We start from the raw sequence: 227,897 nt of genomic DNA, 5'->3' as shown, positions 1-227,897 counted from the left end.
GGCCCAGCGGTGCGGGAAGGGCTTGGCGTCCTTGCCGTGGCGGTTGGCCCCGAGCTGCATGAAGGCCCAGGCCTCCACGGTGAGGAAGGTCAGCGGGATGACCTCGGCGGCGGAGAAGAAGGCTCCCAGCGCCATGTGCTCCACGGGGGTGCCTGAGAAGTACAGGTGGTGCATCGTCCCGATGACCCCGCCCGCGGAGTAGAGGATGATGTCCATGAAGATGATGCCCAGGGCGATCCGCTCGCGCACGACGCCCAGGAGCACGAAGACGTAGGCGACCATGACGGTGGTGAACAGCTCGAGGAAGTCCTCGACCCACAAGTGGACCACCCAGAAGCGCCAGAACTCGGCGACGGTGACATGGGTGCCGGTGCGGGCCATCATGCCGACGGCGTAGAAGGCGGGGATGGCCAGGGCCGCGAACATGAACAGCCAGGGCATGTTCGACACGTGCTCGTTGCGCAGCCGGCCCCGCATCGAGCGCCAGATGATGGCCACCCAGATGAAGAGGGCCGCGGTGAGCAGCGCCTGGAAGACGAAGGGCAGATCGAGGTACTCCCACTGCTGGGCGAACAGCGGTCCCTTGGCCCAGCTCACCCCGTGCTGGCTGGCGGCCTCGGCCAGGCAGGACAGGACGACGACGGCCGCGGCGGCCACGAGCAGCACCCAGACGAGCGCGTGCTGCCCCTTGGGCTCCCGGCGGGCGATGAAGGGGGCGAGGAAGAGCCCCGCGCCGAGCAGCCCGAGGGCCGTCCAGAACAGGGAGAGCTGGACGTGCCAGGTGCGGGCCAGGGAGAAGGGGATGTAGCGGCCCATGTCGAATCCGAAGAAGCTGAGCGCGTCCGCCCGGTAGTGCTCGGCCAGGGCCCCCACGAGGGTCTGGACGAGGAAGAGGACCGCGATGGTGAGGATGAACCAGGCGACGACTCTCTGCGATCCGGTCAGGCCCACCTCGCCGGGCTGGCGGAAGGACAGGGCGGGCGCCTCCTCGGAGTGCCAGCCGATCTTCCGGCTCCAGCGCCCGTAGATGGCGAACATGACGCCGGTTCCGCCGATGAGGACGATGAGGGAGAGCACCGACCAGATCATGAGGTCGCCCGTGGGCGAGTTGCCCACGCGCGACTCAGCGGGCCAGTTGTTCGTGTAGGAGTAGTCGTGCCCGGGGCGTTCGGCCGCCGAGGCCCAGGCCGTCCAACCGACGAAGGCAGTCACCTGGCGCACCTGGGCGGGGTCGGTGATGAGGTCGGGCTTGAGGCCGTTCGCGGCGGCCTCGGGGCCGAGCATGGCGGTGTAGTGCTCCACCGCCTGCTCGTAGGCGGTCACCTGCTCGGGGGTCCACACGAGGTCACCGCTGGCGGCGTCGTAGCGGTTGGCACGCAGCATGTCCTTGGTTGCGGTCGCGGGATCCCCGTTCCCCTCGGCGGCCAGCTGGGCGCTCACCGAGTCGGCCTCCATGCGCAGGTACTCGGCGGTGAAGTCCGGGCCGAGGTAGCCGCCGTGCCCGACGATGGAGCCGTATTCCATGAGCCCGCGCGATTGGAAGAGCCGCTGGCCAGCGGTGATGTCCTCAGTGGTGAAGACGACGGAGCCGTCCTCCGCAACGACCCTGCTGGGCTGGGGCATGGAGTCGGCGTACGTGCGGTAGGCCAGCAGGCCCATGACGGTGAAGCCGAAGAGCATGACCAGGGCGACGGCCTGGATCCATCCCTTCCCGATGATCCGGGCGCGGCGCGCACCCGTGCCCTCGCTGCTCATGAGAGACGGCATGGCGGACCTCCAGAGATATGTGACAGGCGGGGCGGCATGACAGGCCGTCACCTCGACTGCTCCAGAATGTCACGGCGGAGGGCGTGACAATACCGTCTCCGGGCAAGAGCGCTCAATCAGCGCTACATACCCCTCCCAGGATCGGGAAGAGCGGGGCGGACGGGATCGCGGTGGTCAGCGCCGGGCCGTCATGCTCAGGACGGTCTTGCCGCGCGAGTGGCCGTTGGCCACTTTGCCCAGAGCGGCGCCGACCTCATCGAAGGGGAACACCTCGTCAACGGACGGGGCGATCCGCCGAGTCGAGAGGAGGTCGGCGACCTCCTGGAGCTGCGCCCCGTTGGATTCCACGAAGATGAAGTCGTAGCGGACCCCGCACCCGCGGGCGGCGCGGTCCAGGCGCCATCCGGCAGCCGTGAAGAGCGCCCGCTTCCAGGCCGGCATCCCCATCCGTGAGGCGAAGGCGCCGTTGGGCAGGCCGCGCAGGGAGACGAGGCGCCCACCGCGCCTCATGACGCTCATCTGCCGACGGGTCTCCTCGCCCCCGAGGGTGTCCAGGACGTAGTCGATGCCGCTGAGGATCCGCGTGTAGTCCTCGGCGCGGTAGTCGAGGAAGCGGTCCGCGCCCAGGGAGAGGACCCGCTCCCGGTTGGCGGCGCTGCCGTTGGTCACGACGGTCAGGCCCCTGGACTTGGCGATCGGGATCGCCATCGCGCCCACCGAGCCGGTACCGCCCGAGATGAAGATCGTCCCCCCGGCGGTGGCGCCCATGAGATCGAGCGCCTGGACGGCCGTGAGGGCCGTCAGGGGCACGGCGGCGGCCTCCTCGTCACTGAGGTGCTCGGGGACCACCGCCAGCGCGTCGGCGTCGACGGCGACGTACTCGGCGAAGGCGCCGATGGAGCCCAGGGGAAGGCGCGAGAAGACGCGCTGCCCCAGTTCCAGGGAGCGCACGCTCGAGCCGACCTGCTCGACGACCCCGACCACCTCGTTGCCGATGACCAGCGGCAGGGCATAGGGAGTGATGAGGCGGACCTCGCCTCGGGCGATCATGATGTCGAGCGGGTTGACCCCGGCGGCGGCGACCTTGACCAGGGCCTGGCGCGGGCCGATCTCAGGTCGGCGGACTCGCATGAGCTCCACGTGGGGGTTCTTCGCGTCGTAGGAGGTCTGAACGGCGGCTCTCATCATGGTGCGCCTCTCGTCTGGGGCCGTGCGCGCGAAGCGCTCTGCCATCGGATGCTGCGTGGATATGACGGTGGTCGACGGCGAGGCCGGCCCCGGGATCGAGGGCGAGCGCGTCCGCGCCCCGCATGGGCCGTCTCGCCGTTCCTCCCGGCGGCGGCGGCCGGCCACCACGGAGGTGACCGGCCGCCGCCGCTGAGGGACGCTCAGGAGCGAGGCTTCTCGCGCAGCTCCCAGGTCTCGATGACGTCGCCCTCGGCGATGTCCTTGAAGCCCAGGTTGATACCGCACTCGTAGCCCTCGCGGACCTCGGTGACGTCGTCCTTCTCACGGCGCAGGGTCTCGACGGCGAGATCGCCGCCCACGACCACGCCGTCGCGCACCAGGCGGGCCTTGGCCCCGCGCTTGATGGTGCCCGAGCGGACGATCGAGCCCGCGATGGAGCCGAACTTCGAGGAGTGGAAGACCTGGCGGATCTCGGCGGTGCCGAGCTCGACCTCCTCGTAGATGGGCTTGAGCATGCCCTTCATGGCGGCCTCGACGTCCTCGATCGCGTTGTAGATGACCGAGTAGAACTTCATGTCGACGCCCTCGCGGTCGGCCAGCTCCGCCACGCGCTCGGCGGGGCGGACGTTGAAGCCGATGATGACGGCCGAGTCGACCGTTGCGAGGTTGACATCGTTCTGCGTGATGGCGCCGACGCCGCGGTGGATGACGCGCAGGGCGACCTCCTCGCCGACGTCGATCTTGAGCAGCGAGTCCTCCAGGGCCTCGACGGCGCCCGAGCTGTCACCCTTGAGGATGAGGTTGAGGGTGTCGACCTTCCCGGCCTTCAGGACGTCGGAGAGGTTCTCCAGGGACACGCGCTTGCGGCGCTTGGCCAGGAGGGCGGCGCGCTCGGCGGCCTCGCGCTTGTCGGCGATCTGCCGGGCGGTGCGGTCGTCCGGGGCGACGATGAAGGAGTCTCCGGCGCTGGGAACGCTCGTCAGGCCCAGGATGAGGGCCGGGCGGGCGGGCCCGGCCTCGTCGAGGTTGTCCCCGTGCTCATCGAACATGGCGCGCACGCGCCCGTAGGACGAGCCGGCCACGATCGGGTCCCCCACGCGCAGGGTCCCCTGCTGGACGAGCACCGTGGTCACGGCGCCGCGGCCCTTGTCGAGCTTGGCCTCGACCGTCACGCCGCGCGCGTCCGCGCTCGGGTTGGCGCGCAGGTCCAGGGCCGCGTCGGCGGTGAGGACCACGGCCTCGAGGAGCTCGTCGATGTGGAGGCGCTGCTTGGCGGAGATGTCGACGAACATGGTGTCGCCGCCGTACTCCTCGGGCACGAGGCCGTACTCGGTGAGCTGGCCGCGGACCTTGTCCGGGTTCGCGCCCTCCTTGTCGATCTTGTTGACGGCCACCACGATCGGCACATTCGCGGCCTGGGCGTGGTTGAGGGCCTCAACGGTCTGCGGCATGACGCCGTCATCCGCGGCGACGACGAGGATCGCGATGTCCGTGACCTCGGCACCGCGGGCGCGCATGGCCGTGAAGGCCTCGTGACCGGGGGTGTCGATGAAGGTGATCGGACGGGTCTCGTCGCCCACGGGGACGTGCACCTGGTAGGCGCCGATGGACTGCGTGATGCCGCCGGCCTCGTCCGCCACGACATCCGTGGAGCGGATGGCGTCCAGCAGCTTGGTCTTGCCGTGGTCGACGTGGCCCATGACGGTGACCACGGGCGGCCTGGGGGCCATGTCCTCGTCGTCCCAGGCGGCCTCCTCGGCCTCCAGGTCGATGTCGAAGGAGCCCAGGAGCTCGCGGTCCTCGTCCTCCGGGGAGACGATCTGGACGTCGTAGCCGAGCTCGGCGCCCAGCAGGCCGAAGGTGTCCTCATCAAGGGACTGGGTGGCCGTGGCCATCTCCCCCAGGTGGAACAGGACGGTGACCAGGGCCGCCGGGTTGGCGTTGATCTTCTCGGCGAGGTCGGTCAGCGTGGCGCCCTGGCGCACGCGCACCACGGTGGAGCCGTCACCGCGCGGGACGATGACTCCGCCGAGCGACGGCGCGCTCTGCTGCTCGAACTCCTGGCGCTTGGCCCGCTTGGACTTGCGCCCGCGAGGGGCGCCGCCTCCGCGCCCGAAGGCGCCCTGCGTGGAGCCACGGCCGCCGCGGCCCCCGCGGGGACCGCCGAAGCCTCCGCCGCCACCGGGACGGCCGCCGCCACCGGGGCGGGACCCGCGACCGCCTCCAGAGCCGCCGCGGCCGCCGTCGGCGCCGCCCCGGGAGGGGGAGCCGGGCCGGCCGACCGAGGAGCGGCCGGGCATCATGCCCGGGTTCGGGCGGGGACCGCCGCCGGGCCGGGGCCCGGGCGCCGGGCGGCCGCCCTGAGCACCGGCGCCCTGGGGGCGCGGACCGCCGGAGCCGCCCCGGCCGCCGCGAGGACGGGGGCCGCCGCTTCCACCGGGCCGGGGCATGCCCTGGCTGGGGGCGAAGGGGTTGTTGCCCGGGCGCGGGCCTCCGGGGCGAGGGCCGCCGGGCCGCGGAGCGCCGGGCCGCGGAGCGCGGTCGGAGCGCTCGCCGCGCTCCGAGCGGTCCTGCCGGTCGGGCCGGCCATCGTGCCGGGGCATGCCCTGGCTGGGGGCGAAGGGGTTGTTGCCCGGGCGCGGGGCGCCGGGGCGAGGGCCGGGAGCCGCCGGACGGGGGGCCGAGGGCCGGGGGGCCGACGGCGTCGCGGCCCGGGGCTTGGAGGGCTCCCGGCGGCTGTCCGGCACGGGCACCGGCTGGGCAGCGGGCGCGGCCTCGGGCGCCGACGGGGCGGCCGACGCAGGCTCGGTCGGGCGCGCGCCGGGCTTGGGGACCGCGGGCCTCGCACCGGGCTTGGGCGCGGACGGAGCCTTGGCCTCCTTCCTCGCCTCCGCGGGCTTGGCGGCCTTGGGGGCCGCGGCCGCCTGCGCCGCGAAGTGCTCGCGCACGCGGCGCGCGACCGGCGGCTCAACGGCGGAGGAGGCCGCCTTGACGAACTCCCCCTGATCCTTGAGCCACGAGAGGATCATCTTCGAGGTGATCTTCTTGCCAGTGGGGTCGAGCTCCTTGGCGAGCTCGTGAACGCGTGGTTTTGCCACTTTTCTCCTGTCAGGTTGCCCGCTCCCTGACAGGAGCGGGCGCTAGTAGAGGCAGCTCATCGCTGGGTACTCATCGGGTGCCCATCGGCTTCCTACCCGCCTTCGTTATCGGTGTTCCGGCCCCGGCAGGGGCCGGTCGGATCTTGCGCTCCCGAGGGCGCCGCGTGGGCGGCGAGCCAGTCGCGCGCAGGGGCCGCGTCGAGCGGGCCCTCGGCGCGCAGAGCACGCCCGAGGGCGCGCCTGCGCTCGGCGAGGTCGAGGCACGCCGGATCCACGTGGATCCAGGCGCCGCGCCCCGGCATAAGGGCCCGGGCGTCGACCGCGAGCTCGCCACTCGCGGTCAGGGCCAGCCGCAGCAGCTGCGACCTGGGGGCCTTGGCACGGCAGCCGATGCAGGTCCGCTCAGGCACATGCGAGGAGGCTGTCACCGACTCACCGTGTCCTTCCGGGAACTCATCGCCCACCGCTGGCGGGCACGAGAGCGCTGCTCAGCGTCCCGCGACCCGCTCGGGGCCCGCGGAGATACTACCGAACGCGCTGTCAGGAGCCGTCGTCGGGGGTTGAGGTACCTGTCACGTCGTCGGCGCGCGATCCATGGCCCGGAGCGATCTCGCCGAGCTCGGCATCGGCGTGGATGTCGATCTTCCAGCCGGTCAGGCGCGCGGCGAGGCGGGCGTTCTGCCCCTCCTTGCCGATGGCCAGCGAGAGCTGGAAGTCCGGGACGATGGCGCGGGCGGTGCGCTCGGCCTCGTCGATGACCGCCACTGAGGCCACCCGCGCCGGGGACAGGGCGTTGGCCACGAAACGGGCCGGGTCCTCGGAGTGGTCGACGATGTCGATCTTCTCCCCGCCGAGCTCGGCCATGACGGCGCGCACGCGCTGGCCCATGGGGCCGATGCAGGCGCCCTTGGCGTTGACGCCGCGGGTGCGGGCGCGAACCGCCATCTTGGTGCGGTGCCCGGCCTCGCGGGCGATGGCGACGATCTCGACGTCACCGGAGGCGATCTCCGGGACCTCGCGCTCGAAGAGCTTCTTGACCAGCCCCGGGTGGGTGCGCGACAGGATGATCTGAGCGCCCTTCATCCCCCGGGAGATCTCGGTGCAGTAGACGCGGACGCGGTCCCCGTGCCGGTAGCGCTCCCCGGGCACCTGCTCATGCGGGGGCATGATGCCCTCGTGCTCCTCGTCGAGGCGCACGTGGATGATCCTGGGATCACGGCCCTGCTCGACGACGCCGGAGATGAGCTCCCCGGTCTTGTCCTTGAAGGCGCCCAGGACCTCGAAGTCGCGGCGGTCCTGGATGCGCTGGACGATGACGGATCGGGCCGTGGCCTGAGCGATGCGCCCGAAGTCGTCCGGGGTGTCGTCGAAGTACTCGCCGGTGGGCTCGTCCTCCTCATCCACCTCCGGGGCCAGCACCGACATGTGCCCGGTCTTGCGGTCGATCTCGACGTAGGCGCCCCGGATGGCCCCGGGCACCTTGGAGTAGGCGCCGAGGATGGCGTCCTCGATGGCGGGCAGCAGGGCCTCGAGGTCGATGCCCAGCTCGTCTGCTGCGACGCGCAGCTCCGGCATGTTGATGTCCATGGTTCCTCTTGTCTGGTGCCGTGTGCGGATTCGGGGGTGGGGTCCGGGCGGTTCGCGCGGTCAGAAGACGACGATCATCCGCGCGCTGGCGATGTCGTCGAGGCGGATCACCGCGGCGGCGCCATCGGCCTGCATCGTGACGGTCTCGTCATCGGCCTGGGTGATGACGCCGGTGACGGTGAAGGGCTCCGAGCCCTCACCGCCCGCGGTGGTGAGGATGGCGCTGTGACCGACGGCGCGGCGGAAGTGCCGTGGGGAGCGCAGCTCGCGCTCGGCGCCGGGGGTGGAGACCTCGAGGGCGTACCGGCCCTTGACGGGGTCGGCGTCGTCGAGGGCCGCCGAGAGAGCGGCGGTGGCCTCTCCGATGCGGTCGAGGTCGAGATCGCCGGGGCCGTCGGGGAGGTCGACGATCACCCTCACCACCGAGTGCTTGCCGGCCCGGGTGGTCTCGATGCCCTCGAGGAAGAGGCCCTCGGCCTCGACGACGGGGCCCAGCAGATCGGTGAGCCGCGACGCGAGCGTGTCCGTCATGGTGTCCCTCGTTCCTCATCGGCGTGGCACCGGCTGAGCGCCGGCATCGTGCTGGCGCGATGCCAGCGGGCACCGCGCGTTCGGTCGGGCCAATCGTACCCGCCCTCCACGGATGGCCGGGTGGGCGGCGCGGTGCCGCGATCACATCGGGCGCTCGTGCCGCGCGCCGGATCCTTCGGGCCCCATGGGGCGCTTCACGCGGAAGGACGCGCCGCGGCGTGGGAGGATCGATCCGTGAACGACACCGCGCGCCCACGCTCCCCCCACCACTGCCCCCAGGCCGCCCGCCCCCTTCCCTCCAGGCGATCCGCCCTGGTCAGAATGGGCGCTGCCGCGCTCGGGGCGGCCGCCATCGTGGGGACCACGGCCTGCGAGGTCCCCCTGGGCAGCTCGGAGCCGGATCCCCTGCCGACGATGACGGGCGATGAGGCCTCGCGCGAGGCTCTGGCCCGCCTCGCCGCGCTCATCGGCTCCACCGCGCGCGCCGTCGCCGGCTCCCAGAGTGCAGGGGACCCCGGCGCGCAGGCGACGGTGATCGCGCGGGAGGCGGATGCCCAGCTCACGGCCCTCGGGGGCGTCTGGGAGCCCTGGCCCTCCGGCGCGCCGACGGGCTACCCCACCGCCACTCCCGTGGAGACGGCGGCCGGGACGGCCACGAGCGAGGATCTGATCACAGCGCTGGGCAGGGGCGCGGCCTCAGCGCGCTCGGTGCTGGAGACCGCGCAGGAGGAGGGCCTGGCGAGGCTCGCCGCCTCGCTGCGCATCGCGTGGTCCCTGCGTCAGGAGGCGCTCTCCCCCGGCTCGGTGACGGCTCCGGCGCGATCGGCCGCGACGACGGCCTCCCCGCTGCCAGACCCCGCCCTGGCGCTCTACGACCAGCTGCGTTACACCGGTGAGCTGCTGGCCGCGCGGGCGGCCTCGGACTCGAGCGCGCGGGGGCGCGCCGTCGAGGACGCCAAGGCCGCCACCGCGGTGGTCAACGCCTCGATCGCGGCCGGGGGCCCGGCGACGGCGCGGGCCACCGACCCGCGCCAGCCCGCCTACGGGGCGCCCACCGGGGCGGATCCCGCCGACGCCCCCTCCGGCCAGTGGATGGGCGCGCTGTGGCGCTCGATCATGGTCGAGGAGATGTCGATCGCCGTCTCCGGCTCGGGCGATCAGCGCCTGGTGGCCGCCGACGCCTCCGTGGCCGCCGCGCTGCGGGCGGTCTCCTGGGGGGTCGAGACCGCCGAGGCGCTGCCCGGCACCGCGGGCTGAGGCGCCCGCCGGCACCGGCGGGCCGGCGGGAGCGCCGCCGCGCCCGTCACCGGTTATCGGGCGAGGGCGTCGCGCACGAGCGCGCGGGCCTGCTCGGCCGCCTGGTTGGCGGGCACGGAGCGGCGCTCGCCGCTGCGGCGGTCGCGGATCTCCACGGTGCCCTCCTTGACGAGGTCGCGGCCGACCACGATGGTGTATGGCAGCCCCAGGAGCTCGGCATCGGCGAACTTGACGCCGGCGGAGACCTTGCGGCGGTCGTCGTAGAGGACCTCGATGCCGTCCGCGTCCAGAGCGGCGGCGATGCGCTCCGCCATGGTGAAGACGGTGTCGTCCTTGCCCGTGGCCAGGACCTGCACGTGGTACGGGGCCACGGCGATGGGCCAGGCCAGGCCGCGCTCGTCGTGGTTGGCCTCGGCCATGGCCGCCATGACGCGCGAGACGCCGATGCCGTAGGAGCCCATGGTGACCACGCGGGACTTGCCGTTCTCGTCGAGGACGCTCAGCCCCAGGGCCTCGGAGTACTTGCGCCCCAGGGCGAAGATGTGGCCGACCTCGATGCCGCGGGCGAGGCTGAGCGGGCCGGAGCCGTCCGGGGCGGGATCGCCCTCGCGGACCTCGGCGGCCTCGATGGTGCCGTCGGCGGTGAAATCACGGCCCATGACGAGGCCGAGCACGTGCTTCTTGGCCTCGTTGGCGCCGGTCACCCAGGTGGTGCCGTTGACGACGCGGGGGTCGACGAGGAAGCGCACGGAGCCCACGAGGCGCTCGGAGCCGTCCGGGTCCCTCTCCACGCGGCGCAGGGGCGAGTTGGGGCCGATGGCAGCCGGGCCGATGTAGCCGCGCACGAGCTCGGGGTGCCCCTCGAAGTCCGCGTCCTCGGCCATGGCGACCTCGGCGGGGGCGACGGCCGCCTCCAGGCGCTTCATGTCGAGGTCGCGATCACCGGGGATGCCGATGACGAGGAGCTCGCGCTCACCGCCGGGGTGGGTGAGGGTGACGACGAGGTTCTTGAGGGTGTCGGCGGCCTCCCAGGCCCGCCCGTCGGAGCGCGGGTAGGCCTCGTTGCACAGGGCGACGAGGGTGTCGATCGTGGGGGTGTCGGGCGTGTCGACGACGCGCGCCTCCGGCGCCCCGGAGGCATCGATCTCATCGGGGACGACGGTGGCGACGGCCTCGGCGTTGGCCGCGTAGCCACCGGCGGAGCGCACGAAGGTGTCCTCCCCGATGGGCGAGGGGTGGAGGAACTCCTCGGAGTGGGAGCCGCCCATGGCGCCGGACATGGCGTTGACGATGACGTAGTCCAGGCCGAGGCGAGTGAAGAGCCGCTCGTAGGCGTCGCGGTGGAGCCGGTAGGAGGCGTCCAGCCCGGTCTCGTCGATGTCGAAGGAGTAGGAGTCCTTCATGACGAAGTCACGGCCGCGGATGATGCCGGCGCGGGGACGGGCCTCGTCGCGGTACTTGGTCTGGATCTGGTAGACGATGGCGGGCAGGTCCTTGTACGAGGAGTACATGTCCTTGACCGCCAGGGTGAACATCTCCTCGTGGGTCGGGGCGAGGAGGTAGTCGCCCCCCTTGCGGTCCTTGAGGGTGAACAGGGTGGGGCCGTACTCGGTCCAGCGGCCGGAGGCCTTGTAGGGGTCGGCAGGCAGCAGCCCGGGGAAGTGGACCTCCTGGCCGCCGATGGCGTCCATCTCCTCGCGCACGATCGCCTCGATCTTGCGCAGCGTGCGCAGCCCCAGCGGCAGCCAGGTGTAGATGCCCGGCGCGGAGCGGCGGATGTAGCAGGCGCGCACGAGGAGCTTGTGGCTGGCGACCTCGGCGTCGGCGGGGTCCTCGCGCAGAGTACGGATGAAGGCGTTCGACATCGTCTGTAGCACGCGTCGATCCTACGTGCTCCGCGCGCCGGCGCCCGAATCAGGGCGGGAAGAGTGACGCCGGGGCGGCGGGGCCCGGGACGCCGCCGGCACCGGCCTTGGGGCGGCGGGTCCCGGTTCAGCGCCGCGCGTCATGGGATGACGCGGTGATGCGCACCACCGACGTCGACCTGAGCGGGGTCCGCGGGCGCCGGCGGGTGGCGGGCTGCCGTCCTCAGGCCGACGGCACGGCCCCTTGGTGGATCAGAGCAGCACCGTGGCGAAGGCGCCGTGCTGGGTGAAGCCGAGCGAGCGGTAGAGCGCCCGCGCCGGGGCGTTGAAGTCATTGACGTACAGGCTCACCCCGCCGTCGGGCCCCACGTGCTCGTGCCGCACGGCGTCGACGGCGGCGGCCAGCGCCGCGCTGGCCACTCCCCTGCCTCGCAGGTCCGGGCGCGTCCACACGCCGGTGAGCTGGGCGACCGCGCCGCCGGGCGCGTGCCAGATCCCGCCGACGTCGACCTTGAAGGCCACTCGCGCCGGGCCCCAGGGGCGCGCGGGGCGCCCCTGGCCGTCGTCGAGGAGCACGTCGCTGCGGCCCTCGCCCACGAGCCAGGAGACGTGGCGGGCGTAGGAGCCGCCGGAGGACATGGGGTCGTAGCCGACCTCCTCGGTGAACATGGCCACCGAGGCCGGTAGGACGAGGGACTCCTCCTCGGGGCGCGCCTGGCGCGTCCCGCGCGCGGCCCAGCCCGAGGAGGGGCGCCGGGCCACCGCCTGGGCGGCGAGGCCCCCGGGCGGGCTCGGCGCGATGAGGACGGGCTGGTTCCACCGCGCCTCCCGGCAGCGCATCCCGGCCGCCTCCAGGCCCGCCCACAGCAGGGAGACGTCCTCGGGGCTGCCGAGGATCGATCCGTTGCGCGTCAGGCGCGGGCGGGCGTGCTCGGCGAGCGCCCGGACTCCGACGCGCCCCGCCCCTGGCAGGCCCAGCTCGGGGCGCGGGGCAAGGCCCACGACGATGAGGGAGCCCGTGGACCACGCGGCGGCGTCGGGGGCAGCGGGCCGTCCCAGGACGACGACGTCCCCCGATCCCCAGTGCCTCCAGCGCTCGAGTTGCTGGGCGAGCGGCAGAGACAGGACGGGATCGCGGGAGCACAGGGCGAGCACGCCCCCGACACGGCGGGGGCTCACGGGGGTCAGTCGGCGCGTGAACAGGGGCATGCCGAGGCGGGCCGCGCCCGCCGGAGTGCCGTCCCTCAGACCGCCAGGACCGAGGGGGTCGTGCCCTTGAGGGCGTCCTCGCCGAACTCGGCGCGCATCTGCTCGGCCATGGCCTCGGCGTGCCTGATGAGGGTCTCGACGACCTGGTCCTCGGGAACGGTCTCGACGACCTTGCCATGGACGAAGATCTGGCCCTTGCCGTTGCCCGATGCGCAGCCGAGGTCGGCCTCACGGGCCTCCCCGGGACCGTTGACGACGCAGCCCATGACGGCCACGCGCAGCGGGGCGCTGATGGACTTCAGGCCCTCCTCGACGGACTCGGCGAGGCTCCACACGTCCACCTGGGCGCGGCCGCAGGAGGGGCAGGAGACGATCTCGAGCTTGCGCTCGCGCAGGCCCATGAACTCCAGGAGCTTGGTGCCGACCTTGACCTCCTCGACCGGCGGGGCGGACAGGGAGACGCGGATGGTGTCCCCGATGCCCTGAGCCAGCAGCGTGCCGAAGGCGGCACAGGACTTGATGGTGCCCTGGAAGGCGGGGCCGGCCTCGGTGACGCCGAGGTGGAGCGGCCAGTCGCCCTTCTCACTGAGGAGCTGGTAGGCCCGCACCATGGTGACGACGTCGTGGTGCTTGACCGAGATCTTGAAGTCGTGGAAGCCGCACTCCTCGAAGAGGCCAGCCTCCCAGACGGCGGACTCCACGAGGGCCTCCGGGGTCGCCTTGCCGTGCTTCTTGAGCAGGCGCGGGTCCAGGGAGCCGGCGTTGACGCCGATGCGCAGGCTCACGCCGGCGTCGGAGGCGGCCTTGCAGATCGCGGCGACCTGGTCGTCGAACTTGCGGATGTTGCCCGGGTTGACGCGCACGGCCCCGCATCCGGCCGCGATCGCCTGGAAGACGTACTTCGGGTTGAAGTGGATATCGGCGATGACGGGGATGCGGGACTGCTTGGCGATGACGGGCAGGGCCTCGGCGTCCTTGTCCGTCGGGCAGGCGACGCGCACGATGTCGCAGCCGGAGGCGGTGAGCTCGGCGATCTGCTGGAGGGTGGCCCCGATGTCGTGGGTCTTCGTGGTCGTCATCGACTGCACGGTGATGGGGGCGTCGCCTCCGACGGAGAGGCTGCCGACGCGGATCCTCCGGGTGGGCCTGCGGGGGGCGAGAACAGGGCGCTCCTCGCGCATGGAGGGGATGCCGAGGGCGATCGCTTCAGTCACGCGCCCCAGTATGGCACCGCGCCGCGCGAGCGCACGACGCCGGAGGGTGTGGTGAGCGCGATGCCGCTGCTGCCCAGGTCACCCGGTGGTGTCACTCGGATGGCGCGGGGACGCGCCACCACCGCGCTCACGGGCCGAGAAGAGGTCGGCCGCAACGGCGGCGAGCAGGAGGAGGGCCCCGATGAGCGCGCTGATCAGGAGCGCGTCCACGATCGCGTCACCGATCGCCTCGGGCACGCCCCAGGCTTGGAGGATCGAAAGAGTCCGAGCGTCATCGGCGTCGGGGAGGAGGAAGGCCGCGAGATCCAAGGCGAGCTCCTGCGCCACGACGGCCGCGACGAGCCATCGCGGCACTGGTCGCTCGGGCGCCCGCCTGGTCGATATGTGGAAGAGGATGGCGATGACGAGCCGATAGATGAGCACGCCGATCCAATACCCGAGGAGGAGGTATGAGACGACCAGCCAGCCCGCCAAGCCGTCCAGGACGAGGCACAGGCCCACGATGACGGGGGAGATCGGGACCCAGAGCCACGCCAGCGCCCGCAGGGCGGGCCGAGCGCTCGCCCTCTCCGGGGCCGCGGGGGCGGGGCGCGGCGGGGAGGAGGCGCCGCCGCCGATGGGCCGCACCATCTCCGAAAGACGCGCCCGCGAAGGGCCGGTGGTCATGGGGCTCCTCCCGGATGGCTCATCCCCCGCGCCCAGGCGCAGCCACGGCACCATGCCACGAGGCCAGTCCGTCAGCAGGATACCACCTGGTCAGCGCGCCTATCCAGTGATTGGGGCGACGAGGTCGACCCACACGAGGATGACGGTCATGACGATGAGGACGCCGAAGACCACCTGCCCCACGGGCAGCATGCGGGCGGTGTCCACGGGGCCGGGGTCGGGGCGCCCGTGCGCCAGCGCCCAGCGGCGCCGGGCCCCCTCCCAGAGCGCGCCGGCCACGTGACCGCCGTCGAGGGGCAGCAGGGGGATGAGGTTGAAGGCGAAGAGCGCCAGGTTGAGAGAGCCGAGCAGCATGAGCATCTGGGAGACGCGCAGCTCCAGCGGGACACTCACCGCCGACGCGCCCGTGCCGGTGCTGGACACCTCGCCCGCGATGCGCCCGACGCCCACGAGGCCGATGACGCCGTTGGCGGAGCGCTCCTCGTGCCCGAGCCCGGCGGCCACCGCGTGGTAGAGACCCACCGGAAGGGTGGCGATCGCCTTGACCGTGCCGGTCACGGCCTGCCCGATCATGGATGGGAGTTCGCCGATCGGCAGGGGCACCGCCCCGTACACGGGGCTGATGCCGACGTAGGGGCGGGTGGTGGTCGTAGGGCTTCCGTCGGAGTCGAGCACGGGCTTGCCCTGGGGGTCGAGGACCTTGCGCTGGACCTCGGCGGCGGTGACGGTCAGGGTGACCTCAGCGCCGTCGCGCTCGACGACGACGGGCACGGAGCGCGTGCCGGAGGCGGCGATCGCGGCCTGAACGTCCTTCCAGGAGGAGGTCCGCGCGCCGTCCCAGGAGCGGATCTCATCGCCCGCTCGCAGGCCCGCCGCGGCCCCGGGCGCCGTCGGATCGGCGTCCGAGCACGGGGCGCCGGAGTCGACGTCTGAGGTCAGGCAGGTCGAGACGCTCTTGAGCGTGGTGGTGCCGCCCGGGACGCCGATGCCGCAGAGGGCGACGGTGAGCAGGAGGGCGCCCAGCACGAGGTTGGTGAGGATCCCGCCCGCCATGACGAGGAGCTTGCGGGGCACGCTGAGGCGGTAGAAGGCGCGGTGCTCCTCGCCCGGCCTGATCTCCGCCAGGGCCTCGGCGCGGGCATCAGCGACCTGGGAGCCGGGCTTGTCCGGGCGGCCCGGCCTGGCCGGGGGGATCATGCCGACGAGCTTGACGTAGCCGCCCAGCCAGATCCATTTCACCCCGTACTCGGTCTCCCCCCGGCGCGTGGACCAGACACGGGGCCCGAAGCCGATGAAGTACTCCGGGACCTTCACGCCGAAGCGCTTGGCGGGGATCATGTGCCCGAGCTCGTGAAGCGCGACCGAGATGCCGATGCCTATCACGAGGACGAGGATTCCGAGGGCGTATGCGAGGGCCTGAGTCATGCGCGCAGTCTGCCACGGGAGGCGATGAGCTCGTCGGCGCGCGCCCTCGCCCAGGCCTCCACCTGCGCCACCTCGTCGAGGCCGGGCGTGGCCAAGCCCTCGTGCTCGCCCAGGACGGCGGCGTCGATGCCCACGATGTCCAGCCATTCCAGGCCGCCCGCCAGGAAGGCGGCGACGGCCTGCTCGTTGGCGGCATTGAGGACGGCGGGGTGGGTGGCCGAGGCGGCCACGGCGGAGCGCGCCAGGCCGACGGCGGGGAAGGCGTCGTCGTCGAGGGGCTCGAAGCCCCAGGCCACGGGGGCGCTCCAGTCGTTGGGGGCCACCAGCCCGGCCAGGTCCGGGCGCTCGGGCCAGGTGAGGCCCAGCGCGATGGGCAGGCGCATGTCCGGGGGGGATGCCTGGGCGATCGTGGCGCCGTCGATGAACTCGACCATTGAGTGGATGACCGACTGGGGGTGGACGACGACGTCGATGCGCTCGGGCGGGATGTCGAACAGGAGGTGCGCCTCGATGAGCTCGAGCCCCTTGTTGACGAGGGTGGAGGAGTTGATGGTCACCACCGGGCCCATCGCCCAGGTGGGGTGGGCCAGGGCCTGCTCGGCGGTGACGCCGGCGAGCGAGGTGCGGTCGCGTCCGCGGAAGGGCCCCCCGGAGGCGGTCAGGATCAGGCGTCGTACCTCGCTGGTCCCGGTGATGACGGGACTGGTCAGGCCCTTCTCGTGACGGCCGGAGGCCAGGGCCTGGGCGATCGCGGAGTGCTCGGAGTCCACGGGGACCACTTGGCCGGGGCGGCGCAGCGCGTCCTTGACCAGCGCCCCGCCGACGACGAGTGATTCCTTGTTGGCCAGGGCCAGGCGCGCCCCGCTGGCGAGCGCGGCCAGGGTGGGGCGAAGGCCCACCGAGCCGGTGATGCCGTTGAGGACCGTGTCGCCCTCCCCCACGCCGGAGGCCTCGATGGCGTCCGCGGCGGCGTCCGGCCCGGTCAGGATCGTGGTGACGGGGTCGGGGCGGCCCAGGCGCTCGGAGGCGGCGGTCAGGGCGTCGCGCAGCGCCCTCTCGATCCCCGGGCGCTCATCGGCCAGGGCCACGAGCGGGACGGCGAAGCTCAGGGCCTGCTCGGCCAGGAGATCGAGGCGGGAGCCGCCGGCGGCCAGCGCGGCGACACGGGGGGCGCCCCGCCCGAGGCGCCGGGCGACCTCGAGGGCCTGGGTGCCGATGGATCCCGTGGAGCCCAGGAGGACGAGGGCCCCGGGAGCGCTGGCGCGGGCAGTCATGCTGATCATGCTCGTCCCCTTCCGGACGCGCCCCGGGCCGGCATCACTCAACGGAGAAGACGACCTCGACGACGCGCGCGAGGTAGCGGTCGACGCTGGACTCGTCATAGGCCTTGGAGCCGCGCGCGCTGCCGAACACGGCTGTGCGGACCTCGGCGGAGGTCAGGGGCTCCTCGGAGTCGAAGTAGGCGGCGATGCGGTCCATGAGGGCGTCGACGTCGGCCTTGGCGTAACCGTGGCGGCGGGCCGGGGCGAAGCGCTCCCCAACGGGGCGGAGAAGGCGGGGGTAGAGCGTGGTGGCGAGCTCGGCCACCTGGTCCATCCAGGCCTGGCGCCCGTTCTGGGCGACGAACTCGGCCCGGCGCCGCTGCAGGAAGGCGGTCTCGAGGCGGTCGAGGGCCGCGTCGACGGCGCCGGGCTCGTAACCCCGGCGCACGATGTCGAAGGCGACGGTTCGTACGCCCTCGGAGTCCATCTCGTCGAGGTCCTCGGACTCATAGATGTCCTTGGCCGTCTCGAAGTAGCCGTCCACCTGCGAGGGACGGTATCCCCGGCGGAAGAACGACGTCCTGGGGAACATGGTCATGACCTGATCCTCTCCTGATTGAGAACCTCCGCCGCCAGCTGGCCGCAGGCGCCGTCGATGTCGCTTCCGCGCGTGTCGCGCACGGTGGTGGTGATGCCGGCGCGCCGGAGCGTGCCCACGAATAGATCTTGCACGCTGGGCTCGGAGCACGTCCAGATCGATCCCGGCGTGGGGTTGAGCGGGATCGGGTTCACATGCGCCCAGCCGCGGCCCCGCCGGTTCAGCTCATCAGCGAGCATCTGAGCCCGCCAGGCGTGGTCATTCATGTCCTTGATCAGGGCGTACTCGATGGATACGCGCCTGCCGGTGGCGCGGAAGTAGTCGTGGGCGGCGTCGAGGAGCTCACCCACCTTCCACTTGGAGTTGACCGGGATGAGGGCGTCCCGCAGCTCGTCGTCGGGGGCGTGGAGGGACACGGCGAGCGTGACGGGCATCCCCTCCCCCGCCAGCTTGCGGATGAGCGGCACGAGGCCGACGGTGGAGACCGTGATGCCACGGGCGGACAGGCCGAAGCCCTCCGGCGACGGGTCGATGAGGCGGTGGAGGGAGGCGACGACGTTCCTGTAGTTGATCATCGGCTCGCCCATGCCCATGAAGACGACATTGCTCAGGCGCGCGGGGCCACCGGCCAGGGCGCCGTCGGCGCTGACTCGGGCGGCGTGGCGGACCTGCTCAACGATCTCGGCGGTGGTGAGGTTGCGGGTCAGGCCCATTTGCCCGGTGGCGCAGAAGGGGCACGCCATGCCGCAGCCGGCCTGGGAGGAGACGCACAGGGTGGTGCGGTCCTTGTAGCGCATGAGCACGGATTCCACGCGCACCCCGTCGTGCAGCTCCCAGAGGTGCTTGAGGGTGCGGCCGCCGTCGGCGCGCATGATCCTCACCTCGGTGATGAGCTCGGGCAGGAGCTCGGCGGCCAGCTGCTCGCGCGCGGAGGCGGGCAGGTCCGTCATCTCAGCGGCGTCCCGGGTGAAGCGGGTGAAGTAGTGGTGGGAGAGCTGGTCGGCGCGGAAGGCGGGCAGGCTGGCCTCGGCCAGCGCGGCCTTCCTGCCCGCGAGATCTAGGTCGGCCAGGTGGCGAGGGGCCTTACCACGGGCGGGCGGGACGGCGAAGGACAGGCGGGGGCGCGCGTCAGGGGTGGCGGCACCCTCGGGAGGCTGGTCCGTGGGCATCACCTGGACCTCGCCGGGCACTGGACCGCTGGCCCGGCGCCGCAGGGCGACGGGCTCGGGGCGCCCGGTGCGGGCGCGGCCGGCAGTGGGGCTCACGGGGCTCGGGGTCCTTTCTCTCGCTTGTCTCACTGGTGGCTCATGCTCTCGTCCTGCGCGGCTCTCACCAGGGGATGAGGGTGAACAGGTACACGATAGGCGCGGTGACCAGGATCGAGTCGAGCCGATCCATGAGGCCGCCGTGCCCCGGCAGGAGCGTACCCATGTCCTTCAGGCCGAGATCGCGCTTGAGGAGGGACTCCCCCAGGTCCCCGAGCGTGGCCACGATCGTGCAGCAGGCGCCGAGCGCCGCGCCCGCCCACAGCGGCCCGTCGAGGAACAGCAGGCAGGCCGTGCCCGCCCCGACGGCGGCGATGAGGGATCCGGCGAACCCCTCCCAGGACTTCTTCGGGGACACTGCGGGGGCCATGGCGTGGCGGCCCATCGTGATGCCGGCCAGCCAGCCTCCGGTGTCGTTGGCGATCGGCAGGGCGAACAGGGTGATGACCTTGGCGACGCCGTGGTCCTGGGCGACGAGCAGCACGGCGAAGCTGGCGAGGAACGGGAGGTAGGTGGCGGCCAGGACGGAGGCCGTGGCGTCCACGGAGCGCGAGCGCCGGGCCTCGTCGTGGGCGTCGGTGCGCGGCACGTCGTGGGGACTGGCCTCGAGGATGGTGCCGTCCTCGGCCTCGGCGCGCTCCACGAAGGACCACAGGACGCAGGCTCCGGCGGTCGCCAGGTAGGCGCCGAAGGCGCCCTCGGCGCCGAGGGCCCAGGCGGTGACGGCGATGCCGGCGGTCCCCACCCACAGGGGCAGGAGCGGCAGGGCGATGCCCTTGCGGGCGAAAGCGCCCGCAAGCTCCCACAGCGCCCCGCACACGGCGAGGATGACGACGCCGACGAAGTACTTCTCCTCGAAGACCAGGGAGGCCAGGAGCCCGCCGATGAGGACCGCGGAGACGCCGATCGCGGCCGGCAGGTTGCGGCCGGCCCGGCCCGTGGCGGGCAGGGGCGCTCGATTGCGCGTCGGTGGCGGTGTCAGCAGGGCGCTCAGAATGGTCACGAGGGGTTCTTCGGGTCGGGGTGGGGGGGCGTCACCGCCCCGCCAGCCCCGCGAGGGGCCGGCGGGCTCGGGCGGATCAGACGGAGAGGAGCTCCTCCTCCTTGGAGGCCAGGGACTTGTCGATGGCGTCGACGAAGCGCTTGGTGAGCTGGTCGAGCTCGCCCTCGGCGCGCTTGACGTCGTCCTCACCGGCCTCGCCATCGCGCTTGATGGCCTCGAGCTCCTTCTTGGCCTTTCCGCGCACGCCGCGGACCTGGACACGGGCCTCCTCGGCGCGCGAGCGCGCGAGCTTGACGTAATCCTTGCGGCGCTCCTCGGTGAGCGCGGGCAGGGCGACCCGGATGACCGTGCCGTCGTCGGTGGGATTGACCCCGAGGTCGGACTCGCGGATCGCGGTGGTGATCGCCTTCATCGCGGAGCGGTCGAAGGGGCTGACGATGACCGTGCAGGCCTCGGGGATCGTCAGGGATGCGAGCTGTTGGAGGGGCGTGGGGGCGCCGTAGTAGTCCACCAGGATCGAGTTGAACATGGAGGGGTTGGCGCGGCCGGTGCGAATGGCGGCGAGCTCGCCCTTGGCGGCCTCAAGGGCCTTGTCCATCTTCTCCTCGGTGGAGAGCATGACATCGTCGATCATCGTTCTTCCTTCGCTTGGGAGGTGTCTGGGTGGTCATCGCGCCGCGCGCGGCGCGTGCTGGTCGGACTGGACCGGTTCTCGCGCGCCCCGTGGCTCAGGGCCTCCCGCTGGAGACGAGCGTGCCGATCTTCTCACCCAGGAGGGCCTTGGTGATGTTGCCGTCCTCGCCCATCCCGAACACGCGCATCGTCAGGCCGTTGTCGCGGGAGAGGGCGAAGGCGGAGGCGTCGACGACGGCGAGCCCGTCCGCCAGGGCGCGCTCATAGGTGAGGTGGTCGAGCTTGACGGCGCTGGGGTCCTTGCGGGGGTCCGCCGTGTAGACGCCATCGACCCCGTTCTTACCGACCAGCAGCTCTTCGCAGCCGGTCTCCAAGGCTCGCTGAGCGGCGACGGTGTCCGTGGAGAAGTAGGGCAGGCCCGCGCCCGCCCCGAAGACGACGACGCGCCCCTTCTCCAGGTGGCGGATGGCGCGCAGCGGGATGTAGGACTCGGCCACCTGCCCCATGGCGATGGCGGTCTGCACGCGGGCGGGAACCCCGGCCTTCTCGATGAAGTCCTGGAGGGCCAGGGCGTTCATGACGGTGCCGAGCATGCCCATGTAGTCGGCGCGGGCGCGCTCCATTCCGCGGGCCGACAGCTCGGCGCCGCGGAAGAAGTTTCCCCCGCCGACGACGACGGCGACCTGGACCCCGGCGCGCACGGCGTCGGCGATCTGCGTGGCGGCATCGGAGACGACGTCGGGATCGAGGCCGATGGAGCCTCCGCCGAAGACCTCGCCCGAGAGCTTGAGCAGGACGCGCCGCGGGTGGTGGCCGTGCGCGACGCGGTCGTCTCTGCTGCTCTTGTCTGCCATCTCTGCCTCTCTGCCTGTGCCGTGGATCGCCCGCGCGGCCGCCGGGAGACGCCCGCGCCTCGGCGGGGCGGTGGTCGTGGGCGGGCCTGGAGCCGTCCGGTAGAGACTACCCGCTCGCGCCGCCGCGGAAGGCCCACATGGGGCGGCGGGATGGCGGAGCGGGCGGGTGATCCGGGCGGATCGGTGGGGCGAAACGGTCACAATCCCTTAACACGGGCGTTAGGCTCACGGAGAAGACCCATTCAAGTGTCGCAGCTCACATCCAGGAGGCGTTGATGACCGCATCCCACCTGATCCCATCCCTCGCCGCGTCGAGCTCCTCCACCCTGCTGGAGGCCCGCTGGTACGACTACTTCCCCATCATCGTCTACTTCGCCTTCGTCGTGGGGGTCGGCTTCATGGCCAAGCGGCGCATGGCCTCGTCCGACGACTTCCTCACCTCCGGCCGCTCCCTGCCCGCCTGGGTGACCGGCATCGCCTTCGTGTCGGCCAACCTCGGCGCCGTCGAGATCATGGGCATGTCCGCCAACGGCGCCCAGTACGGCCTGCCGACCTTCCACTACTTCTGGATCGGCGCCATCCCGGCCATGATCTTCCTGGGCCTGGTCATGATGCCCTTCTACTACGGCTCCGGCGTGCGCTCCGTGCCAGAGTTCATGCTCAAGCGCTACGGCAAGGCCGCTCACCTCATCAACGCCCTCTCCTTCGCGCTGGCCCAGCTGCTCATCGCCGGCGTCAACCTGTACCTCCTGGGCTCGATCGTCCACCGCCTGCTGGGGTGGCCGCTGTGGGTGGCGCTCATCGTCGCCGCCGTCATCGTCTTCAGCTACATCAGCCTGGGCGGGCTGTCCGCCGCGATCTACAACGAGGTCCTCCAGTTCTTCGTCATCATCGTGGCGCTGCTGCCGCTGACCCTCGTCGGCCTCAACCGCGTGGGCTGGTGGAGCGGCCTCAAGGAGAAGATCACAGAGGCGGCCACCACCCACGGCGCCGGGGCCTACGCGGACCCCGGCGCGCAGCTGCACTCCTGGCCCGGCAACCTGCTGTCCGGCTTCGACTCCTCGGCCCTGTCCGTCTTCGGGATCGTCTTCGGCCTGGGCTTCGTCCTATCCTTCGGCTACTGGACGACGAACTTCGTGGAGGTCCAGCGCGCCATGGCGGCCGACTCGATATCGGCGGCGCGCTCAGCCCCGATCATCGGCACCTTCGCCAAGATGGTCGTGCCCTTCCTCGTCATCATCCCGGGCATGGTGGCCGCGGTCCTCGTCTCCGAGATCATCGGGCTCAAGCAGTCCTCGCTCAGCGGCGCGACCGCCAGCGGGGAGGTCACCTACAACGACGCCGTCCTGCTGCTCATGCGCGACGTCCTGCCCAACGGCCTGCTGGGACTGGCGATCACCGGCCTGCTGGCCTCCTTCATGGCGGGCATGGCTGCGAACATCTCCGCCTTCAACACCGTGGTCACCGTGGACCTCTACGAGCGCTACATCAACACGAGGGCCGATGACGCCACCTACTTGCGCATGGGCAAGCTGACGACGGCGATCGCCACGACCGTCGCGATCTTCACCGCGCTCATCGCCTCGAACTACTCCAACCTCATGGACTACCTCCAGCAGCTCTTCTCCATGTTCAACGCGCCGCTGTTCGCCACGTTCATCATCGGGATGCTCTGGCGCCGGGCCACGAGCCACGCGGGCTGGTCCGGGCTGGCCTGCGGGACGCTGGCGGCACTCGCGCTCAACGTGGCGTCCTGGACGGGGCGCCTGACGCTGCCCGGCCAGGGCCTGGCCTTCCTCGCCGCAGGCACGGCCTTCGCCGTCGACATCCTCGTGACCGTCGTCGTCTCGTTGATGACCGCGCCCAAGCCCGCCGCGGAGCTGGAGGGCTTCGTCTACTCCCTCACGCCGCACGAGACGCGCGCGGACCCGAACGAGGCCGCGCTGCCCTGGTTCCGCAAGCCGGTCCCGCTGGCGATCTGCGCGGGCGCGCTCGTCATCCTGCTCAACTCGATCTTCCACTGAGGAGCCACAGACATGTCACTGCTGTCAAAGATCCTGGCCGACATCCGCACGGTCATCGCCGCGGTCCTCGGCATCTTCGGCCTCTTCCTGCTCGTCTGCTCGGGATTCCTCAACGGGGAGGAGGCGATGGCCAAGACCGGCGGCGTCAACGCGAACCTGTGGGCGGGCATCGCCCTCATCGTCGTGGCGGTGCTCATGGCCCTGTGGTGGGCCACCTCCCCCGGCGACCCGGACGAGGGCTCGAGCGGCTCCCCCTCCGATCCCGGGGCCCAGCGCCAGGGCTGAGCCCGGCGGCCCCCCATCGCGCGAGAGGGGCCCGGATCCATGGGCGCCATGGTCCGGGCCCCTCTCCGCCGCCATCGCGTCACGCGCCGCGGCCCCCGGTCCACGGGGGACCGGGGGCCGCGCTATCGCTGACCACTGGTCAGCGGGCTTTCGCGATCAGGCGCCGACGCGGAAGCGGACGAAGCCGAGGAGCTCGCCGCCGGTGGCCTCGATGACCTTGCCGACGGTGGTCTTGGGGTCCTTCGCGAAGGCCTGCTCGACGAGGCAGTTCTCCTTGAAGAAGCCGCCCAGGCGGCCCTCGACGATCTTCGGGATGGCCTTCTCGGGCTTGCCCTCGGCGCGGGTGGTCTCCTCGGCGATGGAGCGCTCCTTGTCGACGATGTCGGCGGGGACGTCCTCACGGGTGGCGTAGGCCGGGGAGTAGGCGGCGGTGTGCATCGCGACGTCGTGAGCCACCTCGGCGGCCTTGGCGTCGGTGCCGACGAGCACGCCCACCTGGGCAGGCAGGTCGGGATTGGTGCGGTGCAGGTAGAGCTCCACCTTGGGGGCGCTCAGGCGGCCGACGCGGCGCACGACGATCTTCTCGCCGATGACGGCCTGCATGGAGTCGGTGAGGTCCTTGACGGTTGAGCCGTCGACCTCGACCTCGGCCAGGGCCTCGGCGGACTCGGCGCCGGAGGCCAGGGCGGCGGAGAGGACCTTGTCGGCGTAGCCGAGGAACTTCTCGTTCTTGGCCACGAAGTCGGTCTCGGCATTGATCTCGACGAGCACGCCGGTCTGGCCGTCGGCGTCGTCGACGACCTTGGCGGCGATGAGCCCGGCCGAGGCGGCGCGGCCCTCGCGCTTGGCGATGCCCTTGAGGCCCTTGACGCGAATGATCTCGATGGCCTTGTCGACGTCGCCGTTGGCCTCGTCGAGGGCCTTCTTGACGTCGAGCATGCCGGCGCCGGTCTTCTCGCGGAGCGCCTTGATGTCAGCAGTGGTGTAGTTCGCCATGGATTCTCCTGGTGTTGAAGAGTGGGGAATGTCGTCAGGGGCGCTCAGGCCCGCTCGGCCGGGGCGTCGGCGGGCTGCTCGGTCGCGGCGGCCTCGGCACCGGCGAGGAGCTCGGCCTCCCACTCGGGCAGCGGCTCGGCCTCGGGGCTGCCGGCCTCGGCCTCGGAGCCGGTGCGGGCACGGCCGGCGGAGCGGGCGAGGAGGCCCTCGGCGGCGGCGTCGGCGACGACGCGGGTGAGCAGGCTGACGGAGCGGATGGCGTCGTCATTGCCCGGGATGCCGTAGGTGACCTCGTCGGGGTCGCAGTTGGTGTCGAGGATCGCGATGACCGGGATGTTGAGCTTGGAGGCCTCGGAGATGGCCAGGTGCTCCTTCTTCGTGTCCACGACCCACACGGCGGCGGGGAGCTTGGCCATGTCGCGGATACCGCCGAGGGTGCGGATGAGTTTGTCCTTCTCGCGGCGCATCATGAGCAGCTCCTTCTTCGTGCGGCCGGAGCCGGCCACGTCGTCGAAGTCGATCTGCTCGAAGCTCCTTCATGCGGTCCAGGCGGGCGCGCACGGTGGAGAAGTTGGTGAGCATGCCGCCCAGCCAGCGCTGGTTGACGTAGGGCATGCCGACGCGCTGGGCCTGCTCGGCCACGGCGGCCTGCGCCTGCTTCTTGGTGCCGACGAAGAGGATGCTGCCGCCGCGGGCGACGGTCTCCTTGACGAAGTCGTAGGCGGTGTTGATGCCGTCGACGGACTTCGTGAGGTCGATGACGTAGATGCCGTTGCGCTCGGTGAGGATGAAGCGCTTCATCTTGGGGTTCCACCGGCGGGTCTGGTGCCCGAAGTGGACACCGGACTCGAGGAGCTGGCGCATGGTCACGACTGCCATGACTTGTCCTTTCGCGCGGCCGGGGGGCTGCCCGGTCCGCCGTGTGTGAGGGGGCGCCGCCGATCGGCGACGGCGTCCCAATGGGTTCTTTGAGTTGATCCCCCGTGCCCGGACGCGCCGGGTCCGCCCTGGAGCGGGCGGATAGGGCCTGGTGCCCGCGACGCGCGGCCACCCGCCTGCGCCCCCCCGGTGCTTCGGGGGTGGGCCGTGCGGGACCGCGACCGCGGCGCCCGAAAGGACGTCCCCAGAGCCCGGGAGCGCTGGGGGCGGGCACGCGAAGTCGGTCGCCGCTTCCCGGGATCCAGAGGATCCGGGCCCGCGCCCGACCGGTGCTCCCGAGGGAACCCGGCCGACGCGCATCACAGCGAACCGCGCCCGTGAGGCTATCACAGCGATATCGACCTTTCCGCATCGTGACGGGCGATGATGCCACTGCCCAGGTGTCGTTCTCGTCACGGGGCCGGGCCTCACCCGGGAACCACAGGCATGGCGGCGCGGCGGCTCCCGGCGCTCCTGTGGGGGCCGGGAGCCGGGGAGCGCTGAGGAGGCCGAGCATGAGGCCATGCCGATCTCACCGCCCGTGCCGCCACCCGCCTCACTGGCGGCCCCGCCCGCTGCCTCCGCCCTGATCCCCCACGCCTCCCCACGGCCGCGCCGCGCGCCGCTCCTGCTGGTCGCGCCTTTCGCCGCCCTGGCCCTCGCGGCGCTCATCCCCTCCCCCACCGTCGGAAGCCCGTCCGCGGGGCCCAGCGCCGAAGCGGCGACGCGCAGTGCGGTCCTCCCCGCGAGCGCGCCGTTGGAGCGCGCCGATGATGCGCACCGGCGCACGCGCTACGCGTGGCCCACGGGTGGGCCGGTGGCGGTGGTCGAGGGATTCGATCCTCCCGCCGTCGCCTGGGGCCAGGGGCACCGCGGCGTCGACCTGGCAGTGGCCGCGGGCAGCCCCGTGCGCGCGGCGGGCGCGGGCACGGTGGCCTTCGCGGGGATGGTGGCAGGGCGCCCCGTGGTCTCGATCGATCACGCGGACGGGATCCGCACCACCTATGAGCCGGTGGCGCCCACGGTGGCCGCGGGCGACGCGGTGGGCGCCGGCCAGGTGATCGGCACCCTTCTGCCCGGTCACCGCTCCGACGGCGTTGACGCTCTCCACTGGGGCGCCCGGACTGGGAGGAAGACCTATATCAACCCCTTGCGCCTCCTGCGCCCGCCTGTCATCCGCCTCAAGCCCGCCGCGCCGCCTGGCGCCATCCGCGCCCACTGATGCCTTCCCCACCCACTGATGCCTTCCCCACCCACTGGTGCCATCCCCACCCACTGGTGCGGGCAGGACGCTCCACTCGGCGAGAACGGCGCCAGTCGGGGCCGCCCGCGCCAGTCGATGGGCGCTTGGGCGCCCGGGGCGCGCCCTCAAGCCCGGGGGAAGGCCTGCTCGTAGACGGCGCGCAGGCGCTCCGCGCTCACATGCGTGTAGCGCTGGGTGGTGGCCAGGGATGAGTGGCCCAGGAGCTCCTGGACGCTGCGCAGGTCCGCGCCCCCGCCAAGGACATGCGTCGCGGCCGAGTGCCGCAGCCCGTGCGGACCCAGGTCCGGGACCCCGGCGGCCGCGGTGGCACGGTGGACCACCTCGCGGACGGCGCGGGCGTCCACGCGCCCGCCCCTGGCGCCGAGGAAGAGCGCGGCGCCGGTGCGGGGGCGGACGAGGGCGGGGCGCTGATCGAGCCATCGCTCCAGGGCTCGGGCGGCGGGGGCGCCGTAGGGGACGGCGCGCTCCTTGTCCCCCTTGCCCAGGACGCGGATGGTGCGCCTGCCGTCGTCGACGTCGCCGAGGTCCAGTCCGGCGAGCTCGGATACCCTCATGCCGGTGGCGTAGAGGATCTCCAGGAGGGCGAGGTCGCGCGCGGCCAGGGGGCGCTCGGCGGGTGGGGCCTGGCTGGCGCGCTCGGACGCCGCGGACAGGAGCGCGGCGGCCTGCTCGGTGGTGAGGACGGTCGGAAGGCGGTTGTCCACGCGCGGCGAGCGCAGGCGCGCGGCGACGTCGGAGCGGAGAAGGCCGGAGCGCTGGGCCCAGGTGGAGAAGGCGCGGATCGCGGCACTGCGCCGGGCCACGGTGGCCCGCGACCGCCCCGCTCCGGACATGCCGGCGAGCCACGCGCGCAGGTCGGCCAGGTCGAGGCTGGCCAGGGCGGGTCTGATGGGCTCGGCCTCCCCCGCGCCGACCCCGAGGAAGTCGAGCAGGTCCTCCAGGTCGCCCACGTAGGCGCGCGCCGTGTGCTCCGACAGGCCCCGCTGCAGGCTCAGATGCCGGAACCAGGAGTCCAGCAGCTCCCCGCGCGAGGAGGGCAGGTCCTTCCCCGCCCCGGGGCCGTGGTCGCCGCTCATGCGCCCAGGGTAGAGGACCGGGCCCGGACCGCTGGCGCTCAGCGGCGCCGGGCGGGCCGCCGCCAGCAGCCGCCATCCCTCTGGGCACGACCGGCCAGCTCTAGCGCGCCCAGGGCGGCCAGGGTCTCCCGCTCGGACAGTCCGGCGGCCCGGGCGACGGATTCGATGCTGGCCGCCGCGCGCACGGGCAGGGCGTCGACGACGACGGCGGAGACGGCGTCGAGCCCGTCGAGCAGCCCGGGCCGGCGCGCCTCGGAGAGCTCCTCCTTGGGGGCATCGGCGTCCACGGCGCCCAAGGGGAGGAGCAGCTCGAGGGCCTCCTCGACGTCGGTGACGCAGGTCGCGCCCTGGCGCAGGAGGCGGTGGCAGCCGCCTGAGGCCATGGAGGTCACCGGCCCGGGAACGGCCCCCACGGGGCGCCCGATCTCCATGGCGTGGTGGGCGGTGGACAGCGCGCCCGAGCGCCAGGCCGCCTCCACGACGATGGTGGCTCCCGTCATCGCGGCGATGATCCTGTTGCGGGTCAGGAAGCGGTGCCGGGCGGGCTGGCTGCCGGGAGGCACCTCGGCCACCAAGGCCCCATGGTCCACCACCGCCTGGAGCAAGGTGGCGTTGCCGGCCGGGTAGAGGCGATCCACTCCCCCGGCCGAGACGGACAGCGTGGGCCCTGCGGTGAGAGCCCCCCGGTGCGCGGCGGCGTCGATGCCGAAGGCGCCGCCGGAGACGATGAGCGCGCCGCGCTCGGTGAGCCCCCGGGCGAGATCGACGGCCATGCGCTCGCCGTAGGCGGTGGAGTCCCGGGCGCCGACGAGCGCGAGCGCGTGACCGGCCCCGCGTCCCGCGCCCATGCGGTCCTCCCGCGCCGGCAGTCCCAGCGCGCCCTCCCCGGCACCCGTCTCCTCGCGGCCCACGAGCAGGGCTGGGTCCCCGCGCAGCCAGAGGCAGAAGGGAGGCTGCTCGAGATCATCCATGCCCGGTGGCCACCAGGGATCGCCGGGGACCACGAGCGATCCTCCCAAGCGCTCCAGGACATCGAGCTCGCGGCGGATGTCCAGGCCCGCGAGCCTGGGCGCCCATCGCGCCACCGCTCTCGCCCATCGGTGGGGCGCGTCCTCTCCCAGGAGGGGCTCCGGCAACGGCGGGGGCTCAGGGCACCCCGAGCCGTGCTCGGCCCTGTGGCGCGCCCAGGCCAGGGCCTCGGGCGCGCCGAGGCCGGCCACGAGGAGGGCCGCGGCGTGGTCGGCCGGCTCGGCGAGCCGCGACCAGGTGGCGCGGGCCAGGGCATCCGACTCATCGGGAGGTTCGGCCGGTCGCGCCTGCCGAGGCCGCGGCATCGGCGCGGCGCCGTCGATCGGCGGGACGGGGCGGAGGGCGGCAGGAGCGGTGGCGTCCCGGGCGCTCATGGGCGGGCTCCTCGTGTGCGCAGGGCCAGGGCGGCCCCGAGGTCGGGCGGGGTGGGGCGGTCGCGCTCAGCGAGATCGGCGAGAGTCCAGGCCAGGCGGAGAACGCGGTCGACGCCGCGAAGAGTGAGGTCGCCCCGATCGAAGGCCTCCATGAGCGGGCGCATGAGGGTCGGATCGGCCCCTCCCTCCTCGCTGCGCAGGTAGGAGCCCGGAACCTGGGAGCTGAGGCGCCAGGGGGTTCCCGCCAGTCGCGCCGCGGCCCGCTCGCGCGCTGCGAGCACCCTCGCGGCCACCACGGCGCTCGGCTCCCCGGGCGCGCCCGAGGCGAGGTCGGCGGCGCTGACCGCGTCGACCTCCACCTGGATGTCGACCCTGTCCAGGAGCGGCCCGGACAGGCGGGAGAAGTAGCGTCGCCGCTGGAGGGAGGTGCAGGCGCACTCCAGGCCCTTGCCGCTGGCGCGCCCGCAGGGGCAGGGGTTGGCGGCGAGCACGAGTTGGATTGCCGCGGGGTAGTCGGCCCGCCCGCCGACGCGGTCAATGCTCACCTCCCCGGCCTCCAGTGGCTGGCGCAGGCAGTCCAGGACGCTGGCGGGAAACTCCGGCGCCTCGTCGAGGAAGAGGACGCCCCGGTGCGCCAGGGACACGTCCCCCGGGCGGGGCAGGCCGGAGCCCCCGCCGATGATGGCGGCGCGCGTGGAGGTGTGGTGCGGGCGGCGCATGGGCGGCTCAGCCAGCAGGCCGTCGTCGGCGTTGAGCAGGCCCGCCAGGGAGTGCAGGGAGGTGACCGTGACGGCGTCGCTCTCGGCCAGGGGAGGCAGGATCGAGGGCAGGCGCTCGGCGAGCATGGTCTTGCCCGCTCCGGGCGGCCCGACCATGAGCAGGTGATGCCCGCCGGCGGCCGCGACCTCGAGCGCATGGCGGGCCTGAGCCTGCCCGACGACGTCGGCGAGGTCGGCCCGACGGCCGGAGCCCGCGCGGCCGCCCGCGGGTGCGGCGACGACGGACGGCGGGCGCTCCTGGGCGCCACGCATGATCTCGACGGCGGCGCGCGGCAGGCGCCCGCCGTATCCCTGGACGAGCTCGCCGAGGTGGTGGACCTCCTGAACGCTCGCTCCCGGCACCAAGCGGGCCTCCGACGCGCAGGCGGCGGGGACCACTATGCGGCTCACGCCCGCCTCGACGGCCGACAGGACCGCGGGGAGCACGCCGCGCACGGGATGCACGGCGCCGTCGAGGCCGAGCTCCCCGATGTAGGCCACCCGGGCCATGGTGGCCAGGGCTCGGGGCGGGAGGGCTCCGCGTGCGCCGAGGACGGCCAGGGCCAGGGCGAGGTCGAAGCCGGTGCCGGTCTTGGGCAGGCCCGCCGGGGAGAGGTTGACGGTGAGGCGCTGCTCGCCCCAGGTCGTGCCGCAGACGGTGAGGGCGGCGCGCACGCGCTCCCGGGACTCCCGGATCGCGGCGTCGGGCAGGCCCACGAGCATGAAGCCCGGCAGGCCGGGGGCGGCGTGGGCCTCGACGTCGACGAGGTGCCCCCGCAGCCCGGTGAGGGTGACGGCCAGGGCGCGCGCGATGCTCATGATCCGCACACCGCCCTGTGGTGGCGCAGGAGCGCGGGGGCGCCCTCGCGCAGGATCACGGAGACCACGTCAAGGCGGAGGCGGTGCGGCGGGGCTCCACGCCGGCCGGCCCAGGCGATGGCCAGGCGCCGCAAGCGCGCCTCCTTGACAGGTGTGACGGCGGCGGCGGGCGGCCCGGCGCGCAGGGAGGATCGGGTCTTGACCTCAACTATGACCAGAGCGCCGGCGGGGTCCTCGGCGATGATGTCGAGCTCGCCGCGAAGCCCGGATCCAGCGGGGGCGCGCCAGTTGCGATCGAGGATCCGCCAGCCGGAGTCGCGCAGGTAGTCGGCGGCGATGCCCTCGCCCCGCTGGCCGGTGAGGCGCCGGTTCCCCGCGGAGCGCGGGGGCGCGGCGGGTGGTGCCTCCCGAGCGGCGGGCGGGATCGGCGGGCGGGGGCGCGCTGCCGGCGGCGCGGGGATGGGCAGGTTCGTCGGGGTCATGGTGGTCACCTCCGTGACCACGGTGCCCCTTCATCGGATTGGCCCGCGCCCGCCGTCCCCAGGAGGGGGCGGGACCCGCGCGCGGCGGCCCCGGTGGTTCCCGGCGCGCGGCGGCGGGGCGTGGGCCTCAGGCGCCCTAGCTCCCCGCCGGTCCCGAGAACCGCCGCCGCGATGGGTCAGGCGCTCAGGAGGGGATCTCCATCTCCGGCTTGGACAGCTCCTCGACGTTGACGTCCTTGAACGTGACCACGCGCACGGACTTCACGAACCGGGAGGAGCGGTAGATGTCCCACACCCACGCGTCCTCCAGGCTCAGCTCGAAGAACACCTCGCCTCCGTTGGTGCGCACCTGCACGTCCACGGAGTTGGCCAGGTAGAAGCGGCGCTCCGTCTCCACGACGTAGTCGAACAGCCCCACGACGTCCCGGTACTCCCGGTACAGGTCGAGCTCCAGATCGTTCTCGTAAGCCTCAAGATCCTCTGCACTCACCGGGCCATCATGCCCGCCGCCACCGCCCGGGCGCGAGAGGCGGGCGGGTTGCGTCGCCCACCCGGGGCCCCGCGCCCACCACGTCGGGCGCGGGGAAGTCAGCCCAGCCCGGGCAGGCGCCAGCTGCGTCGGTGCTGCTCGCAGGCGCCGAGCTCGGCCAGGCCCGCCTGGTGCGCGGCCGAGCCGTAGCCCTTGTTGGAGGCCCAGCCGTAGCCGGGGTCGGGCAGGGCGGACATGATCGCGTCGCGCTCGACCTTGGCGAGCACGGAGGCGGCCGCGACCACGGCGCAGCCCGCGTCCGCCTTGACGCGCATGACGACGCCGGGGATGTCCTCGCATGGGATCGCGGAGCCGTGCTCGCGGCAGAACGCGATCGGATCCGGCTGGTCGAGGGAGGACAGAAGGTCCCCGGCGGGAGGGGACAGCCAGTTCGCGGCGCCGTCGAGGATGATGACGCCGGGCAGGTGCCCGCGCTCGCGGACCTGAGCCAGGGCCCGCCGCCCGGCCAGGCGCAGGGCGGCGGCGATGCCCAGGGCGTCGATCTCAGCCGGTGAGGCGTGGGCGATGGCGTGGTCGGTGAGCCATGCGGCGCAGGGGGCCGTGAGGGCCTCGCGCCGGGAGGCGCTAAGAGCCTTGGAGTCGGCCAGGCCCTCGGGGAAGGCGTCAGCGGTGCTCCGGGAGACGACCGCGAGGCCGACGGTGACGGGGCCGGCCAGCGCGCCCCTGCCAACCTCGTCAAGGCCGCCGACGAGCTCATGGTCCCTCAGGAGCGAGGTCTCGAGGGCGCGGTCGGGTCGAGTGCGCGGCATGGGTCAGGCCACGCGGGCCATGCCCGCGGGCGCTTCCTCCCGGACGGCTGCGGCGGCGGTGGGCGCAGCAGGGTCGGCGGCGGGAACGTCCTTGAAGGCCTCACGCCCACCGGCCAGCGCGCCCCAGCGGGAGAAGGGCCACACGATCCTCTTTGCCACGCCCACGACGTCGGTCAGGGGCAGGGCGCCTCCGTGGGCGTCGGAGGTGTGGAATCGGGAGTCGGCGGAGTTAGAGCGGTTGTCCCCCATGACCCACACGCAGCCCTCGGGCACCACGACGTCGAAAGGCGTGGTGGACGGCGAGGTCCCCGGCCGGAGGTAGGGCTCGTGGACCTGGACGCCGTTGACGGTCAGGCTGCCGAGGCCGTCGGCGACGACGTGGTCCCCCGGCATCCCGATGACGCGCTTGATGAGGTGGTGCCCTGAGCCCTCGGGCAGGAGCCGGATCGCGATGAGGAAGTCGCGCATCGCGCCCTTGAGCCCCGTGGGGTCGGTGGTGCTGAGCCAGGAGTCGGGGTCGCGGAAGACGATGATGTCGCCGCGGCGCAGGTCGTCGGAGTCGTACCTGGTGACGGCCACGCGGTCCCCGTTGACGAGGGTGGGTTCCATGGAGGCCGAGGGGATCTCGAAGGTCTGGACGACGAAGGACTTGATGAGCGCTGAGCCGACCAGCACGACGGCGACGACGACGAGGCTCGAGAGCAGGCGCCGCCAGCGGCTGGAGGCCAAGGGCGCGGGGGCCGAGTCTGCCAGGCGCGTGCCGGTGGCGCTGGCGACCGGCTGGCGGGGAGGGAAGGCGGGGGGAAGGGAGAGGGAGGAGTCCTCGCCGTCCTGGCGGGGGTCCTCGTCCTCGGGGTCGTCCTGGGAGGTGCCCAGGACGATGATCGGCTGGCGCTGATCGGCCACAAGGCCTCCTCTCGATGATCGCCGTGGCGGACGCTGGCGGGGCGGCGCCGTGCGCCGGATGGACTCAGCGCCCGGGGCTCGGGGCCCCGGGCGCTTGAGGGAGAAGCGGGATCAGGCCTCCCGGCGCTCCTTGATCTTGGCGGCCTTCCCGCGCAGGTTGCGCAGGTAGTACAGCTTGGCGCGGCGCACGTCACCGCGGGTGACGACCTCGATCTTGTCGATCGAGGGGGTGTGCACCGGGAAGGTGCGCTCGACGCCGACTCCGAAGGAGATCTTGCGGACCGTGAAGGTCTCGCCGATGCCACCGCCGTGACGGGCGATCACGACGCCCTGGAAGACCTGGACGCGGGAGCGATTGCCCTCAACGACCTTGACGTGCACCTTGACGGTGTCACCGGGGCGGAAGCTGGGGACGTCGTCGCGCAGCGACTTGGCGTTGATCTCGTCGATCAGGTTCATTGTTCTCTCCTGCGCACGCGCCACTGGTCATGAGCGCTTGATAAGTGGGGCCGCACCATCCCGTGAGGATGGGGCCGCCCCGGAGCGTGTGCCCGACGGGTCCTGCGATGCTGGGCCCTCCCCAGTGGCGGAGGCGCCCCGAGTCCCGTGGGCGGGACCAGTCTGCCACAGGGCGCGGGGCGCGGCGATGACGCCCATGCCCAAGTGCGCGACCTCACGCGGCGCCCGCGGCGTCAGGAGGCGGAGGGCACGCCGGAGAAGGCCTCCTCGCCGTCGGTCAGGCCTCCCCAGCGGGAGACGGGCCAGGCCACGCTCTTGGCGACGCCGACGACGTCGTCGAGCGGGACGAATCCCCCGTTGACATCATCCTGGTGGTAGCGCGAGTCCTCGGAGTTGGAGCGGTTGTCCCCCATGACCCAGATCTTCCCCGGCGGGACGACGACGTCGAAGGCGAGCTCGGAGGGGGCTCGGCCGGGCTTGACGTAGGGCTCGGCGACCGGGGTCCCGTTGACGGTGATGGGGCCGACGCCGTCGGCAACGACATGGTCCCCCGGCATCCCGATCACGCGCTTGATGAGGTGGTCGCCGGTGCGGTCGGGCAGGAGGCGCACGGCGATGAGGGCGTCCCGGAAGACGCCCGAGAGGCCGGTGGGCCGGGGACCGTTGAGCCAGTCATCGGGGTCGGCGAAGACGACGATATCGCCGCGATGGATATCAGTGGCGTCATACATGGTCACCACGACCCGGTCCCCCTTCATGAGGGTGTTCTCCATGGAGCCGGACGGGATGATGAAGGACTGGGCGACATAGGACTTGAACAGGGCGGCGCCGATGAGGCCGACGATGAGGAAGGCGACGACGGCGAGTCGGCCGCGCCAGCGGTCGGCCCGGCTCCGCTCGGCGCCGTCAACAGCGCCGTCGACAGCGTCGGTGGCGTCGGTCCCCTCGGTGGTGCCGGCGGGCTCGGTCTCGGCGTCCGGGCCGAGCGGGGCGTCCTCGGCTCTGGTCAGCGCGTCGCTCATGCGCGCGGCTCCTTCCTGGGGCTGGGCTCGCCAGCGGGGTCGAGGGTCAGGGACATGACGACGTCGCGGCACGCGGTTCCGCCCACCTCGTAGACGCGCTTGCCGCGCGGTCCGAAACCGGCGCGCTTGTAGGCCTTCTGCGCGCGCCTGTTGCCCTCGTGGGTGCCCAGCCAGATCTCGGTGGCGCCGGCGCGGCCCGCGCTGGCGAGGGCGTGGGAGATGAGGGCTGGGGCCAGGCCCGAGGCGCGCAGCCGGGAGTCGGCGTAAACCTTGGACAGCTCGGCCACGGCCCTGCCGCGGGCGGCGTCGGGCGCGGTGATGCTGGGCGGGCGGGCGTCGAGGCCCTCGGGGAGCGCGCCGTCGGCGTCGGGCGCCTCGAGGAGCCAGACCGTGTAGCCGACGAGATCGCCGGGGGCGATCGGCTCGGCATCGGGGCCGGCGGGCGAGCCCTCGGGCAGCTCCGCGACTCCGACCCCGACGCGCTCGTCGGTGATCCACCGGGCGAAGCGCTCGGGGGTCAGGGCGCGGGCGATATGCGCGGCGATCTCCTCGGGGGTGAGGAAGGGCGGGCAGGCGTCCGGGAAGGTCCGCGCGGCCAGGGCGGCGAGGGGCTCGGCGTCAGCGGGCTCGGCGGGGCGCAGGCGCATGGGGGCGGGGCGCGGGGCTCCGTCGGGAACCACCCAGCCGTGGCGGGCGAGGGCGGCGCGGTCCTGGGAGTCGAGAGTCGCGGGGGCCAGGGCGCGGATCATGTCGGGGCGGCGGGCGGCGGTGCGGGCGATGGCCCCATCGCGGCGCGCGCGGGCGATGCGGGCGTGGTCCCCGGACAGCAGGACCTCGGGGGCGTCGAGCCCCCGCCAGGCGACGGGCCGGGTGAGCGCCTCGTGCTCGAGGAGGCCCGCGGCGCTGTGGGACTCCTCGACGACGGAGGCGGGGTTGCCGACGACGCCCGGCAGGAGCCTGGCGATGGCCTCGATCATGACGATGGCGGCCGCCTCCCCCCCGTTGAGGACGTAGTCGCCGATGGACAGCTCGCGCACCTCGATGCCGCGCGCCGCGTAGTGGCGCGGCACGCGCGAGTCGATGCCCTCGTAGCGCCCGCAGGCCACGACGAGGCGGTCGGCCCCGGCGAGGTCCTCGGCGGTGCGCTGGGTGAAGACCTCCCCGGCGGGGGTGGGGATGAGGAGGACGGCGCGGCCCGTCCCGGGCGCCTCGCCCGGGGCCTCGGGGGCCTCACTGCCGTCAGCGAGGACGGCGTCGAGGGCCTCCCCCCACACGTCGGGCCTCATGACCATGCCGGCGCCACCGCCGAGCGGGGTGTCGTCCACGGTGCGGTGGCGGTCGCGCGCCCAGTCGCGCAGGTCGTGGACGCGCAGGTCGATGAGGCCGTCCTCTCGGGCGCGCCCGATGAGGGACAGGTCCAAGACGTCGAGGAAGGCCGGGAAGATGCTGACGACGTCGATGCGCTTCCGCCGGGCCCGTAAGGGGGAGGCTCCGCTCGTCTCAGTCATGATCACCGCCGTCGGCCGTGGTCTCCTCGCTGATCTCGACAGCGCCCATGCCGGGGAAGAGCCCGCCGGGCGGGTCGATGACGACCTGGCCGGCCTCGGGGTCGACCTCGGGAACGAGAGCCTCGACGAAGGGGACGGCGACGCGCTGCCCGCCGGGCGTGGTGATGATGAGGCGGTCCTGGGCGACGCCGGGCTCGAGGTCGGTGACGACGCCGAGCCCGGTGCCGTCGATATGGCGGGCGGCCAGGCCCACGAGCTCGTGGCGGTACCAGGAGCCGTCGTCCTCATCCTCGGGCTCGGCATCGGTGTCGATGAGGAGGCGGTGGCCCCGCAGGGCCTCGGCGGCGCTGCGGTCGGGAGCCTCGGCGAAGGCCGCGAACCAGCGCGCGCCGTCGAAGCGCAGGCGCTCCACGGTGAGATCAGCGGCAGGCCTCCCGGAGCGGTCCTGGCTGGCCAGGACGGATCCGGGGGCGAGGCGGCCCCGCGGGTCGTCGGTGCGGATCTCCAGGCGGACCTCGCCCTTGAGGGCGTGGGCGGGGCCGATGATGGCGACGGTGAGCTGCACCTGGTCTCCTGGGTGGGCGTGGGTCGGCGGCGCGATCGATCCGCCGCATCGGTCACCAACCTACCGCGCCGCCCGCCCCGGCCCCCGCGCCAGCGCGAGGAGGGGCGAAGGTCACTCCCCGAGCGGGAGGCGCCCCTGGCGGCGCTCTCTCACGGCCTGATGGGAGGAGGCCGGGGCGGCGTCGAGAATGGTGGTGATCATCCTGTCCATGAACTGGGGGGCGCCGAGGTCGGCTGGGATCTCGTCGGCGAGGATCGACACCGCGCCGGATGGGCTGGCGTCATACATGAGGAGGCATGTAGCCGTGTAGCCGTTGCCGTCACCGCGGTCGCGGAAGCTTGCGCATCATGTCGATCGCCCGCTCCAGCTGGCTGGGCTCGGCGTCGATCGCCGAGGACAGCGCGAAGGCGAACCCCACGGCGGCCAGGGGGTGCCTCGCGCGCAGGTTACCGGCGTCCCCGTAGGCCTCCTCGAAACGATTGGGGAGGTTCTTGCCGAAGGAGGATCCCTGCGACTTGGTGGACAGGAGGAGCTCGGGCCCGGTGGACCAGGAGGAAATGACGACGTCGACCTGCTTCGTGTACGCCCTGCCCAGGATGCTCGCGTCCTGGGGCGCGACGGCGCGCAGCTTGAGGAGCCTGGCCGCCAGGTCGTTCCTCGCATCGGCCGGCAGGCGCTGAAGGAGCGCCTTGATGTCGGCAGGCAGCACTCGCGGGTCGCTCGCTCGTGGCCACACCGAATCCGGGTCGAAGCCCGCGCGGCGGAACTCGTGGGCGAACCACGCGTCGAGGCCCTTGCCGAGAAGGCCGGTCTGCGTGGGGGCGCTCTCGCTCACGGGGATCGTGAGGATGCTCCCCAGGAGCTCGAGATCCGGGAGGTAGGCGCGGCCTCCGGTCGCGTCGTGGCGCCAGGGCGACTCGCAGGACGCGGCCTGGATCAGGGCGTCGTAGCGGGCGATGCCGCGAGGGCCGGTCTCAGCGCTGGCGGGCATGGTCGACTCCTCTGCTTCTAGACGCGCGCCTCGCCGCCAGGTAGCGGCGGGTCTGGCGGATCTCCTCCAGCCCGCGGTCGCCGATCAATGCGCCTAGCCCGAGGGCCTCATCAACGACGCGCCGGGCGGCCTCTGCCTCGCCCTGATCGATCAGCTCGAGGACCCGCGGCAGCGCCCGCTCGAGTGGCTTGGCGGCACGGCGCACCGCGTCAAGAGCGGGGACCGGCAGATCGCGGGCCTCTCGGGGCTCCAGCTTGAGCAGGCCTCCCCCATAGGCCCGCCCCGTGTACTCCGCGCCGAGCGCGGTGGCGGAGTTATGCGCGGCCAGGGCCAGCAGGCGGGGGGGTATCCCCGAGGCGTCCGGCGCCAGGACGAGCCCGTGGACGGAGTTGAGGTGCGCCGCCCCGGCCTCGTTGGCGCACAGGGCGACGCTGTCCGCGTTCATGTAAGTGACGAGCAGGTCGGCAACAGGAGGCCTGGGCACGCGCCACCAGGGGGACCTCACCCGGCACTTGTAGGCCTCGGAGACTCCGGCGAGCTCTCCCGCCCGGATGTACGCGGCGCCCGCGGGCGAGGGATCGCCTGGCGGGGAGAAGAGGAGGGTCCGCGCGCCGCCGTCCCCCAGGGCACTGAGATCGGCGGCGCTCAGCCGCAGGCGGCGCAGGTGGCGCGACCCGGGAGGGCTGAGGGCGACGACGTCCAGCCCAGTGAGCCCGAGGTCGTTGGCGCGCTGGGGGCTCAGGGCGAAGTACTTGTTGGCGCCGGTGACCGCCCCGAGGGTGAGCCGTCCCCATCCCGAGAGGCGCCCGAGCGCCTGAGACCCAATGAGCTCCTGGTAGGAGGGGCAGGCGGCCAGCGCCGGGGTCCACTTGTCACCGGGCAGGGCCGGGGTCCATGTGCTCACGGCTCGCGAGGTGGCGAGGTCCGCGAGGCTCTCCACCTGCATGACCTCGAAGGAGTCGGTCCCGCCCCCATCGGGGCCGTAGCCATCGGCGAGCAGGAGCAGCACCTCCTCCTGGACATCGGGGAAGACCCTCGCGGCGAACAGGACGAGCCGGACCCGGGTGAAGGAGCGCAGAAGGTAGGAGCGCACCTCGGCGGCGTAGTTGACGCTGAGCAGTTCGGCGGGCAGGACGAGCCCGAGCCTCCCCCCGGCCACCAGGTGGGTGGCGGCGACGACGGTGAAGGCCGCCCATGAGGAGGCGAGCGCGGTCAGGCGCGCGCCCGCCGCGAGGGCCGCCTCAGCACCCTTGAGACGGGCGCTGCCGCTGAAGCCGTGATAGCGGATGTAGGGGGGATTCCCGATGACCGCGTCCACGGCGGCCCCGCGGTAGTCGAAGAAGTCTCGCACCGTCAGCGCCGCCTCGATGCCCTGCGCGCGCAGAGCGTCGGCCGCCCGGCGCACCGAGCCCTCGTGGAGGTCGACGCCCGTCAACTGGGCCGCGCTCGGGTCTCCACCGAGCTCGGTGATGCGACGCGCGGCCGCGGCCAGGAACACCGCCTCGCCGCAGGAGGGCTCGAGGACGGAGTCGTCGGCGCCCCGGATGGCCCATTCGGCGATGAAGCGCGCCAGGGAGGGCGGGGTGAAGAAGGCCCCGCGCTCCTTCCTGGACTCGCGAGGATCCACGTAGGTCTGCATGGTCGTAGTCTGCCCGCCCGCTCCGACACGAATGGTGTCCGCTTCGCACGGCGAGCCTAGCAGCGCGGACGGTCCCTCAGGCGACGGCGTCGGACAGGCGCGTGAGGCGATCGACCTCCTCGGGGGCCAGGGCGAGGTCGAGCGCGGCGGTGATGGCCGAGAGCTGAGCGAGCGAGCGGGCGGAGGCCAGCGGCGCGACGACACCGGGGCGGTCGCGCAGCCAGGCGAGCGCCACGGAGGCCGGATCCACGCCGTGGGCGGCGGCGATCTCGACCACGGCGTCGACGACGTCGAAGCACTCGGGGCGCAGGTAGTCGGCGACCATTCCGGCGCGCTCGCCGGTGGGGGCCTGATCACGCCGGTACTTGCCGACGAGGAAGCCCGCGGCCAGGGAGAAGTAGGGCACGAGGCCGAGGCCGTGGCGGGCGGCCGCCTCGCCGCGGCCGCCGGGGCCCTCGACGTCTCCGCGGCGCAGGAGGTTGTAGTGGGGCTGGAGGGCGACGGGGGCGGCGGCGCCCTGCTCGGCGGCGAGCGCCATCCACTCGTCGATGCGCTCAGGGGCGTAGTTGGACAGGCCGACGTGGCGGATCTTGCCGACGGCGCGGATCTCCTCGAACACGGCGACGGTGTCGGCCAGGGGCACGGTGGGGTCGTCGAAGTGGGCGTAGTAGAGGTCGATGGCCTCGACTCCCAGGCGCTCCAGGGACTCGTCGACGGCGAGGCGCACGTTGTCAGGGGCCAGGCCCTTGCGGTCGGGCTTGGTGGAGACCTTGGTGGCGATGACGAGATCGTCGTGGTGGCCCCGCGCGCGCAGCCAGGAGCCGATGACGGTCTCCGACTCCCCGCCGCGGTTGCCGCTCGCCCAGTGGGAGTAGCCGTCAGCGGTGTCGATGAAGTTGCCCCCGGCCTCCGCATAGGCGTTGAGCACAGCGTGGCTGGCTGCCTCGTCGGCGGTCCATCCCAGGACGTTACCGCCGAACCCGATCCTGGCGACGTCGAGGTCCGAGTCTCCTAAGCGCATGAGTCTGTCTCCTTCGTCGAGCTGCGCGATGCGGCCCGGATGGGGGCCTGTGAGGGGCACAACACCGTTGCCCGGCCCTCCATTCCTTGGAGGGCCGGGCAACGGTGTAGGAGATGCGGGGGCCTCTCGGCCGGCCCGCGCTCAGCGGCGGTCGGTGTCGACGACGTCGACGCGCACCGGCGAGTCCGCCAGCGCGCCCACGACCGTCCGCAGCGCCCGGGCGGTGCGGCCCGAGCGGCCGATGACGCGGCCGAGGTCCTCGGGGTTCACTCGCACCTCGAGGAGGTCGCCGCGGCGCAGCGACCGGGGGATGACGGTGACGTCGTCGGGATTGTCGACGATCCCGCGGACGAGGTGCTCGAGCGCGTCAGCGAGCATGTCAGGCCTCCTCGGCGGGGGCCTCGGGAGCGGCCTCCTCGGCGGCCTTGGCCGCGGCGTCAGCCGCCTCCTTCTCGGCGTCGGCCTTCGCCTTGGCGGCGGCGGCCTTGCGCTTCTCGGCGTCGTCGGAGACGGCCTTGACAGCGGCCTCCTTGGCGGCCGCGGCGGCCTCGGCGTCCTTGACCTTCAGACGGCCCTCGGCACCGGGCAGGCCCTTGAACTTCTGGTAGTCGCCCGTGATCTTGAGCAGGTTGAAGACGGTGTCGGAGGGCTGGGCACCCACGCCGAGCCAGTACTGGACCCGCTCGGAGTCGATGCTGATGAGCGAGGGCTCCTGCATCGGGTCGTAGAGGCCGACCTCCTCGATGACACGGCCGTCGCGCTTCTTACGGGAGTCGAGGACGACGACCCGGTAGAAGGGGGCGAACTTCTTGCCCATGCGCTTGAGGCGAATCTTGACTGCCACTTGGTTGAACTCCTGGTTCTGGATGGTTTGGCCCGCGCCGATCCCCGGTGGGGTCAAGCAACGGTTTCCGGCGGGAGCCGAGACGCGAGGGCGCGAGGGAGAGGGGCCTCACGCGCTCGAGTGCACAGAGGATTGTGCCAGATGCCGCCAAGAGGCCGCCACCGCGAGCGCCGCCGACCGGCCGCGGCGTGGTGCGAGATCGCCCACAGGGCGCTCCCCCAGGCCGGGCCCGTGGGCCCGTGGGCCCGTGGGCCCGTGGGCCCGTGGGCCCGTGGGCCCGTGGGCGAGGCTCCCGGGCCGCTCAGGCCTCCTCGTCGAGGCTGGCCACGCGCGCGGCGGCCTTGTCCGCCGTCCAGATGTCGCCGTCCAGGGCCGCGGGCAGGCCGGCGCGCTCGGCGACGAAGGCCGGCTCGACGACGCCGTCGGATCGCTGGCGGTCGTAGTCGCGCAGAACGGCGAAGACCCAGCGGCTCAGCCAGAGCACGGCCACGAGATTGAGGATGGTCATGAGGGCGAGGGCGACGTCGGCCATCACCCAGGCCAGGTCGAGGGCGACGATCGCGCCCAATCCCGTGGCCGCCGTCATCGCCAGGCGCAGCGCCACGCCGGCTCCGCGCCCGCCGCCGAGATAGCTGAGGTTGACCTCCGCGAAGTTCGAGTAGCCCAGAACCGAGGAGTAGGCGAAGGTCGTCACGACGAAGGTCATGAACCACACGACCCACCCGCCGGGCAGGGCGTCGGCCAGGGCGTGCTGGACGAGCGTGGTCTCGGCCCACTCGGGCTGGACCCCCGGGGTGTAGATCGAGGGGGAGGCCAGCAGCACGGTCAGGCCGGTGGCGGTGCAGATGACGATCGTGTCGATGAAGACGCCGAGGGACTGGATGAGTCCCTGGACCACGGGGTGGGCGACGTCGGCGGTGGCCGCGCCGTTGGGCGAGGAGCCCTGGCCCGCCTCGTTGGAGAACAGGCCGCGCTTGGTGCCGTTGAGGAAGGTGGCGAACAGTCCCCCGCCCACGCCGGCCAGGCCCGGCCGCAGGCTGAAGGCGCCGGCGATGATGTCCCCGAGGACCCCGGGGACGCTGGGCAGCGAGACGATGATGACGACGGCGACCACGGCGATGTAGGCCAGGGCCATGAGGGGCACCAGCCACTCGGTCACCTTCGCCACGAAGCGCATCCCGGCCAGCAGGATCGGGGCGGTCACCAGCATGAGGACGATCGCGGTGGCCGTGGTGGACACGTGGTGGGAGGAGTCGAGGGTGGCCGCGATGGTGTTGGACTGGACCATCGGGAAGATGAGCCCGTAGGAGAAGATGAGCATGACCGCGAAGACGACGCCCATCGCCCGGCCGATCCCGCCGCGCCCGGCGAGGGCCAGGCCCCGCTGCATGTAGTAGGCGGGCCCGCCCCGGAAGATGCCGTCGGCGTTGCGGACCTTGAAGACCTGGGCGAGCGTGGACTCGGCGAAGGACGTGGCCATGCCGAGCAGGGCCACCACCCACATCCAGAACAGGGCACCGGGCCCGCCCAGGGTGACCGCCAGGGCGACGCCGGCGATGTTGCCGGTGCCCACGCGCCCGCCCAGGCCGATGACAAAGGCCTGGAAGCTGGACAGGGATCCGCGCTGGTGTCGCGAGCGCAGGACCAGGCGGAGGCTGCGGGCGAAGAGGCGCACCTGGACCCCGCGGGTGCCCAGGGTGAGGAAGAGCCCGGCGCCGAGCAGGATCCACACGAGGATCTTGCCCGACGCGAAGCCCTCGAAGGCGCCCAGCGACTCGGTGAGCCGCTCGGTCAGCGGCGGGTCCGAGGCCGCGGCCATGGTCGCCGTGGAGAGGGCGACCGGGAGGGCGAGGGGCATGGCAATGGGCATGAGGGGTCCCGTCAGTCCGGTTCCGAGTGAACCCCGTGAGACTATCCGACACCGTGAGGCGCCGCGCTCCCGCGTCCGGCCCGCGAGGGGCGCGGGAAGGGCCGCCGGGGGGATGGCCCCGCCCGCATGACATCTGTCATCAGCGGATGATGACAGCCCTCAGTACCCGGCGCCGCCCATCGCGCCGATGATGGGGCCATGACACAGCACATGCCGGGCGGCCCAGGCGCCCTGAAACCCTCTGGTCACCCGCCCGCCCCGGACCCGCGCGCCGGGAGGAGCGCGCAGCCCCCGGCCGTCGAGGTGACCGGCCTGGTCAAGGCTTTCGGGCCGGTGCGCGCCGTCGACGGCATCGACCTGCGCGTGGCCCCCGGCGAGGTCGTGGCCTTCCTCGGCCCCAACGGCGCCGGGAAGTCCACCGCCCTGGACATCATCCTCGGCTTCTCCGCCCCCGACGCCGGGACCGCCCGGGTCTTCGGCCTCACCCCCGCCCAAGCGGCCCGGGAGCTGCGCACCGGCGCGATCCTCCAGGAGGGGGGCCTCCTGCCCGACTACACGGTGGGCCAGACGATCCGCGCCGTGGCCGCCATGCGAGGGGCCCGTCACGACGTCCCGGCCGTCAAGGAGCTCTCCGGGATCTCCCCGATCCTGGGCCGGAGGGTGTCCAAGTGCTCCGGGGGCGAGCGCCAGCGCCTGCGTCTGGCCCTGGCCCTGCTGGGCAACCCGGATCTCATGGTGCTCGACGAGCCCACCGCCGGCATGGACGTCACCGCCCGCCGCTCCTTCTGGGCCGCGATCCGCGAGCGCGCCGCCGGGAACAAGGCGGTCCTCTTCGCCACGCACTACCTCCAGGAGGCCGCGGACTTCGCCGACCGGATCGTCATCATCCACCATGGCCGGATCATCGCCTCGGGCTCGGTGGACGACGTGCGGGCCCTCGGCGAGGGCACCATCGTCACCGCCGCCTGGCCCGGCCTGCCCGGAGTGGCCGCGCTCGATGAGGCGCTGGCCGAGGCGCGCGCCTCGCTCCAGGACGTCGCGGTGCGCGGCGAGCACGTCGAGATCCGCACCACTGCCCCCGACGACGTCGCCCGCATCCTGCTGACCCGCACGCCCGCCCACAACTTGGGGATCACGGCCCTCAGCCTCGACGACGTCTTCACCGATCTCGTCGAGGAGTCCGCGCCGTCCGGGGGATCGTCGGCGCGCTAGGCGCTCCCCTCGTTCCCGCCCCACCGACCACCGCGACACGAACCCGGAGACCATCATGAGCCTCACCGCCCCAACCTCCCCGTCCCGCTCGGCAGCGCGACCCGCCGAGCGCCCGACCCTGATCCCCTACCTGCTCTGCGAGCTGCGCACGACGATCCTGAGGGCTGACACGATCATCTTCATCGTCGTCATACCACTGGGCATGTACCTCCTGTTCGGGACCATGTCCTCCTACAGCGACATCGATGCGGGCCGGGGCAATGTCAACGCCGTCATCATGGTCGACATGGCGGCCTTCAGCGCTGCCATGGCGGCCACGACCGTGGCGGGGAGCAGCGCCGTCGAGCTCGCGGGGGGATGGGGCCGCCAGATGGGGCTGACCCCGGGAGGAATGCGCTCCTACTACCTGGTCAAGGCCACCGCGGCGGTCATGCTGTCACTCGTGCCCACCGCCCTGCTCTTCGCCACCGGGGCCGTCATGGGCGCGCGCTGCGACACCCCGCTCATCTGGATCGCCTCCTTCCTGGGCTGCCTGCTGCCGACGATCCCCTTCTCCCTGTACGGCCTCGCCATCGGCATGTGGTTCCCCTCCCAGGGCGCCGTGGGCACGGCCGCCGCCTCCGTGACGGTGTGGGCGTTCCTGGCCAACATCTTCATGCCGCTGTCCGGGGCGCTGCTCACGATCGCGCACTACACGCCGCTCTACGGGCCGGCGACCCTGGCCCAGCGCCCCATCATGGGCGATGCCATCAACACCGCGACGAGCGTGGTCCACGAGAGCCCGTGGATCCAGGCCGCTAACCTCGTGGCATGGACGCTCATCCTCACCGCCGTCTGCCTGCTCTCCCGCCGCCGGGCCACGGCGCGGCGATGAGCGGGCGGGCGGCGGGCCCCCTGGCCGCGACGCCGCAGGCGCCCAACTGGCGGGACTGGCGCTGGACCTGGCCCGGCACGCCCGGATGGCGCGGCGTCGACTGGAAGGCCTCCATCTGGATCGTCTTCCTCCTGCAGGTGACCGCCTCCCTCCTGGCGTCACGGGCCCCGCTGTGGGCGAAGATCCTGGGGGCCTCCGGCCTTGCGGCCTTCGCGGTGATCTATGTGATCGAGGTCAGCATCATCGCCAGGCGCGCCGACTTCGCCCGCCTGGCCCCGGGCTCGACACTGCGCGAGGAGCTCGCCCCTGCGATCCGCCCGCTCGTTCTCCTGGGAGTCTGCGCGGTCCTGTCCACGACCGCGATCACCTGGTACTACGCGGTATTCCTGCCCTACTTCAGCGCGATCGTCCTGTTCACCACCAGGCTGCGCACAGGCCTGATGGCCAGCGCGGGGATGTGCCTGGCCGTGCTGGCCGTCATCCTGGTCGCGGACCCGGGCGAGCCGGGGCTCGTGTACATGACGATCGGCTGCATCACGTCATCGGGATTCGTGGTCCTCTCCCGTTCCTTCTCCGAGCAGGAGACGCAGCGCGCCCGGCTGGACCGCGCGGAGGCGGCGGCGGCCGAGCGCGAGGAGATCGGCCGGGACGTGCACGACATCCTCGGGCACTCGCTCACCGTGCTCACCCTCAAGGCGGAGGTCGCCCAAAGGCTCCTGCGCCGGGACCCAGAGGCGGCCGAGCGCGAGCTGGCGGAGGTCATCGAGCTCTCTCGGGCCGCCCTGGCAGACGTGCGCTCCACCGTCACGCGCCTGCGCACCCCGGATCTGGCCAGTCAGATCGAGTCCTCGCGCACGGCTTTCACCGCCGCCGGCATCGACGCGGGGATCACCGGCGGCCCCGAGGACATCGCGCTGGGGCAGCGCGAGCTGGCCTCCTGGGCCCTGCGCGAGGCCACGACGAACATCCTCCGACACGCCGCGGCCACCCGGGTGAGGATCGCGCTGGCTCCTGGGCGGGTCGTGGTGACGGACAACGGGAGGGGGCTGGAGGGAGCCCCGCCCGGCAACGGGTTGAGGGGGCTGCGCCGGCGCCTGGAGGCAGCGGGCGGTGAGCTGCGCCTGGCCAGTCCAGCGCCGTCACTGCCTGGACATGAGCCGGAAGGTACGGGCGGACCGGGAACCGAGATGGAGGTCCTGCTGTGAGGGCGACGGATTCCGAGCGCGGCAGCGGCGTCATCCGGCTGCTGATCGCCGATGACCAGGCGCTGGTGCGCGGCGCGCTGGCGACCCTGCTGGGCCTGGAGGCGGACCTGGAGGTCGTGGCGCAGGTGGGCACCGGCAAGGAGGTGGTGGCGGCCGCCCGCGAGCACGGCGCCGATGTGGCGCTGCTGGACATCGACATGCCAGGGCGGCGACGGCCTGGCCTGCCGCAGTCTCATCGTGACCACCTTCGGGCGCCCGGGGTACCTGTCGCGGGCGCTGGAGGCGGGAGCGAGCGGCTTCCTGGTCAAGGACACTCCCCCGGAGCAGCTGGCGGACGCGATCCGTCGTATTCACGCGGGGCTGAGGGTCATCGACCCGACCCTCGCCCAGGAATCGGTGCTCCTGGGCCCCAATCCACTCACCGAGCGGGAGAAGGAGGTGCTGCGCCTCGCGGCCCGAGGCGACGACGCCCATGGGATCGCCGTGGGCCTGAGCCTGGGCGAGGGGACGGTGCGCAACTACCTGTCGAGCGCGATCGCCAAGACCCACGCGCGCAACCGCACCGAGGCCGCCCGCACCGCCGAGCGCAACGGCTGGCTGTAGGGCCTGGGCGGGGTGGACCGGATCGCAACCGAGGCCTGTCAAGCCCCGGGTTTTGTGGAGGCTTGTTCATCTGGTCCCGGCGGGTCGGCGCTTGCCGGGGTCTGGTGGCGCCTCGTCGGCGGCGGCCTGGAGGGCCCAGGCATCCTCGTGCTCGACGGGGGGCGCGAACACAGGTGACATCGGCAGGCCCACAACCGATTCGGCGCCTTCCACCCCGAAGCGCCAGCCGACCGGCCCGGCTGGCCACTCCCACCCGGGGCCCACGCCGTGGTCCTCGCCTTCCCGCGGCAGCGCGCGCCCAGGACGCCCAGCCCTCTCACCTCGCGGCCCGATCACAGAACTCCTCCGGGCACCTCCCCAGCGCGCCCACAACAGTGACTCCCTCCCCCTGCATCACTGCCCCATCACGCCCGAAGCGTAACACAGCCGTGAGCGCCTCCGCGCGGGCCGCGGGCTCGACGTCCCGCAGCGGAGGCACCCACGGCTGACGACGCCGGTGTCAGGCACCGCTCGATGTGGACGACGTCGCCGAACAGCTCGCACTACTCGTCGAGACGAAGATCCAATCACCGTCGACCTGCTCGACCTCGGTAATCTCGAAGGACGCGGCACTCAGGTCGTGCATGCTCATTGAAGTCACCTCCTTTCGGAATCCAGCTGGTAACCTAGTGAGAAACTATGATGGACTAGGCGGAACCCAGTTGCCGAGCCACTTTCCCCAGACCGATCAGTCCGGACGCATGAGCCAACGACAACGTCGTCAGTGCTCGCCGCCGCGCGCCTCAGACGTCACGTCCCCGAAACAGCACAATGGCCGTAGCGAACAGGGCGACCGTCCAGGCGATGAGGGCGGCCGCCGACGCCCAGGGGCTGACGAGCTCCGAAAGGCCCGTCGTGGCGGCAGTATCGAGGCCGGCCCGCTCACCCACGCGGGCAATGAGGGTGGAGGAGGCTCCGACGGGGAGCAGCCCCCGCACGCTGTCCACCCAGTCGGCCAGTGGGGAGAGCATGCGCAAGAGGAGGACCTCGATTCCGACGGCCCATCCGAATCCCACGAGGAAGCCGCCTAGGAGGCTGCGCAGCGCGATGGAGGCGGCGAACCCGATCGCCATCATCGCCAGGATGACAAGCGCGCCGAGTCCGAGAGAGACGACCACGTCGGAGACGGGCGGGGCGGCCGCGTCGAGGCCGAGGGAGGGTGACACGATCGCGCTCGCCGCGAAGGAGACGAGAAGAGTCAGGGCGGACATGACGACCGACAGGACGGCGAGGCAGGCGAAGCGTGCGCCGAGAAGACCGGCACGCGATGCGTATCGCGGCAAGATCAGCCGGAACGTTCCGTAACGGTAGTCGGAGGCCCCCGCGAGGGATCCCAGGAGGATGAAGACGAAGGCGCCGTATGTGGGCATCGACGCCAGAGGCCACGCGTGCGCGGCATTCACGCCGAGGCAGGCGACAATGACGGCATTGGTCTGCGAGGAGGGGGCCTGGGAGACCACTGCGGCGTTGATGGCGTAGGCGAAGACGACGATCTGGAAGAGCCAGACGACAACGAGGACCCACACGAGGGGCCGCGCTAGAAAGGTGACGACGCCGCCCTGGAGGGCCGCAGCAACGCCCGGGCCCGACCGGGAAGGAGGAACGTCGGCCGCAGTCTCACCGGTTCGCGCCATCCCGGAGGCTGGATGCTCAGTCGTTGTGGTCATCGGGGTCTCCTGTCTGCTGTGCAGTGAGCTCAAGGAAGAGGGCCTCGAGAGTCGCCGTCTCCACGGTGAGCTCGGTGAAGCCGATGCTGCGGCGCGTCAACTCTCTGGCGAGTCCGCGCGCCGTCTCGTCGTCGGTCCTGAGGCGGATGCCGCCGTCGGGGAGCGAGCGGATCTCACTGACGCCAGGGAGAGCCTCGAGGGCGGGGAGAAGTGCCGCGTTGTCGTCAGTCCGTACGACGACCGTCACGCCGTCCGAGGCATGCCGGGCCCGCAGATTCGGGAGAGAGCTCTCGATCACGACGGCGCCGTTAGCGATGATCGCGACGCTATCTACGACCTGCTCGACCTCGGCGAGGATGTGGCTGGACAGCAGTACCGTCCGCCCCTCGGATCGTAGTGACCGAATGAGCTCCCGCATCTGGGCGATCGCCTGTGGATCCAGGCCGTTGGTCGGCTCGTCGAGAACGACGAGTGCGGGGTCTCCGAGGATAGCCGCCGCGACGCCGAGCCGCTGCTTCATGCCGAGGGAGAAGCGAGAGAACCTCCGTCCAGCGACGTCATCGAGGCCGACGCGCTCCAGGACGCGCCTGACGTCCCTCGCCGAGGCGCCGCAGTAGCGTGCAATGACCTCGAGGTTGCGCTGGGCGGAGAGGAAGGGGTAGAACGCTGGCGACTCGATGAGCGCTCCGACGTCGGAGGCCGCACGGGCCCTCGAGCCGGACCGTCCGAAGATCTGGAAAGATCCCGAGGTCGGCTCGAGAAGCCCGAGCAGCATGCCCATCAAGGTCGACTTGCCCGCGCCGTTGCGTCCGAGCAGGCCGTAGACCTCGCCCTCCGCCACAGTGATGTTGACATGGTCCACCGCAGTGGTCGTTGACGAAAATCTCTTGGTCAGTCCGTCGGTCGTGATCGCCGCCATGACTGCCTCCTTGGTTGGGATGGTGGTGGCGCGGTCAGCCGCCATGGGCGGTGCTGGCCGTACTGGTAGAGCTGGTCGAGCTGGTGCTGCACATATACACCCGGTCCGTCAGCTCCACCTCCTGGAGCTTCTGAATCTCGAAGCTGCTGGCGATCAGATCCTCCAGGTGGTCAAGGGCGAGGGTCATCGGTTGACTGGTCATTATTATCTCCTCCTTTCTACTGAGAGTCGTGGCGATCAGGTGGTCTTCCATCTGTAGACCATGAGGAAGAGCAGGCCAGCGAGAGCTGCGCTCACGCCGAGCACAGCCCAGGAAACGAGGCCGGACGAGGCTGACACACCGCCCGCCGAGCCAATCAGCAGCTGAGCCGTGGCCGTCAGCGGTGTCAGTTCCATGACGCATGCGAGTCGGGCGGGGAGTACGCCGAGTGGCAGGAAGCATCCGGAGAGCAGGCCCAACGGCAGAAGGATGAGGTTGACGCCGGCCGAGACCGCCTCCTGGGAGCGGGCGAGCATTCCCACCGCTCCCCCGATCAGGAAGAAGACCAGACCACTCAGCACGATCGCTGGCGGGGCGACGACTGCGAAGAACCCGCCTGGGCGCAGTCCCAGAAAAGCGACGCCCAGGGCGACGAAGACGGCGCCCTGCAGGAGGGTCACCATGACGGAGACCAGGAACCGCGCCCCGATCACCTCCCAGGCGCTGACGGGCTGCAGACGGAGGCGCGCCAGCAGCCCGCTGCTGCGCCAAGCAGTGAGGGTCAGGCCCGAGCTGCTCAGCGAGGCGTTCGCCACGGAGTATGCGAGGACGCCCGGCACGACCTGTCCGGCGGCGTCCGGGGCACCGAGAAGGTTACCCCCGATGATGTGGAGAACGATGATGATACCAGCTGGCATGACGAAACCGAAGAGCAGCGTGGCCGGCTGCCGGATGTTGTAGATCAGGGCCGCCCGAGTCATCTCCAGAAGAGGCTTCATGATTCCACGCTCCTTTCCTCCGCCTGGGTGACCATCCGGACGTAAAGGTCCTCGAAAGACTCAGACCGAACCGTGAGACGGGCATCCGGGGCGACGCGTCGGACCGCGTCCGACGTGTGCGCGGCGTCGCGCGACACGAGCAGGAGGGCATCGCCGTCGAGGTCGGCCCCGACGACCTCGGGCAGATCCAACTCGCCGACGGCGACCAGTTCGTCGGTGCGCACCTCCAGCGTCTGGAGACCCGAGCGCTCCTCGAGTTCTCCCGGAGTGCCCTTGGCGACGACTCGTCCTCTCGCGAGGACGACGACGCGGTCGCATAGGTCCCCCACCTCGTTCAGGTCGTGCGACGTATAGACCATTGCGGCGCCCTTCGAAACGGCCTCCCTGAGGACCGTCCGCATCCGGCGCCGCGCGATGGGATCCACATTTGCAGTCGGCTCGTCCAGGAAGAGCAACTCGGGTGCGCCGACCAAGGCGCAGGCCACCGACAACCGCTGCCTCTGCCCCCCCTGAGAGCCGCTCGAGCCGCACGTCGAGGCAGTCGTCCAGGGCAAGCCGACTGGCGCACCGCGCTGCCTCGGCATCATCGGTCCCGCGGAGTCGAGTGAACAGGCGCAGCTGCTCCCCGACTGTCAACTGCTCGAACAGTGCCGGATCCTGCGGCTGTACACCGATTCGCCCGTTGCGGGCGCGGTCGGGCGGCCACGCCCTGACACCGAAGGTGGTGACGGAGCCCGACGTCGGTCGCAGCAGGCCTTGCATGAGTCGGATGAGAGTGGTCTTACCCGCTCCATTCGGACCGACGACTCCCAGGAGTTCGCCCGGCGACACATCGAGGTCGACCTCGTGAAGGGTGTCGCGGTCGCCAAATGAGTGACAGACCCCCCTGACCCGGATAATCGGCTCAGTCATTGAGCCTCCCCTCACTCTCGACAGCGACGGAGTAGGCCCGAACCGGGGTGATCTGAACGATGCCCTCCGGGGTCGCGTCGACGATGCGTGCGCTCGTCGATGCCGCCCCGAGCGCCGTCTCCCACGTGACAGGGGTTTGAGCGGCACCAATAGCACCCGTGCCCCACGGCGCCTCAGCGACGTCGCGCAGAGCGCTCTCGAACCCGTCGGGCAGCCCGCCAGCGCCCTCCTCCACTCCTTCCTGGACCGAGGCGGTGAGTCGGTCCAGGACGACGAGCGCCGCGTCGTCGAGGGTCGGAGCGGCCTGCGCGGTCCATCCAACCACCGCGCCCGTTGGGTCGGTCGCCGCGCCGACGACGAGACGATCGGACACGTCCGGCCAGACCAGGAGCCGTATCACCAGCCCCCGTGACATCATGAACCGAATGAGCAGGTCAGAAAGCGGGTCGGTCGGCAACGGCAGGAGCATGGGTGTGGCACCGATGGTGGGGATGCGCTGGGTCAGCACCCGCGTCGCCTCCATCCAGCCTGCACGCCGCCTGGCGTCATCCACATCGACACCGGCCGCCACCGACGCCGGCTCTCCGGCTGAGGAGGCGGCGACCTGGGCAACGGCGTCGAGAAGGGCCTCGCGACGAGCGGAGGCAAGGTTCTCGCGGCTGTGTCCGACGCTGCGGCGGGACTCGTTCCACCCATGAATGAAAGCCGCGAGGAACAGCGGCTCCTGAGGCAGGTCGAGATCGTCGGCCCGCGACACGAGGCCGGTGCGAGGGGCCATGAGCGCCATGAGGGAGTCCAGGACGTCATCCTGGACGGCCACAGGGGCCTTAGGATCCGACGCCGCTGTCACTGCTCTCGGGCCAGCGGTGCCGAACGGGACGACTGGCCGCTCGAGGTGCATGTCGAGAGATGGCACATCCATGACGCAGACGCGCTCCGATAACTGAGAGGGCAGGACGCCTGTGATCTCCCGGAACAACTCGAAGGCGGCGTGCGTGCCCATGAGATCGAGCGGGGCGGATGCGGCTGCGGGGGCCGTCTCCGTGTCAGGGAGATCGGTATTCCGATGCACGGCGGACAACACGTCGCGCAGGCTCCACGGGTAGCCGGCGCCTACGACGGGACCGAGGACGAGCGCGTCATCGAGGGCGACAAGCGGCAGGAGCGTGAACTCGCCCGCCTCAGCGCGTCTGGCGATCATAAGCAACTCTTCCTCTGGCACCGACCCACAGGCGACGACCCACGGGCCTTCGAGCTCGTCGACGAGGGCGGAGCGGACACCGATTGAACCGTTGTCTCGCAGCGTCCGCATGAGGGCAACGGCGTCGGTCCCCTCACCGACGACGTCGATCCGAGCAGTGCGGAAGGCGCGAGCAGTCCCGACGGGGTCCTGTGTCCAGTTGGCAAGGAAGCCCTCGAGGTCGTCGAGCTGCTTATCATGGTTGGCGGGACTGGACAGCCACCTGACAGTATGCGGAGGACTGTCCCCGGCGAGGGACAGGCACGGACCGCAGCGGCCAGCACCGAGTCCGCCCATGGGTTGATGGCGCGACCGGTGCGCAGCACTGTGGCACCCGACAGCAGCACCTCGCGCTCGGATGTCGGCCTGGAGTTGATCCACCGCAGTCGGACACATTCGGGACAGGCCGTGTCGCCGTCCGAGGTCGTGGAGTAGACGAGATGACCGACGCCGACATCGATGACGACGGTGCCGCCCTCGGGAATGTCCGCAGGAATGGGTCGGTCAACGGCGGCGGAGAGAACCTGCGTGTGAACCGGCACCGGGTGAACAGGCGGGCGGTCGAGGCTGGTGGAGAGCAGGGGGCGCTCCTTTCGTCATGGCGGTCCGCCGAGTCCCACTTACGGTCATAGGGTCGGCGGGTCGCCCGGATTTCACCTCCAGGACGGCCCGCCGACGATGCCTGGGCTCAGGCGCAGGAGGAACTCGTCGACGAGGCGGACGAGGTGCTCGTGGACACGATAGCAGGGCGTCGGCGACCTCGGACACCTCGAACGAGGCGGCAGTCAAGTCATTGATACGCATGGGTACACCCCCTCAGGAAAGAACGAAGGGATAAGGACAGCGTTTATCGCGATAGAGATATGCTCGGCGGTGAGCACCCCTACCACGACCCGCACGAAGAGAATACAGGCCACACATGAACCGGTCAAGGACACAACGAAGCGTGCCGGAATTTTCGCCGCGACTATGCGGTTCCTCCGACTTATAGGACACCTTATGCTGGTCGGAACCCAGGGTTTCATTGGTATCACGGGGATTCCGGCTCTTCCGGTTTGAGGGGTGGTCAAGTGCTCAGTCGGTGTCTGAGGCCTCCGGCGTGAATGAGGCTTCGGGTGGTGTAAGTGGGTGAGATTGCGGAAGCCCTGGGCGATGCCGCGTAGGTGCTCCAGGCGCCCGCCCGTGGCCTCGGTGGGCCCGTTGGACCTGACTCCTGACACGTTAGTGTGCCGGGTCGATGTCGGGGGCTGTGAAGATGTCGGTGGCTTGGGCGGTGAGCTGGGGCTGGGCGGTGATGGTGTGGCCGGCGATGGTGATCTCGACGCTCTGGAGGGGTTTGAGGGCGTGGATGATCTTCTTGATCGACATCCCGGTGGCGTCCTGGATGTGGTGGGCCACGGCCAGTGAGGCCATGACCATGGTCAGGTGGGCCTCGATGGAGTCCTTGAGGCGGTGGAAGACGGGACGGGCCCGGTGGATCGTCCCGGGTGTGGTGGAGGGTCTGATTCCACGGAAGGATGAGGACCATGCCCGCACCCAAGAAGTACCCCGAGGAGCTCAAGGAGAGGGGGATCCGGCTGTGCCTGGACGCCCTGGCCGACCCCGACCGCGCGAAGGGCTGCTTCAAGCGCGTCGGCGACGAGCTCGGTATCAACGCCGAGACCCTGCGCACCTGGGTCCGCCAGGCCCAGATCGACGCCCGTCAGCGACCCGGGACCACCACCGACGACGCCCGGAGGATCAGGGAGCTGGAGGCCGCCAGCCGCGAGCCGCAGCGGGTGGGTGGGATCGGGCGCGAAGCGGGCGCGTATTTCGCCCAGGCGGAGCTTCGAGCGCCGGTAGCAGACCTCGTGGACTTCATCGAGGACAACAAGGAGCACGGGGCCCGTGCCGGTTCTGCCGGGTCCTGACGGACTCGGGCTGCCAGATCGCCCCGTCAACCTTCTACGCCGCCAGGAGGCGCCCTCCGTCCGCGAGGGCGCTGTCGGACGCGCGCCTCGATGAGCGCATCGCGACGCTGCGCGCCTCCAATGCCCTCAATGCCGCGCTGGGGGCCAGGAAGACCTGGAGGCTGCTCAACACCCAGGCCGGCGCCGAGCCGGTGGCCCGGTGCACCGTCGAGCGGCGCATGCGCGCCCTGGGGCTGACTGGTATCGGGCCGGGAAGGTCGACGCGCACCACCCCGCCAAACACGGTCCCTGTCTGCAGGACCTGCTGGGCAGGGACTTCACCGCCGAGCGCCCCGATGAGCGCTGGGTCGTGGACTTCACCTACGTGCGCACCTGGTCCGGGCTCGTGGTGCACCGCGTTCGTCATGGACCTGTACTCCAGGGCGATCGTGGGGTGGTCGGTCTCCACGGTGATGGACACCGACTTCGTGCTCGGCGCCCTGGAGCAGGCCGTCTGGGCCAGGGGCAGCCGAGAGGGGCGCAGTCTCAAAGGGCTCATCCAGCACTCGGACCATGGGTCGCAGTACCTGACCGGTCCGCTACAGCCAGCGGCTGACCGATGAGGGGATCGAGGCGTCCACCGGGAAGGTCGGCTCCTCCCCCAGGCAACGCCGCCGCCGAGGCCCTCTACTATGACACCCACCGCGACGACCAGAAGGCCGCCGCGTGACAACAACCCCTCCACAAAACCCGGGACGATCCACTCGTGCATGCGCTCTCCCACATCGGGGACCCTGGTAGGGACGCGCGTAGCCGCCTCAGCGAGGACCCTCATTGGATCGCTCCCGAGATCCTGGCCCTCGAGGTCGTCTCCTCCCTGCGAGGCCGCGTGCTCGGACGCAAACTCGCTGAAGGGGCCGCGCTGAGCGCGCTGACCGAGTTCAGGGCGATGGACATCAGCACTTATCCCACCCGCCCCTCATCGGCCGGATCTGGGAGCTGCGGGACAACCTGAGTGCCTACGACGCCGCTTACGTGCCCCTCGCGGAGGCTGAGGACTGCGCCCTGGTCACCGGGGACGCGCGCATCGCCAAGGCACCGGGAACCCGGTGCCGGATCGAGGTCCTCGGCGCCTGAGCCCGCAGGCCCCATAGCCGAGATCGTCCCTTCGCCGTCGAGTTCGCCCCCTTACCTACCGAACTCGGCATGAAAAGGACGAACTCGATGATGAAGACGGCCCCGCCCTCCTCAGAGCCCGAGGCGGCGGCGCAGATCCTCGGGGAGGGCGGCCATGGCGTCGGCGACGTCGTCGCCGCTGGAGGCGGCGGCTTGCTGCGGCTGCGCGGGCGCCTGGGCCGGAGCGGACTGCTGGCCCGGCATGATGCCGTAGCCGCCAGCGGAGCCCCCCGCCCCACCCCCAGTGCCACCCGCGCCCCCGGCAGGCGCCGAGCCCAGTCCGAAGGAGGAGCCGGCCACCGGCGCCGCGGGTGCCTCCGGGGCACCCTGCGCTGCCTGCTTGGCCTGGCGCGCGGCCTTGGCGGGGTTGCCGGAGCGCCCCTTCTTGCCGCCCTTGCCCTTCTTGGCCTTGGGGGCCTGTCGGGCCTTGGAGTGCTTGCCCATGGACGGCAGCGACCCCATGCCGGGCATTCCACCCGCGCCTCCCATCCCGCCCGACGCCATGGCCTCCATCATCCTCTTGGCCTGCTCGAAGCGGTCGACGAGCTCGTTGACCGCCTGGACGGTGGTGCCCGATCCCTTGGCGATACGGGTGCGGCGCGAGCCGTTGAGGATCGTGAGGTCCTTGCGCTCCGCGGGCGTCATCGAGCAGACGATCGCCTCGATGCGGTCCACCTCGCGGTCGTCGAAGGCCTCGATGGCCTCGCGCATCTGCCCCATGCCGGGCATCATGCCCAGCAGCTTCTTCATGGAGCCGAGCTTGCGGATCTGGCGCAGCTGGGTGAGGAAGTCGTCGAGGGTGAACTCGCCCTTGGCGAGCTTGGCGGCGGCGTCCTCGGCCTCCTTGGCGTCGAGGGTCTTCTCCGCCTGCTCGATGAGGGTGAGCAGGTCGCCCATGTCGAGGATGCGGCTGGCCATGCGGTCGGCGTGGAAGCGCTCGAAGTCGTCCAGGCCCTCACCGGTGGAGGAGAACAGGACCGGGGCGCCGGTGACCCCGCGCACGCTCAGCGCCGCGCCACCGCGGGCGTCTCCGTCGAGCTTGGAGAGCACGACGCCGGTGAATCCCACGCCGTCGCGGAAGGCCACCGAGGTGTTGACGGCGTCCTGTCCGACCATCGCGTCCAGGACGAAGAGGATCTCGTGAGGGGCGACGGCGTCGCGGATGCGGATCGCCTGGTCCATCATCTCCGCGTCCACGCCCAGGCGGCCAGCGGTGTCCACGACGACGACGTCGTAGCCCTTGGCGCGGGCCTGCTCGACACCGCTGGCGGCCACCCGGACCGGGTCGCCGACGCCGTTGCCGGGCTCAGGGGCCCAGATGTCCACGCCCGCGCGCTCGGCGACGACGCCGAGCTGGGTGACGGCGTTGGGGCGCTGGAGGTCGGAGGCCACGAGCAGGACGCGCTTGCCATCGCCCTTGAGCCAGCGCCCGAGCTTCCCCGCGAGCGTCGTCTTGCCGGCGCCCTGGAGGCCGGCGAGCATGATGATCGTCGGGCCGCGGTCCGCCCAGTTGATCTCGCGGGTGGCGCCGCCCAGGACCTCGATGAGCTCGTCGTTGACGATCTTGATGACCTGCTGGGCGGGGTTGAGCGCCTGGGACCGCGCGGCGTCGACGGCCTTCTCGCGCACGGCGGCGGTGAAGGCGCGCACCACGGGCAGCGCGACGTCGGCCTCGAGGAGGGCGCGGCGGATCTCGGTGACGGTCGCCTCGACGTCGGCCTCGGTCAGGCAGCCCTTGCCGCGCAGAGAGTTGAAGGAGGCGGTGAGCCGGTCGGAGAGGTTGCCGAACACGGGGGTCCTTCCTGGGGCGCGGGCGCGCCGATCGGGGGGGTGCTGTGCCCGGGCGGCATGGCGTCGCCCGGGCATCGCGCGTTGCTGCCGCCCAGGATAGCGGCCAGGGCAAGCGCGCTCCCCCGCCCCGCGCGTCGCTCCCAGGTGACTAAGCCCGGGCCCACCCCATGGGCGAGGGCGGAGGCGTCGATGATCTCCTTGAGCCAGGCGGCCGGGGCGTTGGCCTCCTGGCCTCCGGGGGCGACGCCGCGGCGCATGGCATCGGCGAGATCGGCCTCCAAGCGCTTGGCCTCGTCGGCCGCCCGCGCCCAGTCGTCCAGCACCATGGCGGCCTCGCGGCGCTCGGACTCCGCCCGATCCTCGGTTCCACCCCAGCGCTCCTCGGCCTCGGCGGCGTGCTCCTCACTTTCGCTCGACGACATCGTCCTCAATATCACGCGAGGAGGGCTCGCTCGCCTTCCAGCATCAGCGGGCGCAGCCGGTTCCGCCGCCCCAATCGCTGGCGCCACCATCGCCGCTGATCGCGAATCGGCTGGCGGCGCCCGGGTCGCCGAGATTCCCTACTGACGATTGACCTCAGCCCCACAGAGGAGCGTTTCGATGCCGAGCACCAGTCGCGGGCACAGCTTCCTTATCGCCGCCTGCGTCATCGGGGTCGCATGGATGTTCAGCCAGGGCATCCCCTGGTGGGCTTGGGCTGCCGCGTTCCTGCTTCTTCTCGCAGAAGCAGAATTTTTATCCCGATCAATGGCCAGCAAATCACCTTCCGCCCGGGAGCATCTCGGGAAGAAGTTAATTGCCGCCGCAATCGCGTCGGCCCTCCTCTTAATAGGATCGCTGTTTTTACTGGCTCTTCCGGTTTGAGGGTGCGGGCGGGGCTCTGGGAGCGCGCGGGCCCGCTCCACCTCCGCCCCGCCGCCCCAGGCCGCTCGCGAGCCAGGGCTCGGCAGCGCGGGAGGCGGGGAGCATCCGCCAAGACGCGCCGGGGGCGCCGCCGTGAAGAGCGGGCCGGACCCGGAGTCGCTGCCCCCCTCAGGCCAGCAGGGCGTCGACGAAGCCCTCAGGGTCGAAGGGGGCGAGGTCGTCGGCACCCTCTCCCAGGCCGACAAGCTTGACGGGCACGCCAAGCTCGCGCTGGACGGTGACGACGATGCCGCCCTTGGCGGTGCCGTCGAGCTTGGTGAGCACGATGCCGGTCACGCCGACGGCCTCGGAGAACACCTGGGCCTGTCGCAGGCCGTTCTGCCCGGTGGTGGCGTCCAGGACGAGGAGGATCTCGCCGACGGGGGCGATCTTGCCCATGACGCGCTTGATCTTGCCGAGCTCGTCCATGAGGCCGGCCTTGTTCTGGAGGCGCCCGGCGGTGTCGATGAGGACGACGTCGGCGCCCTGGTCGGCGGCCTTGCGCACGGCGTCGAAGGCGACGGAGGCGGGGTCGGCGCCCTCGCGCTCGGAGCGGACGACCTCCACGCCCACGCGCTGGCCCCACGTGGACAGCTGCTCGGCGGCGGCGGCGCGGAAGGTGTCGGCGGCGCCCATGACGACGGTCTTGTCCTGGGCGACGAGGACGCGAGCGAGCTTGCCGCAGGTGGTGGTCTTGCCGGTGCCGTTGACGCCGACCATGAGGATCGCCGCGGCGGGCTCGGCCCCCACGGTCAGGCCAGCGCCCTCGGTGGCCTCGGGCCGGGCGAGGTTGAGGGAGCGGTCCATGGTGGGGTCGACGAGCTCGAGGAGCCCGGAGCGCAGGACGCCGCGGATGGCCCCGGGGTCGGAGGTTCCGAGCACCTTGGCCTGGGTGCGCAGCCCGTCCATGAGCTCCATGGTCACCTCGACGCCGAGGTCGGAGGTGAGCAGGGTGTCCTCGATCTCCTCCCAGTCGGACTCGGACAGGTCGCCGCGGGACAGGACGGACAGGATGGCCTTGCCGAAGCCCCCGGAGCCGGCCAGGCGGGCGCGCAGGCGCTGCATGCGCCCGGGAATGGACTCGGGACGCTCCAGGGTGGCGACGGCGCCACCGGCGCCCTCCTCGGCCTCAGGGGCCTCGCCGGAGGACCCGGGCCTCTCCCCCTCACCCTCAGGGCCGGCAGCGGGAACGGCCTCCTCGCGCCCCAGGGGCTTGTGGGCGCTGACCTCGGGGGGTGCTTGGCCGCGACGGCGGCGGCCGGAGACGAGCCAGAGCCCTCCCACCACGGCGAGGACGGCGAGGACGGCAATCACGATGAGCATCGGGTCCATGCCCCCATCATGCCCGATGCCCCGCGCCCCGTGTCAGCCCCCGGTTGCCGCGTCGCCGCGAGGGCGCCGACGGCGACGGATCGACATCGACGCACCAGCGCCGTACCACCGCGCTGGCAGCGAAATATTCTTAGATCGAGCCGCTCCTCGAGTCCCTGCCCGCAGTCCAAGCGCCCCTTCCCTGGAGGTTGATCGAGCCTCGGCCCCCAGGATCTCCAACTCCTCCTCCAGCATGGACTTCTCGCCAACCAAGCGATTTATACGGCGGGCGAACGAGCTTCTCAATGGATGGAAAAACGCTTCAACACTCCCGAATATGACGACACCAGCAGCGGAATACGTCCCAACAAGTAATAGCGCAAGAAATACCGCCCAGGCGGAACGCCCACCCTCATTACTAGTCAAGATGGCGCGAAGAAACAATTTCAACGCCAGGAGGGCGTACAGGGCGACAACGGCACGACAACATAGCACCACTCCCCGATCGGAGAACTTAGAGGTCCCGTACAGCACCAACAATACAGTCATTCTCGACTGAGAAAATACGACCAACGCGCCGACGAGCGCAGAAACAAGCACATCATTACTATAAGAATCCCAGGAGCGCAAATGCGAAACGCAAGCCAGCAACAGGGCCCACAATACCGCCACGACAATTCTTTTCGAAGCAGGCAAAACGGAGCCCTTGGTGACACGAGCCCGCCCAGGACCCCACTTCGCTCCACCCAATCTATCGATCTCACGATCGACCATGTGCAATCGATTTGAAACATCCCCCACATCGTGCACCGCGGTACGGACCCACAACAAGAATGGGGACGCACAGGCAATCATGAGCGGTCCAGCCAGGATGATCAGGCCGAAGAGCGATCCAACGCCTCTGGCAACCCAATTCACCCCCGAAAGAGGCCCAAGAAAAGGCAGTGGGCCATAGACGAACAGCACGAAGCCCGAGCAGTACAGGACAAGAGACCAAAGAAACGCGAAAACAAAGGAATTCAACATGCTATCGGTCAGCGAATGCCTCACCAACCCCTCGCGCCTCTCAACAGAGGCCTGCCCGTAAGAATAATACGCCCCGCCGGCTATAAATGTCGCCAAGGCGGAGAACGTCGCGGCCAGCGTCACCCCATCTTTAAGACTTCCACCAAACCCGAAGACATGAAGGACGCTCAGCAAGCCTTCACGCAATGACACCAAGCCCCGCCACACGCCATCGCGCGTTCCATGGAAGAGCATGGGCCCGACAAACACGAGCACAGCCACGCCCCCGCCACAAAATAGTGCCATCCAAAACGCGATCCACCCGTGAAAAAGAGACAGCCTCACTCGCGAGCGACTCCACTTCTTTAGCCTATCGTGCCGATCATCAATCATTGCACCAAATCCTCTCAAGCCAGCACGCGGAGCCCTTCGAGAACCCCTCACATGATTGACATCAACGCGCTAGGGGGACTACTGAGCCAATACGCGCCCTCAAACCTCATCGTTCGTCGGACGCGTTTCCTCTCCCACTCTACCGGCTCACTCACGCGCGAGGCGCTGGGAGACGGCCTGGGTGACGCCGTCGCGCATGGTGATGCCGTAGAGGGCGTCGGCGACCTCCATGGTGCGCTTCTGGTGGGTGATGATGATGAGCTGGCTGGACTCGCGAAGCTCGGTGAAGATCTCCAGCAGTCGCCCCAGGTTCGTGTCGTCGAGGGCCGCCTCCACCTCGTCCATGACGTAGAAGGGCGAGGGGCGCGCCTTGAAGATCGCGATGAGCAGGGCCACCGCCGCCAGGGACCGCTCCCCGCCGGAGAGCAGGGAGAGCCGCTTGACCTTCTTTCCCGCCGGCCGCGCCTCGATCTCTATGCCCGTGGTGAGCATGTCGCCCGGATCGGTGAGCACGAGACGGCCCTCGCCGCCGGGGAAGAGGCGGTCGAACACGGAGGTGAACTCACGGGCCGTGTCCTGATACGCGGAGGTGAAGACCTCCTGCACGCGCGCGTCGATCTCCTCGACGATCCCCAGCAGGTCCGCGCGCGAGCGCTTGAGATCGGCGAGCTGCTCGGCAAGGAAGCGGTGACGCTGCTGCAGCGCGGCGTGCTCCTCGAAGGCCAGGGGGTTGACCTTGCCCAGGCGGGCGAGATCGCGCTTGGCCCGGGCGAGGCGCTTCTCCTGCTCGGCGCGCGCGTAGGGCCGCCCGGGACGGGCCGTCGGTGCCCGCGGAGCGCGCTGCGCGTCGGTCCCCTCCCTAGCAGCGGCCTCCGGTTCGGGGGCGCCCGGCCGCTCTGGCGGGCCTGGCGCCAGCTCGGCGTCGCCCTCCTCGATCTCGGGGACGGGCATATGCGGCCCGAACTCCTCCACCAGGGGGTCGAGCTCGAGCCCGAGCTCGGTCAGCGCCCGCTCGGCCAGGGCCTCCAGGCGGGTGCGGTGCTCGGCGCGGGCGATCTCCTCCCGGTAGGCGGCGTCGGTGAGCGCGGCGATCTCCTTGGTGAGGCGGTCGATCTCATCGCGGACCCCCCGGGTGGCCTCCAGGGACTCGGCGCGCTCCGCCTCGACGGCGGCCCGCCGATCCGCCGCCTCGGTGGCCCACTCGCGACCCGCCTCGGCGGCTCGCCGTGCCTCATCGCGCACCCGCTTGGCCACGAGGAGCTGTCGAGCCCGGCGCTCCTGGGCGCGCTCGGCCGCCGCCCGGGACTCGCGCTCGCGCCGGGCGGCCAAGCGCAAGGAGTCGGAGCGGCCCCGCCCGGAGCGCTCGCGCTCCTCGGCGGTGCGAAGGGCGAGACGGGCATCGGTCTCGGCGGCGCGGGCAGCGGTGGCCGCCTCGGCCGCCTCATCGCGGCGCGCCCGGGCCTCCTCGATGGCCACCTCGGCGTCCACCGGCGCCCCTCCCCCGGCGCCCTCCCCGCCGTCGGGGGCGCCCGAGCCGCGGTCCTGCTCGATCTCGGCCAGGGCGGTGGAGGCGGCAGCGAGCTCGGCGGCGCGCTGGGCGGTCTCCTCCTCGGCGCGCTCCAGGACGCGCCCGGCGCGCCCGGCCTCCTCGGTGGCCGCATGGGCGGCGGAGACGAGGCGGGCCAGGACCTCGGCCTCGCGGGCGGCCTCGGCGTCGGCGCGGCGGAGCCGCTCCAGGGCGGCGGTGAGGCCGTGCCTGCGGGCCTCCTCGGCCTGTCGGGCCTCCGCCAGGGCCGTCTCCGCCGCCTCTTGGGCCTCGCGGGCGGCCTCGGCCCGGCTGGCGGCCTCGTCATGGGCGGCGGCGAGTTCGAGGACGCTGGCCGAGCCGCGCCCGCCTCCGGCGGCCCATCCGGGGGCCAGGATGTCGCCGTCGCGGGTGACGACTCTTGCCCGTGGGTCGGTGGCGCGCGCCGCGGCGCCCGTGGCGAGATCGGGCACGGCCCACGCCCCGGCGAGGAGGCGATCGAGCGCGGCCTGAAGGCCGGAGCGCTGCGCGGTACCCGCCTGGATGGTGACCAGGCCCCTGGCGGGGACGGCGCCCTCCACCGGCGGCACGGGCCGAGACCGGTCGATATCACGATCGAGACCGGTCCCGCCCCCCTCCACCGGGGGCTCGAGCGCCCCCGCGGCCCCGTCGTCGCCCGCCCCCTCCTGTGCGATGATGAGTCGGATCGCCCCGGCCTCGGCCCTGCGGGCGCGCTCCAGGGCGCCGATGGCCGCGGCCTCGTCGGCGGCCAGGGCGGCTGCGGCCAGATCCCCGAGAAGCGCGGCGATGGCGTTCTCCCAGCCCTTCTCGATGCTCACGTGCTCGGGCAGCGGACCGAGCAGTCCCTCCAGGCCGGCCTCGGCGAGCTCGGCGGTGGAGTCCTCTGCGCGCAGCGACAGCGCCAGGGCGTCGCGGCGGGCGGCCCAGGTGGCCTGCTCGGAGGCCGCCTGGGAACGGGCCTCGGTCGCGGCGGCGAGCGCGTCGCGAGCGGAGGCCAGGGCCGCCGTCGCCGCCTCGTGACGGGCAGCGGCCTCCACCTGCTCGGCGCTGGCGCTCCCCGGCGCGTCCTCATACGGGGCCGGGCCGTCACCGGTCCCGGGGGCTGCCTCCTCCACAGCGGCCTGGGCGGCGGCCCGCCGCTCCTCCGCGGCGGCCAGGGCGATGCGGGCCTGCTCTCGGGCGGCGGTGGCGGCCTCGTGGCGGGAACGCGCGGAGGCCAGGCGGCCACCTGCGCGCGCCACCCTCTCCCGATGCTCGGCCTGACTGCGCTGAAGGGCGGCGAGCGCGCTCTCGGCGGTGCTCTGCGCTGCCTCGGCCTCCGCCCGCTCCTGGGTGGCGGCGGCCAGCGCGCTGCGGGTCGACTCGATCCGCTCAGCGAGCTCGGCCTCCTCGGCGGCGGCGGCCTCAGCGCGCCGGTCCAGCTCCTCAGGGTCGGTGCCGAAGGACGGCTTGGGCGCGTTGGCCAGGCCCCTGACCCTCTCGACGGCGACGTCGGCGAGCGAGGAGAGCCGCTGGGCGGCGTCCGTGAGGCTCTCCCACACTTCGGTGGCGGCGGCGAGCCTGCGCCCGGCGCCCGCCTCGACCTCGGCGAGCCCGGCCAGGCGGTCTCGGGCGGCCTTCTCGGCCTCCTCAGCAGCGGCGCGGCGGGCGGTGACGGCGGCGGTGTCCTCCTGGCCGGCCTCGAGGAGCTGCTGGGCGGCGACGACGTCGTCGGCGAGCAGCCGGGCGGTGGCGTCGCGGACCTCGATCTGGATGGTGCGGGCGCGGCGGGCGACGGCGGCCTGCTTGGCCAGGGGCCCGAGCTGGCGGTGGAGCTCGTTGGCCAGGTCGGCGACGCGCGCGAGGTCGGCCGCCATGGAGTCCAGCTTGCGCAGGGCGCGCTCCTTGCGGCGCCGGTGCTTGAGGACGCCGGCGGCCTCCTCGATGAAGCCGCGGCGGTCCTCTGGCGTGGCAGACAGGACGGCGTCGAGCTGCCCCTGGCCGACGATGACGTGCATCTGGCGCCCCAGGCCCGTGTCGGACAGGAGCTCCTGGACATCGAGGAGGCGGCACTGGGCGCCGTTGATCTGGTACTCCGACCCACCGCCCCGGAAGAGCGTGCGGGTGATGGTCACCTCGGAGTAGTCGATGGGCAGGGCGCCGTCGGCGTTGTCGATGGTCAGGGAGACCTCGGCGCGCCCAAGCGCGGGCCTCGACCCGGCGCCGGCGAAGATGACGTCGGCCATGGTGCCGCCGCGAAGATTCTTGGCGCCCTGCTCCCCCATGACCCAGGTCAAGGCGTCGACGACGTTGGACTTCCCCGAGCCGTTGGGGCCGACGACGGCGGTGATACCCGGCTCTAGGCGCAGCGTGGTTGACGAGGCGAAGGACTTGAAGCCCTTGATCGTCAACGTCTTGAGGTGCACGGCCCCACGATACCGTCCGCCGTGGACCGTCGTCCGAGGAGGCCGAGGGCCCTGCCCCGTCCGGCTACCGGAACCGCGCGCCGCCGCGCCGTCATGCCCCCATGCCGGCCCCGCGCAGGAGCGCGAGGGTCTTGGCGCGCCAGATCTGGGAGGCCACGGAGCCGCCATTGAGGTCGAAGACATGATCCGCGTAGGGCACGACGATCGTCTCGTGGCGGGCGCCGGCCGCCTCCATGACGGCGTCGAGCCCCCTCGTCCCGCTCACGGGCACCACGTGGTCATCCTCGCCGTGGACGATGAGCACCGGCGGGGCGGCGGCCCCCGCGGCCGCGGCCTTGCGGGTGGGGTCGATGGAGGCGTAGCGCTCCGGGTACTGCGCGGGGCCGCCCCCCACGTACAGCCGGGCCCGGCCCGCCACGGGCCCGGACATGACCGGGTCGGGGTTGTCGTGGAAGACCGCGGGGTCAGTGATCGGATAGGTGATCGCCACCGCGCGGATCGTGGGAGCGCTCCCCTGGCAGGCCGGCAGCGCCTCGCCATCGGCGTCCGCGGGGGCGTCAGGCCCGCTCGGGTCGAGGCCCCCCAGGGCCTGCCGGTAGGCCGTCTCCAGCGCGAGGTGCCCGCCGGAGGAGTCCCCGACGACGGCGAGCCTGCCCGGGTCCCCGCCGTGCTCCCCGGCGTGGGCGCCCACCCACGCCAGTGAGCACGCGAGGCGGGATTGGGCGAGCTCCCACGTGGGCGTGTCCCTCAGGGAGAGCGGGTACTCCAGGGCGATCGCCAGATACCCCTGGTCGGCGAGCCAGTCCGCCTGGATGCGCGTCATGGGGTTGTCACGATCCCCCGTGCGCCACCCACCGCCGTGCAGGAGGACGACGATCGGCGCTCCCCCTCCGCCATCCCCCGGGGCCTTGCCCCGCGGGTACCAGATCCCAGCGCGAAGGGTCTGGCGGCTGGCGTCGTCGGTCAGGACGACGGGGGCGGCATCGGGGCCGCGCCCCCACTGCCCGATACCGGTGAGGCCGAGGACCGACAGATCGACTCCCCGCGCGTGGGCGAAGCGGATCTGCGCGGCCCCCATCCACCCCGTGATGACCAGCGCGAGGCAGAGCATCCCGGCCGTCACCAGGCGCCTCCGGGCCCCTGGCTCGCGTCGCCGCACGAGGGCCCGCCACCCGGCCACGACGGCGAGCAGCGCGATCGCGGCCGCGGCGTCGAGCCCCCAGGCGCCGATCATGAGCGAGTAGGACAGCACGGGGATCCCGGTGATCGCGCCGATCGAGAGAAGGCAGATGGCGCAGGCGCCGATGAGGGCGAGAGCGTCGCGCTTCCGGCAGCGGCCCCGCCCGGTGGCGCGACCGGCCCGCCCCCGGCGGCGCGAGCGGGACCCGGGGCCCCGGCGGGGATGGGGGTCCTCGGGAGTCGTCTCCTCAGCGATCGCCTTGACGGTTGGCACGGCGCCACAATACCGAGGCCCCGCCACCTGGGATGGAGCCGAGATCGACGCCTCCTTCCGCCGCGCCATCGGCTACATGCCCGAGGAGCGCGGCCTCTACCCCAGGATGGGAGTGAGGGAGCAGCTCACCTACCTCGGCCACCTCCACGGCCTGACCAAGAGCGCCGCCCAGGCCTCCTCGGACGCCTGGACCGAGCACCTGGGCCTCGCCGAGCGGCGCGGCGACCATCGCGAGCTTCCCACTGATAGGCATCGCCGGCGCGGCCGCGGCGAGGACCACGGGGCTGCTCGACGATGCGGACATCCCCGTCAACAGCACGATGGCGCTGACCGTGACGTGGACGGTCCTCGGCTTCGCGCTCATGGCCTCCTTGCACGGAGCCGCGGGGGCGCTGGTGAGCCGCCAGGAGGACACCCCGAGCGCCACCACGCCCCTGCTCATGCTGGGGATGATCCCCATACATAGCCTCGGTCCTCATGATGCGGGGGACCCGGATTCCTCCCTGTACCGCGCGCTGTCCTACTTCCCGCTGTTCCCCCCCTACATGATGCCGGCCAGGCAGATCCTGGGAGCCTCCTCCCCCGCTGAGCAGGCCATCGCGATAGCGGCGGCGCTGCTGACCACCATCCTGCTGGTCAAGCTCGGCTCGGTGGTCCGCACCCGGGCGGTCACCCGCACCGGCAGCCGCGTCCCGCTCAAGGAGGTCCTGCGCCGCGCAGCCTGGGGCCGGAGGCCCTGGCCAAGCCCTGGCAAGCCCTGACAAGCATGGCGGGGCCGGGGACTGGCGCGCTGGTCGGTCGCGCGGATCAATCCCCCGCCCTGGCCCGTCACTCCCCCATGCCGTCGAGGGCCGTCGGCCCACCGGCGAGGAGGGTCTTGAATCCCCGCTCGTCGAGGACGGGCAGGCCGAGGTCGCGGGCCTTGGCCTCCTTCGAGCCCGCGTTGGCGCCGACGACGACGTAGTTCGTCTTCTTCGACACGCTTCCGGCGGCCTTGCCGCCGCGCGCCACGATGGCCTCCTTGGCGCTGTCGCGGGTGAAGCCCTCCAGGGCGCCGGTGACGACGACGGTCAGTCCCTCCAGGGTGCGGGCGGGGGCCTCGCCGTCAGGGGCGTCGTCGGCGGTGCGCACGCCGGCGGCGGCCCAGCGCTGAAGGATCTCGGCGTGCCAGTCCACGCCGATCCACTCGGTCCAGGAGGCGGCGATGGTGGGGCCCACGCCCTCGACCTCTCCCAGCTCCTCCGGGCTGGCGGCGCGAAGCGCGTCCAGGGATCCGAAGCGGGCGGCGAGCGCGCGGGCGGCGGTGGGACCGACATGGCGGATGGACAGGGCCACGAGCACCCGCCACAGGGGCTGGTCCTTGGCGGCGGCGAGCTGGGAGAGCATGGCGGTGGCGTTCTTGGCCAGCGCCGTCGGCCTCTTGACCTCGCCGTCCTTGGCGAGGATCGCCTTGGTCCAGAAGTAGCGGACGAGGCGCCAGTCGCCGGTGGGGCGCCCGCGCGTGGTGACCGGGCGCCAGACCATGATGTCGCGCAGGTCCTCGGCGGTGAGGTCGAAGACTGCCCCTCCCCCGCGATGGCGGGGTCCTGCTCGATGATGCCGTGCTCGGCGAGAAGGGCCTCGACGGCGTCGGCGCGCCGGGAGGGGCGGAGGGCCTCCATCTCGGCGGGTTCGAGGCGAAGGCTCCCCCGCTCGGTCTCCAGGCGCGCACCGGCGGCGAGCGCCGCGACGGCCTCGGGGCGCCCGGCGTCGGGCTGGGTGAGGGCGGTGGCGGCCTCGTCCCCCAGGCCCTCGACGTCGAGGGCGCCGCGTGAGCCGATGTGGGCGATACGCTCGGTGACCTGGGCGGGGCAGGAGCGCGTGTTGGGGCAGCGCAGGTCCACGTCCCCCTCCTTGGCGGGCGCCAGCGGGGTGCCGCAGGACGGGCAGGCGGAGGGCATGACGAAGGGCCGCTCGGTGCCGTCGCGCTGGGCGACCACGGGCCCCAGGATCTCGGGGATGACATCGCCGGCCTTGCGCAGCACCACCATGTCGCCGATGAGGACGCCCTTGCGGGCCACCTCAGCGGCGTTGTGGAGGGTGGCCCGGGCGACGGTGGAGCCGGCGACGAGCGCGGGCTCCATGATCCCGAAGGGCGTGACGCGCCCGGTGCGGCCGACCTGCACCCCGATGTCGAGCAGACGGGTGCGGACCTCCTGGGGAGGGTACTTGTAGGCGGTCGCCCATCGGGGCACGCGGGAGGTGTGCCCGAGCTCGTCCTGGAGGGAGCGGTCGTCGATCTTGAAGACGATGCCGTCGATCTCATGGAGGAGGTCGTGTCGGTGCTCGGCGTAGCGGTCGATGTAGGCCTGCCGCTCGGCGGCGCCGCGCACGACGGCGTTGTAGGGGGATGTGGGCAGCCCCCAGCGCTCCAGGAGCCCGTACCACTCGTGCTGGCTGGCGGGAAGATCGAGTCCGGGGCCGGGGGTGATGGCGCCGATGCCATGGGCGATGAAGGCCAGGGGCCGGGTCGCCGTGATCCGGGGGTCCTTCTGCCGCAGGGACCCGGCGGCGGCGTTGCGGGGATTGGCGAAGACCGGCAGGGCGGCGGGCCGACGGGTGGAGCGCCCGGCGGCGTAGTCGGCCTCGGCCTTCTCATTGGCGGCGCGGCTGGCGGCGTTGAAGGCCTCGAACTCCTCGACGGGGAAGTAGACCTCGCCCCGGATCTCCACGAGGGACGGCAGGCCCGGGCCGAGGGGCCCCCCGGGCTCGGCACCGGTGAGGCGCTCCGGGATGGAGTCGATGGTGCGGGCGTTGGCGGTGATGTCCTCGCCGGTGGTGCCGTCGCCGCGGGTGGCGGCGCGGGTCAGGAGGCCATCGACGTAGGTCAGGGCGATGGCCAGGCCGTCGATCTTGACCTCGGCGGTCATGGCGAGGTCGGCGTCGGCCCTGCCGGTGGCCGCGCTCATGCGCGCGGCCCATTCCCCGACCTCCTCGAGGCTGAAGACGTCCTGCAGGGAGTACATGCGCTCGTGGTGGGCGGCGGGGGGGAAGCCCCGGGTGGCGCTGCCGCCGACGGTGCGCGTGGGGGACAGCGCGTTGTCGAGGGCCGGGTGGGCGTCCTGAAGGGACTCGAGTTGGCGGTAGAGCTCGTCGTAGTCGGCGTCGGAGATGACGGAGGCGACGATCCCGTTGCCGGCGCCCGCGTCATCGGTGGCATTCTCGACGGCGTCGTAGTAGTCGGCTCGGGCGGCCTCGATGGCGCGCACGAGCTCGGCCCAGCGCGCGCGGTCGGCCTCGGGGACGCCGGCGAGCTCGGGGGAGGCCAGGAGGGCGTCGAGCTGCTCGTCGGGGGTCGACGGCGCTGATGGTGCCGACGGCGCAGCGGGCGCGGTTCGCTCAGTCATGCCCCCCATCCTCCCCCATGTCCGCCACCGCCCGGGGACGGCGTTCACCCGGGGCATGGCGCCGTCATCTCGCGATCCGCCGTGAACCACAGGGGGCGCCATGCGGCCCCAGCGAACGCCCATCCACAGTGGCCGAGCGCGGGCCGGGCCCCGGGGCGCACTCTCGTGCCATGCCCGCGCGCTCCCCTTCCCCGGCCTTCGACGCCCCCGCCGCCGCGGCCCGCCAGGCCCTGGGCCGCGCCTGGCACATGGCGGTGCTCTCGGGACCCGACGCGGGCCTGGTCCTCCCGCTCCCCGCCTCGGGGACGATCGGGCGCTGCGGGGCGCTGAGCGATCCGGAGGTCTCCCGCGAGCACCTGCGGGTGCGCTGCAGGACCGACCGCGTGATGATCGGGGACGCGGGCTCGGCCAACGGGACCCGGGCGCGGCGACGCCTACGGGGCTGGCGCCGGCTCCGCCGCCCACGGGCCTTCCACGAGGGCCAGCGCCTGAGGGTGGGGGGCAGCGTGCTGGAGCTGCGCCGCCGCCCCGCCTCGCTCCTCGTCCCGGCCCCCGACAGCGGTCGGCCCTCCGGGAGGAGGCGGATCGGCTCCATCATCGCCGGCCTGCTCTGCCTAGTCGTCATGGGGGCGATCGTGGTCGGCGCGCTGCGCATGGGCGGGCGCGGTGGCGTGGGGATGCTCATGCTGGCGCCGATGCTCCTCATGGGCATCATGAGGATCGGCTCGTTGATCTCCGGCGCGGGAGCCCGGGGACGCGGGGCCGGGCGCGCGGGATGGCGGGGGCGGTCGCATCGACGGCCCGACCCCTCCGAGGTGCTCCTCGCCGTGGCGGCGCGGGCGCTATCCGGAGCGGCCGAGGCCTCGCCCCTCAGCGCCCCGGGCGCGGGCGCCCCGGTCGAGGAGCCGACGGCCTGGCTCGGGCACCGTCGGCGCAGGACCGCCCTGGGGCTCCGGGCCGGGGACCGCCTGGCCCTCACCGGCGCGGACGCCCTGCGGGCCCAGCGATGGTGGGCGGCTCAAGTGCTGGCCCGGATCGGAGCACCAGCCGGCTTCGCCTCCGCGCCGCTGGCCGACGGGCGGGCCGAGGAGGCCCCTGGCACGCCCGCGTCCGATGCGCGTGCCGCTCCCGGCGAGCCCGGTGATCCCAGGGCTCCGGGGGCCGAGCGAGCCCTGGCGCCCCGCTCCCCGGCGAGCTGGAGGGCCCCGGGCGGGGTCCCCCCGGCGGCGCGCGGCGCGAGCCGCGGCGCCCTGGACCTCCAGGTGGTCGGGGACGCCGAGTCCACCGGGATCGTGGCGACCTGGCGCGGCGATCGTGCCGAGCTGCTCATCGCGCCCCGGGACAAGGGCCTCCCCGCGAGAGCGCTGAGCGCGCGACGCGCTCCCAGAGGAGCCCCGGCCGTCACCGATCGCTGGTGGGAGGCGATCCTCCTCGCCTCAGGCCGACGGCCGCCCCAGCGCCCCGGTCTCGCCGGGCCACGCGGGCGAGGGGCTCCCACCGGGACGGAGGATCCCCTGACTCCCCCCGACGGCGTCGCCCTCCCCGAGCTCACCGGCCCTCTCAGCGCGCGGGCCATCCGCGAGCGGTGGCGGATGGCCAGCCCCGGAGGGATGCGGCTGCCCGCGGTCCTCGGCGTAGGGCCGCGCGGCGCCGTCGACGTGGACCTCGTGGCCGACGGTCCCCACGGCCTTCTGGCCGGGACGACGGGCTCGGGCAAGTCCGAGCTGCTCACGGCATGGCTCCTCCAGCTGGTCCTGGGGGCGCCGCCGGAGCGACTGTGCCTCGTGCTCGTCGACTACAAGGGCGGGGCGGCCTTCGGCCCCCTGGAGGGCCTGCCGCACACGGCGGGCGTGCTCACAGACCTCGACCCCGCCGCCACGGCGCGGGCGCTGTCCTCGCTGGAGGCCGAGCTCCGGCGCCGAGAGCGCCTCCTGGCCGCTCATGGGGCCCGGGACCTGGGCGATCTCGAGCGCCGATGCGCCTCGGCTCCCGCGGGCGGCGCGCTCGCCGGCGGGGACGCCCCTCCCCGCCTGCTCATCGCCGTCGATGAGTTCGCGACCCTCGCGGGCCAGCACTCCGAGGTCCTCGACGCCCTCGTGCGGGTGGCGGCTCAGGGCCGCAGTCTCGGCGTCCACCTCATCCTGGCCACGCAGCGCCCCGCCGGCGCGGTCTCACCGGCGATGCGCGCCAACACGACGATCCGAGCCTGCCTGCGGGTCCTGGACCCGGCGGACTCGCGGGACGTCCTCGGGCATGACGGCGCCGCCCTGCTCCCCCGCCACCCGGGCAGGGTCATCGTCGAGGGCTGCGCCGCCTCCAGGAGCCAGGAGGTCCTCCAGTCCCCCTGGTGCGGCCCGCGCGGGGAGCTCGAGGCGCTCGTGGAGCAGGTACGCCAGGCCCATCAGGGCCCGCGCTCTTCCGGCGGAGGGACGGGGACGGGCAGTGGCGCGGGCCCCAAAGCCCCGTGGCGGCCCTGGGCCCCGCCACTGCCCGAGCGCGCCCACAGGGGGCGGGCGGGCGAGCTGGTCGCGGCCGCCGGCCGCCCCGGGGGCTCGCAGGCGGAGAGGGGCGTGGCCCTGGCGATGACGGATCTTCCGGAGGAGCAGTCGCTGGGGCTGTGGCACTGGGACGCCGGGGAGTCGCTGCTCGTGCTCGGTCAGGCGGGGTCGGGCAGGACCACGGCGCTGGACTCGGCGGCGCTCGGGGCGCTGGCGGCGGGCCGCGTCGTCCACCGCTGCGGCGCGCCGAGCCCCCTGCCGGCCCTGGCCCGGGGGGCCGTGGGCATGGGCACGGTGGTGGGCCCGGATGATCCCCGGCGGCTGGCGCGCCTGTGGCGCCTGGCGGCGGAGGGCCGGCTGACGGGCGAGATCCTCGTCCTGGACGACGTCGACTCCCTCATCCCCGCCGTCGAGGAGGCCCTAGGGCCGGGCGAGGGCCAGCAGCTCGTGGAGGCGCTGACGAGGATCGCGCCAGCCACGGGGATGGCGCTGCTCATCGGCGCCCCCTTCGGCCTGGCCAACACCCGGTGGGCGGGAGCCCTGCGCCACCGCATCGTCCTGGGGGCCTCGACGCCGGCCCTCGCCTCGCTGGCCGGGATGCCCCGGGGCGCGGTCACCGGCTCGGCGCCCGGCCGGGGGGCGCTGGTGGACGGCGCGGAGTCGACGCCCATCCAGATCCTCCTGCCCGCGCCCGGCGAGAGGGCCGCTCCCAGCCTCGCCGCCGCCAGTCCGCTGCGCCTGGCGCCGATCCCCCGAGAGGCGCGCCCATCGCTGCTGCCCGTCGGGACCTGGGCGGTCGGGGGCGACGGCGCCACTCCCCTTCCGGTTCCCGGTGGCGCCGTCCTCGTGACCGGGCCCCCTGGATCGGGGCGCACCACGGCGCTGCGGGCGCTGGAGGGCGCGCTCGCAGCCGAGGCGCCGGGGAGGACCGCCCCACTGGTCATCGACGACGCCGATCTCCTTCCCCAGGCCTCTCACGCCCAGGCGGAGGCGGAGATCGCCGCCGCGCTGCGCGAGGGGCGGCCGGTGCTCGTCTCGGCGACCACCGAGCGCGTGGCGGGCTCCTTCCGAGGCCCGCTGATGACGCTCAAGGAGAGGGGCTCGCTGGTCATCCTGTGCCCGGGCACGGGCCCGGCGGCGCAGGTGGCCGGGGCGCCGCTGCGAGGGGTGATCGACCCCCGCGCCCCTCTGGCCCCGGGACGGGGCGTGCTCGTGGATCACGGGCGTTTCACGCCCTTGCAGGTGGTTCGCGGCGAGGCCGGTCAGGGGGCGTCAGGCCATGCGTGAGAAGGCGGACCGACAGGGAATCGCAACTGTGAGAATTGCAACATCTTTTCACTTACGGTCTCACACGCGTCAGGTCTTGCCGTTGGGGGAACGGCGTGTGAAAGTTTCCCCAGGACGCGCGACGACCGCTCTGGCCCCCTACCAGATGGGCACCACGCGCTCGGCTCTCCCCTCTTGACTCACCTGCCCGAAGGAAGCATTTCATGGACTGGCGTAACCAGGCTGCTTGTCTCACCGTCGACCCCGAGCTCTTCTTCCCGGTGGGCAACACCGGTCCGGCCATCGCCCAGATCGCCCGGGCCAAGGAGGTGTGCGCCCGCTGCGAGGTGGTCGAGACCTGCCTCAAGTGGGCCCTGGAGAATGGCCAGGACGCCGGCGTCTGGGGAGGCATGAGCGAGGATGAGCGCCGCTCCCTCAAGCGCCGCGCCGCCCGCGCCCGCCGCTCCTCCTGACCGAGACCGGTCGAAAACAGGAGCGAGACCGGTCGAAAACGGCAACGAGACCGGTTCAGCGCACGATCCACGAGCATCGACCGACGGCTCAACGGCGGCCCCTGACCTCGGATGAGGCGGGGGCCGCCGTCCTCATCCCGCCGGACGCGCGCGGGACCCGCTCCGCCGCGCGGCGCCCCGGTGGCTCAGCCGAGCACGGGCTCGCCGCGGCTCGCGAGCCTGGCGATGATGGCGACGTCGGTCCCGCGGGGGCGCCCCTCCTCATCGACGACGGGCTCCCAGTCGATGCTGCCGCGCAGCTCGCCGCGGACGAGCGTCTGGACGATCCTCGTGCCCAGGCCGGTCATGACGGTTCCGGGCTCGATGCCCGCGCCGTCGTCGATGACATGGACCTCGATCCGCTCGCCGTCCCGCAGGGCGCGCACGGTGACGGTGCCGTCGCGCTCCTCGAGCCCGTGCTCGACGGCGTTGGTCACCAGCTCGGCCAGCACCGTGGCCAGGGCCTGGGCGGAGTCGGCGTCCACGATGCCGAAGGACCCCTCCAGCACGGTCCTGACCTGCCCCGATGGCGTGGCGACGACCGCGGCGGTGCGCAGGATGGACTCGAAGACCTCGTCGAAGTCGACAGTCTCGTCGACATTGTGGCTCAGCGCCTCATGGACGGTGGCGATCGCGGCGACCCTCCGCTCCGCCTCGGCCAGCGCCTGGCGGGTCTCATCGTTGGTGGCGCGGCGGGCCTGCATCCGCAGCAGGGCGGAGACGGTCTGCAGGTTGTTCTTGACCCGGTGGTGGATCTCCCGGATCGTGGCGTCCTTGTTCATGAGGACCTGCTCGCGGCGTCGCAGCTCGGAGACGTCGCGGACCAGGAGGATCGCCCCGGCCCTCTCCCCGTGGACAACGAGGGGGATCGCCCGCAGGACGAGGAAGACACCGGAGATCTCGATCTCCGTGATCCAGGCCTGCCTGCCCATGAGGACGACGGCCATGGTCTCGTCCACCGGCGTGCGCTCGGGGATGATGTCCGTGATCGCCGATGCCAGGTGCGCGCCGACGATCTCCCCGGCGATGCCCAGCCGGTGCAGGCAGGAGCGGGAGTTGGGGCTGGCGTAGACGATGGCGCCCTCGGCGTCGAGCTGGACGACGCCGTCGGCCACTCGCGGGGTGCCGTGCCGCAGCGCGGTCACCCCGCCGAGGATCGGGAAGGCCCCCTCGGAGATCATCTGGCACAGGGAGTCGGCGAGGGCCTTGAGGGGCTGGGCGCCGAAGCGCTCCCCGCGCATGACCCCCACGCGCGTCTCCCTCGTGACGACGGCGACCGCCCGGCCCTCGTGGAGCACGGGCACGTACTCCTCGCGCACCGCGGTGGTCCCGGTCCACTGGGGATCGGACATGACCAGGATGGCGCCGGTGGTGAGGGTCTCCAGGGCGGCGATCTCGCGCGAGGAGGGCATCCGGCGCCCCACGACCTCCTCCAGGTGGACCGTCTGCCCCGTGGAGGGGCGGCAGTGGGCGATCGCCACGAAGCGACCGCTCAGGCCGCGGACCCACAGGACGAGGTCGGACACGGACAGATCGGCGATGACCTGCCAGTCCGCGATGAGGTGGCGGATCCAGTCGAGGTCGCGCGGCGGCAGGTCGATGGAGGCGCGCGACTGGGGCGGGAGGATCGGCGGCACGGTGGAAGCCTAGTCGAGGGGACCGCCCGTGGCGCGACGGCCCCCTCCATGGCAGGCTCTACGGCATGAGGAAGACATTGACCATCACCTACCCCGCTGATCCCGCCAAGGTCGCCACCATGCTGGCGGACCCGGAGTACCAGCGCGAACGGGCCGTCCGACTCGGCCCCGAGACCATCACCAGCGAGGTGACCGCCCAGGGCGACGGCTTCTCCGCCACCGCGAGCGGCACCGTCCCCACCGATTCCCTGCCCTCGGCCGCCCGCCGCCTGGTGCGCTCGGGCGTGTCCTTCACCGTCACCGAGGCCTGGGGCGGCCCCGCCGAGGACGGCTCGCGCACCGGCACGCTGAGCATCGACGCCGGCAGCGCGCCCGTGCGCTCCTCGGGCGCCCTGACCATGCGCCCCAGTGGTGGGCAGACCGTCGTCGAGGTGGACCTGGAGCTGAAGGTCACCGTGCCACTGGTGGGCCGCGCCGTCGAGGACAAGGCCATGTCGCTGGCCGGGCGCGTCATCGCCGATGAGGAGTCCCGAGCCGCCGCCTGGCTGGGCTCGCACTGACCTCCCACCTCCCCGCTCCCGCTCCTCCCCGGAGTATTCCCACCGGCCCGCCGTGTCCGCCCTGCGCGCACGGCGGGCCTTATCACGCGCGCCCCAGTGGTCCCTGACCGACTGGGCGTGCCACGATCACCCCATGAGCGATATCCCCACCATCATCCCCACCGAGAAGAACTCCGTCTGGGCCGAGCGGACCGGCACGCGCCAGTACGTGGGCCGCAATCACTCCGGCGCCGAGGTGCGCATCGGCACGGGCCCCGGGGAGTTCTCCCCGGAGAGCTGCTCAAGCTCGCCCTGGCCACCTGCAACTCCCTGTCCGCTGACCACCGCCTGGCCAAGGCCCTCGGCGAGGACTTCGACGCCAACGCCGTATGCGCGACCACCAAGGACGAGGATGAGGAGCGCTACGACTCCTTCGAGGTGCAGATCGTCGCCGACTACTCCTCCCTGAGCGAGGAGCAGCTCGCCGTGCTGCGCCAGCGCGTCGAGGGCGCGATCGACCGCGCCTGCACAGTCGGCCACACCCTGGAGAAGACCCCCGGGATCCGGCTGCTCATGGTCCAGGATCCCGACGCCGAGCCCACGGCCTGACGCCGGCGCCTTCCTCGGCCCCGGGGCGCCGGCGCCCGCCGGTGCCCCGGGGGGGCCTGGAAGCGCCCCATAGACTGCCCTCGACACCGCCCTACGCACCAGGAGCATCCGTGAGCCGATCCACCGCCATGATCGAGGCGGCCGTCGACAAGGCGATCGCGATCCCCGCCTCGCGCATCACCGAGCGCGTGGCCCGCATGCGCCGTGACCGCCCCGGCGCCAGCACGGCCGAGCTCGTCACGCTCGCCGCGGACCGCTTCCGTAACGAGGCGGGCCTGTCTTCCGGGGCCGTCGGCGCCTCGGCGGCCCTCCCGTCGATCGGCACCGCCAGCGCGGCGGCACTCACCGTGGGGCAGACGGCCGTCTTCATCGGCTCGGCCGTCACCTACGTGCTCACCGTCGCCGAGCTCCAGGGGCTGCGCGTCGTCGAGCCGGAGAAGCGGCGCGCCCTCGTGCTCTCGGCGCTGCTGGGGCGCGAGGGCTCCGAGGCGGTCCAGGGCCAGCTCGGCCTGGCCAGCCTCTTCTGGGCGGCCCAGTCCCTGGCCCAGATGCCGATCCCCACCGCCAAGAGCATCAACGGCCAGCTCGCCAAGCGCCTGGCCAGGCGCGCCGCGGCCAAGGGCGGCGCCATCGCGCTCGGCCGGCTCCTGCCACTGGGCATCGGCGCGGCCATCGGCTACTCGGGAGGGCGGTCCCTGGCCAACCAGGTCATCGAGGGCGCCCAGGCGGCGCTCGGCCCGGCGTCCCCCTTCGCCCCCGTCATGGATGTCATCGAAGCATGAGCGGCGCACCAGCACTGGAGGCCATGGGCCTGAGCGCGCCCGACGGCGCCGACGTCTCCTATGAGGCGCTCCTCGCGGACGTCCTCCTGAACGGCACGCCCAAGAGCGACCGCACCGGCACGGGCACCCGTTCCCTGTTCGCCCGCCAGCTCCGCTACGACCTGGCCGCCGGATTCCCCCGCGTCACCACGAAGTTCGTGGCGATGAAAGCGGTCAAGGGCGAGCTCCTGTGGTTCCTCAAGGGCGCCACGAACATCGGATGGCTCACGGAGCACGGCATCACCATCTGGGATGAGTGGGCCGATGCCGACGGCGAGCTCGGCCCTGTCTACGGCGCCCAGTGGCGCTCCTGGCCCTCGCGCGACGGCGGGGCCATCGACCAGATCACCGCCCTCATCCACACGCTGCGCACGGATCCGGACTCCCGGCGGATGCTCGTGTCGGCCTGGAACGTCGGCGAGCTGGACCGCATGGCCCTGGCCCCCTGCCACGCCTTCTTCCAGTGCTACGTGGCCGATGGCCGCCTGAGCCTGCAGGTCTACCAGCGCAGCGCGGACATGTTCCTCGGCGTTCCCTTCAACATCGCCTCCTACGCCCTGCTCACCCACATGCTCGCCCAGCAGGCCGGGCTCGAGCCGGGCGAGCTCGTGTGGACCGGCGGGGACTGCCACATCTACTCCAACCATGAGGAGCAGGTGCGCGAGCAGCTGTCCCGCGTGCCCCGGGCCCACCCGTTCCCGACGCTGCGGCTGGAGCGGGCCGAGTCGATTGACGCCTACACGATGGATAGCATCGACGCCTCGCAGGGCTACCAGCACCACCCCTCGATCAAGGCTCCCGTCGCCGTCTGAGCCTGGGCGGCCCCGGGGCCCGGAGGCTCACCGGCGGCGCCAGGCGTCGACCCGCCAGGCGGCGTCCCCGGAGACCGGCCGCCATGCGCCCTCGGGGTCGGATAGGGCGGCATCGCGGGCCCAGGAGGAGGTATCGATGCGGGGCGCCCGCGCGGCGCCATCGGGGGCGTCGACGGCGAGGTCGAGCGTGCTCACGAGCAGCAGGCCCGCCACAGCGGCCTCCATGGCCTGAGCGTAGACGCTGCCGCCTCCGATGACCCATACGCGGGGCAGCGCCCCCGCCCTCGCGCGTCGGTCGGGGCCGAGCTCGGCGTCGAGGCCCCTTCCCGCTAGGGCGATGGCGGAGGCGAGGTCGGGGGCGGTCAGGGCGCCCTCCGCGGACCAGCCGCGCTGGCGGGTGAGGACCACGTTGCGGCGCCTGGCCAGCGCCCCACCCAGGGAGTCCCAGGTGGCGCGGCCCATGACCAGGCCGCAGCCGAGGGTGGAGGCGCGGAAGTGCCTGAAGTCGTCGGGGACGCGCCACAGCATTCCCCCGTCGGCGCCGATGACACCGGCGGCGTCCTGGGCCCAGATCATTCCCACATGCTTCGCGCTCACGGCAGCCATCCTGCCAGGTACTGGCGGGCGCTCGCGAGCGGCACCCCGGCGGGCGCGGCTCACCGGGCGCCGCTTCCCCAGCCATGATCTAGAGTGCGCCTGTGCCCCTGCCCTCCCTCTCTAGTCCCACCTCCCAGGTCACAGGCACGGCCCGTGCCACGCTGCGCGCGCTGCTCGCCATCGTCCTGTTCACCTATGTGGCGCAGAACATGCTCAACGCGTCGATCGCCCCCCTGGCCCGGGCACTCGGCCTGCGCGAGTGGATCGTCGGCCTGGCCGTCTCCCTGGCCGCGCTCACGGTGGCCTCCCTCTCGCAGTTCTGGGGGCGCCGGTCGATCGCCTGGGGGCGACGCCGCGTGCTGTTGAGCGCCCTCGCCCTAGCCATGATCGCGGGCTGCCTCTTCGCCGCCGCGGTGGGGCTGCGGAGCGCCGGCCTGCTGGGGGCGGGCGCCGCCGCGGTGGCCGTGGTGGCGGCTCGCGGCCCGTTCTTCGGCGGCGCGGTCGCGGCGATACCGCCCACCGGCCAGGCGCTCATCGCTGAGATGACGCCGGACGAGCGCGCCCGGGTGAGGGGGCTGTCCGCCTTCGCCGGCGCCGTGCAGATGTCGATCCTCATCGGCTCGGTGGTCTCCTCGGCGCTAGGGGCGTGGTCGATCCTGGCCCCGGTGTACGCCACGCCCGCCTTCGTGGCGATCGCCCTGCTCATCGGCCTGCTCTGGATCCCTCACGACGGCGCCCGGCCGCCCTCCGAGGGCGAGGCGCCGCTGTCCTCCCCCGCGGGGGCGGTCCCGGGAGGAGCTCCGGCGCCGCGCGCGACGGCCCTCCCACCGCGCGTGTCCTGGAGGGATCCGCGGCTGCTGCCCTGGATCGGCTCGGGCCTGGGCATGTTCTTCAGCGCGGGGGTGGTCCAGATCATCGTCGGCTTCATCGTCCAGGACCGCCTCGGCCTGCCCCCGGAGCGCGCGGTGAGCCTGACGGCGCTCATGCTGCTGGCCAACGCGGCGGGCGCCATGCTCATGCAGCTCGTCGCGGTGCCGCGCCTGGGATGGCCGCCCCAGCGGCTCATCCGCATCGGACTGGCCATCACCCTGGTCGCGCTGGTGTCGCTGGCGCTGGCGCCCGCGCTGCCCATGATGATCATCTCGACGCTCTTCCTGGGCGCTGCCATGGGACTGGTGGGGCCCGGTTTCACGGCGGGCGGCTCGCTCGCCGTCACCGCCGCCGAGCAGGGAGGGGTGGCGGGCATCCTCAACGCCACGGGCGCGGTGACATGGGTCTTCGCCCCCGTCACGGCGACGGCGCTCTACGGCTGGCGGCCCCTGGCGCCCTTCGGCCTCGCGCTGGCCGTGCTCACGGCGTCCGTCACCGTCGCGTGGACGCATCCGGGCCTGCGGGGGCGATCGCGGAGGGTGCCGGCGGCATGAGTCCCTCCACGGGCGCTGGTACGGCGGTGGCGCCGTCGAGCCGCGTCACCAGCCCGACAGCGCCACCGCTGCTCCGCGCCCGAACCGCTCAGGCTCAGGAGTACTCCTCCTCGAAGTGCCGCTCGAGGGACTCCAGGGAGCGGCCGAAGGTCTCCGGCAGGAGCTTCGCGTAGAACACCAGCGTGCACGCGTTGATCACCGCGAAGACGAAGAACGTGTTGCCCTGCACCGCGGCGATGAGGTTCGGGAAGGCGAAGGCCACGATGACGTTGCCCATCCAGTTGCAGAACACCGCCACGCCGTTGGCCAGCCCCCGCACGCGCATGGGGAAGATTTCCGAGAGCATGAGCCAGAAGGTCGGGCCGATGAAGCACTGCATGGAGAACAGGAAGGTGAGCATGAACAGCAGCACCAGGTAGGAGCGCGCCGTCGACTCCGGCAGGAGGAACATCGAGCCCAGCAGGATCAGCGAGATGACCACGCCGGTCTGGCCGATGAGCATCATGCGCCGGCGGGGCAGCCTCTTCAGGAAGCCGATGCCGATGGATACCGCCACCACTGAGACCACGCCGTTGGCGATCGTCGCGACGAGGGCCGCCTGGGTGCCCAGGCCGGTGGCCTGGAGGATCGTCGGGGCGTAGTACATGATGCCGTTGACGCCGGTGAGCTGAGACAGGGCCGCCAGGCCGATGCCGATCGCGGTGATCTTGCCGATCCACGGGGTCTTGAGGTCCGCCCAGGAGCCCTTGCCGAGCGCCGCCTCCTCCTCGACGCGGCGCACGATGTCGCGGCCCTCGTCCTCGACGCCGTCGGCCATGCGGACCTCGTTGAGGACCCGCCACATGTCGGCCGCGCGCCCCTGGCTCGCGAGCCAGCGCGGGGACTCCGGCAGCAGGTGCATGCCGATCCACAGGCCGATGGCGGGGACCGAGGCGATGACGAGCATCCAGCGCCAGGCGTGGGCCTGCGGCCACATGATGGCGATGAGCGCGTTGAAGGAGTAGGCCAGCAGCTGACCGGTGACGATCATGAGCTCATTGCGCGCCACCATGGTTCCGCGAATCGTCACCGGCGCCATCTCGGAGAGGTAGACGGGCACGGTGGCGGAGGCGCCTCCCACGGCCAGGCCGAGGAAGAAGCGGAAGGCCACGAGGGCCGGGTAGCTCGGCGCCAAGGCGCAGCCGAGCGCCCCGATGAGGAAGATGACGGCGACGGTGTGGATGTTCCTCTTGCGCCCGTAGCGGTCGGACAGCCGACCGCCGACGATGGCCCCGATGGCCGCCCCCATCGTGAGGGAGGAGGTGACGATCGACTCCTGGAAGGCGGTCAGTCCCAGCCCTCCCTCCTCGGCGCCGCGCGCGAGGAAGGGCAGGGCGCCGGAGATGACGCCGGTGTCGTAGCCGAACAGGAGGCCGCCAAGGGTGGCGATGGTGCGGATGGTGAGCAGGCGCTTGTCGACGCGGGTCCTCTCCGCGGGGGTCCCCGCGTCGGCGTGGCGGGCCTGGACGGCCGCGCTGGCGTTGTCGCTCATGCGGCGCCTCCCACGGTGAAGGTGGTGATGAACTGATCCAGGGCGTCCTCGGAGGCAGCCGTGGAGCCGGGCTCGTCGGCGTCGGTGGCGCCCCAGGCGAAGGCCTCCATGCCGATGTTGCCGTGGTAGCCCATATCGGCCAGGGCGGTGGCGATGACGCGGTAGTTGATCTCGCCGGTGCCGGGCTGGGCCCGGCCGGGGACGTCGGCGACCTGGAGCTCCCCGATCCAGGGCAGGGCCTGGCGGCACAGCTCGATGAGGTTCCCCTCCCCGATCTGGGCGTGGTAGAGGTCGAGGTTCATCCTCAGATGCGGCGAGCCGACGGCGCGCACGAGGGCCAGGGCGTCGGCCGCCGCGGCGAAAGGGCAGCCGGGGTGGTCCAGCGCGGTGTTGAGGTTCTCCAGGGTGAACACGCGCCCCTCCCTGGCCCCGAGCTCGGCCAGTCGGGCACAGGTGTCGGCGGCGCGAAGCCAGTCTCCCGGGGCGGGGTGGGCGTTGGCCACGACGGGGATGCCGCCATCGCCCAGACCGGTGCCGTGGAAGTTGAGCACCGGGCACTCCAGCGCCTCGGCCGCGCGCAGTGACCGCTCGGCCGTTTCAAGCAGGCGGGCGACGCCGGCGTCGGTGGTCAGGTCGCCCTCGATGTATCCGGTCATGGACACCACGCGCGCCCCGTCGGCGCGGCGGGCGGCCAGGGCCTGGAGGTCCTTGGCGGTCCAGTCCCAGATCTCCACGCCCAGGCCGCGCGCGGCGATGGCCTCGACGCGCTCCATGAACGGCTTGTCGAGGTAGATCATCTCGGCGCAAGCCGCCAACGAGAAGGCGTTGCCCGCGGGCGCGGTCACGGGGCTCATCGGGCCGCCTCCCCCGAGGACGCGGCGCGGGACGGCTGGATCGAGAGGACGGCCGGGGGGTCGACGACGGCGACGGGCCCGGCGGAGCGGGGCTCGTGAGCAATCGCGGTGGCGTGGCGCGCGCCGATGCGGTCGGCGCCGACCAGCGCGATCCTGACGGGTTCGCGGGATGTCATGCTTCCTGACTCCTTCGTCATGGTCTGGGTGGTGAGGCCGGGGCTCCACAGCGTCATCGCTGCGCTCCTGGCGACGCCGTAGACCGTAGTACGTTCCAATTCCCCTGGACCGCGAGCGCGCGAAGTCTGCGCCTTCGTCAGCCTCTTACCGCTGTTGGCAGGCTGTTCATCCGACGACCGCTCTCGATAGAACGTTCTATAATTCTTACATTCCAGTCTCAGGCTCCCGCCCCGGGGCGGGAGCCCCGGTCAGGCCCGTAGCGCGGGCGGCGCGCGGCCACGAGAGGACGGCACGATGGCCCGTGGCAGGAGCAGGAGGGTGACGCTGGTCGACGTCGCCCGGGAGGCCAGCTGCTCCGTGTCGATGGCCTCGATCGTCATGCGGGACGCCGCGGGCGCCTCCGAGGAGACCCGTCGTCGCGTCAAGGCCGTCGCCAAGCGACTCGGTTATCGGACGGACCAGAGGGCGCGGGCCCTGCGCTCGGCGCGCTCGAGCCTGATCGGGGTGACCTTCGCCGTCCACCAGCCCTTCCACGCCGAGCTCATCGAGAGCCTCTACCACGCCGTGGAGACCACCACGACGCACCGCCTCGTCCTATCCGCCGTCATCGACACGATCGATGACCGCCGCGCCGCGGATACGCTGCTGCGCGACCGCGTTGACGCGCTCATCATGGTGGCTCCCTCCATCGGCGCGGCGCGGCTGAGGAGTCTCGCCGACGAGGTGCCGGTGGTGACGATCGCCCGGCCGATCTCCAGCCCCGCGGTGGACGTCATCCGCATCGACGACCGGGGCGGGCTCACGCTCGCCGTCGACCACCTCGTCTCCCTCGGGCACCGGCGGATCGCGCATGTCGACGGCGGCACGGCGCCGTCCTCGGCCGAGCGCAGCGCCGGGTACCTGGAGGCGATGGGCTCGCACGGCCTGGGCGACGAGATCGTGGTCCTGCCAGGAGGCATCGAGCAGGAGCACGGGGTCGCCGCCGCCGCCGCGATGGTGGACAAGGCCCTGACGGCCGGCGGGCTGGAGCGCCTGCCGACCGGCGTCGTCGCCTTCAACGACCGGGTGGCCGGCGGCATCGTCCTGGGCCTGAGGGCGGCCGGGGCGGCGGTGCCGGAGCGGGTAAGCGTCGTCGGCTTCGACAACGCCCGGCGGGCGCAGGCCGGCCCGTTGCCCCTGACGACGATCGACCAGAACACGGATCTCATGGCGCGCCTGGCGCTGGAGCGCGCGATCGGCCGCGCGGCGAACAGCTACCTGCCCACCGAGCAGGTGATCGTGCCCCGGCTCGTGGTCAGGGCCTCCACCGCGGCGGCTCCGGTCCTGGGCTGACGGACGCTCCTCAGGCCTCCTGGGCGGGAGCCGGCGCCGCGGCCGGGCACCACTCAGCCCGCGAGGCCCTGGGCGGCCAGCCAGTCGGCGGCGATGACCTCGGCGGCGAGCTGCTCGCCGGTGGAGCGGGCGTTGAGGGAGCGCAGCTGACCCGGGTCCAGGCGCGCGCAGACCGCGCCGATCGCCTCCACGGCCGTGGGCGCCAGGGCCTCGGCGACCAGGGGCGTGACGCGCTGGGGCGCGATGAGCCCGGCGGGGTCCTCGAGGATCACCAGGCCATTGGCCTCGATGGCGGGATCGGAGGAGTAGATGTCGGCGACATCGACGCTCCCGTCGGTCAGGGCCTTGACGGTGAGCGGCCCGCCGGAGTCCTCCACGGGGGTGACCTCGATATCGACCCCGTAGACGGACTTGACGCCCGCCGGCCCGTAGGGGCGGGCCATGAACTCGCTGTTGGCGGCCATGCTCACCGCGCGGCCGAGGCCCGCGAGGTCGCCGATGGAGGTCAGGCCGTGCTCCTCGGCGCTAGCGCGGGTGACGGCGAAGGAGTCCTGGTCGGTCGCCTCCGCGGGGGTCAGGACCCGCAGTCCGCCGGGAAGGATCCGGGCGAGCTCCTCGTGGACGGCGTTGGCGGTGGTGGGGCCGGCGGCGGGGGCTCCGGCCCCCTCGGCTGGGCCGGCGCCCGCCGTCGCCGAGACGCGCTGGTAGTACTGCAGGAGGTTGCCGCCGTACTCGGGGATGACGTCGATGGAGCCGCTGGCGATCTCGGGCAGGTAGGCCTCGCGCTGGCCGATGCGGAACTCCCGCTGGACGGTGAGCCCCTTGGCCTCGATGGCCTGGGCGAAGAGCTCGGCGATGATCTCGTTGGAGTAGTACTGCTGGCTGCCGACGACGATGCTGCCCTCGCGGCGGTGGACGGCGAAGGGGTTCGCGTCGGAGCAGCCGGCCAGGAGGGCCGCGGCCCCGGCGCCCAGGCCCGCGAGCATGAGGCGCCGGGTGGGCCGCGTGACGGGGTGGTTCTGGCGGTTCATGAGGCCTCCTTGCGCCGCTGCCGCGATCCCGCGGGCGCGCTGGCCCGCTGGAGGAGGGCGAAGAGCCCCTCGGAGACGAGGGCCAGGGCGATCACCAGGAGCGCGGCGGCGAGCATGATCGGGTAGTCCTGGGTCTTGAGCCCGAGGAACACGAGGCGGCCCAAGCCCCCCGCGCCGGTGTAGGCGGCCAGGGTGCCCGTGGCGATGACCTGCAGGGAGGCGGCGCGCAGGCCGCCGAGCATGATCGGGGCGCCCAGCGGCATCTCGACCCGCGTGAGGATCTGCAGCGGGCTCATGCCCGTCCCCCGCGCGCCGTCGACGGCGGTGGGGTCCACGGATTCCACGCCCGAGTAGGCCCCGGCAAGGGCGGAAGGAAGCGCGAGGATGACCATCGCGATCATAGGCGCCCTCAGCCCGATGCCCAGGGCCAGGCCGAACATCGTGATGAGTCCCAGGGTGGGCAGGGCGCGCACGGCGCCGGTGAGCGCGATGACGAGGGCCCGTCCGTGGCCGGTGTGCCCGATCCACCACCCGATGGGCATGCCGATGAGGGCGGCGATCGCCACGGCGGCGAGAGAGTAGGCGACGTGCTGCGCCAGGAGCCGGGCGATGCCCATGGAGCCGGACCAGTGGGCGCCGTCGGCTATGTAGGCGAGGGCGTCGAGGAGGAGGCTCATGCGGCGGCCCTCCCCGCCCGGGCTCCCCCGCCACGGGACCAGGGCATGAGCAGGCGCCCGCCGGCGACGATGAGCAGGTCCACCAGGAGGGCGGTCAGGGCGGTCAGCAGCACGCCGGTGATGATCTCGGGCCAGACGCCCCGTTCGATGCCGTCGGTGAAGAGCCAGCCGAGGCTGCGCACGCCCAGCACCGCGCCCACCGTCGTCAGCGAGATCGTGGAGACGGTGGTCACCCGCAGGGCGGCGAGGATGGCCGGGCCCGCCAGCGGCAGCTCGACGGTGGTGAATCGGCGCAGCCGCCCCATGCCCATGGCGGTGGCGGCGTCGAGGGCGCGGTGGTCGACGGCGTCGAGGGCCTCGACGGTGGCGGGTACGAGGAGGGCCAGGGCGTACAGGGCCAGGGCGACGACGACGTTGAGCGTGGATCGGATGCCGGTGGCCAGGATGATCGGCAGGATGACGAACAGCGCGAGGGAGGGGATCGCGTAGAGGAGCGAGGCCGCGGTGGTGATGAGGCCGCGCAGGGGGCGGGCCCTCTGCGCCAGGCGCGCCAGAGGGATAGTGATGAGCAGGGCGGCGACGATCGCAGGCAGCGCCTGGGCGAGGTGGGACTCCAGGCAGCTGAGGATGAGGGCGCGGCTGGCCAGGATCCAGGTCATGGGCGCGGCACCTCGGCGGCCTCGGGCGCGGGGGCCGTTGAGGGCGGCGAGCCGACGCCGGAATCACGCACGGCCGTCTCGCGCAGGCGGGAGGCCCGGATGTCGTCGTCGAGGCCGAGGAAGCGCTCGACGAAGGCGTCGGCCGGGTGATGGAGGATCTGGGGGCCGGTGCCGCGCTGGGCGATCCGGCCGCCCTCGCGCAGGACGATGATCTCGTCACCCAGGGCCAGGGCCTCATCGACGTCGTGGGTGACGAACAGGATCGTCTTGCCCAGCTCGCGCTGGAGTCGGGCGGTCTCGGCCTGCAGCTCGCGGCGCACGAGGGGGTCGACGGCGCCGAAGGGCTCGTCCATGAGGAGGATCGCGGGGTCGGCCGCGAGGGCCCGAGCGACGCCGACCCTCTGGGCCTGCCCGCCGGAGAGCTCATGGGGGTAGCGCTCGGCCAGGGCGGGGTCGAGGCCGAGGATGTCCATGAGCTCGCGGGCGCGGTGGGCGGCGTCCGCCCGGCTCGTGCCATTGAGCCGGGGCACGAGGGTGATGTTGTCGATGACGCGGCGGTGCGGCAGGAGACCGCCGTTCTGCATGACATAGCCGATGGAGCGGCGCAGGGCGACGGGATCGCGGCCGGCGACGTCCTCGCCGTCAATGAGGACGCGCCCGCTGGTGGGCTCGACCATCCGGTTGACCATGCGCATGAGCGTGGTTTTCCCCGAGCCCGACGAGCCGAGCAGGACAGTGGTGGTTCCCTGGGCGATGGTGGCGCTGAAGGCGTCGACGGCGGGGCCCGCCGAGGCGTCCGCCCCCTGGCGCCTGGCGCGTCGGGGGACGGGATAGTGCTTGGTGACGGAGTCGAACTCGATCTCACCACTCATCGACGTGCTCTCCTCGTGGTGTGGGGCATGGGCTGCCACTCGTTCGGTCCGGGCGCCTGGAAGCGCGCCGCGGGTGACGCCGCATGAGCCAACACCCAATCTTCCCATCTCATTCCCCGCTGCTGGGAGCCACCTTCACGACCCCTTCAAATTCCCTCAAAACCCGCCTTCCCCCTCCCCCCATCGAGACCGGTCGAAAACAGGAGCGAGACCGGTCGATAATAGGACCGAGACCGGTCGAGAACAGCAACGAGACCGGTCCGCGGCGATGCCGACGACGGCGCCCGCCCTCCTATCCCGGAGGGCGGGCGCCGTCGTCGGCATCGCCGGGATAACCTGTCGGGCCGCCCCTCCTGGGCACTGGCCAGCGGTTCTCAGCGGGCGCGGCTCACTCGGCGGCGCTGGGGTGAGTCATGTCCATCGGGACGACCCAGGCGTCGAACTCCTCATCGGTGACGTAGCCGAGCTCGAGGGCGGACTCGCGCAGGGACAGGCCCTTGTGGTGCGCGTTCTTGGCGATCTTGGAGGCCTTGTCGTAGCCGATGTGGCGGTTGAGGGCGGTGACCTGCATGAGGTTGGAGTCCAGGTTCGCCTGGATCTTGTCGTGGTTGGGCTCGATGCCGTAGGCGCAGTTGGTGTCGAAGGACACGCAGGCGTCGCCCAGCAGCTGGATCGACTCCAGCACGCACCAGGCCATGACGGGCTTGAAGACGTTGAGCTGGAAGTTGCCCTGGGAGCCAGCGAAGCCGACGGTCGCGTCGTTGCCGAAGACCTTCGTGGCGACCATCGTCATGGCCTCGCACTGGGTGGGGTTGACCTTGCCGGGCATGATGGACGAGCCGGGCTCGTTCTCCGGGATGATGAGCTCACCGATGCCGTTGCGCGGGCCGGAGGCGTACCAGCGCACGTCGTTGGCGATCTTCATCAGGGCGTCGGCCAGCACGCGCAGGGCGCCGGAGACCAGCACCAGGGCGTCGTGCGCGCCCAGGGCGGCGAAGAGGTTGTCGGCCTGGGTGAACTCGACGCCGATCTCCTGGGAGATCTTCGTGGCGGTCAGGGCACCGAAGTCCGGGTGCGCGTTGAGGCCGGTGCCCACGGCGGTGCCGCCGATGGCGAGCTCGCGGGCGCGTGAGTCGGCGTAGCGGATCCCGTCGAGGGCGAAGTCGATCTGGGCGACCCAGCCGGAGATGACCTGGCCGAGGGTGATGGGCGTGGCGTCCTGCAGGTGGGTGCGTCCCACCATGACGACCTCGGCGTACTCCTTGGCCTTGGCGTCGAGGGTGTTGCGCAGCTGGAGGACGCGCGGGTACATGCGCTGGAGCTCGTCGACGACGGCGATGTGCATGGCGGTCGGGAAGGTGTCGTTGGAGGACTGGCCGCGGTTGACGTGGTCGTTGGGGTGGACGGGGGCCTTGGAGCCCATGACGCCGCCGGCCAGCTCGATGGCGCGGTTGGAGATGACCTCGTTGGAGTTCATGTTCGACTGGGTGCCCGAACCGGTCTGGAAGACGACGAGCGGGAAGTGGGAGTCGAGCTCGCCGGAGATGACCTCGTCGGCAGCGGCGGCGATGAGCTGGGCGATGTCGCCGGGGAGCTCGCCCAGCTCGCCGTTGGCGAGGGCGGCGGACTTCTTGAGCACGCCCATGGCCTTGATGAGCGGGCGGGTGAGCACGAAGGTCTCGCGGCCGATGTCGAAGTTGTGCAGGGAGCGCTCGGTCTGGGCGCCCCAGTAGCGGTCGGAGGCGACCTCGACGGTCCCCATGGAGTCGGACTCTGTGCGCGTCGTCGCGCCGGGCTTCTCAGTTGTCATGGTCCCAAGGCTAGCGAAAAGCGGGCCCACGCACCCCCGGACTCACGTCCCGCGGCACCGGGAGACCGCCAGCGCCCGCTCGGGCCGCCGGTAGGGGCAGACGGGAGAACACCCGGTCACGCCCCATGGATCTCTTGGCCATGCGCGGCGGCGCCCGGCTAGCCGGCGAGCACGCTGCCCAGGTCCACCAGACCGGTCCGCAGGGCGAGGAGGACGAGTTGGACGCGGTCGCGGCTGCCGGTCTTGGCCAGCAGGTGCGAGACGTGCGTCTTGACCGTTGCCATGGACAGCCACAGGCGATCGCAGATCTCCTGGTTGGTCAGTCCCAGGGCGATGAGGCCGAGGATCTCCCGCTCCCGCTCGGTCACCTCGGCGGGGAGGGACGACGGCGCCGCGGCGGTTCCCGCCACGCCCGGAGCCCCGGGGGCGGCCGCCGGGCCGGCCCCCGGAGCCCGGCCGTCCCGCATCGCGCTCAGCAGCCTGCGCGTGGGGCCGGGCGAGATGACTGAGTCCCCCGAGCGCACGGTGCGGATCGCGGCCGTGATCTGCTCGGGCGGCGTCGACTTGAGGAGGAATCCGGCGGCCCCGGCGTCAATCGCGCCGAGCACGTAGCCGTCAGTGTCGAAGGTGGTCAGGATGATGATGCGGCCCGGGTGGCCTGCGGCGGCGAAAGCGCGTGTCGCCTCCAACCCGTCCATGACCGGCATCTGCACGTCCATGAGGATGATGTCCACGGGGTCGGCCGCGCAGCGGCGCAGCGCGTCGGCGCCGTCGACCGCCTGCCAGGCGACCTCGATGTCCTCCTGGGCCCCCAGGATCATGGCGAGTCCGGCCGTGATGAGCCGCTCGTCGTCGGCCAGTCCCACGCGGATCATGACTGCTCCTCCCCCACCGCTGCGCTCACCGGGCCCGAGGGCAGGCGGACGGCGACCCGCCATCCACCCGCCGGTCTCGGTCCCGCGCAGAGGCTACCGCCGAGCGCCTCGACGCGCTGGCGCATCCCCGAAAGGCCGAGGCCGCTTCCCGGGCCCTCGTCCGGGCCGCCCGCGTCGTTGATGACCTCCGCCCCGCAGCCCGAGTCGGTGACCCACAGCTCGATCCGAGTGGCGGCTCCGGGGGCGTGACGCAGGATATTCGCCAGGGACTCGCGGGTGACGCGGGCCAGGGCGTCGGCCGCGCTCGCCGGCGCCTCGCACTGGGTGGTCATGCTCAGCGCCACGGGGAGCCCCGCGAGCCGGGCCTCCTGGATGATGCCGAGCAGGCTCGGACCGCTGGGTGATCGGGTGCCCGTGGCGAGAGGGCCCACTGGCGCGGGCGCCGCAGGGGTCTCGCCCGCCGACGGGCCGACCGCTGCCGAGGAGTCGCCGCGACCCGGCGCGGAGGAGGCGACGGCGATCGGCGCCTCATCGTCGCGCAGGACCTCCAGCAGGGCCCTGACCTCCTCAATGGACGCTCGCGAGGTCCGACCGATCACGGCGAGCGCCTCGTTGGCCGCTTCGGGGTCCGCGCCCATGACGGCCCGGGCGCCCTCGGCCTGCATGGCGATCGCGGACAGGGAGTGCCCGACGGCGTCGTGCACTCCTCGGGCGATGCGGTTGCGCTCGGCGGAGACCGCCAACCGCCTCTCGGCCTCCTGCTGGGCCTCGAGGACGGCCGCCCGCTCGATGGCCCGCTCGTAGCGCTCGCGGCGGCGGCGGCGGCGGGCGTCGCCGATGAAGGCGGCGAGTGTGATGACCGTCCAGGACGAGCCGAGCACGATGCACCAGTAGAGGGGCCCGTAGCCAGCGGGGTCGAGACGGTCCTGGAGCCTGATCCCGCGCGCCGCGAGGAGCAACGCGAGGCCCACCCCCATGTAGACGGAGCCGAGCAGCGCCCAGCGCCAGGGCGCGACGAGGCGGGATTGGGTGGTGATGATGGCGATGAGGGTGACGACGACGGCGAAGGCTGAGATCTGCGTGAACACGGCGATATGCGCGATCATCGCCAGCGCGCTGACGAGCACGAAGACCAGGGGATGGCGGCGCCTGACCACGAGCGCCGTCAGGCACACGACGAGCAGCGCGAGGTAGATGCCCTGCCCGGCGCCGCTGAGCCGGGGGACGGCCTCGGGCGCGGAGGCGGGGCTGCTCCACAGGATGAGGAGGGCCGCTGCCAGGCCGACGGGATCAACCTGGGCGCGCAGCCTCGCGATCGCCTTGCTCATGGGAGCAACCGTACGTGGAGGGCTCGGAGGCGGCCTCAGGCCACGGTATGAGGCTCGGCATGAGGCAGGCGCGTCAAACCCCGCGAGGACAAGGAAACGGCCCGGCAGGTGAGCGACATTCTCAACTCCATCGCTGACGCGACGCGATCACCACTATCCTGAGGGGCACGGGCCGTCCCGGAGGGGGTTAGACCCCGCCAGTCCCGGAGGACGACGGGGAGCTATGGCTCCACGTCAAGCGACCATGGTCGTCACGCGCAACGGCGAGATGAGCACCTTCGGGAGCGCCTCTGGGCTCGTTGGTCAGCTCGCGGCGGCCATGTCGATGGTCAGGTCGAGGTTGAGGGCGTGGGCGATTGACGTGGTCGTGCCCGAGGCTGGGGCGCCGGCCGTGGCCAGGGCGTCGAGCTCGTCGTCGCTGATGGCCGAGCCGTCACGGTGGTGGACGGATCCGACTCGCTGAACCCGTCCGGCGGTGACGTCCTCGTCGAGCTGGTCGTAGTAGGCCTGCTCGGCCTCGGTGAAGGCGCGGTTGTTGGTCATGGCGCTCCTTATCTCCGCGGTTGTCGTCGGTGTGAGGGATGAGGCGGTGGTGGAGGGCGATGACGGCCGCCAGCGCGGCGGTGGTCGTCCTCCTGGTCCGTCCGCTCATCTTGAGCCTCCCCTTCCGTGGTGGGTTGTAGGCTGGCCCGGTGCGGGCGGTTGGGGGCACTACTGCTGCTCCCAACCGCCCGGCCGCTCACTCGGAGCGGTCGTTGAGCGTCACGATCAGGGACGTCACTGAGATGATCAGTCCGAGGACGCTCACCACCAGGCTCACGGCATCCACGCTCCTGCTCCCTGTTGAGTTGTTCGCCGGGGGCCTCCCGACGCCCAACCTACCTGGCCGCCATTGAGGAACTCGAGGCCCTGGCCGACGGACGGGCGTCCGGGACGCCGGTCGTCTGGGACCGCGAGCACGACCAGCAACACCGCCAGCAATAGGGCCGAGCCATCACCATGCACGAACTGACACGGCCGCCCCCAGCTGTCAACGCCATCAACGAACGACCCCGCACCAGCACAAACCGTCGTACAAGCCGGGGCGCCGCCGACGGCTCGCGGGTCCCCGCCCCGTACGCGCCCGGAACGCAGGAGTCCCCGGCACCTGCTGGTGCCGGGGACTCCGGTCTCGTAGCGGGGACAGGATTCGAACCTGCGACCTCCGGGTTATGAGCCCGGCGAGCTACCGAACTGCTCCACCCCGCGTCGGCGAGTGAAACTCTAGCCCGGGCCCTCGCCCGCCTTCAAGCCAGCAGAGCGTGCCCTTCCTCACCAGGAGCCCGGCCGGCCGGCCCCCGTGGCCCCTACTTACCGTTCAGCCTCCCCTGGGCGTCGGCGGCCCGGGAGATCGCCGCGTCGAGGCGCTTCTGCGCGTCGCCGTAGGCCGTCCAGTCGGCGGACTTGAGCGCCTTGTCAGCATCGCTTATCGCCGTCCGCGCGTCAGCGAGGGCGGTCTGGAGGTCCGTCGCCGGATCGCCGGTCGAACCGGTCGCGGAGGCGCTGGGGGCGGGTGAGGCGGGCGCCGTCGTCGCCGGGGAGCCCGGAGCGGTCGTCGGCGCGGGGCTGGCCGCCGCTGAGGGACCCGCGGCGGGAGCGCCCGAGTCCGCCCCGCCGGAGTCGATGGGCGCCGTCGAGGTGCCGTTGGCGGCGGCGGCGTCGCCGTTGACCTCCTCCTGGCCCGTCTTGGCCCCGGAATCACCGCCGAAGACCTGATCGAGCGCGCCGGACAGGTTGTCCGCGAAGCCCACCTTGTCCCCGAAGGACACCAGGACCTTGCGCAGCAACGGGTACTGCGTGCCCGAGGACGACTGGACGTACACCGGCTGGACGTACAGCAGGCCGCCTCCCACCGGGAGGGTCAAGAGGTTCCCCTTGATCACCTGGGAGCCCTGCTGGGACAGCAGGTTGAGCACCGTCGAAGCCTCGTTGTAGGAGTTGAAGTTGCCCTGGACCTGGCCGGGGCCGGGGATATTCGAGGACCTGGGCAGCTCGAGGACGCGTATCTTGCCGTAGTTCGGGTTGCGCACCCCCGGCTGGCCGGAGGAGGTCTCGGAGTCCACCGCCATGAAGGCCGTGAGCACCGTGCGCCCGGGGAAGATGAAGACGCTGGACAGGGAGAAGCTCGCCGCGTCCTGGTCCGGCATCTTCAGGCTCAGGTAGTAGGGGTCCTGCGGGGACTCGCCCTGCCTGCTCGGGTCGGCGTCCCGGGTCGGGTCGTCGGGGACCTGCCAGAAGTCGCCGCCGGAGTAGAAGCTGGCGGGATCCTGGACGTGGTACTTCGCCATGATGGAGCGCTGCACCTTGAACAGGTCCTCCGGGTAGCGCATATGCGCCATGAGGTCTGCGCTCATCTGACTCATCGGCGTGACCGTGCCAGGGAGCGCCTTGGACCAGGCCTTGAGGATCGGGTCGTCCTGGTCCCACTCGAACAGGCGCACCGAGCCGTCGTAGGCGTCGACGACCGCCTTGACGGAATTGCGCACGTAGTTCGACTCCTCGGGCGCCCTCACCAGCGCGTTCGACCCGGTGGCCGCCGTGAGCGAGTCGTGCTGGGAGTACGGGTAGTTGTTCGTCGTCGTGTAGCCGTCGAGGATCCACAGGACGCGCTTGGGGGTCGAGGGGTCGTCATCGTCGTCCACGACGGCCGGGTAGGGGTTGCCGTCCAGCGTGAGCCAGGGGGCGACCTTGGCGACGCGCTTGGCGGGATCGCGGTCGTACAGGATCTGGGAGCCCTCCCGGACCTCCTTGGAGAACAGGAGGTTCATCTCCTGGAACTTCACCGCGTACAGCAACCGGTTCCAGTAGTTCGACACGCTCGGGCCGCCGTCGCCGGCGAAGGTCGAGTTCACCTGGCCGTTTGGGGCGTTGTCATCGGGGTAGTCGAGCTCGTGGGGGCTACCGCCGTCGTCCCCGCCGACGATCGAGTACCTGGGGGAGGACTGGCCGAAGTAGATGCGCGGCTCGTAGGAGCCCAGATCACCCTGGGAGGGGATGCCCCCCTCCCAGAACGCGGGGCTGCCATCGGAGGCCACCGTGTTCCCGTAGGCGGTGACGACGCCGTAGCCATGGGTGTAGACGGTGTGGTCGTTGATCCAGGTCCGCTGGTCCTGGCCGACCCCGTTGAGGTTGAGCTCGCGCACCGCGATGACGGTGTCCCGGCTGCTGCCGTTGATCTGGTAGCGGTCGACGTTCAGGCGGGGCTGGAAGGAGTAGTACTGCTTGTTCTGCTGGACCTGGCGGAAGGTCGGGGAGATCTGGCCCGGGTCGAGCAGGCGGATCGACGCCGTCGACTCCGCGTCCTCCAGCAGCTGGCCCGGCTCGGCCGTGGTCTTGGCGTCATAGGCGGTCAGGCTGGCGTCCTTCAGGCCGTAGGCGGCGAGCGTGGCGTTGATGTTGCGGCCGATGTACTCCGACTCCTCGCGCTGCGCGTTGGGCTCGACGACGAAGCGCTGGACGACCACCGGGTAGCCGGTCCCGATGACCAGGGCCGAGGCGACCATGACGACGACGCCGATGATGGGCAGCCGCCACGAGCTGGAGCGGATCGAGGCGATGAACAGCACCGCGATGACGACGGCGATGGCCGCCAGGATCGCCTGGGCGGGCAGGACCGCGTTGACGTCGGTGTAGGCGGCGCCGTCGAACCTGGAGTTCGAGGAGTGCAGCGAGGTGTAGCGGGTCAGCCAGTAGCGCGCGCCCAGCAGGAGGCTGAGGGCCGCCATGAAACCGGTGAGGTGGATGCGCGCGGCGCGGGTGACGTGCTGGGCGCGCGCCACCGCGATCCCGCCGTAGAGGTAGTGGACGGCCACGCTCGCCAGGCCCGCGAAGATGACCACGCGGATGAGGAAGCCGACCACCGCGGTGAGCACCGGCAGGATGAAGACGTAGAAGGAGATGTCCTTGCCGAACTGCGGGTCGGTCACCCCGAAGGGCTCGGCGTTGAGGGCCAGGAGGAACTGCTGCCACTTGGGCGCGAGCTCCCAGGCCGCGCCGAACAGCGCCAGGAGCGCCGGGATGAGCCAGGCCAGGCGCCGGCGGGAGGGCTCGACGAGCGTGCGGTAGGCCTCCAGGTTGCGAGTGGCCTCATCGGTGGGGATCTCGATCTCGCGGGCGCGGTAGGCCGCGGCCATCGCGCCGCCGGTGGCCAGGAACATGATGACGAACCCGATGACGAACAGCGCCCCCGCGCTGACCAGGTGGGTCCAGAAGACCCGCTGGTAGCCCAGCTGGTTGAACCAGAGGACTTCCGTCCACGAGCGCGAGAGGAAGCCGATGAGCGCCGCCGCCCCGGCCAGGATGCCGATCGTCAGGGAGAGCGGTCCCGGGCGCCGGGAGGGGGCGGCGCCGCTGGAGGGCCGGCGGGCACGGCCGCCGTCGCGCCCATCATCGCCATGAGATCCACCGGAGCCCCCGGAGCCGCCGCTTCCACCGCGGGAGCCCCCGTCCCCGCCGTCGTCCGACGAGGCGGGGTCATGGGCCTTGAGGGCATCGCCGAGGTGGCGCAGGAAAGCGGCGTCTCCCTCGAAGAACATTCCCGAGCGGACGCGGTCCTCCTTGCTGGGCTCGTCAGCGGAGCCCGCTGAGCCCCCGGGATTCCCCGACCCCTTCGCCCCCTCCGGCTCCTTGGCGCCCTCAGACGGGGTCCGGCGCGCGTCCTCGGGCCGGTCGGGATCTGGCTGCTCGATGGGATCGTCGTCGGACCTGTTGCTCACGATCACGCTCCATGGCTGGTGCCGCGCGACCCTCGCGCGGGCTGAGTCGGCGCCGAGGCGCCCGGGCCCCATGGTCCCATAGGCGCGAGACGGCGATCAAAGCGGGCCGCTCCGGTCGGCGCCGGGATCGGCCGGAGGAAGGGGAGAAAGGGTGCGAGGATAGGCCCATGACTCAGTCGACCACCCCTGGGGAGAACCCGTCCGTCACTGGGACCGCGCGCCGCCTCGCGCTCGGCTCGCCGCGCCACGTCGCCCTGGCCGACGCCGTCATGGAGCTCGAGGAGCACATGGCGAAGCAGGGCTGGGACGCCCCCGTGGCGGTCTTCGCGCTGGTGCGCACCTCGGCGGCCCTCCAGGCCGACCCCTCCCTGGCCGACCTCCTGGACCCTGGCGCCGTGGAGGCGGCGAGGAGGAACCCGGAGTCGCTCATGATCGTCGAGCAGGAGGACCTGCCGCCCTCGTCCACGCTGGAGGACCTGCTCACCCAGCTCGCCTGGCCGATGAGCGTCGACGGCGTGGCCGTGTCCGCGGAGCGCATCATCCTGCCGGCGGAGGCGGAGGAGGAGGCCGCCGCGATCGAGGACGAGGCCGAGCAGCTGGCCTACCTGGAGAGCCGGCAGGATCGCGAGGAGGTTCGCGTCGTCGTCGGGGCGCTGCGCTCCAATGAGGCGTGGTGCGCGGTGCGCGCCCGCTCCCAGGACTCCCCCGCCATGGTCGCCCAGGGCCCCGATCTGGTGCCGGGGCTGGCGGAGGCCCTACGGGCAACCTTCATCTGAGCCTCGTCCTCATCTGCCCCTCGTCCGGGCGCCGGGGCTCAGTCCTCCCCGCTGGGGGCGCCGGGCCGGCCCGGGTCGACCCCCTCGTCCCGCTCCCCGCGCCCGCCCTGATCGGCCCTGTCCGCCTCACGGGCGGCGTCGGTGTAGCCCAGGGTACCGTCGAGCAGCGAGGCGAGATCGGCGTCCATCTCGGCGTCCATGTCCTTGTCCGCCTGCCGCATCGTCAGGAAGTCCTCGGGGTGGGCGAGCTCGGAGGCGGTGGGCATGACGTCGGGGTGCTGCCAGAAGGCGTCGCGCTCGGCGTCGCCGGCCTCCGCGCCGATGCGCCGCCACAGCTCGGCCGCCTCACGGGCGAGCCGGGGGCGGAACTCCAGGCCGATGAGCTGGGCGAAGACCTGCTCAGCGGGGCCGCCCGCGGCGCGACGGCGCCGCATCATCTCGGCCAGCGCCATGCCTCGCGGCAGATGCGGGGCGATCGCCCGCTCGGTGACCACCTGCACCCAGCCCTCGATGAGGGCCAGGAGGGTCTCGAGACGGCCGAGGGCCTCGAGTTGCTCGGGGCCGGACCGCGGGGAGAACATCCCTCCGGCCAGGGCAGCCTGGATCGCCTCGGGGTCATGCGGGTCCACCTGCGCCACGGCCGCCTCGACGGCGTCGGTGTCGATGGCGATGCCGCGGGCGTAGGCCTCAACGGCGCTCATGACCTGCCCGCGCAGCCAGGGGACATGCGCGTAGAGGCGCGCGGTGGCGGCCTCCCGCACGGCGAAGAACATCCGCACCTCCTCCTCGTCCTCCTCCAGCTCGGCGGCGAAGGCGCTGATATTGGCGGGCAGGAGGGCGGTGCCGGGCTCTCGGGTCAGCGGCAGGCCGACCTCGGTGGAGGCGACGGCCTCCTGCGCGAGCCGCCCGATGGCGTGGCCGAGTTGCATGCCGAAGGCGGCGCCGGCCATGGCGCGCACGATCGCCTCCAAGGCGCCGACCTGCTTGGCGGCCTCGCCCACCGCCTCACCCCCCACGGCATCGCCAACGTCCCGCATCTGGTGGGCCAGGGCCTCAGAGAGGGCGCGAGTGGCGGCCTGGGCGACGGGCGCGCAGACGTCCTTCCAGACGGGCATGGTCCGAGTGACCCAGGCCTCGCGGCTCCAGGCCTCGCGCCCACCAGGGGCCGGCATGAGCTCGGTAGCAGTGTCCAGCCAGAGATCGGCGACGGTCAGGGCCTGGCGGACGGCCTGGGCCTGCGCGGCCGTGACGGTGGGGTCGCCGCCCTCGCGAGCCTGGTGGAGGGCGAGGTCACGGCCCATGGTCCAGTTGACGGGCTCGGACGACGAGGCGGCGAGCATCTGGGACAGCTGCGCGCGCATCGCCATGGCCTGCCCGGGGCTCATGCGCGCGAGCTCCTCCATCCCGCCCATCGAGGCGAGCCGCTCAGGATCGATGCCGGAGGATCGCAGGGCGGCGACGGCATCGCGCGCGGTCTGCGGGCCGAGGATCGCGGAGAGGAGCTCCTCAAGCGTCTCGAAGGGGTCCTCGCTCATGGGGTTCCTCCCTGGCGGTGATGACTGGCTGGTGTCGGGGCGGTGCCGGGACGCGAGGGCAGAAGGAGCCACCCGCAGGGCACAGGACGATCGTGCCACGGTCCCCTGCGAGCCGGGCACGCGCTTCGCCCGCAGCGCGATGACGGAATGGGCCGGGCGTGTGGGCGCGGCGCCGCCCCGTGGGCCATGATGGGGCCCGTGACCGAGCATTCCGACCCGACGCTCCCCTCCTCCGGCTCACCCGCCAGCGCGCCGACCGCCGCGGCTCCGGACCCGGGGGCCGCCCCTGAGGCCGCCGCTGGGGGCCGCCCGCGCATCGCCCACCCGTGGCGCTGGCTCCTGGCCGGGATGGCGCTGGGGATCCTGGCCTTCATCGCGGCGGCGACGATCCCCGTCCCGAAGGTCATCGAGAGCCCGGGGCGCACCTGGAACGTGCTCGGCACCGTCCAGTCCGGGGGCCAGTCCACCGATCTCATCAACGTCTCGGGCACCGAGACCTATCACGCGCGGGGCGCGCTGCGGATGACCACGGTGGCGGTCTCCGGCTGCCCGGGCTACCCGGTGACCGCGCTGGACGTCATCCACGCCTGGTTCGACCCCGATGAGGTCGTGCTCGACCGCGACAAGGTCTGCCCCAAGGGCGTCACCGCCGAGCAGCAGCACGAGGTGGAGCAGGCCCAGTTGACGAGCTCGCAGGACACGGCGGTGACCGCCGCTCTCCTGGAGACCGGGCTGGCGGACTCCATGGTCCTCACCGTGCGGGGCACCTCGCAGGAGCGGGGCGACGGCGTGTTCAGGGCCGGGGATGTCATCCGCTCGATCACGCCCGCGGGAGGGCGGACGACGGCCCCGGCCACCTACGCCCAGCTCCAGGAGCTCATGACCACCATCGCGCCGGGCGCCGAGGTCCAGGTCGTGGTGAGCCGCGACGGGCAGGACGTCACCCTGGCGATGACGACCCTCGCCCCGGGGAAGGACTCGGGCCGCGAGGGCTCGCTCCTGGGCGTCATGCTCGATGTGCGCGCGAACTCCGATGTCAACGCGACCTTCTCCCTGTCGGACGTGGGCGGGCCGAGCGCCGGCTCGATGTTCGCCCTCGGCATCGTCGACAAGGTCACCCCGGGGGATCTCACCGGCGGCAAGGACATCGCCGGGACGGGGACGATCTCCGCCGATGGCGCGATCGGGCCCATCGGCGGCATCGCCCAGAAGATGGCGGGCGCCTCCAACGCCGGGTCGCGCTACTTCCTCGCCCCCGCGGGCAACTGCGGGGACGTCCTGGGCCACGAGCCCGAGGGCATGGAGGTCTACGCGGTGTCCAACCTGCATGAGGCGGTGCGGGCCGCCGAGGGCATCGCCGCCGACGACACCTCGTCCCTCACCACCTGCCAAGCGGTCGCCTCCCGCTGACCCCCTCAGATCGAGACCGGTCGAAAAACGCACCGAGACCGGTCGAAAACAGCGACGAGACCGGGTCCCCGTCCACAGGCGCCCGACGCCCGCCCCCCACCCGCGGGGCTGTGGTTCACGACTGGGTCAGGGGCTCTCCGAATACCCGGCGCTCAGCAGCGTCCCAGGCGGCCGCGGCGTCGGGGCTCGGCGCGTACTCCACGATCTCCGAGGAGGCCCGCACCAGGGAGCGCAACTGCGCCAGGTCGCCATCGATGAGCCCGACGCCGCGGGCCGCGACGGCGATGCTCCCCAGCGCCGCTGCCTCGACGGGTCCCGCCACCACGCGCAGGCCGGTGGCGTCCGCGGTCAACTGGCACAGGAGGCGGTTGCGAACTCCCCCGCCGACCATGTGCAGAACGCCCACCCGCTTGCCCGACAGCGCCACGGCCTCGCGCACGGCTCTCCGGTAGGCGAGGGCGAGGGACTCGTTGATGCACCGCGCGTACTCGCCGATCGTGCGGGGGCGCGGCTGCCCGGTCGCACGGGCGGCGTCATCGATGCGGGCGGCCATGTCCCCCGGGGCCCGGAAGGAGCCGTCGTCGAGGTCGATGATGGTGCGCAGCGGCTCGCTGGACTCGGCGGCGGCATCGAGGTCCGCCAGGGAGACGTCGAGCCCCTGGCGCCCCCAGGTGCGCACGGCCTCGTTGAGCGCCCACAGCCCCACGACGTTCTTGAGGTATCGCACTGTCCCGTCGACGCCGAGCTCGTTGGTGAAGTTGGCTCGCCGGGAGGCCTCGGAGAGCACGGGTCGGTCCAGCTCAAGCCCCACATGCGACCAGGTCCCGCAGGACACGTATGCGAAGTCCTCGTCTTGGGCGGGCACGGCGACGACGGCGGAGGCGGTGTCGCGCGAGCCGACGGCGACCACGGGCGTGGGCGCGCCGTCCGGCCCGAAGACCTCGAGGGCGTCGCGGCGCACGGGTCCGATGACGGCGCCCGCCTCGATCGTCTCGGGGAGCACGCCCACCAGGTCCAGGCCCACGTCCGTGCGCAGGCGCTCAACCAGCGGGCGGGACCAGCTGCGGGTCCTCACATCCACCAGGCCGGTGGTCGAGGCATTCGTGACCTCGGCGTACATCGATCCAGTGAGCCAGCAGGCGATGAGGTCGGGAAGGAGGAGCAGCGTCCGGGAGGGCAGGCCGTTTCCGGGGGTGGGCAGGCCGCCGTCGAGGTCCTCGGCGAGGAGCTGGAAGACGGTGTTGAACTCCTGCACCTGCAGGCCGTTGATGCGGTAGAGCTCCCCGGCGGGGATCGCCGCGAAGAGCCGCTCGGGCATCCCTTTGGTGCGCGGGGAGTTGTAGGCACTCACCATGCCAGCGGGGACGCCGTTGCCATCGACCAGGCCGTAGTCGACGCTCCAGGCGTCCACGCCGATGGCGGACAGGGGTCCGATATCGCGCACCGCGGTGAGCAGCCCCTCGCGGATCTCGCTCCACAGGCGCAGGACGTCCCAGTAGAGGCGCTCACCGGCGCGGGTGGGCAGGGGGATGGCGCTGTTGGAGAAGCGCCGCGTCTCGGTCAGGGTGATGCGGCCGTCGTCGATGGTGCCGACGATGACCCTCCCCGCGGATGGCCCCAGGTCGATGGCCCCGATGCGGATCGGCGTGCTGCTGCTCATGTCTCCTCCTGCGCTTGGCGCTCCGGGAGGCGTCGGCAGTACCGCCCGCCCGGCGCATCGCACAAGGTACCCCGATGCCGGCCTCGCCGCCGTAGGACCCGCCCCGCCCCGTGACCGAGACCGGTCGAAAACCGCGTCGAAACCGGTTCCCAGCCTGCGGAGAAGGGCGGTTTTCCACAGATCCGCCCGCGCCCCTGGCACGGCGCCGCCTGGGGTGCCAGGCTGATCCCGGCCGCCCCACCACCGGTTCACCGGTCCCCCGTTCCCATGGCGGCCGTGAGGAGTGCGTCGTCATGCGTCTGCGCGGAGCGTCCCCCGTCCTGTGGCGGGGCCACGGAGAGTGCCAGATCGGAGCCGAGGCGGGCAACGCCGTCGTCCTGAAGGGGATGAGCGCGGCGGAGCAGCGGCTCATCGACCGCCTCGACGAGGGCATCGACAGGGTCTCGCTGTCCCGCTCCGCGCGCCTGGCCGACCTGCCCCTGCGCCGCGCCCACGAGCTCGTCGGGAGGCTGCGCGAGGCCGGGATGCTGCGTGAGGAGCCGCTCCCGGACGGGGGGCGCGAGGCCGACGACATCCTGTACTGGGAGCGCCTGCGCTCCCCCGGCGGCGCCTCGGCGCGCGCCCAGCGCCTGGGCGAGGCCCGCTTGGCGGTCCTGGGGCGCCTCGACGACGGGGCGCCGGGGGCGATCGCCCGTGAAGCCATCACCTTCCTCGCCGAGGCCGGGGTGGGCACGGTCCTGGCCGAGGACCCGTCCCTCGACGCCGCTGTCGCCCAGTCCTTCCCGACGACGGCTCGGCGGGCCCCGCTGCGCGCGCTCCCCGACCTCATGCTCACCGTGGAGCCGCATCTCATCGATCCGGTCCGGGCGCGGAGCCTGGCGCGGGCCGACGCCCCTCATCTGCCGGTGGTGGTGCGGGAGGTGAGCGTGCGAGTCGGCCCGCTGATGGAGCCGGGCCGGGCCCTGTGCGCGGCCTGCCTCGATCTGCATGAGCGGGATGCCGACCCGCGTTGGCCGGCGGTGGCCACGCAGGAGCGCGGACTGCCCGCGCCGCGCATCGAGCGGCTTCTGGCGCATCAGGCGTCGGGGCTCGTGGCGAGGGCGGTGCTGGAGGTGCTGGCCGATGGGCCGGGGACGTGGGCGGCCCGCAGCCTGGAGATCTCCGGGCCGGAGCCCCTGGGGCTGGAGCGGCGGTGGCTGCCGCACCCGGAGTGCGCCTGCGCGGCGCTGGAGTCGGAGTAGGCCGGGCGCCCTAGCCGGCCTGCTCGCGGACGATGGCGAGGACGGCCTCGGAGTAGGCCTCGATCTTGACCGGGCCCACGCCGCGGATGAGGGCGAGCTGCTGACGGGTGCCCGGTTTGACGACGGCGATGGACCGCAGCGTCGTATCCGCGAAGACCGTGTAGGCCGGCACGGAGCGCCCCTTGGCCTCCTCGGCCCGCCAGGCGCGCAAGGCCTCGAACAGGGCGATGGTGGCCGGGGCGTTCTCCTGCTCGAAGAGGGCGGCGGCCTCCTTGGCGCGGGCGCGCGGCGAGGAGCCGCCACCGCCCCGGCGGCGCTCCCCGCTTCCCGCCGCGCCGACGTCGGTGGGCCAGAGGCCGTCGAGGAAGCGGGAGTGGCGGCGGGAGGCGCGGCCCCCGGGGTGACGGGCGCGGGCGTAGGAGATGAGGAGGTGCTCGCGGGCGCGGGTGACGCCCACGTAGAGCAGGCGCCGCTCCTCCTCCAGGGCGGCGGGCCCCTCGGCCAGGGAGATCGGCAGGAGCCCCTCGCAGGCGCCGACGAGGAGCACCGCGTCCCATTCCAGGCCCTTGGCGGCGTGGAGGGAGGACAGGGTGACGCCGTCGACCGTGGGGGCGTTCTGCGCATCGGCGCGCTCGGTGAGCTCGGCGATGAGGGAGTCGAGGCTGGAGCCGGGGCGGGGGGCGAGCTCGTCCGCGAGGGAGATGATGGCGTTGAGGGAGTCCCAGCGCTCGCGCTGGGCGCCGCGGGCGGCGGGGGGCTGCTCGGCCCACCCCTCGCGGGCGAGGATCTCCCGGGCGTCGCGGGCGACGTCCCCGGTGAGCGTGGCGGCCTCGGTGCGGGCGGCGCCGCGCAGCAGCACCATGGCGCGCTTGACCTCGTCGCGCTCGAAGAACCGCTCCCCGCCGCGCACGAGGTATCCGATGCCCGCGGAGGCCAGCGCCTGCTCGATGGCCTCGGACTGGGAGTTGGTGCGGTAGAGGACGGCGATCTCGGACAGGGGCACCCCGGAGGCGGTGAGCCGCCCCACCTGCTCGACGACGCCCGCGGCCTCGGCGGTGTCATCCTCGTAGGAGTCGAAGCGGACGGCGGGGCCGCTGGGGCGCTGGGCGACGAGCTCGACGGCTCCGGCGGGCAGGCGCAGCGCCCCTGACCCGCGCCGGGAGCGGGCGAGTACCCGGTTGGCCAGGGAGACGACCTGCGGAGTGGAGCGGTAGTCGCGGTTGAGGCGGATGACGCGGGCGCCGTCGTACCGGGAGGCGAACCCGGTGAGGAAGTCCGGGGTGGCGCCGGCGAAGGAGTAGATGGTCTGGGAGACGTCCCCGACGACGCACAGCTGGCGGCGCCGCCCGAGCCACAGGTCCAGCAGGCGCTGCTGGATCGGGGAGACGTCCTGGTACTCGTCGACCACAAAGTGCTTGTACTGGCTCCTCACGCGGGCGGCGATGTCCTCCCGCTCGGCGAGGATGCCGGCGAGGATGAGCAGGACGTCCTCGAAGTCGATGACGCCGCGCTCGCTCTTGGCCTCCTCGTAGAGGTGGAGGACGGAGGCGATGGTGCCGGCATCGAGCCCGGCGGCGCCGCGCCCGCGCGCGGTGGCGGCCTGGGCGTAGTCCTCGGGGAGGGTGTTGGTGACCTTGGCCCATTCGATCTCCGCGGCGAGGTCCCGGATGAGGGCGCGGTCCGTTCCCAGGCCGAGCCGGGATGCGGCGACGGCGATGAGGGGGGCCTTGCCGGGCTGGAGGGGGAGGATCCGCCCGCCGACGGCGCTGGGCCAGAAGTAGCGGAGCTGGCTGAGGGCGGCGGAGTGGAAGGTGCGGGCCTGGGCGCCCTCGACGCCCAGCGCGCGCAGGCGGCCGCGGAGCTTCGCCCGCGGCCTTCTTGGTGAAGGTGAGGGCGAGGAGCTGGTGGGGGTGGTAGGCGCCGACGGCGACGCCGTGGGCGATGCGGTAGGTGATGGCGCGGGTCTTGCCGGTGCCAGCACCAGCAAGCACGCACAGGGCGCCCTCCACATGCTCGGCGACGGCGCGCTGATCGGGGTCGAGGGCGTCGAGCAGCTGGGCGGGGCTCAGCGGCCGCCCGGCCCGGGTGGGGCCGGGGGCGTCGGGGGTCGGGCTGGGCTTGCTCATCGGGCACAGCCTGCCACGGCCCGCTGACGCATTCCGGCGGCGCTTATCGCGATCCGCCCACCGCTCACGGTCACTGGGGCGCGGGCGCCCCGGGCGGGCGGGCGCCGCTCCACGCCGGCGCCTCGGGAAGGCGCCCGCCGTACCAGTCCTCGATGAGCAGGCGGGCGATGGAGGTGGGCCCGGGGAGGATGACCTCCCCGGCGGCCACGGCCTCCGCCAGCTCCGCGCGGGACAGGGTGGCGGCGTCAGTGACCTCCTCTCCGTCGGGGCGCGCGGGGCCCTCGCCGGGGGCGAGGCGGGCGCGGTAGCCGAGCATGAGGGAGCGGGGGAAGGGCCAGGGCTGGGTGGCGACGTGCTCGACCGCCTCGACCCGCAGCCCGATCTCCTCGGCGACCTCCCGGGCGACGGCGGCCTCGGCGGACTCCCCCGCCTCGACGAATCCGGCGACGGTGGAGTAGCGCCGGGGCGGCCAGGCGGCGCAGTGGACGAGGATGATGCGGTCGCGCTCGTCAGTGACCGCCATGATGACAGCGGGGTCGGTGCGGGGGAAGGAGATGGCCCCGCAGCCGCTGGGTCGCGGGCAGCGGCGGGCCCAGCCGGCCTCGCAGGGCTCGGTGCGGGCCCCGCAGGCGGCGCAGTGGGGGGCGGAGGCGTGCCAGGCGGCCAGGGCGACGGCGGCGGTGGCGAGCCCGGCGTCGTGGGCGTCGAGGGCGGCGCCGACGGCGCGCAGCGCGGACAGCGGGTTGGCCGCGAGGATCCGCTCGAGGTCGGCGTGGGGCCGCCTGGCGACCTCGGCGTCCTGGGGCTCTGCGGCCGTGGTGGCGGGAGCGCCGTCGGGAATGATCGCGGCGATCCAGCTGGCTCCCTCGGCCTCCTCCCCCGGCCCGCTCGCTCCCCCCTCACCCACCGCGCCGGCGCGCGGGGAGCGGCCGAGGTAGATGAGGAGCAGCCCGCTCAGGTCCGCGTCGGTGGCGCGCAGATGGGCCAGGCGCAGGTTCTCCGGCGCGGACTCGAAGGGCGTGAGTCCGTCCAGGGGCAGATCGGGGCGGATGGCGGGGGCCGCGAGCGCCACGCGCCCCCGGGCGTCGGCCAGGACCAGCCGGGTGGAGGGGTCGGAGGCGAGGCGCTCCAGGAGCCCGGGCTCGCCGCGGCGCGCGGCGTCCCGGTCGATCCGGCCGCGTGACAGCATCGGTGGTGCGAGAGAGTCGGATCGGGCGCGGAGCGCGCGCCGCGCCGCGGGCGGTTCCCGGTCGGTCTCATGAGGCGCGGCGGGACGCGGGGCGCTGGATCGCGGGGCGCTGGATGAGGAGGGCATGGGCCCACCATGCGCCTTTCCCCGCTCGTCTGCCCAATGGTTCCCACCAGGCGGGGAGGCGCCGTCACGGGGCGCGGGCCCCACCGGGCGATCCTCTAGGGTTCCCCCATGCGGACCTACCTCGATCATGCGGCGACGGCGCCGGCGCGCCCTGAGGTTGCCGAGCAGGTGGCGCGGGACATGGCTGAGATGGCCGGCGAGGCAGGCGGCCGGGTGGACGGGGCGCTGGCGAATCCGGCGGCGCCGCATGGCTCGGGCCGTCAGGCGGCGGGGCTCCTGGCCGAGGCGCGGGGCCGGATCGCGGCGGTCCTGGGGGTGGACGCGCACGAGGTGATCCTGACCTCTGGTGGGACGGAGTCCGATGGGCTGGTGGTGGCGGGGCGGGCTCTGGCGGTCCCGGGCGGGGTGCTGGCGGTCTCGGCGGTGGAGCATCCGGCGGTGCTGGATTCGGCGAGGACGGCGAGGGAGCGCTTGGGGGCGCGCCTGCGGGTCCTGGGGGTCGACGGCGCGGGGCTGGTGCGGCCGGAGACCGCGGCCGCGGTGGTGCGGGAGGCGCGGGAGGCGCCGGCGGACGGTGGCGCGCCGGACGGGGGCGCGGCCCGCCTCGAGGACGGGGGCGCGCCGGGCCCCGTGGCGCTGGTGAGCGTCATGGCGGCAAATAACGAGACGGGGGCCGTTCAGGATGTGGCGGGGATCGTCGCGGCGGTGCGGGAGGCGAGCGGCGAGCGGCGGCCGGGACGGCCGGGGTACGTGCCGGTGCACTGCGACGCGGTGGCGGCCGTGGGAAGGGTTCCGCTGGATGCTCATGGCTGGGGCCTGGACGCGGTGAGCGTCTCCGGGCACAAGCTGGGCGCGCCGGTGGGCGTGGGGGCGCTGGTGGCGCGGCGCGATCTGGAGCTGGTGGCGCCGATGGGCGGGGGCCGCCAGGAGCGGGGCCTGCGATCGGGCACGCAGGACGTGGTGGGCGCCCGCGCGCTGGCGCTGGCTCTTGAGCTGGCGGTGGCGGAGCGGGAGTCGGAGGCGGAGCGCCTGGAAGGGCTGCGGGCCCGTCTGCTGGCGGGGGCGCTGGCGATCCCGGGCGCGCACGCGACCCTGCCGGAGGGAGCGCCGCATCTGCCGGGGACGGCTCATCTGTGGTTCGAGGGGGTGAGCGCGGAGGCGCTTCTCATGGCCCTGGATATGGCGGGGATCGACGCCTCGGCGGGGTCTGCCTGCCATGCGGGGGTGAGCGGCCCGAGCCATGTGCTGATAGCGATGGGCCTGGGTGAGGAGGCGGCGCGGGGGACGCTGCGCTGCACGATGGGCACGGGCACGTCTCCCGACGACGTCGAGCGCCTCCTGGCGGCCCTGCCCCAGGCGGTGGGGACGGCGCGGCGGGCGCATCGGCCCCACTCGTCTTCTACGCGACGCGCCTCCTCGCCTCTTCCCTGACTCCCTTCTCCCCAGGCAGGGCACTGCGTGCTCCGGGAGTGAATGCCGCAGAAGGCAGGGCGTGCTCATCCGTGAGCGGTGACCGGGACGGCACCACAAGACACTCCCCGGCGGACGCAACGGATCGGTCACGGGGGAGATTCCGGACGTGAGCGCGGCCATTCTGTCAGTACGTCGTTCTAGTCTGTTCCCGTCTCCAAGGAAGGAGCCCCCATGTCCCTGTCCCAGCAGGCAGCGAAGGTCTGGGCGAAGTCCGGCTACGACCCGGAGCGACGCCGCTGGCTGCCGTTGTGGCTGCACCTGCTCGACGCCGCAGCCGTCGCCGAGCACCTTACCCGCACCTGGCTGGCGCCAACGGTCAGTGACCTCATCGAGCGCGAGCTCGCGGGCAGCGAGTCGGGCCTGTCCCCCACGGACGAGTTCTGCCTCCTCGCGTCCTGGGTCGCGGGCGTTCACGACGTCGGCAAGTGCACGCCCGCCTTCTCCGTGCAGGTGCGCGAGCTCGACGACCAGATGACGGCAGCCGGCCTCGCTCACGCGACGATCGACCCTCTCGAGCGTCGCAAGGTTCCCCACGCGCTGGCGGGCCAGCACATCCTTGAGGGCTGGCTCACCGGCGCGCTCGGACGGACGGGCGCGGGCGCCCAGGCGCTGTCCTCGGTCGTGGGAGCCCATCACGGCATCCCGGCGAGCACAGCCATGCTCAACGACCTGGCCGACCGGGGGCCGCTCCTGGGCGATGAGCGGTGGACCGCCGTGCAGCACGAGCTGCTCGACCTCGTCACGTCGCGTATGGGCGCCGCCCCGTACCTGGGGCACTGGTCCTCACGCCGTTGGTCGCAGCCCTTCCTCGTCGAGCTGTCCGGGCTGGTCATCGTCGCCGACTGGATCGCCTCCTGCGAGGACTACTTCCCCCTGGTCCACCTCGACGACGACGCCCTGGCCTGGTTTGAGCCTGAGGCTCACGCACAGCGAGCCGCCCAGGGTATCGCCCGCCTGGAGATTCCCGAGCCCTGGCGTCCGCACGACGACGGGCGCTCCCCCGACCATCTCCTGACGTCGCGGTTCTCTCTTCCGCAAGGATCCCAGGCCACGGACGTGCAGGCGAAGGCGGTCGAGGCCGCCCGCACCATGTCTCTGCCCGGCATGCTCGTCATCCAGGAGTCCACCGGAGGAGGCAAGACGGAGGCCGCGCAGCTGGCCGCCGAGGTACTGGCCGCGAGAACGGGACGGTCCGGGGTCCTGTTCGCCCTGCCCACCCAGGCGACGACGGACGCGATGTTCGCCCGGGAACTGGACTGGCTGGAGCACATTGAGGAGTCCTACGCTGCCGATGGTGCGCCGTCCGCCTTCGCGGTGTCGCTCCAGCACGGTCGGGCCCGTCTCAACCGTGAGGCAGGCCGATTGCGCCGCAGGGGCTGGGAGATCCACGACCGTCTTCTCAGCGGCCTCGGTGGGGACAATCCTGATGCTCCCGGGCCCCGCCCGTCCGACATCGGTCGCGACGAGCACGGGGCGACGACTCCGACGGCCCAGGAGCGCCAGCGTGCGGACCTGGCGATCCTGTCATGGTTCAGCGGGCGGAAGAAGTCGATGCTCTCCGACTTCGTCGTGACGACCGTGGACCACCTGCTCTTCGGCGCCATGCGCGCTCCGCACCTGGCGCTGCGGCACCTGGGGCTGTCGCGCAAGGTCGTCATCGTTGACGAGGTGCACTCCTACTCGACGTACATGAACGTCTACCTGGACCGGGCACTGACCTGGCTCGCCTCCTACGGCGTGCCGGTCATCCTTCTGTCAGCGACGCTGTCTCAGGCGCGCAGCGCCCAGATGGCTGACGCCTACCGGCGCGGCCTGGACCTGGCGTCGGGCCGGAAGCCACCGAAGACGCCCTCGCCCGAGCCCGTGAGCACGCCCTTCCCTTGCCTGGTGAGCGTGGACGCCACGGGAACCCGGGTGGAGGCGGTCTCCTCCTCGGGGCGTTCCAGCGAGGTCCGCGTGCGACGACTGGGCAAGGAACCAGGCCTGGTGCCGCTGCTGGGCGAGGCGCTGGCCGACGGCGGCTGCGCGCTCGTCGTGCGCAACACCGTGCGCCGGGCTCAGGAGACCTATGAGGAGCTACGCGAGGTCTTCTGCGAGGAGGTCAGCCTCACCCACGCCCGTTTCACCATCGCCGACCGCCAGGCCAAGGACGCTGACCTGCTGCGTCGCTTCGGACCGCCCCGGTCGGGGCCGCAGCGTCCGCACCGGGCGATCGTGGTGGCCACCCAGGTAGTCGAGCAGTCACTGGACGTCGACTTCGACCTGCTCGTCACCGACCTGGCCCCCATCGACCTCATCCTCCAGCGCATGGGACGTCTCCACCGCCACGACCGGCCACGGCCCCCACGCTTAACCGTGCCAACGTGCTACGTCGACTGGCTGCCCTCCCTGAACAGCCCCGACCCGAGCATCGAGCCGGGCGCGAAGGCGATCTACGGCGAGCAGGACATGCTCCTGAGCGCTGCGGCCCTCGGTCGGGTCCTGGAAGGTGGGGGCATGGTGCGCACGCCACAGGACGTCCACCAGCTCATCGAGGCCGTGTACGGGGCTGGCGCACAGGTACCTCCGGCCTGGGGCGACGCGGTGCGACGGGCACGCGCGACCGCCGAGCAGGAGGCCTCAGCCAAGCACGGTGCTGCCGAGGGTTTCCTTCTGTCTGAACCTCACCGCGCGGGCGGGCGCAAGAACCTCGTCGACTGGCTCCACACTACGGCCAGCGACAGCGAGGAGACAGCGCGCGCCCAGGTACGCGACGGCGAGGACTCCCTGGAGGTCATTCTCATCACCAGCCGGTGGGTCGGGGGCCAGGAGGAGCTGAGGACCCTGCCCTGTGCACCCGGCGAGCAGGGCAGCATCCTGCCGCTGAACCAGACTCCCAACCGCGACCTGGTGCGCACGATGCTCATGTCCTCAGTCCGCCTCCCTGCCGGGCTGACGAAGGGCCGCCGGATGGACCAGGCCATCGACGAGCTCGAAGCGATCGGAATTCGTGTCGCACGTGCTTGGCAGGATGACCGCGACCTGAGGGGGCAGCTGATCCTGCCCCTGACGGACGGCCGCGCGCAGCTGCTCGGCACGCCCCTGGAGTACGACTCGTCCACTGGACTCAAGGAGGTCCGCGAACCATGACACCCACCTTCAACCTGCTGGACGAGCCCTGGATCAGGGTCAGTCGCCTGGACGGCTCCCCTGACGAGGTCTCGCTGCTGACCGTGTTCCGTCAGGCGGAGGACATTGCCGCGATCCACGGGGAGATCGCCACCCAGGACGTGGCGATCCTGCGTCTGCTCCTGGCGATCTGCCACCGCACCATGGGCGGCCCTGAGGACCTGGACACCTGGGAGGAGTACTGGGACGAGCCAGCGAAATTGAGTCGGGATGCCGTCGCCTACCTGGAGCGCTACCGGGACCGCTTCGACCTGCGCCACCCGGACAAGCCGTTCTTCCAGGTGGCGGGGATCCACGCTGCGTCCGGCAAGATCTCTGCGCTCGCATCCCTGATCGCGGACGTCCCCAACGGAGAACCCTTCTTCACGACCCGGATGGCCTCGGGACTTGAGCAGATGACCTGGGCGGAGGCGGCACGGTGGCTCATCCACGTTCATGCTTTCGATCCCTCCGGGATCCGATCCGGGGCGGTCGGGGACCCTGCGGTAAAAAAAGGGAAGGGATTTCCGATCGGCCCGGGATGGGCGGGGCAGGTCGGAACGGTCTTCATCTCCGGCGACACCTTGGCGCATACCCTGCTGCTCAACACGGTGGCGACCGAGGAGGTACCTGACCTTGAGGGGGTCGACCCCGAGCGGGACATCGCCCCCTGGGAGCGGGGTCCGGACGGCCCGGCGGGCTCAAGCAGTATGAGCCCCACAGGGCCGGTGAACTGCTACACCTGGCAGACCCGTCGCGTCCTGCTGCACGGGGACGATGACTCCGTCTGCGGGCTGTTCCTGGGCAATGGGGACAAGGCCACTCCCCAGAACCGGTACTCGGTTGAGCCGATGACCGCTTGGCGCTATTCCGAGCCTCAGACCAAGAAGCTCGGCGGGACGGTCTTCATGCCGCGCAAGCTGCCTACCGACCGCGCATTGTGGCGGGGGCTATCGACCGTGGTCGCCCAGCTGAGTCCCTCAGTGAGCGTCAAGGGAGCCGGTGAGATCACCCGCTACAGGGCACCAGCCGTCGTCGTTTTCTACCAGCGGCTGATGCGCGACGGGGTGGTGCCGCGAACCGGTCTCGTCCCCTTGCACGCGGTCGGCATGGAGTACGGAGCACAGGAAGCCGTTGTCTCCGAGCTTGTCAGCGACACCCTGTCACTGCCGGCAGGCCTGCTAGATCCTGAGAATGCGCGCATGGCCGCCATCGTCCATGACGTCATGGAGCAGACCGAGCAGGTAGTCGCTCACGTGCGCAACCTTGCTGCGAACCTGGACCGCGCCAGCGGAGGCAGTCCCGATACCGCGTCAGCGGCCCGAGATCGCGCCAGCGCTGCCTTCTACCGGATCATTGACGCGGAGTTCCCCCGCTGGCTGGCCTCACTCGACGGCGCTGTCCCGGAGACCGCCCGCGACCAGTGGCGCGAGCTGTTGTGGCGCGAGGCCTGGAGGCAGCAGGAGATCCTCACGGCTTCGGCCCCGAGCACCGCCTTCGCCGGCCGCGGTGAGGGATCCAGCCGCATGGACGTCAGCCGCGCCCTGTTCTTCTTCAACCGAGCGCTCAGCGCATCTCTACCTCGCCCCGATCATCAGGACTCCCCCGTCAACGACGGAGAAAGGACACCGGCATGAGCGACTCGCAGACCACCACTGCCTCGGACACGGCGGGGGCGGCGCCTCCGTCCAGCAGACCTCCCCGGCGGCTCGGTGTCGCGGGGAGAACCATCGACACGCGCATAGGAGGTCCACGTGGGCTTCAGAGCCGGCACCTTCAATACAACGAGTCTGCCGCACGCGGCCAGCTCGCTGCCCTGCGCAAGGCCGCGAGCCAGGCCCCGGGCGAGAACCCCGAGGTCTGGGGCCTGACCGAGGTGAAGGTCCCCGAGCACGCCGGTGACGCCCCTACGTGGGAGGAGATCGCCGTCCACACGGCAATGACGCTGTACGCGGTCCACCAGCAGTCGCGGACCGAGCCCATGTTCGTGCCCGGCCGTGGACTGGGCGGTGCCGCGCGCGCCCTGATCGGGGTTGGGGAGGAGGAGAACCCCTCCACCAGAGCACGTTTCAACGCCCTGGTCACCTCCACGAGTATCACCGAGCTGCAGCACCATCTCAGGGGTTTCATCTCCCAGCTGCGAGCGAAGAGCATCCCGCTCGACCACGCCATGCTCGCCGACGACCTCGTCACCTTCCAGCGACCGGACGGCGCCAAGACCGTCCGCCTGCGCTGGTCACGCCAATTCGCGTCCCTGCGCACATCTGAGGATCCCAGCAAGTCCTCAACCCCTTCCACTTCCTCGTCCCCCACATCATCTACCCCGGAGAACTGACATGAGCACCTTCGTCGACATCCACGTCATCCAGTCCGTCCCGCCGAGCTGCGTCAACCGCGACGACTCCGGCTCACCCAAGTCCGCCGTCTACGGAGGGGTCAGGCGCCTGCGGGTCTCCAGCCAGTCCTGGAAGCGGGCCACCCGGCTGCACTTCATCGATCATCTCGACGCCTCCGACCTGGGTACGCGAACCAAGCGGGTCGTCAAGGTCCTCGCCGATGCCATCACGGCCCAGGCCCCTGACCTGGAGGACCGGGCCACTACTCTGGCCGAGGGTGTCTTCAAGGCAGCCAAGATCAAGCTCGCGTCGCCTCGTGGCAAGCAGGACGCCCCTCAGGAGTCCGGTTACCTCCTGTTCCTCTCTCGCAGCCAGGTCGACCGGCTTGCCGGCCTCGCTATCACCGCTGAGCGAGACGGTGCCGGCGTAGATGCCAAGGAGGTCAAGAGGATCTTCAAGGAGGAGCATGCTGTCGACGTCTCGCTCTTCGGCCGTATGGTCGCCGACGACGCCGATCTCAACGTCGACGCCGCCTGCCAGGTGGCCCACGCCATCTCGACTCACGCCGCGGAGAACGAGTACGACTTCTTCACCGCCGTCGACGACGAGAAGAACCGCTCCGAGGAGGAGGACGCGGGTGCCGGCATGATGGGCACCGTCGAGTTCGCCTCGGCGACCATGTACCGCTACGCGACGGTCAACATCGACCTGCTGAAGACGAACCTCGGGGACGGCCAGGCGACGCTGCGCGCGCTGGAGGCCTTCATCTCCGGTTTCTGCCTGTCCATGCCCACCGGTAAGCAGAACACCTTCGCCAACCGCACTCTGCCGGAGACGGTCGTGGTCACCGTGCGCGAGGACCAGCCGGTCTCACTGGTGGGGGCCTTCGAGACAGCGGTTCCCACGGACGCGGCCAATGGGTACCTCACTCGTTCCGTCCAGGCACTGGCCCAGTACGCGACCAGCATTGAGGACGCCTACGGGACGAGACCGACCGCATCCTTCGTCGTCTCCCTGATCAACTCCGACGCCGTGGCCTCACTGGGTGAGCGGCTCACCTTCACTGACCTGCCGGCGCGGGTCAGCCAGGTGCTGGCCTCGCGCGTCCTCGACGAGGAGCTGGCCTGATGACCGTCCTCCTCCTGCGACTCGCAGGACCCATGCAGGCATGGGGGGTGACCTCACGATTCACGGTCCGAGATACTGAGCCTGCTCCGACGAAGAGCGGTGTCATCGGAATGCTGGCCGCCGCTGTCGGGCGACGCCGCACCGACCCCGTCGAGGACCTGCTGTCACTGAGCTTCGGTGTGCGCAAGGACCAGCCCGGCAGCGTCATCCGGGACTTCCACACCGCCCGCACCTTGGACGGCAAGACCTCTATGCCGCTGTCGAACCGCTACTACATCGCCGACGCCGTCTTCCTGGCCGGCATCGAGGGGGACCGCTCGCTTCTGGAGGGCCTCGACGAGGCGCTCCGCCGCCCCGCCTTCCCCCTGTACCTGGGGCGCAGGTCGTGCCCACCGACGCAGCCGGTGTCGTTGGGACTGCGAGAGGCCCCGCTGCTCACAGCGCTTCAGAACGAGCCCTGGCAGGCATCCGGGTGGTTTCAGCGTCGCCAGCGCCACGCATTCAGGGCGGAGATCCTCATTGACCATGACGCTGTTACAGTCTCGGAGCGTCGCTTGTCCTACGGAAGCCGTGACGTTCCGCTCTCCTTCGACCCGCGGCGCCGCGACTACGGGTTCAGGGAGGTCGAGCGCCAATGGGTGCAGCTCGGCCACGCACGCCCTGATTCTCACGACCCCATGTCCGAGCTGGAGGGAGTACAGACATGTTCTTGACGAAGATCGAGCTGGATCCTGGCCGGAGGCTGGCACGCAAGTACCTGGGATCACCGCAGGTCATGCACGCAGTCGTCCTCAAGGCCACCGGGGGTGACGACCGCGAGGATGGCGGTCGGGTGCTGTGGCGTGTGGACCGGACGACCACGACGTCGCTCTACCTGCTCTCCCACTCGGAACCGGACTGCAGGACACTGGTTGACGAAGCCGGTGTGGCTGGGACGGTAGCCAGGACACTGGACTACTCCCCGTTCCTTCAACGCATTGAGGAAGGACAGACCTGGGGGTTCCGTCTGGCCGCCAATCCCTCACGGGCGCTGCCACAGGGGCCTGGTGTCCGTGGCAAGCGTGCCGGCCATGTCACCGTAGCGCAGCAACGTCAGTGGCTGCTCGACCGTGCAGCAAGGTTCGGTTTCTCGCTCGTGCCAGTCTCCCAGGACCGGGATGATGACGCTTCCCTCGTCGTCGTGCACCGAGAACGACCGGTCTTCGGTCGGCAGAACCCCGATAGCGGCACTCGTGACCGCGTCACGATCAACCGGACGGTCTTCGAAGGAGTCCTCCGGGTGACCGACCCGGATGCTCTACGCCACTCGCTGACCTCCGGAATTGGACGTTCCAAGGCGTACGGTTGCGGGCTCATGACGCTCGCGCGGAGCAGGCAGGGCTGAGCAGTGGCCCGGCTGCCCCCGGTTCCGGTAACTGCGTTGCCACGAGTGCAGGACCGGATGTCCTTCCTCTACCTGGAGCACTGCGTCGTCCACCGGGAGGATGGTGCCCTGACCGCACGTGACGATCAGGGCACTATCCGGGTTCCGGCTGCGTCACTGGTTGCCGTGTTCCTCGGTCCGGGCACCTCGGTGAGCCACCAAGCGATGAGCCTGCTCGGTGAGTGCGGGACAACGGCGGTATGGGTCGGGGAACGGGGCGTGCGCTACTACGCTCACGGCCGGTCCCTGGCGACCTCCACACGGCTACTCGTTGAGCAGGCGGCACGGGTCTCATCTCCTCAGAAGAGGCTCAAGGTCGCGCGCAAGATGTACTGCATGCGCTTTGACGGCGAGAACGTCGAGGGGCTCACGATGCAGCAGCTCCGGGGGCGGGAGGGAGCCCGGGTGCGCGAGGTCTACCGGGAGAACTCTCGACGAACGGGAGTGCCGTGGACACGGCGCGACTACCGTCCCGACGACTTCGAAGCCTCGGACCCGATCAACCAGGCGCTGTCGGCTGCCCATGCGGCGCTGTACGGCGTGGTGCACGGGGTGATCGTCGCCTTGGGCTGCTCACCGGGCTTGGGCTTCGTCCATACAGGCCATGAGCGTTCCTTCGTGTACGACATGGCCGACCTGTACAAGGCGGAGACGACCATCCCGATTGCCTTCGACGTCGTCGCCGAGGGCATGACGGACGTGACGGCGACGACGCGTCGTCGGGTTCGCGACAAGGTCTTCGAGCTTCGGATCATCGAGAGGACGGTGAGGGACATCTACCAGCTCCTCGAAGTTGGACAGGCGGATGACTTGAGCGTCAATGTGGTCTCTCTGTGGGACTACCAGAGGGGGGTCATCAACGGTGGAGCGAATTACGCCGAGGTAGAGGAGGCGGGCGGGTGGTAGTACTCGTGCTGTCGGCCTCTCCGGCATCCTTGCGTGGTGCGCTCACACGGTGGCTCATGGAGGTATCCCCAGGGGTGTTCGTCGGTCACCTGTCTGCCCGGGTACGCGAACAGCTGTGGGAGCTTGTACGCGCATACATCGGGGACGGGCGCGCCCTGCTCATCTGGTCCACCCGTTCGGAGCAGCACTTCTCGGTCGCTTCGCTCGGCCATGATCGGGAACCCGTGGACATCGAGGGCTGCCTGGTGATGCGGACGCCGTACCGCCAGATCGAGGGTTCCACGGCGGTGCCCGGCGCAGTCAAGGGCCCTCGGGAGTCCTGGTCGATCGCGGCGCGCCGACGGCGCTACCGCAACTCCGCCGAGCGCGCGCTAGGTTCGCAGTGAAGGCAGACGGCATCCTGTAGACTACGGCACCGTTGGGATCTCAACGATCGCTAAGTGTTTCCCCCGCACGCGCGGGGATGATCCTCGTCCCGTGTCAGCCAGGTACACCAAGATGGGGTTTCCCCCGCACGCGCGGGGATGATCCCGGGGGGCCTGAAAACGTCTCTCGCCGGCGAGCGTTTCCCCCGCACGCGCGGGGATGATCCTCACAGCGCATAGGACCTGGTGCCTCCCATCGCGTTTCCCCCGCACGCGCGGGGATGATCCATGATGATAGGAACTCATTCTTAGAAAGGGGGAGTTTCCCCCGCACGCGCGGGGATGATCCTACTGGGCATCGTGCAAGCGTTGCTGCTGCTCGGTTTCCCCCGCACGCGCGGGGATGATCCTGGTGCACCGCTCTCCCCACCCAGGAGGGTATGGTTTCCCCCGCACGCGCGGGGATGATCCCTGTCCAAGCCGTGTCGAGCCCGGACAGAGTCTGTTTCCCCCGCACGCGCGGGGATGATCCGGATTTTTCATGACACCGTGTTTCCCCTGGTCAGTTTCCCCCGCACGCGCGGGGATGATCCGGGCTCGCCCCCCGGAGTAGCCGTCGTCCCAGCGTTTCCCCCGCACGCGCGGGGATGATCCGACCTCCAGGAGCCTGGTCCCCCTGCGACAGTCGTTTCCCCCGCACGCGCGGGGATGATCCCCCTGACCGCCCTCTCCTGCGCGGAGAGGGCGGGTTTCCCCCGCACGCGCGGGGATGATCCGCGTGCCGGGGGGCCAGGGGCCGCGTCAGACGGGTTTCCCCCGCACGCGCGGGGATGATCCCCTCTACCTCCTGGTGCTCGGGCGAACCACGCAGTTTCCCCCGCACGCGCGGGGATGATCCGACTTCTCTGAAGAGCCTTGCAAGGACCTTTCAGTTTCCCCCGCACGCGCGGGGATGATCCCCCTGACCGCCCTCTCCTGCGCTGAGAGGGCGGGTTTCCCCCGCACGCGCGGGGATGATCCGATTAAGTTCAGATATTCAAGCTTAGGGCTCTGGTTTCCCCCGCACGCGCGGGGATGATCCCCCCCCGGGGCTTTCTATCCCTCACCCCTCGCGCGTTTCCCCCGCACGCGCGGGGATGATCCCCGGGGCGCGCCTGGTGCGGATCCCTCCGCGCCGTTTCCCCCGCACGCGCGGGGATGATCCCGCCGCAGCCCTCGCCGCCGGGGTCACCCCCTCGTTTCCCCCGCACGCGCGGGGATGATCCCAGATCGCCGAGATCATCACGTCCATCCGAGGCGTTTCCCCCGCACGCGCGGGGATGATCCGCTCCACGAATTCCGTGGATCTGAGGCGTGGTTGTTTCCCCCGCACGCGCGGGGATGATCCGCCCGTCGGGGCTGATGCCCATGCCGACCGTGTGTTTCCCCCGCACGCGCGGGGATGATCCGGCCACGCGCGTGGCGGCGGCAGCGGATGAGGGGTTTCCCCCGCACGCGCGGGGATGATCCCGAACCACGTGGCGGTTCCCGCTTCGGCGCGGAGTTTCCCCCGCACGCGCGGGGATGATCCTTTTCGCGGCTTCCGCGAGGGTGAGCCCCGCGGGTTTCCCCCGCACGCGCGGGGATGATCCGGAACCTCCCCCTAGGGGGCCGCTGGTTCTTCACGTTTCCCCCGCACGCGCGGGGATGATCCGTATCTGCCGGGCCTGGCGGACTCGTTTAGCAAGTTTCCCCCGCACGCGCGGGGATGATCCCGACGCGCTGATGCCCTCACCCAGGCCCTCGAAGTTTCCCCCGCACGCGCGGGGATGATCCCGACCCCGTGTCGGTCTCCTCAGCGTGCCGCTCGTTTCCCCCGCACGCGCGGGGATGATCCCGGCATGGGGTTCGAGTTCACGACCAGCGCCGAGTTTCCCCCGCACGGTTTCCCCCGCACGCGCGGGGATGATCCGGCGTTTAGGCCGGTGCTGGCCAGAGTGGGCTCGTTTCCCCCGCACGCGCGGGGATGATCCCCGGTGGGCGAGTACGCGCCGGGGCCCTGGCTCGTTTCCCCCGCACGCGCGGGGATGATCCCATAGATGAATTTCCATCTGTCTCGTCCCTGAGTTTCCCCCGCACGCGCGGGGATGATCCCCACCACAAACACTTCCTCAAAAGCAGGGACCAGTTTCCCCCGCACGCGCGGGGATGATCCTGTGGGCTGGCTGCCACCTCCGTTTTGAGGGTACATTTCCCCCGCACGCGCGAGGATGATCCTTGATCGGTATCAGCGCTCGCAACGAAAAGTCGAGTTTCCCCCGCACGCGCGGGGATGATCCCGGAATCGGGGGTTAGATGTCGTCGTCGAGCTCGTTTCCCCCGCACGCGCGGGGATGATCCCTGACCGCCCCCCACCATGAGAGGACATGACATGTTTCCCCCGCACGCGCGGGGATGATCCCAGGAGCCCCTCCAGGGCGGCGACGGTCGCGCGGTTTCCCCCGCACGCGCGGGGATGATCCTACGTACCACCCAAACACGCGACCACCAGGGGCGTTTCCCCCGCACGCGCGGGGATGATCCCTGGACCGCGTCCGACCACGGCTGGTCACGCAGGTTTCCCCCGCACGCGCGGGGATGATCCGACGGTTCCGTAGGTGAGGCGGAACACCTTGTGGTTTCCCCCGCACGCGCGGGGATGATCCGGGGTTGTACGTGATGCCTTTGTCAGTCTTTTGGGTTTCCCCCGCACGCGCGGGGATGATCCGGTCACGCTCACGCCCCGGGCGGTGAGCTCGTCGTTTCCCCCGCACGCGCGGGAATGATCCCCATACCACACCGCTACACCAAACAGAACCCCACGTTTCCCCCGCACGCGCGGGGATGATCCGATACGGCCAAAATCGGCGTTTGTCTCACGCCAGTTTCCCCCGCACGTGCGGGGATGATCCGTTCGCTCCTCCGGCCACGGTCTCCATGACCGAGTTTCCCCCGCACGCGCGGGGATGATCCGGTCTTGGCGCTGCGAGGGCCGGGCGCGCCGGGGTTTCCCCCGCACGCGCGGGGATGATCCCAGGCTGGGCATTCCGCGTAATCGAAGATTCGGGTTTCCCCCGCATATGCGGGGACGATCCCCCCATGGGCTCGCGCAGCGAGTAGATGGAGGCGTGCACCCCGCATATGCGGGGATGATCCCGTCGCCGACCTGCTGGCGCATCAACGCCAAAACGTTTCCCCCGCACGCGCGGGGATGATCCCGATGAGGGCGACGAGCTTTGGCTGCGGATCATCTCGCACGCGGACCAGATCGTCGTGTCCACGACGACGCGGCCCGACCACGCTGAGGCCGGTAGGCTGCTGTTGGAGGGCCTGGTGCGGCGCGACGAGCGCGGAACTGCGCTGGCGGCCAACGCCGTGGTCGTGGTCTCACAGGGGGACAAGGAGGAGGCTAGCGCGCAGTCCCTGGTCGAGGGCTTCCGCGCTTCGGCGCGCGAGGTAATCACCGTCCCCTACGACAAGGCGATGCGTGAGCAGTCGCTGCGCTCGGACAAGCTCGCCCCGGCCACGCGCGCCGCGTGGCTGCACGCCGCCGCCGCGGTGGCACGCGGCCTCTGAAGACGAAGTCAGGGCGCAGCACCCTGGAAAAGGAGAGCAGAGATGACGACGACGTATGACTGCACACGCCCCTGGCGCGAGCAGATCGACGCGGGCTAGGTGGAGGCCATGCTGCACGAGCAGGCGCCCGAGGCGCTGGAGCGGCTCGGGCTGGAGCGCCTGCTGACCGTCAAGCGCATGATCGACGAGTACGTGGCCGGCAACATCGCCCGCTCCGAGTTGGTGACAATGGCCAGCCACTACGACATGGGCCTGGTCCAGGAGCGCGCCCCCGAAGGCGAGGACCCCTCCCTGCCCCCCGAGGAGGGCGACCAGGGGTGGGATCTGTACACCGCGGGATTACAGGGGCGGATCTCGGGTGAGGACTACGATGCCGTCCTCGGCGCGATGTCCGACTGACGCCCTTCTCGCTGGCCCGTGTGCGCACAGCAGGCCGATATGATCGGCTCATGCCATCGCCGCTTCTGCCCGAAGATGGGCCTTGCGCCGTTGCGGCCGACCACGACACGCTCCTGAGAGAACTGGGCGACGTCCTGTCGGCCAACGCGCCGACAGCGACGGCCAACGTGCACCCCGCGTACGCGGGGTGCACGCGAGGCTTCGCACGGGTGCCCACGCTGTACCTTGGCCCGATAACGATCGGTTTCTGGGCAGCTGCCCGGCGATCATCACGAGAGTGCGACACGCCAGGCCGAAACTCTGTACCGAATCCCATACAGCCCTTAGACCGTTTTCGGGAAATCGACTAGAATGGACTTAGCGCCGAGCGAGAGGAGCGCCCCGTGGCCACCAAGACGGCAACCACCGCGACGACCGCGGCCGAGCGCGAGTTGCGCGTGGCCGAGGCGATCCACAGCGGCGAGATGGAGGGTCTGCCGGTGACGACTGTCGGCCGCCAGGACGCCGCCGAGTACGTCGCTGGCCGCATCGACTCTGATGAGCTGGTGGCCCGCGCGCGCACACGCTATGGCCTCGACTGAGTTCGTCGACCCGTATCTCGATCCCGAGACGGGGCTGCTGAGGAACAAGGTCGGCGCACAGACGAAGGTCGCCCTCGATGAAGCCGAGGGCGACCTTTCGTTTGCCCGTTTGGTGCAGCTCATGGATCACCCGGTAAAGCCGACCGGCGACCTCGACGAGTTGCGCGCGATCCACCGCCATCTGTTCCAGGACGTCTACGACTGGGCGGGGGAAGCCGCACGGTCGATATTCGCAAGAACGTGGAGGGAGCCCAGTTCTTCCTTCCGGTGTCGATGATCAGCCGCGCCGCCGGCTACGCCGAGCGCGAGCTGCGCGCCGACCACGAGCTGCGCGGCATGAGCCGCGAGCAGTTCATCGACCGCCTGGCATACCACTACGACCAGCTCAACTACGTGCACCCGTTCCGCGCGGGCAACGGTCGGACGCAACGAGTGTTCTGGAACCGCGTCGCCCGCGACGCCGGCTGGCAGCTCGACTGGCGCGAGATACACGGCGCGACCAACGATCACGCGAGCCGAGCGGCATCCGAGCAGCGGGACTTCAGGCCGCTGCGCGAGATGTTCGATCAGATCGTCAGCAAGGCGACCCCGCAGGGCGAACGAGACGCCGCCTGGCGCGCCGCAGAGCACGCCCGGCTGTCGTTCCCCACGAGCGCCAGCGAGGCCGTGCGCCGGCCCCAGAGTGGCCCGCTTGGCGCGCCGCAGGCACGCACCACCATGCACATGCCAGGGCAGAGCCACCGAGCGCCTGGCAACGACGGACCAGGAGTGAGTCGATGACCCGTGTCGGTTACGCGCGGGGGAGTACGCGAGAGCAGAATCCCGAGGCTCAGGAGGCCTGAGTTGCGCGCCGCAGGAGCGGTGCGGGTGTTCATCGATCGTGGCGAGTCGAGCCGTGTCAAGGACCGGCCGCAGTGGATCGCGTGCCTGGACTATCTGCGCTCGGGTGACACGCTCTTGGTGCGCCGGCTGGATCGCATCACCGACAGCGAGAAGATGGCTATTGAGACGGTCAACCACCTGGCCGAGCGCGGCGTGAACATCCGCAGTCTGACCGAGCCGGACATCGACACGACCACGCCTATGGGGCGGCCGCTGTTCGGCATCGTGGCCGTGTTCGCTCAGCTGCGTGTGGACACGATCAGGCAGAACACGATGCGGGGTCTGGAGCATGCTCGTGCACAGGGGCGCGTCGGTGGCCGTCCCAATGTGATGAGCCCAATCCGGGTCGCTGCTGCGGCGCAGATGCGCGGCGAGGGGAAGAGCCTCGCGCACATCGCGCCGGTGCTCGGCGTCGGCAAGTCGACGGTGGCTCGCGCGCTGGCCAAGCTCGACGAGGAGACCCCGGAGCGGGGTAGCTCCATGTGAGACCGCCCGCTTGTCGGGCAGCGCGTAGTGAAAGCGTGGTGTGCTGGGAGTGCGGTGGGTCTAGCTCATGCACGGGCCGCAGACGCGAGACTCGACCATTCGGGGTGAAGGTGGACCTGCGGATTGTGCGCGAGCGGTCGCGCAGCGGACGGTGAGGTAGGGGGCCAGCTGAGGGAGTGTGAGCAGGCCTTGCCGCCGGCCCAGTCGGGCGACTAAGGAGCCTGGATGGCGGCACCGGGCTGTCCACGCCCCCGGTCCGGTTCCCACTGCCCACCTGTGGGCGGGTCCGGCCTTGGCGACAGCCAGAACCGGCGCACCCCGCGTACGCGGGGATGCCCCCCCACTCGCTCCGCCCTGGCCCCTACCGGACGGGCGCCGGCGCGCGAGCCGGTGCCCCGCCGGGGGATTGAAATCCCGTTTCATGTCGGTGCCCTGAGCCAGGATGGAACTGTATCCGTGGCGTCCTCCGACGAGGAGATGACCCCAGATGCCCACCGGCGCCCACCACAATGAGGGCACTTTCGCCCACCTGAGCCTGGACACCCTGATCGAGGAGGAGACCGATGACAGCACTGACAGAACCCGAGATGACGCCCGATCCCGAGCTCGATCTCGGCAAGGCGGTGCCGGAGACGATGAGCGATCAGGAATCGATCGATTTCTGGGCCGACTGGGTGGCGGCCAACCCCGCCAGGGATCCCTTTTTGACCTCCTTGATTCCCAGATGGGACCAGCTGATCGGCTACGACCCGGCGATGATGGGGCCCAGGGAGATGACCGATCCTATCTACTGGGCGGAGATGGCGCCCGAGATCCCCGACGACCAGCGGATGATCGAGCAGTGCCGGGCCGAGTTGGCCGAGGCGATGAGCCAGGCGCTCAACCACGCCGCATTCAAGGAACTGGTGGGCCTGACGATCCACGACGGGGCCGCCGTCGAGATGAGCGGCGCCCAGCTCGACGCCCTGATCGACCAGGTCACCGAGCCCCTGGCGAGGGTGGCGCTTACCGAGGGGATGCCGGTCAACCGGGCCACCCAGGTGACATGGCTGATGGCCTGGTGGATCCAGGACCCCGCACCGACGGTCGTGCCGACCCCGCCCTTCGCCAAAGCCACCCTGTGGGCCTACCCGGCCCCGCCGTGGGAGCCCGCCCAGGCGCCCAGGCCCGAATGGATGCGCCAGATGCTGGCCGCCTGGGCACGGCATCGAGCAGCGACCGCCCGGCCCTGATCCGCCCACGCGCCCCGCGTATGCGGGACCTCCACCTCACTGGTCATGGTGGCCGCGTACAGTCCATGTATGCCGGGATGCTCCAGCAACGCGTGGAAACACTCGCGGTCATGAGGATCGAGGCACAGGCTGCTGCGCGTGGGATCAACCAGCACGCACCACGAAGGCTCGCGTTAATCGCCAGCACCGCTTGTGTATTCGCGTGCGGGGGTCTCACTGTTGATCAGCGGTTGCGGCTGTACGCGCAGACAGTCTCCCATGACTCCGCGTCCAGGGCGCCGCACGATGCACTGCGCCTGTGCCCTCTCTTGAACTTCCTCTCGCTTCCACCAGTCACGACGCCCGGGATTCACCACCTCTCCGCTCGCCTGAACTACCTCTCATAACCCCAAAAGCGCGCCCGACTCACCATCATTCACCTGACGGCGTTCTTCTTGGATTCAGCGTCAGCTATCATGACGTGCCCGCTACCAGACAACCTCAACAACAGCAGGATCCTATTACTTGGATCATGGTTGCGCCCACGTGGTCATTGAGATTTTCCACTGGAGTGAGAGCGCGTCCGACCCGACCGTTGGTGCGGTTACCCACATGAGGCACTGGACGACGTCAGTCGGCACGCCCCTCCCAGAAGCGGCGCTCATAGGCGACTACGGATCTCTTTCCCTCCACGAACCTCGCGGGCGCCACAGAGGCGTGAGGCCCGGCCGCGGGCTCCAACGGCGTGTCGGAGGTCAAAACGCTCGCGCCGCCAGGGCGGCAGGCGGCGAGCAGGTGATCCAGGCTGATTGACGGCATGCGAAACTCCTCGTTGAGAACGGTCCGACAGCCGGGATCATAGCCGGTGCCACCGCCACGTTCGTTCGCCGTCCACCACGCCGAGCATCACGGCCCCATCGCAGTGCCACTGGGGTGGAGCACCGGGCCTCGCAGAACCGAGTCGCCCCGCGGCGCGGTAGGAACAGGCAGGCGTAAACTCCCCCGATCAGTCGCAGAGCCCACCACCCGCCCAGCCAACCACCCCGAGGAGCCCCATGCGCGTCCTGGCCGCCCTGTCCGGCGGCGTCGACTCCGCCGTCGCCGCCGCGCGCGCCATCGATGCCGGGCACGACGTCGTCGCCATCCACATGGCGCTGTCCCGCGACCGGGAGGCCACCCGCTCCGGCTCGCGCGGCTGCTGCTCCATCGAGGACGCCTCCGACGCCCGCTGGGCCGCCGACATCCTCGGCATCCCCTTCTACACCTGGGACCTGTCCGACGAGTTCGAGGAGCGCGTCGTCGCCGACTTCCTCGCCGAGTACCGCGCCGGCCGCACCCCCAACCCCTGCGTGCGCTGCAACGAGCGCATCAAGTTCGACGCCCTGCTCGAGCGCGCCCTCGCCCTCGGCTTCGACGCCGTCGCCACCGGGCACTACGCGCGCCTGACCGGCGGCGCCAGCGACGGCCGCCCAGGCGACACCGCCGGCCTGACTCTCTCACGCGCCGTCGACGCCGCCAAGGACCAGTCCTACGTCCTGGCCGTCTCCGGCCGCGAGGGCCTGTCCCGCGCTCTCTTCCCCCTGGGCGACGTCCCCAGCAAGGCCGCCGTGCGCGCCGAGGCCGCGCGGCGGGGCCTGCCCGTGGCCGAGAAGCCCGACTCCTACGACATCTGCTTCGTCGCCGACGGCGATACCCGCGGCTTCCTCACCCGCGCCCTGGGCTCCTCCCCCGGCCCGATGGTGGCGCCCGACGGCGAGGTGCTGGGCGAGCACTCCGGCTACTTCGGCTTCACAGTCGGCCAGCGCAAGGGCCTGGGGCTCACCCACCCCGCCCCCGATGGCCGGCCCCGCTACGTCCTGGAGACCCGCCCCGCCACCAATGAGGTCGTCGTCGGCCCGGCCGAGCTCCTCCAGCGCAGGAGCCTCGACGCCGACGGCCTCATCCTCCTGGCCGACCCGGAGCCGCTGGGACCGAGAGAGGACGCGGGCACTGATTCAGGCGCGAGCACTGATTCAGGCGCCACCCCCGGGCCGCTCGGATGGGCCGACGCCCACGTGCAGGTGCGCGCCCACGGGCGCCCCATTCGGGCACGCGTCACCGTGGACGCCGACGCCGCGGCCCTCCACGTCGAGCTCGGCGAGCCTTTGCGCGGGGTTGCCGGCGGGCAGTCCGTCGTCGTCTACGGCGGGCCCGACGGCCAGCGCGTCCTCGCCCAAGGCACCGTCGCCTGAAGCGCCGGAGGCCCCGCTCCAACGCATCGGTGGCTCAGCATCCTGCGGCCCCGCCCCGGGGATACCGTCTCGCCCCGACCTTGCGCCCTCGCGCTCCAAATACCGTCTCACCCCGGCGTTGCGGCCTCATCCTCGCAGTTTGAGGGCGCAAATGCGGGACGAGACGGTATCCCGGGGCCGAGACGGTATCCCGGGGCCGAGACGGTATCCCGGCGCCGAGGGCGGCGCGTGCCGGCACATCGGGCCCACAGCGCGCGGGCCCACAGCGCGCGGGCCCGCCCACAATGACTTGGGGCGAAGGCTCGAGGATGACATCAGGCCCCGCAGCGCGGGCTCACCACCCAGTCGGACAACGATCTCCTCATGCGTCCCAGTCCGCGCGAAGACCGCGACGCCATACCGCTCCACCAGGCCACGAGCCAATCGCCCGCGTTCGCCACATGGCAGTCGTGCAAGCCCTTCCCGCCTCCACGCGAGCGATGCATGCGATGACGACGACGGAGCTCATCCGCGGACTCCTCCGGGTCCTCCAGCACGAGGACGATCACCTCGCAAAGGTCCTCCACGCGCATGCCGCGTCTTGAGCCGCTTGACATCCCGGAGGAACCTGGGCGCCATGCCGGCGCGCGGCATCAGGTTCAGATCCAGAAGCTCAGCGAAGACCTCCCTGGCCGCCGAAGCGCGCCGCAGGAATCGAGGACCCGCTCCGACTCCGCCGGGGCCTCGCGCGAATCATCGTTGAGCACCGGGCGGCTGAGCCTGGGAGGGATCGCGTTCTCCCTGATCATCCGGCGGTAGAAAGCGCGGGTGACCGATGACGGGGCGAAGCCGCAGTCCTCCGCGATCCGGGAGGCCCGGCGCCCGGTCTCCTCATCCACGCGGACAGTCACCGCTGAGCCGCCCATCGCTGGCCCGCACTCTCCATGCCAGCCCCATGCCTGACGGAGCTCGTAAGACGACGGCGCGCCGTCGCCAGGCGCGCGTGCTGAGATATGACGGCCTGCGCCCTCACCCCCGGGATACCGCCTCACCCCGGCGTTACGGCCTCACGCTCCAAATACCGCCTCACCCCGGCGTTACGCCCTCATCCTCGCAGTTTGAGGGCGCAAATGCGGGCCGAGACGGTATCCCCGGGCCGAGACGGCAACGCGAAGCCGAGACGGTATCCCGGGGACGAGCCAGTCCCGCAGCCGTGCGGGCTCAGCCCCTCAGGCGCGCAAGCTCGGCCACCATCTGCGGGACCACCTCGGTCACATCGCCGACGACCCCGAAGTCCGCCATCTCGAAGATCGGAGCCTCGGAGTCATCGCAGACCGCCACGATGGCCTGCGCGCCCTGGATGCCGGAGGTGTGGTGCACGGCACCGGAGACGCCCAGGCCGATGTACAGGCGCGGGGAGACGCTCACGCCGGTCTGGCCCACCTGGGCGCTGCGCTCGATCCAGCCCTCATCGCAGGCCACGCGCGTGGCGCCGACGGCCGCGCCCAGCGGCTCGGCCAGCGAGCGGACCAGGTCGAAGTCGCCGTTGACGCCGCGCCCGCCGACCACGACGGCGCGGGCCTCGGTGAGCTCGGGCCCGGCCGCGGCGGCGGAGCGCTCCGATTCCACGAGATCGACGGCCGCGGACTCTGGCGCGGGCGCGACCTCGAGGGCCTCGGAGGTGAGCTCTGCGATGCCGTCGGCGGCGGCCTCGTAGGCGCCGGGCCTCACGGCGATCACGGGGGCGGGACCGCCCAGGGCGAGCGCGGAGGTGGTGGACCAGGAGCCGGACAGGACCAGCTTGGCGCCCGTGATGGCGTCGCCCCCCTCACTCAGGCGCAGGTCGGCCAGGTCGCTGGCGGCGGCTGAGCCGAGCAGGACGGCGGCGCGCCCGGCGATCTCCTTGCCGCGGTAGTCGCTGGCCACGAGCACGGCGGCGGCGCCGGTGGCCCGGACCGCGGCGACCAGGGCGTCGGCGGCGCATCCGGCCAGGGCGGGGACGGCGGCGGCCAGCAGCCGGGTCGCGCCAGCGGCGGCCAGGGCGGGCGCGACGGCGCTCGCCGCGGCCGCCTCGCCGAGCACGAGGGCCACCGCGTGGGGGCCGAGCGACCGGGCCGCGGAGAGCAGCTCCAGCGCGGTGCCGGTGGGGCGGCCGGCATCGTCGAGGTCGGCCAGGATGAGGATCGGGGCGTCTAGCGTGTGGGGCATGCGGGATCTCCTTGGGTCGTAGGGGCGGCGGGCGCGCATCAGACGCCTACGCGAGCGGACTTCAGACGGGCTGGCGAGCCCCGGACGAGGCTCGTCAGGAGCCTCGGATGGGCCTCAGACGAGCTTGGACTCGACGAGCCAGGCGGCGAGCTCGCGCCCCGCGTCCCCGGCGTCGGTGCGGATGATGCCCGCCTCGCGGACCGGCCTCGCCTGGGCGGCCACCACGCTCACGGCGGGATCGCCCAGGCCCTCCAGCCCGAGGTCGTCCAACGAGAGCACGTCGAGGGGCTTCTTCTTCGCCGCGCGCATGGCGGCGAAGTTCGGGTAGCGGGGCTCGTTGGCCTGGTCGGTCACGGAGACGAGGGCGGGCAGCGGCGCGCGCAGGGTCTCGCGCAGCGTGCCGGTGGCCCGCTGGATCGTCACGGCCCCGTCGGCAACCTCCAGCTCGGTGGCCAGGGTGAGCGCGGGCACGCCCGCGGCCGCGGCGAGCGCCCCGGGGAGCATGGAGGTCATTCCGTCAAGAGAGGCCATGCCGGTGACGATGAGGTCCACGCCGCCGATGCGCTCGATGGCGGCGGCGAGCACTCGCGCGGTGGTGACGACGTCGGCCCCGGCGAGCCCGTCGTCAGCGACGATGAGGCCGGAGTCGGCCCCCATCTGGAGGGCGCGGCGCACGCCGTCCTCAGAGTCCTCCGGGCCCATGGTCAGGGCGATCACCTCCCCCCCTGCGTCCTCGGCGAGGCTGACGGCCGCCTCGACGGCGTTCTCATCGAGCTCATTGAGGACATCCTCGTCGCCGCGCAGGAGGCGGCCCTCCTCGAAGCGGCGCTCGGACTGCACGTCAGGGACGTGCTTGATGCAGACGACGATTTTCATGCGTCCAAGATTGCCATAAAGCGGGGTGTGACCGCTCACTCAGCTCGGTGATCCTGCTTTCAGCCCTAGGCGCGCGCCCGGCGTTTGGCCCGGGTTGGCGCTCGCGCAACAATGGAGATCGTGTCCGAATCGTTCCCGCTCGCCCCTGCGCCGCTGGCACCAGCGCGCGCGCTCGAGCGCACCCGCCTGGGAGCCACCCCCCAGGGCGATGGGACGGACTTCGTGGTCGTGGCCCCTCGCGCCACGGCGGTGGACCTGTGCCTCGTCGAGGTCGACGACGCCGGGGCCCCCGTCTCCGAGCGCCGCGTCGGCATGCACGGCCCGCAGCAGGGCGCGTGGGACGCGCACGTGCCCGGCGTCGGCGTCGGGCAGCGCTACGGGTACCGGGTCCACGGATGCTGGGACCCCTCCGAGGCGCTCCTCCACAACCCGCGCAAGATCCTCCTGGACCCCTACGCGCGCCTGACCAGCGGCACCACGACGCTCTCCCCGGAGATCTACGCCCACACGGTAGAGGACGACCTCTCCCCCGCCCTCGCCCCCTTCGCCCCCTCGGAGCTGGACTCGCTGGGGAGGACGGCGCTGGGCGTGGTCACAGGCGGGCCCCGCTTCCCCGTGGTCCCCGGCCCGCGCGTGCCCGCCGAGCGCACGGTCATCTACGAGACCCATGTCAAGGGCATGACGCTGCGGATGCCCGGCGTCCCCGAGGACCTGCGCGGCACCTACGCCGGACTCGCCCACCCCGCCACCATCGAGTACCTGCGCGCCCTCGGGGTGACGACGATCGAGCTCCTGCCGATCCACGCGGCCTTCTCCGAGCCGTTCCTCCAACAGCGGGGCCGGCGCAACTACTGGGGCTACTCGACTCTCTCCTTCTTCGCCCCCGAGCCGTCCTACGCGACGGCGGCCGCCCGGGCCGCCGGCCCCGAGGCGGTTCTCGACGAGCTGCGGGGCATGGTCTCGATCCTCCACGAGGCGGGCCTCGAGATCATCATGGACGTCGTCTACAACCACACCTGCGAGGGCGGCATGGACGGGCCATCCCTGTCCCTCCGGGGCCTGGACAACCTGGAGTACTACCTGCACGCCCCGCAGCGGCCCGCCGTCTACGGGGATGTCACCGGCACGGGCAACAGCATCGACTTCCGCTCGCCGCGGGCGGTGCAGCTGGTGCTGGACTCGCTGCGCTACTGGGCGACCGACGTCGGGATCGACGGCTTCCGCTTCGACCTCGCGGTGACCCTGGGCCGCCACGGCGCCGAGTTCACCCCCCGCCACCCGCTCCTGTCGGCGATGGGCACCGATCCCGTCCTCAAGCGCGTCAAGCTCATCTCCGAGCCCTGGGACGTGGGCCCGGGGGGCTGGCGCACCGGCGAGTTCCCGGAGCCCTTCAAGGACTGGAACGACCGCTACCGCGGCGGGGTGCGCTCCTTCTGGCTGGCCGATGCCTCGGAGCTGTCCAAGGGCCGCCCCGGCTCGGACCTGAGGGACCTGGCCACGCGCCTGTCCGGCTCAGTGGACCTGTTCGGCCACGGGGAGTACCCGGGCGGCCGGGGCCCGCTGGCGAGCGTCAACTTCATCACAGCCCATGACGGCTTCACGCTGAGGGACCTGACCTGCTTCGGCCACAAGCAGAACCTGGCCAACGGCGAGGACAACCGCGATGGCACGGACGACAACCGCTCCTGGAACCACGGCTGGGAGGGCCCCGTGGCCGAGGGCATGGGCGGAGGGCCGATCGAGGTCCTGCGCCGCCGCTCAGCGCGCAACCTGCTGGGCACGCTGCTCATCAGCGCGGGCACGCCGATGATCCTGGGCGGGGACGAGATGGGCCGCACCCAGGGCGGCAACAACAACTCCTACTGCCAGGACTCGGAGATCTCCTGGTACGACTGGGACCTGGAGATCTGGCAGCGCGACCTCATCTCCATCACGCGCTTCCTCATCCGCCTGCGCGAGGAGCACCCGGTGCTGCGCCCGGACCGCTTCGCCACGGGCGCCCCGGCCCTCATCGACGGCGAGCCCGACACGATGCCGGACCTGTCCTGGTTCAGGGCCGACGGCGAGCGCATGGGCCACTGGGACTGGCACGACCCGGGCTGCCGGACCGTGCAGATGCTCCGCTCGGGCGCCCCCTGGGGCGACGACGACCTCCTCGTCGTCATCAACGGCACCCTGGAGGAGCAGGAGGTCGTCCTGCCGGAGGCCCACAACCGTGACTGGCATCTCATGTGGGACTCCACATGGGCGGTCCCCCGCCCGCACACCTCCGCGTTCGCGCTGGCCCGCCGGGCTCGGCGGGCCCCGGCGCCCGCGCCGGTCTCCACCGTCGGGAGCGCCCAGGGCCCCGTCTGCCGGCAGGACCGCCCCGGGGACACCACGACGATGGAGGTACTCTCCATGCGCATCTACCTCTCCGGCGAGCCTCTCGCCCAGGAGCCGGAGCGCTCCCGCTAGCCGGGCCCCGATGGGACCCTCCCGCCGTAGCGGTGAGAAGCCGCCCGCGGGTCCTCACCGTCGGCGTCATGACTCCCCGCGCCTGGCCGAGCGCCCCCGGGACTAAACGTCTGATGTCATCCGTTTGTTATTAGACGCGCGACTACCGATCGGTTCCTCGCGTTGACCGACTCGCAAGGAGACCCTCCACCATCATGCCCGAGGCCTCAGGAGCCACCCACGAGGTCGGAGTCGACCAGATCTTCTTCTCCACCACCGACGCGCGCGGGGTGATCCGCCACTCCAACAACGTGTTCATCGAGCTGTCCCGCTACAGCCGCCAGCAGCTCTCCGGCGCGCCGCACAACATCATCCGCCACCCGGAGATGCCCGGCGGCGCCTTCAAGGCCATGTGGGACACCCTTCAGGCGGGCAGCCCCTTCGCCGCCTACGTGCGCAACCTGGCCGCCGACGGCTCGGAGTACGCGGTCTTCGCCACCGTCACGCCCCTGTCCGACGGCGGCTACCTCTCCGTGCGCACCCGCCCCACGCGCGACGACCTGTTCGAGACCGCCTGCGCGATCTACCGCGACGCCCGCGCCGTGGAGGGCGCCGCCATCGAGGCCGGGGACAACCGGCGCGAGGCGTCGGTCAAGGGGCTGGGCCGCATCGCCGAGATGCTCGCGGCCGCGGGGCTGTCCTCCTACGAGGACTTCCAGAACGCGGCCCTGCCGGCCGAGGTCGCCCGCAGGGAGGAACTGTCCGAGGGCATCCCGCAGCGCCCGGGCGCCACCGGCGACCTGGCCGAGATGCTCTCCTCCGTGAGCGCCATCTCCAAGGGCCTGGACTCCTGGATGGCCGGCCAAGGAGAGCTGGCGGAGTTGTCGGCCGCGCTCAAGTCCGCCGGGACCTCTCTGACCGAGTCCCTCGCCGACTCCCGCCTGACCGCCGCCACGCTCGACCGCGGCGATGCCCGCGTCAAGCCCCTGGCCGACCTGCTCGACCTGTGGACGCAGATGCAGGGCATCGTCTCGCCCCTGGTCAACCGCCTCGTCGAATCCCTCGCCCGGCTGGACACCAATGGCGCCCGCACCCGCTTCCGGATCGCCCTGGCGCGCCTGCACGCCACGATCACCGCCCTGTTCACCGTTGAGCTCATCGACGACGTCGGCGAGACGCGGTACTCCGCCGAGTCCATCCCCGACCTCATCGAGAGCCTGGCGGCCGGGCTGGAGGAGATGGAGCGGGCCGCCGAGGCGCACCGCGCGCTCAGCGCCCAGGCCGTGGCGACGATCGGTGAGGCCAGCCGGATGATGGCCATCCCCAATCAGCTGCTCATGCTGTGGACGGGGTCACCGGCGTCGAAGGACCCCCAGCTGCCCGCCACCGCGGCGGGGCTCTCCGCCGCGGCCTCCGGAGTCGTCGAGACCGTGCGGCAGCGCCTGGCCGAGCTCGACGCCCTCGCGGCGAGCTGCCAGCGCCTCGACCTCGCCGCCGGGGCCTCGGATCTGCGCGGTCACCTGGCCACCCTCACCAGGGCCGCCGCCTCGGCCGCCCCGTCGTCACCCTCACGGCGCCCGCTCCCCTGAGCGCGGGCGGGCCCCGTGGGCAGGGGCACGACGCCCTGCGCCGGCCCTCGCCTAGGATGTGCGCCATGACGTCCTCCCCCGCATCTGACACCGCCTCGGCCGCCCAGGCTCCCTCCACCGCCGAGGAGGCCCTGGCCAGCGCCGTCGACGACGCCTCGCTCGCCCGCTCCATCGCGCGCAGCCGCGAGATCGAGGCGGACATGCCCCTCAACCCCGGCCGCTACCGGATGCTCACCGGCGTGCGCCCCACCGGCAACATGCACCTGGGCCACTACTTCGGGACGATGCGGAGCTGGGCGCCGATCCAGGACATGGGCATCGACACCTGGATCCTCGTGGCCGACTACCAGGTCATCACCGACCGCGACGGCGTGGGCCCCATCCGCGAGCGCGTCCTGTCGCTCACGGCGGACGCGCTGAGCGTGGGGGTGGACCCGGAGCGCTCGACGATCTTCGCCCACTCGGCGGTGCCCGCCGCCAACCAGCTCATGCTCCCCTTCCTGTCCCTGGTCACCGAGTCCGAGCTGCACCGCAACCCCACGGTCAAGGCCGAGCTGGAGGCCACTGCCGGGCGCGCCATGAGCGGCCTGCTGCTGACCTACCCGGTCCACCAGGCGGCGGACATCCTGTTCTGCCAGGCGAATCTCGTGCCCGTGGGCAAGGATCAGCTGCCACACCTGGAGCAGGCGCGCCTCATCGCCCAGCGCTTCGACAAGCGCTACGGCCGGGCGGAGAGGTCCCACCCGGTGTTCCGCCGCCCCGAGGCGCTGCTCGGCGAGGCCCCGCTGCTGCTGGGGCTGGACGGGGAGAAGATGAGCAAGTCGCGGGGAAACACGATCGAGCTGCGCATGAGCGCCGATGAGACCGCCAAGGCCCTGCGGAAGGCCAAGACGGACTCCGACCGTGTCATCACCTATGACCCCGCGGGCCGCCCGGAGGTGTCCAACCTGCTCATGCTCGCCTCCCTGTGCGGGGCGGGCTCCCCGGAGGAGATCGCCGAGCGCATCGGCGACGGCGGGGCCGGCGCCCTCAAGAGGCTCACCACCGAGGCGGTCAACGAGTACTTCGCGCCGATCCGCGCGCGCCGCGCGGAGCTGGCCGCCAACGAGGACCACCTCCTGGCGGTCCTGGCCTCGGGCAACGCGCGGGCCAACGAGGTCGCGGACGAGACCCTGCGGGCGGTGCGCGCCGCCATGCGCATGGACTACTGAGGCGGCTAGGGAGCCCCGGGGTCCCGCGCGCCCGCGCTCGCCGAGGGGCGCGCCCGGAGCTCCTCCGTTCGGGGTGCCGGATGGGCGCCGTGCCCGTAGTCTTGCCCTGTGATCCGACACACCGCTGCTCCGCGTCCTGCCCGCCCCCTCATCGGCCGGATCCCGGTCACCGAGGTCTTCCCCGTGGTCGAGGATGGCCACTGGCCCGCCAAGGCGGTGTCCGGTGAGGTCATCCCCATCCGCGCGACCGTCTTCCGCGAGGGGCATGACCGCTTCGCGGCGACCGCCGTGCTCATCCGCCCGGACGGCACCGACGGGCCCAGCGCCCGGATGCGGCTCATCGCCCCCGGCCTGGACCTCTATGAGGCGCGCCTGGCGCCCGACACCCCGGGCGACTGGTCCTTCCGCGTCGAGGGGTGGTCGGACCCCTACGCCACCTGGGCGCATGACGCCGGGATCAAGGTTCCCGCCGGCGTCGACGTCGAGCTCATGCTTGAGGAGGGCGCGCGCCTCATGGAGCGCGCCCGGGCCGTGCCCGGCCGGGGCCGGGCCGACGCCGCCGTGCTAGGAGCCGCCGCGGCCGTCCTGCGCGACGCCTCCCGCTCGGCCGTCGAGCGCCTGGAGGCGGGACTGGCCGACGCCGTCGTCACCGTCCTGGACCGCCTGCCGCTGCGGGACCTCGTCTCCCCCTCACGCGCCTACCCCCTGCAGGTGGACCGCCCCCGCGCCCTGGCCGGCTCCTGGTACGAGATCTTCCCCCGGTCGCTGGGCGCCTACTGCGACGAGCACGGCAACTGGCACTCCGGCACGCTGCGCACCGCCGCCGAGAACCTGGACCGCATCGCGGCCATGGGCTTCGACGTCCTCTACCTCACCCCCATCTCCCCGATCGGCACCACCAACCGCAAGGGCCGCAACAACACCCTCAACGCGCGGCCGGGCGACCCGGGCTCTCCCTACGGCATCGGCTCGGCCGAGGGCGGGCACGACGCCATCCACCCGGACCTGGGCACCTTCGAGGACTTCGACGCCCTCGTGGCCCGCTCCCGCGAGCTTCGGCATGGAGGTGGCCCTGGACCTGGCCCTCCAGTGCTCCCCGGACCACCCGTGGGTGGCCGAGCACCCCGAGTGGTTCACGGTCCTGGCCGACGGCTCCATCGCCTACGCGGAGAACCCGCCCAAGAAGTACCAGGACATCTACCCCCTCAACTTCGACAACGACCCCGAGGGCATCTACGACGCCGTCAAGGGGGTCGTCGACACCTGGATCGCCCACGGCGTGACGATCTTCCGCGTGGACAACCCCCACACCAAGCCCCTGGACTTCTGGCAGCGCCTCATCAGCGAGGTCCGCGCCACCAGTCCCGAGGTCCTCTTCCTCGCCGAGGCCTTCACCCGGCCCGCGATGATGCGCACCCTGGGCAAGATCGGCTTCCACCAGTCCTACACGTACTTCGCGTGGCGCAACACCCGCGAGGAGCTGACCGACTACCTCGTGGAGCTCTCCCAGGAGACCGCGCACGTGCTGCGCCCGGCCTTCTGGCCCACGACGCACGACATCCTCACCCCGTTCATGACCCACGGGGGCGCGCCCGCCTTCAAGCTGCGCGCCGTGCTCGCCGCCACCCTGTCCCCCACCTGGGGCATCTACTCCGGCTACGAGCTGGCCGAGTCCGTTCCGCGCCCCGGCTACGAGGAGCAGATCGACAACGAGAAGTACGAGTACAAGCCGCGCGATTTCGCCGCCGCCCGCAGCAACGGCATCGAGGACCTCCTCACCCGGCTCAACGCGATCCGCGCCTCCCACCCCGCGCTCGGCCAGTTGCGGGACATCTGGTTCCACGACACCGGCAACGACCAGATCATCGCCTACTCCAAGCGGGCGCGCGCCGCCGAGGCCCCGGGGGGGCCCACCGGCGCGACTGGCGAGGACGACGTCGTGCTCACCGTGGTCAACCTCGACCCGCGCAACGCGCAGATCGGCCAGCTGAGCCTCAACCTCGTCCAGCTGGGGCTGCCCGAGGACGCCGACGGCTCGCGCCCCTGCCTGGCGGTCACCGATGAGCTCACCGGGCAGGACTACGAGTGGTCCGGCTCGAGCTACATCCGCCTCGACCCGCACTCGGGCCAGGTAGCGCACGTCATGCGGGTGCGCGCCCTGTGAGCGCTCCCAGCCCGCTGGCCCCCGGGTCCCCGCCCACCGGCCCGCTGACCGCCGGCGCGCGCCCCCCGGCGGTCATGGGGCCCCCGGTGAGCACCGGCCCCACCTCCATGGCGGCGCCGATGACGGTGGTCGCGCCCGTGCCGGGCGTGCCGGTGCTGCCCGAGCAGCCGCGCCCCGGCCTGGACGCCGACCCCGAGTGGTTCCGCACCGCGGTGTTCTACGAGGCGCTCCTGCGCTCCTTCGCGGACTCCGACGGCGACGGCGTCGGGGACATCCCCGGCCTCATCACCCGCCTGGACTACCTGGCCTGGCTGGGCGTGGACTGCATCTGGATCCCGCCCTTCTACCCCTCCCCCATGCGCGACGGCGGCTACGACATCTCCGACTACACCGCCATCGACCCGCGCTACGGCACCATGGAGGACTTCCGCGAGCTCGTCCACCAGGCGCACCAGCGCGGCATGAGGATCGTCATCGACATGGTCCTCAACCACACCTCGGACGCCCACCCGTGGTTCCAGGCCTCCAGGTCCGACCCCGAGGGCCCCTACGGCGACTTCTACGTGTGGCGCGACGACGACTCCGGGTACCCGGGCACGCGCGTCATCTTCGTGGACACCGAGGAGTCGAACTGGGCCTACGACGTCGAGCGCGGTCAGTTCTACTGGCACCGCTTCTTCTCCCACCAGCCCGACCTCAACTACGACAACCCCGCCGTGGTGGAAGCCGTGCACGACGTCGTGCGGTTCTGGGCCTGCACCGGGGTGGACGGGTTCCGCCTCGACGCGATCCCCTACCTGGCGGAGGCCGAGGGCACCAGCTGCGAGAACCTTCCCGCCACCCACTCGATCATCGCGGGCATCCGGGCGATGCTCGACCGCGAGTTCCCCGGGACCATCACCATCGCCGAGGCCAACCAGTGGCCCCACGAGGTCGTGGAGTACTTCGGCACCGCCGACGCCCCCGAGTGCACCATGTGCTTCCACTTCCCGGTGATGCCGCGCATCTACTACGCCCTGCGCGCGGGCTCGGCCGAGGCGATCCGCTGGGTGCTCGAGCGCACCCCGGAGATCCCCGCCCATGGCCAGTGGGGCACCTTCCTGCGCAACCACGACGAGCTCACCCTCGAGATGGTCACCGAGGAGGAGCGCGCCCACATGTACGCCTGGTACGCGCCCGAGGAGCGGATGCGCGCCAACATCGGCATCCGGCGCCGCCTGGCCCCCCTCCTGGACGCCTCCCGAGCGGAGACCGAGCTGGCCCTGGCCCTCCTGCTGAGCCTGCCGGGCAGCCCCTGCCTCTACTACGGCGATGAGATCGGCATGGGGGAGAACATCTGGCTGGAGGACCGCGACGCCGTGCGCACCCCCATGCAGTGGGACGACTCACCCAACATGGGCTTCTCCACGGTGGTGGACCCCGGGGCCCTCACCCTCCCGGTGATCCAGACGCCCGGCTACGCGCACCTGACCGTGGCCACGGAGATGGGCCGGCCCGACTCCCTCCTCCACTTCACCCGGCGCATCCTGCGCCTGCGCCGCGCCTACCCGGTCCTGGGCCGAGGCGGTTTCGCCCTGCGCGAGGCCTCCGACCCCGCGATCCTGGCCCACACGCGCGACGAGGACGGCACGCCGGGCGACGAGGGCGGCGCGACCCTCGTCTGCGTGGCCAACCTGGCCGCCACCCCGCGGGCGGTGAGCATCAGCGTCCCCGAGCTCGCCGGCAGGCCCACCCGGGACGTCTTCGGGGGGACGCCCTTCCCCTCCGTCGGGGCGGACGGCTCCCTGCGTCTGACCCTCAGCGGCCTGGGCTACTACTGGCTCGAGGTCCTGCCCCTCCAGGGCGGGGGCCGCGAGGACGGCCGTGATCATGAGGATGGCGAGAGCGCCGGCCCGAGGCCGGGGCACGACGACGAGACAGGAGAGCCGCGATGAGCGACGCCACCCCCACCCAGTGGCCCACGGAGGAGGACCTCCTGGAAGCCCTGCTGCCCTGGATGCTGGCGCGCCGGTGGTTCCCCCTCAAGGGCGACGCCGCGCCGTCAGCGCTGAGGCTGGCCCACTGCGTCGATCTGGCGCCCGGCGCCCGCGACCTCATCGTCGCCGCCCCGCGAGGCGATGCCGCGGGCCGGGCCCCCGAGGCGCTCATCCACGTTCCGCTCGTGCTGGGGGCGCCCGAGGACCTGGCGCGCTACGCCGTCGACGGCGGCGCCCCCGGGTCCGAGGGACTGCTCATGACCGATTCCCAGGGCCGCGAGCTGGCGCTCATCGACGGCGCCCACCACCCCGCCTTCTGGCGGGCGTGGGCCGAGGACGCCGCCGCCGCGGGAACCGTGCTCGGCGCCGAGGGCGCCGCGGCGATCGCCCAGCGCGCCGAGCGGCTGCGCGTGACCACCGGCGAGCAGTCCAACACGAGCGTCATCATGCCCGCCCCCCGCGACCCCGAGCGGGCCTCGGGCCCGGAGGACGCCGCCACCGGCGACCTCATCGTCAAGCTCTTCCGCGTGCTCGCCCCCGGCCGCAACCCTGACGTGGAGGTTCCCGTAGCGCTCGCGCGCGACGGCTGGGACCGCGTGCGCATACCCGTGGCCTGGTCCGTCACAGAGGCTCGAGCCCGCCCACGACGGGGGCGGGGGCTCAAGCGGCGACGCGACCCCCACGACCCCCGCGGTCTCCACCGCCTCCATGGACACGGCGGTGGCCTGCGCCTTCATCCCCAGGGCCGATGACGGCTTCGAGCTGTTCTGCTCGCTGGCCGCCGACGACGACGCCTCCGGGCCCGCGCGCGAGCGCGCCCTGGCCCTGGCGGCGGACCTGGGGGCGACCACCGCGCAGATGCACGCTCATCTGCGCTCCTCATTGGGCGAGGCGCCCCCGCGGGCGCCGGAGGCGCTGGCCCGCGCTCTGCGCGAGCGGGCCGACTGGGCCATGCGCGAGGTCCCGGCCCTGGCCGAGGAGGTCCCCGGCCTGGGTGCCGCGGTCGACGCCCTCCTGGCGGAATTGGCCTCCCTTCCCGCCCTCGAGCCCGCCTGCCGGGTGCACGGCGACTACCACCTCGGCCAGGTCCTCCACGAGATCGGGGGCGCCGAGCGTTGGTACGTCCTGGACTTCGAGGGCGAGCCGCTGCGCCCCCTGGCCGAGCGCACCCGACCCGATCAGCCTGCGCGGGACGTGGCCGGCATGCTGCGCTCCTTCGACTACGCCTGGGCGGTCGGCGGGGCGGGCGGCGCCGTCGGCGCGCGGGGTTCCAGCGGTGATGCCGGAGCCGCCGGCACCGACTGGCTCCCCGCGGTCCGCGGCGCCTTCCTGAGCGGCTACCGCGCCGAGAGCGCCGTCGCGCCAGGGGATGGGGCCGGCGCGGAGGAGGCGCGGCGGCAGTCCGTCCTCCTGGCCGCCCTCGAGCTCGACAAGGCCCTGTACGAGGCCGTGTACGAGGCCCGCAACCGTCCGGACTGGCTGGCGATCCCCCTGCGGGGGTTGGCCGGAATCGTCGCCGCTCGCAACGCTTCTCACGACTCGGCAGGAGGCTGACCGGAGCGCCTCCTGCATCGCCCTCCCCCTCATCCGGGGCGACCAGAGACCTCATTCCCTCGCATCAGCTCACCCCGCCATGGAAGAATCACGATCATGACCGACGCCACACCCTCCGGGTCCCCCTCGCAGTCCCCCGCCCCCGATGCCGAGACCGGCTCCTCCCCTGTCGAGGTCGAGCCCTGGATCCTCGCGGATGTCGCCTACGCGCGCCACCACAACCCGCACGAGGTCCTCGGGGCCCACGTCGGCGCCAACGGCGTGACCGTGCGCACCGTGCGCCACCTCGCCGACTCCGTCTCGGTGGTCACCCCCGAGGGCGAGTTCCCCGCCGCGCACGAGCAGGACGGCGTCTGGGTCGCCGTCCTCCCCGGGGACTCGGTCCCGGACTACCGCATCGACGTCACCTACGGCGAGGAGACCACCCGGGTCGACGACCCCTACCGCTTCATGCCCACCCTGGGTGAGATGGACACCTACCTCATCTCCGAGGGCCGCCACGAGGAGCTGTGGGAGGTGCTCGGCGCCCACCTCAAGCACTATGAGGGCCCCATGGGCGGCGTCGACGGCACGGCCTTCGCCGTGTGGGCGCCCAACGCGCGCGCCGTGCGCGTCGTCGGCGACTTCAACTACTGGGACGGCACCGCCTCGGCCATGCGCTCACTCGGCTCCTCGGGCGTGTGGGAGCTGTTCATCCCCGGCGTCGGCGTGGGGGCCCGCTACAAGTTCGAGATCTGCTTCGCCGACGGCTCCTGGCACCAGAAGGCGGACCCGATGGCGCGCGCCACCGAGGTCCCCCCGGCCACCGCCTCCGTGGTCACCACCGCCGTCCACGAGTGGGGCGACCAGGAGTGGATGGAGCGCCGCAGCGCCACCGACCCGCACTCGGGCCCCATGAGCATCTACGAGGTCCACATCGGCTCATGGCGCCAGGGCCTGGGCTACCGGGGCCTGGCCGACCAGCTCGTCCCCTACGTCAAGGAGGCGGGCTTCACCCACGTGGAGCTCATGCCGGTGGCCGAGCACCCCTTCGGCGGCTCATGGGGCTACCAGGTCACCGGCTACTACGCCCCCACCGCGCGCTTCGGCACGCCGGACGACTTCAAGTACCTCATCGACGCCCTCCACCAGGCGGGCATCGGCGTCATCCTCGACTGGGTCCCGGCCCACTTCCCCAAGGACGAGTGGGCCCTGGCCCGCTTCGACGGCACGCCCCTGTACGAGGACCCCGACCCCCGTCGCGGCGAGCACCCGGACTGGGGCACCTACGTGTTCAACTTCGGGCGCAACGAGGTCCGCAACTTCCTGGTGGCCAACGCCCTGTACTGGCTCGGCGAGTTCCACGTGGACGGCCTGCGCGTGGACGCCGTCGCCTCCATGCTCTACCTGGACTACTCGCGCCAGGACGGCCAGTGGGCCCCCAACCAGTTCGGCGGGAGGGAGAACCTGGAGGCCATCAGCTTCCTCCAGGAGGCCACCGCCACCGCGTACCGGAAGAACCCCGGCATCATCATGGCCGCCGAGGAGTCGACCGCCTGGCCGGGGGTCACCGCCCCCACGAACTACGGCGGCCTCGGCTTCGGCCTCAAGTGGAACATGGGATGGATGAACGACACCCTGCGCTACCTGCAGGAGCTGCCGATCAACCGCCGCTACCACCACGGCGAGCTGACCTTCTCCCTCGTCTACGCCTTCTCCGAGCAGTTCATCCTGCCGCTGAGCCATGACGAGGTCGTCCACGGCAAGGGCTCGCTGCTGTCGCGCATGCCCGGCGACGCCTGGCAGGAGCTCGCGGGACTGCGCGCCCTGTACGCCTACCAGTGGTCGCACCCCGGCAAGCAGCTGCTGTTCATGGGCCAGGAGATCGGCCAGGGCGCCGAGTGGAACGCGGACAGCTCCCTGGACTGGTGGCTCCTGGACGACCCGGGCCACGCCGGCCTGCTGCGCCTGGTGACCGACCTCAACCACTTCTACACCTCCTCCCCGGCCATGTGGGCCGACGACTTCTCCCACCGCGGCTTCGAGTGGATCGAGGCCGGCGACGGCGATCACAACGTCATCTCCTACCTGCGCAAGGGGACCGGCCCCGACGGCTCCAGCGACCTGGTGGTCTGCATCGTCAACTTCGCCGGCACCCCGCACGAGGGCTACCGGGTCGGCCTGCCCTTCGCCGGCGGCTGGGATGAGATCATCAACACTGATTCGGAGCTCTACGGCGGCTCGGGGGTGGGCAACCTCGGCCATGTCGAAGCCGAGGAGCTCCCGTGGAACGGCCGCCCGGCCTCGGTCCGCCTGCGGATCCCCCCGATGGGCGCCGTCTTCCTGCGCCCGACCCGCGACTGAGCGGGCCACGCCCGGGGCCGCCGTCAAAGGCCCCGGGGGATCATGCGCCGCCGCGCCAGGGGCGGGTCCGTGCGAGTCCGTGCGGGCCCGCCCCTGGCGTGGCATGGCCACGGTGATCAGGCGGGGGCCGCCCGGCCTCCCGGCCCCCCGGCCCCCGCCCCGTGGCACGGGGAGCGGCTGCGTGTACGATTTGAACGAGTTCTGCAAGTCGCTTGCAGCCATCCGAACCCAGGTCCGACAAGGGAAGAACTATGACGAAGAACCTGATGGCGACGGTTCCCTCTCAAATCCGCGCCGTCTCCGGTCACCCCGCCGACGCCTCGACCCCGATGGAGGTCTGGCAGGGCCTGTCCTCCGCCGTCGTCGACGCCATCGCGGACGACTGGTACGCCACCACCCGCGCCTACCAGGCGGGCCGGATGGAGCACTACTTCTCCGCCGAGTTCCTCATGGGGCGGGCGCTGCTCAACAACCTGACCAACCTCGGGCTGGTCGAGGAGGCCCGCGAGGCTATCGGCGCCTTCGGCCAGGACCTGTCCGAGATCCTCGAGCAGGAGCCCGACGCCGCGCTGGGCAACGGGGGCCTGGGCCGCCTGGCCGCCTGCTTCCTCGACTCCTGCGCCACCCTCGACCTCCCCGTGGCCGGCTACGGCATCCTCTACCGCTACGGCCTGTTCAAGCAGCTCTTCTCCGACGGCTTCCAGACCGAGCACCCCGACCCGTGGATGGAGGAGGGCTACCCCTTCGTCATCCGCCGCGAGGAGCGCGCCCGCATCGTGCGCTACAACGACCTCACTGTTCGCGCCGTTCCCTACGACATGCCGATCACCGGCTACGGCACGAGGAACGTGGGCACCCTGCGCCTGTGGAGGGCCGAGGCGATCGAGGAGTTCGACTACGAGGCCTTCAACTCCCAGCGCTTCACCGACGCGATCGTCGAGCGCGAGCGCACCGCGGACATCTCCCGCGTCCTCTACCCCAATGACACCACCTACGAGGGCAAGGTGCTGCGGGTGCGCCAGCAGTACTTCTTCTGCTCGGCCTCCCTGCAGGAGATCGTCGACAACTACGTCGCCCACCATGGCTCGGACCTGTCCGGCTTCGCCGAGTTCAACTCCATCCAGCTCAACGACACCCACCCGGTGCTCGCCATCCCCGAACTCATGCGCATCCTGCTCGACGAGCACCACCTGGGCTGGGAGCAGGCCTGGGACGTCGTCTCGAAGACCTTCGCCTACACCAACCACACGGTGCTCGCCGAGGCCCTGGAGACCTGGGAGATCTCCATCTTCGACAAGCTCTTCCCGCGCATCATGGAGATCGTGCGCGAGATCGACCGCCGTTTCCGCTCCGACCTCGCCACCCGCGGCATCGACCAGGCGACCATCGACTACATCGCCCCGATCTCCGGCGGACGCGTCCACATGGCCTGGATCGCCTGCTACGCCTCCTACTCCATCAACGGCGTCGCCGCCCTGCACACCGAGATCCTCAAGCGCGACACCCTCAAGGAGTGGCACGCGATCTGGCCCGAGCGCTTCAACAACAAGACCAACGGCGTCACCCCGCGCCGCTGGCTGCGCCAGTGCAACCCGCGCTTGTCCGCCCTCCTGGACGAGGTCACCGGCTCGGACGCCTGGGTCCGCGACCTGTCCGCCCTGCAGGACTTCGACGGCGCCGCCACCGACGCCGTCCTCGACCGCCTGACCGAGGTCAAGCGCGCCAACAAGGCTGACTTCGCCGACTGGATCAAGGCGCGCGAGGGCATCGAGATCGACCCCGACGCGATCTTCGACGTGCAGATCAAGCGCCTGCACGAGTACAAGCGCCAGCTGCTCAACGCCTTCTACATCCTCGACCTGTACTTCCGGATGAAGGAGGACCCCACGCTCGTGGTCCCTCCGCGCGTCTTCATCTTCGGCGCGAAGGCCGCCCCCGGCTACATCCGCGCCAAGGGCATCATCAAGCTCATCAACACCATCGGCGAGCTCATCAACAACGACCCGGTGATCTCCAAGACCCTCAAGGTCGTGTTCGTCCACAACTACAACGTCTCCCCCGCCGAGCACATCATCCCGGCGGCCGACGTCTCCGAGCAGATCTCGATGGCCGGCAAGGAGGCCTCGGGCACGTCCAACATGAAGTTCATGATGAACGGCGCCCTCACCCTGGGTACGCTCGACGGCGCGAACGTGGAGATCCTCGAGGCCGTCGGCCCCCAGAACGCCTACATCTTCGGCGCCACCGAGGACGAGCTGCCCGCGCTGCGAGAGAGCTACGACCCGGCCTGGCACTACGAGAACGTCCCGGGCCTCAAGCGGGTCCTCGACGCCCTCATCGACGGCACGCTGGATGACAACGGCTCCGGCTGGTTCGCGGACCTGCGCCGCTCGATCTTCGAGGCCACCTACGAGCCCGCCGACGTCTACTACGTCCTGGGCGACTTCGCGGCCTACCGCGAGGCCAAGGACCGCATGGCCGCCGACTACGCCGACCAGCGCGCCTGGCAGCGCCGCGCCTGGATCAACATCACCCGCTCGGGCCGCTTCTCCTCGGACCGCACCATCAGCGACTACGCGAAGGTCTGGGGCATCAGCCCCACGCCCATCGCCTGAGGCCGAGCGCGGGAGGCCCGCCGCCCTTTTCGGGGCGGCGGGCCTCCCGCTTGGCACCGGCGGGCAGTCGAGTCCGTGTCAGTACAGGATCGTCGCGAGGCGGCGGCGAGCGGCCTGGACCTCGGGGGCGCTGGCGCCGATGATCTCGAAGAGCTCCAGGAGGCGCAGGCGGGCGGTCTCGCGCTCATCACCACCGTGACGGGCGACGGCGTCGAGCGCCCGGGCGAGGCAGCCCTCGACATCCCCCACGGCGAGCGCCGCGTCCGCCCCCGCCAGAGCGGCACCAAGGTCCTCTGGGGCGTCGTCGGCGGCGGCGAGCAGCGCGGCGGGGTCCTGGCCATCCATGCGGGCGAGCATCCGCACCTGGGCGCGGGCGGTCTTGAGGTCGGCGTCTGCGGGGCTGTTGGCGATGGCGTGGTCGTAGACCGCCTCTGCGCCGGCCCAGTCCCCCTTCTCGATGGCTTCGCGGGCGGCGCGCTCGACCTCGGTCTCCGCGGGCTCCTCGGGATCGTCCGCGGCGGGGGCGCCCAGAGCGAGGCGGCCCGTCACGCCGTTGGCGGCGGCGACCTGGAGGAGCTGGTCGAGCAGGGCGCGGGCCTGCTCCTCGCCGACTGCTCCCTGGGCCAGGGGCACGGGCTGGCCGGCGAGGAGGGCGATGCAGGTGGGTACCGCCTGCGCCCCGAGGGCCTGGGCGACCTCCGGGGCGGTGTCGACGTCGAGGCGGGCGAGCTCGAAGCGGCCCGCGTACTCCTCGGCCAGGCGCCCCAGCATCGTCACGGCCTGGGTGGCGGCCTCGCTGCGAGGGCTGTGGCAGATGATGACGACGGGTACCCGCGAGGAGATCTCCGCGATATCACGCAAGGCCTGGGCGTCGATGTCGACGATCAAGGGGGCGGGGATGCCCCCGGCCTGACCGGCCGGCGGGGCCTGCGTCGCAGCGGGGGCGCCCGGCGCGGGGCCCGCGGTGGGGCGCGGGGCGAGGGAGGACAGGTCAACGGCGCCGAACATGCTCATGGGCGGCCTTCCTGGATCGGGCCCGCTGCTCGCGGGCAGGTACTGGTCAATGGGCGTGCCCGGGGCGGCCCCATGCGCGCGCCCCGGGCACCGGGATAGGAATCAGGCGGGAGACGTTGAGTCGTCCCTGGTCACGGACGCGAGAACCACGGATCCGCCCAGCGCGGCGGGAGCCTCCGAGTTCCCCTCGGCGGGGATCGAGAAGGCGATCATCGCGTCGTAGGTGGCGGTGACGGTGCCGCGGACCGCGTCATCGCCTGCCAGCATCTTGCCGAGCGTCGGCCCGGCCTGGAAGCCGGCGCCCTTGACAGTGCGCTTGAACTCCGTGGTGTAGCCGAGGGTGGTCATGACGATGGCCCCGCCGTCGGCGGTCCGCAGGCCGCGGAAGCCATCGGTGCCCGCCGTGACCGTGACCGTGACCGTGCCCGCGGCGGAGACCTGGTCGTTGATGGACCGGTCCGTGGCGACCTGTGAGCGGATGCGGTCCTGGTCATTGGCGAATGTGGTCGCGTTGGCGCCCGAGGGGTTGTTGAGGGCATCGACGTAGGCGGCCAGGACGTCGGCGGGGGTGGAGACGAGCCCGGTGGAGTCCCCGGTGATGGCCTCGGTCCCGGCTGCCGCGGTCGGGGTCCCGGGCACGCGCGCGCCGGGGAAGAGCTGGCCCCAGGCCCACAGCCCGAAGTTGTCCCTGGCGCCGTCCTGGGACAACACCATGATCCAGGGGGCCTTGGCCGCTTCGGGCTGCTGGGACACCACGACGGCGGTGCGCGGGAAGCCCTCAGCCAGGCTGGCGGCGCCCGCCGCGGAGTCGAGGACGATCTGGCTGATCCGCGTGTCGTCCCCCAGGGCCGAGGCCAGGGCGTACTGCTCTGCGCGGCCACGGGCGGCGGGCCCCACCAGGTAGCCGTTGAGGGAGTCGGCGGTGCGGGCGGTGTCCGCCTGGGCCAGGCCTGTCTTGATGCGCTCCAGGATGGAGGTCAGGCGCTCGGAGTCGAGCGCCGAGTAGGCCTCGGGTGTGCCCGTGGCGGCCGCGGGCGTGGTGGTGACTTCCTGCCCGCAGGCGGTGAGCGTCGCGGCAACGGCCGAGGCGGTCACGCCCCCGAGGAAGGAACGGCGCGTGGTCATCAGATGGTCTCCTTGTCATCCCGGGCGCCACCGGCACCCTGGCCGTCCGCTCTCCTGCCGAGTCCGAGCTTCGCCCAGGTCCTCCGTGGAGGGGCCCGATGAGCCGGCCCTGTGAGCGGGCGGCGCCTCCGAGGCGCTCGCGCCCCGCGGGTCGTCCACCTGGAAGTAGGGCGCGGAGCCCGGGATCATCGAGGGCGCCGGGCGCAGCCCCTGGGCGCCGTCGCCCTCGCCGGGGGCGGTGCCGAAGTAATCCACGGGCCCGGCGAGGCCGGCCCCCGATCCCCGGTCGCCATCGCGCGCGCCGTCGTAGGGCCGCAGGACAGGGGCACGGTCGTCACCGGTGGCCGTTGAGGCGGGATCGAGCGGCGTCAGGGATGCCGTCGCGCCGCCGCTGGGGGGCGTCGAGGCGGACATGTCGGCGTAGGGATCGTGGGAGGTCACGCCGGTACTCGGAGCCGCGCTCGCCGCCCCGGCACCCTGGGCGGTGAGGGCCTCGGGGGATGAGGGGATCGAGGGGACCTCGACGCCACCGACGTAGGCGCGGCCGGTGCGCGGGTCCACCCATTCCTCGCCCTGCCGCTCAGCGCGCTCCTTGTCCCGCTTCTCCCGACGGGTCAGCGGGCGGTCCGGGTCCTCGACGCTGGGCACCGCCGCGGTCGGCACGCCATCGGCTGCGTCGAGGCGGGCCTGCCGCTCGGCGGCGCGGTTGCGGCGCTCAGCATCCGCCCGGCGGTTCTGGAAGTCGAGGAGCAGGCCGAACACCCCGACGAGGATGAGCAGGCCGCCCAGGATCAGGCTGGGCATGAACCACCACGTGGACACCGTCCGCTCCCAGGACAGGGACACCGACGGCGCGGGGCCCGAGCCATCCGTGGCGATGAGCGCGACCACGTCCGAGGAGCTGATGTTGACGACGGCCGACGCCGAGCCCGTGCCCTTGGCCTTGTTGCTCCACAGGTCCGAGGAGGTGGGGTCCGCGTTGGAGGGCGTCGTCCCGGAGCAGGCCCCGGAGGAGTCGCAGGTCTCCGTCACGGGAGAGGCCTGGAGAGTCTTCTCGTCGGCCAGGCCGGTGACCGACAGGTACGGGTCCTTCGCGAGCCAGGCCTTGACGTCCGCCTCGTGGCCGACGGCGATCACGACGGGCGAGGAGCCGTCGGCGGCGGTGGCCTTGATCGTCACGGATGAGTCGACCAGGTTGAGGACGCCTGGGGCGGTGACGACGTAGTTCTGCTCGGGCGACGTGGGAAGGGTGGCTTCGATGGTCGAGCTGGGACGCCACACTGTGGCGAAGCAGACGGCCAGAGCGATGACGATCAGGCCGGCAGCGGCGACGATCGCGCTCAAGAGTCGTCGATTCACGACGCTGAACTCCTCGGACTCGGCGTTTGGTCCCCCGCGCCCCGGGCGTGACGCTGGGCGGAACGGGTCATTGGCGCCCAGAATCCCATGCCGGCGCACCGGATTCCCACCTTCCCGGGGAACATCACACAAGTCGCGGCGCCCTGAGCGGACGACCGTCGAAAAACCCTGGGAGTGACCTGGGAGCAATCGCAGAGTAATCTGGAAACCCCGAGGGGTACCGAGGTCGCGACCGACCCACCCGGAGTCCTACCCTTGTCCCTGAGTCGGGGCGCCGCCCCACATATAAGGAATGGAGACACTGTGTCCGACGAGACCCATGAGTTCGCCGTGACGATGCGCGGCTACGACCGCGCGCAGGTCGAGCAGCGCATCGAGTCCCTGGTGCGGCAGCTGGGCGATGCGCGCCGCGAGGTCGCCAATCTCGACCAACGAGCGATGACGCTCAGCGGCGAGCTGGCCGATGCACGCCGTCGTCTGCGCGAGGCCGACAAGCCGACCTACGCCGGCCTCGGATCGCGCATCGAGCAGCTGCTGCGCAGCGCCGAGGAGCAATCCGCCACTGTGATGGCCAAGGCCAATGCCGAGGCCGAGGCCCTGCTCTCCCGCACCCGCACCAATGCCAAGCGCCTGCAGGAGCGCAGTTCCTCCGAGGCCGCCACTCTCGTCGCGGAAGCCCGCCGCGAGGCCGGCGAGCTCACCAGCCGCTCCCAGGCGGAGGCCGCGACGACGCTCGCCAACGCCCAGGCCCGCGCCGACGAGATGGTGGCCGCGGCCGAGCGCACCGCCGCCAAGGCGACCACGGACGCGCGGACCGCCGCCACCGAGGCCCGCAGCTCGGCCGAGCGCGAGGCCTCCCTCGTCATCGCCCAGGCGAACAAGCAGGCCACGGAGACCACCGTCGCCGCCGATCAGCAGGCCGCCACCACCCGTGACGAGGCGGAGGCCGCCGCCGAGGAGCTGCGCCGGACCTCCACGGAGGAGTCCGAGGCGCTGCTGACCTCCTCGCGCGAGGAGGCTCGTCTGACCGTGGAGAAGGCCCGCGCGGAGGCGGAGTCCCTCACTCGCAACGCCAAGGCAGAGGCGGAGTCCCTCGTGCGCGACGCCAAGGCCGAGGCGGAGGCGGCCCGTTCCGAGGTGGCCGAGCTCCGCCAGCAGGCGGCGCTGGAGATCGCCAACCAGCACGAGGCCGCCGCGACCGAGGACTCCAAGGCCCATCAGGAGACCCAGGAGTCGATCCGCCAGATGGTCGAGGAGGCCCAGGCCCAGACCGCTCAGGCAGAGGCGAGCCTCCAGGAGGCCCTCGATCGCGCGGAGAAGGTGCGCGCCCGCACCGACGCCGAGGCCCGCACCCGCTACGAGGAGGCCACCAACAAGGCCGACGAGATCGTGCGCGAGGCGCGCGATCAGGCTGAGCAGCTCCTCGAGGACGCCCGCGCCGACGCCGAGGCCCAGACCTCGGCGGTGCGTCGCCAGATCGAGGAGCTGGAGCGCCAGCGAGACTCGATCGCCGCCTACCTGGAGGACATGCGCGGGATCCTCGGCGACTCCGCCCTCCTCCACGCGCCAGCCCCGGTGATCAGCGGCGCCGACGCCGCTCGGGCGGCGCAGTCCCACCAGGACGCCGAGGGCGAGGAGGCCGACGCCGAGCCCGGGGCCGAGAAGGCCGCCAAGCAGTCCTCCGAGGAGGGCGCCAAGAAGCCCACGGCGAAGCCGGGGGCGAAGAAGTCCTGATCCGCCTCGTGGCGCCCGCGCTGAGCGGGCGCCACGACGTCACCGCGACACCACTGTCACGTCACGCCGTGGGGCCCCTGAGTCGTCAGGGGCCCCACGCGCGCGCGAGGAGGTCGAGCGCCCGCTCACGGCTCAGCCCGAGGTCGCGCAGCGCGTGGGCGCAGCGCAGGGCCTCGCGCTCGGCGGCCGTCCCGGAGGGGTCGATGACGAAGGTGCCCTGCCGCCCCCTGCCCTCGATGACGCCCTCGCGCTCCAGCTCGCGATAGGCCTTGGCCACGGTGTTGACGGCGACGTCGATCTCGGCCGCCAGGGCCCGCGTCGTTGGGAGCCTGGTTCCGGCGGGGAGACGGCCGAAGGCGATGTCGCGGCGCACGGCATCGCAGATCTGCTCGAAGACGGGCGCCGCTGATCCCGAGTTGAGGCGGATGCGCAGTCGGGCTGGTTCGGACATGCTTCCAGTTTGCGCTATCCGACAGCCCCTGGTGGCCTCATTGACGACTCGCTTTAGGCTTGGGCCATGCCCGGTGCCCAGCCCTCCCCCGACCACGGCCTCCCGGTCCCGGAGCGCGCGGATCCCCCAGCGGCCGCGCCGGGGGATCCCGAGGAGGCCGACTGGGCCGCCCGGCGCCGTGAGGCCGCTGCCCAGAGGGCCCGGATGCTCCAGGCCTCCCGATCCGCCGAGACCGCCCGGGCGGAGCGGATCGTTCGGGCCTTCCTCGGCGCCGCCTCCGCGGAGGGCCTGGAGCCGGTGGCGCTGAGGGCCAAGGGCTATGGCGGCGGCAGCGCGCGCACTCCGCTGAGGGGCTGGTACTTGCGTGCCGATAGGACTGTGGCGATCGACGTCGAGGGGCGCTTCTACATCCTCACCCGCCAGCTGGGGCTGAGGGACAGGCTGCTCGGCGTCTCCCCGAGCCCGGATCCCGTGCCCCTGACGATCGGGGAGGGCGGGCGCGACGGCGATATCGTGCCGCTGCGATTCGCCCTGGACCGGCTCCTGCCCGGCTGGGAGGAGCGCTCAGGCGCCCCCCTCGTCTGAGTCGGGCCCGCGCGCCCGCCACGGATCAGGAGCGCGGCGCGGACCCGCGGCTACCAGAGGCGGCGCTCCCAGCAGGAGGTGTGCCAGTGCCGGCGCTCCTCCAGCCCGCGGTCCGCCCCGAAGAGCGATTCATTGGACCAGGCCACCACATGCGGGGTGCCGGGGACGATGCGCCGATGGCAACCCGGGCAGGTGTAGTCCTTGGCACCGCCGCGCACATGCCGAACGGTGAACTCCGCTCCCCCCGGTCCGGTCTGGCTGCGCGGCATCGAGGCGAGGCGCCCCAGGTTGAGGGGGATGTGCCCGGCCCCGTAGGGCCGCTTGGAGCCGCGGCGTGCCATGGCCCAATTCCAGCACGGCGCCGCGACGCGCTCCAAGGCGGCGGGGAGTCCGCGTCCCCGAGGCCGGGGGCCGACGACGACGCGACCGGCCCCCTCGCCGGTCGGGGCCGGGGCGAGAGGGCCGGTCGGGACGCCGTCAGGGTCGTGACGACGCGTTCCTCAGATGAGGTTCATCGAGGCGACGGACTCCTTCTCGGAGACGAGCTCGGCGGCGGAGGCGTCGATCCTGGCGCGCGAGAACTCGTCGATCTCGAGGCCCTGAACGATCTTCCACTCGCCGTTCTCCACGGTGCAGGGGAAAGAGGAGATGATGCCCTCGGGCACGCCGTAGGAGCCGTCGGACATGATCGAGGAGGAGGTCCAGGAGTAGCCCTTGACCCCCAGGCACCAGTCGCGGACGTGGTCGACCGCCGCAGAGGCGGCCGAGGCGGCCGAGGAGGCGCCGCGCGCGTCGATGATGGCGGCGCCGCGCTTGGCGACGGTGGGGATGAAGTCCTCCTCCACCCAGGCGCGGTCGGCGAGCAGGTCCGTGATGGGCCGGCCGTTGACGGTAGCCTGCGTGAGGTCGGGGTACTGGGTGGTGGAGTGGTTGCCCCAGACGGTGACCTTGTCGATGTCGGTGACGTGGCAGCCGGCCTTCGCGGCGAGCTGGGCCAGGGCGCGGTTGTGGTCCAGGCGGGTCATCGCGGTGAAGCGGGAGGCCGGGACGTCCGGGGCGTGGGAGGCGGCGATGAGGGCGTTGGTGTTGGCCGGGTTGCCCACGACGAGGACCTTGATGTCGTCCGCGGCGCCGGCGTTGATGGCCTCGCCCTGGGGCCCGAAGATGCCGCCGTTGGCGCTGAGCAGGTCGGCGCGCTCCATTCCGGCCTTGCGGGGCATGGAGCCGACGAGGAAGGCGATGTTGGCGCCCTCGAAGGCAGCCTTGGCGTCGTCGAAGATGTCGATGGAGCCCAGCGTCGGGAAGGCTGAGTCGAAGAGCTCCATGGCGGTGCCCTCGGCGGCCTTGATGGCCGGGGGGATCTTGAGCAGGCGCAGGTTGACCCGCTGGTCCGGGCCGAGGAGCGCGCCGGAGGCGATGCGGAAGAGAAGGGCGTAGCCGATGTTGCCGGCGGCGCCGGTGATCGTGATGTTCACGGGGGCGTTGGCCATGGTGTCTCCTTTGATCGGGGCGGTGCTGTGGACGGTACTGTGGCGGCGCTGGACGGGCTCGTCGTAGCGCGATCACCGTGCTGTTGCGGAGTGCCGGCCGCGATGGGCCGACCGTAACCGTATGGGAGGAGCCTACGAGCCCGGGCCCCCGCGATGACGGGACGATGGGGCTGTTACTTTAGCACTCGCCCTATGACTCGCAGCACAATAGGCCCCATGCCCGCCCCGACCGCGCTCCTGCCCCGCACCCGCACCTCTCCCTCACGGCTCCCACTGGCGACGCCGTCGTCCAGGCGGGCGAATCTGATCTCCTTCAGCCTGACCGTCCTCGCGTCCCTGGCGCAGGGATGGTCGCTCATCTCGGCCGGGCGCGCGCTCGGCGCGCTCATCGAGGGCGGCGCCCCGGGCGCTCGGCTCGCCTCGGCGTTGGTCGCCGGCGCGGTCTCGGCGCTGGCGGCGGCGGGGGCGCGGGCGGTGTCGCTGTCCAGCGCGGCCCGTGAGGAGGCGGCGCTGCGCCGCAGGGTGCTCGCCCACCTCATGCGGCTCGGCCCGGCCCGCGCGGCCCGGCGGCGCACCGGATCGACCGTGTCGGTGCTGGCCGACGGCGCCGAGCGCGTCGCCCTGTACCGGCAGACCTTTCTCGCCCCGACGATCGCGGCGGGGCTCGCCCCGGCCCTCGTGCTCGTGGAGCTGGGCATCGCGGTGGACCCGGTCCCCTCCGCGGTGCTGGCCCTCGCCGTCGTCGGCGTGCCCGCGCTCATCATCGGCTTCCACAAGACGCTGAGGTCGTCGTCCTCGGGATCGCGCAGGAGCCGGGCGCGCCTGAGCGCGGAGTACCTCGACGGCATCCAGGGCCTGACCACCCTCACGCTGACCCGCGCGGCGCGGCGCGCGCACGAGCGGCTGCGCAAGGCCGGGGAGGACAACCGGCGCGCGGTCATGCGCCTGCTGGCCGGCAACCAGCTCGTCATCCTGGTCACCGACTCCCTCTTCTCCCTCTTCCTCATCTCGGTGGCCGCGGTCAGCGCCGTAGCGCGACTGGGCTCGGGGGCGATCGGCGTCGGCGACGCGCTGGCGATCGTGCTGACCTCCTTCGTCCTGCTCGAGCCGCTGGACCACGTGGGGGCGTTCTTCTACGTCGGCATGGGAGGCCTGGCCAACCAGCGGGCCATCCGCCGCATCCTGTCCTCCGAGGGCCCCCGCGGCGCGGCGGCGCGGGGGCCCTCGGAGGCGGCGGAGGCCCCGGAGCCGGCAGGGCCGCCAGGACCGTCCGAGGCCCAGGGGGCGGTGGGGCTCTCCGGGGCGATCCGCCTACGAGGGGCGAGGGCCGCCTGGGGGCGCGCCGAGGTCCTCCACGGCATCGACCTCGAGGTGGCTCCCGGCGAGCACGTGGCGGTCGTCGGGCCCTCCGGCTCCGGAAAGTCGACGCTCATGGCCCTGCTCAAGGGGGACCTCCTTCCCTCATCCGGCGCCGTGGAGGTCGACGGCGAGGAGCTGGCGCCGGGGTCGGGCGCCGCTGATCAGGAACGGGTCCGCGCCGCGAGCGCCCTGGTGGCGCAGTCCACCTGGCTCTTCTCCGGCACCATCGCCTCCAACCTCCGGCTCGCGAAGCCCTCCGCTGGCGACGATGAGCTCTGGGAGGCGCTGGCCGTAGCCAATCTCGCCGAGGAGGTGCGGGGGATGCCCGAGGGCCTCCAGACCCTCGTGGGCGAGCAGGGCCTGGGGCTGTCCGGGGGCCAGGCCCAGCGCGTCTCCCTGGCGCGGGCGGTGCTCGCCGACCGGTCCATCCTGCTGCTCGACGAGCCGACCAGCCAGGTGGACCTGGCCGGGGAGGCCGCGATCATCGAGGCGATCGGGCGAGTCTCCGCCGGGCGCACCGTCATGACGGTCTCGCACCGCGCCGGCGCGCTGACCGGGGCCGATCGCGTTATCACCGTCGAGGGCGGGCGCCTCATCGCGACCGACCCCGGCGCGCGGGCGGGTGCCGGGGCGGCGCCCGGATCCGGGCACGGGGCGGGAAGGGGCGAGCGATGAGCACGACCGGCGCGAGGCGCTCGCGAGGCGGCCCGGGGGCGCAGGACACCCGGAAGGCACGGACCCGCCCGGGCGGAGCCACCGAGGCGGCCTCCGCCCCGCCGGGCCGCCGCGCGCTCATCGGCTGGCTCCTGAGCGTGACGCGGCCGGTCCTAGCGCCCTTGGTGGGCTCGACACTGTGCCGCATCGCCGACCTCCTCCTGGGCTGCGCGATCCTGGCGATCGGGGCGGTCGCCGTCGTCCGCACGGGCGCGCAGGCCGCCTCCGGGGCTCCCATCGGCATCCCCTGGGACCTGGCGGGGCAGCTCGCGCTCGCCTCCCTGCTCAAGGCGGCGCTGCGCTACAGCGAGCAGTTCCTCGGGCACTTCGTGGCCTTCAAGGCCCTGGAGCTGCTGCGCGGGGAGATCTTCGCCGCGCTCATCCCCCGCGCGCCGAGGGTCATGCTGGAGGCGCGCTCAGGGGACCTGCTGGCGCGCGCCACGAAGGACGTCGACCGGATCGAGGTGTTCTTCGCCCACACCTTCGCCCCCGCCGTCAGCGCCGTCGTCGTGCCACTGAGCGTGGTGGGCGTCGTCGGGGCGACGACGTCCTGGCCGGTGGCCCTGACCGCCCTGGCCTTCCTCACCGGGGCGATCGGGGTCGTGCCCGCGCTCGGGTGGCGGGCGTCGCTGGCCTCCTCGCGCGCGGCGGTGGCGGAGCGGGCCGGGCTGACTCAGCACGTCACGGACTCCATTCAGGGAATGGCCGAGGTAGTGGGCTACGGGCGCGCGGAGGAGCGCCTCGAGGAGATGGGCGCGATCGACCGCTCCATCCAGGCCGCCGGAGCCCCGGCGCGGCGCTGGACGGCGCTGCGCCGGGGCGGCGCCCAGCTGCTCGCGCTCGCCGGCCCCGCCGCGATGATCCTCGTGGGCGCCGACGGCGTGCGCGCGGGGGCCTTCTCCGCGGCCGCCCTGGCCGGCGGCGTCGCCGCGGTGTTGAGACTGACCGAGACCGCGCGGGGCGTGGAGGAGCTCGCCGCCGCGCTCAGCGCCTCCTTCGCCGCGGCCGAGAGGGTGTGGGCCACCGTCCACTCCCCCATCGAGGTCGTGGACGGGCAGGAGGAGCTCCCCCGGGCGGGCTCCCACGAGCTCGTGTGGGAGGGCGTCTCCTACGCCTATCCCGGCTCACCGAGGCTCGCGCTGGAATGCGCGTCCGTGCGCGCGGAGGCGGGCCGGTGGACCTGCCTCGTGGGGGTCTCCGGCTCGGGAAAGACGACCATGGGCCACCTGGCGCTGCGCTTCGACGACCCCGCGGCGGGCCGGATCCTCCTGGACGGCGTCGACATCCGGGGGCTGAGGGGGGACTGCCTGCGTCGCGAGGTGGCGCTGGTCAGCCAGAGCGCGCACCTGTTCCGGGCCAGTGTCCTGGACAACCTGCGGCTGGCCGCGCCGGGCGCGAGCGAGGAGGAGGCGCGGCGGGCGTGCCAGGACGCCGGGATCCATGACGACATCGTGGCCCTGGAGTCCGGTTACGGCACGATGATCGGCGAGCGCGGGGCCTCGCTGTCCGGCGGCCAGCGCCAGCGGCTCGCGCTGGCCCGGGCGCTGCTGGCCCGGCCCGGGGTCATCGTCCTTGACGAGTTCACCTCCCACCTGGACCCGGCACTCGACGCCCGGGTGCGCTCCCGCGTGCGCGAGCGCCTGGCCGGCACGACGGTCGTGGAGATCACTCACCGCCTGAGGTGGGTGGGCGAGGCGGACCACGTCGCCGTCCTCGACGGGGGACGCGTCGTCGAGCAGGGAGCCCCCGCCACGCTCATGTCAGCGGGCGGGGCTCTGGCCAGGCTCGTGGCCCGGGAGGGGTGAGAAAGGGCCGCGGCCCCGACTCGGCCTCAGTCGCCGGGATTGCCCGTGGCGGCCCTGGAGGCGGCCAGGTCCTCGGGGCGGACCACGCCCTCGACGCTCACGCTGTCGAGGTAGGCCATGCCGTCGAAGGCGAGCTCTCGGGCGTTCTCCGGGTCCCCCTCGTGGCCGAGGCGGCCGTCGGCGAAGCGGTCGATAGCGATGGCGATCGCGGCATCACCGGTGACGTTGGTGGCGGTGCCGAAGGAGTCCATGGCGATGTAGGTGGCGAACATGAGCCCGACCTGGGCGTCGTTGAAGCCCAGCATGGAGGCGATGAGGCCTGAGGCCGCGGCGATGGCGCCGCCGGGGACGCCGGGGGCCGCCACCATCGTGATTCCGAGCATGAAGATGAAGCCGATCCACTGGGCGGTGCTGATCGTCAGGCCCTGGGTGAAGGCGATGGCGAAGGCGAAGGCGAAGATCTTCGACGTCGAGCCGGCCAGGTGGATCGTGGCGCACAGGGGGATGACGAAGGAGGCGACGGCGTCGGACACGCCCAGCTTCTTGGTCTGGCGCAGCGTGACCGGGATGGTCGCCGCGGAGGAGGATGTGCCCAGGGCCGTCATGTAGGCCGGCAGCAGCGTGAGGATTGCCTTGAGCGGGTTCTTGCGGCCTATGGCCCCGGCGGCGGCGTACTGGCAGGCCAGGATGACGACCTCGAGGACGAGGACGACGATGACCACGCGCACGAGGGTCTTCATGACGGCCCATGCCTCGCCCGTGTAGGCGAAGTTGAGGAAGATGCCGAAGATGTGCAGCGGCAGGAGGGGGATGATGATCGTCTCGATGAGGCGGGTGATGATGGCACGGAAATCGATGAATCCCCTGCGCAGCACGCCGCGGGGCACGAGGGAGAGGCCGATGCCCATGACGAAGCTGAGGATGAGGGAGGTCAGGACCTCCAGCGGCGGGGCGATCTCAGGGGTGAAGAAGCTTCTGCAGGGCGCTCCCGGGCTCGGAGACGTCGCCGAGCGACACGCCGGACAGGAGCGTGGGAAACAGGGCCGCGCAGGTCGCGTAGGTGACGAAGCCCGCGAAGAGGGTGGAGGCGTACGCGACGGTGGTGGTGACGCCCAGCCACTTGCCGGCCCCGTGCCCGAGGTCGGCGATGGCGGGGGTGACCAGGCCGATGATGATCAACGGGATGGCGAATTGCAGGAACTGGCTGAAGATCGCCGAGAAGGTGGCGAAGCCACGGCCCAGGGGCGCGGGGATGATGGGGTGGCCGCCCACGCGGATGGAGCCGAGGATGACGGCGAGGAGGATCGCGACAATCACCCACAGGAGAATGCCGCCCCTCATGCGGCGCTTGCGCGCGGCGGACTGTGCGTTGGACATGTTGGGACCTTCCAGATACCGGGGGATCTCCGCGTGAGCGCGTGATGACTGTGACAGCGGGGCAGGATCGCACACTCACCGCCGCGAGGGCGGGGGCGTCTGCCATCCGGGATGGGGCAAGGCCCGGCTCCATCCCGCCGAGGCGCCGGGGTCAGCCGAAGATGCGCGGCAGCTCCGCGTAGGGGGCGAGCACGAGGAGCGCCAGGGCGAGCAGCGCCCCGAAGACGACGTCGAAGAGCCGCGAGCGCGCGGAGATCCAGGTGCCCTGGGGGCGCTGGGAGCGCATGACGACGAGGGTGAGGAGCAGGGCCACCAGCGCGATGACGCCGAGCCGCTGGCGCCCCAGCAGGCTGATGGCGGGAACGACGGTGAGGCTCACCGCCACGGCGACGACGCCTGCGGCCCGGTAGGTCTGATGGGCGCGGCTGCGCGCTGGAGCCACGCCCCGTCGGGGGCGCTCATCCTCGGGCCCCGCCGAGGGCCCGCCCGTGGTGCTGGCGCTGGCGGCGCTGTCCCCCTCCTGGCTCACGCGCACACCTTATCGCCCCGATCCGTTCCCAGCCCGGCCGCGCCGGGCCGGGCCGGGAGCGGCGGGTCCCGCCATGCCGGGGCGGGCGCCACGGCCTCAGTGGGAGAAGTGGCGCTGCCCGGTGAGGTACATGGTCACGCCCGCGGCCTTGGCGGCGGCGATGACCTCCTCGTCGCGGATGGAGCCGCCGGGCTGGACGACTGCGCGCACACCGGCGTCGATGAGGACCTGAAGGCCGTCGGCGAAGGGGAAGAAGGCGTCGGAGGCGGCCACTGCCCCCCGGGCCCGCTCGGGGGCGGGGCCGGTGAGGATCCGGTCGGCGTCGCCCCCGCCGACGGCCCCGGTCTGCCCTGCCGCGGGGGCGGGCGCCTGGGCGTCACCGGTGGAGCGGGCGCCGAGCGTGTTGGCACGCTCGACGGCCAGGCGGCAGGAGTCGACCCGGTTGACCTGGCCCATGCCCACGCCCACGGTGGCCCCGCCGGAGGCCAGCAGGATGGCGTTGGACTTGACCGAGCGGACGGCTCGCCAGGCGAAGCGGAGGTCGGCGAGGGTGGCCTCATCGGCGGGCTGGCCGGCGGCGAGGGTCCAGGCGGCGGGGTCATCGTCACCGGCCTGATAGGCGTCGCTCTCCTGGATGACGGCGCCTCCGGAGATCTGCTTGACCTCCCACCCCTCGCGCTCAGGCGGCTCGACGGCGAGAACGCGCAGGTTCTTCTTGGCCTTGAGGATCTCCAGGGCCTCGTCCTCGAAGGCGGGAGCGGCCACGACCTCGGTGAAGATCGGCTTGATCTGACGCGCCATGGCGGCGGTGACGGTGGCGTTGGTGGCGATGACGCCGCCGAAGGCGGACACGGGGTCGCAAGCATGGGCGAGGCGGTGGGCCTGCGCGACATCACCGCTGGGGCTGATGGCCACGCCGCAGGGATTGGCGTGCTTGATGATGGCCACGCAGGCCTCGTCGCCGTGGTCGTGGGCGGCGCGCAGGGCGGCGTCGGTGTCCGTGTAGTTGTTGTAGCTCATGGCCTTGCCGGAGAGCTGGCGGGCATTGGCCACTCCCCCACGCGCCCCCGGGGCGGTGTAGACGGCGGCGCCCTGGTGGGGGTTCTCGCCGTAGCGCAGGGCGGTGAGGCGCTCGTAGGCGGCGCCGACGTGGGCGGGGGGCGCTGCCGGGCCCTCGGCATCGGCCGCAGCGCCGGCCCCCGCGCCGTCGGTCTCGGTCTGCTGAGCGAACCAGGTGGCGACAGCGGCGTCGTAGGCGGCGGTGTGGGCGTAGGCGGCCGCGGCGAGGCGGCGGCGCTGGGCGAGGGAGAACCCGCCGTCGGCGATGGCCTGGACGGCCTCGGCGTACTGGCCGGGGGAGGTCAGGACGGCGACGCCGGGGTGGTTCTTGGCGGCGGCGCGGACCATGGAGGGACCGCCGATGTCGATCTGCTCGACGCAGGCGTCGAAGGGCGCGCCGGAGGCGACGGTGGCGGTGAAGGGGTAGAGGTTGACGACGACGAGGTCGAGGGGGGCCACGCCCAGGGAGTCGAGCTGGGCGAGGTGGTCGGGCTTGCGGCGGTCGGCGAGGATGCCGGCGTGGACGGCGGGATGGAGGGTCTTGACACGGCCCTCGAGGCACTCGGGGAAGCCTGTGACCCGCTCGACGCCGGTGACCGAGATGCCCGCGGCGGCGATGGTGGCGGCCGTGGAGCCGGTGGAGACGATCTCGACGCCGGCGGAGGCCAGGGCGGTGGCGAGCTCGACGAGGCCGGTCTTGTCGTAGACGGAGACGAGCGCGCGGCGCACGGGGACGACGTCGGGGTCGACCAGTCCGTCGGTGGGGACGTGCGCGGTGGGGACGGCGGTCGGGGCTGCGGGGGCCGGTGAGGCGGTCACGAAGGGCTCCTGTGGTTCCGGGGGTCGGCGGGACGCCCAGGCGGGCGACGTCCCCTCCACATGGGGCGGCGGCCGCTCCCCGGTGGTGCCCCACCCTCGCCAGTCGCGGCCGGTCCCAGGCTAGCGCGCTCCCGCCCCGCCCCGCCACATATCACGCCGAGACCGGTCGATATCAGGAGCGAGACCGGTCGATATCAGGAGCGAGACCGGTTCCCCGCGCCCCGCCAACCGGTCTCGATCGTTATTTCGACCGGTCTCGGGAAAGGACGAAGGACAGCGAGGCGCGGATCAGTCCTCGTTCTGCTCCTGCTGCTTGCGCCACCGGATGCCGGCGTCGATGAAGCCGTCGATGTCGCCGTCGAAGACGGAGTCGGGGTTGCCGACCTCGTGATTGGTGCGCAGGTCCTTGACCATCTGGTACGGATTGAGGACGTAGGAGCGCATCTGGTCGCCCCAGGAGGCCTTGATGTCCCCGGCGAGCTCCTTCTTCTTGGCGTCCTCCTCCTGCTGCTTGAGCAGGAGCAGCCGGGACTGCAGGACGCGCATGGCGGCCGCGCGGTTCTGGATCTGCGACTTCTCGTCCTGCATGGACACCACGAGCCCCGTGGGAAGGTGGGTGATGCGCACGGCGGAGTCGGTGGTGTTGACGGACTGGCCGCCGGGCCCCGACGAGCGGAAGACGTCGATGCGGATGTCCGTCTCGGGGACGTCGATATGGTCAGTGGACTCGATGAGCGGGATGACCTCGACGGCGGCGAAGGAGGTCTGGCGGCGCCCCTGGTTGTCGAAGGGGCTGATGCGCACGAGGCGGTGCGTGCCGCCCTCCACGGACAGGGTGCCGTAGGCGTAAGGGGCGTGGACCTCGAAGGTGACCGACTTCAGCCCCGCCTCCTCCGCGTAGGAGGTGTTGAGGATCTTGGTGGCATAGCCGTGGCGCTCGGCCCAGCGCAGGTACATGCGCAGGAGCATCTCCGCGAAGTCGGCGGCGTCAACGCCCCCGGCGCCCGAGCGGATGGTGACGACGGCGTCGCGCTGGTCGTACTCGCCGCTCAGCAGGGTGCGGATCTCCAGGTCGGCAAGGTCCTTGGAGATGGCTTCGAGGTCGGACTCGGCCTCGGCGAGGATCTCCGCGGCACCATCGCCCTCCTCCTCCCCGGCGAGCTCGACCATCGTCTCGAGATCGTCGATGCGCTCGCCGAGCTGCTCGACGCGCTTGAGATCCGCCTGGGCGTGGGACAGGGCGGAGGTGACCACCTGGGCGGCGTCCGGGTCGTCCCATAGGTCCGGGGCGGCCGCGGACTCGCTCAGCTCGACGATGCGGGCGCGCAGGGCGTCGGGGTCGGTCACCGCGGCGATGGAGGCGTAGGTGTGTCGGAGTCGTTCGATCTGCGCGGGGAAGTCAGTGGCCACCCGACAAGACTAGTCGATCCGGGGTCGGGCGGCGCCGGGGCCACGCGCCGCGGGCGAGCACGGGGAGACTCACCGCCAGCCGATCGGCGTCCCCGGGGCGGCCGAGGCGCCGCCCCGGGGACGCCGATCCCGCCACTGAGGTCACAACAGGTGAACGGTGAGCGCCTCGACGACGGCGCGCGGCTCCGCCTCGGTCACGCTTGAGCGCGACGCGCCTTCCCGCTCCCCCGGGAGCGGACCGAGGAGATGAGGGATCCGGCTCGCAGGAGCGCGGGAGGCGCCATCCGCATCAGCCCATGACCGTGCCCAGGGGGATCGTCTGCTCCAGCAGCGCCGACAGGACCGCGCGCACCGCCGGCCCGGGCTCGGTGCGCGTGGCGCGATGGCGCACGACGAGCTGGCGCGCGCCCAGGCCGGGCAGGCGCGTGATGCGCAGGTCGTCGGGGATCTCGTTGCTGCGCACCGCGAGCTCGGGGAGGAGCGCGTAGCCCAGTCCCGCATGGGCCATGGCGAGCACGACGTCGTAGTCGTAGCCCACGTGCCGGGTGGTCAGGGCGACTCCGAGCTGCCCGGACAGGCGGGTCAGCGCGAAGGCCCCGGCGGTGGAGGGGTCGAGGGCGATCCAGGTGGCGCCAGCCAGGTCCGCCAGCGACGTCGGCACGGCGCTGCCCGGGGGGACGACGACGAGCCAGGACTCGTCGAGGATCGGCACATCTCCGAGGCCGCGGGGGGCGGGGGGCAGGGCGCGGGCGTCGCGCTCCAGGAGGAGGAGGTCGAGCTCGCCGCGGCGCAGGCGGGCCAGGCCCGCGCGCTCCTCGACCTCCTCGATGATGATGTCGAGCCCGGGGCGGCTGGCCTCCAGGTCGGCGATGAGGGGCAGGAGGATGGCGCGCACGGCGGTGGCGAAGGAGCCGACGCGGACCGTCCCGGTGGGGCTGGCGCCGTCGAGCCCGGCGAGCCTGCGCTGGGCCTCGATGAGCTCGCTCTCGATGCGCTCGGCGCTCTCGGCCAGGACCCTGCCCGCCTCAGTGAGCACCGCCCCGGTGGGCGCGCGATCCATGAGGCGGGCTCCGGTCTCCTCCTCCAGGAGGCGGACGTGCTGGGAGACGGCGGAGGGGCTCATGTGCAAGGAATCCGCTGCCGCTACCACGCCACCGGAGCGCTGGACGGCGAGGAGGACGGACATCCGGCGAGGCGACAGGTTCATGAAGTAAAACTACATCCCCTATGCAGATACCTGCGATTGATCTTCATCGTCTGGGGGTCCAAGATCGTCCCCCGTGACCCACCTCGTTCCCTTCCTCCTGTCCCTGGCCGGGTGGCTCGGCGCCGCCGAGCTCCTCTGGGCGTACGTCCTCATCTCGTCGGGCAAGCTGGCCGGCGATTCCCTCAAGTACCAGGCCCTCAACATCTCGGGCTCGCTCATGCTCATGGCGAACTGCGCCTCCTCGGGCGCCTGGCCAAGCGTCATCGCGAACCTCTTCTACCTGCTGGTCGGCATCAACGTGCTCCTGACCGTCAAGCGCGCCTACATCGCCAGCCTCGTGCGCCGCGAGGCGGCCGCCGTCTCCGCCCGCTGGCAGCGCCCGGGGCTGGCGGGCCCCCACAACTGACCCGGCCGCACGGGCGCTTCCGGCCCCCACGGCCGAGGCGGCGACGATGCCCGACGGTCAGGCGACGTCGGCCGCCCCTGCGGCGTCGGTCGCCCCTCTCCTGAGCACCGCCGCCTGACCGAGCCGCCCATCGACTGGTGTGCACCGCACCGAGCGGTGCCGTCCGCACCGAACGGTGCGAGTTACCCGCACCAGTGGGTGCAGACGGCACCAGTGGGGGCGAAAGGCACCAGTCGGCGCGCATCGCGCGGATCCCTGCCCGCCTCAGGGCGCCGTCGTCGTCCGGGCCGACCCAGTGGCGCTGATGTCGAAGCCCTCGAAGGGCAGCAGCCCCCAGGGCAGGAAGGGCGGGCGCGAGTGGCCACTGAGGGTGACGACGGCGACCCTCCCATCCTCGGCGTGGGCATCGATCACCCTCACACCGCTCAGGCCCCCGGCGCTCGCCACTCCCACCTCGGCCTGGGAGACGAGGTCGGCGGCGGCCGCGCTCCGCACGGAGGCGTCGTCCATGGCCACGGGCGCGGCGGGACGGCCGCCCGTGTAATAGCCGCCAGGCGCGATCTTGCCCGCCCCCGCCACCGCGGCGGAGTCCGCCATGGCGGTCAGGCGCTTGACGTCCAAGTAGACGGAGGTCACCGACGCGATGCCGAGGACGAGGGCGAGCACGACGGCGATCATGCCGATCCCGAGCAGCATGGCCTGCCCGTCCTCGGCCGCGCAGCGACAACGCAGCGCCCTGAGGCGCCGTCGCCAGGGGGCGGGCGCCGAGGGCGCGGGTGAGCCCGCGGCGGCGCGGGCATCGGCGCGCCTCATCGATCACCCCCTGGGTCCGGGACGCCGTTCTCGATAGTGCTCACGGGGCGCACGGCGGAGATCATGACGAGGTCGTCACCGATCCCGGTCATGGACACGAGCGGCAGGTCGACTCCCACCTCCACGCGCACGGCCCTGGGCCGGGAGCAGGCGGAGTCCTCGCAGTCGAGGGCTAGCGCGGTGGCGGGGTCGTCGTCGAGCCCTTGATCGGCTAAGGCGAGGCCGACGGCGGCACGTGCCCGGGCCGGTCCCAGGCCGTCGGCGCCACCCGCGCTGGACTCCATGGCGCGGGCGGCGGAGTCGGCGGCGCTGGCCACGGCGAGTGAGGCCGCCTGGGCCTGGGCGAGGGCGACGATGAGGTAGAGGATCGGCAGGACGATGGCCGCGCTCCATCCGATGAACTCGACCGTCGCGCTGCCCCGCTCACTCTCCGCTCCCCAGCCCGGCGCCATGAGCCACCGGGCCCTCGCCAGCCGGCTCATGGCGTCGCGCCCGCTCGGGCGAGGGCCGACTCATCGAGGGCGTGACCGCTCGCGCGCAGGCTCCCGCCGGGGCCGAGCAGCCCGAGGACGGGCATGGGGGCGCTCGCCTCGACCTCCACCACGGGCAGGCCATCGCGAACCACGCGGCGGACCCGCACATCCGTGACGTAGTCGTCGGCGAGGGCGGCGCCCGCCAGGGCGCGGACGCGCGCGGTGGCCTCCTCCTCGGTGCCTCCCGCCAGCGCGGCGCGCCTGGCGCCCTCGCCCGCGGCATCGATGAGGACATTGCGCGCGTAGAGCCCCAGCGCGAGCTGGAGTAGGGCGACGGCCACCGCGATGACGAGGGCGCCGACCATGACGAACTCGGCGATCGCCGAGCCCTCCTCACCGCTCCCCCGCCCTGGGGCGCGGCGGCATCGGGGCAGGCGCGGGATGCCGGGCCGACGCGGGCCGCGGCGCTCAGATCGCACCGGTCACCTTGTTCATCGCGGATGTGAAGAGGTTGACGAGCGCGGGACCGGTCACGGTCCACAGGGCGACGACGAGCCCGGCGGTCATGAGCGTGACCAGGACCCACCCGGGGACGTCGCCGCGCTCGGGCGCGAGCGCGCGGCCGGCTCGGACGGCGAGGGCCCTGGCGCGCCGGGGGCGGCCGAGCGGGGCGGCGTCCAGTGAATCCAGTGAGTCGCGCGATCTGGCGGCGGCGCGCCGGGGACTGCGGGAGGGGGTGCTCATGGTGGTTCCTTCCTTGGGTGGGGGCGGGGATCGAGCCGCGGCTCCTGGCGATCAGATCCCCAGGCGCAGGACGACGAGCCCGGGGTAGAGGGCGAACAGGACGGTGATGGGCAGGATGAGGAAGACGACGGGCACCATCTGGGCGATCTCGCGCTTGCCGCCCTCCTCGATGAGGGCGCGCCGGGCGGCCTCACGAGAGTCGGCGGCTTGGGAGCGCAGGACCTCGGCCAGGGGCGTCCCGCGCTCCATCGCCACGGTGATGGCCTCGCAGAGGCGGGACAGGGCCAGGCAGCCGCACCGCGCCTCCAGGCCCTCGAGGGCGGTGGCCAGGACGGTCCCCGAGCGGATATCGGCCAGGGTCATGCCGAGCTCGTCGACGAGGTCCCCGCGCCCCCGGCGGGTGACCCGCTCGATGGCGTCCACCGGCCCTTGCCCGGCCCCGACGGCGAGCGCGAGGAGCTCGACGACGTCGGGCAGCTGCGCCTCGATCCTCGCGGTGCGCCGCTTCACGGCGCGCGAGAGCCACCAGTCGCGGGCGGCCGCCCCAGCGATCGCCGCGATGAGGGCGCCGATCAGCACAGCGGGGACGCTGATAGGCCGCATGAGCGAGGTGATGAGCCCCAGCCCGAGGGCGGCGGACATGCCCGCGCCGGCCCAGACGAGCTGCTGGACCCTCAGCTCGTCGTAAGTGAGGTGGGAGCCGGATCGGGCCAGGCGCTGTCGGACTGAGTCCGCTGACGAGCCCATGGACTCCAGGAGCCCGCCGAGGCTGGCGACGGCGGCCAGCAGCAGGCCCGGAACGGTCTTCCCGCTGGGGGCGGGGGCGCGCAAGAGCGCGGATCCGCGGGGCCGCTCCTGGACGTAGGGCTCGAGGCGGGCGACAAGGCCGGGGCGCCGCCGCGACAGGGCCTGGAGGACCAGGAGGACGCCGAGCGAGGCGAGCAGGCCGATCAGGCCCCCGAGAACGAGATGGTCGCTCATCGCAGCACCCGCTCCTCCTCGGGCAGGCGCCCGATCCTCAGCATGAGGCGGTAGGCGAGCGCGCTGGCCACCGCCCCGATGAGGAGCACGAGGGCGCCGCCGCTCGTGGCGTAGGCGGCCGCGGCCTGGGGGCGCGTGGACAGCAGGGCCAGGACGAGCCAGGGGGCGGCCACGGCCACCCGAGCGCCGTTGACGGTCCAGGACTGACGGGCCTCGAGCTCGCCGCGGGTGCGCATGTCCTCGCGCAGCATCCGGGCCAGGGACCGCAGCAGGTCGGCGAGCTCGGCGCCGCCGACCTCGTGGGCGAGGTGGAGCGCCTCGACGATCCTGTCCGCGACGGGGTCGGCGAAGCGGGCCCTCAAACGGGCCATGGACTCGTCGAACCGCGCTGTGGCCGCGTAGTCGACGGCGAAGGCGGAGAACTCGGCGCGCACCGCCTCCGGGCCCCGCTCGGCGAGGCTGGCCACTGCCTCGGGCAGGCTCATCCCAGCCCGAATCCCGGAGACGAGCGTGTCGACCGCCTCGGGCCAGAGCTCGCGCAGGCGAGTGCGCCGGGCGCGGGCCCGCGAGGAGATGAGGAGGAAGGGGAGGAGGGAGGCGATGGCGCCGAAGGCGGCCGCGATGCTCCACACCCCGCTGGCGCCGAGGAATCCGAGGGCGACGACGGCGCCGGCCGCGATGCTCCCGATCACGAATGCGGCGGGGCTCGTGCGCCCCGCGCCGGCCTGGACGAGGAGGTCTCCCAGGCGCCGGGAGCGCTCGGATCGCCACCGCGGGGGCTCGCTGGTGCAGGCCTGCCAGATGAGGACGAGACCCAGTCCCGCCAGGAGACCTGCGACGGCGCCCATCAGCGGCCCTCCCGTCCGGCGGGGGCCGAGTGGGTCGCGAGGACGGGGGCGGAGCGCCTCCGGGTGGGCGACACGGCGTCGGGGAGGAACGGCGCCTGGCCGACGGCCAGGAGGGAGGAGAGGTCGTGCCCGGCGCGCTCGTAGCGCTCCCGGCCCGGAGGCAGGCCGGTGCCGCGGACGAGACGGTCGGCCCGGTCGCGGTGGAAGATGTCGGCCAGCTCGATGACGCCGTTCTCGACCCGGCCCGTGACGGCGCGGATCTCTCGCACGGTGCGGCGGCCGGCGGCGTCGAGCCCGAGGTGGACGACGAGGTCGATGGCGCTGGCGACCGTGGGCACGACGAAGGCGGCGGAGACGTTCTCCCCGGCGAGCAGCGGCAGGGTGCAGATCTTGACGACGGCCTCCCTGGCCGAGTTCGCGTGGAGGGTGGACATGGCCGGCAGGCCGGAGTTCATCGCGATGAGCAGATCGAGAGCCTCGGCCTCCCGGACCTCGCCGATGAGGAGGCGGTCGGGGCGCATGCGCAGCGCCTCCTTGACCAGGCGCCGCAAGGTGATCTCACCGGCGCCCTCGAGGTTGGCCGGGCGGGTCTGCATGGCCACGCAGTCGCGGTTGCGCAGGGAGAAGCTCGAAGACCTCCTCGCAGGTGATGATGCGCTGGCCTGCGGGGATGGCCCCGGCCAGGGCGCGGACCATGGTGGTCTTGCCGGCCTGGGTGGCCCCCGAGACGAGGATGTTGAGGCCCGCCTGCACGGAGGCGTCGAGGAAGGCGGCGGCCCTGGCCGGCAGGGAGCCGAGGCGGACGAGGTCGGCCAGGCGGCTGGCGCGGGCCATGTGCTTGCGGATGTTGACCGCCCAGTGGGCGCCGGTGATGGGCGGGATGACCACGTGGAGGCGCTCGCCGCCGGGCAGTTGCGCGTCGACGAAGGGACTGGACATGTCGAGGCGGCGCCCGGAGACGCGCAGCATGCGCTCGACGAGGACGCGCAGGTCGCCGTCGGCCAGGAGGGTTGTGGTCAGCTCAGGGCGGCCCGAGCGGGCCACGAAGACGCGGTCCGCGCCGTTGACCCAGATCTCCTCGACCTCGTCGTCGTCGAGGTAGCGCTGGAGGGGGCCCATGCCGGCCAGGGCGTCGACGATGCCCGCGGTGGCCGCCTCGGGATCGAGCAGGGGCGGGACGAGCCCGGCGTCGGCACGGGCGAGGTAATCGGCGGAGGCCTCCTTGACGAGACCGACCAGGGATCCGGGCTCGGAGAGGGGGTCGATGCCGCGACGGCGCACGAGCTCGCGGACCTCGGTGTGCAGCAGCGTCGCGGCGTCCATGGGGTTCCTCGGTGGTCGAGCGTGAGGCGGGGGCGTCTGGCTCGGGGGACCAGTCGAGGTCAGGGGCCGGCGCTATGGCCGGATAGCGGCTCCGATCTGGGGCGATCGGACGAGAGCCGAGACTAGGCGAGGATCCGCGCCTCGCGCTACCCCCAGCGGCGAACCTGTGGATAACCGCCTGGATGACGGGGATGGCGCTTGTAGGAGCGCTACTGGCCGCCCACCCGCGCCGCTCACCAGACGAGCAGGGCAGGCGCGGCGGCTGCGCGAGATGCCGCGCCTCGCCTACGGTTGGGTCATGACGCCCACGGACCCCGCCCTGGACCCGGCCATGGAGACGAACGCTGAGACGAGTGCTGAGATCAGCGCTGCGACAGGCGCGGGGGCCTCCCCCAGCGCGTCGTCGGGCTCGGACGGCGGGGGACCCGAGCGCGAGGGGCTTCCCGACGGCGGGCAGGCCTGCACCGAGGACGCCGACGAGGCGATCCCCTCCCCCGCGCGCGCCGAGGACCCAGGGAGCGCGGGCGCGCCGGGGGGGACACCGGTCGAGCGCCGCTCGGCGCTGGCCCTCGCCGCCATGGCGTCGATCGCGGTGCGGGGCCTGGACCCGGCCCGCCTGGCGCTGCCCCAGTTGGATTCCGCGCATCTGAGGGTGGTCGGCGTCATTGACACCCGGGGGCGCCATTGGGAGGTCCACGAGGCCCTCGACGACCTCACCGGCGCCGAGCTGGTGGCCGAGGCGGAGGTGCTGCGGCGCATCGGCAGGATCGTGGACGGCGGACGCCTGTCCTTCGACGTGCCCCGGCCAGCCGGGTTCCTGAGGCGCGACAGCGCCTGCGTCCAGGTCCGCTCCCACACGGCGGGCCGGCCGATCAATCTGATGTCCCTGCGCCCGGGGCCGGGGCTGTCGGCGGGGCTCGGCAAGGCGCTGGGCGAGCTGCACGAGCTGCCCACCACGGTGGTGTCGGAGGCGGGCATGCCGGTGCGTGACGCGAATGAGGTGCGAGGCTCGTGGCTGGCGCTTCTCGATGAGGCCGCGGGCACGGGCAAGGTGCCGTCCTCGGTGCTCTCGCGCTGGGAGCAGGCTCTGGAGGACGCGGCGCTGTGGCGCTTCCGGCCGGTGGTGGTCCATGGGGACATGGCCGCGGAGAACGTCCTGACCGCCGGGGGCTCCGTGGTGGCGATGAGCGGGTTCGGCCAGGCGCATGTGGGCGACCCGGCGGAGGACCTGGCGTGGATCTACTCCTCGGCGCCCCTGGGCTGCCTGGACTCGATCGAGTCGGCCTATGACCTGGCGCGCTCGGAGGGCGTGGACCGCCACCTGCGCGACCGCGCGGAGCTGGTGAGCGAGATGAGCCTGGCGCGCTGGCTGCTGCACGGCGTCCACTCGGAGGACGAGTCGGTCACCCGCGACGCCGTGGCGATGCTGGAGGACCTGGCCGAGCAGGTGGGCGACGCCCCGATCGTCGACCACCACGAGCCGCGCCTGGCCCCCGTGCCCACGGGCTCGGCGCTTCAAGCCGCCGGTGAGATGGAGGCGGTGACCTCGGAGGTCCCCGCGACCCTGCGGGCCGTGCCCAGCCCCGAGGAGTAGGGGCGCATGGCGGTCACGGCTCCAGGCCAGGGTCTTCCACGGCGCCAGGGTCAAGAGGGCGCCCCGGGGCGGCAGCGCCGGGGGCGAGGAGGCTCTCGACGGCGTCCAGTGGCAGCAGGTCGGCCGGCGTGAGCTCGTCGACCTCGCCCGAGTCCACATAGGCGTAGGCGGCGCGCACCCGGTCCGCCGGCGCCCCCTGACTGGCGGCCCAGGCGTGGACGTAGACGCTCAGCTGGCCCACGGGGACGCGGCGGCGCCCCGTCTTCCAGTCGACGATGAGCCAGGAGCCGTCCGGGGCGGCGAAGACGGCGTCGATCCGGCATCGCAGCGTCGTGCCGCCCACCGTGAGCTCTCGCTCCACCTCGGTGGCGCGCAGGGCGTGGCCCTCCAGGAGGGGCAGGGACTCGGCGGTGGCGAGCCAGCGCTCGACGCGCCTCCGATCAGCCGGGGGAAGGGCGTCGGGGACGCCCGCGTCGGTGAGCGGGATGAGGGCCGCGCGACCCGCGAGGCGCTGGGCGATGGCGTCGTGGAAGACGGTGCCGAGCCGCCCCGCGGTCCGCGGCTCGGGCGGCAGGGGGCGGCGCAGGTCGAGGGCGAAGGCGGCGGGGTCGGAGCGCAGGCGGTCCAGGCTCGTGGCCGCCAGGTGGGAGGGCATGCGCACCCCGGGGCGCGCGCGCTCGGCCCGACGACGCTCGGCCAGCAGCAGTTCGGCCTCGGCCTCCCAACGGGCCACGAGTGGATCCGTGGGCGCCGCGGGCCCCTCTCCGGCCCGCGGCGCGGACGCGCGGCGGGCGGCGTCGACGGCGCGGGCGGCCGCGATCCTCGCCGCGCGGGGGCTGCCGGGCTCGGCGGGGCGCTCCACCGGCCACCAGGCTGAGGCGGTGGCGTCGTGGAGGGGGTTGGAGGCGCCGTCGTCGATCTCGGTGAGGCCCGCGCCCCAGGGGGTGGCGGGCGAGGCCCCTCCGCCGCCGCGCAGGATCTCGTTGAGGAAGCGGGACTGGCGCCGCGGGGTCTTACCTGTCTTGACGAAGTGCGAGCCTGTCAGGAGGAGGTCGTGGCGGGCGCGGGTCACGGCCACGTAGGCCAGGCGCCTCTCCTCGGCGATGGCGTGGCGGCCCAGGGCCAGCGCGTACTGCCTCCACATGTCCTTGACGTCGTCCTTGTCGACGCACGGGGGCTCCAGGGCGCCCAGCTCGAAGGGCGGCAGCTCCCCGGCGTCGGCGCGCAGGGGGTGGGGGAATTCCTCCGTGCTGGAGGTCCAGGAGCCGGGCGCGATGGTCCCGTCCTCCTCGGCCTTGACCCGGTAGGAGGGGAAGGCGGTCTCGGTCATGCCGATGACGGCGACGGCGTCCCATTCGAGGCCCTTGGCGGCGTGAATGGTGAGGAGCTGGACGGCGCCGGGCTCGGGGGTGGGCTCGGGGGCGTCGAGCCCGTTCTCCTCGGACTGGGCGACCTGGAGCCAGTTGAGGAACCCGGCCGGGGTCGGCGCCTCGGCGTCCGCGGCGTACTGCTCGGCCACGGCCCTGAAGGCGTCGACGGCGCGCCGACCGGCCCGCTGGGGGCCCATGGCGGCGATCTCAATATCGAGGTCGAGAGCCTGCTCGGCGATGTCGATGATGTCCGGCAGCGGTAGGGCGAGGGCGGAGCGGACCCGTCGCAGGGCGCGGGCCAGCCGCAGGGCGAGGGCGCGCCCGGCCTCGGACAGGCCCTCGATGGGACCGTCGCCGCCCGGTTCCTCGGCGCGTCGGGCGATGATCTCCAGCGCCTCGGTGAGCAGCGGCGCCTCGGGGGCCTCCTCCGGACCGTCGACCGGGGGCCCGGGCGCGGCGCTCCCGTCGGGGCCGGCGGTCCCGGCCCGGCGCTCCGCGGGCCGCAGCGGGCCGCGGGCGTGGCGGCGCGCCAGGGCGTGGAGGGCACGCAGGTCGGCGGCGCCGATGTCCCCGGCGCTCAGCAGGCGCATGAGGCGGTCCCCCCGCTCGGGGTCCGCGGCCGCGGTGATGAGGGCGCGGAGGTCCGCGACCTCGGGGACGCCGAGCATCCCGCCGATGCCGACGACCTCGTGGGGGATGCCGCGCGCCTGGAGCGCGTCGGCGATGGGGACGAGCTGGGAGCGCGTGCGGGACAGGACGGCGAGCTCGGCGCGCGGCCCCCAGCGCCTCGCCATGAACTCGGCCACCTCCTCGGCCTCGGCGAGGGGATCGGGCAGGAAGGCGACGTGGACGGCCCCCTCGGCCAGGCCCGCGGCCGCGGGTCGGGGGACGAGGCGCGTGACGGGGATGCGCGCCACGGCGGCGTCCCCCGGCTGGGGACCGTGGTCGCGCAAGGGGGCGGAGATGATGTTGGCGGCGTCGAGGATGCGCCGGTCATTGCGCCAGGCGGTGGATAGGGGCAGCACGGGCGTGGCGAGCGCTGGATCCGCGCCGGCGGCCACGGCCTCGGCGCCCGCGGGGTTGAAGCGGGCGTGGAAGGAGTCGAGGGCCCCGGCGCTGGCGCCGCGCCATCCGTAGATCGCCTGATTGGGGTCTCCGACGGCGGTGACGCCTCCCCCGGCGAAGAGGCGGGAGAGCAGGAGGCTCTGGGCCACCGAGGTGTCCTGGAACTCGTCGAGCAGGACGGCGGGGTACTGCTCGCAGAGCGCGCGGGCGGCGCCGGGGACCTCCTCGACGATCCGGCAGGCCAGGGCGATCTGGTCCCCGAAGTCGACGAGCCCGTGGCGGCGCTTGCGCTCGCGGTACTCGGCGGCGAGCTCGAGGAGGGCGCGCTGGGTGGCCATGGTCTCCGCCTTGGCCTTGAAGGCGCTGGCCAGGCCTCTCACGCCGGCGAGTCCCGCGAAGAGGCGCTGGAGGTCGTCCAGGCCCTCAGCGGCCTCCTCGACGCCGAGCAGGTTCTCCGACAGGGCGCCGTCGACGCGCAGGACGGCGCGCACGGTGGTGGGGGTGGGGTCGAGCGGCAGGGGCGCGGTGCGCTCGGCCAGCATGTCGTCGACGATCTGCCAGGCGCGCGCCGCGGTGATGAGCGTGGCGTCGGGGTCGACGCCGATGCCCAGGCCGTGGTCTCGCACGAGCGCGGCGGCGAAGGAGTTGTAGGTGGAGATCGTCGGCTCGCCGAGCTCGGCGCCGCCGTCGGCCTGGCCCGCTCCGGGCAGGAGCCCCGCCTCAGCGAGCTGGCCGAGGCGGGTGGACACGCGCGAGGCGAGCTCGGCGGTGGCCTTGCGGGTGAAGGTGAGTCCCAGGACCTGGTCTGGGCGGACGGCGCCGCTGGCCACGAGGTGGACGACACGCTGACTCATGGTGGCGGTCTTCCCGCTGCCCGCGCCGGCGACGACGAGCAGGGGGGTCAGCGGGTGGGCGATGACCTGGGACTGCTCGGCCGTGGGCGAGGGCAGGCCGAGCGCCTCGGCCAGCTCCCGGGGGCCGGGGCCCGGCCGCGACCGCGGCGGGGGGCCGGGCTGAGCGGGACGATCACCGGTCTGGGGCTCGCTCATGGGAGCGTCCTCCTCCCCTCGTCGACGGCGGGACAGGCGTCCTTGACGGCGCACAGCTGGCAGTGGCGGCCCGTGGTGGCGCGCAGGCGCGGCCCCCGGGCGGCCAGGGCGGCGCGGGCGACGAGGGCGGCGGCCCAGTCCTCACCGGTCTCGGGGTCGGGGATGGGCGCCAGGGCGGCGGTGTCCGGGGCGAGGCGCGCGCCGCCGTCCTTCTTGCGCGGCTCGGCTCCGAGGAGGACGAGCGCCCCGCCGTCGACCCGGTAGCCCAGGGACTCCAGGGCCAGGCGGTAGGCGGTGAGCTGCGGGTGGCGGGAGGCGTCTCCCTCACCGGCGCTCGTGCCGGTCTTGAGGTCGATGAGACGCAGGCGCTGGCCCGCGCCAACGGGCAGAGGGGCGCCCGGCTCACCGGCCGCGGGCGGGATCTCCCCCTCGATGGCCTCGAGGCGGTCGATGCGGCCGCGCAGCCGCACCTCGATCGTGGCTCCGGCGGTACCGCCCGATGGCGGGGCCCCGCCATCGCCCCGCCCCTCCCCGGCGTCCGCGGAGGGAGGCAGCGGCAGGGCGAGGGTGGCGTCGATGGCGCGCTCGACCTCGACCTGACCGGGAACGGCTTGGAGGCGCGCGTCGAGGCGGCGGATCATCTCGCGGGCGCGCTCGGCCTCAAGGGAGCCCATCCAGGTGGCGGGCAGTCCGAGCTCGGGCAGGCGCTCCTCGAGGGCGTCCATGAGGGCCTGCCCGCGCAGGCCCTCGCGCTGCGCCAGCTCGGCGAGGGAGTGGATGAGGGTTCCGAGCGCCTGGGCTCCGGTGGGGGCGCCGCCGGCGCCGTTGCGCTGGAGGAACCAGCGCAGCGCGCAGGTGGTGAGGCCCTCGACGTCGGAGGGGCTCACGCGCACCGGCTGACCGCCCGCCACGAGAGGCTCGGTGGAGGTGGGCCCGGACAGCCCGCCCCAGGTGGCCGGATCGGCGCCGGCCACGCCTGCCCCGGCCAGGCGCGCGAGCAGGGCGGCGGCGCGGGCGCCCCGCTGGCGCACCAGCGCCGTGGCCTGGGGCGATTGGGCGGCCAGGAGGGCGTGGCGGAGCTCGCCGACGAGGCCGCGCAGGGTGAGATCACCGGTGTCCGGCGCGATGAGCGGCTCGCCGTCGGCGTCGGTCAGGGGGCGGCCGGCGGCGGTCGCGACCTCGATGAGAAAGGGGGAGGGCGAGTTATCAGCGTCCTGGACGGCGGTGGCGATGAGGCGGCGGGTGGCGCGGGTGAGGGCGGCCAGGAGCATGCGGCGCTCGTCGGCGCGCACCTGGGCGCGGGCGGCGGTGACGTCGAGCGCGCCGGTGGGGGCGCCATCGGGGCCAACGGGCAAGCGGCCGGTGGCGGCGTCCACGAGGAGGCCTGAACGAGTGAGGGAGTCGCGCAGGCGCAGATCGGGCCAGGAATCGCGGCCCAGCCCCATGACGGCGACGACGGCCCACTCGCGGCCAGCGGCCGCGGCGGGGGTGAGGACGGCGACGCCCTCGGGACGAACCCCGGCGGGGGCCACGGAGTCCGAGGGGAGGACCTCGGCGGCCAGCTCGCTGAGGAACGCGGCGGCATGGGCGCCGGGGTGCCGCTCGGCCCAGACCTCGGCTCGCTTGAACAGCGCGGTGACCACGTCGAGGTCGCGCTCGGCGGCGCGGGCGGGCGGCGCATCGCCCGCCAGCGCGAGGCGGCGCCAGCGCTCGGCGCAGCCGGAGGCGCTCCAGGCCGCCCAGAGCAGCGCCTCGGCGTCGACGCGCTCGTCATCCTGCGCCGCCTCCGCGCCCTCCGGCTCCTCATCCCCCCACGAGCCCCGGAGCCCGACGACGCCGCGCAGGGCCTCGATGATCCGGGCGGCCCGGGCCAGGCGCGCGGCCTGCTCGGCCAGGGGCTCCTCGGAGAGATCCGCGGCGAGACCCCCACCGGCGCCGGCGGAGGCGAGGGCGGCGAGCAGGTGCTCATCCGGGACCGTCTGGGCGGGGCGGTCCTCGCGCAGACGGCGGCGCAGACGGCGCAGGTCCAGGAGGCTGAGGCCCACGAGCGGGCTGGTGAGCAGGTCGATGGCGGCGGCGCGCTCCGGCGGCTCGCCCACTGCCCCGAGACGACCGTCGACAGCGGCGCGGGACACCTGCAGGAGGGCGGCCGCGACGGGCTCGGCGCGCAGCAGGACGGCGGGGGCGGAGGCCGCCAGGGGCACGCCGCGCCGCCCGAGCTCGCGGGCGACCGCCTGGGCCCGCCCGGCGGAGCGCACGATGACGGCCATCTCCCGCCAGGGCGTGGCGTGGTGGATGTGCTCGGCGCGCAGGGCGCGCGCCACATGCGCGGCCTCCTGCGCGTCGGAGGAGGCGACGATCGGCTCGATCCCCGAGGGGGCGCCGGCATCCCCCGGCCCGGCCGGCGGCGCCCCGCCCGGCACCGGCTCGCCCGTCGCCGCGCCGCCGCCCCGCTCCGGGCTGAGGCTCGGGTGGCGGTGGGCGGCCGATCCCGTGACGGGCAGCCGCCCGGCCTGATCCGCCCACAAGGCCGCGAGCGCGGGCGTGCCGCGGTGCAGGGCGCTCAGGCGCATGCGGCGCGCCGCGAGCCCGGAGCGGTCCTCGGCGGCCGACAGAAGGGTGGGAGAGCCGCCGCGGAAGGTCTCGACGGCGACGTCCGGGTCCCCCAGGACCACCACCTGGGCGCGGTGCCCGCGCTCATCGGTCCGGGCGAGCGCGGCCAGGAACCGGGCGGTGGCGGCGGTGCAGTCCTGGTAGTCATCCACGATGACCAGGCCGGGCACGGGCTGGGGGACGGCGACGCCGTCGGCGTCCCAGGAGGCCAGGGCCTCGGCGGCGCGGTCCTGGAGGCGGGCGGTGTCCATGCGGCGGGTGTCCGCCCGGCGCTCCGCGGTGGGGCGGCCCTGGGCGTCCCAGGTGCGCAGGAGCGCGGAGGCCGGCCCCCACAGGGGGACGTCGAGGGCGCGGCCCAGCCCGGCGAGGTCGTCGGCGGTCACGCCGAGCTCCCCGGCGCGGGCGAGCAGGTTGCGCAGCTCGGCGCGGAAGGCGCGCGAGCCGACGGCCTCGGGCGGCAGGCCGGGCCACTGCTCGGGGCGGATGAGGGAGGCGAGCGCGGCGTCCTCCTCCGCGCCGGCCAGCAGGACCGGGGCGGGCAGCGGGTCCGGGCGCTGGGTGAGGGAGGTGGTGAGGATCGCCAGGGCGAGGGAGGCGGGCGTTCGGACGCGGACCTCCCCCCCGCCGTGGGCGCCGAGAAGGGACGCGGCGCGTTGGCGCAGGCGGTCCGCGCGGGCGCGCGTGGGGGCCAGGAGGACGGCGTCGGTCCCCCGCGCGACGGCGCCGACGAGCATCCGCAGGGCGAGGGTCGTCTTGCCGGTTCCGGGGGCGCCGAGCACGACGATGCTGTCCCCGCTGGTGACCGCCTCGAGGACGGCGCGCGCGGACCCGTCCGGCTCCGGCAGGGGCTCGGGGGCGGGGGCGGGCAGGAGGCGCGGCGACGCGGTGATCGCCGGATTCACTCCGCTGGCAGCGCCGCTGGCGCTCGGGGTGGCCTCCTGGATCCGCATGCGCCTATCTCACCACGCCCCACTGACACGAATAGGCGCCCGCAGGGCCCCTGCTCGGCCCTCCCGCGACCGCGCCCCCGTCCGCGCGGCGCGAAAACCGACGCCGCCGCCCCCGCGCTGTCGCCGTCGTCGGCCATCGGCGCCCTACGATCGGGGCAACGACGCGGGGCCCACGGGGACCGCCCGCGCGCGATCCGCCCCCCGATCCGCTCTTCAAGGAGTCACCATGCAGGTCAGCCTCGGCTTCAAGCACGCCGCCCGTCAGATCGAGATCGAGACCTCCGCCTCCCACGACGAGGTCCTGGGCGCGCTGGCCGACTCGGCGACGAAGGATGTCGTCCTCACGGATGACAAGGGTCGCAAGGTGCTCGTGCCCGCGGGATCCCTGGCCTACGCCGAGCTCGGGGCCGCCGAGCAGCGCCGCGTCGGCTTCGGGATCTGAGCCCGCGCCGCCCGCGCGACGCGCCCCGGGAGCGGCCCGCCCGCGCTGGTCCAGTCGGTCCCAGTCGGTCGTCGGTCCCAGTCGGTCTCAGACGCGCAGCCCGAGGCCCCTCATGCGGCTCGTCGCGCCGGAGGACAGGACGGCGCTCAGGCGCCCCGCCCCCCGCTCCCCATCGGCGAGCTCGGGGAAGCGGGCGAGCATGAGTTGGATCGCGCCGATCTCCTCGCCCGCCACCCGGCGGCCCCACAGGCCCAGGCGGGCAGCGAGTTGGGGGTCGCCGTCGAGATCGGCCATGAGCTCGGCGGCGGCGAAGGAGCCGAAGCGGTCCTCGGACAGGGCCTCCAGGACGGCGTCGCGCACGCGCGGGGGCAGGGAATCGGTCAGGGCCATGCCGAAGTCGACGAGCAGCCCGAAGGACAGGTAGGTCTTGACGAGCCGCTCGACCCAGTCGTGGGGCCGCAGGCGATCATCGACGTCACCCAGGGAGCCGAGGAAGCGCTCAGCGGCCGCCGGCACGTCCACGCCCTCGTCGGCGCCGATGCGGATGATCGCGTCGAAAGCGCCCACCTTGGCCGCGCTCATGCGCAGCAGCTCGATGCGCGCGCGCATCGCCGGGGCCTTGTCCGCGTCCTTGGCGTAGCGCGTGCAGGCCACGGAGCAGCTGTGGCCGATGACGCCGAGCACGGCGGTCATGAAGGCGTCGGGCGCGCTGGGGGCGGGGGCCGGGGGCGTCAAGGCGGGGGCCGGGTCAGGAACGGAAGGGCTCATGGGCAAAGCGTAGAGCGAGGGCCCCGCTCCCGCGGCCGCCTTGGCGAAGGCGCGTGATGTGCCCCACCTACCGGGGGCAATCGCCGTCGCGTCGCCGCCACGAGGGCGGATGACCGGTAGTCTGCCGACGTCCACGGTTGCCCGGTCGTCCAGCAGCCTGGTCCCGCCGGCTCGCGAGCCGCGCCCAGGGCGCGGCGGCGCCCCAGGGCCCTGAGCGGGACACGATTCACGATCGGCTGCCACCTACACGACCGCGAGCGCGGCCCAGGGCCCCGTCGGCCCGCGCAGGACCACCCTCCGCGCCGGGCACGGGGCCGCGGTCCACATCCGAAGGAACGTCGTGACCGACGAGAACCCCGTCATCACCAGCCCCGCCGAGGCCGTCTCGGCCGCCAGCGCCCCCAGCCCGACCAGCCCCGCGAGCGCGCCGAGCGCCGCGAGCGCCCCCGCCTCGGGCCTCATCGAGACCGCGGGCGCCCACGCACCCGTCCTGGACGAGGCCGCCCCCGACATCACCGACGAGGGCGCCCCGGCGGACCTGAGCATCAAGTCCTTCGCGGACTTCGGCGTCGAGCCCGAGATCTGCGAGGCGCTGGCCGCCAAGGGCATCATCCACCCTTTCCCCATCCAGGCCCTCACCCTGCCGGTGGCCCTGGAGGGCGACGACATCATCGGCCAGGCCAAGACCGGCACCGGCAAGACCCTGGGCTTCGGCATCCCGCTGCTCATGGACACCCTGGGCCCCGGCGAGGAGGGGTGGGACTCCGACCCCGCCGCCGGCAGCCCGCAGGCCCTCATCGTCCTGCCCACGCGCGAGCTGGCCAAGCAGGTCGCCGTCGAGCTGGAGCAGGCCGCCGCCAAGCGCACCGTGCGCATCGTGCAGGTCTACGGCGGTCGCGCCTACGAGCCGCAGATCGAGGCCCTGGAGAGGGGCGCCGAGATCGTCGTGGGAACCCCGGGGCGCCTTATCGACCTCATGGACCGCGCCGTCCTGGACCTCACCCACGTGACCACCGTGGTGCTCGACGAGGCGGATGAGATGCTTGACCTGGGCTTCCTGCCCGATGTGGAGAAGATCCTGGCCCGCACCCGCGCCGACCGCCAGACGATGCTGTTCAGCGCCACGATGCCTGGCGCCGTCGTCGCGCTGGCCCGCCGTTACATGACCCAGCCGACCCACATCCGCGCCCAGGACCCCGGGGATGAGTCGATGACGGTCAAGTCGGTGGCGCAGGTCGTCTACCGCACGCACGCCCTGAACAAGGTGGAGGTGGTCGCCCGGATCCTCCAGGCCGAGGGCCGGGGCCGCACGATCATCTTCGCCCGCACGAAGCGCACGGCGGCCCGGGTGGCCGACGACCTGGCCTCGCGGGGCTTCGCCACCGGCGCGCTGCACGGCGATCTCGGGCAGGGGGCGCGCGAGCAGGCGCTGCGCGCCTTCCGCAACGGCAAGGTGGACGTGCTCGTGGCCACCGACGTCGCCGCCCGCGGCATCGACGTCGATGACGTCACCCACGTCATCAACTACCAGTGCCCCGAGGACGAGAAGATCTACGTCCACCGCATCGGGCGCACGGGCCGCGCCGGGAACGCGGGCACGGCCGTGACCTTCGTGGACTGGGATGACATCCCGCGCTGGCGGCTCATCGCCAAGGGCCTGGGCCTGCCGGTGGCCGAGCCGATCGAGACCTACCACACCAGCGAGCACCTGTACTCCGACCTGTCGATCCCCGAGGGCACCACGGGCACGCTGCCGCGCTCCAAGCGGACGCTGGCCGGCCTGGACGCCGAGGAGATCGAGGACCTGGGCGAGACCGGCAAGCACGGCCGTCGCGACGGCCGCGGCGGTCGCGAGGGCCGCGGCGGGGCCAGGGGCCGCGACGGGCGGGGCTCGCGCTCCCGGGCCGGCCGGAGCGGCAGCGCCTCGCGGGCCTCTGGGGACGGTGAGCGCCGGAAGCCCTCCAGGCGAGTCTCCGACGGCGAGGCCCCGCGGCGCGCGAGGAACCGCAAGCGGACGCGCGGCGGCAAGCCGATCGACTCCGCCGGCCAGGACTGAGCCGGGTCGCCGCGGTCAGCGGGCCACTGGGCCGGCGCTGAGGCGCTCGCCGATGTAGGTGGTGACGCCGTCGCCGATCATCTGCACGGCGATCGCGGCCAGCAGCAGGCCCATGACGCGGGTCAGGACGAGGATCATCGCCTCACCCAGGACCCGGTGCAGCGTGAGTGAGAAGCGAAGCGCCAGCCAGGTGATGACGTGGACGACGACGATCGCCAGGGTCACGGACACCCAGCCGGTCACGGGCGCGGGCGCGGACTCGACGGCGACCATGGCCGCGACGATCGCGCCGGGGCCCGCGAGCAACGGCGTTCCCAGCGGGACGAGAGCGACGTTGGAGTCGGCGGGATCGGGGTCATCGTCCGCGCGAGAGCTCTCGGTGAGCAGCTCCAGGGCGACCAGCAGCAGGAGGAGCCCGCCGGAGACCTGGAGGGCGGCCACGGAGATCCCCAGGAGCCCCAGGATGTAGCGCCCGAAGATCGCGAAGGCGAGGATGACCGCGAGGCTGAGCAGGGTCGCCTGGCGGGCGGAGGCACGGCGCCGCTCGGGGCTCTGACGGCGGGTGAGGGACAGGAAGATGGGGATGGCGCCGAGCGGGTCCTGGATGACGAGGACCGTCGTGAAGGAGGTGAGGAACACGGCGGGGCTGAGGACGGCGTCGAGCACGGAGGGACTTTCTGGGGTTCGAGAGGGTGAGAGGCGGGCGCATGGGCCACGCGGAGCCGGCCCCGCGGACCTCAGGGGGTGACGAGCGGGAGGGCCCCCTCGTCCACGATCCGCTCGAGGAGCTCGGGGGGCATGAGATTCTCCCCCAGTCGATTGGGCTTGCCAGAGCCATGGTAGTCGGAGGATCCCGAGACGCCCAGGCCGAGGCGGTCGGCGAGGTCCTGCGCGGCGCGGCGGTCGGCGGGTCCGTGGTCGCGGTGGTCGACCTCAAGGGCGGCGAGCCCGGCCTCGGCCATGGCGGCGAAGGTCGCATCGGGCACGAGTCGGCGCTGGCGCCGGGAGGCTCGGGGGTGCGCGGCGACGGGCACGCCCCCGGCGGTCCGCACGAGGGCGCAGGCCTCGACGGGGTCGAGAGCCCAGTGGGGCACGTAGTAGGGGCTGGAGACGGCCAGGGGGCCGGCGAAGGCCGCGTCCCGGTTCTCGAAGGAGCCCGCGGCGACGAGCGCGTCGGCGATATGGGGCCGGCCGATGGCGTGGCCGACCGACTGGGCGAGCACGTCCTCCCACGTGATGGGGTAGTCGGCGGCGATGCGCTCGACCATGCGCTGGGCGCGGGTTCCCCGGGAGTCACGGGCGCGGGCGAAGGCCTTGGCGATGGCCTCGTTCTCGGGGTCGAAGAGGTAGGCGAGCAGGTGGAGGGTGACCCCGCTCGCGGCGCAGGAGATCTCGGTGCCGCGCAGGAGGGCCACTCCCGTGGACGGCACGGCAGCCGCGGCCTCCTCCCAGCCGATCGTCGTGTCGTGGTCGGTCAGGCCGACGACGTCGAGGCCCGCCTGGGCGGCTGCCCGCATGAGCTCCGCCGGGGTGTCAGTGCCGTCGGAGCAGGAGGAGTGGGTGTGGGGGTCGATGCGCACCGGCCAAGTCTAGGAGGCCCGCCGGGCGTGGCCCCCAGGGCCCCCGCTCCCCTCCGGCGAAAGCCGATGACAGGGCGCCGGCTCAGTGGGACAGTGGGGGCATGAGCACAGCCAGCGCCGGCCAGCCGTCCCCCGCCATCACATCTGCCGCGCCCCTCCCCCGTGCCCGCTCCGGGCCCTCCGCGGGCGCTGGGCGCCCGGTGCGCTTCGGCGTCGTCGGCGCGGGATTCATCGCCACCTGGTTCGCCCGCGCCGTGGCCGCCGAGCCCGCCGCCGAGATCGTCGCCGTCACCTCGGCCAGGCCCGAGCGCGCCGCTGCCTATGCCGCCAGGCACGGCGTCCCCCACGCCCATCCCACCCTCGAGGCGATGCTCGCCGAGCACGGCCCGGAGCGCGCCGCGCCCATCGACGTCATCTACATCGGCTCGCCCAACTCCCTGCACGCCTCCCAGGCGATCGCGGCCTTGGAGGCCGGGTACGGGGTGCTCGTGGAGAAGCCCTTCGCCCTCACTGCCGCGCAGGCCCGGGCCATGGCCGACACCGCTGAGCGCACCGGCGGCTTCCTCATGGAGGCCTGGCAGACCGCCTTCGAGCCCGGCGCCGCCGCCATCCGCGCCGCTCTTGCCCGGCTCGGGGAACCGCGTCGAGCCACCTTCGTGCGCGAGCAGTTCTCCTCGCGTATGAGCGCCTACCGGGCTGGCGAGCTTCCCCGGCCTTCAACCCGGCGCTCGGCGGCGGCTCGCTCATGGATCTGGGCATCTACCCGGTGAGCCTGGCCATCCACCTATTCGGGCGCCCGGACCGCGTCACCGCCACGGCGCGACTCCTGGACTCCGGCGTCGACTCCCACGGCACGGTCACCCTCTCCTATGACACCGGGGAGCACGTCGGCCTGGAAGTGGCCTGCCTGCACTCCAAGACCTCCGTCAACGCCCTGGGCAGCCAGATCTCCGGCGAGTCCAGCGCGATCCTCCTCGACCACTGCCAGTGGCCCGAGCGCATCAGTCTCATCACCGCGCCCGGCTCCCCCGAGGAATCCAGTGAGGACCTCTCCGTGACGCGCTCCGGCGAGGTGATGGGCCCCCTCCTGGCGGAGGTCTGCCGGCTCGTGAGGGCCGACGCGCGCGGCTCCGAGCTCCACCCCGTGTCCGCCTCGGTGGCCGCGATCGAGGCCCTGTCCGAGGCCCGCGCGCAGATCGGGGTCCATTTTCCCGACGACGACGCCGTCGCCTGAGCCCGTGGCCTGAGAGGACGCGGACCCGGAGGGCATCGGCTCATCGACCCGCGCCATCCGCACCGAGCGGCGCCATTCACCCCGAGCGGAGCGTCCTGCCCGCACCAGTGGGTGCGAACGGCACCAGTCAGTGCGAACCGCTCCAGTGGGCGCCATCCGCACCACTCAGTGCGAACCGCCCGCTGAGCGCGGCCCGGGCAGTCTGGCCGCCCCGGGCTGGGCGGGCGCCTGGCTGCGGTGGGAGGATGCCCCCATGAGCCAGTCCTCCTCCGCCAGCCGCCCCCAGGCGCCCGCCATCCCCGAGACCACCACGGGCGCCCCCGCCTCGAACGCCCCGGGAGTCGCCCCGCAGTCCCTCGCGCAGCGAGGCAACAACCGCTCCCACCAGCCCACCAACCAGGCGTTCCGGGATTTCATCGGCTCCGGCTGGGGGCCTCGCCCGGCCGGGCTCCCGCCGCGTTCCGAGGCCGCTGACTGGGCCGTCGCGCGCCGAGCCGCCCTGGGCTCCCAGTTCCCCGGCGAGCGCCTCGTCCTCCCCGCCGGCCCCCTCAAGGTCCGCAACAACGACTGCGACTACCGCTTCCGCCCGCACTCCGCCTTCTCCCACCTGGCCGGCACCGGCACCGATTTCGAGCCCGACGCCGTGCTCGTCCTGGAGCCCCTCACCCCGCCTGGCGCCCCCGCGCCCGAGGGGGATCCCACGCATGAGGCCGTCCTGTACTTCCGGCCCCGCGCTTCACGGACCTCCCAGGAGTTCTACGCCAACCCCCGCTATGGCGAGCTGTGGGTGGGGGCGCGCCCGTCCATCGAGGAGGTCGAGGCCGTCACCGGCATCCGCTGCGCCCATATCGACAGCCTCGGCGACGCCCTGGCCAAGGATGCCGGGGCCGACGGCGTGCGCCTGCGCGTCATCGCCCAGGCCGATGAGGCCGTCACCGCGCTCGTGGACCAGGTCCGCCAGGCCGCGGGGCTGGCCAGTGGGCAGGCCGCCACTGAGGTGGACGACCGCCTCCTGGAGGCGGCCAGCGAGCTGCGCCTGCGCAAGGACGCCTGGGAGATCGCCCAGATGCAGGCCGCGGTCGACGCCACGAAGGCCGGATTCGATGACCTCATCCGCTCCATCCCGCGCGCGGTGGGCCACTGGCGCGGCGAGCGCGTGCTGGAGGGGGCCTTCGCCGCCATCGCCCGCGAGGAGGGCAACGGCCTGGGCTACGACACGATCGCCGCGGCGGGGGACCACGCCAACACCCTGCACTGGATCAACAACGACGGCCCCGTGCGCCCCGGCGAGCTCGTGCTCGTGGACGCCGGCGTGGAGATCGACTCCCTCTACACCGCGGACGTCACCCGCACGATCCCGGTCGACGGCGTCTTCACCGACCCGCAGCGCCACGTCTACCAGGCGGTGCTCGACGCCGCCGATGCCGCCTTCGCCCGCGCGAACCAGCCCGGCTGCCGCTTCAAGGACGTCCACAGCGCCGCCATGGAGGTCATCGCTGCCCGCCTGGAGGATTGGGGGCTGCTGCCCGAGGGCGTGACCGCCGCGGACTCCCTAGGCCCCGATGGCCAGTACCACCGCCGCTGGATGGTGCACGGGACGAGCCATCACCTGGGCCTTGACGTCCACGACTGCGCGCAGGCCCGCCGAGAGATGAGCATGGACGCGCTCCTGGAGCCGGGCATGGTCTTCACGATCGAGCCGGGCCTGTACTTCCGCGCCGATGATCTGCTCGCCCCCGAGGAGCTGCGCGGTATTGGGATCCGCATCGAGGACGACGTCGTCGTTCGCCCCGATGGGAGCGTCGAGCGACTGACGGCGGGCATCCCCCGCACGGTCGAGGAGGTCGAGGCCTGGGTGAGCGGCCTCATCGCCTGAGGCGCCCGGGGCGCGCTGGACGGCCGGCGCGTCCCGGCGCACGGGCCGACCGCGCGCGGCCACGGCACCGACGATCATCGTCGGCCGCCCCCAGCCCTTGACCTATAAAATGTTCTTGATACGATCGGGGGGTGAGTCCCACCCGGCGCTCAGGCGCCCGCTTCGCCCCCGGCCCTCGCGAGCGGGGTCACTCCCATGACCGCTCGCAGAGCCACTCCCACGACCATGCCGCGAGCGGCTCCCGGCGCCGCCTGGCCATCGCGCTCGCACTGACCTCGCTCGTGCTCGTCGCCGAGGCGATCGTCTCCGTGCTCACCGGCTCGCTCGCCCTCCTGGCGGACGCCGGCCACATGCTCACCGACTCCGCGGGACTCGTCATGGCGCTGACGGCGGCCCACCTGTCCACCCATCCGGCCACGGACCGCAGCACCTGGGGGCTGCGCCGCGCGGAGGCCCTCGGGGCGGCGCTCCAGGCGGGGATGCTCGGAGTCGTCGGGGCGGTGGTGGCCCTCCAGGCGGTGCGCCACCTCATCACCGCGCCCCCGGTTCAGGCCCATGGGATGGCGGCGATGGGCGTCATCGGCCTGGTCGCCAACATCGTCGCGCTGCTGGTCCTGGCGGGAGGGCGCGGGGAGAGCCTCAATACGCGCGCCGCGTTCCTCGAGGTCCTGGGCGACGCCCTGGGCTCGGTGGGCGTCATCGGCGCGGCCGCCGTCGTGGCGCTCACGGGCTGGGACCGGGCCGACGCCGTCGCCTCCCTCGTGATCGTGGCGCTCATCGCGCCCAGGGCGGCGGTGCTCCTGCGCCAGGCGATGCGCCACCTCATGGACTTCACGCCCGAGGACCTCGACCTCGCCGAGGTGCGCGAGCACATGTCCTCACTGGACCACGTCGAGGCGGTCCACGACCTGCACGCCTGGACGGTGGCCTCGGGGCTGCCCGTGCTCACCGCGCACGTGGTGGTGCGCGACGAGTGCCTGCGGGACGGGCACGCGGCGACGATCCTCGACCGACTCCAGGAGTGCGCCGCCGAGCACTTCCCCGTGCGCATCCAGCACTCGACCTTCCAGATCGAGCCCGTCTCCCATCTCGAGCACGAGCCCGCCTACTGCTGAGGCGGGTCGGCCGGGCTCGCGGCCGGGCCCTCCGCGCCGGGGCGCCCCGTCAGCGGCGCAGATAGGGGTCGTAGTCCTCGGGAACCGGGGGCTCGCCCTCAGCGGCGCCGCCGGGCCCGGACCCCTCGACCAGGCCGGGGGCGGCGGGGACCCCGGGAGCCGTGGCAGCGCCGAGGGCTCCGGGAACGGCTCCCGCACCGCCACCGCCCGGCGCCGCGCCGTCGGGCTGGATGCGCACGCCGAAGCGCGGCTGCTCATCGGGGCGCGACCCGAACGCCGTGGGCCCGTCACCGGACTCCGCGCGGGCGCGACGGCGCTCCTCGGCGCGGCGCGCGGCCGGGCCGCCCCGGCTCAGGTTGCCCGGCGCGTCGGCGAGCGCCCGGGCCGCCTCCTGAACCCGGTCCGAGGCGAGGATCGAGTAGCGCGAGGCCACCACCTGGCTGATGGAGGTGAAGTCCCGGCGACCGCGCGTGAGCGCGTAGCCGACCGCCTGGAAGAGGATCCCCCACACAACGCCCAGCAGCACGGCGCCCAGGAGCATCGGCGGCGTCGAGGCGCTGCCGATGAAGTTCATCATGAGGGCGAAGAACACGCCGATCCACAGCCCGGACCCGGCGCCGCCGGCCACCGCCCGCCCCCAGCTCATGCGACCGGTGATGCGCTCGACCTGCCGCAGGTCGGTGCCGATGATCGACAGCAGCTGGACGGGGAAGCCCTCGTCCGACAGGGAGTCGACGGCGTGCTGCGCCTGCGCGTAGGTGGCGAAGGAGGCGATCTCCTCCCCCTGGGGCAGCGCGCCCCCGCGACCGACGGCCATGTTAGGACCCATCTGGATGCTCATGGCCCCATCGTCCCATGCCGACCGCCGCGAGGCCGAGCCGGCCCACCCTCCGCCGCCCCGATCCGCTCTCAGCGACCAAGGGGCACCGGGGGAATACCGACCCGACCGCGCCCCTGCGGCATCAGCGGCGCACGAGCGCGGCGCCGGGCGTCGGGGCCGGCGGGCATGAGGACTCGCAGAGCCCCCCTTCCAGGTGGGCCGTCCTCGCGCCCGTCGGCTCACGGGCCCGCCCTCTCGGGTACGGCTAGGCTGTGCCCGTGGAGAGCAGCAGGACGCGCAGCACAAACAGGGTCTTCGTGGCACGACTCGTCGGCACGGCCGTCTTCGACCCCCTCGGGGATCCCGTCGGCCGCGTCCACGATGTCGTCGTCCTCATCCAGCTGCGCGGAGAGCCCCGGGCGGTGGGCTGCGTCATCGAGGTGCCCGGACGGCGCCGCGTCTTCCTGCCGCTGTCGCGCATCACGGCGATCGAGCCGGGCGCGGTCATCACCACGGGCGTGGTCAACATGCGCCGTTTCGAGCAGCGCAAGGTCGAGACCCTCGTGGTCGGCGAGCTCCTCGACCGCGTCGTCACCCTCAAGGACGGCACGGGCACCGTGGAGATCCGCGATGTGGGCATCGAGCGCGACGCCGGCATGGACTGGAAGGTCACCCGCCTGTTCGTCCAGCGCGCCTCCTCGGGCCCCCTGGGGCTGCGGCGCGGGGAGACCGCCATGGTCCGCCCCGACGAGGTCACGGGCCTGGCCGGCGGCATGGAGCAGCAGGGCGTCACCGCCCTCCTGGCCACCCTGGAGGACCTCAAGCCCGCGGACCTGGCCGAGGCGCTGCGGGACCTCCCCCACGCCCGCCGCGTCCAGGTGGCGCGCGAGCTGCCCGACGACCGCCTCGCCGACGCCGTCGAGGAGCTGGGCGATGACGACGCCGTCGCACTCCTCTCCGCCCTGGAGTCGGCCCGCGCCGCCGACGTCCTGGAGGCCATGCAGCCCGACGACGCGGCCGACCTCGTCGCCGAGCTCCCCCAGCTCAAGGCCAACGAGCTCCTCGAGCTCATGCAGCCCGACGAGGCCGCCGACGTGCGCCGCCTCATGCGCTACGACGAGTACACCGCCGGCGGCCTCATGACCACCGAGCCGATCATCCTGCCGCCCGAGGCGAGCGTGGCCACCCTGCTGGCCCAGGCCCGCAAGGCGGAGGTCCCCCCGGCCCTGGCGGCGGTGGCCTTCGTGTGCCGCCCGCCGCTGGAGAGCCCGACGGGCATGTACCTGGGCATGGTCCACCTCCAGCGCGCCCTGCGCGAGCGCCCCCAGCAGATGGTGGGGCGCATCCTGGACAAGGACCTCGGCGCCGTCGGGCCCACCGACTCCATCGGCACGATCACGCGCCTCCTGGCCACGTACAACCTCACGGCCATGCCCGTGTGCGACGAGGCCGGCCGCCTCGTGGGCGCGGTGAGCGTCGACGACGTGCTGGACCACCTCATGCCCGATGACTGGCGCGAGGCCGATGACGCCGTCACCGACGAGATGATCGAGAGGAGCGCCAATGCCTGAGCAGCTCGACCAGCCGCTGGGCCAGGGACGCGGTCGCCGGCTACGCGGGCTGAGGCCGCGCCGGTCCTCGCGCTCGGACGCCTTCGGGCGCTTCGCGGAGGCCACCGCCCGCTTCATGGGCTCGCCGAGGTTCGTCCTGTACATGACGGTCTTCGTCATCGCCTGGATCGTGGCGAACATCGCGCTGGCGAGCGCCTCCAAGGCCTGGGACCCCTACCCGTTCATCCTGCTCAACCTGGCCTTCTCCACCCAGGCCTCCTACTCTGCCCCCCTCATCATGCTGGCGCAGAACCGCCAGGACGACCGCGACCGCGTCACCGCCGAGCAGGACCGCCAGCGCGCCGAGCGCAATCTGGAGGACACCGAGTACCTCACCAGAGAGATCGCCGCGCTGCGCCTGGCGATGAACGACGTCGCCACCCGTGACTTCGTGCGCGGCGAGCTGCGGGACATGCTCTCCGAGATCCTCGCCGAGGAGCGCGCCATCCGCGAGGAGATCTCCGAGCTCGGCGACGGCGAGCACGCCGAGGGCGATGGGGCTCCCGCCCTGGCCGAGGCCGCCTCCCCCGGGCCCTCCCACGAGGCCTGACCCGGCCCGGCGCTCTTGCTCGCCCTCCCGGTCCGCCGCGATCTGGCGCGGCCGGCCCAGAGCTGGCGCGCCCAGGTCGAGCCCGTAGGATGAGGGCATGCCAATGCCCACCGAAGAGGCCGTCCGCGATGCGCTCGCCCGCGTCAACGACCCTGAGATCCGCCGTCCCATCACCGAGCTCGGGATGGTGGACTCCCTCAAGATCTCACCCGACGGCGTCGTGAGCGTCCACGTGCTCCTCACCGTGGCCGGCTGTCCGCTCAAGGACACGATCACGGAGGACACCACGCGGGAGGTCGGCGCCGTCGAGGGCGTCACCGATGTGCGCGTGAGCCTGGGCGTCATGACCGATGAGCAGCGGGCGGCCCTGCGATCCCACCTGCGCGGAGGGGCGGCGGAGCCCGTCATCCCCTTCACCCAGCCCGGCTCGCTCACCCGCGTCTACGCGGTGACCTCCGGCAAGGGGGGCGTCGGCAAGTCCTCGGTGACGGCCAACCTCGCCGCCGCCATGGCCGCGCAGGGCCTGAGCGTCGGCATCGTCGACGCGGACATCTACGGCTTCTCCATCCCCCGGATGCTCGGCGTGGACCACGTGCCCACCCAGCTCGACGGCATGATCGTGCCGCCGGTGGCCCACGGGGTGAAGGTCATCTCGATCGGCATGTTCGTCGAGGACAAGCAGCCCGTCGTCTGGCGCGGCCCCATGCTGCACCGCGCGGTCCAGCAGTTCCTCTCCGATGTCTTCTGGGGGGACCTCGACGTCCTCCTCCTCGACCTGCCCCCCGGCACCGGGGACGTGACGATCTCCGTGGCGCAGCTGCTGCCCAACGCGGAGATCCTCGTGGTCACCACGCCCCAGCAGGCGGCGGCCGAGGTGGCCGAGCGCACGGGCCTTATCGCCACCCAGACCAAGCAGCGGGTGGTGGGCGTCATTGAGAACATGTCCTACTTGACGCAGCCCGACGGGTCTCGCCTGGAGGTCTTCGGCTCCGGCGGCGGCCAGGCCGTGGCCGGCTCCCTGACCGAGACGCTGGGCTACGACGTGCCGCTGCTCGCCCAGCTGCCCCTGGACATCAAGCTGCGCGAGGGCTCCGACACCGGCGTGCCCGCGACCATCGGCGAGGGCGGCCACGCGCCCGCGGACGCCCCTGCCGCCCAGGAGCTCTCCGCGGTGGCGCGAAGGCTCTCCCACCGCTCCCGCGGCCTGGCCGGACGCCCCCTCGGCGTCACCCCCGCCTGACGCTCCCCTCCCCCCTCACCGAGACCGGTCGTTATCAGGAGCGAGACCGGTTCGGGGCAGACAGCGCGACACGATCGGGGCGCCGGGGCCCCTCGCAGGGCTTCAGCGCTGATGGATGGGCCGGGGCACTGTGGGCCGCGGCGGGAACGCGCCCAGAGGGGCTCAGCGCGACCATCGGTGGGGAGGATCGTCGTCAGCGCGCCGTTCCCACGGGGTGACCAGCCGAAGGACTGACGGGCTCAGTCGACGAGCGCCGACGCCGCGGCCTCGCGGGTCCGAGCGGCCTCCTTGGCGGCCCGCACGATGTCGCGCGGAGAAAGCGGGCGTGGCGCGCTGGGCGCGGACGCCGACGCGACCACGGGCTCCTCCACCAGCGAGGCCGGCACGGCCGCTGGCTCCGCCATCGGATCAGCGGCGGGCTCGACGGCGGCGGGCTCCGGAGCGGCGGGATCAGCCGCAGCAGGGCCGGCAGGCGCGGGCTCCCCCGCCGGCTCGGCCGGGGACGCCCCCACCTGCGGAAGCTCGGCGGTGGCCGCCTCACCCTCCTTCACGGCCCGGGCGGCGGCAAGGGCCTCGGCCTTCTTCTCCTCGATCTTGTTGGCCAGGGAGTTCTCCCGGTCCTTGTCCCGCGCCTCCTTGACGGAGGCGTCAATGGCGTCGGTGGTCTCCTTGGCGGCGTTCTTGACCGCCTTGAAGGGCGACTGGAGGTCCTTCTTGATGGCGTCGAGGTCCTCGCCCAGGGCGTCGCGGACGATCTTGCGCGGGTCGTACTGGCGCGGGTCGAGGCTGGACAGGTCGAGGTCGGCGAGCTCGGGGCCGACCTCCTCAGCGATCTGCGTCTTGGCGCTCTCCAGGAAGACGCGCAGCTGGCGGACCATCTGGGTGAGCTTGCGAGTGTACTCGGGCAGCCTCTGGGGGCCGATGACCACGACGGCCACCAGCAGGAAGACCACGAACTCAGATGAGGAGAATCCCAGCACGAGGCGAGTATAGAGAGCGCGGGCCGCGATAACCTCATGCGTCCGCTCCCGGCTAGGCGCGCCGCGCGCCACACTCCGGGCATGACGGCGGGTCGGGCGAGGAATTCCCCATGCTCCTGGGACAATGCGGTTGCCGCGCGGATGGCGCGGCGAGCTCGAGCGCACGCTTCACCGCCATGGAAGGGACTCACTGTGAGCGCGGACAAGACTCTGACCTGGTCCTACACCGAGGAGTTCCCCTTCGAGGACGAGGCGACCTCCCAGGCCCGCCTGCGCGGCATCGAGCTCGGTACCTCGCCGGTCTCCCCGGCCACCGGCGCGGCCCTGCGCGGGCTCGCCGCGGCCGCGGGCGCGAAGTCCGTGGCGGAGATCGGCACGGGCACGGGGGTCTCCGGGCTGTGGCTCCTGGCCGGCATGGGCGCCGACGGCGTGCTGACGACCATCGACGTCGAGGCCGAGTTCCAGCGGGAGGCGCGACGGGCCTTCGACGCCGCCGGGTACTCCGGCCACCGCACGCGCATCATCCAGGGTCGGGCCTCCGACGTCATGCCCCGTATGGCGGCGGGCTCTTACGACATGGTGGTGCTCGACGTCGACCCGCAGGATGCCGCCGACCTCCTCCAGGACGCATTGCGGATGCTGCGCGCCGGGGGGTCGCTCGTCATCACCCACGCGCTGTGGCGCGACCATGTGGCCGACCCCGCGCGCCGCGACGCCGTGACGGTGGCCGCCCGAGAGCTGGGCAAGACCCTGCGGGACGCCGACGGGCTCCTGACTTCGCTGCTTCCCGTGGGCGACGGACTGCTCGTGTCCGTGCGGCGTAGCTGAGCGGGGGCGCGCGCCCTCCCGCGCCACCCGCCCTGAGAGGCGCGTTCCACACCGACCAGCGCCATCCGCCCTGAGAGGCGCCATCCGCACCCACTGGTGCGTCCTGCCCGCACCATTCGGTGCGAACGGCACCAGTCGGGGCAAGCGGCGCCTGTCGGTGCGAGGCGCGCATGTCGGGGTCAGCCGCGCCCGCGCTGAGCGGCGCGCCCTCGGAGCGGGGGAGACGGAAGAAGGACCGCCCCGATCTGGGAACGGTCCTTCTCCTGCATGACGCGGCTGTCCGGCCCCTCCGACGGTGGACGGGCGACCGGCCGACCAGCTCCGGCGCTCGGCGCCGGGCAAATGGCTCAGATCTTGACAGTGGCCAGTGCGTCTTTGAGGGCCTTGATCTCATCAGGGGTGATCTCGACGACCAGGCGGCCGCCGCCCTCGAGGGGCATGCGCATGATGATGGCGCGTCCCTCCTTGACGACCTCCAGGGGGCCGTCCCCGGTACGGGGCTTCATGGCAGCCATATGCATCCCTTCCATCGTGCTCGCGCGGTTCCGCCCGCGGCGCTGCCTCTTATTCTAAAGCATGATTCTCAACGGCACGATAAGTGGGACACAGGGCCCACAGTTTGAGGCCCGGCTCATTCCGGTGACGTGGGGCGGATCCTCTGAGCGCCCGCGACCACGTACTCGACCGCCTCGGCAGCGGTGTCGACGACGCGCAGCAGGTCGAGATCCTGTGGCGCGATCATGCCCGACCCGAGGAGCGAGGAGCGGATCCAGTCGACGAGCCCGCCCCAGTACTCGCGCCCGACGAGCACCACGGGGAAGGAGTCGACCTTGCGTGTCTGGACCAGTGTGATGGACTCGAAGAGCTCGTCGAGGGTGCCGAATCCGCCGGGCATGACGACGAATCCGTCGGAGTACTTGACGAACATCGTCTTGCGGGCGAAGAAGTAGCGGAAGTTGATGCCGAGGTCGACGTACTCGTTCATGGATTGCTCCATGGGCAGCTCGATACCGAGTCCCACAGACAGACCGCCAGCCTCATGGGCTCCCTTGTTGGCGGCCTCCATCATGCCCGGGCCGCCGCCGGTGATGACGCCGTAGCCGGAGCGGACCAGCCCGGCAGCGATCTCCTCAGCGAGGCGGTAGGCGGGATCCTCCCGACTCACGCGCGCCGAGCCGAAGACGCTGATCGCGGGTCCGATCTCCGACAGGGCGCCGAAGCCCTCGACGAACTCGGACTGGATGCGCAGCACCCGCCAGGGGTCGGCGTGGAGCCAGTCGGCGCGCTCGGTCGCGGACAGGAGGCTCGCGTCGGAGGTCTGCTGGGGGATCTGCGTCCCCCGTAGGAGGACAGGGCCCTTGCGATAGGTCTGGCGATCAGTCATATCCGCATTGTGTCATCGTGCGGACCGCGACCCCCATGACACAGGTGCGCCACACCTTCTGACCAGCGACATCAGATGTTGTGGGAGGTGCCACGCATGAGCGCCATCACCTTATCCGCTAAAAGAAGGGCCCGACCGGTACGGTCAAGTCATGACCCACTCCCCCAAGGCTGCCCCGACCACCGGGGTTGTCCGTACCACCGTCGCGCAGTGGATCGCTGAGGACCCCGACGAGACCACTCGTGAGGAGCTGGCCGGTCTACTGGCCCGCCACGAGGCGGGTGACCCCGCCGCCACAGCCGCCCTCGCCGAGGCCTTCTCCGGTCCCCTGGCCTTCAGGAGCGCGGGCATGCGCGGGAGGCTCGGCCCCGGCCTGGGCAGGATGAACCGGGCCGTGGTCATTCGCGCGACGGCGGGCCTGTGCGCCTATCTGCGCGAGGAGGTCGGGGAAGGATTCGTCGTCGTCATCGGCTACGACGCCCGCCACTGCTCCGACGTCTTCGCCCAGGACGCCGCCGCCGTCGTCACCGGCGCTGGAGGCCGGGCCCTCCTCATGGACTCCCACTGCCCCACCCCGCTGCTGGCCTTCTCCCTGCGCGCGCTGGACGCGGACGCCGGCATCATGGTCACCGCCTCGCACAATCCCGCCCAGGACTCAGGCTTCAAGGTCTACCTCGGCGGCCGGGCGGCCAACGATTGGGACCGCGGCGCCCAGATCGCTCCCCCGCAGGACGCGGCCATCAGCGAGGCCATCACCGCCCTGGAGAGCCTGGAGACGATCCCCCGCGCGGAATCCGGCTGGGAGCTGATCGGGCCCGACCTGCGCGAGGAGTACATCAAGCGCGTGGTCACCGCCGCCAGGACGAGAGCGGCGTCGGACCTGCGGATCGTCCTGAGCGCCATGCACGGGGTGGGCGGGCGGACCTGCCTCGAGGCGCTGCGCCGCGCGGGCTTCGAGGACGTCGTCGTGGTCCCCGAGCAGTTCGAGCCGGATCCGGGGTTCCCCACCGTGGACATCCCCAACCCCGAGGAGGCCGGCACCATGGACCTCCTGCTGGGCCTGGCCCGCCAGGAGCGCGCGGACCTGGCCATCGCCCTCGACCCCGACGCGGACCGCTGCTCAGTGGCCGTCCCCGACGAGACCGCTCCCGGCGGCTGGCACCAGCTCACGGGCGACGCCGTCGGGATCCTCCTGGGCGAGCAGGCGGCCGAGCTGGCGGCCTTCACCGGCACCGGCGTGCTCGCCTCCTCCATCGCCTCGGGCCGGATGCTGCGCAAGATCGCGCAGGATCATGGGCTGGCGCACCGCATCACCCCCACGGGCTTCACCTGGATCAGTCGCGTGCCCGGGCTCGTCTTCGGCTACGAGGAGGCGATGGGCTACTGCGTGGATCCCGCCTCCGTGCGGGACAAGGACGGCATCGCCGCCGCGGTGCGCATGGCCCTGCTCTCCTCGGTCCTCAAGGCGCAGGGCCGCTCCCTGTCCTCGCTCCTGGCCCGGCTCGCCCAGCGGCACGGCCTGCACCTGACCTGCCAGATGAGCGCGCGCGCCGACGACGCGGAGATCATCGACGGCATCATGCGGCGCCTGCGCGAGGGAGGGGCCCCCGCGAAGCTGGCGGGCTCGCCCGTGGTGGACGTCTTCGATCTCATGGACGGGGCCAGTGACGGCAATGGCGCGCAGCTGCCGCCCGCGGACGGGATCATCATCAAGACCGCCGCGGACGACCGCGTCGTCCTTCGGCCCTCAAGCACCGAGAGCAAGCTCAAGTGCTACTGCGAGGTGGTCATGGACATCCCCGACGGCGCGCCGATACCGGCCGTCCGCGCCACGGCCGCCGAGCGCCTGGAGGTCATCAAGGCCGATCTGCGCGGCGCGCTGGGGATCCCCGCCTGATCCCTCGCCAGCAGGCCGCCGCCAGGTAGACCGAGGCGGCGACGGCGGCGATCATGCCTCCCACGGAGAGCCGAAGCGCCACGCCGAGCACGAGTCCGGCCAGCGCGCTCGCCGCGCCGAGCAGGGGGGCCCCGATGAGGAGGCCGCGCGCGGTGCGCGCCGAGGGCGCCAGCGCGGCCGCGGGGGCGGCGATGAGGGCGATGGGCAGGATGGTGCCGACGGCGGGCACGAGCACCACGATGGTGGCGGTGATGAGGATGAGCACCGCGCCCTCGGCCCAGCCCGCCCTCAGGCCCGCGGCGCGGTGGCCCACCGGGTCGAAGGCGTGGAAGACGAGGGACCGCCCCGTCAGGGCGACCACCGCCACGGCCGCCGCCAGGACCGCGCCCACGGCGGCCACGTCCACGCGCCCCACGTTGAGCACGGAGCCGGTGAGGAAGGAGTCGATCTTGAGCGGCAGGGGCCTGAACCAGCTCGCCAGGAAGTAGCCCAGGGCGAAGCCGATGGTGAGCACGATGCCCGCGGCCGACTGGGGCCCCAGCCCCTCCACGCGGGCCAGCGCGCGCATGAGCGCGGCCATGGGCAGGCACATGAGGACCGCGCCCACGAGCAGCGTGGCGCTCAGCAGCTCGAAGCCGGGGCGCCCGCGCCCGAGCGCCGCGGCGATCCAGGTGGCGGCGACGACGCCGAGGATCGCCCCGGGGAAGGTCGCGTGGGTGAGGGACTCGGTGAAGAAGACGCGGCGGGTCAGCAGGGCCAGGGCGCCGACGAGGCCGGCGAGGAGCCCCATGAGGACCGCCTCTAGCGCGGGCAGGGCCAGCAGCCCCAGTGAGACGTCGGTGAGGCCGCCCGCGCCGCCCGCGCCGGGCGCGCTGGCGGCGCCCCCGGCGCCGGCCGCGCCTCCTGCGCCTCCCATGGCGCCGATGGCCCGCATCGCGCCGATGCCGCTCATGCCCTCCCCCTCCTGCGAGCCCGGCGCCGCGCGGAGGCCGCGATGATCGCGCACAGGAGCAGCGCCGTCGTCGCGAGGCTGACGGCCGCCTGCGGGGAGACGGGCCGGGGGCTGGGCATGACGGCGGCGAGCATGCCGAGGTAGCCGCCGAGCACGCCGGTGGCCACGGCGATGACGACCATGGGGCGCACCCGGTGGGCGAGGACCCGCCCGGTGGCGCCGGGGACGATGAGGGCGCCGATGACCAGGAGCGTACCCACGGCGGCGGAGGCCGAGACCACGACGGCCGCGATGGCCGCGTTAAGGGCCATGTCGAGGGCGAGGAGCCGATGGCCGGCGGCGCGGGCCCCCACGGGGTCGAAGGCGTAGGCGATCTGCCCCCGCCAGGTGACGGCCACGAGGATGATCGCCACGAGGCAGGCGATGAGCGCGTGGGCGAGCCCGGTGTCGGTGACCTCCAGGAGCCGCCCGAACATGAGGGCCTCCAGCTGCCCGGACCTGTCCCCCTGGGCCAGGGACAGGATGATGCCCACGGAGAAGAAGCCTGTGAGCAGGACGGCGGTACCGGCCTCGGCCCCGCCGCCCCCGGCCGAGCGGCGGGCCCCGGCGGCGCGCCCCGAGTGGTGGGAGAGAACGGTCAGGCCCGCCGCCGCGATCATGGCGACGACGGAGGCCGCGGGGATGATCGCCTCGATCCCCCAGAAGGCGGCGCCGGCCACGATCCCGGGGAAGACGGCGTGGACGAGGGCCTCGGCGCTGAACTCCGCGCCCCGCAGGTTGACGAGCACCCCGACGACGCCCGAGACGATCCCCAGCAGGACCACCATGACCAGGGGCCGGAAGAAGAACGGGGCGCTGGCCAGGGGCACGAGGCCGGGGACGCCGACAAGCGCCAGGCGCAGCTGCTCGACGGCGCCGGCCACGAGGGCGGTGAGCGGGTCCGAGGCGCTCATCGGGCCTCCCCCACCCCGAGCAGAAGGTCGTCGCGGCCGCTCGCGCCGGTCCCGTAGGCCTGTTCGATGAGCTCGGGGACGAGGACCTCCTCGCGGGGCCCGAAGGCGATCTGGCGCCCGGCGAGCAGGGCCACCTGCTCGCAGCACTCGCGGGCGATGACGAGGTCGTGGGTGGAGACGACCAGGGCGACGCCGTCGTCCTTGAGAGCGGCGATGATGCGCAGGAGGGCGTCGCGATTGGGCTGGTCGAGGCCGTTGAAGGGCTCGTCGAGGGCGATGAGCCGGGGCCGGGCGGCGACGCAGCGGGCCACGAGGACGCGCTGCTGCTGGCCGCCGGACAGGGTGCCGAAGCGCCGTCCCGCGGCCTCGGCCAGGCCCACGGACTCCAGCGCGGCCAGGGCACGCCGCCGGGCCTCGCGGCGGCGCGCCCCGAGCAGCGGGAGCGCGCCGAGGCGGGCCATGGAGGCGGTGACCCCCATGAGGACGACGTCGAGGACGGTGACGGGGAAGGAGGGGTCGAGATCGGCGACCTGGGGGACGTATCCGATCGAGCCCCTCCGGGCCCTGCCTGGCGCCCTCCCGCAGACCTCGATGCGCCCGGCGGCGACATCGACCATGCCGAGCAGCCCCCGCAGCAGGGTGGTCTTGCCCGAGCCGTTGGGGCCGATGAGGGCGAGCGCGGTGCCGGGCCCCACCTCGCCGGTGACGCCGGTGAGCGCCATGGCGCGCCCGTAGGCGAGGGCGGCGCCGTCGCAGTGGACGACGGCGCCCCCGCCCCCGGGATGCTCGGGGCTCACTGTGCCGCCGCCTTGGGGGCCCAGGCGGCCAGCGGGGCGGGGATGGGGGCCGCGGTGCCGCCCCAGGCGTTGGTCAGCCCGGCGACGTTGTGGAGGATGGACCCGATGTAGGTCTCGCCGTCAGATCCTGGCTCGCCCAGCGAGTCGCCGTAGAGGGCCTCGTCGCCGATGATCGCCTTGACTCCGGCGGCCTGGGCCACCTTGCGCACGGAGGCGGGGTTGTTGGAGTTCTCGGCGAAGATGGCCACGGCGCCCGAGGCCCTCACGGCGTCGGCGGTGGCCTGGATCTGCTGGGCCGTGGCGTCCTGCTGGGCATTGAAGTCGGACAGGGCGGCGCCCTCGAACCTCAGGCCGTAGGCCTTCGACAGGTAGCCGAAGGCATCGTGGCTGGTGAACAGGACTCGCTTGTCCGCCGGGACGGTCTCGAGGCTGGAGCGCGCCCAGGAGTCGAGCTCGGTGAGCAGGGAGGCGTAGGCCTCGGCGTGCTCGTTGATGGTGGCGGCGCCGGCCGGGGAGGCCTTGGCGAGGGCCTCGCCGATGTTGCGCGCCTGCACCATGGCACCGGCCGGGGAGGTCCAGACATGTGGGTCGAAGCGGAAGTCGGGCTCGGACTCGCCCTCCTCGGGGGCGAAGGGCCAGGGGGCCACGTCGACCTTCTGGCTCCCGCGCTCGACGGTGTAGGGAAGGTCCTTCTCCTTGGCCTTCTGGGTGTCGAGGTCATCGATGTCCGCGGCCCCGTGCACGCCGGAGGTGATGACCATAGTGCCCTTGAACCCTGTGGAGGCGACGGCGTCGTCGAGGAAGTGCTCCAGGTCCACCCCCGAGACGAGGAAGAGATCGGCCTCGGCCAGGGCCTTGGCCTGCGCGGCGGTCATGTCGTGCTCGTGGGCGGAGGCGTTGGGGGCGAGCAGGCAGGTGAGCTTGATGCCGGCGCTGGCCTTGGCGGCCTCAGGGCCCAGGTGGGTGGTGGCGCCGTCGGCGCCGGTGCGCTCGAGCGAGAGCGAGTCCGAGCCGGAGGGATTGCCCCCGGTGGCGATCTGGGTGACGTAGTCGCAGATCTGGGTGGTGGAGGCGACGACCTTGATGGCTCCACCCCCGCCTGCCGAGGGGGTCTCGGCGCATGCGGCCAGAGCGGGGGCGGCGAGGGCGAGGGCGGAGAGCACGATAGCGGTGCGGCGCCCGGAGCGGGAGAGGGTTCTCATGAGGCCGACAATAGTTTCGGTCACCCGAAATTAGCAAGCCCGAAACTCCTCTGGCGGGCCTCGCGCGGGGCGATGGGCTGGCGGCTCGCGCCCATCGCGGACAGGCACCAGCGGGGATGCGGCGATCAGCGGGGCACGATGAGGGCGAGAACGCGAGGCCAGCGCCCCAGCGCCTCCGGCCCGCCCGCGTGACGCCCAGGGCGCGCGCCCGCGGCGAGCGCGCCGAGAAGGTCGATCTCGTGGACGCGCCCACCGCTGGGCTCGTAGAGGCGCAGCCGGCCGGGACCGCGGCCGCCGGGGGGCTGGGCGCCATCGCGCGGCAGGGCGAGCACGTAGTGGCGCGGAATAGCGAGGCCGGCGACCATGACCGCCGCGGCCGACCGCGCCCGGTTCCGCCAGCCGACCCGGTCGACGCGGGCCCGTAGGAGCGGGCCGCCCGTGAGCAGGAGGACCGGCAGGCCGTCCGCGAGGCGGGCGCGGGCCTCCTCGAGCGCCTCGGGGAAGGCCCGGGCGGTGTCACGCGTCCAGCGCACCCGGTACCGGCGCCCGGTCATGCGGGAGAAGCTCACGGGCCAGGGACCAGGGGGGAGAGCCGAGCGCGCGCGGCCAGGGGGCCAGGCGGGCGATGGCCCGGCGGTTGAGCGAGCGCTGGACGCGCCGCTGCGCATCCGCCAGGCCCTCTCCCGACGGCGCCAGCCTCCTACCGCCCGCCCCGGCGGCCGCCCCGCAGCCCGCCCCGGCGGCCGCCCCGCAGCCCGCCCCGGCGGCCGCCCCGCAGCCCGCCCCGCCGACCGGCTCGCGCCCCAGGAGGATGCTCGCGGCCAGCAAGCAGGTGGCCCCGCAGGTGGTGGGGTCCATCTGGGTCATCGAGGTCGCGGCCGTGAGTCGCGCCTCGCGCCGGCCGGGTGCCGTCATCGCCGTTCCCCGCGCGCAGCCGGGCTACAGCAGGTCCGTCCGGCCGCTCCCCTTGAGGCGGTCGACGGCGCCCTTGACGTCCTGGGCGCGCTCCGGCGTCGTCACCAGCAGGGCGTCCGGGGTGTCGACGACGACGAGTCCGGGGACCCCGAGCAGCACGATCCTCCGCCCGGTCGTCGAGGCGACGAGCACGCCCGGGGAGGCCACTGCCTCGACGTCGGCGGCGGGGCCTCCCTGGCCGGCGCCGTCGAGCACGGCGACGCCCGCGGCGGGCCCCTCGGATCGCGCGGGGACGAGGGCGGACAGCGCGTCGAAGCCGCCGACGTCGTCCCAGCCCATGGCGGCCGGGACGGTGGCCACTCCCCCCGCGGCGGCGACGGGCTCGGCGATGGCGTGGTCGATGGCGATCCTCTCCAGGCCCGGCCAGACGCGCTCCAGGACCGGCTCCCGCTCGGGGGTGTCCCAGGCGGCGGCGATCTCCTTCACGCCGGCGGCGAAGCTCGGGGCGCTGGGCGGCGAGGTGGTCGAGGAGGACGCCCGCGCGAACGACGAACATGCCGGCGTTCCAGCGGTACTCGCCGGTGGCGAGGTAGGCGGCGGCGGTGGCCGCGTCGGGCTTCTCGGTGAAGCCGAGGACCACGCGGCCCTCTGGCGCCCCGGGCACGGAGGTGGGCTCGCCCGCGTGGATGTAGCCGAAGGCGGTGGAGGGGTGGGTGGCCTCGATGCCGATCGTGACGACCCAGCCGTCCTCGGCCAGCGCCGCGGCCTGTCGCACGGCCCCGGCGAAGGCGGCCTCGTCGGCGATGACCTGGTCGGCGGCGAATGAGCCGACGACGGCGTCCGGCCCGTGGCGTCGGGCGATGACGGCTGCGGCCAGGCCGATGGCGGCCATGGAGTCGCGGGGGGAGGGCTCGGCGAGGATCGACTCGGCGGGCACGCCCGGCAGCTGGGCGGCGACGGCCTCGACGTGGGCGGCGCCGGTGACGATCGTCGTCGTGGCGGCCAGGGGCTCCAAGCGGGCGACGGTGCCCTGCAGGAGCGTGCGCCCGGCGCCGGTGAGGTCGAGGAGGAACTTCGGGCGCTCGCGGCGGCTGAGCGGCCAGAGCCTGGTGCCCGCGCCGCCGGCGGGGATGATGGCGTGGATGGGCTTGCCCTGGTGGGCTGGCGACGCGGCGCGCCGGGCCTCGGGACTGGCGGGGAGGTCGGTCATTGGCCCAGGTTAGCGGGGATCAGCCCTCGGGAGGAGCGTGCCGGCCGACAGGGCGCCCCCGGTCCTCGGCCGGCGCGGGGGCGCGCTCCCCGGCCGGCGCGGGGGCCCGGTGGTCGGGATGTTCCGTGGGATCGACCTCGACGGTGCCGGTCAGGGACTGCCGGGGCCAGACCAGCGTCTCGGGGGCGGACAGGGTCACGTAGTTGGGGCGGGCCCTGGCGTGGACCTCATCGGGGTGCTCGATGAGGGCGGGCCGGGGAGGATTGGCGATCCAGGCCGCCACGATGAGGAGGATCCGGCTGGCCAGGTGCAGCCAGAGGATGAGGATGACGATCGCGGTGAAGGAGGCCAGGAGGGGGTTGTGCCAGTTCGACCCGACGGCGCGCGAGCCGATCTCTCGCAGCGCGCCGAAGGCGACGGCGCCCAGGCACGCGCCTTCGACCAGGTCCTTGCGGGGGACGCGGATGCCGCAGGCGGTCAGCAGGAGGGCCAGCACCACGGCATCGATGAGGAAGGAGATGACGACGACCGCCACGTGGCTTCCAGCGCCGCTGAGCCAGGCTGGCAGCCCCATGAGCCTGGCGGTGGAGCCGGCGAGCGCCGTCGTCAGGGCGGACGCGGTGGCGGTGGCGAGCACGCCGGTCATCATGACGAGCAGTGCCACGAGGTTCCACGCCCATGCCCTCACGGGGTTCTCCGGGATGCGGGCGATGCCGAACATGGCGCGCAGGGCGGTCTTGAGGACTCCCATGAGGGCGGCGGCGGAGTAGAGCAGGACGCCGCCCGCCGCGAGGGAGCCGATGTTGAGCGCCGAGCCGAGGGTGAGCTGGTCGATGGTCACCAGGCCGCCCGAGCCGGTGTTGATGACACCGGGAAGGGCCTGGTCGATCTGGTCGAGGACTCGGTCGCGCAAGGCCGGATGGCTGCCGAGCAGGCCCATGAGGATCGTGACGCCGATGGCCAGGGCGGAGAACACGGAGAACAGGCCCGTGTAGGCGATGCCCCCGGCCAGGAGCGCGCCGCGGGCCATGGCGTATCGGGCCAGCGCCCGCCCCGGGCGGCTGGATTTGAAGCGGTCGACGAGCACGGCGGCGCTGGCGCGCGTCGTGGTGATCGCGATCGCCATGCCGTTGCCGCCGCGACGCCTCATGCCGGCGCCGCCCCGCCCAGGGGGATGCGCGCCAGGAGCTCGCAGCGGTCCCGGTTCAGGGCGTGCAGGAGCACCTGCCCGGCCACGAATGCGGCGTCGAGGGCCGCCCCGGCCAGCATGGCGGCGTCGAGCGCGGCCTGGCCCACCTCGTGGGCGAGGGTGACGTGGGGGTGGAAGGGGAAGCGCAGGGGGGCGCTGAGCGGGCCGGAGGCGTTGCGGATGTCCTGCTGGAGGGAGCGCAGCGCATCGCCGCCACCGATCACCTTGAGGTAGGCGACGGCGCTGACAGGCAGGAAGGTGGCGGCGCCCGACAGGCGCAAGTCGATCGGCGCGTGGGCGCGGGCGACGTTGGCCAGGTGCGCCTTGATGGAGTCGAGCCGGTCGGTCGGCACCGCCGTAGGCGGCAGGAGGGTGATGTGGGGGGCGATCTGGGCGGCGAGCGGGTCTCCGGCGTCACGGCGGATATCGCGGATCGTGGCGGCGAAGGGCTCGGGAACGGGCACGGTGACGCCGACCACGCTCTCGCGGTCGGCAGGCTCAGGGACCTCCATGACCCTCCTCTCCGCGCGTTAGGGGCGCACTCGGCGGTCTCATCGGGCGTCCGCGGCGGCGGGGTCCGCCACGGGCTGATCAAGCCTAACCCGCATCGCGCCCTCAAAGGCGTGGCCAGCATGGCACGATGTGCGTTATGAGCGACCTCACCACCGACGCTGACGCGGTCACGCCCCCCGCCGCCCCTGATTTCTCCCCCGCCTTGACGGATGAGGAGGGCATCGCCCAGGCCACCGCCCTGTTCCACGAGGCATTCGACTCCGACCCCGACGGCGTCTGGTACGCGCCGGGGCGCGTCAACATCATCGGTGAGCACACCGACTACAACGGCGGCCTGGCGCTGCCCATCGCCCTGCCTCACCGGGCGTTCCTGGCGCTGCGCCGCCGGGATGACCGCACGGCGCGCCTCATCTCCCCGCAGACGCGCGAGGCCGTGGACGTGCTCGACCTGGACGCCATCGGCCCCAAGGGCACCCCTGGAGAGGTCCCCCAGTGGGCCGCCTACATCGCGGGGGTCGCCTGGGCGCTCGAGCGCGACGGCCTCGGCCCCCTGCCGGGCTTCGACGCCGCCCTGGTCTCCTGCGTGCCGCTGGGCGCGGGCCTGTCCTCCTCGGCCGCCCTGGAGTGCGCCACGAGCGTGGCCCTCGATGAGGTCGCGGGGCTCGCGCTGGCCGGGCCCGCCGACGCTCCCGCCGACGCCGGCCGCGCCCGCCTGGTGACCTCCTGCGTGCGGGCGGAGAACGAGATGGCCGGGGCCCCCACGGGCGGCATGGACCAGTCGGCCTCCCTGCGGTGCCGCGCCGGCCATGCCCTCGAGCCTCGACTGCCGCGACGGCGAGGTCGCTCACGTCCCCTTCGACCTGGCCTCCGAGGGCCTGGCCCTGCTCGTCATCGACACCCGCGCCAAGCACTCCCTGGCCGACGGCCAGTACGGCGCGCGCCGCTCGGCCTGCGAACGCGCGGCGGAGGTCCTCGGCGTCGAGCTCCTGGCGGATATCGACCCCGAGGGCCTGGAGGAGGCGCTGGCCACCGTGCGCGAGCGCGGAGGCGCGGAGGCGGAGGTCCTGGTGGCCCGCGCGCGCCACGTCGTCACCGAGATCGCCCGGACGGTCGAGCTCGTCTTCCTCCTGGCCGATGGCTCCCCGCTGGCCGGGGAGAAGCTGGCCAGGGTCGGCGAGCTCATGGACGCCTCGCACGAGTCACTGCGCGTGGACTACGAGGTGACCTGCCCCGAGCTGGACGTGGCCGTCGAGGCGGCGCGCGCCGCCGGCGCCCACGGGGCGCGCATGACGGGCGGCGGGTTCGGGGGCAGCGCGATCGCCCTGGTGGACGCCGGTCGAGTGGACGAGGTGGCGCGCGCCGTCGTCGCCGCCTACGCGCGCGAGGGATTCGCTCCTCCGGCGTTCCTCGACGCCGTCCCCAGCGCCCCGGCGGGCCGCGCGGGGGCCTGAGACGGCGCGAGAGCGCCTTGAGCAGCCAGCGCCCGGCGCTCCTGGGGGAGCGCCGGGCGCTGCCTCCCGCTCACTTCTGGCCCACGCCTCGCCCGCCTGCGCCCATCCCCGCTCGCCCGCGCGCGGAACCGCGCGGAGCCGGGAACCGCCGCGGCCGTCGTCCCGGAAGCGCGGCTCACCAAGAGGTTGTCGCCATCCCAGATGATCTGGGCGATAACAATACCATTGCGCCCGCAACCCCTTCCCCCGGGATTTGCTAGTGTCACCCTCATAATCGCCGAGGTATGACGAATCCCCATCGCCACCCCCGGCCCCCTACCAAGACGAGCATTCCCGCACCCCAGCGCCCGGCCATACCTACCGGCCGGGGGAGGGCATGTCGCGTCAGACCCGCAACGAAGAGTGACTAATGAGTTCTCGTTCCCATGCCCTACCGCGCGCCAGCCGCGTCGCCCGCTGCGCCCTATTGGCCCTCTGCGCGCTCGCCCTCATCTGCGTTGACGCGGTCAGCATTCCTCGCTCCCTGAGCACCACCCCGCCCGCCCAGGCCGCGGACGGGATCTTCGAGTGCTCGCCCGGGACGGTGTACAACGTGATCAGCGACGGGGCCATCAACAAGATCTCCCCCGACGGCACTGTCTCACAAGTACTCGGAAACGACGAGCATCCCTTCGATTGGTTCTACGACGGAGACAGAGCGAACGGCCTGGGTATCGAGAAAAATGGTACCGGGGCCTACTTCCTCATCCAGAGAAAGAACGAGCTCAGGATCGTCCATTACGCCAATGGAGAATGGACAGGGACAGAGAGAATAGACTCCTATAACTGGGGGCTCCTCGACGGGACATATATCGCCGGCGGGGTCCAGCCCTCGACGGGCGACTACTACTTCGGCGGCTACGAGGAGAACGCCGGCGCATGGACCGGAAGGTTCCGTGTCTGGCGGGTCCCCCACGGCTACCTGGAAGCCAAGTACATCCAGGATGTCGGATACATTGACGTCGGCAAGGAGATCGACAAAGGCGATGGCAATGGCGACTTGGCCTTCGACGATGCCGGAAACATGTTCATCGTCCGGAGTTCGAGCATCTCAGGGATCACCCAGATCTACTCGGTAACCGCTACGGCTCTCGCCGCGGATAGTGGCAGCAATTACCACATCCCGTCGACTACCACCAAGGCCGACAGAATCTCAGGAAATAAGGCGGTTAACGGCATCGCCTTCGACGCCGAGGGGAAACTCTACCTCTCCGACACGAACAATGTGGGCGCCTACGACCCGGTCAGTTTTAAAAATATCATCCCAAAGATCAACAAGAGCACCATCGGAGGGCAGTCATTTAGCACTGACCTGGCCAGTTGCGGCTCGCCCGCGACCTTCATCCTGAAGAAGAACATCGTCAAGCGGGAGAATGCCAACGATCAGTTCAAGCTCGCAGTGAGCTACGACCCGGCGGGCGGCGAGATCGCCTCCGTCCAGACCACGGGAAACGCCAACGGCGTGCAAAAGGAGGTCATCGGCATCTTCCCCGTGATGATCGGCACTGACTTCTCCTTCTCGGAGAGCGCGGCCAACGGCGCGAGCCTCTCCAACTACTCCTCATCGTGGAGCTGCACGAGAAGCGGGAGCAGCACCCCCTTCGCCCAGGGCCAGGGAACCGGCGGCACCGTTCGGATCCCCCAGCAGAGCAGCGTCGTCGTGGAGTGCACATTCACCAACGCCCCTCTCACCGGCTCCGTGTCCTGGGACAAGACGGCCAGCAACGCGCCCTCCCAGCTCCTGCCCGGCTCTGAGTGGTTGCTCTCCGGCCCCGGCGGCACGAGGCTGGCGGTGAAGGACTGCACCTCCGCGGGGCAGTGCGCCGGCACTAACGACGCCGACCCCGCCCCCGGAAAGTTCCTCGTCGAGAACCTGCCCCTGGGCGACTACTCCCTCTCCGAGACCGTGGCCCCCAAGAACTACAAGAAGGCCACAAGCGTCTGGAGCGTGAAGATCACGAGCGCCCAGCGCGCGGCGCGAGTCATCGGCGTCTCCAACGACCCCCTCGAGGCGACCCTCACCATGACCAAGAAGACCCTCGCGGTGGACGGGAGCCCGCTGCCCTCCTCACGCGGGGACTGGGAGCTGAACGTCACCGCCGAGGACGGCTCGACCGTGGTGGGCGGCACCCAGATCACTTGGGATGACGGCACGGTCGACAACCCCTGGACCGTCACCGTTCCCCCCGGCAAGGACACCGGCACCGTGACCATCAGCGAGGCGGCGGCCGAGGGCTGGGAGAACAAGGCGATCTCCTGCACCAACGCGGACGGCTCCCCCCTCGCCGTCACCCCCACCGGCAACCCCGGCGAGGGCTCGATCCCCCTCTCACCGGGCGCCCAGGTCGCCTGCGAGTTCACCAACCAGCGCAAGCCGGGCACGCTCACCTGGACCAAGACCGACGCCAGCACCGCGAAGGAGATCCCCGGCTCCTCCTGGACGATCAAGGGCTCGGGCCCCGGCGCCGCCGCAGTGACCGTGACCGACTGCGTCGAGGACGGGAAGTGCCAGGGCGGCATCGCCGACTCCGACCCCGCGCCCGGCAAGTTCAAGGTGACGAACCTGCCCTGGGACCAGTACACCGTGACCGAGGCCGCCCCTCCCAGTGGGTACGTCCTCGACACCACCGCCCGGCCCGCACGGATCTCGAGCACGAGCCTCAAGGTCGATCTTGGAACCATCACGAACACCCGGGCCACTGGCACGGTGACCTGGAAGAAGGTCGATGGCGATAACAACGAGGCCCTGGCGGGCTCCGAGTGGACCCTCACCGGCCCCTCCTTCCCCGCCGCGACCGTGATCACCGACTGCGACTCCGGCGATTGCAAGGCCAAGGCCGCGGGCGCGACCTACTATGACGCCGACCCGGCTCCCGGCAGCTTCCGGGTCGAGGGAATTCCCGCCGACGGCGCGGCCCTGGCGCTCACCGAGTCCAAGGCGCCTGCCGGGTACCGGCTCGACAAGAATCCGAAGGCGTTCAGCATCACGGTTGGGGCGGATGGCGCCATCGTGAGCCACGTGTTCACCGACCCCTTCCCGAACTACAAGAGCCCAGTGCCCGCGCTCCCGCTGACCGGCGGGATCGGAGCCGATTTCTTCTACCTCGGAGGACTCGGCCTAGGCCTCATGACGGTTCTCGCACTCGCTGTCAGGCAGTCGCGCCGTCGTCGGTCCTGATCCCGCCGCGACGGAAGTCGGCCCCAGGCGGGCCGGGACCGGGTCGGGGGCTCACTCCCCCACCCGGTTTCGGCCTACCTGGGGCCGCGTCCCTGCTACAGCCGGTAGTCGACGACGAGCGGGGCGTGATCGGACCAGCGCCCCTGGTAGTCCTCGGCGCGGTCCACGCGCAGGCTCTCGGCGCGCTCAGCCAGGCCGGGCGTGATGACGTGGTAGTCGAGGCGCCAGCCAACATTGTTATCGAAGGCCTTGCCGCGCTGGGACCACCACGTGTAAGGGCCCTGGGCGTCGGGGAGGAGGTAGCGGGAGGCGTCCACCCATCCGGCGTCGAACCAGGATTCCAAGTGGGCGATCTCGTCATCGAGGACGCCGGCGACCTTGTTGTGGTTGGGCTTCCAGTTCTTGATGTCCCGCTCGGAGCGCACCACGTTGAGGTCGCCGGCCATGAGGATCTCGCGGGCGCCGTCGGATGCCTCCCACTCGGCCAGCAGCGCGGCCATGCGGGCATCGACGAGATCGAGATGGGCGTACTTCTGGTCCATCTTCTCCGTGCCGATCTGGCCGGAGTGCAGGTAGGCGGAGATGACGGTGAGGAGGCGGGGGGCGCCCGGGGTGGCGCCGGGGAGGGCGAGGTCCGCCTCCAGCCAGCGGCCGGAGTCGACATCGGGCTCCTCAGCGTCGGGAGCGGCGACCCCCAGGCGGGTCTGCCCCACCGTGATACCGCTGCCCTCGCGCACGGCGACGGCGACTCCCGCGCGCCCTTTGACGCGGCAGGGCCAGACGATGGGCTCATATCCGGGTAGGAGCGGGGCGGCGATCTCGGGGTCGGCGCGCACCTCCTGCAGGAGGAGGACATCGGGCGCGGCAGCCTCGAGCCAGTCCCCCATGCCCTTGCGGGCGGCGGCCCTGATGCCGTTGACGTTGACGGTGGCGATTCGCATGCCGCCCAGCGTACGCGGCCGGGACGCGCTCGGCGCGGGGCCGCCCCCGGCGGAGCCGAGCAGCGATTCCGAATGCTGCCTGTCACAATGGGGGCCATGAAGGGCATCGACCACAACGGCGGCGCCGGCGTGCAGGCGGCGGCACGACTGCGCACGATCCACGCCCTGGTCTCAGGGCGGGTCCAGGGGGTCGGCTTCCGCTGGTCCTGCATGGAGGAGGGAGAGCGCCTCGGCCTGGTGGGCGAGGTGCGCAACCTGCCCGATGGCGACGTGGAGGTGATGGCTCAGGGAGCCGCCGACGACGTCGCGAGCCTCATCGCCTGGCTCCACCGCGGCCCGCGCTGGGCCTCGGTGAGCGCCGTCGTCATCACGGACTTGGAGCCCGGGAGTCTGAGGAGGCGCGCCTTCGTCATGGGCAGCTGACCGACCGTCCCCTTCCCTCTCTTCTCTCACCGAGACCGGTCGAAAATAGGAGCGAGACCGGTCTCGGTCAAGGGGCCAGGCGGGCGGCGCGCTCGGCCGTCTCCACGACGTTGGCCAGCAGGAGGGCTCGAGTCATCGGCCCCACTCCCCCGGGGTTCGGGGAGAGCCATGAGGCGACGCGATCAACGCCGTCGGCGACGTCCCCGGCGATCCGCCCCTTGCCAGTGGCGGGGTCCACCACGCGCGAGACGCCCACGTCGAGCACGACGGCGCCCGGTGCCACCATCGCAGGAGTGATGACCCCGGCCGAGCCCGCCGCGGAGATGACGACATCCGCGCGGCGCACGTGCGCGGCGAGGTCGGCGGTGCCCGTGTGACACACGTCCACCGTGGCGTTGACGTCCTTTCGGGCCAGCAGGAGGCCGATGGTGCGCCCCACGGTGACGCCACGGCCGACGACGCACACGTCCTTGCCGGCCAGGTCGATGCCATGGCGGGCCATGAGCTCGATGCAGCCGCGCGGCGTGCACGGCAGCGGCGAGTCGATGGGCCCGGTGCCGCGCAGGACGAGTCGTCCGAGGTTCGTGGGGTGAAGCCCGTCAGCGTCCTTGTCGGGGTCGACGCGCTCCAGGATGGCGTTGGTGTCGACACCGCGCGGCAGCGGCAGCTGGACGATGTAACCGGTGCAGGCGGGATCGGCGTTGAGGCGATCGATCGCGGCCTCGATCTCCCCCTGGGCGGCGGTGGCGGGCAGGTCCACGCGAATCGACTCGATGCCGACCTCGCGGCAGTCCGAGTGCTTGCCGGCCACGTATTTGACGCTGCCCGGGTCCTCGCCGACGAGCACTGTTCCCAACCCGGGCACGACGCCGCGCGCCCGCAGCGCCGCCACTCGCTCGGCGAGCTCGGCCTTGATGGCGGCGGCGGCAGCCTTGCCGTCCAGGACGCGGGCGGCGCCCTCCCAGGGGGCCCTCACTGGACCAGGCCCGGGTAGAGCGGGAAGGCGTCGGTCAGGGCAGTCACCCGCGATCGCAGGCCCGTGAGCAGGTCCTCGGTGGCGTTGCCAGCGGCGCCCGCGGTCAGCGCCGTGGCGATGATCTCGGCGACTTCGGTGAACTCGGCCTCGCCGAATCCGCGGGTGGCCAGAGCAGGGGTGCCGATGCGCAGCCCGGAGGTGACGCGCGGGGGGCGGGGGTCGAAGGGCACGGCGTTGCGGTTGACGGTGATCCCCGCGGCGTGGAGGAGGTCCTCGGCCTGCTGGCCGTCGAGGGCGGAGTCGCGCAGGTCCACCAGGACGAGGTGGACGTCGGTGCCGCCAGTCACAAGGCTGATGCCCGCGCCGCGCACGTCATCGGCGAGGAGGCGCTCGGCGAGGATCCGGGCACCGGCGAGCGTGCGGGCCTGCCGGTCGGCGAACTCCGGGGTCCCGGCGATCTTCATGGCGATGGCCTTGGCGGCGATGGCGTGCATGAGAGGCCCGCCCTGCTGGCCGGGGAAGACGGCGGAGTTGAGCTTCTTGCCCCACTGCTCGGCGCGGTTGGACAGGATCAAGCCCGAGCGCGGCCCGCCGAGGGTCTTGTGGACGGTGGTGGACACGACGTCGGAGGCGGGCAGGGGGCTGGGGTGCAGGCCTGCCGCGACGAGCCCGGCGAAGTGCGCCATGTCGGTCCACAGGGCGGCGCCGACCTCGTCGGCGATGGAGCGGAAGGCGTCGAAGTCCAGGTGGCGGGGGTAGGCGGACCAGCCGGCGATGATGACGCGGGGGCGCTCCCGCAGGGCGGTCTCTCGCACCTGCTCCATCTCGATGCGGTGCGTGGCCTCATCGACGCCGTAGGCGGTGGCGTGGTAGTTCTTCCCGGAGAAGTTGATCCGCATGCCGTGGGTCAGATGACCGCCGTGGGCGAGCGACAGGCCGAGGATGGTGTCACCTGAGTCGGCCAGGGCGTGGAGGACGGCGGCGTTGGCCTGGGCCCCGGCGTGGGGCTGGACATTGGCGTACTCGGCGCCGAAGACGGCCTTGGCACGATCGATGGCGAGCTGCTCGGCGACGTCGACGACCTCGCAGCCGCCGTAGTAGCGCTTGCCGGGGTAGCCCTCGGCGTACTTGTTGGTGAGCACGCTTCCCTGGGCCTGGAGAACAGCGCGGGGCACGAAGTTCTCGGAGGCGATCATCTCGAGCGTTCCGCGCTGGCGGTCGAGCTCGCCGTCCAGAACGGCGGCGATCTCGGGGTCGAGCTCGGCCAGGGGGAGGTTGTTGAGGGAGACGGTGGCTGGGGCGGTCATGCTTCTCCTGCGGGTACTCGGGCGCGTGCGCGCCGCGGCGGGCGATCCGCGGCCCAGGCGGGCGACCCCGGATCTGCGTGTCATGCCGCTCCCCGGTGGTGATCCACCCGGCGCCAGTCGCGACGGCCATACCCTATCGCGCCTGACCCCACGGCGCGCGGCGACGCGGAGGAGACACCTGGGGAGGGCGCGCCGGTCGACCGGCGCCATCTGCCCCGACCGGCGCCATTCTCGCCGACTGGCGCGTCCTGCCCGCACCAGTGGGCGCGAACCGCGCTAGTCGGGGTGAACCGCGCTTCTCAATGCGAACTGCGCCTGTTGACCCCGCCCCCTCAGCCGGCGCCGCCGAACCAGTCGTCCATGGCATCGCCGTCGGGGCCGCTCCAGGCCAGGGCCGTCACGAACTCGTCAGGCCTCAGCAGGATGCGGGAGAAGGCCTCGCGCACGCGCTCGCAGGCGGCGTCGTCGGCGATGCCGGTGACCACCAGGTGGCAGCGCGGGCCGACGAGCCCGCCCGCGACGGCTCCGGGCGCCTCGTCCTCACCCCAGGGTACGGGCGCCTCGTCCCAGGTGCCGGCGTCACCCACGGTGACGGCGCCGCCGGCGACCTCCCAGGCGCACACGCGCCCGGGGCGGCTGGGCAGCCAGAAGCAGCCGCGCGCGCACATGCCAGCCCCGGCGAGGTCGGCGACGAGCTCGCGCAGCCGCTCGGGGTGGAAGGGCCGGTCGGAGGCGAGATCGAGGGTGCGCACGCCGTGCTCAACCGGCCCGCCCCAGGCACGGGTGGAGGCGGGGTGGACTCGTGCGACGGCGGCGCGGGCGTCATGGCGCACCGACATGAGGGCGTCGAGGACGGGCGCGTCGAATCCGGGCAGGAGGAGGGAGTCGTGGGCCCGCAGGTGCTCGACGAGGTCCGCGCCCGCCCCCTCCTCCCCGACCGCGACGATGACGTCGGCGTAGCCGAGCCCCAGCATGTGGACCTCGCCGGTGCAGCGGGGATCATCCTCTCCCCAGGACAGGCCGAGGTCGGCTAGGAGGATGTGGGTGAGGATCTCGTCGACGGCGGTGGCGGTGAGCACCGCGTGGGCGACGCCCGCGAGCGCGGCGCCGGGGACGGCCTTGAGCTCCTCCGCAAGGCGCGGCACGAGGTGGACGATCTCGATCGCCGGGGGCAGGAGGATGACGGTGGCGCCACCCGGCTCGTCGGCGGCGCGGTCCTCGGCCACGGCGAGGAGCACCTCGCGCAAGGAGCAGGTGGGGCAGGACGTGGGCATGTCGACGTCGAGAACGGCGGGCTCGGCGAGCGCCGGGGCGGCCTCGCCGTCGGGGGCCTCCGATCCGGCCGACGACAGTCTGATGACGCCGTTCTCACCCTGATCGGGGTGGATCGTGGCGGCGATGACGAGCGCGTCCTCGCCATGGAGGCTGAGGGCCGCCAGGTCCAGCAGCGCGGGATCGACGGCGCTGATGAGGGCGATCCGATGGCCGGCGCCCGCGTGGGGGCCGCGGGAGGAGGGACGGCACGCCCCCGGTCGGGATGAGTCGAGAGTCATGAGGGCTCCAACTTGACGGTAATGAGATTCAATCCCAATACTGCACCCATGACCACCTACTGCCAAGTCACGGGAGCCCGGCCGGTCTTCGGCAAGTCCGTCTCCCACTCCCACCGCCGCACGAACCGGCGCTGGGACCCCAACCTCCAGCGCAAGCGCTACTGGGCGCCCTCGCTCGGGCGCACCATCACGCTGACCGTGAGCGCGCGCGGGATCAAGACCATCGACAAGAAGGGCATCGACGCCGTCGTGGCCGACATGCTCGCCCGAGGGGAGAGGCTGCGATGAGCAAGACCGCCAAGGACCTGCGCCCCATCATCAAGATGGTGTCCACCGCGGGCACGGGCTACACCTACGTCACCCGCAAGAACCGCCGCAACACCCCCGACCGCCTCGTGCTGCGCAAGTTCGACCCCGTGGTGCGCCGCCACGTCGAGTTCAAGGAGTCCCGCTGATGGCCAAGAACTCCAAGATCGCCGCGGACAAGCGCCGCCGCGCCGTCGTCGCCCGCTACGCCGAGCGCCGCGCCGAGCTCAAGAGGGCCTCCGTCAACCCGCACCTGAGCGCCGCCGAGCGCGAGGCCGCCATGGCCGCGCTGCACGCCCTGCCCCGTGACGCCTCCCCCACGCGAGTGCGTAACCGGGACGTCGTCGACGGGAGACCCCGCGGATACCTGCGCGCCACCGGGACCTCCCGCGTGCGATTCCGCGAGATGGCCGCGCGCGGCGAGCTGCCCGGCATCGTCAAGTCATCCTGGTGACAAGGAGCACGCCATGAGACCCGGAATCCACCCCGACTACCACCCCATCGTCTTCCGCGACAAGAGCGCGGACTTCGCCTTCCTGACCCGCTCGACCATGACCTCCACCGAGACCATCGAGTGGGAGGACGGCAATACCTACCCCGTCGTCGACGTCGAGGTCTCCAGCGCCTCCCACCCGTTCTGGACCGGCCAGGGCCGGATCCTGGACACGGCGGGCCGCGTGGAGAAGTTCGAGCGCCGCTACGGCAAGCGCGCCCGCCCCGCCAAGAAGGAGGCCTGAGAATGAAGGTCCGCGCCTCGATCCGCTCCCTGGCCAAGCAGCCGGGCTCGAAGGTGGTGCGCCGCCGCGGCCACACCTACGTCATCAACAAGAAGAACCCGCGGCTCAAGGCCCGCCAGGGCTGAGCCGCCCGCGAGGGCTCCCGCTCAGGAGCCCTCTTCCCCTCCCCCAGCGACCCGCGCCGACCATGACCGGCGCGGGTCGCGCAACGCTGTCGGGAGGCGAGGGCCTCGCCGATTCCGCCTCCGCGCCCGCGTGGACGGCGATGGGGAGCACTGCCGTGGGCCGAGACGTTGTCGACGGCGCCCGGCGGACCTAGGCTGTCGACCGTGCCCATCGGCGCCGGGCCCCTGCGCGGCGCGGGAAGGAAGAACGATGCACACCAGGGGCCGAGGCCAAAGAGTCGTCGTCTCCGCCGTCACAGCCGCGGCGGCGGCGCTGTGGATCGGGGGGCTGGGCGGCTGCGCCCCCGAGAAGTCCGACGAGGGCAACACCGACGCCGACTACGTCAGGGTCTGTAAGGAGCCCACGACGGGTCAGCGCATCGAGGACGAGAGATGCTCCGACGACGACGGGAGCAGCCGCCCGAGAGGCCCCCACTGGGTCTACGCGCCGATCTTGCTCGGCTCCTCGGTGAGGGCCCCGGGGGTCGGAGAGAGAGTGCCCTCGGGGTACGACGACTCCAAGCCGTCGTCGAGCAGCAAGGTCACCACCTCGGGCCGCTCGGGAGGCTCCTACTCGCGGGGCTCGGGGACCAGTCACGGGGGCTTCGGCTCCGGCTCCAAGGGCGGATCGGGGTCCTGAGTGCTGCGCGTCCCATCCTCACCGCGCCCCTGCTGGCGCGACACCATCGCCCGCCAGGGCCTCGTCTTCTCCGAGACCACCGACCCCGCCACGGGGACCACCACGAGCTATTGGAATGAGTTCGCCTGCTACGAGCTCACCATGGACGAGGTCGACCTCCTGGAGCGCACCAGCGAGAGCCTCCACATGATGGCCAAGGACGCGGCCGGCTTCCTCGCGGAGGAATCCCTCAAGCCCGGCTCCCCCTTCAACCTGGGCATCCCGCGGGAGGCCATCGAGTACGCCGCGGTCTCCCTCGACCGCGACGACCCCTCGCTCTACTCGCGCTTCGACCTCATTTACTCGGGCAATGACGGGCGCCCGCCGAAGATGCTGGAGTACAACGCGGACACCCCCACCGGGCTGGTGGAAGCCGCCCTCATCCAGTGGTACTGGCACGAGGACGTCCACCTGAAGGCGGGCCTGACGGGCATCGACCAGTGGAACGGCATCCACGAGGAGCTGATCGCCCAGTGGGGGCGCATCGATGAGCGCCTCGGCGGCCTTCACGGCCTGCGCCCCCACATGTACCACTTCGCCCACACCGACGCCGACGACTCCGGCGAGGACCTCATGACCACGAGCTATCTCATGGACACCGCCACGCAGGCGGGCCTGACCGGCATGCTCGTGGAGATGAAGCAGCTCGGGCTGGATCGGGAGACCGCCCGCTTCACCGACGGGGAGAACCGCCACCTCGAGGCCATCTTCAAGCTCTACCCGTGGGAGGAGATGATGTTCGAGGAGTTCGGCCCCGCGATCTGCGCGCTCAAGCCGGACTACTGGTTCCAGCCCGCCTGGACGATGTTCCTGTCCACCAAGGCGCTCTCGGCGGCGCTGTGGCACCTCTACCCGAACCACCCCAACCTCATCCCCACCTACATGTACCCCGACGAGGCCCGGGCCCGCCACGACACCATGGGCATGAGCGAGTACGTCATCAAGCCTCTTCACGCCCGCGAGGGCGCGAACATCGAATTGCACGGGGAGGGCCGGCACATCGTCCAACCCGGCGGCTGGGGCGTGGAGGGGTACGTCATCCAGGAGTTCTGCGAGCTCCCCGACTTCACCGGCACCGACCACCTCCACAACCGCCCAGTCCTGGGCACCTGGGTGGTCGGCGACGAGTGCTACGGCCTGGGCATCCGCGAGTCCGATGGGCCGATCACGGACTACTACTGTCGGTTCGTGCCCAATCGGATCCGGCTCTAGGCGCCAGGGCAGTGCCGGTGCCCGGATCGACGACGGCGCTCCGTCGGGCGCGACGCGGGGAACAGGCCCGGGGGCCCGGGGCGAGCGCCCCGCGGCTGACCACCGTCCAGGGAACCGCGCTCGCCCTGTCCGCCACGGCCCCGTGGTACTCGATCATGGTGACCGCGCCACTCATCGCCACGCTGGTCGGCTCGGGCACCGCCGTCGCCTACCTGCTCGCGGCTGTCCCCGCCGCGCTCGTGGCCGCCGGGATGAGCGCCAACGACCGCCGAGACCCGCATAAGGGCAGCGTCTACGCCTGGGTTCGGCACCGCCTGCCGCGCACCGGCTGGTTCGCGGGCTTCTGCCTGGCCTCCACCGGCGTCATCGCCACCTCCGGGATGGCCTATGTGGCCGCCGCCCTGCTCGTCCCCTCCGCCCCAGCGGCGCTCAAGGCCGGCCTGGCGGCGGCGCTCACCGGTCTCGCCGCGCTCATCGACCTCTACGAGCTGCGGCTCATGGCGGCACTGCAGTACCTGGCGATCATCGCGGGCGTGGGGTCGACGATCGTCTGCGCCGTGCTCGTGACCGGGGGCGGGGTGCGGCTGGCGCCCGTGGCCGGCTCGCCCCTCGACTGGTTCCACGCGGTGCTGCTGGCGGTCTTCGCCTACTGGGGCTTCGACGCGATCTTCGCGCTCACCGAGGTCACGAGCGCCGGGGCGCCGCAGCGGGTGACCGCGCTGACCGTGGTGGGGCTCGTCGGGTTCTTCGTCATCGGCGGGACGGCGTACAGCGCCGTCGACCCCGCCCCCGTCACGGGCCATCTGGTCGTGCGCATCGCGGTGGTCTCCTCGGCGATCATGAGCCTGGGCTCCACGCTCGTGCCAACGGCGCGCGGCATCGAGGCGATGGCCGACGCCGGCCAGATCCCCTCCTGGGCGGGCCGCCTGCGGCGGACCCCCTGGGCGACGGCGGTTGTCACGGCCGCCTCAGTGGCCTGGACGGGCCTGCTGCTCGTCTCCGAGGGGCTCTTCATGGACACGGTCGAGGCCCTCAGCGCGCTCGTGGGACTGTACTTCACCGCGAGCTCGCTCATCGCGGCGCTGCGCGCCCGCTCCCAGCGAGAGCGGTGGGCCCAGGTCGTGGCGGTCGCGCTCATGGCGGTCATCACGGCGGCGGTGGCGATCCAGATGCTCGATCCGGCTTACGGGGCGACGACGGTCGGTGGCGTCGGCGGGGCGGGGCTCATCGTCGTCGGGCTGAGCGCGCTGGGGGTGGCGGGGGCGCTGCGCTACGGCGGCCTCGAATCGGGGGCGCGCGGCGGGGCTGGGTAGGCTGCGCTCATGACTGCTCCCGCGACCACGCCCGCGACGGCTCCTGCCACGCCGTCGGAGCCCTCCCCCACCGCCCATCTCGTACTCACGCTGTCCTGCCCGGACCGCCCTGGGATCGTCCACGCGGTCACGGGGGCGCTGGCCCGCCGCGGCGGCAACATCACCGAGTCCCAGCAGTACGGCGACGACGAGACCGGCCTGTTCTTCATGCGCGTGGCGGTCCTCACCCGCGTGCCGCGCAGCGAGCTCGAGGCCGACATCGCTGAGCTCGCCACCACCTACGAGATGACCTGGTCCCTGGACGAGGCCAACCGTCGCGTGCGCACCCTGCTCATGGTGTCCAAGGAGGGACACTGCCTGTCCGACCTGCTCTTCCGCGCCAAGAGCCAGGGCCTGCCGATCGAGGTGGTCGGCGTCGTCGGCAACCACGAGACGCTGCGCGACGTCGCCGACTTCTACGAGGTCCCCTTCCACTACGTCCCCGTCACGCGCGACACCAAGGACGCTGCTGAGGCCGAGCTGTTGCGGCTGGTCGAGGAGCAGGGCGTCGAGCTCGTCGTCCTGGCCCGCTACATGCAGATCCTCTCCTCCGCCCTGTGCGAGCGCCTGCACGGCAACGTCATCAACATCCACCACTCCTTCCTGCCGTCCTTCAAGGGTGCCAAGCCCTACCACCAGGCCCACGAGCGCGGCGTCAAGCTCATCGGCGCCACCGCCCACTACGTCACCGAGGACCTGGACGAGGGCCCGATCATCGAGCAGGACGTCACCCGCGCCTCGCACGGCGACTCCGCCCTGGCGCTGCAGCGCAAGGGTCAGGACGTCGAGCGCCGTGTGCTGGCCCAGGCGGTGACCTGGCACGCCCAGCACCGGGTGCTGCTCAACGGCCGACGCACGGTCGTCTTCGCCTGACGGCCGGGCTTCCCATCAGGTCAGTAACTCAGGAGCGGGGCGCCCCCACGATCGACAGATGAGGTCCGGTGCGCCTCGATGTCGGAGCCGGAGCCGGGCATCCAGCCGAGCTCGGCCGGCCACTCAATCTTGGCGTCCCCCCCACTCGGTGTCACTGATCATAAGGCGTGCTCCTTGACAGGGGTCCGGCCGCGACGACGGCGCGCGGCGAGATCGATGACATCTGCGGTGGGTGCGTCCTCGGGCTCGGGGGCGAGCTGCATCCAGTGCCGAACCAGCTCAGGCGGTAGGCCGGTGTAGCTGCCCAGGGCGATACCACCCAGATCGGTGACGCGGCTGAGCGCCTGCTGGAGCAAGAGCGGCCGCTCGCTGGTGACGTCGACCGGTTCGATGGCAGGATCTCGCCATCCGAGGGAGGAGAGCTGGATCTGGAGGCTCCTGGCTCGTTGTGCGGAGATGGCGCCGGTGTCGCGGGCGCGCATGATGATGGCGCCGACACTGAGGCCGTAGTCGGCCTTGATGGGAAGGTAGCCACGCAGGGTGGTGCGCTCGGTGACGCACCTGCTGACGACGGTCTGCGGTAGCAGCAGTGCCCCGGCGAAGCGGTGAGCGCGCTGCTCGCGGTAGTCCCTGGTGCTGGTCATGGGGCTCGCCAGGTCGTTGTCCCAGATGTGGTGGGCGGCCTCGTGGGCGAGGGTGAATCGGGCGATGGCCCCCGGCGCAGAGCTGACGAGGGCAACCAACGGTCGCCGATTGTGGTGACTGGGCAGGCTGACGCCAGTGACGGTGCCGGCCCGGCCGCCGTCGGGGTCAAGCCCGTTGATGACGCCGATGCCCTGGCGTTCGAGGACGCGGGTCACGTTGGCAACCGGCTCCTCCGGGCCGATCCCTGCAGCACGACGCACCTCGATGGCGACCTGCTCGACGTCGTCGAGCAGATCGGGATCGTCACTGAAGTTGAAGGGGCGGTAGCCGGTCTCGGCGGAGACCTGGGCGAAGACCCGAGTGGCCTCGCGCGCCAGACGGACAGACCGTTTCTGTTCGGACGCTGACGCCCGTGCCTTCTTGCGGAACGTGGGCACGGCGGTCTCGGCAAGGGGGTCACGCTGAGTGAAGAACCCGAGCGGTAGACAATACTGCTGAGCCAGACGACCGGCGACCTCGAGGGTGAAGCGCTGACTGCCGCTCTCGATCTTGGAGATCTGAGCCGGCGTCATCCCCACACCCTCGGCGAGCCGGACCCGTGAGAGCCCCAGCAGCTCGCACAGCGCCTTGATCCGCGCCCCGATCAGCTCGTCCTGGCCGATCACGCCACCCCCTCCTGCTCATCGGCCTCGTCCGCCAGGTTGAACAGGAAGAGGTCCTCATCGGCGTCAGAGCCTACGAATGCCAGGTTGTCCTCTCCGACGTCTCCGCCTCGCGGGATGAGGAGGTCGAGGTCGCAAAGGGTCGCCTCGCCGAAGGCTCCCGGAACCAGGGTATGCACGACGCGCAGGGTGTAGCCGGCGGCGCGGCCCTCGGGGTCCACGTACGTCCACAGCAGCAGGAAGACCTGTCCGGCGAGATGCGCGCCATCGAGTAGCGCGCTGCGGGTGGCGAGCTCCGCGAACGGGGGCTGGGTCCACTCGGTCCGGCGAGCACGGTTGGAGCCGGCGTGGGGCACCCGATCGGGCTGGCTGCAGGGCGCCTTGAGCACGCGAAGGCGCATACCCGACACCTCGTCGACGAGGAAGAGCTGCCCATCTTGCGCGGGTCACCGTCGATCCTCCAGCCCTCGGGCAGCGACTCCGCCTCAAGAGCCTCGCGGAGGTCCGCCCGGATGGTGAGCGGCCGAAGATGCGGGTAGCGGGAGTGCGCCAGGCCGGAGGCCCGCTTCTCCGCGTGCAGGATCGCACCCGCCATCGCCTCATCCAGCAGCGACGCGATGAGGCCGATCCTCTCAAGGATGATCTGTGCGACTCGATTCATGGCAGCCTCCGATCCAGTGGGTAGCAATTTTTGCATACAGTTGAAAGCATGTCCAGGTGTACTGACCGGAGAGGTTGGTGAAAAGACCGCACCGCCACCCGCCGGCCTGTATTCCTCAGCGGACGGCACGTGCGGCCCACGCCCGCGCCGCACATGATGGGGGGCGGCGTCGAGACGCCCTCGACGTCCTCGCTTCGCCGCTTGAGGAGGTTCTCATGCCCCCCCCCCGCACCCACCGGCCCGGACACCAACGACGTCCTGGCCGCCGCCCGGCGCTACGCCGCCAGCGCCCAGCCCGTCGGGCCGGGCGCGCGTCTGGCCGTCGTCGCCTGTATGGACAACCGCTTCGACGTGACCCGCCTGCTGGGGCTGGAGGCCAGCGACGCCTACGTCATCCGCAACGCGGGCGGGATCCTCACCGAGGATGTGCGCCGCTCGCTCGCCATCGCCCAGAACGCGCTCGGGGTCGAGGAGGTCGTCCTCATCCACCACACCGACTGCGGCATGTCCCGCCTCGACGACGCACAGTTCGCCAGCGCCCTGGCTGAGCGCACCGGCCTGCGCCCCATGTGGAGGCCGGGCGGCTTCACCTGCGCCGAGCAGGACCTGCGTGAGATGCTCACGGCCCTGGCCCGCGACCCGCACATTCCCGCGGGCGCGACGGCCCGGGGCTTCGTCCACGACGTCACCGGCGGCTCCCTCCCCGAGGCGCCCGCCTGATCGGAGGCCCGCGCCCCGCTGAGACGAGCCTGTCGCGACGGGCATCGACGCCATATCCTGACCGGGTCCCACGCGGCGCGCTCGGCGCGGCGAGGAGGCGAGGAGGTAGTCATGATCGTTGCGACTGGGGACCAGGACGCGCAGGCCCTGCGGAAGATGCTCATCGACGCCCTGGGGCGTTCGCGCGAGCGCCTGGATCGGGCCCTGGAGGGCGTGAGCGTGGAGCAGGCCAACGCCCGGCCGGTGAACGGGCTCGCGCCACGGATCGACTCACTCACATGGCTCGCCTGGCACACGGCGCGGGCGATCGACTCGCAGATCGCGCCCCTGGCCGGGCGGGAGCCGGAGTGGACGGCGGGCGGGCACTCGGCGCGCTTCGGCCTACCGCTGCCCGATGACACCGAGGACTGGCGGCACACGCCCGAGGAGTCCGCGCGGGTGACGGTCAGTGACCTGTCCGTGCTCACGGACTACCTCGACGCCGTCTACGCGGTCGCCACGGAGTTCCTGGGCTCGCTGGACGCGGCGCGGCTCGATGAGGTGGTCGACGAGGCCTGGGACCCGCCGACGACGCTCGGAGTGCGCCTGGTGTCGATCGTTGACGACGCCATCCAGCACTCCGGCCAGGCTGTGTACGCCCGCCGTCTGCTCGGCCTGCCCGGGTGACGCCTCTCCCCCCCCCACCTCATCGAGACCGGTCTCGCTCAGAGGAGGAGGAAGAGGAGGGGGGATCAGGCGGCGTGGGGGCTGGTGAGGTCGACGTCGGCGCCCCGGCGCAGGACCCGCATGGGGGTGAGCTCGGCGTCGGTGACGACGACGTCGGCCCATAGGCCCGGCCGCAGCGCGCCGATACTGGCGTCACCCAGGATCTCGGCGCCCTGGCAGGAGGCGGCGTACACGGCGTCCACCAGGTCCACTCCGCCCTTCCAGGTGGTGCGCACGACGTCGAGCAGATGAGCCGTGCCGCCGGCGATCGCGTCCTTGCCGGTCAGCCGGGCGACGCCCCCGGAGACGGTGACGGCCTGGGGGCCGAGGACGTAGTCGCCATCGGGCATGCCGGCCGCGGCCATGGCATCGGTGATGAGGACGACCTTGTCCCGCCCCAGCGTCTCGAACATGTCGAGCACGATCGCCGGATCGAGGTGGACGCCGTCGCCGATCATCTCCAGGACGCACTCGCCCCGCTGGGCGGCGGCCAGGAGCTCCGGCACCGGCCCCGGAGCGCGGTGGTGCATGGGGCGCATGCCATTGAACAGGTGCGTCGCCGTCGAGCGCGGCGAGCGGATCGGCGCTCCGCCCCCCAGGCGCGCCGCGATGCGCTCGGAGGCGTCGGCCATGGCGGCGCGCACGGGGGCGGCGCCGGAGTCGGTGTGCCCGAAGGAGGGCAGGGCACCGCCCTCGATGAGCGCGGCGTTGACACCCTCGTCGCCCGTGATGCCAGGCTTCTCAGGGGCGATTGTCATCGTGACCACGTGACCGCGCCCCAGCTCGATCAGCTCGCGGGTCAGGTCGGCGTCGGGCTCGACGATGTAGGTGGGGTCCTGGGCTCCGCAGCGCTCCACGGAGACGAACGGCCCCTCGAAGTGGATGCCGGCGAGCTCGTCGGCGTCGCACAGCTCGGCCAGGACCGCAGTGCGCTCCCTCAAGACGTCGGCGGCCGCCGTCACGCAGGAGGCCACGAGGGAGGTGGTGCCGTGGCGGCGGTGCTCCAGGATGGCGACCATCGCCTGCTCGGGGGTGGTGGCGTTGGGGAAGGACTCGCCGCCCCCGCCGTGGCAGTGCACGTCCACGAGGCCGGGCAGGAGGTAACCGCCCTCGGGCGCCGCCTCGGCGCCCTGGAGCGCCTCGCCGAATCCCGCGCCCGTCGCCGCCGAGGCCTCCCCGACCCAGGCGATATGGCGGTCGGTGATGACGACGAGGCCGTCGTCGATAATGGCGTCCGGTGTGATGACTCGTCCGCGCAGGGCGGTAGCAGCGCTGCTCATGCTCGCAGCATAGACCCAGAGGTCAGACAACCGCGACCGCGCTGGTCGCGTCAACGGGCCAACCGCTCCTCGACGCGGCGCACAGCCCGCTCCACGTCCCTCTCGAGGCGCGCCGAGCGCCGGGCTCCGGAGGCCCAGACCAGTCCCGCGCCGACGGGCCTGACCGCCACCACGCGCCCGCGGTCCACGAGCAGTGGCCGGAACATGCCGTTGGCCCCCGGGCAGATGAGCCGCTCACCCGCCTCGTCGGTCAGGCAGCCGCGGTCCTTGTAACCCACGTGCAGCTCGTCGAAGGAGGCCAGGAACAGCGTCCGCTCGGCGTCCTCGCTGTTGGCGGCGAGCAGATCGGGCAGGTCAGCGCGCAGGTAGACGGTCGTGGCGCGTTCGCGCGCCGACGACGCCGAGCCTGCCGCCCCCATCACGGCCAGTGCGCCACGGGGCCCCTCCCCCATCCGCGCCCGGGTCAGGGGCACGAGAGCGCGCACGGCGGCGCAGGGCTCACCGGCCGCGTAGTCCGCCGCATTGGTCATCTCGACGGCGTCCTCCAGGGCCTGGGCGGCCTGCCCCACGGGCAGGGTGGTCCAGCGGGCCAGGTCGGCCGCGGTCACCGGGCCGTGGCTCGTGGCGTAGCGGCGGGCGATCTCCGCCAGCGCCGCCCGGTGCCCGTCACTGCCACGGGCGCTCCCGCCGCTGCCGCCCGGGCCCGTCTCGGAGCCCGGCAGGGCGCGGGCGTCCACCACCAGGTGCTCGTTGTCGGCCCGGGGGCCCTGGACGAGGACGCCCTGCCAGTGCAGGCGCACAATGAGGTGACGGCGCCGCCCTGAACCCACCTGGGAGGAGGCCGTTCCACCGCCCGGCGCCAGCAGCCCGGCCTCCTCCCAGGCGCTGATGAGGCGGGCGCGCGGCAGCGGCCCCTCCTCGGCGATGAGCGCCAGGGCGCTCTGGCCGGCCCGGTCGACATCCGCCTGCGTCACCCCCCACCGGGAGGCGCCCGTGGTCATCGCGCTCTCGTAGCGGTGCGCCAGGGCCTCGCGCAGCCAGTGGTGGTCCTCAGCCGTGGTGATGTGGACCGTGCCGTGCATCGGCCAGGAGCGCACGAGCCGTCCGTGAGCGAAGGCCCTCTCGACGTCCGCCATCTGGGTGCCCGTGGTGCGCGAGATCAGGGCATGCGGGACGGCAGAGACCTGCTGTCCCTGGACGGCCAGCTGGCGGCGCACCGCCTCAGCGACGTCGGGCGCGCTCGTGGCTGGCACGAGGCCCTGGGCCACGATCCTCAGCAGCGAGGCCTGCCGGGGCCGGCCCACTGGGGCCTTGCGAGGAGCGCGAGCGGTCATGAGGGCGTCGCCATCAGAAGAGGCGTGATTCGACGTCGTCCATGCCGCGCATCGCGTCGTAGTCCAGCACGACACAGCGGATGCCGCGGTCCTCGGCAAGAACGCGCGCCTGGGGCTTGATGGTCTGGGCGGCGAAGACCCCGCGCACGGGGGCGAGCAGGGGGTCGCGCCCGAGGAGGTCGAGGTAGCGGGTGAGCTGCTCGACGCCGTCGATCCCGCCCACGCGCTTGATCTCAACAGCGACGCTCGCCCCCGTGGAGTCCTTGGCCATGATGTCCACCGGGCCGATGGCGGTGGGGTACTCGCGGCGCACGAGGCGGTGGCCGGGGCCCAGGACCTCGATCTGCTCGGCGAGGAGCTCCTGGAGGTGGGCCTCGACGCCGTCCTTGAGCAGGCCCGGTTCGGGGCCCAGGTCCACCGAGTCGTCCGAGATGATCTCGTGGATGCGGATGACGAGGCGGTCGTCGGTCTTGGTGGAGGAGACCTCCCAGCGGGCGACGACGCCGACCTCAAGGTCCTCCTCGTCCGGCTCCATCTCGGTCAGGCGCGCCGGCGGGCTCATCCAGTTCAGCGGCTTGTAGGAGCCGCCGTCGCAGTGGACGAGCACGGAGCCGTCCGCCTTGACCATGATGAGGCGGTTGGCCCGGTCCAGGTGGGCGGACAGGCGGCCGGAGTAGTCAACGGAGCAGGAAGCGATGACGACGCGCACCGGCCCACCCTAGCGGGTGGCCTCGGCCGCGGACGACAAGACGGCGCCCCGGTGGCCCGGACGCGAGAGGAGCCCCCGCGCCACTAGGCGGGTCCCCTCGGCTGGCGAGCCGATTCACGCTGCCGCCCGGGCTGGGGGATGATCTGCCTGTTGATCGAGGCTCGCCGAATCCTGAGGAGTCCCACGAGTGAGCAGCACGAGTACCCCGGCACCGCCCGCCCCCGGCCCCACGCCCGACCCGGCGAGCTGGCGCCTCCCCCTGCGCCGGGGGCCGTACCTCACCGGGACGGCCGGACCGAATCGGCTCATCGGCCTCGATGCCGCTCGGGGCCTCGCGCTGTTCGGCATGGCGGCGGCCCATGTGGGCCTGACGAGGTGCGGGCTCAACACGCTGCCGGGCTGGCTCAACCTGGCGCACGGCCGCTCCGCGGTTCTCTTCGCGATCATCGCGGGGTTCTCGCTCGGGATCATGTCCGGGCGCGAGACGCCCCACGCGGGCGAGCGCCTCGTGCGCACGCGGCTGCGGATCCTCGTGCGCGCGGTGCTGCTCATGGCGGTCGCCGGGGCGCTCATCACCTTCACCACCGGGGTGGTGATCATCCTGGGCTACTACGCGGCCTGGTTCGCGGCGGCCCTGCCGGTCCTCCACTGGGGCGCCCGCAAGCTGCTCATCGCCGCGGCGGCGACCGCCGTCGTCGGGCCGCTCGTCCTCAAGGCGCTCCCCCTGGCGATGGCGCGCGTGGACCTGGCCTCCTGGCCCGCCGCCTCCGACGGCTCCGAGGCGCTCCTGGGCCTGTTCGTCACGGGCGCCTACCCCGGCGCGGTGTGGATGTCCTTCATCTTCCTGGGGATGGGGCTCGCGAGGATGGGGATCAGCGGGACTCGGCGCCTGGTCCGGCTCGCGGCGATCGGGGCGCTGTGCGCGATGCTCGGCTACGGCGGCGCGTACGCGCTCACGCGCGCGGCGGGGGCGGAGGAGCCGGACGCCTTCCACCTCACCGTTCCCACGAGCCGGGACGCCTCCGTCGTCGGCTCCGATGAGCGTCCGGAGCCCGAGGCCACCCGGACCGTCACCGTCGAGATACCGAGTTGCGGCGACGGCGAGGCGATCAGCGGCTCCTCCGAGTGGCCGGTGCTGCTGTCGGCCAAGCCGCACACGAACAGCTTCTTCGAGGCCGTGGGCTCCGGCGGGGTGGCGGTGACCGTCATCGCGCTGCTGCAGCTACTGGCCTCGGCGGGGGCATGGGTGAGGTGGGCGCTCGCGCCGCTGGCCGCCATGGGATCGATGTCGCTGACGATCTACAGCGCGCATATCGTGGCGATCTGGGCCTTCGACCTTATGAG

188 protein-coding genes, 1 tRNA gene, 13 pseudogenes and 1 CRISPR repeat array (2 of these 203 cut by a window edge) are annotated in these 227,897 nt (G+C 72.4%); of the genes and pseudogenes, 81 read left to right on the top strand and 121 right to left on the bottom strand.

Going from position 1 to position 227,897, the window contains the following annotated elements; all coding sequences use genetic code 11:
* From ABXS69_RS04785 to rimP, 6 genes are all read right to left on the bottom strand, one after another.
* Window positions 1-1,767: the 5' portion of a cbb3-type cytochrome c oxidase subunit I gene (locus ABXS69_RS04785; RefSeq protein ID WP_366181400.1), read on the bottom strand. Its footprint begins 576 nt before the window's first position; the window shows 1,767 of its 2,343 coding nt (coding positions 1-1,767); the start codon lies at window positions 1,765-1,767; its stop codon lies beyond the left edge, outside the window.
* Between the two features lie 174 nt (window positions 1,768-1,941).
* Complete coding sequence (locus ABXS69_RS04780; protein ID WP_366181399.1) at window positions 1,942-2,952, bottom strand: NADP-dependent oxidoreductase; 1,011 nt, start codon at window positions 2,950-2,952, stop codon at window positions 1,942-1,944.
* Between the two features lie 203 nt (window positions 2,953-3,155).
* Window positions 3,156-6,053 (bottom strand): translation initiation factor IF-2, encoded by a 2,898-nt coding sequence (gene infB, locus ABXS69_RS04775; RefSeq protein WP_366181398.1) that lies wholly within the window; start codon window positions 6,051-6,053, stop codon window positions 3,156-3,158.
* Between the two features lie 92 nt (window positions 6,054-6,145).
* A complete protein-coding gene (locus ABXS69_RS04770; RefSeq protein ID WP_366181397.1) occupies window positions 6,146-6,481 on the bottom strand; it encodes a YlxR family protein in 336 nt (111 codons plus the stop codon).
* Window positions 6,482-6,593: 112 nt separating this feature from the next.
* On the bottom strand, window positions 6,594-7,640 hold the full coding sequence (nusA, locus tag ABXS69_RS04765; protein ID WP_366181396.1) for a transcription termination factor NusA: 1,047 nt from the start codon (window positions 7,638-7,640) through the stop codon (window positions 6,594-6,596).
* 60 nt (window positions 7,641-7,700) lie between these two features.
* Window positions 7,701-8,171: a ribosome maturation factor RimP gene (rimP, locus tag ABXS69_RS04760; RefSeq protein ID WP_366181395.1), complete on the bottom strand. Its 471-nt coding sequence runs from the start codon at window positions 8,169-8,171 to the stop codon at window positions 7,701-7,703.
* Window positions 8,172-8,405: 234 nt separating this feature from the next.
* On the opposite strand from rimP, the gene ABXS69_RS04755 reads away from it, so the two are divergent.
* Window positions 8,406-9,428 (top strand): hypothetical protein, encoded by a 1,023-nt coding sequence (locus ABXS69_RS04755; protein ID WP_366181394.1) that lies wholly within the window; start codon window positions 8,406-8,408, stop codon window positions 9,426-9,428.
* 53 nt (window positions 9,429-9,481) lie between these two features.
* Here the strand turns inward: ABXS69_RS04755 and ABXS69_RS04750 are convergent, their stop codons facing one another.
* The 11 genes from ABXS69_RS04750 to pyrH form a co-directional block, all read right to left on the bottom strand.
* Window positions 9,482-11,305: a proline--tRNA ligase gene (locus ABXS69_RS04750; RefSeq protein ID WP_366181393.1), complete on the bottom strand. Its 1,824-nt coding sequence runs from the start codon at window positions 11,303-11,305 to the stop codon at window positions 9,482-9,484.
* Between the two features lie 240 nt (window positions 11,306-11,545).
* The gene (locus tag ABXS69_RS04745; protein WP_366181392.1) at window positions 11,546-12,502 is read right to left on the bottom strand and encodes a GNAT family N-acetyltransferase; all 957 of its coding nucleotides are present in this window, start codon (window positions 12,500-12,502) and stop codon (window positions 11,546-11,548) included.
* A 35-nt stretch (window positions 12,503-12,537) separates the two neighbouring features.
* The gene (ispG, locus tag ABXS69_RS04740; protein WP_366181391.1) at window positions 12,538-13,716 is read right to left on the bottom strand and encodes a flavodoxin-dependent (E)-4-hydroxy-3-methylbut-2-enyl-diphosphate synthase; all 1,179 of its coding nucleotides are present in this window, start codon (window positions 13,714-13,716) and stop codon (window positions 12,538-12,540) included.
* 78 nt (window positions 13,717-13,794) lie between these two features.
* The gene (locus tag ABXS69_RS04735; protein ID WP_366181390.1) at window positions 13,795-14,382 is read right to left on the bottom strand and encodes a hypothetical protein; all 588 of its coding nucleotides are present in this window, start codon (window positions 14,380-14,382) and stop codon (window positions 13,795-13,797) included.
* 99 nt (window positions 14,383-14,481) lie between these two features.
* Window positions 14,482-15,807, bottom strand: a complete 1,326-nt coding sequence (locus tag ABXS69_RS04730) for a site-2 protease family protein (RefSeq protein ID WP_366181389.1) — start codon at window positions 15,805-15,807, stop codon at window positions 14,482-14,484.
* A complete protein-coding gene (gene dxr / locus ABXS69_RS04725; protein WP_366181529.1) occupies window positions 15,804-17,081 on the bottom strand; it encodes a 1-deoxy-D-xylulose-5-phosphate reductoisomerase in 1,278 nt (425 codons plus the stop codon). Before dxr ends, ABXS69_RS04730 begins: the two co-directional genes overlap by 4 nt.
* A gap of 43 nt (window positions 17,082-17,124) precedes the next feature.
* Entirely contained in the window at window positions 17,125-17,661 is a 537-nt protein-coding gene (locus tag ABXS69_RS04720) for a DivIVA domain-containing protein (RefSeq protein WP_366181528.1), read from the bottom strand.
* A 2-nt stretch (window positions 17,662-17,663) separates the two neighbouring features.
* Window positions 17,664-18,932, bottom strand: coding sequence for a 23S rRNA (adenine(2503)-C(2))-methyltransferase RlmN (gene rlmN / locus ABXS69_RS04715; RefSeq protein ID WP_366181388.1), 1,269 nt, complete (start codon window positions 18,930-18,932; stop codon window positions 17,664-17,666).
* A gap of 64 nt (window positions 18,933-18,996) precedes the next feature.
* Complete coding sequence (locus tag ABXS69_RS04710) at window positions 18,997-19,935, bottom strand: phosphatidate cytidylyltransferase (protein ID WP_366181387.1); 939 nt, start codon at window positions 19,933-19,935, stop codon at window positions 18,997-18,999.
* A gap of 76 nt (window positions 19,936-20,011) precedes the next feature.
* Window positions 20,012-20,569 carry a ribosome recycling factor gene (frr, locus tag ABXS69_RS04705; protein ID WP_366181386.1) on the bottom strand — a complete coding sequence of 186 codons (558 nt, stop codon included), beginning with the start codon at window positions 20,567-20,569 and terminating at the stop codon, window positions 20,012-20,014.
* A gap of 94 nt (window positions 20,570-20,663) precedes the next feature.
* The gene (gene pyrH / locus ABXS69_RS04700; RefSeq protein WP_366181385.1) at window positions 20,664-21,422 is read right to left on the bottom strand and encodes a UMP kinase; all 759 of its coding nucleotides are present in this window, start codon (window positions 21,420-21,422) and stop codon (window positions 20,664-20,666) included.
* A gap of 275 nt (window positions 21,423-21,697) precedes the next feature.
* Between pyrH and ABXS69_RS04695 the strand changes: the two genes are divergently transcribed.
* Window positions 21,698-23,446 carry a sodium:solute symporter family protein gene (locus ABXS69_RS04695; protein WP_366181384.1) on the top strand — a complete coding sequence of 583 codons (1,749 nt, stop codon included), beginning with the start codon at window positions 21,698-21,700 and terminating at the stop codon, window positions 23,444-23,446.
* A 12-nt stretch (window positions 23,447-23,458) separates the two neighbouring features.
* Window positions 23,459-23,731: a hypothetical protein gene (locus tag ABXS69_RS04690; RefSeq protein WP_366181383.1), complete on the top strand. Its 273-nt coding sequence runs from the start codon at window positions 23,459-23,461 to the stop codon at window positions 23,729-23,731.
* A gap of 156 nt (window positions 23,732-23,887) precedes the next feature.
* Here ABXS69_RS04690 and tsf read toward each other — a convergent pair whose 3' ends face one another.
* Entirely contained in the window at window positions 23,888-24,727 is an 840-nt protein-coding gene (tsf, locus tag ABXS69_RS04685; protein ID WP_366181382.1) for a translation elongation factor Ts, read from the bottom strand.
* 44 nt (window positions 24,728-24,771) lie between these two features.
* Window positions 24,772-25,606: pseudogene (gene rpsB, locus ABXS69_RS04680) on the bottom strand (30S ribosomal protein S2).
* Window positions 25,607-26,168: 562 nt separating this feature from the next.
* On the opposite strand from rpsB, the gene ABXS69_RS04675 reads away from it, so the two are divergent.
* Window positions 26,169-26,867 (top strand): M23 family metallopeptidase, encoded by a 699-nt coding sequence (locus ABXS69_RS04675; RefSeq protein ID WP_366181381.1) that lies wholly within the window; start codon window positions 26,169-26,171, stop codon window positions 26,865-26,867.
* Window positions 26,868-27,013: 146 nt separating this feature from the next.
* Here the strand turns inward: ABXS69_RS04675 and ABXS69_RS04670 are convergent, their stop codons facing one another.
* The 18 genes from ABXS69_RS04670 to ABXS69_RS04585 form a co-directional block, all read right to left on the bottom strand.
* Window positions 27,014-27,985, bottom strand: a complete 972-nt coding sequence (locus ABXS69_RS04670) for a tyrosine recombinase XerC (RefSeq protein WP_366181380.1) — start codon at window positions 27,983-27,985, stop codon at window positions 27,014-27,016.
* Window positions 27,986-28,023: 38 nt separating this feature from the next.
* Complete coding sequence (locus ABXS69_RS04665; RefSeq protein ID WP_366181527.1) at window positions 28,024-29,319, bottom strand: DNA-processing protein DprA; 1,296 nt, start codon at window positions 29,317-29,319, stop codon at window positions 28,024-28,026.
* Between the two features lie 65 nt (window positions 29,320-29,384).
* Window positions 29,385-30,965: a YifB family Mg chelatase-like AAA ATPase gene (locus ABXS69_RS04660; protein WP_366181379.1), complete on the bottom strand. Its 1,581-nt coding sequence runs from the start codon at window positions 30,963-30,965 to the stop codon at window positions 29,385-29,387.
* The gene (locus tag ABXS69_RS04655; RefSeq protein WP_366181378.1) at window positions 30,962-31,447 is read right to left on the bottom strand and encodes a YraN family protein; all 486 of its coding nucleotides are present in this window, start codon (window positions 31,445-31,447) and stop codon (window positions 30,962-30,964) included. Before ABXS69_RS04655 ends, ABXS69_RS04660 begins: the two co-directional genes overlap by 4 nt.
* A 184-nt stretch (window positions 31,448-31,631) precedes the next feature.
* Entirely contained in the window at window positions 31,632-31,937 is a 306-nt protein-coding gene (locus ABXS69_RS04650) for a DUF2469 domain-containing protein (protein ID WP_017177022.1), read from the bottom strand.
* Between the two features lie 98 nt (window positions 31,938-32,035).
* Window positions 32,036-32,746 carry a ribonuclease HII gene (locus ABXS69_RS04645; RefSeq protein ID WP_366181377.1) on the bottom strand — a complete coding sequence of 237 codons (711 nt, stop codon included), beginning with the start codon at window positions 32,744-32,746 and terminating at the stop codon, window positions 32,036-32,038.
* A gap of 3 nt (window positions 32,747-32,749) precedes the next feature.
* The gene (gene lepB, locus ABXS69_RS04640) at window positions 32,750-33,652 is read right to left on the bottom strand and encodes a signal peptidase I (protein WP_366181376.1); all 903 of its coding nucleotides are present in this window, start codon (window positions 33,650-33,652) and stop codon (window positions 32,750-32,752) included.
* A 111-nt stretch (window positions 33,653-33,763) separates the two neighbouring features.
* The gene (gene rplS / locus ABXS69_RS04635) at window positions 33,764-34,111 is read right to left on the bottom strand and encodes a 50S ribosomal protein L19 (RefSeq protein ID WP_366181375.1); all 348 of its coding nucleotides are present in this window, start codon (window positions 34,109-34,111) and stop codon (window positions 33,764-33,766) included.
* A gap of 233 nt (window positions 34,112-34,344) precedes the next feature.
* Window positions 34,345-35,133, bottom strand: coding sequence for a signal peptidase I (lepB, locus tag ABXS69_RS04630; RefSeq protein ID WP_366181374.1), 789 nt, complete (start codon window positions 35,131-35,133; stop codon window positions 34,345-34,347).
* Complete coding sequence (gene trmD, locus ABXS69_RS04625) at window positions 35,130-36,641, bottom strand: tRNA (guanosine(37)-N1)-methyltransferase TrmD (RefSeq protein ID WP_366181373.1); 1,512 nt, start codon at window positions 36,639-36,641, stop codon at window positions 35,130-35,132. The genes lepB (ABXS69_RS04630) and trmD overlap by 4 nt, the downstream gene beginning before the upstream one ends.
* Entirely contained in the window at window positions 36,634-37,206 is a 573-nt protein-coding gene (gene rimM / locus ABXS69_RS04620) for a ribosome maturation factor RimM (RefSeq protein ID WP_366181372.1), read from the bottom strand. The genes trmD and rimM overlap by 8 nt, the downstream gene beginning before the upstream one ends.
* A 111-nt stretch (window positions 37,207-37,317) precedes the next feature.
* Window positions 37,318-37,494 (bottom strand): hypothetical protein, encoded by a 177-nt coding sequence (locus ABXS69_RS04615; RefSeq protein WP_366181371.1) that lies wholly within the window; start codon window positions 37,492-37,494, stop codon window positions 37,318-37,320.
* Between the two features lie 31 nt (window positions 37,495-37,525).
* Window positions 37,526-38,197 carry a hypothetical protein gene (locus ABXS69_RS04610; RefSeq protein ID WP_366181370.1) on the bottom strand — a complete coding sequence of 224 codons (672 nt, stop codon included), beginning with the start codon at window positions 38,195-38,197 and terminating at the stop codon, window positions 37,526-37,528.
* Window positions 38,181-39,836, bottom strand: coding sequence for an N-6 DNA methylase (locus ABXS69_RS04605; protein ID WP_366181369.1), 1,656 nt, complete (start codon window positions 39,834-39,836; stop codon window positions 38,181-38,183). Before ABXS69_RS04605 ends, ABXS69_RS04610 begins: the two co-directional genes overlap by 17 nt.
* A 76-nt stretch (window positions 39,837-39,912) precedes the next feature.
* The gene (locus ABXS69_RS04600) at window positions 39,913-40,857 is read right to left on the bottom strand and encodes an aldo/keto reductase (RefSeq protein WP_366181368.1); all 945 of its coding nucleotides are present in this window, start codon (window positions 40,855-40,857) and stop codon (window positions 39,913-39,915) included.
* A gap of 141 nt (window positions 40,858-40,998) precedes the next feature.
* Window positions 40,999-41,235 (bottom strand): RNA-binding protein, encoded by a 237-nt coding sequence (locus ABXS69_RS04595; RefSeq protein ID WP_366181367.1) that lies wholly within the window; start codon window positions 41,233-41,235, stop codon window positions 40,999-41,001.
* A 1-nt stretch (window position 41,236) separates the two neighbouring features.
* Complete coding sequence (rpsP, locus tag ABXS69_RS04590; protein ID WP_366181366.1) at window positions 41,237-41,701, bottom strand: 30S ribosomal protein S16; 465 nt, start codon at window positions 41,699-41,701, stop codon at window positions 41,237-41,239.
* A gap of 301 nt (window positions 41,702-42,002) precedes the next feature.
* A complete protein-coding gene (locus tag ABXS69_RS04585; protein WP_366181365.1) occupies window positions 42,003-43,559 on the bottom strand; it encodes an alanine/glycine:cation symporter family protein in 1,557 nt (518 codons plus the stop codon).
* Window positions 43,560-43,769: 210 nt separating this feature from the next.
* Here ABXS69_RS04585 and ABXS69_RS04580 point away from each other — a divergent pair, with 210 nt between their 5' ends.
* From ABXS69_RS04580 to ABXS69_RS04565, 4 genes and pseudogenes are all read left to right on the top strand, one after another.
* Complete coding sequence (locus ABXS69_RS04580; protein ID WP_366181364.1) at window positions 43,770-44,783, top strand: ABC transporter ATP-binding protein; 1,014 nt, start codon at window positions 43,770-43,772, stop codon at window positions 44,781-44,783.
* 55 nt (window positions 44,784-44,838) lie between these two features.
* Complete coding sequence (locus tag ABXS69_RS04575) at window positions 44,839-45,657, top strand: ABC transporter (RefSeq protein ID WP_366181363.1); 819 nt, start codon at window positions 44,839-44,841, stop codon at window positions 45,655-45,657.
* Window positions 45,594-46,862: a histidine kinase gene (locus ABXS69_RS04570; protein WP_366181362.1), complete on the top strand. Its 1,269-nt coding sequence runs from the start codon at window positions 45,594-45,596 to the stop codon at window positions 46,860-46,862. The genes ABXS69_RS04575 and ABXS69_RS04570 overlap by 64 nt, the downstream gene beginning before the upstream one ends.
* Window positions 46,859-47,465 (top strand): annotated as a pseudogene (locus ABXS69_RS04565) (response regulator transcription factor). The gene ABXS69_RS04570 and the pseudogene ABXS69_RS04565 overlap by 4 nt, the downstream one beginning before the upstream one ends.
* A gap of 499 nt (window positions 47,466-47,964) precedes the next feature.
* On the opposite strand, the gene ABXS69_RS04560 reads toward ABXS69_RS04565, so the two are convergent.
* From ABXS69_RS04560 to ABXS69_RS04515, 10 genes and pseudogenes are all read right to left on the bottom strand, one after another.
* The gene (locus ABXS69_RS04560) at window positions 47,965-48,096 is read right to left on the bottom strand and encodes a hypothetical protein (RefSeq protein WP_366181361.1); all 132 of its coding nucleotides are present in this window, start codon (window positions 48,094-48,096) and stop codon (window positions 47,965-47,967) included.
* Between the two features lie 151 nt (window positions 48,097-48,247).
* Complete coding sequence (locus ABXS69_RS04555) at window positions 48,248-49,171, bottom strand: hypothetical protein (RefSeq protein WP_366181360.1); 924 nt, start codon at window positions 49,169-49,171, stop codon at window positions 48,248-48,250.
* The gene (locus tag ABXS69_RS04550; protein ID WP_366181359.1) at window positions 49,155-50,090 is read right to left on the bottom strand and encodes an ATP-binding cassette domain-containing protein; all 936 of its coding nucleotides are present in this window, start codon (window positions 50,088-50,090) and stop codon (window positions 49,155-49,157) included. The genes ABXS69_RS04555 and ABXS69_RS04550 overlap by 17 nt, the downstream gene beginning before the upstream one ends.
* A gap of 34 nt (window positions 50,091-50,124) precedes the next feature.
* Window positions 50,125-50,292, bottom strand: a complete 168-nt coding sequence (locus ABXS69_RS04545) for a hypothetical protein (protein WP_366181358.1) — start codon at window positions 50,290-50,292, stop codon at window positions 50,125-50,127.
* 35 nt (window positions 50,293-50,327) lie between these two features.
* Window positions 50,328-51,068: an ABC transporter permease gene (locus ABXS69_RS04540; protein WP_366181357.1), complete on the bottom strand. Its 741-nt coding sequence runs from the start codon at window positions 51,066-51,068 to the stop codon at window positions 50,328-50,330.
* Complete coding sequence (locus tag ABXS69_RS04535; RefSeq protein WP_366181356.1) at window positions 51,065-51,652, bottom strand: ATP-binding cassette domain-containing protein; 588 nt, start codon at window positions 51,650-51,652, stop codon at window positions 51,065-51,067. The genes ABXS69_RS04540 and ABXS69_RS04535 overlap by 4 nt, the downstream gene beginning before the upstream one ends.
* Window positions 51,591-51,980, bottom strand: a pseudogene (locus tag ABXS69_RS04530) (ATP-binding cassette domain-containing protein); the annotation flags it as partial. The gene ABXS69_RS04535 and the pseudogene ABXS69_RS04530, both read right to left, overlap by 62 nt.
* Window positions 51,973-53,181, bottom strand: a complete 1,209-nt coding sequence (locus ABXS69_RS04525; RefSeq protein ID WP_366181355.1) for a hypothetical protein — start codon at window positions 53,179-53,181, stop codon at window positions 51,973-51,975. The gene ABXS69_RS04525 and the pseudogene ABXS69_RS04530, both read right to left, overlap by 8 nt.
* A gap of 1,105 nt (window positions 53,182-54,286) precedes the next feature.
* Window positions 54,287-54,425 (bottom strand): annotated as a pseudogene (locus ABXS69_RS04520) (ISL3 family transposase); the annotation flags it as partial.
* A gap of 16 nt (window positions 54,426-54,441) precedes the next feature.
* Window positions 54,442-54,690, bottom strand: a pseudogene (locus ABXS69_RS04515) (IS1634 family transposase); the annotation flags it as partial.
* A 56-nt stretch (window positions 54,691-54,746) separates the two neighbouring features.
* Here ABXS69_RS04515 and ABXS69_RS04510 point away from each other — a divergent pair.
* On the top strand, window positions 54,747-55,130 hold the full coding sequence (locus ABXS69_RS04510) for a transposase (RefSeq protein WP_366181354.1): 384 nt from the start codon (window positions 54,747-54,749) through the stop codon (window positions 55,128-55,130).
* Entirely contained in the window at window positions 55,127-55,732 is a 606-nt protein-coding gene (locus ABXS69_RS04505) for a DDE-type integrase/transposase/recombinase (protein WP_366181526.1), read from the top strand. The genes ABXS69_RS04510 and ABXS69_RS04505 overlap by 4 nt, the downstream gene beginning before the upstream one ends.
* 625 nt (window positions 55,733-56,357) lie before the next feature.
* Here ABXS69_RS04505 and ffh read toward each other — a convergent pair.
* Both ffh and ABXS69_RS04495 read right to left on the bottom strand, forming a co-directional pair.
* A complete protein-coding gene (gene ffh, locus ABXS69_RS04500; RefSeq protein ID WP_366181353.1) occupies window positions 56,358-58,076 on the bottom strand; it encodes a signal recognition particle protein in 1,719 nt (572 codons plus the stop codon).
* Window positions 58,010-58,498 carry a TipAS antibiotic-recognition domain-containing protein gene (locus ABXS69_RS04495; protein ID WP_366181352.1) on the bottom strand — a complete coding sequence of 163 codons (489 nt, stop codon included), beginning with the start codon at window positions 58,496-58,498 and terminating at the stop codon, window positions 58,010-58,012. The genes ffh and ABXS69_RS04495 overlap by 67 nt, the downstream gene beginning before the upstream one ends.
* Before the next feature lie 178 nt (window positions 58,499-58,676).
* Between ABXS69_RS04495 and ABXS69_RS04490 the strand changes: the two genes are divergently transcribed.
* Window positions 58,677-58,940: a hypothetical protein gene (locus ABXS69_RS04490; protein WP_366181351.1), complete on the top strand. Its 264-nt coding sequence runs from the start codon at window positions 58,677-58,679 to the stop codon at window positions 58,938-58,940.
* Between the two features lie 168 nt (window positions 58,941-59,108).
* On the opposite strand, the gene ftsY is transcribed toward ABXS69_RS04490, so the two are convergent.
* The 4 genes from ftsY to ABXS69_RS04470 form a co-directional block, all read right to left on the bottom strand.
* Window positions 59,109-60,311, bottom strand: a complete 1,203-nt coding sequence (gene ftsY, locus ABXS69_RS04485; protein WP_366181350.1) for a signal recognition particle-docking protein FtsY — start codon at window positions 60,309-60,311, stop codon at window positions 59,109-59,111.
* A gap of 33 nt (window positions 60,312-60,344) precedes the next feature.
* Entirely contained in the window at window positions 60,345-61,577 is a 1,233-nt protein-coding gene (locus ABXS69_RS04480; protein ID WP_366181349.1) for a hypothetical protein, read from the bottom strand.
* Window positions 61,578-61,835: 258 nt separating this feature from the next.
* Window positions 61,836-65,639, bottom strand: a complete 3,804-nt coding sequence (locus ABXS69_RS04475) for an AAA family ATPase (RefSeq protein ID WP_366181348.1) — start codon at window positions 65,637-65,639, stop codon at window positions 61,836-61,838.
* A gap of 91 nt (window positions 65,640-65,730) precedes the next feature.
* On the bottom strand, window positions 65,731-67,092 hold the full coding sequence (locus ABXS69_RS04470; RefSeq protein WP_366181347.1) for an alpha/beta hydrolase: 1,362 nt from the start codon (window positions 67,090-67,092) through the stop codon (window positions 65,731-65,733).
* A 227-nt stretch (window positions 67,093-67,319) separates the two neighbouring features.
* Here ABXS69_RS04470 and ABXS69_RS04465 point away from each other — a divergent pair, with 227 nt between their 5' ends.
* A complete protein-coding gene (locus ABXS69_RS04465; RefSeq protein WP_366181525.1) occupies window positions 67,320-67,853 on the top strand; it encodes an ABC transporter permease in 534 nt (177 codons plus the stop codon).
* Window positions 67,854-67,920: 67 nt separating this feature from the next.
* On the opposite strand, the pseudogene ligA reads toward ABXS69_RS04465, so the two are convergent.
* Window positions 67,921-70,478: pseudogene (ligA, locus tag ABXS69_RS04460) on the bottom strand (NAD-dependent DNA ligase LigA).
* Window positions 70,479-70,648: 170 nt separating this feature from the next.
* Here ligA and ABXS69_RS04455 point away from each other — a divergent pair.
* Entirely contained in the window at window positions 70,649-74,263 is a 3,615-nt protein-coding gene (locus ABXS69_RS04455) for an FtsK/SpoIIIE domain-containing protein (RefSeq protein WP_366181346.1), read from the top strand.
* Window positions 74,264-74,466: 203 nt separating this feature from the next.
* A complete protein-coding gene (locus ABXS69_RS04450) occupies window positions 74,467-74,715 on the top strand; it encodes a WhiB family transcriptional regulator (protein WP_017177051.1) in 249 nt (82 codons plus the stop codon).
* A 185-nt stretch (window positions 74,716-74,900) separates the two neighbouring features.
* Here ABXS69_RS04450 and ABXS69_RS04445 read toward each other — a convergent pair whose 3' ends face one another.
* Window positions 74,901-76,391 (bottom strand): histidine kinase N-terminal domain-containing protein, encoded by a 1,491-nt coding sequence (locus ABXS69_RS04445; protein ID WP_366181345.1) that lies wholly within the window; start codon window positions 76,389-76,391, stop codon window positions 74,901-74,903.
* A 65-nt stretch (window positions 76,392-76,456) separates the two neighbouring features.
* Here ABXS69_RS04445 and ABXS69_RS04440 point away from each other — a divergent pair, with 65 nt between their 5' ends.
* The 4 genes and pseudogenes from ABXS69_RS04440 (at window position 76,457) to ABXS69_RS04425 (ending at window position 79,172) form a co-directional block, all read left to right on the top strand.
* Window positions 76,457-76,951 carry a DUF2505 domain-containing protein gene (locus ABXS69_RS04440; RefSeq protein ID WP_366181344.1) on the top strand — a complete coding sequence of 165 codons (495 nt, stop codon included), beginning with the start codon at window positions 76,457-76,459 and terminating at the stop codon, window positions 76,949-76,951.
* A gap of 133 nt (window positions 76,952-77,084) precedes the next feature.
* Window positions 77,085-77,539 (top strand): annotated as a pseudogene (locus tag ABXS69_RS04435) (OsmC family protein).
* Window positions 77,540-77,667: 128 nt separating this feature from the next.
* Window positions 77,668-78,321, top strand: a complete 654-nt coding sequence (locus ABXS69_RS04430) for a hypothetical protein (protein ID WP_366181524.1) — start codon at window positions 77,668-77,670, stop codon at window positions 78,319-78,321.
* A complete protein-coding gene (locus tag ABXS69_RS04425) occupies window positions 78,318-79,172 on the top strand; it encodes a thymidylate synthase (RefSeq protein ID WP_366181343.1) in 855 nt (284 codons plus the stop codon). The genes ABXS69_RS04430 and ABXS69_RS04425 overlap by 4 nt, the downstream gene beginning before the upstream one ends.
* Before the next feature lie 27 nt (window positions 79,173-79,199).
* Here the strand turns inward: ABXS69_RS04425 and ABXS69_RS04420 are convergent, their stop codons facing one another.
* A complete protein-coding gene (locus ABXS69_RS04420) occupies window positions 79,200-79,748 on the bottom strand; it encodes a dihydrofolate reductase (protein ID WP_366181523.1) in 549 nt (182 codons plus the stop codon).
* Window positions 79,749-79,978: 230 nt separating this feature from the next.
* On the opposite strand from ABXS69_RS04420, the gene ABXS69_RS04415 reads away from it, so the two are divergent.
* Window positions 79,979-81,193, top strand: coding sequence for an MFS transporter (locus ABXS69_RS04415; protein ID WP_366181522.1), 1,215 nt, complete (start codon window positions 79,979-79,981; stop codon window positions 81,191-81,193).
* A 94-nt stretch (window positions 81,194-81,287) separates the two neighbouring features.
* Here the strand turns inward: ABXS69_RS04415 and ABXS69_RS04410 are convergent, their stop codons facing one another.
* From ABXS69_RS04410 to ABXS69_RS04400, 3 genes are read right to left on the bottom strand one after another with little or no spacing between them, the layout of a single operon-like run.
* The gene (locus ABXS69_RS04410) at window positions 81,288-82,724 is read right to left on the bottom strand and encodes a sugar porter family MFS transporter (RefSeq protein WP_366181342.1); all 1,437 of its coding nucleotides are present in this window, start codon (window positions 82,722-82,724) and stop codon (window positions 81,288-81,290) included.
* On the bottom strand, window positions 82,721-83,578 hold the full coding sequence (locus ABXS69_RS04405) for a TIM barrel protein (protein ID WP_366181341.1): 858 nt from the start codon (window positions 83,576-83,578) through the stop codon (window positions 82,721-82,723). The genes ABXS69_RS04410 and ABXS69_RS04405 overlap by 4 nt, the downstream gene beginning before the upstream one ends.
* On the bottom strand, window positions 83,575-83,754 hold the full coding sequence (locus ABXS69_RS04400; RefSeq protein WP_366181340.1) for a hypothetical protein: 180 nt from the start codon (window positions 83,752-83,754) through the stop codon (window positions 83,575-83,577). Before ABXS69_RS04400 ends, ABXS69_RS04405 begins: the two co-directional genes overlap by 4 nt.
* A gap of 319 nt (window positions 83,755-84,073) precedes the next feature.
* Here ABXS69_RS04400 and ABXS69_RS04395 point away from each other — a divergent pair, with 319 nt between their 5' ends.
* The gene (locus ABXS69_RS04395; protein WP_366181339.1) at window positions 84,074-85,087 is read left to right on the top strand and encodes a LacI family DNA-binding transcriptional regulator; all 1,014 of its coding nucleotides are present in this window, start codon (window positions 84,074-84,076) and stop codon (window positions 85,085-85,087) included.
* Between the two features lie 53 nt (window positions 85,088-85,140).
* On the opposite strand, the gene ABXS69_RS04390 is transcribed toward ABXS69_RS04395, so the two are convergent.
* From ABXS69_RS04390 to ABXS69_RS04345, 10 genes are all read right to left on the bottom strand, one after another.
* Window positions 85,141-86,118 (bottom strand): ABC transporter substrate-binding protein, encoded by a 978-nt coding sequence (locus tag ABXS69_RS04390; RefSeq protein WP_366181338.1) that lies wholly within the window; start codon window positions 86,116-86,118, stop codon window positions 85,141-85,143.
* The gene (locus tag ABXS69_RS04385) at window positions 86,115-86,795 is read right to left on the bottom strand and encodes an ABC transporter permease subunit (RefSeq protein WP_366181337.1); all 681 of its coding nucleotides are present in this window, start codon (window positions 86,793-86,795) and stop codon (window positions 86,115-86,117) included. The genes ABXS69_RS04390 and ABXS69_RS04385 overlap by 4 nt, the downstream gene beginning before the upstream one ends.
* The gene (locus tag ABXS69_RS04380; RefSeq protein WP_366181336.1) at window positions 86,792-87,454 is read right to left on the bottom strand and encodes an ABC transporter permease subunit; all 663 of its coding nucleotides are present in this window, start codon (window positions 87,452-87,454) and stop codon (window positions 86,792-86,794) included. The genes ABXS69_RS04385 and ABXS69_RS04380 overlap by 4 nt, the downstream gene beginning before the upstream one ends.
* Window positions 87,451-88,326 (bottom strand): ATP-binding cassette domain-containing protein, encoded by an 876-nt coding sequence (locus ABXS69_RS04375; protein ID WP_366181335.1) that lies wholly within the window; start codon window positions 88,324-88,326, stop codon window positions 87,451-87,453. The genes ABXS69_RS04380 and ABXS69_RS04375 overlap by 4 nt, the downstream gene beginning before the upstream one ends.
* 388 nt (window positions 88,327-88,714) lie before the next feature.
* Window positions 88,715-90,136 (bottom strand): class II fumarate hydratase, encoded by a 1,422-nt coding sequence (fumC, locus tag ABXS69_RS04370; protein WP_366181334.1) that lies wholly within the window; start codon window positions 90,134-90,136, stop codon window positions 88,715-88,717.
* Between the two features lie 158 nt (window positions 90,137-90,294).
* Entirely contained in the window at window positions 90,295-91,011 is a 717-nt protein-coding gene (locus tag ABXS69_RS04365; protein WP_366181333.1) for a response regulator transcription factor, read from the bottom strand.
* On the bottom strand, window positions 91,008-92,339 hold the full coding sequence (locus ABXS69_RS04360; RefSeq protein WP_366181332.1) for a histidine kinase: 1,332 nt from the start codon (window positions 92,337-92,339) through the stop codon (window positions 91,008-91,010). The genes ABXS69_RS04365 and ABXS69_RS04360 overlap by 4 nt, the downstream gene beginning before the upstream one ends.
* Before the next feature lie 303 nt (window positions 92,340-92,642).
* The gene (locus ABXS69_RS04355) at window positions 92,643-92,882 is read right to left on the bottom strand and encodes a hypothetical protein (RefSeq protein ID WP_366181331.1); all 240 of its coding nucleotides are present in this window, start codon (window positions 92,880-92,882) and stop codon (window positions 92,643-92,645) included.
* Window positions 92,883-93,513: 631 nt separating this feature from the next.
* Window positions 93,514-93,587 (bottom strand) — tRNA-Met (locus ABXS69_RS04350).
* Between the two features lie 98 nt (window positions 93,588-93,685).
* Window positions 93,686-97,093 carry a UPF0182 family protein gene (locus tag ABXS69_RS04345; protein ID WP_366181330.1) on the bottom strand — a complete coding sequence of 1,136 codons (3,408 nt, stop codon included), beginning with the start codon at window positions 97,091-97,093 and terminating at the stop codon, window positions 93,686-93,688.
* Window positions 97,094-97,260: 167 nt separating this feature from the next.
* On the opposite strand from ABXS69_RS04345, the gene ABXS69_RS04340 reads away from it, so the two are divergent.
* Window positions 97,261-97,869: a PPA1309 family protein gene (locus ABXS69_RS04340; protein ID WP_366181329.1), complete on the top strand. Its 609-nt coding sequence runs from the start codon at window positions 97,261-97,263 to the stop codon at window positions 97,867-97,869.
* A gap of 38 nt (window positions 97,870-97,907) precedes the next feature.
* Here ABXS69_RS04340 and ABXS69_RS04335 read toward each other — a convergent pair whose 3' ends face one another.
* Complete coding sequence (locus ABXS69_RS04335) at window positions 97,908-99,404, bottom strand: zinc-dependent metalloprotease (protein ID WP_366181328.1); 1,497 nt, start codon at window positions 99,402-99,404, stop codon at window positions 97,908-97,910.
* 198 nt (window positions 99,405-99,602) lie between these two features.
* Here ABXS69_RS04335 and ABXS69_RS04330 point away from each other — a divergent pair, with 198 nt between their 5' ends.
* Window positions 99,603-100,814, top strand: coding sequence for a S16 family serine protease (locus tag ABXS69_RS04330; RefSeq protein WP_366181327.1), 1,212 nt, complete (start codon window positions 99,603-99,605; stop codon window positions 100,812-100,814).
* A 115-nt stretch (window positions 100,815-100,929) separates the two neighbouring features.
* On the opposite strand, the gene ABXS69_RS04325 is transcribed toward ABXS69_RS04330, so the two are convergent.
* Complete coding sequence (locus ABXS69_RS04325; protein ID WP_366181326.1) at window positions 100,930-102,474, bottom strand: rhamnulokinase family protein; 1,545 nt, start codon at window positions 102,472-102,474, stop codon at window positions 100,930-100,932.
* Window positions 102,475-102,767: 293 nt separating this feature from the next.
* Between ABXS69_RS04325 and ABXS69_RS04320 the strand changes: the two genes are divergently transcribed.
* Window positions 102,768-103,715, top strand: a complete 948-nt coding sequence (locus ABXS69_RS04320) for a thiamine biosynthesis protein ThiF (RefSeq protein ID WP_366181325.1) — start codon at window positions 102,768-102,770, stop codon at window positions 103,713-103,715.
* Between the two features lie 10 nt (window positions 103,716-103,725).
* Here the strand turns inward: ABXS69_RS04320 and ABXS69_RS04315 are convergent.
* Window positions 103,726-105,841, bottom strand: a pseudogene (locus tag ABXS69_RS04315) (ATP-dependent DNA helicase UvrD2).
* A 70-nt stretch (window positions 105,842-105,911) separates the two neighbouring features.
* Window positions 105,912-107,030, bottom strand: a complete 1,119-nt coding sequence (gene nudC, locus ABXS69_RS04310; protein ID WP_366181324.1) for an NAD(+) diphosphatase — start codon at window positions 107,028-107,030, stop codon at window positions 105,912-105,914.
* 234 nt (window positions 107,031-107,264) lie between these two features.
* Here nudC and ABXS69_RS04305 point away from each other — a divergent pair, with 234 nt between their 5' ends.
* The 17 genes from ABXS69_RS04305 to mnmA all read left to right on the top strand — a co-directional run bounded on the left by ABXS69_RS04305 (window position 107,265) and on the right by mnmA (window position 127,318).
* Entirely contained in the window at window positions 107,265-108,587 is a 1,323-nt protein-coding gene (locus ABXS69_RS04305) for a cysteine desulfurase family protein (RefSeq protein ID WP_366181323.1), read from the top strand.
* 213 nt (window positions 108,588-108,800) lie between these two features.
* Window positions 108,801-111,758 carry a CRISPR-associated helicase Cas3' gene (gene cas3, locus ABXS69_RS04300; RefSeq protein ID WP_366181322.1) on the top strand — a complete coding sequence of 986 codons (2,958 nt, stop codon included), beginning with the start codon at window positions 108,801-108,803 and terminating at the stop codon, window positions 111,756-111,758.
* Window positions 111,755-113,413, top strand: coding sequence for a type I-E CRISPR-associated protein Cse1/CasA (casA, locus tag ABXS69_RS04295; RefSeq protein ID WP_366181321.1), 1,659 nt, complete (start codon window positions 111,755-111,757; stop codon window positions 113,411-113,413). Before cas3 ends, casA begins: the two co-directional genes overlap by 4 nt.
* Window positions 113,410-114,111 carry a type I-E CRISPR-associated protein Cse2/CasB gene (gene casB / locus ABXS69_RS04290; RefSeq protein ID WP_366181320.1) on the top strand — a complete coding sequence of 234 codons (702 nt, stop codon included), beginning with the start codon at window positions 113,410-113,412 and terminating at the stop codon, window positions 114,109-114,111. Before casA ends, casB begins: the two co-directional genes overlap by 4 nt.
* Before the next feature lies 1 nt (window position 114,112).
* Window positions 114,113-115,240 (top strand): type I-E CRISPR-associated protein Cas7/Cse4/CasC, encoded by a 1,128-nt coding sequence (cas7e, locus tag ABXS69_RS04285; protein ID WP_366181319.1) that lies wholly within the window; start codon window positions 114,113-114,115, stop codon window positions 115,238-115,240.
* Entirely contained in the window at window positions 115,240-115,953 is a 714-nt protein-coding gene (gene cas5e / locus ABXS69_RS04280; RefSeq protein ID WP_366181318.1) for a type I-E CRISPR-associated protein Cas5/CasD, read from the top strand. The genes cas7e and cas5e overlap by 1 nt, the downstream gene beginning before the upstream one ends.
* Window positions 115,944-116,624 carry a type I-E CRISPR-associated protein Cas6/Cse3/CasE gene (gene cas6e / locus ABXS69_RS04275; protein ID WP_366181317.1) on the top strand — a complete coding sequence of 227 codons (681 nt, stop codon included), beginning with the start codon at window positions 115,944-115,946 and terminating at the stop codon, window positions 116,622-116,624. The genes cas5e and cas6e overlap by 10 nt, the downstream gene beginning before the upstream one ends.
* Before the next feature lie 3 nt (window positions 116,625-116,627).
* Window positions 116,628-117,569 (top strand): type I-E CRISPR-associated endonuclease Cas1e, encoded by a 942-nt coding sequence (gene cas1e, locus ABXS69_RS04270; protein ID WP_366181316.1) that lies wholly within the window; start codon window positions 116,628-116,630, stop codon window positions 117,567-117,569.
* A complete protein-coding gene (cas2e, locus tag ABXS69_RS04265) occupies window positions 117,563-117,955 on the top strand; it encodes a type I-E CRISPR-associated endoribonuclease Cas2e (protein ID WP_366181315.1) in 393 nt (130 codons plus the stop codon). Before cas1e ends, cas2e begins: the two co-directional genes overlap by 7 nt.
* Window positions 117,956-118,011: 56 nt before the next feature.
* Window positions 118,012-121,170: a CRISPR direct-repeat array (repeat unit 28 nt; unit sequence GTTTCCCCCGCACGCGCGGGGATGATCC).
* Window positions 121,171-121,225: 55 nt separating this feature from the next.
* Window positions 121,226-121,528, top strand: coding sequence for a hypothetical protein (locus ABXS69_RS04260; protein ID WP_366181314.1), 303 nt, complete (start codon window positions 121,226-121,228; stop codon window positions 121,526-121,528).
* Between the two features lie 108 nt (window positions 121,529-121,636).
* Window positions 121,637-121,927, top strand: coding sequence for a hypothetical protein (locus tag ABXS69_RS04255; protein ID WP_366181313.1), 291 nt, complete (start codon window positions 121,637-121,639; stop codon window positions 121,925-121,927).
* Between the two features lie 383 nt (window positions 121,928-122,310).
* Window positions 122,311-122,508: a hypothetical protein gene (locus ABXS69_RS04250; protein WP_366181312.1), complete on the top strand. Its 198-nt coding sequence runs from the start codon at window positions 122,311-122,313 to the stop codon at window positions 122,506-122,508.
* Window positions 122,495-122,785 carry a hypothetical protein gene (locus ABXS69_RS04245; protein ID WP_366181311.1) on the top strand — a complete coding sequence of 97 codons (291 nt, stop codon included), beginning with the start codon at window positions 122,495-122,497 and terminating at the stop codon, window positions 122,783-122,785. Before ABXS69_RS04250 ends, ABXS69_RS04245 begins: the two co-directional genes overlap by 14 nt.
* The gene (locus ABXS69_RS04240) at window positions 122,749-123,288 is read left to right on the top strand and encodes a Fic family protein (protein WP_366181310.1); all 540 of its coding nucleotides are present in this window, start codon (window positions 122,749-122,751) and stop codon (window positions 123,286-123,288) included. Before ABXS69_RS04245 ends, ABXS69_RS04240 begins: the two co-directional genes overlap by 37 nt.
* A gap of 63 nt (window positions 123,289-123,351) precedes the next feature.
* Window positions 123,352-123,876 carry a recombinase family protein gene (locus tag ABXS69_RS04235; protein ID WP_366181309.1) on the top strand — a complete coding sequence of 175 codons (525 nt, stop codon included), beginning with the start codon at window positions 123,352-123,354 and terminating at the stop codon, window positions 123,874-123,876.
* Window positions 123,877-124,439: 563 nt separating this feature from the next.
* The gene (locus ABXS69_RS04230) at window positions 124,440-125,108 is read left to right on the top strand and encodes a hypothetical protein (protein WP_366181308.1); all 669 of its coding nucleotides are present in this window, start codon (window positions 124,440-124,442) and stop codon (window positions 125,106-125,108) included.
* A gap of 1,034 nt (window positions 125,109-126,142) precedes the next feature.
* Window positions 126,143-127,318, top strand: a complete 1,176-nt coding sequence (gene mnmA, locus ABXS69_RS04225; RefSeq protein WP_366181307.1) for a tRNA 2-thiouridine(34) synthase MnmA — start codon at window positions 126,143-126,145, stop codon at window positions 127,316-127,318.
* A 638-nt stretch (window positions 127,319-127,956) separates the two neighbouring features.
* On the opposite strand, the gene ABXS69_RS04220 is transcribed toward mnmA, so the two are convergent.
* The 3 genes from ABXS69_RS04220 to ABXS69_RS04210 form a co-directional block, all read right to left on the bottom strand.
* Window positions 127,957-128,223 (bottom strand): type II toxin-antitoxin system RelB/DinJ family antitoxin, encoded by a 267-nt coding sequence (locus ABXS69_RS04220; protein ID WP_366181306.1) that lies wholly within the window; start codon window positions 128,221-128,223, stop codon window positions 127,957-127,959.
* A gap of 295 nt (window positions 128,224-128,518) precedes the next feature.
* Window positions 128,519-129,505: an electron transfer flavoprotein subunit alpha/FixB family protein gene (locus tag ABXS69_RS04215; protein WP_366181305.1), complete on the bottom strand. Its 987-nt coding sequence runs from the start codon at window positions 129,503-129,505 to the stop codon at window positions 128,519-128,521.
* A 114-nt stretch (window positions 129,506-129,619) separates the two neighbouring features.
* Window positions 129,620-130,381 (bottom strand): electron transfer flavoprotein subunit beta/FixA family protein, encoded by a 762-nt coding sequence (locus ABXS69_RS04210; protein WP_366181304.1) that lies wholly within the window; start codon window positions 130,379-130,381, stop codon window positions 129,620-129,622.
* Between the two features lie 111 nt (window positions 130,382-130,492).
* On the opposite strand from ABXS69_RS04210, the gene glgX reads away from it, so the two are divergent.
* From glgX to ABXS69_RS04165, 9 genes and pseudogenes are all read left to right on the top strand, one after another.
* Window positions 130,493-132,838, top strand: a complete 2,346-nt coding sequence (glgX, locus tag ABXS69_RS04205) for a glycogen debranching protein GlgX (protein WP_366181303.1) — start codon at window positions 130,493-130,495, stop codon at window positions 132,836-132,838.
* 194 nt (window positions 132,839-133,032) lie between these two features.
* Window positions 133,033-134,406, top strand: a complete 1,374-nt coding sequence (locus ABXS69_RS04200; RefSeq protein ID WP_366181302.1) for a PAS domain-containing protein — start codon at window positions 133,033-133,035, stop codon at window positions 134,404-134,406.
* 65 nt (window positions 134,407-134,471) lie between these two features.
* Entirely contained in the window at window positions 134,472-135,617 is a 1,146-nt protein-coding gene (gene trpS / locus ABXS69_RS04195; protein ID WP_366181301.1) for a tryptophan--tRNA ligase, read from the top strand.
* Between the two features lie 108 nt (window positions 135,618-135,725).
* Window positions 135,726-137,781, top strand: a pseudogene (locus tag ABXS69_RS04190) (alpha-1,4-glucan--maltose-1-phosphate maltosyltransferase).
* Between the two features lie 107 nt (window positions 137,782-137,888).
* Window positions 137,889-139,715, top strand: coding sequence for a maltose alpha-D-glucosyltransferase (gene treS / locus ABXS69_RS04185; RefSeq protein ID WP_366181521.1), 1,827 nt, complete (start codon window positions 137,889-137,891; stop codon window positions 139,713-139,715).
* Entirely contained in the window at window positions 139,712-140,509 is a 798-nt protein-coding gene (locus ABXS69_RS04180) for a hypothetical protein (protein WP_366181300.1), read from the top strand. Before treS ends, ABXS69_RS04180 begins: the two co-directional genes overlap by 4 nt.
* Window positions 140,466-141,311 carry a phosphotransferase gene (locus ABXS69_RS04175; protein ID WP_366181299.1) on the top strand — a complete coding sequence of 282 codons (846 nt, stop codon included), beginning with the start codon at window positions 140,466-140,468 and terminating at the stop codon, window positions 141,309-141,311. The genes ABXS69_RS04180 and ABXS69_RS04175 overlap by 44 nt, the downstream gene beginning before the upstream one ends.
* Window positions 141,312-141,407: 96 nt before the next feature.
* Window positions 141,408-143,654: a 1,4-alpha-glucan branching protein GlgB gene (gene glgB, locus ABXS69_RS04170; protein ID WP_366181298.1), complete on the top strand. Its 2,247-nt coding sequence runs from the start codon at window positions 141,408-141,410 to the stop codon at window positions 143,652-143,654.
* A gap of 251 nt (window positions 143,655-143,905) precedes the next feature.
* The gene (locus ABXS69_RS04165; RefSeq protein WP_366181297.1) at window positions 143,906-146,269 is read left to right on the top strand and encodes a glycogen/starch/alpha-glucan phosphorylase; all 2,364 of its coding nucleotides are present in this window, start codon (window positions 143,906-143,908) and stop codon (window positions 146,267-146,269) included.
* A 78-nt stretch (window positions 146,270-146,347) separates the two neighbouring features.
* Here ABXS69_RS04165 and ABXS69_RS04160 read toward each other — a convergent pair whose 3' ends face one another.
* From ABXS69_RS04160 to ABXS69_RS04150, 3 genes are all read right to left on the bottom strand, one after another.
* Window positions 146,348-147,283 carry a tetratricopeptide repeat protein gene (locus ABXS69_RS04160; RefSeq protein WP_366181296.1) on the bottom strand — a complete coding sequence of 312 codons (936 nt, stop codon included), beginning with the start codon at window positions 147,281-147,283 and terminating at the stop codon, window positions 146,348-146,350.
* A gap of 102 nt (window positions 147,284-147,385) precedes the next feature.
* The gene (locus ABXS69_RS04155) at window positions 147,386-148,408 is read right to left on the bottom strand and encodes a hypothetical protein (protein WP_366181295.1); all 1,023 of its coding nucleotides are present in this window, start codon (window positions 148,406-148,408) and stop codon (window positions 147,386-147,388) included.
* Between the two features lie 15 nt (window positions 148,409-148,423).
* Window positions 148,424-149,767, bottom strand: a complete 1,344-nt coding sequence (locus tag ABXS69_RS04150) for a hypothetical protein (RefSeq protein WP_366181294.1) — start codon at window positions 149,765-149,767, stop codon at window positions 148,424-148,426.
* 303 nt (window positions 149,768-150,070) lie between these two features.
* Between ABXS69_RS04150 and ABXS69_RS04145 the strand changes: the two genes are divergently transcribed.
* Window positions 150,071-151,501, top strand: coding sequence for a hypothetical protein (locus tag ABXS69_RS04145; protein WP_366181293.1), 1,431 nt, complete (start codon window positions 150,071-150,073; stop codon window positions 151,499-151,501).
* Window positions 151,502-151,586: 85 nt separating this feature from the next.
* On the opposite strand, the gene ABXS69_RS04140 is transcribed toward ABXS69_RS04145, so the two are convergent.
* The gene (locus ABXS69_RS04140) at window positions 151,587-151,952 is read right to left on the bottom strand and encodes a GntR family transcriptional regulator (RefSeq protein WP_366181292.1); all 366 of its coding nucleotides are present in this window, start codon (window positions 151,950-151,952) and stop codon (window positions 151,587-151,589) included.
* Between the two features lie 66 nt (window positions 151,953-152,018).
* Between ABXS69_RS04140 and ABXS69_RS04135 the strand changes: the two genes are divergently transcribed.
* Window positions 152,019-152,537: a hypothetical protein gene (locus tag ABXS69_RS04135; protein WP_366181291.1), complete on the top strand. Its 519-nt coding sequence runs from the start codon at window positions 152,019-152,021 to the stop codon at window positions 152,535-152,537.
* A gap of 50 nt (window positions 152,538-152,587) precedes the next feature.
* Here the strand turns inward: ABXS69_RS04135 and ABXS69_RS04130 are convergent, their stop codons facing one another.
* Together ABXS69_RS04130 and ABXS69_RS04125 are read right to left on the bottom strand one after the other, a co-directional pair.
* Entirely contained in the window at window positions 152,588-152,878 is a 291-nt protein-coding gene (locus ABXS69_RS04130; RefSeq protein WP_366181290.1) for a hypothetical protein, read from the bottom strand.
* Between the two features lie 159 nt (window positions 152,879-153,037).
* Entirely contained in the window at window positions 153,038-154,027 is a 990-nt protein-coding gene (locus ABXS69_RS04125; RefSeq protein WP_366181289.1) for a malate dehydrogenase, read from the bottom strand.
* 216 nt (window positions 154,028-154,243) lie between these two features.
* On the opposite strand from ABXS69_RS04125, the gene ABXS69_RS04120 reads away from it, so the two are divergent.
* Window positions 154,244-156,061, top strand: a complete 1,818-nt coding sequence (locus ABXS69_RS04120) for an ABC transporter ATP-binding protein (RefSeq protein WP_366181288.1) — start codon at window positions 154,244-154,246, stop codon at window positions 156,059-156,061.
* Window positions 156,058-157,905: an ABC transporter ATP-binding protein gene (locus ABXS69_RS04115; protein ID WP_366181287.1), complete on the top strand. Its 1,848-nt coding sequence runs from the start codon at window positions 156,058-156,060 to the stop codon at window positions 157,903-157,905. Before ABXS69_RS04120 ends, ABXS69_RS04115 begins: the two co-directional genes overlap by 4 nt.
* A gap of 26 nt (window positions 157,906-157,931) precedes the next feature.
* Here the strand turns inward: ABXS69_RS04115 and ABXS69_RS04110 are convergent.
* The 5 genes and pseudogenes from ABXS69_RS04110 to ABXS69_RS04090 all read right to left on the bottom strand — a co-directional run bounded on the left by ABXS69_RS04110 (window position 157,932) and on the right by ABXS69_RS04090 (window position 164,306).
* Window positions 157,932-159,282, bottom strand: a pseudogene (locus ABXS69_RS04110) (dicarboxylate/amino acid:cation symporter).
* A gap of 151 nt (window positions 159,283-159,433) precedes the next feature.
* Window positions 159,434-159,811, bottom strand: coding sequence for a DUF3017 domain-containing protein (locus ABXS69_RS04105; protein ID WP_366181286.1), 378 nt, complete (start codon window positions 159,809-159,811; stop codon window positions 159,434-159,436).
* A 96-nt stretch (window positions 159,812-159,907) separates the two neighbouring features.
* Window positions 159,908-161,689, bottom strand: coding sequence for a bifunctional phosphoribosylaminoimidazolecarboxamide formyltransferase/IMP cyclohydrolase (gene purH / locus ABXS69_RS04100; protein ID WP_366181285.1), 1,782 nt, complete (start codon window positions 161,687-161,689; stop codon window positions 159,908-159,910).
* A gap of 288 nt (window positions 161,690-161,977) precedes the next feature.
* Entirely contained in the window at window positions 161,978-163,099 is a 1,122-nt protein-coding gene (gene prfB, locus ABXS69_RS04095) for a peptide chain release factor 2 (protein WP_366181284.1), read from the bottom strand.
* A 289-nt stretch (window positions 163,100-163,388) separates the two neighbouring features.
* On the bottom strand, window positions 163,389-164,306 hold the full coding sequence (locus tag ABXS69_RS04090) for a LysR family transcriptional regulator (RefSeq protein ID WP_366181283.1): 918 nt from the start codon (window positions 164,304-164,306) through the stop codon (window positions 163,389-163,391).
* Window positions 164,307-164,379: 73 nt separating this feature from the next.
* Here ABXS69_RS04090 and ABXS69_RS04085 point away from each other — a divergent pair, with 73 nt between their 5' ends.
* Window positions 164,380-164,712, top strand: a complete 333-nt coding sequence (locus tag ABXS69_RS04085) for a hypothetical protein (protein WP_366181282.1) — start codon at window positions 164,380-164,382, stop codon at window positions 164,710-164,712.
* A gap of 264 nt (window positions 164,713-164,976) precedes the next feature.
* Here ABXS69_RS04085 and ABXS69_RS04080 read toward each other — a convergent pair whose 3' ends face one another.
* The 7 genes and pseudogenes from ABXS69_RS04080 to ABXS69_RS04050 form a co-directional block, all read right to left on the bottom strand.
* On the bottom strand, window positions 164,977-165,408 hold the full coding sequence (locus ABXS69_RS04080; RefSeq protein ID WP_366181281.1) for a glycosyltransferase: 432 nt from the start codon (window positions 165,406-165,408) through the stop codon (window positions 164,977-164,979).
* A 113-nt stretch (window positions 165,409-165,521) separates the two neighbouring features.
* A complete protein-coding gene (locus ABXS69_RS04075) occupies window positions 165,522-166,007 on the bottom strand; it encodes a peptidase T4 (RefSeq protein WP_366181280.1) in 486 nt (161 codons plus the stop codon).
* A complete protein-coding gene (locus ABXS69_RS04070; protein WP_366181279.1) occupies window positions 166,004-166,477 on the bottom strand; it encodes a TadE family protein in 474 nt (157 codons plus the stop codon). Before ABXS69_RS04070 ends, ABXS69_RS04075 begins: the two co-directional genes overlap by 4 nt.
* Window positions 166,467-166,742, bottom strand: coding sequence for a hypothetical protein (locus ABXS69_RS04065; protein ID WP_366181278.1), 276 nt, complete (start codon window positions 166,740-166,742; stop codon window positions 166,467-166,469). Before ABXS69_RS04065 ends, ABXS69_RS04070 begins: the two co-directional genes overlap by 11 nt.
* Before the next feature lie 51 nt (window positions 166,743-166,793).
* Complete coding sequence (locus ABXS69_RS04060; protein ID WP_366181277.1) at window positions 166,794-167,723, bottom strand: type II secretion system F family protein; 930 nt, start codon at window positions 167,721-167,723, stop codon at window positions 166,794-166,796.
* A complete protein-coding gene (locus ABXS69_RS04055) occupies window positions 167,720-168,571 on the bottom strand; it encodes a type II secretion system F family protein (protein ID WP_366181276.1) in 852 nt (283 codons plus the stop codon). The genes ABXS69_RS04060 and ABXS69_RS04055 overlap by 4 nt, the downstream gene beginning before the upstream one ends.
* A gap of 107 nt (window positions 168,572-168,678) precedes the next feature.
* A pseudogene (locus tag ABXS69_RS04050) lies at window positions 168,679-169,894 on the bottom strand (ATPase, T2SS/T4P/T4SS family); the annotation flags it as partial.
* Window positions 169,895-170,192: 298 nt separating this feature from the next.
* Here ABXS69_RS04050 and ABXS69_RS04045 point away from each other — a divergent pair.
* The gene (locus ABXS69_RS04045) at window positions 170,193-171,488 is read left to right on the top strand and encodes a phosphotransferase (protein WP_366181275.1); all 1,296 of its coding nucleotides are present in this window, start codon (window positions 170,193-170,195) and stop codon (window positions 171,486-171,488) included.
* 13 nt (window positions 171,489-171,501) lie between these two features.
* On the opposite strand, the gene ABXS69_RS04040 is transcribed toward ABXS69_RS04045, so the two are convergent.
* Complete coding sequence (locus tag ABXS69_RS04040) at window positions 171,502-174,972, bottom strand: ATP-dependent DNA helicase (RefSeq protein ID WP_366181274.1); 3,471 nt, start codon at window positions 174,970-174,972, stop codon at window positions 171,502-171,504.
* Window positions 174,969-178,535: a PD-(D/E)XK nuclease family protein gene (locus ABXS69_RS04035; protein ID WP_366181273.1), complete on the bottom strand. Its 3,567-nt coding sequence runs from the start codon at window positions 178,533-178,535 to the stop codon at window positions 174,969-174,971. The genes ABXS69_RS04040 and ABXS69_RS04035 overlap by 4 nt, the downstream gene beginning before the upstream one ends.
* Window positions 178,536-178,761: 226 nt before the next feature.
* Here ABXS69_RS04035 and ABXS69_RS04030 point away from each other — a divergent pair, with 226 nt between their 5' ends.
* Window positions 178,762-178,977, top strand: a complete 216-nt coding sequence (locus ABXS69_RS04030) for a DUF3107 domain-containing protein (RefSeq protein ID WP_017177145.1) — start codon at window positions 178,762-178,764, stop codon at window positions 178,975-178,977.
* 87 nt (window positions 178,978-179,064) lie between these two features.
* On the opposite strand, the gene ABXS69_RS04025 is transcribed toward ABXS69_RS04030, so the two are convergent.
* Window positions 179,065-179,745, bottom strand: coding sequence for a ferritin-like fold-containing protein (locus ABXS69_RS04025; RefSeq protein WP_366181272.1), 681 nt, complete (start codon window positions 179,743-179,745; stop codon window positions 179,065-179,067).
* Window positions 179,746-180,205: 460 nt separating this feature from the next.
* Here ABXS69_RS04025 and ABXS69_RS04020 point away from each other — a divergent pair, with 460 nt between their 5' ends.
* Window positions 180,206-181,801 (top strand): DEAD/DEAH box helicase, encoded by a 1,596-nt coding sequence (locus ABXS69_RS04020; protein ID WP_366181520.1) that lies wholly within the window; start codon window positions 180,206-180,208, stop codon window positions 181,799-181,801.
* A gap of 15 nt (window positions 181,802-181,816) precedes the next feature.
* Here the strand turns inward: ABXS69_RS04020 and ABXS69_RS04015 are convergent, their stop codons facing one another.
* A complete protein-coding gene (locus ABXS69_RS04015; RefSeq protein WP_366181271.1) occupies window positions 181,817-182,467 on the bottom strand; it encodes a MarC family protein in 651 nt (216 codons plus the stop codon).
* A 71-nt stretch (window positions 182,468-182,538) separates the two neighbouring features.
* Window positions 182,539-183,381 (bottom strand): PHP domain-containing protein, encoded by an 843-nt coding sequence (locus ABXS69_RS04010; RefSeq protein WP_366181270.1) that lies wholly within the window; start codon window positions 183,379-183,381, stop codon window positions 182,539-182,541.
* Between the two features lie 101 nt (window positions 183,382-183,482).
* Between ABXS69_RS04010 and ABXS69_RS04005 the strand changes: the two genes are divergently transcribed.
* The 4 genes from ABXS69_RS04005 to ABXS69_RS03990 all read left to right on the top strand — a co-directional run bounded on the left by ABXS69_RS04005 (window position 183,483) and on the right by ABXS69_RS03990 (window position 187,606).
* Window positions 183,483-184,151: a Gfo/Idh/MocA family oxidoreductase gene (locus tag ABXS69_RS04005; protein WP_366181269.1), complete on the top strand. Its 669-nt coding sequence runs from the start codon at window positions 183,483-183,485 to the stop codon at window positions 184,149-184,151.
* Complete coding sequence (locus ABXS69_RS04000) at window positions 184,127-184,615, top strand: hypothetical protein (protein ID WP_366181268.1); 489 nt, start codon at window positions 184,127-184,129, stop codon at window positions 184,613-184,615. Before ABXS69_RS04005 ends, ABXS69_RS04000 begins: the two co-directional genes overlap by 25 nt.
* 253 nt (window positions 184,616-184,868) lie before the next feature.
* The gene (locus ABXS69_RS03995) at window positions 184,869-186,491 is read left to right on the top strand and encodes an aminopeptidase P family protein (protein WP_366181267.1); all 1,623 of its coding nucleotides are present in this window, start codon (window positions 184,869-184,871) and stop codon (window positions 186,489-186,491) included.
* A 131-nt stretch (window positions 186,492-186,622) separates the two neighbouring features.
* Window positions 186,623-187,606: a cation diffusion facilitator family transporter gene (locus ABXS69_RS03990; RefSeq protein WP_366181266.1), complete on the top strand. Its 984-nt coding sequence runs from the start codon at window positions 186,623-186,625 to the stop codon at window positions 187,604-187,606.
* A gap of 49 nt (window positions 187,607-187,655) precedes the next feature.
* Here the strand turns inward: ABXS69_RS03990 and ABXS69_RS03985 are convergent, their stop codons facing one another.
* Complete coding sequence (locus ABXS69_RS03985; RefSeq protein WP_366181265.1) at window positions 187,656-188,447, bottom strand: general stress protein; 792 nt, start codon at window positions 188,445-188,447, stop codon at window positions 187,656-187,658.
* 257 nt (window positions 188,448-188,704) lie between these two features.
* Here ABXS69_RS03985 and ABXS69_RS03980 point away from each other — a divergent pair, with 257 nt between their 5' ends.
* The 3 genes from ABXS69_RS03980 (at window position 188,705) to ABXS69_RS03970 (ending at window position 191,826) form a co-directional block, all read left to right on the top strand.
* Window positions 188,705-189,997, top strand: a complete 1,293-nt coding sequence (locus ABXS69_RS03980; RefSeq protein ID WP_366181264.1) for a CBS domain-containing protein — start codon at window positions 188,705-188,707, stop codon at window positions 189,995-189,997.
* On the top strand, window positions 189,990-190,586 hold the full coding sequence (locus tag ABXS69_RS03975) for a DUF1003 domain-containing protein (RefSeq protein WP_366181263.1): 597 nt from the start codon (window positions 189,990-189,992) through the stop codon (window positions 190,584-190,586). Before ABXS69_RS03980 ends, ABXS69_RS03975 begins: the two co-directional genes overlap by 8 nt.
* Window positions 190,587-190,683: 97 nt before the next feature.
* Window positions 190,684-191,826, top strand: a complete 1,143-nt coding sequence (locus ABXS69_RS03970; RefSeq protein WP_366181262.1) for a P-loop NTPase — start codon at window positions 190,684-190,686, stop codon at window positions 191,824-191,826.
* A gap of 239 nt (window positions 191,827-192,065) precedes the next feature.
* Here ABXS69_RS03970 and ABXS69_RS03965 read toward each other — a convergent pair whose 3' ends face one another.
* The gene (locus ABXS69_RS03965; protein WP_366181261.1) at window positions 192,066-192,806 is read right to left on the bottom strand and encodes a Sec-independent protein translocase TatB; all 741 of its coding nucleotides are present in this window, start codon (window positions 192,804-192,806) and stop codon (window positions 192,066-192,068) included.
* 192 nt (window positions 192,807-192,998) lie between these two features.
* Between ABXS69_RS03965 and ABXS69_RS03960 the strand changes: the two genes are divergently transcribed.
* A complete protein-coding gene (locus tag ABXS69_RS03960) occupies window positions 192,999-193,634 on the top strand; it encodes an O-methyltransferase (protein ID WP_366181260.1) in 636 nt (211 codons plus the stop codon).
* A 347-nt stretch (window positions 193,635-193,981) separates the two neighbouring features.
* Here the strand turns inward: ABXS69_RS03960 and ABXS69_RS03955 are convergent, their stop codons facing one another.
* Entirely contained in the window at window positions 193,982-194,149 is a 168-nt protein-coding gene (locus ABXS69_RS03955) for a DUF3117 domain-containing protein (RefSeq protein WP_366181259.1), read from the bottom strand.
* A gap of 116 nt (window positions 194,150-194,265) precedes the next feature.
* Complete coding sequence (locus tag ABXS69_RS03950; protein WP_366181258.1) at window positions 194,266-195,018, bottom strand: TIGR00730 family Rossman fold protein; 753 nt, start codon at window positions 195,016-195,018, stop codon at window positions 194,266-194,268.
* Between the two features lie 151 nt (window positions 195,019-195,169).
* Between ABXS69_RS03950 and ABXS69_RS03945 the strand changes: the two genes are divergently transcribed.
* The gene (locus tag ABXS69_RS03945; protein WP_366181257.1) at window positions 195,170-196,915 is read left to right on the top strand and encodes a phospho-sugar mutase; all 1,746 of its coding nucleotides are present in this window, start codon (window positions 195,170-195,172) and stop codon (window positions 196,913-196,915) included.
* Here ABXS69_RS03945 and ABXS69_RS03940 read toward each other — a convergent pair.
* The 9 genes and pseudogenes from ABXS69_RS03940 to ABXS69_RS03900 form a co-directional block, all read right to left on the bottom strand.
* On the bottom strand, window positions 196,875-197,867 hold the full coding sequence (locus tag ABXS69_RS03940; protein ID WP_366181256.1) for a metal ABC transporter permease: 993 nt from the start codon (window positions 197,865-197,867) through the stop codon (window positions 196,875-196,877). The genes ABXS69_RS03945 and ABXS69_RS03940 overlap by 41 nt on opposite strands.
* Window positions 197,864-198,820: a metal ABC transporter permease gene (locus tag ABXS69_RS03935; RefSeq protein WP_366181255.1), complete on the bottom strand. Its 957-nt coding sequence runs from the start codon at window positions 198,818-198,820 to the stop codon at window positions 197,864-197,866. The genes ABXS69_RS03940 and ABXS69_RS03935 overlap by 4 nt, the downstream gene beginning before the upstream one ends.
* Complete coding sequence (locus ABXS69_RS03930) at window positions 198,817-199,617, bottom strand: metal ABC transporter ATP-binding protein (RefSeq protein ID WP_366181254.1); 801 nt, start codon at window positions 199,615-199,617, stop codon at window positions 198,817-198,819. The genes ABXS69_RS03935 and ABXS69_RS03930 overlap by 4 nt, the downstream gene beginning before the upstream one ends.
* A complete protein-coding gene (locus tag ABXS69_RS03925) occupies window positions 199,614-200,819 on the bottom strand; it encodes a metal ABC transporter substrate-binding protein (protein WP_366181253.1) in 1,206 nt (401 codons plus the stop codon). Before ABXS69_RS03925 ends, ABXS69_RS03930 begins: the two co-directional genes overlap by 4 nt.
* A gap of 125 nt (window positions 200,820-200,944) precedes the next feature.
* Complete coding sequence (locus ABXS69_RS03920) at window positions 200,945-201,373, bottom strand: hypothetical protein (RefSeq protein ID WP_366181252.1); 429 nt, start codon at window positions 201,371-201,373, stop codon at window positions 200,945-200,947.
* Window positions 201,336-201,734, bottom strand: coding sequence for a hypothetical protein (locus ABXS69_RS03915; protein WP_366181251.1), 399 nt, complete (start codon window positions 201,732-201,734; stop codon window positions 201,336-201,338). The genes ABXS69_RS03920 and ABXS69_RS03915 overlap by 38 nt, the downstream gene beginning before the upstream one ends.
* Window positions 201,735-201,758: 24 nt before the next feature.
* Window positions 201,759-202,944: pseudogene (locus ABXS69_RS03910) on the bottom strand (mannose-1-phosphate guanylyltransferase).
* A gap of 19 nt (window positions 202,945-202,963) precedes the next feature.
* The gene (locus ABXS69_RS03905) at window positions 202,964-204,094 is read right to left on the bottom strand and encodes a YihY/virulence factor BrkB family protein (protein ID WP_366181250.1); all 1,131 of its coding nucleotides are present in this window, start codon (window positions 204,092-204,094) and stop codon (window positions 202,964-202,966) included.
* Entirely contained in the window at window positions 204,091-204,645 is a 555-nt protein-coding gene (locus tag ABXS69_RS03900; RefSeq protein WP_366181249.1) for a 2'-5' RNA ligase family protein, read from the bottom strand. Before ABXS69_RS03900 ends, ABXS69_RS03905 begins: the two co-directional genes overlap by 4 nt.
* Before the next feature lie 137 nt (window positions 204,646-204,782).
* Between ABXS69_RS03900 and galK the strand changes: the two are divergent.
* Both galK and ABXS69_RS03890 read left to right on the top strand, forming a co-directional pair.
* A pseudogene (gene galK / locus ABXS69_RS03895) lies at window positions 204,783-206,097 on the top strand (galactokinase).
* A 409-nt stretch (window positions 206,098-206,506) separates the two neighbouring features.
* Window positions 206,507-209,314, top strand: coding sequence for a SpaA isopeptide-forming pilin-related protein (locus ABXS69_RS03890; RefSeq protein WP_366181248.1), 2,808 nt, complete (start codon window positions 206,507-206,509; stop codon window positions 209,312-209,314).
* A 95-nt stretch (window positions 209,315-209,409) separates the two neighbouring features.
* Here the strand turns inward: ABXS69_RS03890 and ABXS69_RS03885 are convergent, their stop codons facing one another.
* On the bottom strand, window positions 209,410-210,255 hold the full coding sequence (locus ABXS69_RS03885; protein ID WP_366181247.1) for an exodeoxyribonuclease III: 846 nt from the start codon (window positions 210,253-210,255) through the stop codon (window positions 209,410-209,412).
* A 96-nt stretch (window positions 210,256-210,351) separates the two neighbouring features.
* Between ABXS69_RS03885 and ABXS69_RS03880 the strand changes: the two genes are divergently transcribed.
* On the top strand, window positions 210,352-210,678 hold the full coding sequence (locus tag ABXS69_RS03880; protein WP_366181246.1) for an acylphosphatase: 327 nt from the start codon (window positions 210,352-210,354) through the stop codon (window positions 210,676-210,678).
* A gap of 67 nt (window positions 210,679-210,745) precedes the next feature.
* On the opposite strand, the gene ABXS69_RS03875 is transcribed toward ABXS69_RS03880, so the two are convergent.
* The 3 genes from ABXS69_RS03875 to ABXS69_RS03865 all read right to left on the bottom strand — a co-directional run bounded on the left by ABXS69_RS03875 (window position 210,746) and on the right by ABXS69_RS03865 (window position 214,514).
* On the bottom strand, window positions 210,746-211,654 hold the full coding sequence (locus tag ABXS69_RS03875; RefSeq protein WP_366181245.1) for a bifunctional methylenetetrahydrofolate dehydrogenase/methenyltetrahydrofolate cyclohydrolase: 909 nt from the start codon (window positions 211,652-211,654) through the stop codon (window positions 210,746-210,748).
* Window positions 211,651-212,961, bottom strand: a complete 1,311-nt coding sequence (gene glyA, locus ABXS69_RS03870; RefSeq protein ID WP_366181244.1) for a serine hydroxymethyltransferase — start codon at window positions 212,959-212,961, stop codon at window positions 211,651-211,653. The genes ABXS69_RS03875 and glyA overlap by 4 nt, the downstream gene beginning before the upstream one ends.
* A 332-nt stretch (window positions 212,962-213,293) precedes the next feature.
* Complete coding sequence (locus ABXS69_RS03865; RefSeq protein ID WP_366181243.1) at window positions 213,294-214,514, bottom strand: GTP-binding protein; 1,221 nt, start codon at window positions 214,512-214,514, stop codon at window positions 213,294-213,296.
* 48 nt (window positions 214,515-214,562) lie between these two features.
* Between ABXS69_RS03865 and rpmB the strand changes: the two genes are divergently transcribed.
* The 9 genes from rpmB (at window position 214,563) to purU (ending at window position 219,837) form a co-directional block, all read left to right on the top strand.
* Window positions 214,563-214,802 (top strand): 50S ribosomal protein L28, encoded by a 240-nt coding sequence (gene rpmB / locus ABXS69_RS03860; protein WP_017177181.1) that lies wholly within the window; start codon window positions 214,563-214,565, stop codon window positions 214,800-214,802.
* On the top strand, window positions 214,799-214,969 hold the full coding sequence (rpmG, locus tag ABXS69_RS03855) for a 50S ribosomal protein L33 (RefSeq protein ID WP_073451342.1): 171 nt from the start codon (window positions 214,799-214,801) through the stop codon (window positions 214,967-214,969). The genes rpmB and rpmG overlap by 4 nt, the downstream gene beginning before the upstream one ends.
* Window positions 214,969-215,274 (top strand): 30S ribosomal protein S14, encoded by a 306-nt coding sequence (gene rpsN / locus ABXS69_RS03850; protein WP_366181242.1) that lies wholly within the window; start codon window positions 214,969-214,971, stop codon window positions 215,272-215,274. The genes rpmG and rpsN overlap by 1 nt, the downstream gene beginning before the upstream one ends.
* Window positions 215,275-215,287: 13 nt before the next feature.
* Window positions 215,288-215,557 (top strand): type B 50S ribosomal protein L31, encoded by a 270-nt coding sequence (locus tag ABXS69_RS03845; RefSeq protein WP_366181241.1) that lies wholly within the window; start codon window positions 215,288-215,290, stop codon window positions 215,555-215,557.
* A gap of 2 nt (window positions 215,558-215,559) precedes the next feature.
* Window positions 215,560-215,682 (top strand): type B 50S ribosomal protein L36, encoded by a 123-nt coding sequence (gene ykgO, locus ABXS69_RS03840; RefSeq protein ID WP_003782012.1) that lies wholly within the window; start codon window positions 215,560-215,562, stop codon window positions 215,680-215,682.
* A gap of 250 nt (window positions 215,683-215,932) precedes the next feature.
* The gene (locus tag ABXS69_RS03835) at window positions 215,933-216,361 is read left to right on the top strand and encodes a hypothetical protein (protein ID WP_366181240.1); all 429 of its coding nucleotides are present in this window, start codon (window positions 215,933-215,935) and stop codon (window positions 216,359-216,361) included.
* Window positions 216,362-217,612 (top strand): glutathionylspermidine synthase family protein, encoded by a 1,251-nt coding sequence (locus tag ABXS69_RS03830; RefSeq protein WP_366181239.1) that lies wholly within the window; start codon window positions 216,362-216,364, stop codon window positions 217,610-217,612.
* An 11-nt stretch (window positions 217,613-217,623) separates the two neighbouring features.
* Complete coding sequence (locus tag ABXS69_RS03825) at window positions 217,624-218,925, top strand: APC family permease (RefSeq protein WP_366181238.1); 1,302 nt, start codon at window positions 217,624-217,626, stop codon at window positions 218,923-218,925.
* 9 nt (window positions 218,926-218,934) lie between these two features.
* The gene (gene purU / locus ABXS69_RS03820) at window positions 218,935-219,837 is read left to right on the top strand and encodes a formyltetrahydrofolate deformylase (RefSeq protein WP_366181237.1); all 903 of its coding nucleotides are present in this window, start codon (window positions 218,935-218,937) and stop codon (window positions 219,835-219,837) included.
* A gap of 158 nt (window positions 219,838-219,995) precedes the next feature.
* Here the strand turns inward: purU and ABXS69_RS03815 are convergent, their stop codons facing one another.
* Together ABXS69_RS03815 and ABXS69_RS03810 are read right to left on the bottom strand one after the other, a co-directional pair.
* Window positions 219,996-221,147: an XRE family transcriptional regulator gene (locus ABXS69_RS03815; protein ID WP_366181236.1), complete on the bottom strand. Its 1,152-nt coding sequence runs from the start codon at window positions 221,145-221,147 to the stop codon at window positions 219,996-219,998.
* Window positions 221,144-221,545, bottom strand: coding sequence for a hypothetical protein (locus ABXS69_RS03810; protein ID WP_366181235.1), 402 nt, complete (start codon window positions 221,543-221,545; stop codon window positions 221,144-221,146). The genes ABXS69_RS03815 and ABXS69_RS03810 overlap by 4 nt, the downstream gene beginning before the upstream one ends.
* A gap of 461 nt (window positions 221,546-222,006) precedes the next feature.
* On the opposite strand from ABXS69_RS03810, the gene ABXS69_RS03805 reads away from it, so the two are divergent.
* The gene (locus tag ABXS69_RS03805; protein WP_366181234.1) at window positions 222,007-222,525 is read left to right on the top strand and encodes a carbonic anhydrase; all 519 of its coding nucleotides are present in this window, start codon (window positions 222,007-222,009) and stop codon (window positions 222,523-222,525) included.
* 111 nt (window positions 222,526-222,636) lie between these two features.
* Window positions 222,637-223,191 carry a DinB family protein gene (locus ABXS69_RS03800; RefSeq protein WP_366181233.1) on the top strand — a complete coding sequence of 185 codons (555 nt, stop codon included), beginning with the start codon at window positions 222,637-222,639 and terminating at the stop codon, window positions 223,189-223,191.
* Window positions 223,192-223,256: 65 nt separating this feature from the next.
* Here ABXS69_RS03800 and ABXS69_RS03795 read toward each other — a convergent pair whose 3' ends face one another.
* The 3 genes from ABXS69_RS03795 to nucS are packed head-to-tail and all read right to left on the bottom strand — an operon-like array spanning window position 223,257 to window position 226,553.
* Window positions 223,257-224,510, bottom strand: coding sequence for an amidohydrolase family protein (locus tag ABXS69_RS03795; protein ID WP_366181232.1), 1,254 nt, complete (start codon window positions 224,508-224,510; stop codon window positions 223,257-223,259).
* A 50-nt stretch (window positions 224,511-224,560) separates the two neighbouring features.
* A complete protein-coding gene (locus ABXS69_RS03790; RefSeq protein ID WP_366181231.1) occupies window positions 224,561-225,844 on the bottom strand; it encodes a crosslink repair DNA glycosylase YcaQ family protein in 1,284 nt (427 codons plus the stop codon).
* A 13-nt stretch (window positions 225,845-225,857) separates the two neighbouring features.
* Complete coding sequence (gene nucS / locus ABXS69_RS03785; protein ID WP_366181230.1) at window positions 225,858-226,553, bottom strand: endonuclease NucS; 696 nt, start codon at window positions 226,551-226,553, stop codon at window positions 225,858-225,860.
* A gap of 187 nt (window positions 226,554-226,740) precedes the next feature.
* Here nucS and ABXS69_RS03780 point away from each other — a divergent pair, with 187 nt between their 5' ends.
* Window positions 226,741-227,897: the 5' portion of a heparan-alpha-glucosaminide N-acetyltransferase domain-containing protein gene (locus tag ABXS69_RS03780; protein WP_366181229.1), read on the top strand. Its footprint extends 265 nt past the window's final position; only the first 1,157 of its 1,422 coding nucleotides appear in the window; it begins with the start codon at window positions 226,741-226,743; its stop codon lies beyond the right edge, outside the window.

The sequence above is a fragment of the Actinomyces timonensis genome (assembly GCF_040702965.1).
GTDB classification, from domain to species: Bacteria; Actinomycetota; Actinomycetes; order Actinomycetales; family Actinomycetaceae; genus Actinomyces; species Actinomyces timonensis_A.
Note: the sequence above shows the minus strand (reverse complement) of the source record. Positions and strands in the feature narration are given on the sequence as shown.

What these genes read in the sequence shown, in the direction of transcription:
- ABXS69_RS04780 (WP_366181399.1), bottom strand. Translation starts at nt 2,952, where the DNA reads ATGAGAGCCGCCGTTCAGACCTCCTACGACGCGAAGAACCCCCACGTG.
- nusA (WP_366181396.1), bottom strand. Translation starts at nt 7,640, where the DNA reads ATGGACATCAACATGCCGGAGCTGCGCGTCGCAGCAGACGAGCTGGGC.
- rimP (WP_366181395.1), bottom strand. Translation starts at nt 8,171, where the DNA reads ATGACGGACACGCTCGCGTCGCGGCTCACCGATCTGCTGGGCCCCGTC.
- ABXS69_RS04745 (WP_366181392.1), bottom strand. Translation starts at nt 12,502, where the DNA reads ATGCCCCTGTTCACGCGCCGACTGACCCCCGTGAGCCCCCGCCGTGTC.
- ABXS69_RS04735 (WP_366181390.1), bottom strand. Translation starts at nt 14,382, where the DNA reads ATGACCACCGGCCCTTCGCGGGCGCGTCTTTCGGAGATGGTGCGGCCC.
- ABXS69_RS04730 (WP_366181389.1), bottom strand. Translation starts at nt 15,807, where the DNA reads ATGACTCAGGCCCTCGCATACGCCCTCGGAATCCTCGTCCTCGTGATA.
- dxr (WP_366181529.1), bottom strand. Translation starts at nt 17,081, where the DNA reads ATGACTGCCCGCGCCAGCGCTCCCGGGGCCCTCGTCCTCCTGGGCTCC.
- ABXS69_RS04720 (WP_366181528.1), bottom strand. Translation starts at nt 17,661, where the DNA reads ATGTTCCCCAGGACGTCGTTCTTCCGCCGGGGATACCGTCCCTCGCAG.
- frr (WP_366181386.1), bottom strand. Translation starts at nt 20,569, where the DNA reads ATGATCGACGATGTCATGCTCTCCACCGAGGAGAAGATGGACAAGGCC.
- pyrH (WP_366181385.1), bottom strand. Translation starts at nt 21,422, where the DNA reads ATGGCAGACAAGAGCAGCAGAGACGACCGCGTCGCGCACGGCCACCAC.
- ABXS69_RS04695 (WP_366181384.1), top strand. Translation starts at nt 21,698, where the DNA reads ATGACCGCATCCCACCTGATCCCATCCCTCGCCGCGTCGAGCTCCTCC.
- ABXS69_RS04690 (WP_366181383.1), top strand. Translation starts at nt 23,459, where the DNA reads ATGTCACTGCTGTCAAAGATCCTGGCCGACATCCGCACGGTCATCGCC.
- tsf (WP_366181382.1), bottom strand. Translation starts at nt 24,727, where the DNA reads ATGGCGAACTACACCACTGCTGACATCAAGGCGCTCCGCGAGAAGACC.
- ABXS69_RS04675 (WP_366181381.1), top strand. Translation starts at nt 26,169, where the DNA reads ATGCCGATCTCACCGCCCGTGCCGCCACCCGCCTCACTGGCGGCCCCG.
- ABXS69_RS04670 (WP_366181380.1), bottom strand. Translation starts at nt 27,985, where the DNA reads ATGAGCGGCGACCACGGCCCCGGGGCGGGGAAGGACCTGCCCTCCTCG.
- ABXS69_RS04665 (WP_366181527.1), bottom strand. Translation starts at nt 29,319, where the DNA reads ATGCCGCGGCCTCGGCAGGCGCGACCGGCCGAACCTCCCGATGAGTCG.
- ABXS69_RS04660 (WP_366181379.1), bottom strand. Translation starts at nt 30,965, where the DNA reads ATGAGCATCGCGCGCGCCCTGGCCGTCACCCTCACCGGGCTGCGGGGG.
- ABXS69_RS04655 (WP_366181378.1), bottom strand. Translation starts at nt 31,447, where the DNA reads ATGACCCCGACGAACCTGCCCATCCCCGCGCCGCCGGCAGCGCGCCCC.
- ABXS69_RS04645 (WP_366181377.1), bottom strand. Translation starts at nt 32,746, where the DNA reads ATGCCGCGCACTCGACCCGACCGCGCCCTCGAGACCTCGCTCCTGAGG.
- rplS (WP_366181375.1), bottom strand. Translation starts at nt 34,111, where the DNA reads ATGAACCTGATCGACGAGATCAACGCCAAGTCGCTGCGCGACGACGTC.
- lepB (WP_366181374.1), bottom strand. Translation starts at nt 35,133, where the DNA reads ATGAGCGACGCGCTGACCAGAGCCGAGGACGCCCCGCTCGGCCCGGAC.
- trmD (WP_366181373.1), bottom strand. Translation starts at nt 36,641, where the DNA reads ATGACTGAGACGAGCGGAGCCTCCCCCTTACGGGCCCGGCGGAAGCGC.
- ABXS69_RS04615 (WP_366181371.1), bottom strand. Translation starts at nt 37,494, where the DNA reads ATGTATGACGCCAGCCCATCCGGCGCGGTGTCGATCCTCGCCGACGAG.
- ABXS69_RS04610 (WP_366181370.1), bottom strand. Translation starts at nt 38,197, where the DNA reads ATGCCCGCCAGCGCTGAGACCGGCCCTCGCGGCATCGCCCGCTACGAC.
- ABXS69_RS04605 (WP_366181369.1), bottom strand. Translation starts at nt 39,836, where the DNA reads ATGCAGACCTACGTGGATCCTCGCGAGTCCAGGAAGGAGCGCGGGGCC.
- ABXS69_RS04600 (WP_366181368.1), bottom strand. Translation starts at nt 40,857, where the DNA reads ATGCGCTTAGGAGACTCGGACCTCGACGTCGCCAGGATCGGGTTCGGC.
- ABXS69_RS04595 (WP_366181367.1), bottom strand. Translation starts at nt 41,235, where the DNA reads ATGCTCGCTGACGCGCTCGAGCACCTCGTCCGCGGGATCGTCGACAAT.
- ABXS69_RS04585 (WP_366181365.1), bottom strand. Translation starts at nt 43,559, where the DNA reads ATGCCCCTCGCCCTCCCGGTCGCCCTCTCCACGGCGACCATGGCCGCG.
- ABXS69_RS04580 (WP_366181364.1), top strand. Translation starts at nt 43,770, where the DNA reads ATGACACAGCACATGCCGGGCGGCCCAGGCGCCCTGAAACCCTCTGGT.
- ABXS69_RS04575 (WP_366181363.1), top strand. Translation starts at nt 44,839, where the DNA reads ATGAGCCTCACCGCCCCAACCTCCCCGTCCCGCTCGGCAGCGCGACCC.
- ABXS69_RS04570 (WP_366181362.1), top strand. Translation starts at nt 45,594, where the DNA reads ATGGACGCTCATCCTCACCGCCGTCTGCCTGCTCTCCCGCCGCCGGGC.
- ABXS69_RS04560 (WP_366181361.1), bottom strand. Translation starts at nt 48,096, where the DNA reads ATGAGCATGCACGACCTGAGTGCCGCGTCCTTCGAGATTACCGAGGTC.
- ABXS69_RS04555 (WP_366181360.1), bottom strand. Translation starts at nt 49,171, where the DNA reads ATGACCACAACGACTGAGCATCCAGCCTCCGGGATGGCGCGAACCGGT.
- ABXS69_RS04550 (WP_366181359.1), bottom strand. Translation starts at nt 50,090, where the DNA reads ATGGCGGCGATCACGACCGACGGACTGACCAAGAGATTTTCGTCAACG.
- ABXS69_RS04545 (WP_366181358.1), bottom strand. Translation starts at nt 50,292, where the DNA reads ATGACCAGTCAACCGATGACCCTCGCCCTTGACCACCTGGAGGATCTG.
- ABXS69_RS04540 (WP_366181357.1), bottom strand. Translation starts at nt 51,068, where the DNA reads ATGAAGCCTCTTCTGGAGATGACTCGGGCGGCCCTGATCTACAACATC.
- ABXS69_RS04535 (WP_366181356.1), bottom strand. Translation starts at nt 51,652, where the DNA reads ATGCCGAGGCAGCGCGGTGCGCCAGTCGGCTTGCCCTGGACGACTGCC.
- ABXS69_RS04525 (WP_366181355.1), bottom strand. Translation starts at nt 53,181, where the DNA reads ATGATCGCCAGACGCGCTGAGGCGGGCGAGTTCACGCTCCTGCCGCTT.
- ABXS69_RS04510 (WP_366181354.1), top strand. Translation starts at nt 54,747, where the DNA reads ATGCCCGCACCCAAGAAGTACCCCGAGGAGCTCAAGGAGAGGGGGATC.
- ABXS69_RS04495 (WP_366181352.1), bottom strand. Translation starts at nt 58,498, where the DNA reads ATGTCGTCGAGCGAAAGTGAGGAGCACGCCGCCGAGGCCGAGGAGCGC.
- ABXS69_RS04490 (WP_366181351.1), top strand. Translation starts at nt 58,677, where the DNA reads ATGCCGAGCACCAGTCGCGGGCACAGCTTCCTTATCGCCGCCTGCGTC.
- ftsY (WP_366181350.1), bottom strand. Translation starts at nt 60,311, where the DNA reads ATGGACCCGATGCTCATCGTGATTGCCGTCCTCGCCGTCCTCGCCGTG.
- ABXS69_RS04455 (WP_366181346.1), top strand. Translation starts at nt 70,649, where the DNA reads ATGCCCGCGCGCTCCCCTTCCCCGGCCTTCGACGCCCCCGCCGCCGCG.
- ABXS69_RS04450 (WP_017177051.1), top strand. Translation starts at nt 74,467, where the DNA reads ATGGACTGGCGTAACCAGGCTGCTTGTCTCACCGTCGACCCCGAGCTC.
- ABXS69_RS04440 (WP_366181344.1), top strand. Translation starts at nt 76,457, where the DNA reads ATGAGGAAGACATTGACCATCACCTACCCCGCTGATCCCGCCAAGGTC.
- ABXS69_RS04430 (WP_366181524.1), top strand. Translation starts at nt 77,668, where the DNA reads ATGATCGAGGCGGCCGTCGACAAGGCGATCGCGATCCCCGCCTCGCGC.
- ABXS69_RS04425 (WP_366181343.1), top strand. Translation starts at nt 78,318, where the DNA reads ATGAGCGGCGCACCAGCACTGGAGGCCATGGGCCTGAGCGCGCCCGAC.
- ABXS69_RS04420 (WP_366181523.1), bottom strand. Translation starts at nt 79,748, where the DNA reads ATGATCTGGGCCCAGGACGCCGCCGGTGTCATCGGCGCCGACGGGGGA.
- ABXS69_RS04415 (WP_366181522.1), top strand. Translation starts at nt 79,979, where the DNA reads ATGCTCAACGCGTCGATCGCCCCCCTGGCCCGGGCACTCGGCCTGCGC.
- ABXS69_RS04410 (WP_366181342.1), bottom strand. Translation starts at nt 82,724, where the DNA reads ATGAGCGACAACGCCAGCGCGGCCGTCCAGGCCCGCCACGCCGACGCG.
- ABXS69_RS04405 (WP_366181341.1), bottom strand. Translation starts at nt 83,578, where the DNA reads ATGAGCCCCGTGACCGCGCCCGCGGGCAACGCCTTCTCGTTGGCGGCT.
- ABXS69_RS04400 (WP_366181340.1), bottom strand. Translation starts at nt 83,754, where the DNA reads ATGACATCCCGCGAACCCGTCAGGATCGCGCTGGTCGGCGCCGACCGC.
- ABXS69_RS04390 (WP_366181338.1), bottom strand. Translation starts at nt 86,118, where the DNA reads ATGAACCGCCAGAACCACCCCGTCACGCGGCCCACCCGGCGCCTCATG.
- ABXS69_RS04385 (WP_366181337.1), bottom strand. Translation starts at nt 86,795, where the DNA reads ATGAGCCTCCTCCTCGACGCCCTCGCCTACATAGCCGACGGCGCCCAC.
- ABXS69_RS04380 (WP_366181336.1), bottom strand. Translation starts at nt 87,454, where the DNA reads ATGACCTGGATCCTGGCCAGCCGCGCCCTCATCCTCAGCTGCCTGGAG.
- ABXS69_RS04375 (WP_366181335.1), bottom strand. Translation starts at nt 88,326, where the DNA reads ATGAGTGGTGAGATCGAGTTCGACTCCGTCACCAAGCACTATCCCGTC.
- fumC (WP_366181334.1), bottom strand. Translation starts at nt 90,136, where the DNA reads ATGACAACTGAGAAGCCCGGCGCGACGACGCGCACAGAGTCCGACTCC.
- ABXS69_RS04365 (WP_366181333.1), bottom strand. Translation starts at nt 91,011, where the DNA reads ATGATCCGCGTGGGACTGGCCGACGACGAGCGGCTCATCACGGCCGGA.
- ABXS69_RS04360 (WP_366181332.1), bottom strand. Translation starts at nt 92,339, where the DNA reads ATGAGCAAGGCGATCGCGAGGCTGCGCGCCCAGGTTGATCCCGTCGGC.
- ABXS69_RS04355 (WP_366181331.1), bottom strand. Translation starts at nt 92,882, where the DNA reads ATGACCAACAACCGCGCCTTCACCGAGGCCGAGCAGGCCTACTACGAC.
- ABXS69_RS04340 (WP_366181329.1), top strand. Translation starts at nt 97,261, where the DNA reads ATGACTCAGTCGACCACCCCTGGGGAGAACCCGTCCGTCACTGGGACC.
- ABXS69_RS04335 (WP_366181328.1), bottom strand. Translation starts at nt 99,404, where the DNA reads ATGAGCGAGGACCCCTTCGAGACGCTTGAGGAGCTCCTCTCCGCGATC.
- ABXS69_RS04325 (WP_366181326.1), bottom strand. Translation starts at nt 102,474, where the DNA reads ATGAGCAGCAGCACGCCGATCCGCATCGGGGCCATCGACCTGGGGCCA.
- ABXS69_RS04320 (WP_366181325.1), top strand. Translation starts at nt 102,768, where the DNA reads ATGCGTCTGCGCGGAGCGTCCCCCGTCCTGTGGCGGGGCCACGGAGAG.
- nudC (WP_366181324.1), bottom strand. Translation starts at nt 107,030, where the DNA reads ATGCTGTCACGCGGCCGGATCGACCGGGACGCCGCGCGCCGCGGCGAG.
- ABXS69_RS04305 (WP_366181323.1), top strand. Translation starts at nt 107,265, where the DNA reads ATGCGGACCTACCTCGATCATGCGGCGACGGCGCCGGCGCGCCCTGAG.
- cas3 (WP_366181322.1), top strand. Translation starts at nt 108,801, where the DNA reads ATGTCCCTGTCCCAGCAGGCAGCGAAGGTCTGGGCGAAGTCCGGCTAC.
- casA (WP_366181321.1), top strand. Translation starts at nt 111,755, where the DNA reads ATGACACCCACCTTCAACCTGCTGGACGAGCCCTGGATCAGGGTCAGT.
- casB (WP_366181320.1), top strand. Translation starts at nt 113,410, where the DNA reads ATGAGCGACTCGCAGACCACCACTGCCTCGGACACGGCGGGGGCGGCG.
- cas7e (WP_366181319.1), top strand. Translation starts at nt 114,113, where the DNA reads ATGAGCACCTTCGTCGACATCCACGTCATCCAGTCCGTCCCGCCGAGC.
- cas5e (WP_366181318.1), top strand. Translation starts at nt 115,240, where the DNA reads ATGACCGTCCTCCTCCTGCGACTCGCAGGACCCATGCAGGCATGGGGG.
- cas6e (WP_366181317.1), top strand. Translation starts at nt 115,944, where the DNA reads ATGTTCTTGACGAAGATCGAGCTGGATCCTGGCCGGAGGCTGGCACGC.
- ABXS69_RS04255 (WP_366181313.1), top strand. Translation starts at nt 121,637, where the DNA reads ATGCTGCACGAGCAGGCGCCCGAGGCGCTGGAGCGGCTCGGGCTGGAG.
- ABXS69_RS04245 (WP_366181311.1), top strand. Translation starts at nt 122,495, where the DNA reads ATGGCCTCGACTGAGTTCGTCGACCCGTATCTCGATCCCGAGACGGGG.
- ABXS69_RS04230 (WP_366181308.1), top strand. Translation starts at nt 124,440, where the DNA reads ATGACAGCACTGACAGAACCCGAGATGACGCCCGATCCCGAGCTCGAT.
- mnmA (WP_366181307.1), top strand. Translation starts at nt 126,143, where the DNA reads ATGCGCGTCCTGGCCGCCCTGTCCGGCGGCGTCGACTCCGCCGTCGCC.
- ABXS69_RS04220 (WP_366181306.1), bottom strand. Translation starts at nt 128,223, where the DNA reads ATGGGCGGCTCAGCGGTGACTGTCCGCGTGGATGAGGAGACCGGGCGC.
- ABXS69_RS04215 (WP_366181305.1), bottom strand. Translation starts at nt 129,505, where the DNA reads ATGCCCCACACGCTAGACGCCCCGATCCTCATCCTGGCCGACCTCGAC.
- ABXS69_RS04210 (WP_366181304.1), bottom strand. Translation starts at nt 130,381, where the DNA reads ATGAAAATCGTCGTCTGCATCAAGCACGTCCCTGACGTGCAGTCCGAG.
- glgX (WP_366181303.1), top strand. Translation starts at nt 130,493, where the DNA reads ATGGAGATCGTGTCCGAATCGTTCCCGCTCGCCCCTGCGCCGCTGGCA.
- ABXS69_RS04200 (WP_366181302.1), top strand. Translation starts at nt 133,033, where the DNA reads ATGCCCGAGGCCTCAGGAGCCACCCACGAGGTCGGAGTCGACCAGATC.
- trpS (WP_366181301.1), top strand. Translation starts at nt 134,472, where the DNA reads ATGACGTCCTCCCCCGCATCTGACACCGCCTCGGCCGCCCAGGCTCCC.
- treS (WP_366181521.1), top strand. Translation starts at nt 137,889, where the DNA reads ATGGCGGCGCCGATGACGGTGGTCGCGCCCGTGCCGGGCGTGCCGGTG.
- ABXS69_RS04180 (WP_366181300.1), top strand. Translation starts at nt 139,712, where the DNA reads ATGAGCGACGCCACCCCCACCCAGTGGCCCACGGAGGAGGACCTCCTG.
- ABXS69_RS04175 (WP_366181299.1), top strand. Translation starts at nt 140,466, where the DNA reads ATGGACACGGCGGTGGCCTGCGCCTTCATCCCCAGGGCCGATGACGGC.
- glgB (WP_366181298.1), top strand. Translation starts at nt 141,408, where the DNA reads ATGACCGACGCCACACCCTCCGGGTCCCCCTCGCAGTCCCCCGCCCCC.
- ABXS69_RS04165 (WP_366181297.1), top strand. Translation starts at nt 143,906, where the DNA reads ATGACGAAGAACCTGATGGCGACGGTTCCCTCTCAAATCCGCGCCGTC.
- ABXS69_RS04160 (WP_366181296.1), bottom strand. Translation starts at nt 147,283, where the DNA reads ATGAGCATGTTCGGCGCCGTTGACCTGTCCTCCCTCGCCCCGCGCCCC.
- ABXS69_RS04155 (WP_366181295.1), bottom strand. Translation starts at nt 148,408, where the DNA reads ATGACCACGCGCCGTTCCTTCCTCGGGGGCGTGACCGCCTCGGCCGTT.
- ABXS69_RS04140 (WP_366181292.1), bottom strand. Translation starts at nt 151,952, where the DNA reads ATGTCCGAACCAGCCCGACTGCGCATCCGCCTCAACTCGGGATCAGCG.
- ABXS69_RS04135 (WP_366181291.1), top strand. Translation starts at nt 152,019, where the DNA reads ATGCCCGGTGCCCAGCCCTCCCCCGACCACGGCCTCCCGGTCCCGGAG.
- ABXS69_RS04130 (WP_366181290.1), bottom strand. Translation starts at nt 152,878, where the DNA reads ATGGCACGCCGCGGCTCCAAGCGGCCCTACGGGGCCGGGCACATCCCC.
- ABXS69_RS04125 (WP_366181289.1), bottom strand. Translation starts at nt 154,027, where the DNA reads ATGGCCAACGCCCCCGTGAACATCACGATCACCGGCGCCGCCGGCAAC.
- ABXS69_RS04120 (WP_366181288.1), top strand. Translation starts at nt 154,244, where the DNA reads ATGCCCGCCCCGACCGCGCTCCTGCCCCGCACCCGCACCTCTCCCTCA.
- ABXS69_RS04115 (WP_366181287.1), top strand. Translation starts at nt 156,058, where the DNA reads ATGAGCACGACCGGCGCGAGGCGCTCGCGAGGCGGCCCGGGGGCGCAG.
- ABXS69_RS04090 (WP_366181283.1), bottom strand. Translation starts at nt 164,306, where the DNA reads ATGAACCTGTCGCCTCGCCGGATGTCCGTCCTCCTCGCCGTCCAGCGC.
- ABXS69_RS04080 (WP_366181281.1), bottom strand. Translation starts at nt 165,408, where the DNA reads ATGCTGCTCGGGATCGGCATGATCGCCGTCGTGCTCGCCCTCGTCCTC.
- ABXS69_RS04075 (WP_366181280.1), bottom strand. Translation starts at nt 166,007, where the DNA reads ATGAGCCGGCTGGCGAGGGCCCGGTGGCTCATGGCGCCGGGCTGGGGA.
- ABXS69_RS04065 (WP_366181278.1), bottom strand. Translation starts at nt 166,742, where the DNA reads ATGAGCACCCCCTCCCGCAGTCCCCGGCGCGCCGCCGCCAGATCGCGC.
- ABXS69_RS04060 (WP_366181277.1), bottom strand. Translation starts at nt 167,723, where the DNA reads ATGAGCGACCATCTCGTTCTCGGGGGCCTGATCGGCCTGCTCGCCTCG.
- ABXS69_RS04055 (WP_366181276.1), bottom strand. Translation starts at nt 168,571, where the DNA reads ATGGGCGCCGTCGCAGGTCTCCTGGCGGGACTGGGTCTCGTCCTCATC.
- ABXS69_RS04045 (WP_366181275.1), top strand. Translation starts at nt 170,193, where the DNA reads ATGACGCCCACGGACCCCGCCCTGGACCCGGCCATGGAGACGAACGCT.
- ABXS69_RS04040 (WP_366181274.1), bottom strand. Translation starts at nt 174,972, where the DNA reads ATGAGCGAGCCCCAGACCGGTGATCGTCCCGCTCAGCCCGGCCCCCCG.
- ABXS69_RS04035 (WP_366181273.1), bottom strand. Translation starts at nt 178,535, where the DNA reads ATGCGGATCCAGGAGGCCACCCCGAGCGCCAGCGGCGCTGCCAGCGGA.
- ABXS69_RS04030 (WP_017177145.1), top strand. Translation starts at nt 178,762, where the DNA reads ATGCAGGTCAGCCTCGGCTTCAAGCACGCCGCCCGTCAGATCGAGATC.
- ABXS69_RS04025 (WP_366181272.1), bottom strand. Translation starts at nt 179,745, where the DNA reads ATGAGCCCTTCCGTTCCTGACCCGGCCCCCGCCTTGACGCCCCCGGCC.
- ABXS69_RS04005 (WP_366181269.1), top strand. Translation starts at nt 183,483, where the DNA reads ATGAGCACAGCCAGCGCCGGCCAGCCGTCCCCCGCCATCACATCTGCC.
- ABXS69_RS04000 (WP_366181268.1), top strand. Translation starts at nt 184,127, where the DNA reads ATGGATCTGGGCATCTACCCGGTGAGCCTGGCCATCCACCTATTCGGG.
- ABXS69_RS03995 (WP_366181267.1), top strand. Translation starts at nt 184,869, where the DNA reads ATGAGCCAGTCCTCCTCCGCCAGCCGCCCCCAGGCGCCCGCCATCCCC.
- ABXS69_RS03985 (WP_366181265.1), bottom strand. Translation starts at nt 188,447, where the DNA reads ATGAGCATCCAGATGGGTCCTAACATGGCCGTCGGTCGCGGGGGCGCG.
- ABXS69_RS03975 (WP_366181263.1), top strand. Translation starts at nt 189,990, where the DNA reads ATGCCTGAGCAGCTCGACCAGCCGCTGGGCCAGGGACGCGGTCGCCGG.
- ABXS69_RS03970 (WP_366181262.1), top strand. Translation starts at nt 190,684, where the DNA reads ATGCCAATGCCCACCGAAGAGGCCGTCCGCGATGCGCTCGCCCGCGTC.
- ABXS69_RS03955 (WP_366181259.1), bottom strand. Translation starts at nt 194,149, where the DNA reads ATGGCTGCCATGAAGCCCCGTACCGGGGACGGCCCCCTGGAGGTCGTC.
- ABXS69_RS03950 (WP_366181258.1), bottom strand. Translation starts at nt 195,018, where the DNA reads ATGACTGATCGCCAGACCTATCGCAAGGGCCCTGTCCTCCTACGGGGG.
- ABXS69_RS03945 (WP_366181257.1), top strand. Translation starts at nt 195,170, where the DNA reads ATGACCCACTCCCCCAAGGCTGCCCCGACCACCGGGGTTGTCCGTACC.
- ABXS69_RS03940 (WP_366181256.1), bottom strand. Translation starts at nt 197,867, where the DNA reads ATGAGCGGCATCGGCGCGATGCGGGCCATCGGCGCCATGGGAGGCGCA.
- ABXS69_RS03935 (WP_366181255.1), bottom strand. Translation starts at nt 198,820, where the DNA reads ATGAGCGCCTCGGACCCGCTCACCGCCCTCGTGGCCGGCGCCGTCGAG.
- ABXS69_RS03925 (WP_366181253.1), bottom strand. Translation starts at nt 200,819, where the DNA reads ATGAGAACCCTCTCCCGCTCCGGGCGCCGCACCGCTATCGTGCTCTCC.
- ABXS69_RS03920 (WP_366181252.1), bottom strand. Translation starts at nt 201,373, where the DNA reads ATGACCGGGCGCCGGTACCGGGTGCGCTGGACGCGTGACACCGCCCGG.
- ABXS69_RS03915 (WP_366181251.1), bottom strand. Translation starts at nt 201,734, where the DNA reads ATGACGGCACCCGGCCGGCGCGAGGCGCGACTCACGGCCGCGACCTCG.
- ABXS69_RS03905 (WP_366181250.1), bottom strand. Translation starts at nt 204,094, where the DNA reads ATGAGGCGTCGCGGCGGCAACGGCATGGCGATCGCGATCACCACGACG.
- ABXS69_RS03900 (WP_366181249.1), bottom strand. Translation starts at nt 204,645, where the DNA reads ATGGAGGTCCCTGAGCCTGCCGACCGCGAGAGCGTGGTCGGCGTCACC.
- ABXS69_RS03890 (WP_366181248.1), top strand. Translation starts at nt 206,507, where the DNA reads ATGAGTTCTCGTTCCCATGCCCTACCGCGCGCCAGCCGCGTCGCCCGC.
- ABXS69_RS03885 (WP_366181247.1), bottom strand. Translation starts at nt 210,255, where the DNA reads ATGCGAATCGCCACCGTCAACGTCAACGGCATCAGGGCCGCCGCCCGC.
- ABXS69_RS03880 (WP_366181246.1), top strand. Translation starts at nt 210,352, where the DNA reads ATGAAGGGCATCGACCACAACGGCGGCGCCGGCGTGCAGGCGGCGGCA.
- glyA (WP_366181244.1), bottom strand. Translation starts at nt 212,961, where the DNA reads ATGACCGCCCCAGCCACCGTCTCCCTCAACAACCTCCCCCTGGCCGAG.
- ABXS69_RS03865 (WP_366181243.1), bottom strand. Translation starts at nt 214,514, where the DNA reads ATGACTCTCGACTCATCCCGACCGGGGGCGTGCCGTCCCTCCTCCCGC.
- rpmB (WP_017177181.1), top strand. Translation starts at nt 214,563, where the DNA reads ATGACCACCTACTGCCAAGTCACGGGAGCCCGGCCGGTCTTCGGCAAG.
- rpmG (WP_073451342.1), top strand. Translation starts at nt 214,799, where the DNA reads ATGAGCAAGACCGCCAAGGACCTGCGCCCCATCATCAAGATGGTGTCC.
- rpsN (WP_366181242.1), top strand. Translation starts at nt 214,969, where the DNA reads ATGGCCAAGAACTCCAAGATCGCCGCGGACAAGCGCCGCCGCGCCGTC.
- ABXS69_RS03845 (WP_366181241.1), top strand. Translation starts at nt 215,288, where the DNA reads ATGAGACCCGGAATCCACCCCGACTACCACCCCATCGTCTTCCGCGAC.
- ykgO (WP_003782012.1), top strand. Translation starts at nt 215,560, where the DNA reads ATGAAGGTCCGCGCCTCGATCCGCTCCCTGGCCAAGCAGCCGGGCTCG.
- ABXS69_RS03835 (WP_366181240.1), top strand. Translation starts at nt 215,933, where the DNA reads ATGCACACCAGGGGCCGAGGCCAAAGAGTCGTCGTCTCCGCCGTCACA.
- purU (WP_366181237.1), top strand. Translation starts at nt 218,935, where the DNA reads ATGACTGCTCCCGCGACCACGCCCGCGACGGCTCCTGCCACGCCGTCG.
- ABXS69_RS03810 (WP_366181235.1), bottom strand. Translation starts at nt 221,545, where the DNA reads ATGCGCCTTCGCGTGCTCAAGGCGCCCTGCAGCCAGCCCGATCGGGTG.
- ABXS69_RS03800 (WP_366181233.1), top strand. Translation starts at nt 222,637, where the DNA reads ATGATCGTTGCGACTGGGGACCAGGACGCGCAGGCCCTGCGGAAGATG.
- ABXS69_RS03795 (WP_366181232.1), bottom strand. Translation starts at nt 224,510, where the DNA reads ATGAGCAGCGCTGCTACCGCCCTGCGCGGACGAGTCATCACACCGGAC.
- ABXS69_RS03790 (WP_366181231.1), bottom strand. Translation starts at nt 225,844, where the DNA reads ATGACCGCTCGCGCTCCTCGCAAGGCCCCAGTGGGCCGGCCCCGGCAG.